The organism is Streptomyces gelaticus, from assembly GCF_014649535.1.
Classification (GTDB): Bacteria; Actinomycetota; Actinomycetes; order Streptomycetales; family Streptomycetaceae; genus Streptomyces; species Streptomyces gelaticus.
In genome coordinates this window covers 1-195,433 of sequence record NZ_BMTF01000013.1, presented here as the reverse complement: position 1 = coordinate 195,433, position 195,433 = coordinate 1, and the positions used below count along the sequence as shown (strand labels likewise).

Genomic DNA, 195,433 nt, shown 5'->3' with positions numbered 1-195,433 from the left:
CCCAACGCCCCGAGCCCGCCGAACTGCTCGCCCGCTTCCGCCGGGACCAGACCGGGATGCCGTCCACGCGGAGCGGGAGCCGCTGGCTGCCGCCGGCCTGGACGACGCTGATCGGGGAGTACGCGGCCCAGGGCCGGGAACTCGCCCGCACGAGCCGGACCGCCCGGGAAGCTCCCACCGTGGACCAGCGCACGGGCGCGGTGCCGCCGCCGGGTCCCACCCGGATGTACACGGCGGAGCGCGAACGCGCGGGGAAGCGGGCCGCGCGGGAGCGGATGCAGCGGGAACGGGAGCGGGAGCGGATGCAGCGGGAGAAGGCCGCGCAGGAGCGCGCCGCGCGGGAGCGGGCCGCGCGGCGCGCCCGTGCCTCTTCGGCGCGCCCGGCCCCGGCCCCGTCGAGGCCCCGGCCCGCACCCGCACCGGCGCCCGTGCCGCCGAAGAAGTCGTCCACCTCGGCGGGCTGGCTGCTCGTCCCGCTCCTCTTCTTCGTGTTCGTGGTCTGGCGCCCCTGGGAGGTGCCCGGCACGGCGAGCACCAGCAGCACATCGAGCACCGGCAGCGCGTACGGCTCTCCGTCGAGCCGGACCACGGTGCCCACCCCCACCCCGACCGCCGACGCCACGGACCGGGCCTTCCGGGTCGTACGCAGCGGCCACTGCCTCAACGCCTACGCCGACGGGCACGGGAACTGGAATTCCACGGTGCCCCTCCCGGTCGACTGCGACTCCGCCAACGCGTATGTCTTCGTCACCCAGGCCTACTCGACCGGCGGTACCCCCGATCCCTGCCCTTCCGGGAACGGCCGCGGCAGGTGGTATCACCCGGCGAAGGACGGCATGAACACGACGCTGTGTGTGACGCGTCAGTTCCGCAAGGGCCAGTGCTTCCCCGCCGATCTGAAGGGCAACGGAGACGCCGATCTGCTGGTGGTCTGGAGCTGCAACGCCGACAAGGTGCCTGTCGCGGGCCAGTCGATCGCGCAGATCACCGGCTACTTCCGGGCGCCCGGGTCGTACAGCGGCCAGATCTGTCCGACCAGCGGCGGGCAGCGCTACTGGTACTGGAAGGTGGACGACGGCAAGAACATCGTCTGCGTCAGCCCGGCCTGATCCGGACCGATCCGGGCGACAGCTCCTGGATCACCGGGCTGAGCAGCGCCGCCACCGCGAACCCCGCGACCGACAGGACCGTCCAGGACTTCAGGGTGTCGCGCTCGGGGTCAGCTGGTTCAGCCGAGGACCGCGAGCGCGTCGATCTCGATCAGCAGGCCCTTGGGCAGGCCGACGTAGACCGTCGTGCGGGCGGCGGGGGCCGCCTTGAGGTTCTGCTCGGCGAAGTAGGAGTTGTAGATCTCGTTCATCTCGGCGAAGTGGTCCACGTCCGTGAGGTAGACGCGCATCATCATCACGTCGTCCCAGCTCGCGCCGCCCTCCTCCAAGATCGCCTTGACGTTGGCGAAGGTCTGGAGGGTCTGCTCGCGGAGTGTCGGACCGGCGGGGGTCGGGGCCTGGCCCTCGACCGCGGGCAGGAAGCCGACCTGGCCGGCGACCTGGAGGATGTTCCCCTTCTTCACCCCGTGCGAGAACTTCGCGGGGGGCGTGGTGTGGGTGCTCGGGGTGAGGGCGATCTTCTCGGTCATGGCTCTTCAGGCTTTCTCGGGTCGGGTGGTGCCGGAGTACTCCCGGCTGATGGAGTCGGCGGTGCGGCGCACCAGCGGGAGCAGGGTGAGGAGTTCCTCGGCCGTGACGACGACGTTGGGCGCGGAGACCGACATCGCGGCGACGACCCGCCCGTCCGCCCCTCGGATGGGGGCGCCGATGCAGTTGATGGACTCCTCGTGGCCGCCGAGGTCGGTGGCCCAGCCCTGTTCGCGGACGACGGTGAGCTCCTTGAGGAAGGCACCGGCGTTCGGGGTCGAACGGGACGTGTACATGGGGTAGTCGAGCTTCTCCGCGACGGCGCGCCGCTCCGGCTCGGAGAGGTCGGCGAGGAGCAGCTTGGCGACGGCGGCGACGGTGATCGCGACGGGCTTGCCGATCCGCGAGTACATCCTGACCGGGTAGCGGCTCTCGACCTTGTCGATGTAGAGGACCTCCTGCTCCTCGTACACCGCGAGATGCACGGTGTGACCGCAGCTCTCGTTGAGTTCGACGAGGTGGGGGTGGGCGATCTCCCGTACGTCGAGGTTCTCGACGGCCTCCTGCGCGAGGGCGAAGAGGCGGGCGCCTAGGCGGTAGCGCTGGTCCTGCTGGCGGTAGACGAGTCCGTGCTCGTGGAGCGTACGGAGCAGACGCAGCGCCGTGGACTTGTGGACGCCGAGCCGCTCGGCGACCTGGCCGAGGTCGGCGGGTCCCTGGGCGAGCAGCGGCAGGATGCTCAGCGCCCGGTCGACGGTCTGGCTCATGTCGTACGTACCTCCTGGTCGTCCCCCGTCCACCCGGGGCCGAGACGAAGTCTCCCCCAGGCCTCGTCGTCCAGTGCGGCAAGGGCGTCGGCGTGCGCGCGGGCCGGCGGGCCGGTGAGGTCGCCGGGGACGGTGAGGACGGCGGCGGCCATGAGGTGGCCGTGCCGGACGCGGTCGCGTACGGGGAGGCCGCGGAGGGTCGCGGAGAGGAACCCGGCGGCGAAGGCGTCGCCGGCGCCGACGGGTGCGACGACGTCCACGCGCAGGGCGGGGACGGTGGTGACGCCGTCGGCGCCGGAGAAGACCGTCGCGCCCTCCGCGCCCCGCTTCACGACCAGTACGGACGGCTCCGGCAGCGCCGCGCGGATCGCCTCCGCGCCCGTCACCCCCCATGCCTCCTCCGCCTCGTCCTCGCCGACGAAGACCAGGTCGCTGCGGCGGGCCAGTTCGAGAAGCACCTGGGGGGACGCGTCGGCGTCGCGCCACAGGCCGGGCCGGTGGTTGACGTCGAAGGAGACCAGCGGGCGGCCGGGCCGGGGCGCGGTCAGGTCGTGGAGCAGGTCCAGGCAGTCGGCGGAGAGCGCCGCGGTGATACCGGACAGGTGCAGGACCCTGGCCACGGGGAGCGTCTCGTACGGGGTGTTCCGCGGCGACATCGCGGAGGCGGCGGAGCCGGCCCGGTAGTAGGCGACCTCGTGCACATCGGTGGCCCGGTCGGTCGCGGTGCGGAAGTAGATCCCGGTGGGCCGCGAGGGGTCGCGCCGCACTCCGGAGGTGTCGACGCCGTATCCGGCGATCGCCTCGACGAGGTGGTCGCCGAACCCGTCGGCGCCGACCCGGCTGACCCAGGCCGCCCGGTGTCCGGCGGCGGCCAGCGCGCAGGCAACATTGGACTCGGCGCCGCCGATGCCGCGACCGAAGGAGGGTACGTCGGCGAGGCGTCCGGGCTGCGACGGCAGGAACGTCACCATGGACTCGCCGAGGCACACGACTTCGGCGGCCGCGGCGGCGTCGGCGGTCCTGGTCTGGGTTCCGGACACTCGGGGCTCCTCGCGGGTTCGGTGCTGCGGTTCGGGGCGTGGCGGGGGTGGCACGCCATTGACCCGGCGTCGGCTCGGATGTTAGACACCCCTGAGCGACATACGCAATGGGTGTTGCATATGATGCAACAACGACTTCGATCGAGGAGGCCCCCTTGGCCGCCGACCGTCCTGTGTCCGGACTCGCCGACGAGCCGGTCGACCACCGCTTCAAGGCACTCCCGCCCGACGCGGAGGGCCTGACCGTCGGCGCCCTCGCCGCCGAGCGGCGCAACCTCTTCACCGGCGGCTTCACCACCCCGGTGCTCGCCCTGTCCGCCGAGTCGGTCGAGCACAACCTGGCCCTCCTGGAGACATACGCGCAGCGCCACGGGCTCGCGTTCGCCCCGCACGGCAAGACCTCCATGTCCCCGCAGCTCTTCGCCCGCCAGTTGGAGCACGGCGCCTGGGGCATCACCGCGGCCGTGCCGCACCAGGCGCGGGTCTACCGGGCGTACGGAATCCGGCGGATCTTCCTCGCCAACGAACTCGTCGACGCCGCGGCCCTGCGCTGGCTGGCCGCCGAGCTGGACGCCGACCCGGAGTTCCGCTTCGTCTGCTACGTCGACTCCGTGCGCGGCGTGGAGCTGATGGACGGTGCGCTGCGCGCGGCGGGCGCCTCCCGCCCCGTCGACGTCGTGGTGGAACTGGGCGCGGGCGAGGGTGCGCGCACCGGTGTCCGCACCGAGGCCGAGTGCGCGGCGGTGGCCGACGCGGTGGCGGCGACCGGGACGCTGCGCCTGGTGGGCGTGGCCGGTTACGAGGCCGAGGTGCCGGACGCGTCCGGCGAGCGGGTACGGGACTGGCTGCGCCGGCTCGTCGCGCTGGCCGTCGGCTTCGACCGCGCGGGGCGCTTCGCGGCCGACGAGGAGATCGTGATCAGTGCGGGCGGCAGTGCGTGGTTCGACGCGGTGGCGGATGTGTTCGCACAGATCCCGGAGCTGTCCGCGCCGGTGCTGAAGCTGCTGCGCTCGGGCGCCTATGTCTCGCACGACGACGGCCGTTACCGCCGTCTGACCCCGTTCAACCGGGTGCCGGAGGAGGGTGAGCTGCAGCCCGCCTTCCGGTTGTGGGCGCAGGTCGTGTCGCGCCCGTCCGCCGATCAGGCGTTCCTCAACGCGGGCAAGCGGGACGCCGCGTACGACCTCGACCTTCCCGAGGCGCAGGTCGTACGGTCCGGCCGGGACGGCGCGGTCCGGCCCGCGGCGGGTCTCTCGGTCACCGGTCTGTCGGACCAGCACACCTGGGTGCGTACGGAGCCGGGTGCGGAGCTGGAGGTCGGCGACTGGGTGGGGATGGGCCTGTCGCATCCGTGCACCAGCTTCGACAAGTGGCAGCTGATTCCGCTGGTCGCGGCGGACGGGACGGTCACGGACTACATCCGCACGTTCTTCTGACACCTGCGTCCGGCAGTCGCGGGAGGGGGAGCTGCCCTGCGGGGTGTTCCCCCCTGCCCGCCCCTTCCCGTAACCGGGGGCTCCGCCCCCGGACCCCCCGCTCCTCAATCGCCGGAGAGGCTTGATTTTGCTCCTCGGCCGCCGCAGGGGCCTGAACTGGAGCCTCCATGGACCTGGTCATCCGCAACGCCCACGTCGTCGACGGCACCGGCACCCCCGGCCGCCTCGCCGACGTGGGCATCCGGGACGGCCGGATCGCGGAGATCCGCCCCGAGAACGGCTCCGGGCCGCGCCCCTCCGGCCGCCGTGTCCTCGACGCCGACGGGCTGGCCCTCTCGCCCGGCTTCATCGACATGCACGCGCACAGCGACCTCGCGCTGCTCCGCGACCCGGACCACAGCGCCAAGGCCGCGCAGGGCGTCACCCTCGAAGTCCTCGGCCAGGACGGACTTTCGTACGCCCCGGTCGACGACCGGACGCTCGCCGAGGTCCGCCGCTCCATCACCGGCTGGAACGGCAACGGCGACGACATCGACTTCGACTGGCGCACGGTCGGCGAGTACCTGGACCGCCTGGACCGCAACTTCGACGGCCGGGGCATCGCGGTCAACGCCGCCTACCTGATCCCGCAGGGCACGGTCCGGATGTACGCGGTGGGCTGGGAGGACCGCCCCGCCACCGGGGCCGAACTGGCCCGGATGAAGGAACTCGTCGCCCAGGGCATGGCGGAAGGCGCGGTCGGCATGTCCTCCGGCCTCACGTACACCCCCGGCATGTACGCCGACGACGCCGAACTCACCGAGCTGTGCCGGGTGGTGGCCGAGTACGACGGCTACTACTGCCCGCACCACCGCTCGTACGGGGCGGGCGCGCTCGGCGCGTACGAGGAGATGGTGCAGCTCACCGGGAACGCGGGCTGCGCCCTCCACCTCGCCCACGCCACCATGAACTTCGGCGTGAACAAGGACAGGGCACCCGAGCTGCTGGCCCTGCTCGACCGGGCCCTCGACGCGGGCGCCGACATCTCCCTCGACACCTACCCGTACACCCCCGGCTGCACGACCCTCGTCGCGATGCTGCCGGGCTGGGCGAGCGAGGGCGGGCCCGAGCCGGTCCTCGCCCGGCTCGCGGACGACGCGACGGCGGAACGGATCCGGCACCACTTGGAGGTGCTGGGCTCGGACGGCTGCCACGGCGTGCCGATCGAGTGGGACACCATCGAGATCTCGGGGGTCGGCACGCCCGCACTCGCCGACCACGTCGGGCGCACGGTCGCCGAGTCAGCCCGGCTGCGCGGCGAGGCGCCGTGGGTGACCGCGCGCAGGCTGCTCGTCGAGGACCGGCTCGGATCGACGATCCTCCAGCACGTGGGCCACGAGGAGAACGTCCGGCAGATCATGCGCCACCGGGTGCACACCGGGGGCAGCGACGGCATCCTCCAGGGCGACAAGCCGCACCCGCGCGCCTACGGCACGTTCCCGCAGTATCTCGGCCGGTACGTACGGGAGTTGGGCACCCTGTCGCTGGAGGAGTGCGTCGCCCACCTCACCTCGCGCCCGGCCCGGCGGCTGCGTCTGACCGACCGGGGGTACGTCCGCGAGGGCTACCGCGCCGACCTGGTCCTCTTCGATCCGGCGACGGTGGCGGCGGGCTCCACGTTCGAGGAGCCGCGCACGCTGCCGGCCGGCATCCCGCACGTACTGATCGACGGCCGGTTCGTCATCGAGGACGGCCGCCGCACCCAGACACTGGCGGGCCGGGCCGTCCGGGGAACGGGGCCCGCCCGGGGCGGCCTATGAGGCCCCCTCCCCCGCCTGCTCCTTCGCCCAGGCCAGGTCCTCCTCGGTCGGGGCGTCGTCCTGGGTGAGGCTGCGCCGCCAGTACCCGCTGAACTGCACGGCCTCCCGGGGCAGCCCGCGCTCCTCGACCAGATGGCGGCGCAGGGCCCGTACCGCCCCCGCCTCACCGGCCAGCCACGCGGCCCCGGACCCGGCGGGCAGCCGGGCCGCGCGCACCGCGTCCGGCAACGACCCGCCCCGGTCCCGGTGCACCCAGTGGACGGTCACGTCACCGGGCGGGCCGAGCGGCTGCTCCTCCGCCGCGTCGGCGACCTCGGCCCAGACGAGCGCCCGCGTCCCGGCCGGCAGGGACTCCAGCAGGGTCGCGATCGCGGGGAGCGCCGTCTCGTCACCGGCCAGCAGCAGCCAGTCGGCGACGGGCAGCGGCCGGGCGTACAGCGAGGACGGGCCGACCATGCCGAGCACATCGCCCAGGCGCGCGTCCCGTCCCCAGCGGGCGGCGGGCCCGTCGTCGCCATGAAGGACGAAGTCGACCGCCATGACGTCCCGTCGGCGGTCGTACCCGCGAACGGTGAAGCTCCGCATCAGCGGCCGTTCGGCCTCGGGGATCGCGAGGTACGCCTCGTACCACCGCATGCCGTACGTATCGTCGGCGTCCGGCTCCGGCAGCCGGGGCACTCTCTGCCCCTCCCTCGGGAAGCAGAGCTTCATCTGCTGGTCGGGCCGGTCCTCCATCAGCTCCGCCAGCGCGTCCCCGGCGAAGGTGACGCGCGCCGTCCGCGGAGTGATCCGGTCCACACCGACGACCCGCACATACGAAACGGTCAACGCCTGCCCCATCGCGGTTCCCGCCCTCTCCGACTGATAATTTACGCCGTAAGGAATTACCTGGACGACAATACTTTACGACGTAAGGAGTCACCAGTGGTGGTCTTTGCCGGACAGGGCGACGCCCGCCGTTCGATGTCCCTGCTCTGGCGCTCCGACCTGCCGGAGCAGCAGGACCGGCGCCCCGGTCCCGGCCCCAGGCCGGGGCTGAGCGTCGACGCGATCGTGACCGCCGCGATCGCCGTCGCGGACGAGGCGGGCATGGCCTCGCTGTCGATGCGCGCGGTGGGCGAGCGGCTCGGGCGCACGGCGATGGCGCTCTACACCTACGTCCCGAGCAAGAGCGAGCTGCTGGACCTGATGTACGACGCGGTCCACGCCGAGCTGCCCATGGAGTACGACCACTCCGGCAACTGGCGTGCGGGGCTGACCGATTGGGCGCGCGACACGCTGGAATTCCACCTCCGCCACCCCTGGGTGCTCCAGGTCTCCCAGGCCCGTCCGGTCCTCGGCCCGCACGAGTACGCGGCACTGGACACCCTCGTACGCCTGCTGGACGCGACCGGCCTCGAAGCGCACCTGCTGCGGCGGCTGGTCGGCACACTGTCCCACTTCGTCCGCGGCTGCGCCGGCACGGTCGCCGAGGCCCGGCAGGCCGCGGCGGCGACGGGCGAGTCGGACGAGGAGTGGTGGTTCGCCCGCTCGGCGCTACTGGGCGAGGTGGCCCCGGACTTCGCGGAGCGCTATCCGAGCCTGATGGCGATGGAGACCGGTTCCGCCCCGCATCCACCGGCCCCCGAGCCCACACCCGGAGAGGATGCGGCGCCGTACCTGGAGCGGGAGGCGAGGGAGACGTTCGAGGTCGGGCTCGGGGTGCTGCTCGACGGGATCGAGGCGGCGATCGGCCGCACGACGACGCCGTGAACCGCGAACGGTGGAACACGAACCGTAAATCGCGAAACGTGAACCGCCGCCGCGGCACCCAGTGGCGGGCATCACGGCGGCGACGGGACCTCTCACACGGTCACGGCTTGGGCAGTGCACACCCCGCACGATCGAGGTCGAACTTGTTGCCGGTGCCGATGCACGGCACGATGCCGTACGTCTGCTGGGCGTAGTTGATGCCCTCGCGCACCGTCACATTGCCGTTCTCGTCGACCTCGCACGGGTTGTTGTCCGTGCACTCCTGGCCGTCCTCATTGCCGGTGTTGTTGACGGCGACGACCTTGCCGGTCGCGTTGTCGATCACCGGGGAGCCGGACGTACCGCCGATGGTCTGGCAGGCGGAGGTGTAGCGGACCGAGTCCTTCCAGGTCCACTCCCCTTCCTTGAGGCGGTAGACGAAGCCGTCGACATTGCAGGAGTACGTGCGCTTCCAGTACCCCGACACGACGGTGATCGCGGTGCCCTGGACCGGGTGCGCGGTGTTGAGCTCCAGCGCCTTGATGCCGTACTTGCTCTCGATCTGGGCGTAGGTGCTGGTGAGTTGGTACACCGATATGTCGGTGTCGGTCATCGTCCCGTACGCGATCTTGCTCGCCCGGAGGGTGCCGACACCGGTGCCCGATGCGTTCAGCAGGGTGAAGCTGCGGGTGGACGGCTGGTTGAACACGACCTCGCCGGGGCCCGGGAATCCCGTCTCCATGCAGTGCCCGTTGGAGAGCACGAGCGCGGGGTCGCCGGGCTGGGAGTCCGGGGTGCGGACGACGGAGCCGGAACAGTTGCTGAGCGCCACGGTCCCGGCGAAGTTGACCGCCTTGGGCCGGACCTTCTCCTTGACCGCGGTGGGCGCCGCCGCTTCATGGCCGGTTGCCGCGGTTGCGGGCGCGACACCTGCCCCGAGGAGCAGAACGGCGAACAGCGCACCGACGAGAGGCTTCTTCATGTGGGGGTCCCCTCCAGTGACCTGGGCAGGGTCCTGATGGCCCCCGCCCACCGAAGTTTCCTTCGGATTTGACATGCGCATGTTGGCGCACGGAGAGGACCCCCACAAGGGGCGGTTTCAAGCCACCCGAACCCCGGGGCTCGTCAGTTGGCGTCGGACTCCACCGGAATCCACAGCTCGGCCGAGGCCTCCCCCGCGACCGGGGACGGCCCGACGCGCAGGATCTCGGGACCGGGCCTGCTCCGGTACGGATTGGACGGGAACCACTGGGTGAACACGTCCCGCCACAGGTACTGGAGCGCCTCCGGGTAGGGCCCGGAGTTCTCGAAGACGGCCCAGGTGCCCGCCGCGACCACCAGCACGTCGAGGTCGTCGGACACGTCCCGAATACCCGTCACCACAGCGTGGTAGTAGTCGAATTCGGTCCCCTCCGCACGGCTCGGCGCGAGGTCGTCGCTGACCTGGACGATGCCCTCCGGCTGCTGGTCGGACAGCGTCGCGATGCGCGCCACGGTCTCCTTGCCGATACTCCGGATGAACTCGGCGATGGCCGGGTTGACCCCCTCGTGCACCAGGGGAACCCGTGCCTTCCTGCCGGCCACCCGGAACTCGCCCTTCTTCACGATCCGGTACTCCATACTGCTGCTCCCTTCGACCACGAGACGGAAGGACATCCGGGGCTGCGACCGCAGAACCGCACCGGCCCGCCGGGCCTCGCCCGGACCGACACCGTGCATGGCACGGAATGCCCGCGCGAACGCCTCGCCCGAGGAGTAGCCGTGGCGCACGGCGACCTCCAGCAACGTCCGCTCCCCGCTGAGCACTTCTGCGCCCGCGAGCGTCAGCCGCCTGCGCCGTACGTACTCCGACAGCGGCATCCCGGCCAGCGCGGAGAACATCCGCCGGAAGTGGTACTCCGATGTCATGGCGATCCGGGCCAGCTCGGCCGCCTCGATCTCCTGATCGAGGCGGCTCTCGATGTACTCCATGGCCTGGTTCAGCTCCTCCAGCACCCCGGCCTCCTTCCCTTGCGAGCACCCACGCTAGGAACCACGCACCCCTGCGGGCCCGACATCCTGTGCCCAGTGCGGTCGGGTCGGGTACAGCGGCGCTCCGAAGCGGGCCAGGCAGTGCCAGACCTTCTTCAGCGACTGGAGGTCGTGGCGGCCGGAGCGGGCGGCGCCACCGATGATCCGCGGGTCGAGGAGGCCGTCCTCGGCGATCTCGGCGCCGAGCTCGACGAACTCCGCTCCCCGGTAGTCGGAGTGACGCCGCAACTGCTCGACGGTCAGCCGGAATCCCGTGTGCCACTCCGTACGGCAGGGAAGCCGGCGGGCCGCCTCCTCGACCGGGGTGGACCGGTAGCAGGGGTCGAGCACCAGGGCCTCCACATGGCGGTCGAGGACGACCGGGCCGTGGATCTGCGCCTCGATGTAGTCGTCGAGCGCGTCCCGGTCGTCGTCTTCGGCCAGCTCGATGAGATGCATCCCGGACGCGACACCGAAGTCCACCGGCTCGGCCGCGCTGTCCGGGTAGCAGAAGGTGGCACGCGGGAGGGTGTCCGCGGTCAGGTCGCGACCCTGGCCGGCGCACAGGCTGATCGCCCGCAGCGGGCCGGAAGGTGCGGTGTCCAGGGCGTCCCGGATCCGGTCCTGGACGGCCCGCAGCCGCCGCGCCAGCCATGACTCGGGGACGTCGAATGCGTCGTGCCACGCCTGCCAGTCCATGGCCGGGACCCTACGACGGGCGCGTCGAGCACGTCATGCGAGTTCCGCCGGGGACGTAACCCGGCCGACCGGCAGCCGCCGGGCTGCGCGGTCTCCGCCGCGGCCGCCTCCCTCGACAGCTGCGGCAGACTTCGGCATCCGCCTTCCCCCGGGCACCCGGCTGCCGCAGCGACGGAAGCCGGGCCTCGGACACTGCGGGGCGCGGACACTCATCCCGCCTCCGCGCCCGCACGTCCCTCGGTCAGCCACGTCGTGGCGCATCTCACCCTTCCGTGTCCGTCACGCCCCTGTTCCACCGCATTCGAAGCCCCCTCGCCGTCCCCGCCCGGCGTTCCCACGGTGCCGGGCGGTGGGGGCATGGCGATGGAAGACGGGGACGGCACCCGGGTGGGGCAAGCGGAGGGGAAGGACCGGGCAGCGCGCGAGGCACGGTCGTAAGCTCCCAGACATGCAGGTGATCCAGTCCACGAAGCTCGCCAACGTCTGTTACGAAATCCGGGGCCCCGTGCTCGAGGAGGCGATGCGGCTGGAGGCGGCCGGTCACCGCATCCTCAAGCTGAACACCGGCAACCCTGCCGCGTTCGGGTTCGAGTGCCCGCCCGAGATTCTCGAGGACATACTGCGCAACCTCTCGGGGGCGCACGGCTACGGCGACGCGAAGGGGCTGCTGTCCGCGCGGCGGGCGGTGATGCAGCACTACCAGACCAAGGGGATCGACCTCGACGTCGAGGACATCTACCTGGGCAACGGTGTCTCCGAGCTGATCCAGATGTCGATGCAGGCGCTGCTCGACGACGGCGACGAGGTCCTCGTACCGGCCCCGGACTACCCGCTGTGGACCGCTTCGGTCTCACTGGCCGGCGGCACGGCCGTGCACTACCGGTGCGACGAGCAGTCCGACTGGATGCCGGACCTCGCCGATGTCGAGCGGAAGATCACCGACCGCACCAAGGCCCTCGTGATCATCAACCCGAACAACCCGACGGGTGCGGTGTACGACGACGAGATGCTGCGCGGGCTGACGGAGATCGCCCGGCGCCACAATCTGGTGGTCTGCTCCGACGAGATCTACGACCGGATCCTGTACGACGGCGCGACCCACACCCCGACCGCGACGATCGCACCCGATCTGATGGTGCTGACCTTCAACGGGCTCTCCAAGAACTACCGGGTGGCCGGCTACCGGTCGGGGTGGCTGGCGGTCTGCGGTCCGAAGGCGCATGCCTCCTCGTACATCGAGGGGCTGACGATCCTCGCCAATATGCGGCTGTGCGCCAATATGCCCTCGCAGTACGCCGTGGCCACCGCACTGGGCGGGCGGCAGTCGATCGACGACCTGGTACTGCCGGGCGGGCGGATCCTGGAGCAGCGGGACGCGGCGTACGAGCTGCTGACGCGGATCCCGGGTGTGAGCTGCGTGAAGCCGAAGGGGGCGCTGTATCTCTTCCCGCGTCTCGATCCCAAGGTCTACAAGATCAAGGACGACCGGCAGATGGTGCTCGATCTGCTGCGTGCCGAGAAGATCATGGTCGTGCACGGTACGGGGTTCAACTGGCCGGAGCCCGATCACTTCCGGGTCGTGACGCTGCCGTCGACCGAGGATCTGACGGACGCGGTGAACCGGATCGCCCACTTCCTGGACGGGTACGGCCAGCCGTAGGACCGGGCCCGCACGCTCCCCGCCGATTCCACGGAGACCGGAATCGATCGCGGATAACTTTAGACTGAATCCAATGTAGGATGGTTCCACTGCAACACCAGGAGGCCATCCATGTACGAACCGATCCGCACCAAATCGGTCCACACACCGGACGACCACGCCGACGACTTCCCGCACCGCTCACGCGAGGAAGAGCTGGACATCCAGCTCGCCGGACACCTGGCCGCGCTCCTCGCGGTCACCGACGAGCTGGGCCTCGGCGAGGCGGGCGACCGCGTCGCCGAACAGGTCGCCAGGCTGCGCGGCGCGCCGCCCGCCCGGCACGCCGGCCGGACCGGCGCATCCGCACCGGCGCTGCACCGCCGCGCCCACGCCCTCGCGGGCCGCGCCCTGGTGGTGGCCGCGTCCCGCGCCGACACGGCCGTCGCGATTCTCGCGGCCGAGCGCATGGACGCCCACACCGCGGCGCTCGCCGCCGCCCCCGCCGCCCCGCTGGTCGGCGCACACTGACGGCCCCGGTCCGCGGGCCGTCGAGGCGCGTGGACCGGGTGCCACTCATCGCTCCGGCCCATGGGCCACTGTTCCGGTCCCCGTTGCAGTGGGAGGTCGAGGGGTCGGCCACCGCGCCGCGGGAGGGAGGCGGAGGCCCGGCGTCGGCAGACCCACACCCGCTGTCCGGAGGACCGGGGCCGGAACGGGCAGGACCCGTCCCGGCCCGCGGGCCGAAGTGCCTGCGGCTACCGTCAGCTGCGCACCCGCACCGTCGCCGACGCCGTCGATCCGCTGTGCAGGGCGTCGCCGGCGTAGCCGACCTCGTACGTCACCTCACCGGTGGCCCGGGGCAGGTCGTTGATGGTGAACGTGCCGTCCGCGGCGACGGCGGCCGATGTCAGGGTGCCGGTGCCCTTCCGGTCGGTGCGCACCACGGACAGCGTGATCCCGGCGGGCAGCGCCCGCCCCTGGCCGGTCAGGGTGCCGGTGATCGTCAGCCCGGCGCTCTTCGTCGCCTCCGCCGGAGCCGTGAGGGCGATGGCCGTCGGGGCCTTGTCGACCGTGACGGTGAGCGTGGTGTCCTCGGCCGGGCGGTGGGTGACGTCACCGGTGAACGAGACGGTGTAGGTGGCGTCGCCGACCAGCGACGGGACATCGAGGACGGTGAACGATCCGTCGGCATCGACCTCGACGGGGGCGAGCTTGCGGTCGCCGTTCGCGTCGTGCCGTACCGCCGTCACCCTGACCGGTTCGGCGGGCGCGGGCCCGTCCAGCTCCAGCCGGCCCCTGATCCCGACCGGTTCGCCGACGACGGGCCGGCCCGGGGTGGTGGTGAGCGTGCCGGTGAAGCGGGAGTCGTACTGGGCGGCCGGCGGCTGGATGACATGCAGCCAGAACTCGTTGCCGTAGGTGTTGGTGGTGACGGCGAACAGACGCGAGCCGTCCTTCGACCAGCCGAGCCCGCGCGGCGCGATCCGGTCCCCGTCGAGCGCGCCCTCGAAGGCGAACTCCAGCGGGGCCCTGCCGACGGCCGGGTCGGCCGGCTGCACGAGCAGATCGACCGTGCTCCCGGTCGCGGCGGCGCCCCGCGCTATGTAGGTGCCGTCGCCGCTGAAGGCGACCGCGGACGCCTTCGCCCCCTCGGGCAGCGGCTGGTACGCGGCCGGCGCGTCGGACAGGTCGGCGGCGTCCAGGAGCCGGGTGCCGTACGCGGCGTCGGCTACGGCGATCCGCCGGCCGTCGGGGGACTGCGCCACGTCCTTCATGTCGAGGGCGCCTTTGCCCTCGGCATCCGCGAACCGGCGCTCCGGGCCGCGCACGAGCGTGTCGCCGCTGGCGTCGAGCGTGGTGAGGAAGGGGTTGGCCTCGCCGGTGCTGCGGCTCTGCGCCATCACGATGCGGTCCGGGACCTCGGGGCCGCTCGTCAGCCGCAGCCGGCCCGCCGCGTTCCATCCGGTGTTGGTGCTCTGGTTGCCCGTCGTGCCGTACAGCCAGGTCTGGCGGTTGTCGCATTCGGTGGTGAGGTACGGCGTCTCGGTGTGCCACTGCTTACCGCCCGCGAAGGCGACGTCGCGCGGGCAGGGCACGTCGTACGCGGGGTACGTGATACCGGTGTACTCCTGCGTGACGGTGTCGTACGCGAGGATGCCCGAGGACTGCGAGACGTAGAGCGTGCCGCTGTCCGTGCTCAGGGCCATCCCGGACGGCGCGGAGGCGGTGGGCAGCGAACCCACCTTCTGGCCCTGGAAGTTGTAGACGTGCACCTGGTTCGCGTAACCGTTCCGGCGGTCGTCCGTGACGTAGACCCGCTCGTGCACCGAGTCGACGACCATCGCCGAGTACGAGGAGATCGGCAGCTTGGCCACGGTGTCACCGGGAGCCGTGCCGTCGGCCGCGAGGGCGGCGGGTGGAGCGAGTGCGGTGATCCCGGCGGTGCCGAGCGTCAGCGCGACGATCGTCGCCACGCCGCGTATGCGGTGCTGATTCCTTCTCAACTGAGTCCCCCACAGGCTCGGTTGGTCCCCGGCCGACCGAGCCGGAGACATGTGAAGGAACATCGAATCTTGTGGAGGTGCCGTGCGCAAGAGCAAGGCGATTTTGGGCCGTTCTCCACGAAGATGCAGGAACAGGCCGAAACATGGGGCAGCCCCCGGAATCGTGAGGGGATTCCGGGGGCCGTACCGCGGCGGGCTGTTGACCCCACAGGTCAGGGCGGATGTCCGAGAGCCCGGCCGCGGGGCGTGCGGGGCGCACCCCGCGGGGTGCGCCCGGGGGCGTCAGCCCAGGCGCTCGACCAGCGCGCGGTACTCGTCCCACAGCTCCTTCGGCGTGTGGTCACCGAAGGTGTTGAGGTGCTCGGGAACCAGCGCCGCCTCCTCGCGCCAGACCTCCTTGTCGACGTCGAGCAGGAAGTCCAGGTCGGACTCGGAGAGGTCCAGGCCGTCGGTGTCGAGGGAGTCCTTGGCCGGCAGGATGCCGATCGGGGACTCGACGCCCTCGGCCTTGCCGTCGAGGCGCTCGACGATCCACTTCAGGACACGGCTGTTCTCACCGAAGCCGGGCCACACGAACTTGCCCGCGTCGTTCTTGCGGAACCAGTTCACGTAGTAGATCTTCGGGAGCTTGGCCTGGTCCTTGTCGGCACCGACCTTGATCCAGTGGTTCATGTAGTCGCCCATGTTGTAGCCGCAGAACGGCAGCATGGCGAACGGGTCGCGGCGCAGCTCGCCGACCTTGCCCTCGGCGGCGGCGGTCTTCTCGGAGGCCACGTTGGCCCCGAGGAAGACGCCGTGCTGCCAGGTGAAGGACTCGGTGACCAGCGGGACGGCCGAGGCGCGGCGGCCGCCGAAGAGGATGGCCGAGATCGGCACGCCCTTCGGGTCCTCCCACTCGGGCGCGATGATCGGGCACTGGCCGGCCGGAACGGTGAAGCGGGCGTTGGGGTGGGCGGCCGGGGTGTCGGACGCGGGCGTCCAGTCGTTGCCCTTCCAGTCGGTGAGGTGGGCCGGAGCGGTCTCCGTCATGCCCTCCCACCACACGTCGCCGTCGTCGGTGAGCGCGACGTTGGTGAAGACGGAGTTGCCCCACATGGTCTTCATGGCGTTGGCGTTGGTGTGCTCGCCGGTGCCGGGCGCGACGCCGAAGAAGCCCGCCTCCGGGTTGATCGCGTACAGCCGGCCGTCCTCGCCGAAACGCATCCAGGCGATGTCGTCGCCGATGGTCTCCACGGTCCAGCCGGGGATCGTCGGCTCCAGCATGGCGAGGTTGGTCTTGCCACAGGCGGACGGGAACGCGGCCGCGACATACTTCGCCTCACCCTGCGGCGGGGTGAGCTTGAGGATCAGCATGTGCTCGGCGAGCCAGCCCTCGTCACGCGCCATGACGGAGGCGATGCGCAGCGCGTAGCACTTCTTGCCGAGCAGGGCGTTGCCGCCGTAGCCGGAGCCGTAGGACCAGATCTCGCGGTCCTCGGGGAAGTGCGAGATGTACTTGGTGGAGTTGCACGGCCACGGAACGTCCTCCTGGCCCTCCTCCAGGGGTGCGCCCAGCGTGTGGACGGCCTTGACGAAGAAGCCGTCGGTGCCGAGCTCGTCCAGGACGGCCTGTCCCATGCGGGTCATGGTGCGCATCGAGACGGCGACGTACGCGGAGTCGGTGATCTCGACACCGATCGCGGAGAGCGGGGAACCGACCGGGCCCATGCAGAACGGGACGACGTACATCGTGCGACCGCGCATCGAGCCGCGGAAGACACCCTGCTCACCAGTGAAGATGGCCCGCATCTCGGCGGGCGCCTTCCAGTGGTTCGTCGGACCGGCGTCCTCCTCCTTCTCGGAGCAGATGAACGTGCGGTCCTCGACACGGGCGACATCGCTCGGGTCGGACGCGGCGTAGTACGAGTTCGGGCGCTTGGTCTCGTCCAGCTTCGTGAACGTGCCCTTGGCCACGAGCTCCCCGCACAGGCGCTCGTACTCGGCCTCGGATCCGTCGCACCAGACCACCCGGTCCGGCTCGGTTATCGCTGCGATCTCGTTCACCCAGGAAATGAGCTCCTGGTGATCGGTGGGGACAGTGAGGGGAGCCGCGATGTCGCGCGCCACGATCGCTCCTTGATGAGGGTGTCTGTTTGGTAGTTGCCCCGTGGGGGCTGCGACCCGGATGCTTCTACCCCTTCGAATCCCGTTGGCGCTCATCCGGTGCCGACCGCACTCATTTGATCATCCGACCGTTTCGCCCATATGTCCAGGGGGACGCCCACGTGAGCATTGCCACTCGTGCCGGTTACCTACGGTCGCGTAGGTACGATGCGGGAATGACTGCTGCCGCCGCCGCGCCCGGGTCCGCCGGGCTGGAACCAGCCGAGTCCGACCCCGCCCCGGTGAAGCCGCGGATGCGTGGCTGGCTGCACGCCGGAATGTTCCCCGCCGTGATCGTCGCGGGGGTGGCGCTGATCGCGTTCACGGACAGCGCCCTCGGGCGGATCGCCTGTGGCATCTACACCCTGACCGCGTGCCTGCTGTTCGGAGTGAGCGCGCTCTACCACCGGGGCACCTGGGGTCCGCGCGGCGAGGCGGTGCTCCGTCGGCTCGACCACGCCAACATCTTCCTGATCATCGCGGGCACCTACACCCCGCTGACCCTGCTGCTGCTCCCCGAGTCCACCGGGACCCCGCTGCTGTGGGCTGTCTGGGCCGCCGCCGCGGCGGGGATCGCCTTCCGGGTGTTCTGGGTCGGCGCCCCGCGCTGGCTCTACACGCCCTGCTACCTGGCGATGGGCTGGGCCGCGGTCTTCTTCCTGCCGGACTTCATGCGGACCGGCGGGATCGCCGTACTGGTGCTGGTCGTGGTCGGCGGGCTGCTCTACAGCGCCGGGGGCGTCATCTACGGCATCAAGCGGCCCAACCCCTCACCGCGGTGGTTCGGCTTCCACGAGGTGTTCCACTCGCTGACCCTGGCGGCCTTCGTGGTGCACTACGTCGGCATCTCCCTGGTGGCCTACAACCACCACTGAGCACCGCTCCCGACCGGTGCCGGCGGCGCGCCGATGCCCGACAATGACGACCATGGCCGCCACCTCCCGTACCCCTTCCGTTTCCGTTCCGGGAATTCCTCCGCAGCCGGGGCTGCGCGAGCGGAAGAAGCTCAGGACCCGGACCGAGATCCGCCGGGCCACCTACCGGCTGATCGCGGAGCAGGGGTACGACGCGACGACGGTCGAGCAGATCGCGGAGGCGGCCGAGGTGTCACCCAGCACCGTCTTCCGGTACTTCCCGGCCAAGGAGGACATCGTCCTCTCCGACGAGTACGACCGGGCCCTGGCCGCCGCTCTGCGCGCCCGCCCGGCCGGTGAACCGCCGCTGGAGTCGCTCCGGCAGGTGCTGACCGGCACGCTCGCCGCCTTCCTGGCCACCGGGGAACAGGAGCTGCGGCAGCGCGCCCGGCTGATGGTGGAGGTCCCCGCGCTCCGGGTCCGGATGGCGCAGAGCATGGCGGACACGGCGAAGGAGCTGGCCGGTGTGCTCGCCGCCCGCGGCGGGCGCGCCCCCGACGACCTGGCGGTCCGGGTGTTCGTCGCGGCGGTGCTGGGCGCAGTGCGCGAGGTGACGCTGTACTGGGGCGAGCACGGCCAGCAGGGCGACCTGGTCGCGATGGTGGGCCAGGCGCTGGACACCCTGGAGGGCGGCCCGGCGCTGTGACCCCGCGTCAGGCCCCGCCGCCCCCGAGGGTGCGCGCCAGCTCCTGCGCGTCGGTGGTCGGCGCGTCGCACACGAAGTGCCTGCACACGTACGCCGTCGGAGCCCCGCCCACCATCGGCCGGTCCGCCAGCAGCGGGAACTCGGCCCCGCCCGTCTCCCCCACCGCCACCACGGCACCCGGCGCGGTGCCCAGCAACGCCGTACGGTGCAGCTCGCCGCCGACCGGCCCGGCGACCGCGACCTCGCGGGGGCCGTCGAGCAGGGCCTCCGCGACGGCGAGCCCCCAGCCGGTGAACCGGGGAACCCGCGGCCCGAGCGCCTTCACCACACCCAGCGCGCCCTCCCCGGCGGTGCGATGGGCCTCGGAGCCGGTGTGCGCGGCGTACGAGAGCAGCGCCCCGGCCGCCGCCGTCCAGCCCGCCGGGGTCGCGTTGTCGGTGGGGTCCTGCGGGCGGCGGATGAGCTGCTCGGCGTCGTCCGCCGTGTCGTAGAGCCGGCCGCCCTCCCCGGTGAAGTGCTGGAGCACGATGTCGAGCAGGAAGCCGGCGAACTCCAGCCAGACGCCCTCGCCGGTGACCGAGGCCAGGGCGAGGAAGCCCTCGGCCACGTCGCCGTAGTCCTCCAGGACCCCGGCGTGCCCGCCGGCCCGCCCGTCCCTGGACGTGCGGTCCAGCCGGGCGACGTCACCCATGTGCACCCGCACCAGCAGGTCCGCCGCCTCGGTGGCGCGCTCGACGAGGTCGGGCCGCTCGAAGTACGCCCCGGCCTCGGCGAGCGCGGCGATCGCCAGCCCGTTCCAGGCGGCGACCACCTTGTCGTCCCGGCCGGGACGCGGGCGCAGCTCACGGGCGGCCAGCAGCGCGGCCCGCACCCGGGCGACCCGGTCCGCGTCCGCCACGGCGCCCGCGAGCGGCAGCTGGAGGACCGAGGAGCCCTCCTCGAAGGTGCCCTCCCGCGTCACCCCGAAGTACTCCTCGGCGAAGGCGGCGTCCTCCTCCCCGAGGACCTCCCGCAGCTGTTCGGGCGTCCACACGTAATACGCGCCCTCGACATGCCGCCCGGTCCCGTCCTCGCTGTCCGCGTCGAGCGCGGAAGCGAAACCGCCCTCGGCGGTGCGCAGTTCGCGCACCATGAAGTCGGCGGTCTCCAGCGCGACCCGGCGGGCCTGCTCCGATCCGGTGGCCCGCCACAGATGCGCGTACACGCGACAGAGCAGCGCGTTGTCATAGAGCATCTTCTCGAAGTGGGGAACTGCCCACTCCCGGTCCACCGAGTAACGGGCGAAGCCCCCGCCGAGCTGGTCGTACATCCCGCCCCGGGCCATCGCCACGCAGGTGTCGACGGCCATCTGGAGTGCGCCCTCCGCCCCGGTGCGGGCGTGGTGCCGCAGCAGGAACTCGATGGTCATGGACGGCGGGAACTTGGGCGCCCCGCCGAATCCGCCGTGCTTCTCGTCGTACTCGCGGGTGAGTCCGAGCAGCGCCTGCGCCAGCTCCGCCTCGCCCGGCAGGCCCTCGTCGCCGTGGGCGAGGGTGCGCCGGGTGAGGTCGCGGACGATGCTCCCGGCGACCTCGGTGACCTCGTCGCGCCGTTCGGTCCAGGCGACCGAGACCCCTTCGAGAACCTGCTGGAAGGAGGGCATGCCGTGCCGGGGCTCGGGCGGGAAGTACGTACCGAAGTAGAAGGGTTCGGCGTCGGCGGTCAGGAAGACGGTCATCGGCCAGCCGCCCTGGCCGGTCGCCGCCTGCACGGCCTCCATGTACACGGCGTCGACGTCGGGCCGTTCCTCGCGGTCGACCTTCACCGGAACGAAGTGCTCGTTCAGATAGGCCGCGACCCGGTCGTCCTCGAAGGACTCGTGCGCCATCACATGACACCAGTGGCAGCTCGCGTAGCCGACACTGAGCAGCACGGGCACGTCCCGCCTGCGGGCCTCCTCGAACGCCTCGGGCGACCAGGGCCACCAGTCGACAGGATTGTCGGCATGCTGGAGGAGGTACGGGGAAGTCTCACGGTCCAGGCGATTCGGCATGGCCTCATCCTCTCTCAACCCCGGTTGATCGCATCACTCTCCCGCGCTGACGCGCCGTACGCGGGAGACCGGGCGGCGATGTCGGCCGATGCCGTCGCAAGCGTCGCATCCGGAGGGGGACACACATGCGGGACAGCCATCGGGCCGAAGCCGAAGGGCTGTTGGTACGGGCCGTGGAGGAGGAGGTGCGCCGCTCGGGCGGCCGGGCCGACGCCGCCACACTGACGGCGCGCGGGCGGGCCGCGCTGGATTCGCTGGCGTCCGCCGCGGCGGACGAGTACGCCGCGTATCTCCAGGCGCTGGACGCGGCGGAGGCCGAGGCGCGGCCGTTGTCGCAGCGGTTCAGCCGGGCGGCGATGGGAACTCCCCTGCTGGTCACCGGAGTTGCCGCTATCGCCGCCTTCGGTGCGGATGTCACCTTCGGTACGGCGACCGGTCCGGCGCTCGGCGCGGGCGCCGTCGTCGCGGTCGCGGGGGCCACCGCCACCGTCGCCAAGGTCACCGCGTCCCACTGGCCCGCCGCCCACCGGCGGGCCGGCGCGCTCGGGCAGCCCGGCGGTGCCGAACAGCTGCGGCTCCAGTGGCTGGCGGCGCTGGAGGTGCGGGGCATCCGCCCCTTCATCGACCAGCAGCGGATACTCACCGCCTCGTCCCGCACCCCGGCGAAGAAGGTTCCGGCGCAGTCGCGGACCGCTCCGTCGCCGCGCCGCACGGACCGCAGCGCGGCAGCCCGTACGCGCTCGCTGCTGGAGCAGTCGTTCGGCCATCTGCCCGCCTCCGACGGGCCGTTCGCGGGACGGCGGGCCGAGCTGGAGCAGATCGCCCGGTGGGTGCGGGAGGCCCGCGCGTCGACGGAGACCAAGCCGGTCGTCGTCGTCCTGCACGGCACGCCCGGCTCGGGCCGCACCACGCTCGCGGTGCGGGCCGCACACAGCCTGAAGGACCTGTTCCGGGGTGCCTGCGTGGTGGATCTGCGCGGCGATGTGGCCAAAGAGGCGCCGCTGCCGACCCGGGACGCGCTGCTGCACCTGCTGAACCGGCTGGGCGCGCCCCGTGAGCAGCTGCTGTTCCGGGAAGGGGCGTCCGCCGAGCACCAGGTGCGGCGGCTGAGCGAGCTGTACCACCAGCATCTGACCGGCACCCCGGTGACGATCGTCCTGGACGACGCGGGCGACGCGGAGCAGATCCGCACCCTGGTCCCCGAGCGTTCCGACAGTCTCGTCCTGGTCACCGCCCGCGAGCCCCTGGAGCTGCCGGCCGACCTCCCGGCCCGGGTCCATCTGCTGCCGGTCGGGGCGCTGGACGCGGCCGGCGCGGAGGAACTGCTGCGCGAGGCGGCTCAGGCCGAGGAGGAGGGGCCGTACGACGCGCGGGCCACGGACACCGTCGTCGAGCTGTGCGGCGGTCTGCCGCTCGCGCTGCGGATCGCGGGCTCCTCGCTCGGGGCACGCACCCGCGGCGCGCTGGCCGCCGGCCTCGCGGAGTACGGACCGGTCGCCCCGGTCGAGCGGGCTCTGTGGCTGCGCTACACCGACCAGTCCGAGCAGGCGCGGCGGCTGCTGCGCCGGCTGGCGCTGGCCGGGCGGGCGAGCCTGGGCGCCGCCGCGGCGGCGGCGCTGCTCTCCGCCGACGAGCAGGAGGCCGAGCGGCTGCTGAAGGCTTTGGCGGGCGCCGGGCTGCTGACCCGTGTACGGGGCTCGCGCTACCGGCTGCACGATCTCGCGCGGGGTTTCGCCCTGGCCCGGCTGCTGGACGAGGAGGAGGCGGCGGACCGTGGCACGGCGCAGGAGCGGCTGATCCGGAACTACGCGGACCTGGCCGGTGCCGTGATCCGCATGGTGGACGGCAAGATGTCCACCCGGGCCGGGCAGTTCGGCTCGCACGGCTTCGGTTCGCTGGACTCGGCGCTGCGCTGGCTGGACGACGAGTCGAGCTTCATCACCTCCGCACTGCGGCACGCCGAGGGCGTCGACCAGAGCGCCGTGCTGGACCTGCTGGGCGCCCTGTGCGACTACTGTCTGCTGCGCGGCGACCTCTACCGGCTGGGCGAGATCAGCGAGCTGACGCAGGCGGTGGACCAGGGGCTGCTGGAGCGGTCGGTGCAGTGGCGTACCGGCATCGCGGCCCGTCAGCTCGGTGAGCTGGACAAGGCCAGGACCACTCTGTCGTCGGTCGTCGGCCTGTACCGCGAGGCGCAGAACGGGCCGGGTACGGCGCTGGCGCTCTGCTCGCTCGGCATCACCCTGCACCACCAGGGCAATCTGACCGAGGCGTCGGCGCGGCTGCGCGAGGCGATCGAGCTCCAGGCCTCCGAGGAGCAGGCGGAGGACCGGGCCTGGTCGATGCACGCGCTGGCGGCCGTCGAACGCGACCGGGCCCGGATCGCGGAGGCGCTGACCCTGCTGGACACCGCGCTGGCCCTGCACCGGGAGGGCGAGTCGCTGCACGGCGAGGCGTGGACCCGGTTCCAGCTCGGTCAGACCCTGCTGCGGATGGGCGAGGTGGAGCGGGCCGAGGACGCGCTGCGTCAGGCCCTGGATCTGTACGGCCGTACCCGTGACGAGCGGGGCGAGGCGTGGGCGCTGACCCAGCTGGCCCGCGCCCGGCTCCTGGACGGCGACCCGGCCCCGGCGGTGGAGCAGCTGGACCGGGCGCTGGCCCGCCACCGGGACAACGAGGACGCGCGCGGCGAGGCGTGGACGCTGTTCTATCTGGGCCAGGCCCTGGAGGAGAGCGGCGACACCGACCGGGCGGTCCGGCAGCTGGAGCGGGCCCGCACGATGTTCTCCCGGATGCGGGACGTGTACGGGCTGGCCTGTGCCCGCCACCACTCGGGCCGGGTCACCCGTGACCAGCGGGCGGCCCGGACCGGGAACCTGCGCAACTCGGGCTTCGCCCGCCAGCTCCTGGTGGACGCCCGCGCCGACTTCCGGCGCATCGGGGTGGCCCACGGCGAGGCGTGGACGTGCCTGGAGCTGGCCCTGATCGACGCGGGCAACAACCGGGCCCCGCAGGCGCTGGAGCTGTGCGGTGAGGCGGTGGAGCTGTTCGGCTCGTACGGGGACGCGCGGGGCGCGGACTGGGCCCGCTTCCTGCGCTGCACGCTGCTGCCCTACGCGTCGCCGGGCGGCAGCGAGGTGGGAACGGCGGTGGCGCAGCAGGAGCTGGCCGAGCTGCTGGGGGCCGGGCATCCGGCGCGCGACGGCAAGCTGGAGGACTGCGCGGAGGCGTACACGGTGGTGCTGAACCGCGGCGTGGACCTGGAGGACGGCTGGCAGGCGTGGCGCCTGGGCATGACGCCCACACGTCATGCCCGGGAGGTCATGGGCGTACCGGTCCCGGCCGGGTACGGCCCGTCCGGCGGCTGAGGCCGGCGCCGGGCCCGGCCGGACCGACGCCGGGCGGGCCGGCACAGGCCGGATCCGACACCGACCGACGCCGAGCGCCGGGCCGTCCCCGTACGTTCCGGGGCCGGCCCGCCCGCTTCCGCGTCTGCCTCTGCTGCTACTTCCGCTTCGCGGAGCCCGCCCCGGCGGTGGCGTCGACCGCCTCCGCGTCCGGGTCCGGGGCCTCCTCGAAGTCGACCTTGCCCATGTGCCGGTTCATGGACTTCATCAGCAGCCACACGCCTACGGCGAGCGCCGCGAAGACGATGAAGCCGAGAACGCCGGGGGTCACCTTGTTCTTGTCGAACTCTTCGGCGAGCGGAACGAGATCGGTCAGTGCCTGGGTCGCGTACATATCAGGCATTGTCGCGGATGCCCGCGAAGAGGTCGCTCTCGGGGAGGGAGGTATCGACGAGAGACTTCGCCAGCTCGTACTCCTCGGTCGGCCAGACCTCCTTCTGGATATCCATCGGAACGCGGAACCAGCCGCCGTCCGGGTCGATCTGCGTGGCGTGCGCGATCAGCGCCTTGTCACGGATCTCGAAGAAGTCCGCACACGGAACGTGCGTGGTCAGCGTGCGCTCGTCGCGCTCGAACTCCTTCCAGCGCTTGAGCCATTCACCGTACGGCGACTCCAGACCGCGGGCCAGCAGCGCCTCGTGCAGCGCCACCGTGCGCGGCCGGTTGAAGCCCTGGTTGTAGTAGAGCTTCTGCGGCTGCCAGGCCGGGCCGAACTCCGACTCGGGGAACGTCTCGGTGTCCGCCGCACCGTCGAAGGCGATCATCGTGATCTTGTGGGTCATGATGTGGTCGGGGTGCGGGTACCCGCCGTTCTCGTCGTACGTGGTGACGACCTGCGGCCGGAAGGCGCGGATGCTGCGGACGAGCCGGCCCGCGGCCTTCTCCTCGTCCTCCAGGGCGAAGCAGCCCTCGGGCAGCGGGGGCAGCGGGTCGCCCTCGGGCAGGCCCGAGTCGACGAAGCCGAGCCACTCCTGGCCGACGCCCAGGATCTCCCGGGCCTCGTCCATCTCCTTCCTGCGCACCTCGTGGATGTTCTCCTCGATGTACGGGTCTCCCTGGAGCTTCGGATTGAGGATGGAGCCGCGCTCGCCCCCCGTGCAGGTCACCACCAGCACGTCCACCCCCTCGGACACGTACTTCGCCATGGTGGCCGCGCCCTTGCTCGACTCGTCGTCGGGGTGGGCGTGGACGGCCATCAGTCGCAGCTGCTCGGTCAAGACTCGATCCTCAGTGATTCGGCATGTAGGCAGGCTTCTATAGTGACCGAACCGGGGGGTGGAAAAATTCCTCGATCCCCGGCACGGGAGGAACGATCATGACCGCGGTGCGTGAAGCGCCTCCGGAGAACCGCTACGGCCGCTCCGCGGACGAGCGCGCGGACCGCCGGCTCAAGATGGTCGGCTCGGTGCTGGGCGTCGTGCTCCTGGGTGTGGTCGGCTGGATCGGTTACGACTACGTCACCGGTCAGGGAATCAGCGCCGAGGTGATCAAGCGCAAGGTCGTCTCCGACCAGCGGGTCGACATCCACCTCGAAGTGCGCAAGGACAAGGACGCCAAGGGCTACTGCACCCTGCGCGCGCAGCACGAGGACGGCCGCGACGTGGCCCGCAAGGACTTCCGCTTCGACGAGCGCACCGACCGGATCGACCGCATCGTGACGCTGCGCACGACATCCAGGGCGACCGGCGTCGAGCTGCTGGGCTGCACCGTCGACGACGGGGCTTCCCACTGACCGGCGCACGCCGTCCCTGACCCACTGTTTCCCGGCCCGACCTGCGCAAACGCGGTCCCGGTGATTTACCTTCTCCCCCTTTTCCTGGGGAATTGTTAGGCTCGTGGTTTCGCCCACCCGTGGTGGCACATGCTTACGGGTAGGGCGATGCTTTGTATTCCCAGTACCGACGAGGAGCACCCTGTGACCCAGACCAGCGAAAACGTCACCTGGCTCACGCAGGAGGCGTACAACCAGCTCAAGGCCGAGCTGGAGTACCTGTCTGGTCCCGCGCGCACGGAGATCGCCGTAAAGATCGCGGCGGCCCGTGAGGAGGGCGACCTGCGAGAGAACGGCGGGTACCACGCGGCCAAGGAGGAGCAGGGCAAGATGGAGCTCCGGGTGCGCCAGCTGACCCAGCTCCTGGAGCACGCGAAGGTCGGCGAGGCACCTGCCGACGACGGTGTGGTCGAGCCCGGCATGGTCGTGACGATCGCCTTCGACGGCGACCCGGACGACACGATGACCTTCCTGCTCGCCTCCCGCGAGTACGCGAGCTCGGACATCGAGACGTACTCCCCGCAGTCGCCGCTCGGCACCGGCGTGAACGGCAAGCGGATGGGCGACGACGCCGAGTACGAGCTGCCGAACGGCAAGACGGCCACCGTGAAGATCCTCGCGGCGAAGCCGTACACCGGCTGATCCCGCACCGGTGCGAGGAGCCCCCGGCCCGACGGGCCGGGGGCTCCTCGCCTGCGCGGCGCCGTTCGCCTTCGTGCCCACCGAGAACATGGCCGGCTGGCTCCAGGCGTCCGACGGCGACACGCCCGGGTTGCCGAAGAGCACCCGGCACGCCTGGACGGTGGCGCTGAACGGATTCCATTCGGCGATCGGCTGGAGCATCGCGTCGCCGACAACGACCCGCGCAGCGCCGGGACGGGCCGGTCCGTCCCGGTACGGGTCAGTCCATCACCAGATAGCCCGCGTCACGCAGTGCCGCCGAGACCTCCGTGCAGTGCTCCGGCCCCTTCGTCTCCAACTGGAGCTCCACCTCGACCTCGGTGAGCCCGAGCCGGGGATCGGTCCGCACATGACCGATGTCGAGCACATTGGCGTCGACCACGGAAAGCACGCCCAGCAGGGTGGCCAGCGCACCGGGACGGTCGCTCAGACGCAGCCGCAGACTCAGATAGCGGCCGGCCGCCACCATGCCGTGGGTCAGGATGCGCTGCATCAGCAGCGGGTCCACATTGCCGCCCGAGAGCAGCGCGACCACCGGCCCGCGGAACGACTTCGGATCGCTCAACAGGGCCGCGACCGGGCTCGCACCGGCCGGCTCCACCACCAGCTTCGCCCGCTCCAGACAGAGCAGCAGCGCACTGGACAGCTCGTCCTCGGAGACCGTACGGACCTCGTCGACCAGCTCCCTGACCAGCTCGAACGGCACATCACCGGGGCGCCCCACCTTGATGCCGTCCGCCATCGTGTTCAGCGAACCGACCGACACCGGATGCCCCACGGCCAGCGAAGGCGGATAGCAGGCCGCACCCGCCGCCTGCACCCCGACGATCCGCACATCGGGCCGGACCGCCTTGACCGCCACCGCGATGCCCGCCGCGAGACCGCCGCCGCCGATCCCCACGACGACGGTGCGCACCTCGGGGCACTGTTCGAGGATCTCCAGGCCCACCGTGCCCTGTCCGGCGATGATGTCCGGGTGGTCGAAGGGGTGGATGAAGACCGCACCCGTCTCCTGCGCGTACTCCTGCGCGGCGGCCAGCGTCTCGTCGACGACATGTCCGTGCAGCCGGACCTCGGCCCCGTACTGGCGGGTGGCGGCCACCTTCGGCAGCGGTGCCCCGACCGGCATGAAGACCGTCGACCGTACGCCGAGCAGCGCAGACGCGAGTGCGACACCCTGCGCATGGTTTCCGGCGCTCGCGGCGACGACTCCGGCCGCCCGCTCCACCGGGGACAGGCCCGCGATCCGTACATACGCACCACGCAGTTTGAACGAGCCGGTCCGCTGGAGGTTCTCGCACTTGAGATGGACCGGCGCGCCCACGAGCTCGCTCAGGTGGCGGCTGCCTTCCATGGCGGTCACCCTGGCCACACCGGAGAGCATCTTCTGCGCCCCGCGGACGTCGTCGAGGATCACTGGGGGAAAGTGGCCGGTCGTACGGAAGTTCATACCGTAAGTCTTGCAGCTCGGCCCGCGGGTTCCCGCCGCCCGACGCGGCGCCGGCCGCCGTGTCCGGCACCCTCCTGGGCCGTTGTCCACAGGTTTGTGCAGCGCTGGTACGCGTTGCCCCGTGGCCGCGTACTCTGTCCCCCACCCATCCGACACCGCACGAAGAGAGCCCCCGGCCATGCCCCCTCAGGACATGACGACAGCTGCGTCTCCTTCCGGGGGCGCCGCCCCCGAACCCACGGGTTCCGAACACGTCCTCGACGCTCTGCAGCACCAGGTCGCGGTATTCGCCCGCCGTGCCGAGCAGACCCGCCTCGGCGGGGTCGGTCAGGTGCGCAATTCCATGGACCGGGCCGCCTATCTGCTGCTCAACCGGCTGGACCGGGAAGGTCCGATGGGCGTCAAGGCACTCGCCGCGGGCATGGGAATCGACTCCTCGACCGTGACCCGGCAGGTCGCACCGCTCGTCGACACCGGCCTGGTCAAACGCACCTCGCACCCCGAGGACGGCCGGGCCGTCGTGCTCCAGCTCTCCCCGCGCGGCCAGGCACGGCTGGAAGAGGTCCGCAGCTCCCGGCGCGAGCTCATGACCCAGGTGACGGACGACTGGACGGCCGAGGAGCGCGAGACGTTCTGCGCGCTGCTCACCCGGTTCAACGCCTCCCTCGCCGCCCGCCAGGCCGCGCACCACGCACCCCCCGCCGGCTGACGCGGTCGCCGGGCCCGGGACGGACTTGCTGCACACCTCTTGACCGGGAGCCCCGCAGCGGCTCGTATGTGGACTGTGCGAGAGCGCCAGACGGGCCGGGAGCGGGGCCGCGCCCAGGAATTCGAGACCTTCGTCGCGGGCGCGGCCGGCCGCCTGCTGCACACCGCCACGCTGCTCACCGCCGAGCCCATGCGTCCGCCGGGAGCCAACCCCCGCGCCCAGCGGCTGCTCACGGCCGCCCTGGCGCACACCTACGCGCAGTGGGACCGGCTGCGCGGCGAGGACCCCTACGACCGCACCCGGCGCGAACTCGCCACCCGGTTCGCCCACGAGGTCTGGCGGCACCACCGGCCGCGCGGCGGGCTGCTGGACCCCCTGACACCGCAGGAGCGCCTCGTCCTCGTGCTGCGGCTGTACGAGGGGGTCGCGGAGGAGCAGACCGCGGCGCTGATCGGCCTTCCGGTGGAGCGGGTGCGGGCGGTCTGCAACCGCTCGGTGGCCACGATGCGCGGCACCCGCCGGCCCACGGCGCGGCGCGGCACACCGGGTCCGCCGCTGGGGGTGGCGCGGTGAGCCGCGGCGGCGACCGGGAGGACGAGGTCCGGCGGATGCTGGACGGTCCGCATCCGCAGGTGCCCGCCGATCTGGCGCGGTGGGCGGCGGAGCGCGGCAGCGGGATGCTGCGCCGGCGGCTGTTCGCCCGCCGGCTGATGCTGCTGGTGGCGTGCGCCGCGGTGGTGGCCTTCACGGTCTGGGCGATGGCGGCGCATCCCTGGCAGGTGCCTCCCGCCGAGACGACGCCGTCGGAGGGCTGGTGAGCGGCGATCACGGGGCGGGCGGCCGAACTACCCTGGAATGGGCGGCACGCGCAATCGGCCGAGGAGGCTGCAATGACCAGGAAGATCGCTGACTGCCGCAAGCATCCGAGCGTGTCGCACTGCTCGCTCACCATCTCCGGTGAGGAGGAGGAAGTCGTACGGGCCGCGACGGAGCACGCGGTCTCGGTCCACGAGCACACCGACAGCCCGGAACTGCGCGAACAGATCCGGGCGATGCTGGAGGACGAGAAGGCCGATGCCTGACGCCGCCCCGTGGTCCGGCACCTGACCCCGCCCCGTGGTCCGGCACCTGACCCCGCCGCGTACGGCCGACGGCGCTCGGCCCGACCCCGCCGTGTACGTACGGGCGGGCCCGGTCGTTCGGGCCCGCCCGGATTCTTCGCAGGACCCTAGCCGAGCGCCTGCGTCAGGTCGGCCAGCAGGTCGTCGGCGTTCTCGATGCCGACGGAGACGCGTACGAGGTCGGCCGGCACCTCCAGCGGGGAGCCCGCCGCCGAGGCATGCGTCATGCGGCCCGGGTGCTCCACGAGCGACTCGACGCCGCCCAGCGACTCACCGAGGGTGAACAGCTTCGCCCGGTTGCAGACCTGGACCGCCGCCTCCTCGCCGCCCTCGACGCGGAAGGACACCATGCCGCCGAACGCCTTCATCTGCTTGGCGGCGATCTCGTGTCCGGGGTGCTCGGGCAGCCCCGGGTAGAGGACCTGGGTCACCTTGGGGTGCCGGGTGAGCAGATCGGTGACCTTGGTGGCGTTCTCGCTGTGCCGGTCCATGCGGACCGCCAGGGTCTTGATGCCGCGCAGCACCAGCCAGGCGTCGAACGGTCCGGCGACCGCACCCATCGCGTTCTGGTGGTACGCCAACTCCTCGGCCAGATCGAGGTCGTTGACGATCAACGCGCCGCCGACGACGTCCGAGTGACCGCCCATGTACTTCGTGGTGGAGTGGACCACCACATCGGCACCCAGGGAGAGGGGCTGCTGAAGGTAGGGGCTGGCGAAGGTGTTGTCGACGACCAGGCGCGCACCCGCGGCGCGGGCCACACCGGCGATCGCGGCGATGTCGGTGATGCCGAGCAGCGGGTTGGACGGGGTCTCCACCCAGATCGCCTTGGTGCGCGGGGTGATCGCCGCCCGTACCGCCGCCACGTCCGAGGTGTCGGCGACGGAGAACTCGACGCCCCAGCGCGAGACGACCTTCGCGAACAGCCGGAACGTGCCGCCGTAGGCGTCGTTCGGGATGACCACGTGGTCGCCGGGGGTCAGCAGCGTACGGAGCAGGCAGTCCTCGGCGGCCAGGCCGGAGGCGAAGGCGAGCCCGCGGCGGCCGCCCTCCAGGGCCGCGAGGTTCTCCTCCAGGGCGGTACGGGTCGGGTTGGCGCTGCGGCTGTACTCGTAGCCGCCGCGCAGTCCGCCCACGCCGTCCTGTTTGTACGTGGACACCTGGTAAATGGGCGGAACAACGGCGCCGGTGAGGGGATCGGCGGTGTTTCCCGCGTGGATCGCGAGGGTCTCGAAGCTGTGCTGGTCGCTCATGGGGCCCGAGCGTAGTTCGTCGCGAGGGCGCCCACCGGGCTACCGGGCCGTCCGGTGACAATGGGGGCATGGAGATTCTCTGGTTCCTGATCGCCCTGTGCATGCTCACCGCGGTCGTCGGCCCCTTCGTGCTGCGCCGCCGGGCCGGAATCCGCCAGGTCGCGCCGGGTTCCCCGGACGCCGCGGACCCGGACGCCTACGGCTTCGTGCGCCAGGAGGAGCTGGACATCCGGCTGCCGGGCCCGGATCAGGATCTTCTCGATGTGCTCGATGTCGTGCAGCGTTCCCAGGACTGGCGGGCGGCCTCGCAGTTGCTGGCCGGTACGCCCAAGGAGGGCGAGGTGCGGTGGCAGCGGGTGCAGGCCTTCGCCGGTGCCGCCTCGCTGGAGCTGGCGCAGCAGCCCGGGGTCGGTGGCGCGTGGCTGCGCAGGTGGCGGGCCGAGGCGCCGAAGGACGCGGGCGGTGCGGCGGTGCACGCGGAGTTCCTGGTGCAGCAGGCGTGGCGCTCGTCGACCGCGGGGACGGACGACTTCCGGATCATCCTGGAGGAGGCCCGTACGGTCTGCGGCGAGGCGGCGCTGCTGGCGCCGGGCGACCCCGTTCCGTACATCGTCGAGCTCGCGGTCTCCCGCGGACTCGGCTACTCCCACGAGGAGTTCGACCGGCTCTGGGCGAAGGTGATGGACCGGGCGCCGGCCCACATGGGCGCGCACATCGCCGCGCTGCACTACTGGTGCGAGAAGTGGCACGGCTCGCGCGAGGAGGCCGACCGCTTCGCCACCTCGGCCGCCGCCCGCGCCCCGCAGGGCTCGCTGCTGGCCGCACTGCCGCTCTTCGCGGTGTACGAGCATCTGCCCGAGGTCAATCTGGTGCAGGGCTTCTACCGCAGCCTGGTGGTGACCAAGGCGGTCGAGGGCGCCCTGTTCGCGGTGCACGCGGCCCGCCCCGACGACCCGATGCTCGCGCACGTACGCCATCTGCTGGTGCTCTTCCTCGTCCGGATGGAACGCTGGTCGGAGGCGATGACCCAGCTCGTCCACATCGACGGCCACGTGGGCGCGCTGCCGTGGACACAGGACGCCGACCCGGCCGCCGAGTACACGGTGTACCGGGCGCTGGCGGTGGCCGGCTATGAGGCGAACGGCGGCAGTCCGGCGACGCTGCCGCGCTAGCGCGGAATCCGTGGCACGCCCGCCGCGTTGTACGCACTGCACACCCACCCCAGGAGGAGCCCCCGCATGTTCCTGCAACGCCGCACCCCTCAGCTCCCCACCCCGGAAGAGGCACTGAAGGGCCGCCCCACCCCCGAATTCACCGTTCCGTCCCACCACACGGTCCTCGGCAACCCGCTGCTGGGCCCGTACCCGGAGGGTCTGGAGGTCGCGGACTTCGGGCTGGGCTGTTTCTGGGGCGCCGAGCGCAAGTTCTGGCAGACGGACGGCGTCTGGACGACGCTCGTCGGCTACCAGGGCGGCTACACCGAGAACCCCGCGTACGAGGAGGTCTGCTCGGGCCTGACCGGCCACACCGAGGCCGTCCGCGTCGTCTTCGACCCGAGGACCGTCTCGTACCCGGAGCTGCTGAAGCTCTTCTGGGAGTCCCACGACCCGACCCAGGGCTTCCGCCAGGGCAACGACGTGGGCACCCAGTACCGCTCGGCGATCTACACCCACTCCCCCGAGCAGGAGGCCGCGGTGGCCGCCTCCCGCGAGGCGTACCAGAAGGTCCTGACGGCCGCCGGCCACAGCGCGATCACCACGGAGATCCTCCCGGCGGAGGGCCGCACGTTCTGGCCTGCCGAGGGATACCACCAGCAGTACCTGGACAAGAACCCGGCGGGGTACTGCGGCATCGGCGGCACGGGGGTCTCGTGCCCGATCGGGGTGGCTCCGGCCGAGGGGTGAGCGCCGCGCTCGTAGGCGGCGAGCCGGTGCGACTCCGGTGAACCGGGCCGGTCCGGCTGCTGCCCCGTCAATTCCCCGGCTCCGCAGGACAACGGGGCGGGGCCCGCCGGCCGGGTATTCGCTTCTCACCTGAACCGCCCCGTGCGAGAGTCGTACGGTGACTGACTCCCCCAGTGGTTCCGGCCGCGCACTTGACCTGCTGCGCTGGCAGTTCGGCCTGACGTGGTCGCTGTTCGAGTACCACCTGGAGCGGCTCGACCCCGACGACTTCCTGTGGGAACCCGCTGTGAATTGCTGGACGGTGCACCGGGCCGACGACGGGACATGGGCAGTGGACTGGGCGGAGACCGAGCCCGAACCTGTCCCTGTGCCGACCATCGGCTGGCTGAGCTGGCACATCGGCTGGTGGTGGAGCGTGGCCGCGGATCACGCCCATGGGAGAACGCCCCGGGAGCGGGAGAACATCGCCTGGCCCGGCCCGGGGAAGCCGGCCGTCGAGTGGTTGCGCGGCCTGCGTGAGGACTGGCTGGAGGCGCTGGACCGACTCACCCCTGCCGGTCTGGACGCCACCGCCCCGTTCCCGTGGCCGGATGATCCCCGGCACACCGTCGCCCACATGATTGCCTGGGTCAATGCCGAACTGATGAAGAATGCCGCAGAGATCGGCCAGCTCCGTCTCCAGCGGGCCGTCTGCCAGGTACCGGACCGTGCCGTCGATCCCGCCCCTGCCCGGCCGGCACGGACAGCGCCCGTCGCTGCGAACGATCCCGTCGGCGGAGCCGATGCGCTCCCGTGAGTCCCGCTCTGGGGGCGCTGCCCTGCGCCGCCGGGCACCTGGAGGGAGGGGACAGGGCTTGCGGGTGACGTCGACGAGCTCTGCGGCGCGGACCGATCGCGCGAACGAGGACTTCACCGGTGCCCTGCCGATGGCAGCGGTGCTGATCGACGGTGCGGGCATCCCCGGCGCCGCGTCGGTCTGCCGGCACGGCGTGGCCTGGTATGCCAACCGCCTGGGAGGCGATCTCCTCGGTCTCCTGTCCCTCGCACGGGAGCGCAGTCTCCCGGAGCTGCTCGGCGAAGCCATCGAGCGGGTGACGGACGATCACCGGGACACCTGCGACGTCGCCTCCCCGATCAGCCCGTCGGCGGCCGTGGCCGTCCTGCGCCTCTCCGGCGGCTTCGTCGAGTACCTGGTGCTCGGTGACTCGTTCCTCGTGCTCGACCGGGCGGGCGCCACGCCTCTGGTCGTGTCCGATCCGCGGGAAGTGATCATCAGCCGCCCGTACGCGTCAGCTCTCACGGCCGCCGCCGAGGGGAGCGACGAGTACCACCGGGTCCTGCGGGACCTGCGCGCCAACCGGAACCGGCCGGGCGGGTTCTGGGTGGCCAAGGACGAGCCCGGGGCGGCGGACGAAGCGATCACCGGAAGCTGTCCGCTCTCCGGGCTGGCCGGCGCCGCTCTGCTCAGCAACGGAGCCAGCCGTATCGTGGACCGGTTCGGGCTCGTCGACTGGCCGGGGGCCATGGCCCTCCTGACATCGAGCGGACCCGCCGAGGTCATCCGTCGTGTCCGGGAGGCGGAGGTCCGTCATGCGGTGGCGGCGGACGATGCCACGATCGCGCACTGCACCGATCTGGGCGAGAGCTGACCGTGGCCGACGGACGGTGCCTGCCCGCCTGCCGATGACCTGCCGCCACCGCAGCTCACGGGCTCCCGGAACGATTACCCGATGCAGATCAGGCTTACGGGTGGAGTGGGTGGCCCATATCTGGATTGTCACGCACAGCTGCTGTTTGAATGCGGAGCGCATCGAAGGCTCGCCCATGAGCCCTCGACCTGCCCCCAAGGAGAACGTGCATGTTCCGAAACAGGCATACCCGCTCCCTCACCCTCGGCGCCGCGGGTGTGGCCGTCGTCGCGGCAACCGCCGGAGTGGCCGTCGCCGTGTCCGACAACGTGAAGGCCCCGTACGCGCAGGCCGGAGCGATCGTCAAGAGCAATGGCGAGCTGCTCCGCAACAAGGGGATCAAAGAGGTCAAGCACCTGGGACCCGGCGACTACTGCATCACCTTCAGCGACAACGACTTCGAGCCGTCGAAGGTCCTCCCCAGCGTCACTTCGCTCAGCCGCGGCAAGATCGTCGCCTACTCGTGGGGAGCCGCCGGTAACACCTGCGACAGGAACAAGCAGTCCGCAAGGGTGTGGGCCACGGACACCGACGGCAATGTCGCCGATGCCTGGTTCTCCATCGTCATCAACTGAGTCGGCCGCTTCCGCAACCGAGTCGACCACCTCCGCCGACCCGCGCGGTTCACGGTCGGCCGGCGACACGGGCTGCCACCTCGACCGCCGAGGCAGGTGACCGCCGACCAGCACCGGTGCCCGCCTGCCCGCTTCCGGGCGGCGGGCACCTTCCTGTCCGATCAGGGGCGAACCCTCAGGGCCGGGCACGCGATTTGACTCGACACTACATATCGCGAAAGCTAGATGCGTACCGCAGGAACCCGGAGAGGTGACGCGATGGACCCGCTTGCCGTGCACAAGGCGCTCGCCAATCCCGCACGCCTGCAGTTCATGCAGTGGCTGAGGGAGCCCGAGAAGCATTTCGACGAGAACTCCTACCGACAGCAGGGGCTCGGCTTCCACATCGGAGTGTGCGTCGGCGACATCCAGAAGCGGTCCGGGCTGGCACAGTCGGTGGTGTCCGGGTATCTGCAGACCCTCAAGGACGCAGGGCTGCTCACCTCGGAACGCATCGGCAAGTGGACGTACTACCGGCGCAACGAGCCGGTGATCGCGGAGTTCGCCGCGCACGTCCGCGACGAGCTGTAGATCGACACCTGCCTCACGCGCACCCTCGACATCTCTTCCAATACATCTACTTTTCTCGATTTGACGAAAGGTGACGACTGTTCCGATGAGAAAGACCTCCCTCACCGTTCTGGTGCTCGCCCTGGGCGTGTTCGGAATCATCACCACCGAGATGGGGATGGTCGGTGTGCTGCCCCGGGTCTCGGCCGAACTCGGTGTCACACCGTCCGCCGCAGGCTGGCTCGTGGGGGTGTTCGCTCTGGTCATCGCGGTGTCCGGGCCGTTCACAACGCTGCTTGCGTCCGGTGTCGACCGCAAAAAGGTGCTCGCCGCTGCGATCGCGGTGTTCGCGCTCTCCAACGCCGTCTACGCGCTCACCACGCAGTACGAGGTGATGCTTGCCTTCCGCGTCGTCCCCGCCCTCTTCCATCCCGTGTTCTTCGCGGTCGCGCTCGCCACCGCCGCGCGGCTGGTACCGGCGAAGGACGCGACCCGGGCCACGACGACCGTGTTCGCCGGAGTCACCGTCGGCTTCGCGCTCGGCGTGCCGTTGACCTCGTACCTCGCCGAGCATGTGTCGCTGGCTTCGGCCTTCTGGTTCGGCGCGCTCGTCAACCTGATCGCCTTCCTGGGCATCCTGCGGTTCGTTCCGTCGATGCCGGTCGATGAACGAGCCTCCTACGGTGCACAGTTGGGCATCCTCAAGCGGCCCCGGACGTGGCTGACCATCACCTCCCTCGTTCTCGTCTTCGCGGCGATGTTCTCGGTCTACGGCTACTCGGCCGAGTACCTGGGGCAGGTCACGCACATGGACGGTACGTGGGTCAGCGCCATGCTGATGGCGTTCGGCATCGTGATGATCCTCGGGAACTTCGCCTTCGGCAGCCTGTTGCGACGCGGCCCCGTCCGCACGGTGGTCGCCTATCCGGTGCTGTGCCTGCTGGTCTACGTCCTTCTGTACGCCGTCGGCCCGTTGTTCGCGCCGATGGTTCCGGTGGTCCTGGTCTGGGGTGCCGTGCATTCGGGCGGGCTCATCGTGAGCCAGAGCTGGCTGGCACGGGACGCGAGTGACGCGCCCGAGTTCGGGAACAGCCTCTTCATCTCGTTCTCCAACCTCGGTATCACCGTCGGCACCGCCGTCGGCGGCTGGGTCATGGCCGAGTACGGAGCCCGTCAACTCACCTGGGCCGGGGCCGGGTTCGCGGTCGTCGCCCTGATCGTGATTGCGCTGCGACTGGGTCTGGAGCGGGGGTCTGATCGGAGCGGTGGGCGGCAGGCCGTTTCGCCCGAACGGAGTGGGCAGGCGCTCGGGGAGGTGGGGGCCTGACACGACCGTGGAGGCGAGGGGGTGTCCACAGCACCCGGCCTTCCGTGCCGATCGCGTCGAGGGGCCGCCGGAGGAAGCCGCTCCGGGTGCCGGGTACGGCCAAACGAGTGTCTCCCGTACCAACTCCGGGGCACACCGGGGCGCCGTTCAGGAGACTGGCGGCCGGTGTTGACGGTGCTTCGCGGAACGCCGTAGTGGACGGACGATTTCCGGCCACAACACAACACCCCTTACCCTGCGATACATCGGTCACCAACGGTCGGCCGGGACAGAAGGGCGACACCATGACCTCCGAGACCAGCACACTGGTCACCATCGATGCCACAACTACCTTGCTGGAGGCGGAACTTCCGCTCCTTGAACAGCACCAGCAGAGCCTGGAGAAGGAACTCGCGGCTGTCACCGAACGCCTGGAGTCGGTGCGGACCGCGCTGACAGCACTGCGTGCGCTGTCGGCCGTCCCCACTCCCGCCCCTGCCCCCTCCGCGAGCGCGGTGGCGGAGCCGAAGGCGGCAGAGGCGGGCGAGACGGAGGATGCCGAGGCCGGCGCGGCGAGCATTCCCGCTGCCAGGATTCCGCAGCAGGCGCAGGACTCCATCGACTCCGCCGACCAGGCGGAAGCCCCGCAGGAGGCCGCGGCCACCCCCGCGCGCCGCGCCGCCCGCAAGGCGCCCGCTGCGCCCAAGGGACGCAAGCAGGCTGCCGCCAAGCCGCGGGCCCAGCGCGGCCAGGCCAAGAAGGCCGTCGCCGCCGAGTCCGTCGAGGAGGCCAAGGACGCCAAGGAGGCCAAGGACAGCAAGTCCGCCGCACCGACGAAGACGGCGAAGGCGACCAGGCCGGCCAGGGCGACGAGCAAGGCAACGGCCAAGGCCGCCAAGCCCGCGAAGGCCAAGGCACCGAAGAAGGCCGCGGCCGCCGCACCGGCCGTCGACGACAGCGGCAGCCTCACCGAGCTGACGATGAAGGTGCTCGCCGAGTCCGGCAACACTCCCGTCCGCGCCCGCGACGTGACAAAGGCCCTGGGGCGTGAGCTCACCCCCAACGGCATCAACACCGTCCGCAGCACCCTCGACCGGCTCGTCGCCACCTCGCGGGCCCACCGCGCCGGCCGCGGCCTCTACCAGGCTCCCGCGAACTGACCCTCAAACAAGGGGAGTTCACCGAATACCCGGTGCCACCACCTTGGCGGCACCGGGTATTCGTTCGTTGCGGCAGGGTGTCCGTCTGTAGGTTGCCCGCATGTCTTCAGCACTGCGCCTGGAAGAGGTCACGTCGGACAACGTCGAGGCCGCCTGCCAACTGAAAGTACGGCCCGACCAGGACGGGCTCGTGAAGCCGGTCGCCTGGTCGCTGGCCCAGGCCTACGCGACCCCCGACATCGCCTGGCCCCGGCTGATCTTCGACGGCGAACGGCTCGTCGGCTTCGTCATGGCCTTCTTCGGCGTCCGGTTCTACCCGGACGACCCGAACGACGACCGGCTGCGCTCCGGGCTCTGGCGGCTGAACATCACCGCCGATCAACAGGGGCGGGGATACGGCCGCTTCGCGGTGGAGGCGGTGTGCGAGGAGATCCGGCGGCGCGGGCAGACGCGTGCGACCGTGAGCTGGGTCCCCGGTGAACACGGGCCCGAGCAGTTCTACTTCAGGCTCGGGTTCCGGCTGACCGGGGAGACGAGCGGGGATCAGGTCGTCGGCGAGCTGGAGCTGGGCGACGCGTAGTGCGTGCGGCACGATGCCGCGGGGTGCCGCGAGGTGGCGCAGCAGGCCCGCGAGGTGCCGCGACCTGCCGCGATGTGCAGTGCTGTGGCCGGAAACGATCAGTGGGGGGCGAGAGCGCACGTCGGTGGGGATGGCGGGTGCGTACGTCGGTGGGGGGGGCGGCAGGTGTGTACGTCAGTGGGCGCGGCGGGTGCGTACGCCGCTGGGGGCGGGCCCGGTCAGCCGATGTGGGCTGCGATGATCCGCGCGCACTCCATGGACTCGCTCCGCGTCGTGTCCACCTCGACGTCGTACGTCACGCCCTGATGGACCAGGTCCGCCTGTGCGGCCGCCATGCCCGGGATGCGGTCGCCCCGTGCGATCTCACGGGCGACGGCGACGGCGCTCTCGCACCGGACGCCGACCCACAGCACCCGGATCCCGCCGAGCGCCTTCTGCCACCGCTGCTGGGACTCCGCGCCGCCGAGGAACACTTCGTCGACGATGACCCCGGCACCCGTGCGGGCCATCGTGACGACCCCCTCGATCCATGCCGTCTCCAGCGTACGGAACTCGGGGCCGACAACCACTTCACCGTCCGGAGCGAACTCGATGCCCGCGTCCGACGCACGCATGGACGCGGGCATCGCCTCGACCAGTGTGTCGACGCCGAGGGTCAGCCACGGGTCCGGCAACACCGCCTGAAGGCACCGGGCGATCCCGGACTTCCCCGAGCTGGAGCCACCGTTGAGCACGATCATCTGTGTCTTCACCGGGCCACACTAAAACCTGGCGACGGGCCGGTGCGGTGGCGCGGTCAACATGGTGGGACCGCCTCGTGACCCACTTGGCCGTCGGCAGAACCGTTTCAGCGGCTCCCGTCCGGGTGACGGAACTCCTTCTTCGGCAGTAACCGCAGCTCAGAAGCGGAGACTTGCGGCGTTTCCGATCTCGTACAAGGAGTTCCTCCCATGCGTCTTCGCTCCACCGTGGCTGCCGCCCTCGGCGCGCTCGCGCTCATTGCCGCCGTGCCGACCTCGGCCGGCGCGGCCACCGGAGACTTCAGGTACACCTACACCGGCCTCGACGGCTCGCCGCAGTTCGGCTTCCTCGTCGACCCGCCGAGCCGGATGTGCATCACCCTGCCCGATGTGGCCGACCCCTCTTCGACCAACCCCGCCCACACCCCGTGGAACTTCACCGACTCCAGCGCGACGGTCTTCACCGACCCCGACTGCGAGGGCGACTACTTCACCCTCCGGCCCCTCGGCGGCCACGCCTCCGAGCGGCTGAAGCTGCGCTCGGTCCTCTTCAGCTGATCCCGCCGCGCCCCGCGAGCCCCACCCCGGTACGAGCCGCCCCGCCTCGTACCGGGGTGGTGTCATGTGCGGGAGCCGGAAAGGGGGAACGGAGGCGGGGAACGGGGCCCGGTCGCCCCGGCCGCCCGGGTGGACGCCGCGGCTCCCGGTCGCGGCCAGGGCGCGGAGGCCGCGCTGCGCACGGTGCCGCCCCACCCGTCCGGTGCCGGGGCTCCACCGTCCGTGACGGTGCCCGCGGGTCAGCGGTAGTCCTCCGGGTGCTCCGGCCCCGGGACACCCGTCGGTCGAGGCTGCCGGTCACGGACTGCCGGTCAAGGGCGGTCGATCAAGGACTGCAGCGCGGGCGCGTACAGGTCCGCGATGTGTTCGGGGCCGGCGTCCGCGCCGGCACCCCCGCGGTGGAGGCTGAGGGTGGCGCCGAGGCCGAGGAGATGGCCGGCGATCAGCTCGGCGCGCAGGGCGCGTTCGCGGCCGGGGAGGCGGGCCGCCAGGGCGTCGGTGACCTGTTCCTGGAAGCGGTCGCGCAGGAGGGAGCGCTCGTCGCGGTTGCCGAGCGAGAAGACGACGCGCAGCAGCGGGTCGGACTGCAGTTCGCGGCGGCGCCTCACCAGCGTCACCACCATGTGGCGGCCCAGCACGCCGAGCGGTGCGTCGAAGAGTTCCGCGGCGGCGGGCCCGAAGTCGGCGACGGTGTTGAAGAGTTCTTCCTTGCGGCCGAAGTGCTTGACCACCAGGGACGGGCTCACCCCGGCGTCGGCCGCTATCCCCCTGATGGTGACCTCGGCGTACGGGCGCTGGGTGAACGCCCGGCGGGCCGCGCGCAGGATCGCGTCCCGGCCGGTGCCCGGATCGGCGGCGGGCCGGGCCGGAGCCGGTACGGTGGCCTGGCCACTGGTCATGCGCCCTCCTGGATCGGCATCGTCGGCACACCGTCCTCCCGGTCGGCGGGGACGTCGTGGTGCTCTTCGACCGTACCCGTCGCAGGTGTCCGGCCGCCCGGCAGGAACAGGGTGACCAGCAGCGCCGCGAACGCCGCGCCCGCCGCGATCAGGAAGACCAGCTGGTACGCATGGAGCGTCGGGGCCGTTCGGCCGCCCACCCGGAAGGTGATGTTGGCGAGGACCGCGGCCACCGCCGCACTGCAGAAGGCCTGTCCGATCGACCTCATCAGTGTGTTGAGGCCGTTGGCCGCGCCCGTCTCGCTCACCGGGACGCCGCGCATGACCAGTGCCGGGAGCGCCGAGTACGCGATGGCCGTGCCCGAGGCGACGACCGTCGCACCGGCGATGATCAGCCAGAGGTTGTGGCTGGTGAAGTACCGCACCACGTAACCGGTGCCGATCACCCCGGCGGCCAGCGCCAGGCTGACCTTCGGGCCGTACTTCGCGGAGATCCGCGCCGAGACCGGGGAGAGCGCCACCATCATCACGCCGCCCGGCAGCAGACAGAGGCCGCTGACGACGAGCGAGGCGCCGAGCCCGTACCCCGTCTCCTTCGGCTCCTGCACCATCTGCGCGGTGACCAGGGAGTTCGCGTAGAAGGCGAAGCCGATCAGCAGGGCGGCGACGTTGGTGAGCAGGACCGCCGGGCGGGCCGAGACCCGCAGGTCGACCATGGGCGACGCCACCCGGAGTTCGTACGCACCCCAGAACAGCGCCACGACGACGGCCGCCACCAGCAGGCCGGCCGTCCGGGCCGAGGTCCACCCCCAGTCGGCGCCCTGGGTGACCGCGAGCAGCAGACAGACCAGGGCCCCGGAGAGCCCCAGCGCGCCGAGGGCGTCGAAGCGGCCACGGGCGCGCACCGGCGATCGGGGAACGCACCACAACACCAGCACGATGTCGATGACACCGATCGCGCCCGAGACCCAGAACATCGTGTGCCAGTCGAAGTGCTCGACGACGAGGGCCGCGACCGGCAGCCCGACCGCGGCGCCGATGCCGAGCGTCGAGCTCATCAGTGCCACGGCGGACAGCACCCGCTCGGGCGGGAGTTCGTCACGCAGGATGCTGATGCCCAGCGGCAGGACGGCGAGGGCGGCGCCCTGGAGGGCGCGGCCGGTGATCAGCACTCCGATGCGGGAGCTGACCGCGCACAGGACCGAACCCAGCACCAGCACCATGAGCGAGGCGACGAGCACCCGCCGCTTGCCGTACATGTCGCCGACCCGGCCCAGGACGGGTGTGAAGACGGCGCCGGTGAGCAGCGTGACGGTGACCAGCCAGCTCGCGGCGGCCGGGGTCGCGCCGGTGAGGGCCGGGATGTGCGGGAGCAGCGGGACGACGATCGTCTGCATCACCGCGACCACGACACCGCAGAACGCCAGCACACCGACGGCGAAGCGGGGGTGCGGGGCCTGGTCGGTGGCACTGGTCGGGGCGGGTATGTCCGCGGGCATGACTCTCCGTACGGTGCTCGGCGGCCGGGGCGTGGTGCGGGAGCGAAGCGACGCAGGGGTGCACGCGCGTTCACCCCCCACAGGGTAAACGCTTGTGCACCCCCTCGGCGACCGTAATGCCGGGCGCCGGGTTAGCCTCGAAGACCCGGGCTCCGCCCGGACCACATGAACGAGAAGGCGAAGGTGGCTGCGATGGCGAAGGTTCCGGCAGCGGCAGTGGCAGCGAGCGGGCTGATCGGCGGGTACGCCGTGGCGCGGTGGACCAGGAAGCGACCGCTGGGCGGGGCCGCCCTCGCCGCCGCGGGCACCGTCGCCGCGTACGAATGGAACCGGCAGGCCGGGCCGCGCGCCGCCGCCGGGCTGACCACGGCGTATCTCGCCGCGTTCGCCGGTTCGCACCCGCTGGCCAAGAAGATCGGCGCCTGGCCCGCCGTCTTCGCCGTGGCGGGCGGCATGGCCGCCGCGTCGTGGGCGGTCACCCGCCGGGCGGCCTGAACCGCAAACACGGAAGGGGCGGGGCTCCGAGAGCCCCGCCCCATTCTCCGCCCCAGGCCCCGCTACGCCCCCAGCGCCCACGACACCGTGTAGATCAGCAGCCCCGCCAGCGCACCCACGACCGTGCCGTTGATCCGGATGAACTGCAGGTCGCGGCCGATGTGCGCCTCGATCTTCCTCGACGTCTGATCCGCGTCCCAGCTCGCGACCGTGTCACTGATCAGCGAGGTGATCTCCGCGCGGTACGTCGTGACGACGTAGACCGCCGCGTCCTCCAGCCAGCCGTCCAGCTTCGCCCGGAGCCGGCTGTCGGACGCCAGGCGCGCCCCCAGCGCCATCAGCGAGGCGCGCGCCCGCAGCCGCAGCTCGCTCTGCTCGTCCTCCGCCGCCGCGATGATCATCGTGCGTACGGAGGACCAGGCCGAGGCGATGACGTCCTGGACCTCGCCGCGTCCCAGGATCTCCGCCTTCAGCCGCTCCACCCGCGCCCGGGTGTCCGAGTCCGTCTGGAGGTCGGCCGCGAAGTCCGTCAGGAAGGTGTCGATCGAAGCGCGCGCCGGGTGTCCCGGCATGTCCCGCATCTCCGTGACGAAGCGCAGCAGCTCCTTGTAGACCCGCTCCCCCACCCGCTTGTCGACGAACCTCGGCGTCCAGCCCGGAGCCCCGCCCTGCACCGCTTCCATCACCGAATCGCCGTGCAGCACCAGCCAGTCGTGGGCGCGTACACAGATCAGGTCCACCATCTTGCGGTGGCCGCCGTCGGCGACGATCTTCTCCAGCATCTTGCCGAGACCGGGCCCGATCTCCGCCGCATTGGCCCGCCGGGTGATCGCCTCACCCACCACGGCCTGCACATCGGAATCCCGCAGCACCCTCAGCGCACCGCGCAACGCGGTCGACAGCTCGGCGGTGACCCGGTCCGCGTGCTCCGGCTCGGCCAGCCAGGAACCGAGACGGCCACCGACACCGAGCGCGTGGATCCGGCCCCGTACGACGTCGCCGGAGAGAAAATTCTCGCCGACGAAGGAACCCAGGGAGGCCCCGAGCTGGTCCTTCTTGGTGGGAATGATGGCGGTGTGCGGAATCGGCAGGCCGAGCGGACGCTTGAACAGCGCCGTGACGGCGAACCAGTCGGCCAGCGCACCCACCATCCCCGCCTCGGCGGCCGCGGCGACGAAGCCCGGCCAGCCGCCCACACCCGCACTCTTCGCCCAGGTGGCGAGGACGTACACCAGCGCGACCAGCAGGAGGAGACCCGTGGCCGTGGTCTTCATCCGGCGCACCCCGCGCCGCTTCTCCTCGTCGGCCGCGGTGTACGCGAACGAGGCGAGCGGGGCAGACCGGCCACCGGGTACGGGGCGGGCCGCACCCACCGCCTGCTCCCCGGCACGCTCCTGCTGCCGCGCCCCCGGCTCCCCGGGGCCGGTCCGATCGATCCGTTCCATCCGCTCCACCCGTCCGCGTACGCCTCGCCCCCGGTGTCCCGTACGCATTGTCCCTGCCTGACCTACTCCCGGGCCACGTCTCGAGTTCCCCGGGCCCTGCCCCATCATGGGATCAGTCCGATTGATCATGAGGAGAACACCGCCCATGCCCAGGCGCCAGGGGTACGCCCTGCTCATCGCCCTCGTGGCGGGCACCGCCGCGCTCGCCGCCGCGGTGGCGTTCGCCGGCCCCCTGCTGTTCTCCGGCTCCCGGCCGCAGTCGGTCACCGCACCCGACCCGCGCTCCGTGGCCCGAACGCCCGCCGCCCCCGCCCACTCCACCGGCCTCTGGGCCGCCACCTGGGCTGCCGCACCCGTCGCCGGGGTGACCGACTCCTCCGACGGCAGCGCTCTGCACCGGCGCACCATCCGTAACGTCGTACACACCAGCATCGGCGGCGACGCGGCCCGCATCACCCTCTCCAATGTCTTCGGCACCCGTCCCCTGGTCGTGGAGCGCGCCACCGTGAGCAGCCGTCCCGTGACCTTCCGGGGCGCCGACCGCGTGACCGTCGCGGCCGGCGGGCAGGTCGTCAGCGACCCCGTCGCCGTCCCGGTCGCCGCCGATTCCGATCTGGTGGTCACCCTGCGCACCCCCACCGCCGAGGGACCCGTCACCCTCCACGGGCGCAGCCACCAGACGTCGTACGTGGACACCGCGTGGGGCACCCGGCGGACCGAGGACTGGCGCTACCTCACCGCCGTCGACGTGCACACCCGGACCGCCGCCGGAACGATCGCCGTGATCGGCGACTCGCTCACCGCGGGCACCGGCTCCACCCTCGACACGAACAGCCGCTGGCCCGACGTGCTCGCCGACCGGCTGCACGGCCGGTACGGGGTGGCCAACGCGGGCATCGCCGGCAACCGGATCCTGCGCGACGGAAGCGGCGTACGGGCCGGTGCCCGCTTCGACCGCGACGTACTGGACATCGCCGGAGTGCAGACCGTCGTCATCGCACTCGGCATCAACGATGTGCAGCAGTCCCCCCAGGAGACCGACCCCCGGCGCATCGCGGACGCCCTGCGGTCCCTGACACAGCGCGCCCACGCGGACGGGCTGCGGGTCGTCGGAGCGACGCTGATGCCGTACGAGGGGTACCGCACCTGGACACCCGCACGCGACGCCGTACGGGAACAGGTCAACACGCTGATCCGGACCGGCGGGATCTTCGACCACGTCATCGACTTCGACGCGGCGGCCCGTGACCCCCACCGCCCGACCCGGCTCCACCCGGCCTGGGACAGCGGCGACCACCTCCATCTGAACGACGCGGGCTACCGGCTCCTGGGCTCACTGGCGGACCTGACGGAGCTGGCGCCCGAACAGCCCGGTTCCGACCAGCTCTGACGGGCAGGTCTGACGCGTGGCTCTGACGCGTGGCTCTGACGCGTGGCTCTGACGCGTGGCTCTGACGCGTGGCTCTGACGCGTGGCGCCCGGGATGCTCCCGGGGCGCCGCGCCGCTCAGTCCGACAACCCCTTCTCCAGCCGTCCGCGCCCGCGCTCCCGGTCCAGCTCCCGCAGCCGCTCCAGCTCCGCGTCCTTCATCCGCTGCCTCTCCGCCTTGCTCCGCTTGCGCTCCACCCCGACGCCACCCAGCAACGCCAGCCCGGTGATCCGCACCCGCGGGGCGTCCGGCGACGGAATGCCGTCGTCCTTCGGACGCTCCCCGAAGCCGCCCATGATGCCGATGCCCTTGACCTCGACATTCAGCTCCGGCGGAACCGTCACCTGCATACCGCCCATGACCGCGAAACAGCGGACGACCACCTCGCGGTCCTCGAAGTTCGCCTCGCGCAGATCGATCTCACCGCCGCCCCACATCGCGAACGCGGTGAACTTCCTGCCCACCGTCCAGTTCCCCCGGCGGCCGAAGCCGCCCCAGATCGCGAACGCGCCGCTCGACGTGGCGGGCTTGCCGATCCGGTCCGCCCACCGCTTCTGCGATCCGGTCCGCGCCACAGCCGCACCCACCGGGGCCACCGCCGCGCCCGGCGCCGGAAGGTCCCGCACCAGCGGCTCCAGCTCCCCGTGCGTACGCGCCGTGTAGGCCGCTTCGAGCCGCTGCTCGAACTCCGCCATCTCCAGCCGGCCCTCGGCAACCGCCTCGCGCAGGGTCTCGGCGACGCGCTCGCGCTCGGCATCGGAGGCACGCATCTCCGGAAGGTCACTTGTCATACCGCGCAGCCTATGGAACGTCCGTGCCGCCGTCACAGCCCTACATGCCGCCGGCGGACTCATACATCTTCGCGATCACGGCCTCGATGTCCGGCTCCCGCACCGACAGGTCGACCAACGGGTAGTCCGCGGCGATCCGGGCCACCAGCGGAGCGGCCGACTCCGAAGCCGGGAAGGCCAGCCACTGCCGCGGCCCCTCCACCTTCACCGTACGCACCGAGGGCGCCGACTCAAGCCGGATCGGCGGCAGTTGACGCTCCAGATCGACCACCAGCGTCCGCTCGCTCTCCCCCACCTCGTGCAGCCCGGCAAGGGCACCGTCATACATCAGCCGGCCGTGGTCGATCACCATCACACGCTTGCAGAGCTGCTCGATGTCCGTCAGATCATGGGTCGTGAGCAGCACCGTCGTACCGCGCTCGGCGTTCAGATCCCGCAGGAAGCCACGCACCCTGGACTTGGAGACGACATCCAGCCCGATCGTCGGCTCGTCCAGATACAGCACCTCGGGATCGTGCAACAGCGCCGCCGCGATGTCACCACGCATCCGCTGCCCCAACGACAACTGCCGCACGGGAACGTCCAACAGCTCACCCAGATCGAGGAGTTCGACACAACGCTCCAGATTCTCCCGGTAACGCGCGTCGGGAATCCGGTACATCCGGTGCATCAGCCGGTACGAGTCGCGCAGCGGCAGATCCCACCACAGCGTGGTGCGCTGGCCGAACACCACACCGATCCGGTGCGCCAGCCTCGTACGCTCCCGCGAAGGATCGATCCCCGCCACCCGCAGCCGGCCACCGCTCGGCGTGAGGATGCCGGTCAGCATCTTGATCGTGGTCGACTTCCCGGCACCGTTCGGGCCGATGTAACCGACCATCTCGCCGCGTGCGACACGGAAGCTGATCGAGTCGACCGCCCGCACCCGATGGCGCTCACCGCGCATGAAACCGGTCTTGCGACGCACGTCGAAGACCTTCTCCACCTGATCGAGCTCGATGAAGCCGGTAGGGGTTTGCGCTTCCATGTCCGATGCCCTGTCCCGTTCTTTGTGGATCAGCTTCCTGTGCTGCGGTACGCGCGCAGCCCCGCACGCCAGCCCAGACCGGCCGGCAACCAGAACAGGCCCGCCACCACCGGGGGCAGGAACGCCACCCAGTCCGGCAGACCCAACGGATACTCCCGGCCCAGCACGTACAGCGCCGGCAGCCAGTTCACGAAGGCCAGCGGCACCACGAACGTCACCCCGCGCACCAGATCCTTCGCGAAGACCGACGGCGGGTACTGGAGCAGTGTGTTCCCGCCGTACGTGAAGGCGTTCTGCACCTGTGCGGCGTCCTGCGCGACGAACTGGAACGCCGCCCCGGCCACGAACAGCGCCCCGAAGACCGCCGCCCCGCTCAACAGCATCATCGGCACCATCGCCGCCTTCAGCGGCGTCCACTCGATGTCCAGCACCACCAGCGCATACCCCAGCACCAGCACCCCCTGGAACACCCGCCCCAGCCTGCGCAGCGCGAACCGGTCCGCCGCCACCTGGGCGAGCACCGGGACCGGCCGCACCAGCAGGGTGTCCAGCGTGCCGTCGCGCACCCGCGCGCCCAGCCGGTCCATCGAGCCCAGCAACAGATCGGCGAGACCGAACGCGGTGCCCGACACCCCGTACAGCAGCGCGATCTCGGGCAGTGTGTAGCCGCCCAGCCGGTCCACGTGCGAAAACATCAGCAGGATCGCAACGAAGTCGAAGGCGGTCGCCGCGAAGTTCCCGAACACCGTCAAGGCGAACGAGGCACGGTACGCCATCGTCGAACGCAGCCACATCATCGCGATCAGCCCGTACGCCCGGACACCCTCGACGAACCTCGGCCGGCGGACGAACACCTCCTCGGGCCACTGCGCGGGCCGGCCCCCGGAAGCGTCCGCCGCCCCCGCCACCTCCACCGCACCGGTCGTGTCAGCCACCCTGGACCACCACCCTCCGCGTCGCCACCGACTGCACCATCCGCCCCACCAGCAGCAGCGCCACCGCCCAGCCCGCCTGGAAGGCGTACGCCCGCACCAGCTCCCACCCCGGGTACTTGCCGAGGAACACATCGACCGGCACCTGGAGCAGCGACGACCACGGCAACGCCCGCGCGACGTCCCCCAACACCCCGGGGAACAACGTCAGCGGAAGCAGCATCCCGGAGAAGAACATCCCCGCCAGCCAGGCCATCTGCGCCACCCCCGCCCCGTCCAGCAGCCAGAACGCGGAGAGCGCCACCAGAAAACGGATCGCGAAACTGACCACGACACCGAGCGCCACCGACAGAAGGAAAGCCATCCAGATCCCCGGCGAGGAGGGCAGCGCCAGATCGAAGGCGAGCGATCCCACCAGCATCGGCACGATGCCGCGCCCCAGCAGATGGAAAGCGGCACGGCCCAGATCACCCGCGAGCCACCACAGTTGGAGATCGGCGGGCCGGTAGAGGTCGACCGCGATGTCGCCGGTGCGGATCCGCTCGATCAGCTCGTCCTCGAAACCGCCGCCCATCATGGAACAGGTCATCAGCAGCGCCTGCCCCAGCCAGACATAGCTGAGCGCCTGGGACATGTCGTAACCACCGAGCTGCGGCCGCTCGTCCCACAACGCCACATAGGTGTACGCGAGGATGAACCCGAAGACGGTGTTGGTGAAGACTCCGGCCGCCGTGGCGGTCCGGTAGGTGGCGAAGCGCCGGAACTGTCCCGCCGCCACCACCGCGTAAAGCCGCACCGCACACACCCCCCATCGCCAGGTGCCCAACGGCTTCGGACACCAAAGCGCACGACCCTAGTCCAGCGGGGACGGCCACCGCGACCGCTTTTCGGGGGCCTATCCGGGGTCGATCCGGTGCTTATTCCGCAGAAAAGGGCACTATGGGGGAACTGACCGCGGCCGAGGAGTCTGCACGTAAATGAGCGACGAGCCACAGCAGCCGAGCGGGGAACACTATCCCCGGGGACGGGCCCCCAGGGATCCGGCCGCCCACGGCAGCGCCGGTGCGTCCGGCGCAACGTCCGGCGAACCCGGCGACGGAAACGAAAGCGGCAGGACGAAGAAGGCCAAGCGCACCGGATGGCGCCGCGCCGTCCCCACCTGGCGGATGGTCCTCGGCTCCGTCCTCTTCGTCGCCGCACTCCTGATCGGCGGCTTCATCGCCGGGTACGCACTCGTCGACATCCCGGCCGCCAACACCAGCGCCACCGCACAGTCCAACGTCTACCTCTACGAGGACGGCAGCGTCCTCGCCCGCTCCGGCGAGGTCAACCGGGAGAACGTCAAGCTCGCCCAGGTACCGCTCACCGTCCAGCACGCCGTCCTCGCCGCGGAGGACCGCGACTTCTACTCCGAACGGGCCGTCGACCTCAAGGCCATGACCCGCGCCGCCTTCAACACACTCACCGGCAAGGGCAAGCAGGGCGGCTCGACGATCACCCAGCAGTACGTCAAGAACTACTACCTCGGCCAGGAACAGACCGTCGTCCGCAAGATCAAGGAGTTCTTCATCGCGGTCAAACTCAACCGCGAGGAGTCCAAGGAGCAGATCCTCAAGGGCTACCTCAACACCAGCTACTTCGGCCGCAACGCCTACGGCATCCAGGCCGCCGCCCAGGCCTACTACTCCAAGGACATCGGCGACATCACCACCGCCGAGGGCGCCTACCTCGCCTCCCTGCTCAACGCCCCCAGCAAATACGACGTCGTCGCCCACCCCGAGAACAAGGCCGCCGCCCTCGGACGCTGGAACTACGTACTCGACGGCATGGTCAAGGAGAAATGGCTCGGCGCGGACGAACGCGCCACGATGAAGTTCCCCCAGCCCGGCAGGATCAAGCCGCCCACCGGACTCTCCGGACAACGCGGCTACATCGTCCAGGCCGTCGAGGACTACCTCACCGGCAACGACATCATCGACGAGAACACCCTCGCCACCGGCGGCTACCGCATCACCACCACCCTGGCGAAGAAGAAGCAGAACGCGCTCGTCAAGGCCGTCGACGACAACGTCATGACCTACACCAGCCCCGACCGCCCGGCCGACCGCAACGTCCGCGTCGGCGGCGCCTCCATCGACCCCGGCACCGGCCGGGTCGTCGCCATGTACGGCGGCATCGACTACACCAAGCAGTACGTGAACAACGCGACCCGGCGCGACTACCAGGTCGGCTCCACCTTCAAGCCCTTCGTCTTCACCGCCGCCGTCGTCAACAGCTCCACCACCCAGGACGGCCGTCGCATCACCCCCCGCACCATCTACGACGGCACCGACAAACGCATGGTCCAGGGCCCCGACGGACCCACCGGATACGCCCCCGCCAACGAGGACGACATCGACTACGGGCCCATCACCGTCACCACCGCCACCGACAAGTCCGTCAACGCCGTCTACGCCCAGATGGCCGAGGACGTCGGCCCGGACAAGGTCAAACAGACCGCCATCGACCTCGGCCTCCCGAAGAACACCCCCGACCTCACCGCATACCCCTCCATCGCCCTCGGCGTCTCCACCGCCAGCGTCCTGGACATGACCGAGGCGTACGCCACCCTCGCCAACCACGGCCGGCACGGCGCGTACACCCTCGTCGAACGGATCAGCAAGGGCGGCGAGGACATCGAGCTCCCCGACAGCCGGCACACCGAACAGACAGTCCACCGCACGGCCGCCGACACCACGACCTCGATCCTCCAGAGCGTCGTCGAGGACGGCAGCGGCACCGCCGCCCAGGGCGCGGGGCGCCCCGCCGCAGGCAAGACCGGCACCGCCGAGGAGGACAAGGCGGCCTGGTTCGCCGGCTACACCCCCGACCTCGCCACCGTGATCGCGGTCATGGGCCAGGACCCCGAGACCGGCGTACAGAAACCGCTGTACGGGGCACTCGGACTCGCCCGCATCAACGGCAGCGGCGCACCCGCCCAGACCTGGGCCCAGTACACCGAAGCCGCCCTGCGATCCACCCCGGCCAGGAACTTCGACCTCGAACTCGAAAGCGGCGCCGAGGAACCCACCCCGCCCACCGACGAGGAAACCGGCCCGCAGAACACCACAACACCCTCCGAAACCAGCTCCGGCACCCCACCGAACAGCCCCGGAACCACCCCGCCCGGCGAACCCTCGACCCCCGGATCCAACGAACCGGCCACCGGCGGCACGAACACCAACACCCCGGCCCAAGGCAGCACGAACAACGGCGGCGGCGACAACGGCGACCCCCACGACGACAACACCGGCGGGGACAGCAACGGATTCCTCCCCGGCCCCCGGGGCACCCCCGCCCCGAGTCAGTGACCCGACGTCGCCTTCAGCCCCACGACGGCAACCAGCAACAGACAGACGAAGAAGATCCGGGCGGCGGTCACCGGCTCGTTCAGCACGACCATGCCCAGCACCGCCGCACCGGCCGCACCGATCCCCACCCACACGCCGTACGCCGTACCGATCGGCAGCGTCCTGGCCGCATGGGACAGCATCACCATGCTCGCCACGATCCCGAGACCCGTGAACACGCTCGGCCACAGCCGGGTGAACCCCTCGGTGTACTTCATCCCTATCGACCAGGCCACTTCCAGCAGACCGGCGACCACCAGCAGAACCCACGCCATGACGGCACCTCCGACGAAACAGAACACGCGGACAACACGGGTGCGTCGTCTTTTCGAAGCCCGGTACGGCGCGTCTCGTCGGGTGCCCCCACCGTAGCAAAGAACATGTAAAAGGCCTGGTGACATCGGTCACCAGGCCAAGCACCCACAACCACGGCAGGGATCAGGGATACGGACCGGGCAGGAGCTACAGGTACAGCCCGGTCGAATCCACCGACCCCTCGAACCGGTCCGCCGCCACCGCATGCAGATCGCGCTCACGCATCAGCACATACGCCACACCACGCACCTCCACCTCCGCACGGTCCTCGGGGTCGTACAGCACCCGGTCACCCGGCTCCACCGTCCGCACGTTCTGGCCGACCGCAACCACCACGGCCCAGGACAGCCGACGGCCGACCGCAGCCGTCGCCGGAATCAGAATGCCGCCACCGGAACGCCGCTCGCCCTCGGGCGTATCGGACCGGACCAGCACACGGTCGTGCAGCATGCGGATGGGCAGCTTGTCGTCGGTGTTCTCGCTCACGCCCCGCAACCTACCTGCCCGCCGCGCCCACACGCCCCTCCGGGGTGCGCGGACCGCGACATCAGCCCTTTCGGCGCCGCTTCGACGCCACCACCAGACCCACGACACCCACCGCGAACAGCGCCGCCGGAATCACCCGCTCCATCCGCGGGGTCCCGTCCTCGGCCACGAACTGCGCCTTCACGTCCGACACCGTCCGGTTCACCGCGACGAAAGCCCGCCCGGCCGTCCGGTCCAGGGCCTCGACCGCCTTGGCCTTCACATCACCCATGATCGTATCCGGGTGCACCCGCACCCCGATCTCATCGAGCACCACCGCAAGCTGCTCACGCCTGCTGATGATGTCCGCCTCGATCTGCGCAGGGGTCCTGGCATCCGACACTGCGCCGCCTCCATGGTCCTCGTCCGGTAAACCTTCGTCGACAGTCTGTCAGCTCGACCGACCGCCCACCCGGCGGCACCCCTATTACGCTCGGTCCCGTACACCCCACGTGCCACCCGAGGAGAACCATGAGCGAGCGACTCCAGCCCGGCGACACCGCCCCCGCCTTCACCCTGCCCGACGCCGACGGCAACGAGATCTCGCTCGCCGACCACAAGGGCCGCAAGGTCATCGTCTACTTCTACCCGGCCGCCCTCACCCCCGGCTGCACCAAGCAGGCCTGCGACTTCACCGACAACCTGGAGCTGCTCGCCGGCGCCGGATACGACGTGATCGGCGTCTCCCCCGACAAGCCCGAGAAGCTCGCCAAGTTCCGCGAGCAGGAGAACCTCGAGGTCACGCTGGTCGGCGACCCGTCCAAGGAGACCCTTGAGGCGTACGGCGCCTTCGGCGAGAAGAAGCTCTACGGCAAAACGGTGACGGGCGTCATCCGCTCCACGGTCGTCGTGGACGAGGAGGGCAAGGTCGAACGCGCCCTCTACAACGTCAAGGCCACCGGCCACGTCGCCAAGATCATCAAGGACCTCGGCATCTGAGGCGGGGGTCCGCCCGGCCCCGGAATGCCCTGTACCGCTTCAGCCCCGACCGAAGCGGTACAGGGCATTCCACATCTTGTCGGATATCGGACGTGACTCTCCGATAAACGACTCGTTGATCCGTACGAGGCCGCGAACATGCGGCCGGATGCGGAGGGGAACGTGGCAGCTCGATACACCCGCGAGCTACTCGAAGAGGCAGCGCGGAAAACCACGAACGCGAACGATGCGGTCCGCTGGTGCGGGGGAACACCGACGCCGGGGAGCCGGAGTTATCTGCGCCGGAAGATGACCGAGGCGGGGGTGGACACATCCCATTTCACGACAGGGCGGATCCGCCACCAGGAAGCACGACTGCGCGAGGTGGTCGCCGAGTCCAGCAACATGAAAGATGTCCTCCGGCGCCTTGGCATCAGCCCGGTTGGGGGCAACCACACTCACATCAGCCGTCGAATCGCAGCGCTGGGCATCGACACATCACACTTCTCCACGTCCCCGCGCCGCCCGAAGGGCCCGCAAGACGATCTGCTCACCCTGAAATCGCCACTGGACGGCAGGACCCCCGGCGACCGGCTCCGCCGGGAGCTCATCCGCACAGGGGTGCCGGAACGCTGCGTATCGTGCGGTACGGGCACCGAGTGGAACAACAGGCCACTCCGGCTTGAGGTAGACCACATCAATGGCGACTGGTGGGACAATCGTCCGGACAACCTGAGATTGCTGTGCCCCAACTGCCATGCGGTGACGGACACTTACCGCGGACGCAAGCGACGGGCAAGGTCTTGAGCAGGCCGCGGTACACACCCGAGTTACTCGCGCAGGCGGCAGCTGCAGCGACAAGCCTTGTGGATCTCATGCGTCGACTCGACACCCCCCTTGCCAGCGGACCTCGCCGATACCTCCGCATCAGGCTGGCGCACTACGACATCGACACGTCGCACTTCATAGATGAGCCGTTGCCTCCTCGGCCCGCCGATTCGTACACCAGAGAACGCCTGCGGGAGGCAGCGGCCCATTCGTACAGCATCCGCGAGATGCTTGAGTTCATGGGCGTCGTGCCGTACGACAGCCTCTACGCCCACATCAACCGAAGGCTTGAGAAGTTCGGCATCGATACCGCGCATTTCACCGGCTCCAGCCGTCAGGGCAACCAGCCCCACTTCTCTCGCGAAGAAATCACTCGGGCCGTCGCGGAATCGCGCAGCATGGCCGAAGTGATGCGCGCGCTCGGGAAACATCCCTTCAACGGCGCGGGGAGAGAGAAGGCCAGGCGCAGCATCGCGCTGCACGCGCTGTCGACAGCCCATTTCGTGGGACAGGGGCACAACGCCGGTCGACCTTCCTCCACTCGCCGCACAGCGCAGGACATTCTGCAACGGCTCCCTGCAGGGGCGCCAAGGACCAAGACGCCCCTGCTGCGACGTGCTCTCGACGAGACCGGCATACCGCGTGCCTGTGCCGAATGCGGTCTGGGAGAAGCGTGGCAGGGCAAGCGCTTGGTTCTGGAGGTCGACCACATCAGCGGTGACCCGCTCGACAACCGCATGGAGAACCTGCGGTACTTGTGCCCGTCCTGCCACAGCCAAACCGCAACCTTCGCGAAGCGGCGCAGCATCGCACAGTAGAGTGGGGTCGATGGGTCCGTACCCCAGCTGGCCAAGAGGGCGCCGGTTTAGGTCCGGTGTGTCGTGGGTTCGAGTCCCACCGGGCCCACAGGCACAGAGTGGCCGTCACTTTCGTTTCGAAGGTGACGGCCACTCGCCGTCTCACCCCATCAGCTCCCGCACCACCGGCACCAGTGCCCGGAACGCCTTGCCCCGGTGGCTGATCGCGTTCTTCTCCGCCGGGGTCAGTTCCGCGCAGGTGCGGGTGTCGCCCTCGGGCTGGAGGATCGGGTCGTAGCCGAAGCCGTTGGTGCCGGACGGGGTGTGGCGCAGGGTGCCCGTCAGGCGGCCCTCGACCACGCGTTCCGTGCCGTCGGGGAGGGCGAGGGCGGCCGCGCAGGCGAAGTGGGCGCCGCGGTGGGGTGCGTCGATGTCGGAGAGCTGGGCCAGGAGCAGGTCCAGGTTGGCCTTGTCGTCGCCGTGGGTGCCGGCCCAGCGGGCGGAGAAGATGCCGGGGGCGCCGCCGAGCACGTCCACGCAGAGGCCGGAGTCGTCGGCGACGGCGGGGAGGCCGGTGGCCTTGGCGAGGGCGTGTGCCTTGAGCAGGGCGTTCTCGGCGAAGGTGACGCCGGTCTCCTTGACGTCGGGGATGTGGGGGTACGCGTCCGCGCCGACGAGCTCATGGCTGAGGCCGGCGTCGGCGAGGATCGCGTGGAGTTCGGTGATCTTCCCGGCGTTGCGGGTGGCGAGGATGAGGCGGGTCATGTCACCCAGTATCGGGGGTGGTCAGGGCGTGCAGACCTTGCCGATCTCCGCGGCTGCGTCGGTGACCGGGGTGATGTCGGGGGTGGCGTCGCCCTTGTCGATGGAGTCGCGGACGTTGCCGACGCCGGCCTGGAGGTCGTCGACGGCCTTGCCGAGGTCGGCGTTGTCGGTCTTGTCGCCGAGCTCGCCGAGTGACTTCTCGATCTCGTCGAGGGCTTCGGCGGCCTGGGTGGGGTCGCCGGCGGCGTTGGAGACGGCCTGCTGGAGGTTGTCGACGCTGGTGGCGATGGCGTCGGCGGTGCGGACGCAGTCCATCGCCTTGTCGACGGCGCCGCAGCCGGTCGCGGCGGTGAGGGCGAGGGCGGTCAGGGTCAGCGCGACGGTGGTGCTGCGGTGGCGGGTGGCCTTGGCCATGGTGCGGTTCCTCCCCGGATGCGGATACGCGGACGGGCGCACGGTTCGACCCGTGCGCCCGTATTCGCAACGACGCGGTGCGGTGCGTACTTGGTTGCTTCTTTACTCGCCCAGGGTGCGGGCGAGGGCCTCGTGCTGGATGACGGTCAGGTCCGCGCAGCCGGCTGTGGCGAGGTCGAGGAGGGCGCCCAGTTCCTTGCGGTCGAAGGGGGTGGCCTCGGCGGTGCCCTGGACTTCGACGAAGCGGCCGTCGCCGGTGCAGACGACGTTCATGTCGGTCTCGGCGCGGACGTCCTCCTCGTAGCAGAGGTCGAGGAGGGGGGTGCTGTCGACGATGCCGACGCTGATCGCGGAGACGGTGTCGGTCAGCGGCTTGCGGCCGTGCTTGACGATCTTCTTGCGCTGGGCCCAGGTGACGGCGTCGGCGAGGGCGACGTAGGCGCCGGTGATGGCGGCGGTGCGGGTGCCGCCGTCGGCCTGGAGGACGTCGCAGTCGAGGACGATGGTGTTCTCGCCGAGGGCCTTGTAGTCGATGACGGCGCGCAGGGAGCGGCCGATGAGGCGGCTGATCTCGTGGGTGCGGCCGCCGATCTTGCCGCGTACGGATTCGCGGTCGCCGCGGGTGTTGGTGGAGCGGGGCAGCATGGAGTATTCGGCGGTGACCCAGCCTTCGCCGCTGCCCTTGCGCCAGCGCGGGACGCCTTCGGTGACGGAGGCGGTGCAGAAGACCTTGGTGTCGCCGAAGGAGATGAGTACGGAGCCTTCGGCGTGCTTGCTCCATCCGCGTTCGATGGTGACGGGGCGGAGCTGTTCGGGGGTGCGGCCGTCGATACGAGACATGGCGTCGACCCTATCGGGTGCCGGGGTGGCGTCCGTTCGGGTGCGGCACAGGCCCCGTCCGGCCGGGCGGGGCCTGCACGGTGCCGAGCGGTCGGCTCAGCGGGGGGTCGGGCGGCCGGTCACATCATGTCTTCGATGTCGGCGGCGATGGGGTCGGCGTCGGTGCCGATGACGACCTGGATCGCGGTGCCCATCTTCACGACGCCGTGGGCTCCGGCGGCCTTGAGCGCGGTTTCGTCGACCTTGCTCGGGTCGTGGACCTCGGTGCGGAGGCGGGTGATGCAGCCTTCGATCTCGTCGATGTTCTCGATACCGCCGAGCCCGGCGACGATCTTCTCAGCCTTGCTGGCCATGACCTTCTCCCTGGTTCTTCACATGCGTGCGACGGCCCACCCTGGGTCCGTTTCGTCACCGTAACGCACGTTTGGCCCAGCTTCGCGGGCGGGCGGCTGGGCGGTCGCCAATGATGACGATCACCGGTGCTCTGTCTTCCAGACGGGTTACGCACCGTACCTCAATTGGTCTACACTAATCAGCGACGACCGCCGAACGTGCCGTGTTCCGAGAGGATGCCGATGAGCTCAAGCAGCGCCGCAGTGCCACGGAAGACATGGTGGAACGGCTTCTTCCAAGGCCTCCAGAAGATGGGCCGCAGCCTCCAGCTCCCGATCGCCGTACTGCCGGCGGCCGGCATTCTCAACCGGCTGGGCCAGCCGGACGTGTTCGGCGACGAGGGCCTGGGCTGGGACAACATCGCCAAGGTTTTCGCGGCCGCGGGCGGTGCGCTGCTCGACTCGGGGCTCGGCCTTCCCCTGCTGTTCTGCGTCGGTGTCGCGATCGGCATGGCGAAGAAGTCTGACGGCTCCACCGCGCTCGCCGCGGTGGCCGGCTTCCTCGTCTACTACGCGGTGCTGCACGCCTTCCCGGTGAACTGCGCCCCAGGCGAGACCTTCACTTCGGGCGGCACCTGGTTCGGTACCTGCGTGAGCAAGGACGCCAAGGTCACGGCGGCCGAGTATCAGAATCCGGGGGTGTTCGGCGGCATCGTGATGGGGTTGCTGTCCGCCTGGTTCTGGCAGCGGTACCACCGGGTCAAGCTGGTGGACTGGCTGGGCTTCTTCAACGGCCGCCGGCTCGTCCCGATCATCATGGCGTTCGTCGGTCTCCTGTTCGCCGGGCTGTGCGCCTGGTTGTGGCAGCCGATCGGTGACGGTCTGACCAGCTTCTCCAAGTGGCTGGTGGATCTGGACTGGGTGGGCTCCGGCGTCTTCGGTATCGCCAACCGCGCACTGCTGGTCGTCGGCCTCCACCAGTTCCTGAACACCTTCGTCTGGTTCCAGTTCGGCGACTTCACCAAGCCGGACGGCACGGTCGTGCACGGTGACATCAACCGGTTCCTGGCGGGTGACCCGACGGCGGGCCAGTTCACTTCGGGTTTCTTCCCGATCATGATGTTCGCCCTCCCCGCCGCGGCGCTGGCGATCTACCACTGCGCCAAACCGCATAGCCGCAAGGTGGTCGGCGGCATGATGCTCTCGGTCGGCCTGACGTCGTTGGTGACGGGCATCACCGAGCCGATCGAGTACTCGTTCCTCTTCGTCGCACCCCTGCTGTACGGAATCCACGCGGTGCTCACGGGCGTCTCGATGGCGGTGACATGGGGGCTCGGGGTCAAGGACGGCTTCAGCTTCTCGGCGGGACTGATCGACTACGTCATCAACTGGAGTCTGGCGACCAAACCCTGGCTGATCATCCCGATCGGACTGGTCTTCGCCGCCGTGTACTACGCGATCTTCCGGTTCGCGATCACCAGATTCAATCTCCAGACGCCGGGCCGCGAACCCGACGAGCTGGAGGAGGAGATCGAGAGGAACCTCACGAAATAGCAGGTCGGACGGGCCCCCTCAGACCTCGTACACCGCCCCCGGCACCGCCACTTCCGCCGGTCCGTGGAAGACCGTGCGGGCGTCGGCCAGGTTGCGGTCGGCGTCGGTCCACGGCGGGATGTGGGTCAGGACGAGGCGCCCCACTCCGGCGCGGGCGGCGGTCTCGCCCGCCTCGCGGCCGTTGAGGTGGAGGTCCGGGATGTCCTCCTTGCCGTGGACGAACGATGCTTCGCACAGGAACAGGTCGACGCCCTCGGCGAGTTCGTCCAGGGCCTCGCAGGTCCCCGTGTCGCCGGAGTAGGCCAGCGAGCGGCCGCCGTGCTCGATCCGGATCGCGAAGGTGTCGACGGGGTGGCAGACCTTCTCCGTACGGACCGAGAAGGGGCCGATCTCGAACGATCCCGGCTTCAGTGTGTGGAAGTCGAAGACCTCGCTCATCGCGTGCTCGGACGGGGTGTCGGCGTGGGCGGTGGTCAGCCGCTGCTCGGTGCCTTCGGGTCCGTGGACCGGGATGGGGGCGGGGCGCCCCCCGTCGTGCCGGTAGTAGCGGACGACGAAGTACGCGCACATGTCGATGCAGTGATCGGCATGGAGGTGGCTGAGGAAGATGGCGTCGAGGTCGTAGAGACCGACATGGCGCTGCAACTCGCCGAGGGCGCCGTTGCCCATGTCGAGGAGCAGCCTGAAGCCGTCGGCCTCTACGAGGTAGCTCGAACACGCTGATCCCGCGGACGGGAACGAGCCGGAGCAGCCGACGACGGTGAGCTTCATGGAGCGTGAACCTCCGAGACGTGGGAACGGGGAGGGTTCGTGCGGTCTGTTGAGCGGTTTGTCGAGCGTAAGGCGCGAAACAGCCGGTCGCTCCTCCACGGCCGTCCGTTGTGGGGGAACTCACCTGCGCTGTCACCGGTTCGATGGAAGCGGTGGGGACGCCGGTACGGTCGGAGCATGGACATGTCCTGGTGGTGGATCGCGCTCGTTCTTGTCGTGCTGCTCGCGCTCGTCGCGGCGGTCGCCGACGGGCGGGGGCGGGGCGGGCGTCGGCCCCGTGGGGGTGCCCGCAGGTCGGCGGGGGCGCGCTTCGGTGGGCGTCCGGGTGGGCGGACCCGTCCGCCGGCGGGGCCCGGGCGCGGTGCGGAGCGCGGTCCGCGGGCGGGTGAGGTCTGGTGGGCGGAGGTGCCGTACGAGGACGGGCCGGGGGCGAAGGACCGGCCGTGTCTGGTGCTGTCGGTGCGGGGTGACTCGGTGCTCGTCGCGAAGATCACCAGCAGGCATCACGAGGGCCGGCCCGGAGTGATCGCGCTGCCCGCCGGGGCGGTGGGGGACGCGCGGGGCCGGGCGAGCTTCCTGGAGACGGACGAGTTGCGGGAGGTGGCCGTACGGGGGTTCCGGCGCCGGGTGGGCGTCGTGGACGCGGGGGTGTGGGAGCGGGTGCGCGGGCTCGGCCGGGGCGGGGCGGGGTGAGCGAGGGCGCGGGCGGAGGTGTCCCCGCGCCCGCGCCGGGGCCGTGCGCCCCTGTCCCTCTGTGCTGCTATGCCCAGAGCTGGCCGTGCAGCGTCTCGATGGCCGCTTCCGTGGTCGGGGCCGTGTAGACGCCGGTGGACAGGTACTTCCAGCCGCCGTCCGCGACGACGAAGACGATGTCGGCCGTCTCTCCCGCCTTCACGGCCTTCTTTCCCACTCCGATCGCCGCGTGGAGCGCGGCGCCGGTGGAGACGCCCGCGAAGATGCCCTCCTGCTGGAGGAGTTCGCGGGTGCGGGTGACCGCGTCCGCCGAGCCGACGGAGTAGCGGGTGGTGAGGACGGAGGCGTCGTAGAGCTCGGGGACGAAGCCTTCGTCGAGGTTGCGGAGCCCGTAGACCAGGTCGTCGTAGCGCGGCTCGGCGGCGACGATCTTGACGTCCGGCTTGTGTTCGCGCAGGTAGCGGCCGACGCCCATGAGGGTCCCCGTGGTGCCGAGGCCGGCCACGAAGTGGGTGACGGACGGGAGGTCGGTGAGGATCTCGGGGCCGGTGGTGGCGTAGTGGGCGCCCGCGTTGTCCGGGTTTCCGTATTGGTAGAGCATGACCCAGTCGGGGTGCTCGGCGGCCAGTTCCTTGGCCACGCGCACGGCCGTGTTGGAGCCGCCCGCCGCTGGGGAGGAGATGATCTCGGCACCCCACATGGTGAGCAGGTCGCGTCGTTCCTGGGAGGTGTTCTCCGGCATGACGCACACGATGCGGTAGCCCTTGAGCTTGGCCGCCATGGCGAGCGAGATGCCGGTGTTGCCGCTGGTGGGTTCCAGGATGGTGCAGCCGGGGGTCAACCGGCCGTCCTTCTCCGCCTGTTCGACCATGTGGAGCGCGGGGCGGTCCTTGATCGAGCCGGTGGGGTTGCGGTCCTCCAGCTTGGCCCAGATGCGGACCTCGTCCGAGGGTGACAGCCGCGGCAGGCGGACGAGCGGGGTGTTGCCCACCGCGGCGAGCGGGCTGTCGTACCGCATCAGTTCATGCCGCCGGCGACGGCCGGAAGGATCGTGACGTTGTCGCCGTCGCTGAGCTTGGTGGCGATGCCGTCGAGGAAGCGGACGTCCTCGTCGTTGAGGTAGACGTTCACGAAGCGGCGGAGTTCGTCGCCGTCGACGATGCGCTCGCGGATGCCGTTGTGGCGGCTTTCCAGGTCCGTGAGGAGGTCGGCGAGGGTCGCTCCGTTGCCCTCGACGGCCTTGGCGCCGTCGGTGTAGGTGCGGAGGATGGTCGGGATGCGGACCTCGATGGCCATGGCGTGGGCTCCTGTCGGAAGCGGGGAGGTGGCGTGGGGCGCGCGGCTCTGCCCCCGCGCGGGGGTGGTTGCGATACGTGTGGTGCTCGGGCCGCGGGCCCGGCTCAGGCCTGGGGGCCGGCGGGCAGGCGGCGGGTACAGATCGCGCTGGAGAGCCTGCACAGGTCGACGTGCAGCCGCGCGACGAGCAGTGTGCCCGGCGTCTTGTTGCTCACGTCATGGGGAACCATGCGGTCATCGTATCGATTCCCGGTCCGTAATCCCGAGTGTGATCTCACCTGGTGGATGTCTGGCGTTCGGCAGGTGGACGGGACCGTGGTGAGCCCGGTCCCGTCCGGCCGGTGGGCGGCCTGCCGGGTGCGGCGGAGCGGTGCGGTCAGGCGGGTACGTACGCCTCGACGACCTCGACGTCCTCCTCGGTGATCTCGCCGTCCACGATGCGGTACGAGCGGAACTGGAAGGGGCCCGCGTCGTCGGTGTCGGCCGTGGAGACGAGGACGTAGTGGGCGCCGGGTTCGTTGGCGTAGGTGACGTCGGTGCGGGAGGGGTAGGCCTCGGTCGCGGTGTGGGAGTGGTAGATGATCACCGGCTCCTCGTCGCGGTCGTCCATCTCGCGGTAGAGCTTGAGGAGGTCGGCCGAGTCGAACTCGTAGAAGGTGGGCGAGCGGGCGGCGTTGAGCATCGGGATGAACCGTTCGGCGCGGCCGGTACCGGCCGGTCCCGCGACCACGCCGCACGCCTCGTCGGGGTGGTCGGCGCGGGCGTGCGCGACGATCTGGTCGTGGAGCGCCTGGGTGATGGTCAGCATGGCGCCAGGATAGGCGGGCGGGCCCTTCGGTACCGAAGTGTGGTACGGAAGGGCCCGCATGGTGGACGAGTTCGCTGAAGCGGCAGGTCGGCGGCTCAGTTCTTCGCGAAGGCCTTGTTCTCGGGGTTGCGGGCCTTGAGGACCGCGTACGAGATGCCGAGGAGGGCGGCCCAGAGCGGGGCGCAGTACAGCGAGATCCTGGTGTCCTTGTCGATGCCCATCATCACGACGACCACGGCGATGAAGGCCAGCGCGAAGACGCTGCTGTACGGGGCGCCGGGGGCCCGGAAGGTGGACTGCGGGAGTGCTCCGCGGTCGGCGAGGCGCCGGTAGCGGATCTGGCTGATCAGGATCATGATCCAGGCCCACATGCCGGAGATGGTGGCGAACGAGACGACGTAGGTGAAGGCGTCACCGGGCCACTGGTAGTTGACCCAGACGCCGACGAGCATCAGTGCGGCGGAGAAGGTGGTGCCGACGAGCGGCGTGCCGCTCCTGGTGAGCCGGGTGAAGAACTTCGGGCCCTGCCCGCTGAGCGCGAGGTCGCGCAGCATGCGGCCGGTGGAGTACATGCCGGAGTTGCAGGAGGAGAGCGCCGCGGTCAGCACGACGAAGTTGACGATGCCGGCGCCGATGCCGAGTCCCATCTTGCTGAAGGCGGCGACGAACGGCGGGATGCCGGGCTCGAACTCGGTCCACGGGACCACGGAGAGGATCATGACGAGGGCGCCGACGTAGAAGACGGCGATGCGCCACGGCACGGCATTGATGGCCTTGGGCAGGACGGTCTTCGGATCCTTGGACTCGCCCGCGGTGACGCCGACGAGCTCGACGGCGAGGAAGGCGAACATCACGATCTGCAGGGTCATCAGGGTGCCCTTGATGCCGTGCGGGAAGAATCCGCCGTCGGACCAGAGGTGGGTGACGGATGCGGTGTCCCCGGCGTCGGAGAAGCCGAGGGTGAGGATTCCGGCGCAGATGAGGATCATGCCGATGATGGCGGTCACCTTGACCATGGAGAACCAGAATTCGAGTTCTCCGAAGAGTTTCACGGAGATCAGGTTCACGCCGTACAGAATGATGGTGAAGATCAGCGCCGAAACCCATTGGGGAATGCTGAACCAGAACGTCATGTACTGGGCGGCCGCGGTGACTTCGGTGATTCCGGTGACGACCCAGAACAGCCAGTAGGTCCAGCCGGTGACGAATCCGGCGAAGGGGCCGATGAATTCGCGGGCGTACTCGGAGAAGGAGCCCGAGACCGGGCGGTACATAAGGAGTTCACCCAGCGCCCGCATGATGAAGAAGATCACCAGACCCGCGACGGCGTAGGCCAGGACGAGGCTGGGTCCGGCCTTGGCGATCGCCTTTCCCGCGCCGAGGAAGAGTCCGGTGCCGATGGCTCCGCCGATGGCGATCATCTGGATCTGGCGGGCGCCGAGCGCCCTCTGGTATCCCTCACCCGCCGGGCCGGCATCCGTGACTTCCGTCGCCTGCCGGCCGCCCTGCCCATTGTCGACCTGTGCCGATGTCATGTGCTGCGCCTTTCTCCACGCCGATCCGCGCCGTCGAGGCCGCGGACCATGTCCTGATCCCCCCGGATATGGATGGAGTGCCGCCGGTGGTGGCCGGCTCGTGGCGCCCTCGGGAACAGGGGTGGCGCCCCCGAGTGGTCGTGAAGATTTATCACGGGCACCCGGGTGATCCACCGGGAATTATGTGGTGCACATCACAAGGAAAAGCGGACAAGGGTTTCTTGTCGTATCAAAAGAGACCATTCAGGTGACGGGATTGTTATCCGGATTTGAGCACCTGTTGAGCGAACGGCCGGGCGCCCGGCCGGGGCACGCCGCCCCGGCTACGGCTACGGCTACGGCTACGGCTACGGCTACGGCTACGGCATCAGCGTTTCCACGAGTGTTTCCTGGAGCGCGCCGAGCCAGAGATAGGCCATGACCATCGGTTTGCGCGGGTCGCTGTCGGGGAGCCGGTAGAGCGAGGAGCCGGACTCGCCCTCGTCCTCGTCGGAGACCTCCAGACGGGTGCCGATGGTGAGCCGGAGGTCATTGAGGGCGCCGAGCCAGTGGCGGCATTCGTCGCCGGTGAGTTCGAGCACGGCGGAGCCGTTCCCGGCGACCGTGAGGGCGTCCAGGGTGCGTACGACGACGAGGGCATCGTCGCGCTTGCGGGCGCGCAGGTCGTTCTCGGTGAAGCGGCGGAACTCGGCGGAGGCGGCCCGCAGTTCGCTGTCGTCGTCGCCGTACGCCTCGGGGAAGAGGCGGGCCAGGGCGGGGTCGGCGGGCGGTTCACTGGGCCCCTCCGCGAAGAGGGCGGCGAGCGGGTCCGCGCCCTCGGCGGGTTCGTCGCCGGGACCGATCAGTTCCAGCAGCTGGACGGCGAGGGAGCGCAGGATCGCGATCTCCACCTCGTCGAGCGCGACGGCCGCGCCGCCGCCTGGGGTGGCCTCGAAGTGGCCGGCCATGGGTTTTCTCCGATGGTGGTTCGGGCGGGGCAGGATTCGGGCGGGGGGCGGCAGGACGGTCTAGTTGCGGTCCTGCGTGAGGGTGGCCCACAGTCCGTAGCCGTGCATGGCCTGGACGTCGCGCTCCATCTCCTCGCGGCTGCCGCTGGAGACGACCGCGCGCCCCTTCCGGTGGACGTCCAGCATCAGCTTGTGCGCCTTGTCCTTGGGGTAGCCGAAGTAGGCCTGGAAGACATAGGTCACATAGCTCATGAGGTTGACCGGGTCGTTGTGGACCAGCGTCACCCAGGGGACGTCCGGCTCGGGGACGACGGCGCTCTCCTCGGCCGATTCGGGACGCTCGATCTCTGTGGGTGCGACGCTCACCCACCCCATGCTGCCACTCGGGAGGGTTCATCGCACAAACGACCCGAGATCTCGTCACTCTGACGAAATAGGGGTAGCATCCGGACCATGAACTCTGCGGACCTTGGGCGACGGGTCGGTGTGCCGTCGACCGCGCTCTTCACCGACCAGTACGAGCTCACGATGGTGCAGGCCGCGCTGAAGGCGGGCACGGCGGACCGGCGCTCGGTCTTCGAGGCCTTCACGCGCCGGCTGCCCGAGGGGCGGCGCTACGGCGTCGTCGCGGGCATCGGACGGGTGCTGGACGCGGTGGAGAACTTCCACTTCGACGACGAGATGCTCACCTTCCTGCGCGAACAGAACGTCGTGGACGGGCCCACGCTCGCCTGGCTGGCCGACTACCGCTTCAGCGGTGACATCTGGGGCTACCCGGAGGGCGAGGTGTACTTCCCCGGCTCGCCGGTCCTGCGCGTCGAGGGCTCCTTCGCCGAGTGCGTGCTGCTGGAGACGGTGATCCTTTCGATCCTCAACCACGACTCGGCGATAGCCGCCGCGGCGTCACGGATGTCCGCCGCGGCGGGCGGGCGTGGCCTGATCGAGATGGGTGCACGACGCACCCATGAGCTGTCGGCGGTGGCGTCGGCGCGCGCCGCGTACATCGGCGGCTTCCACACCACCTCCGACCTGGCGGCGGGCTTCCGCTACAACATCCCGACCGTCGGGACGAGCGCGCACGCCTTCACGCTGCTCCACGACACCGAGCGCGACGCGTTCCGGGCCCAGATCGACTCGCTGGGCCGGGGCACGACCCTGCTGGTCGACACGTACGACGTCGCGGAGGCGGTGCGTACGGCGGTCGAGGTCGCCGGGACCGGGCTGGGCGCGGTACGGATCGACTCCGGCGACCTGCTGCTGGTCGCGCACCGGGTCCGCCAGCAGCTGGACGAGCTGGGCGCCACGGAGACGAAGATCGTGGTGACGTCGGACCTGGACGAGTACGCCATCGCCTCGCTGGCCGCGGCGCCGGTCGACGCGTACGGGGTGGGCACGCAGCTGGTGACCGGCAGCGGGCAGCCCACCTGCTCGATGGTCTACAAGCTCGTCGCCCGTGCCGGGTCGGCCGATCCGGCGGAGCCGCTGCGTCCGGTGGCCAAGAAGTCGCTCGGCTCGAAGTCGTCGGTGGGCGGTCGCAAGTGGGCCGCGCGCCGGCTGGACGAGAACGGCGTGGCCGAGGCCGAGGTGGTCGGCACCGGTGCCGTACCGCCGGAGCTGGCCGACCGGCAGCTGCTGGTCGAGCTGGTCAGGGACGGTGAGGTGATCGCCCGCGAGCCCCTGGACACGGCGCGTGAGCGACACATCGCGGCGCGGGCGGGGCTGCCGATGTCGGCGGTGCAGCTGTCCCGCGGAGAGCCGGTGATTCCCACGGAGTACGTGTGACCGAGGAACACGGTGGCGGGCGGGCGCGCTCGCTCACCGCCGTGTCCCCGGACGCCGCAAGGGCTCCATTCCGTCCCCTCCCTATCCGTCGCCGGAGTCTCTAGGCTCGAAACACACCCCACACGACCGCCGACCGTCCCCCACCGAAGGACACCCGCCATGCACCGCGCCTTGATCGTCGTCGACGTTCAGAACGACTTCTGCGAGGGCGGCAGCCTCGCCGTGGCGGGGGGCGCCGATGTCGCCGCCGCCATCACCGACCTGATCGGGGAGGCCCAGGCCGGTTACCAGCACGTGGTGGCCACCCGTGACCACCACATCGACCCCGGCAGCCATTTCTCCGCCGAGCCGGACTTCGAGCACTCCTGGCCGGCGCACTGCGTGGCCGGCACCGAGGGCGTGGGCTTCCACCCGAATTTCGCCCCCGCAGTCGCCTCGGGGGCGATCGACGCGGTGTTCGACAAGGGCGCCTACGCCGCGGCGTACAGCGGCTTCGAGGGTCTCGACGAGAACGGCGTGGGGCTGGCCGACTGGCTGCGGGACCACCGGATCACCGAGGTCGACGTCGTCGGCATCGCGACCGACCATTGCGTACGGGCCACGGCACTGGACGCCGTCCGGGCCGGCTTCTCGACGCATGTGCTGCTCGACCTGACCGCGGGAGTCGCCGAGACGACCACGGAGCGGGCCCTGGAGGAGCTCCGCAGGGCCGGCGTGAAGCTGTCCGGCAAGCCGGTGGTGTAGGCCTGTCCGGCGGATCGGGGTCGGACAGGACCAGGACCCGGGATCCCTGACCCCGGCCACGGCCGCCGGTCCGCACGGGCCGCGCACGCCTCAGGCCGGCCGCCGTACGGGGACGGCGGGGCGGAGCAGGGCCCGGATCGGGTGCCAGAGCTCCTGCGCCTGCCCCGGCCTCGCCCGCCACAGCAGCCCGTCGGGGTGATGCAGCACGGCGGTGATCTCGTCGGGCGTGGGCGGCTCGGCGTTGCCGCGGAGGTAGACCGCGCGCAGGCCCGCGTTGCGCAGCCGGGTCAGTGCCCGGGCCCGGTTGGCCGCGTGCACCAGGACCCGGACCGGGGTGCCGGAACCCGCTCCGTCGGTCGGACTGAGCAGGGTGATCGCCACCACCACACTGCCGTTCGGCAACTTGCAGAACCCTCCGCCTGCCATACTCCGCGCTCCCCCGTGAGACATCGTGTCAATAAGCCTCTGGACAAGACGCACCTAAACACGACCGGCCGCCGCCCCGCTAGAGGGCGACGGCCGATCATGCTTTGACCTGCGGTTATGTGGAACTACTTGTGCGAAGGACCAACCTTGACGGTGATCGTCCGACCGCTGCGGGGCTCCTTGACGATCGAGATCCGGGTGTTCGTGTCAGGAACCTGAACACTTCCGGTCGGGTTCTCCTTGTACCAGTAGGTCCCCTTGTGGTCGTCGAAGACCGGGATGCCGCGCTGCGAGTTGATCCGGACCGGTACGTCCGCGTTGTGCAGCGTGAAGGCGTCGGTCGCGTACCAGCTGAACGGCGCGTCGAACGGCTGGATCTTGTTGCGGATGACCGAGCCGTCGGCCCACTTCAGGGGCTTGGCGTGCGAGTCGACCGGCAGGATCAGACCCTGGCCCGGGTGCTGCGAGACGTTGTTGTCCTTCTGGGACTTGTCCCAGAGCCAGACGAGCAGACCGTTCTGGTACGGGTAGTGCTCGACCCAGTCCGGACGGGTCTTGGAGAAGCCGAAGTTGTACGGGCCGACCTCAAGTGTCTTGTCGTAGCTGACGTACTGGCGGTTCTCCGCGATGTAGTACTGCGGGTAGTCCTTGGTGAACGACTCGCCGACGCGGGAGAAGCCCTTGGCGGTCCAGCCGTTGTCGTCGCCCTCGGCGTTGTCCGTGAAGAGCGCGGCACCGTCGGCGTTGACGGAGATGGTGTCGGCCGCGAAGCCGATGCCGCCCGCGCCGCCGTCGGTGGTGTAGCGGAAGCGGATGTCGATCTTCTTGCCCGCGTAGGCGTCCAGCGAGTAGGAGAGCTTCTTGTACGCGCCGGAGACGTCGGTCAGGGCCGGCTTGTCACTGGCGTCGCGCGGGATCGCCTTGCCGTCGGCCGTGCCGTCGATCGCGGTCCAGCTGGTACCGCCGTTCTCCGACACCTCGGTGTAGAGGAAGTCGTAGTCCTTCTCGATGTCCCACCAGCCCGAAAGCTCCAGGGAGGCCTTGGACTTGCCGGTCAGGTCGACCGAACGGGAGAGGGTGTTGTTGAGGTTGTCGCCCATGTCGCTCCACCACTGCTTGGAGCCCTCCGCCGGCTTGGTGACGGCGGTGGTGACGGGCTTCTCGGGCAGCGTGACGACGAGCGCCTGCTTGTTCTTGGTGTTGTACTCGGAGACACCCAGCTTGTGGGTGGACTTCGTCGAGGCCTTGGCCTCGGCGTAGTCGAGCCAGCCCAGCTGGAGCTTGTCCCAGGCGGTCATGTCGCCGGGCAGGTCACCGATCGAGTCCTTGCCGGTGCCGAGCCAGGAGCCGGCCGACATCAGGGACCAGAAACCGACCGAGTTCTCGGCGGTGTTGGTGGTGTCGTAGAGGTCCGGCAGACCCAGGTCGTGGCCGTACTCGTGGGCGAAGACACCCAGGCCGCCGTTCTCGGGCTGCGCGGTGTAGTCGCCGACCCAGATACCGGTGTCACCGATCTCGGTGCCACCGGCCTTGTTGCCGGCCGGGCCGGTCGCACCGGCGTTGGTGCCGTAGGCGTACCAGCGGTGGGCCCAGACGGCGTTCTTGCCCTCGACGCCGCCACCCGCGGACTCGTCCTCGCCGGCGTGGACGATCTGGAAGTGGTCGATGTAGCCGTCGGGCTCGTTGAAGTTGCCGTCGTTGTCGTGGTCGTAACGGTCCCACTGGTCGTACTGGGCGAGATCCGCCTTGATCTGCTCGGGCGTACGACCCTTGGCCTTCTGGTCGGCGGCCCAGGCGTTCACGCCGTCCCGGACCATGTCCCAGACGTTGGCGCAGTTGGTCGAGCCGCAGTAGTTGGAGCCGTAACGGGCCTCGTTGTACGGAACCTTGACCCAGTCGGAGACCTCGCCCTCGACCGAGTAGCGCCCGGAGGACGTCTTCTCGTAGTACGTCTTCAGCGAGTCCTTGCCGGCGCCCTCACCGAAGTAGAGGTCCTGGAAGTGGGCCTGGCTGTAATCGGCCTGCCAGGCAGTGCTGTTGTCCTTCTTGGGGTCCGGCTTGGCTATCTTGTTGTGCAGCGGGCCGGGCGTGCCCCCGTACTTCGGAACGGCCGGCTTCGGGCCGTCGCCGTCCGGGTCGAACATGGTGGTGTTGTCGACCTGGTCGCCGAACTCCACCAGAACCGTGAAGATCTTGTCGGTCTTCTCACGGCCGAGCTCGACGTACTTCTTGTCGTCGAGCTTGACGACCTGGGAGCCGCCGCGCTTCGTGATCTTCTTGTCGCCCGAGATGACCTGCTCCAGGGCGGCCTGACGCTGCGCGTCCTGCTGCTCGGTGAACGGGCCCTTCAGGTCGTGCTCGCCGCCCTTCGCCGACCCCGGGTCACGGCGGTCGACGGTGGCGCTCTTGGCCCCCGGCGTCCTGTCATCTGCCTGGGCCGTGGCGAAGGCTGACGCCGTGGCGGCAGTGGCGGCCATGGCCACGACAACCGCTGCGGCGCGAAGCGCCCTTCTGTTTGTGGTCACTTGATGCAGTCCTCCCCGGCACTCGCCGCTGCGGCCAGGAGTGAGGTGGGGCCGCGCGCGAATACGCGTCACAAGTGACGACATTCGACCGGAGATACGCGAGAAAAGACAGATCTTGACTTGCACAGGCCAAGTGCACTATGCAGGAGAACGCTTCCGTTATCCGGACGTTCACAATGCGGATAACCGGCGCGTCATGGGCCGCGGTTGGCGCGTGAAATGACTCCGTGCGCCCCCCTGTGCACCGGCACCGTGGGTTAGGTCACGCTTACCAGTGGCCTCTCTCGGGCATCCACCGTCGTAGAGTCGATTGACAGTGCGACCGTGTTGAGAGACTGCCCATCCGATGCCCCGAGGACGGATACCGCCATGCCGCATCCCACTGCCGCACAGCTCTCCTACGGTTCGGTCACCGTCGTCTTCTCGACCCTCGCGATGCTGCTGCTCTCCCGTACGGAATCGGGCATCGGAATCGCCGTCATCGGAACCGCGGCGCTCGCGCTCGGTCTGCTGGTGGCCGTGACCGTACCCCAGCCGTCACGCGTGAAAACCGCGAAGCAGGCAAGGGCCCGCTCCGCGGTCCGGGTGAACCAGGACGCCGTCTCCGCGGCCGTCGAGGCCGAGGGCCTCGCCCGCGACGGGGCCCGGTCCCCGGTCCCCGCCCCCCGCGAGGCCGCGCCGCGCCCCGCGGCTCCGGCGGACGGGCACATGAGCCGCCACTCGCTGCGCCCCTAGCCGGTCCTGTCCGGCCGGTCCGGCTCAGTCGGTCTGCACGACCACCGTCTTCGCCGCCTTGTCCTGGAGGCCCTGCCGGTACGGCTTGTCCGTGAACATGAGCACGATGTTGATCAGCCACCACAGGCACGGACAGCACAGCAGCGCCGGCAGCCACAGCACCACGGCCCGCAGGAAAGCCGCGCCGGTGTCGGGCACCCGGCCGTCGTTGAGCATGGCGACCCGCAGCTTCAGCAGCCGCTTGCCGACGGTCCGGCCGTCCTTGTGCGTGAAGTACGTGTCGTACGCGACGTAGGCGACCAGACCGATCAGCGACCACGCCAGCTGGCGCCCGCTGTACGTCTGGCTGAAGACATCACCGACGCCGTTGCCGTTGCGGTTGTTCTCCGAGACCTCGACCGCGCCGCCCCACGGCAGCGAGATCAGAAAGAGCGGGATCGAGATGATCAGCAGGTCGATCAGCCGGGCCAGGATGCGCTTGCCCGGCTCCCCGAGCGGCGGCATTCCGGCCAGTGGGTCCGCACCGTACGGTCCGCCGCCGTAGGGCCCCGGATCGTACGGCGGCGGGGGCGGAGCACTGTCGTACGGCGAACCCGATGACGGCGGCGGCTCGTGCGGCTTCTTGCGGAACGGGTCGTCCTCGGGCGGCTGACCGGACGTCGGCTGATCGTTGCTCATGGGGGCAGTGCACCCCGGCCCCGGAGCCCCCGCAACGGCTCAGGTGCGTTCGGGGGAACGGGCGGTACCGACGGCCGCTCACCCGATGGACCGTCAGCCGGACGGGTGCGCTCAGGCCGCCACGAAGGTGTGTGCCGCCTTGTCGTGCCAGCACTGGCGCCACGGCCGGTCGATCAGACACCACAGCACGTTGACCACGCCGATGACAAGGACGCCCAGCACGCCGTAGACCAGCCACCGACGCAGCGCGGCGCCGAAGGCCGGGGCCTCGTGGGACTCGATGTCCCGTACTTCGAGTCCGCAGAGCTTCTTGCCGAGCGTTCGTCCCCACTTGGCCGTCGGCAGTGCCTCCAGCAGTACGCCGAGCACGAGGAACGCGCCCAGCACCGCACCGAACAGACCGGCCGTGGTGGAGTCCACCAGCCAGACGGTGACCGTCTCACCGGACAGCTTCGCCGCGTTGATCTTCTCGTCGATGTGGTCCAGCGCCTGTGAGACGAGCGGGACGCCGATGGCACCGACGAGTGCCATCAGTACGACGGTGTCGATCAGCCGGGCGGCGAACCGCTTGCCGAGCCCGGCCGGCCTGGCCGCCGCCTGGGCCTGCGCGAGCTGCTGGAAGGGGTCGTTGACCGGCGGCTTCCAGGGCACGACGGGCTGATCCGGCTGAGCGCCTTGCGCACCGGCCTGCGGACGGGGCTGCTGGAATTGTCGGGGCTGCTGGGGCAGGGGCCGGGCCGGGGGCTGGAGTTGATGCTGCTGGGCCAGGGGCTGGGGCTGCTGGGGTTGTTGCTGGGCCGGGAGTTGCGCCCAGGGGGCGGGGGCCGGGGCCGGGTTCTGTCCGGGGGCCGGGGCCGGGGCGGAGTTCTGCGCCGGGGCGGGAGTCCGGTTCTGCGCGGGGGCCGGGGCGGGGTTCTGGGTGTCGGCACCGGGGGCGAGTGCGCGGATCGCCATCGTCCCCTCCGAGGCCGCCGGTTCCGCCGTGCGGTGAGCGGGCGGGCCACCGCCCTGACCCACGGCCCGGATCGTGACCGTACCGTCGGCGGGCGGGCGCCCCGCTTCGCCTGCGCCCTCGCCCGTCCCGCCGTCGCCCGTCCCGCTGCTGCCGGGACGGCCCTGGCGGCCGACCCGGATCGCCACAGTGTTCTCGGGAGGAGCGGCTGCGGGCTGTCGCGGGTCCGCCGGAGCTCGGTCGGCGGGAACAGGGTCGGCGGGAACAGGGTCGGCAGGGGCGCGATCGGAGGGCGTACGCGGATCGGGGCCGGGCTCCGTGGCCCCCGGAAGCCGATCCTGATCGCCCTGCCCACGCCGGCCGCCCTGGCCGCCCTGGCCGATCGGGCCGCCCTGTTCATCGGACCGGCCGGTGCCGCCCCAGGAGACCCGTCGGTCGCGTTCCCCGCCGAATCCGGTCTGCCGGGAGGCGTCGGCCTGCCAGGCGGTGGCCGGTTCGGGGCGGTTGCCCGTGGACGGCTCCTCGTCCAGGAAGACCGGACCGGTCTCGTCCACCGGCGCCGGGGCGGCGGACTGCGGCTGCGACGGCGACCGGGGCCGCGACTCCGGCTCCGGCTGCGACTCGGCCACCGGCTCGGAGGGCGCCGCGCCGGAAGGCGCCGCAGGCGTCGACTCGCCCTGCTGAGGGGCGGGGCGGCTCGTGCCGGGCACCCACGAAGCGCCGTTCCAGTACCGGACGTAGCCGGGAATGGACGGGTCGGGGTAGTACCCCTCGCGGGGGCTTTCGTCACCGGGTGCCGGGGTTGGGGCGCTCATCACCGTGGTCCCGTATCTCTTCGAGGCCTGAATGCAACGGGTCCACATCTACCAGACGCCCGCGTACCCCCGGGCCACTCCAGGGGTTTGGGCCGCTTTCCCGTCGCCCGGAAAATTTTTCGGAAGTCGCGTAATGGACGGCGTGGAGGGCGCTCTCTCCTTGTGCGGGCCGGTCATGGGACCGGTCCACAGGCACCGGAAGGACGCACTCATGCACACCGTCGTGGAACGCGAGCTGGAACTCAAGCTGGTCCTGTCGCCCGAGCACAGCATCCCCGTACCCGCCCGTCTGTCGTACCGCACGGAGGACCCGTACGCCGTGCACGTCGCCTTTCACATCGGCTCCGACTTCCCGGTCCACTGGACGTTCGCCCGCGATCTGCTGGTCGAGGGGGTGTTCCGGCCGTGCGGTCACGGGGACGTCCGGATCTGGCCGACCAAGGTCGACCAGCGCAGCGTGATCTACGTCGCGCTGAGCTCGCCCGACGGGAGCGCGCTCCTGGAGGTGCCGTCCGCCGCGGTGGCCGCCTGGGTGGAGCGGACGCTGCGGGTGGTCCCGCCCGGTACGGAGGCCGAGCTGCTCGGGATCGACGAGGGCCTCGCCGAGCTCCTCGCGCCGCTGCCGGCCGACGACCTGTGGATGCGCGACCCGTGGCCGTCGGACGAGTCGCAGGACGGCGAGGCGTGAGGGGGCTCGGTCGCACCCGGCCGTCAGAACACCTTGCCGGGGTTGAGGAGCCCCAGCGGGTCGAACGCCTGCTTGATGCCCCGGTGCAGTTCGACGCTCACCTCGCCGAGCTCGCGCGCGAGCCACTCCTTCTTCAGTACGCCCACGCCGTGTTCACCGGTGATCGTGCCGCCGAGCTCCAGGCCGAGCGCCATGATCTCGTCGAAGGACTCACGGGCCCGCCGGGACTCGTCGGCGTCGGTGTGGTCGAAGCAGACGACGGGGTGGGTGTTGCCGTCGCCCGCGTGCGCGCAGACGCCGATGGTGAGGCCGTACTTCTCGGCCACGGCCGCGGTGCCCTCCAGCATGGCGCCGAGCTTCGAGCGGGGTACGCAGACGTCGTCGATCATCGTGGCCGACTTGACGGTCTCCAGCGCGGTGAGCGACATCCGCCGGGCCCGGAGCAGCATTTCGGACTCGGCGGCGTCCTCGGCGGGGACCACGTCGGTGGCACCGGCCGCGGTGCACAGCCCGGCGACGGCGGCCAGGTCGGCCGACGGGTCCGGGGTGTCGAAGGCGGCGAGCAGGAGCGCCTCGGTGGTGTCGGGGAGGCCCATGTTGGCCATCCTGTTGACAGCCTGGATCGTTGTACGGTCCATCAGTTCGAGGAGTGACGGAGTGTGACCACGCTCCATGATCCGGCAGATCGCGTCGCAGGCGGTCGCCGCGCTCGGGAACTCCGCGGCCAGGACCAGCTGCTGCGGCGGCCGGGGCTTCAGCGCGAGCACGGCCTTGACGACGATGCCGAGGCTGCCCTCCGAGCCGACGAAGAGCCGGGTGAGGTCGTAGCCGGCGACGCCCTTCGCGGTGCGGCGGCCGGTGCTGAGCAGGCGCCCGTCGGCGAGGACGACCTCCAGGCCGAGTACGTATTCGGCGGTGACCCCGTACTTCACGCAGCACAGGCCGCCGGACGCGGTGCCGATGTTGCCGCCGATGGTGCACGTCTCCCAGCTGGAGGGGTCCGGCGGGTAGGAGAGGCCGTGCTCGTCGACCGCCCGGGACAACGCCGCGTTGACGACGCCCGGTTCGACGACGGCGATCCGGTCGACCGGGCTGATCTCCAGGATCCGGTCCATCTTCACCAGGGACAGCACGATGCAGCCGTCGGAGGCGTTGGCCGCGCCCGACAGGCCGGTACGGGCTCCCTGCGGGACGACCGGCACGCGCAGCGCCGTGGCCGTGCGCATGACGTGCTGGACCTGCTCGACCGTGCGCGGGAGCACGACGACGGCGGGCGTGCCCGCGTCGCAGAAGCTCGCCATGTCGTGGGCGTACGAGGCGGTGATGTCGGGATCCGTGATCAGGGCCTCGGCGGGCAGACCCGCACGCAGTTCTTCGAGAAGACCGTTCATGATCCAAGCGTGGCACCCGGGCCCATTGGTGTGAACCCGTCTGCCGCGGCCTCCCCAAGGCGCAGTGTGCTCTTATTACTGACGCAGAGTGATCGGCATGGATGTCATGCCGCAGCAGCCTCCGCAGTCTCCCGAGCCGAGCCGCCCTCCCCTTGACGCCTCCGATTTTTCCGGTGCCTCCGCGCTGTCCACGTTCTCCGACCCGGCGTCGCAGGACGGTCTCCCGCCCCTCTCGCTGCGCACGACGCTGCGCCGGGCGGTCCTGGGCGCGGTGGCGGGGGCGGTGCTGGTGACGGGTGCGGTGGTGGCCGTTCCGGACGACGGGAAGAAGGCCGCGCCGCCGCCCCTGCCCGGTCCGGTCTCTCGCGCGCTGGCGGCGACGGCGGCCGGCTCCCCGGCCTCGCTCTCCGATCTGACGGCGCTGCTCGGGGACCGGCAGCAATGGGTCGGCACGCATCCGTCCGACGCGCGGTCCTGGGCGGTGCTGGGTACGGCCTACGTGGAGTGGGCCCGGCGTTCCGCGGACGCGGCGTACTACGAACGGGCCGAGCAGGCACTGAAGCGCTCGCTGGACGTGCGGCCGGGTGAGAACGGGAACACGGCGGCCTGGGTGGGGCTCACGGCGCTGGCCAGTGCCCGGCACGACTTCGGCACGGCGAAGAAGTGGGGCGAGACGGTACGGGCGCGGCAGCCGGAGCAGTGGACCGTCTACCCGGCGCTGATCGAGGCGTACGCCGGTCTCGGGGACCACAAGTCCGTGAAAACAGCGGTGGAGCGGTTCACGGCGCTGCGTGCCGGGGTCCCCGCGCTCATGCAGACGGCCGGGATGTACCGGGAGCGCGGCTGGCGCGAGGACGCGCTGGCCAACGCGCAGAAGGCGGCGGACCTGGCGGGCACCCCCGCGCAGAAGGCGGAGTGCCTGGCCCTGCTCGGCGAACTGGCCTGGGAGCGGGGCGAGCCGGAGGAGGCGGTCGCGCAGCACAGCGCGGCGCTGCGGACCGACCGGGCGCACCATCCGTCACTCGCGGGCCGGGCCAGGGCGCTGGTGGCGCTCGGCCGCACGGACGAGGCGCGGCGCGACTACCGGGCGGCGCTGGCGTATCTTCCCCGGCCCGAATACATGCTGGAGCTGGGCGAGTTGTACGAGTCGCTGGGGCAGGACGGAGAGGCCGCCGGCCAGTACGCACGGCTGCGCGAGACGCTCGCCCAGGAAGCGGTCCAGGGCGTGGACAACGCGCTGCTGCGCGGCCGTTTCGAGGCCGATCACGGGGATCCGGACACGGCGGTCGAGCTGCTGGACGGCGAGTGGGCGCGGCAGCACCGCAGCGCGGCGGTGGCGGACGCGCTGGGCTGGGCCCGGTACCGTTCCGGCGACCCGTCCGCCGCGCTGGAGTACGCGGCCCGCGCGGTCGACACGGGTGGCCGGAACGCCTCGTACGCGTACCACCTGGGCGTGATCCAGAAGGCGGTGCGGGACTACGGTCCGGCGCGCCGCAATCTGGAGGAGGCGCTGCGCACCAACCCGCAGTTCTCGCCCCTGGCCGGTCCGGCCGCCCAGGAGGCCTTGGACGACCTGACCGCTCCCCCGGCGGGCGGCTGACCGGACATGCGGCCTGCCCCGCAGCGATCGGAGCCGCAGCAGGCCGTGGCGAGGGAGCCCGTGACAACGCCACGGGCCCCGGGCGAACGCTGAGGAGCCCGGAGCCCGTGGTACGCCGACCCGGAGGTCAGAGATTGCCGCGCTTCTCCTGCTCGCGCTCGATCGCCTCGAACAGGGCCTTGAAGTTGCCCTTGCCGAAGCCCATCGAGCCATGGCGCTCGATCATCTCGAAGAAGACGGTCGGGCGGTCCTGGACCGGCTTGGTGAAGATCTGCAGCAGGTAGCCGTCCTCGTCGCGGTCGACGAGGATCTTCAGCTCGCGCAGGGTCTCCACGGGCACGCGGGTCTCGCCCGCCCACTCGCCGAGGGTGTCGTAGTACGAGTCGGGCGTGTCCAGGAACTGCACGCCGGCCGCGCGCATCGCCCGTACCGAGGCGACGATGTCGTTCGTGGCGAGCGCGATGTGCTGGACACCGGCGCCGCCGTAGAACTCCAGGTACTCGTCGATCTGGGACTTCTTCTTGGCGACCGCCGGCTCGTTGATCGGGAACTTGACCTTGAGGGTGCCGTCGGCGACGACCTTCGACATGAGCGCGGAGTACTCGGTGGCGATGTCGTCGCCCACGAACTCCTTCATGTTGGTGAAGCCCATGACCTTGTTGTAGAAGCCGACCCACTCGTTCATCCGGCCGAGTTCCACATTGCCGACGCAGTGGTCGACGGCCTGGAAGGTGCGTTTGGCCGGGGGCTCGACGATCGGGTCGGCCGCGGTGTAGCCGGGGAGGTAGGGGCCGTCGTAGCCGGAGCGCTCGACGAGGGTGTGCCGGGTCTGGCCGTACGTGGCGATCGCGGCGAGCACAACGGTGCCGTGCTCGTCCTTGACCTCGTGCGGCTCGTCGAGGCCGAGGGCGCCGTGCTCGACCGCGTACGCGTAGGCGGCGCGGGCGTCCGGGACCTCGATGGCCAGGTCGACGACGCCGTCGCCGTGCTCGGTCACATGGTTGGCGAGGAAGCGGCCGTGGTCGGTGGTGGCCTTGATGACGGAGGTGAAGACGAAACGCGCCGATCCGTTGGTCAGCACGTAACTCGCCGTCTCGCGGCTGCCGTTCTCCGGTCCGGAGTAGGCGACCAGCTTCATGCCGAAGGCCGTCGAGTAGTAGTGCGCGGCCTGCTTGGCGTTGCCGACGGCGAAGACGACCGCGTCCATTCCCTTGACCGGGAAGGGGTCGGCCTGCCGGGCTGTTTCGGGGGTGGTGTGCAGAGTCTCAGTCATGTCGGAAGGCTCTCTCCGCTTCGCAAGGTGCGCAACAGTTTGCGAATCCGCTGGGCAATCTGTACAGCGGATGGGGATGATGAGCGGGCTATCTGTACATGATGACCATCACGTCCGCCCTTCGGAGAAGACCATGGCGATCGATCATCTGGACGGGCGGCTCATCGTGCTGCTGGCCCGTGAGCCCCGCATCGGCGTCCTCGAAGCATCGCGCAGGCTCGGCGTGGCCCGGGGCACGGTGCAGGCCCGGCTCGACCGGCTTCAGTCGAATGGAGTCATCCGCGGATTCGGCCCGGCGGTCGACCCCGCGGCCCTCGGCTATCCCGTCACCGCGTTCGCCACCCTGGAGATCAAACAGGGCCAAGGAGCCGATGTACGTGCCCACTTGGCCGGTGTACCGGAAGTGCTGGAGCTGCACACCACCACCGGGCACGGCGACATGCTCTGCCGTCTCGTCGCGCGTTCCAACGCCGATCTCCAACGGGTGATCGACCGGGTTGTCGGTTTTGATGGCATTGTCCGGGCCTCCACGGCCATCGTCATGGAGAACCCGGTCCCGCTGCGGATCATCCCGCTCGTCGAGCAGGCCGCGGAGGACAACGACTGAGCCGAGGGGTGACGTGTGAGCTTCTGGGAGTACCTGGGCAACCAGCACCAACAGCTGCTCACCGACGCGTACCAGCACGCCAGCGCCGTGTTCCAGTGCATGGTCATCGCCACCCTGCTGGGCATCCTGATCGGAGTCGTCACCTACCGCAGCGGCTGGGCGGGTTCACTGGCCATCACCTCGACGGCGACGATCCTCACCATCCCCTCCCTCGCCGCGATCGGTCTGCTCATCCCGCTCGTCGGCCTCGGCGTCGCGCCCACGGTGATCACCCTGACGCTGTACGGGCTGCTGCCCGTCGTCCGCAACGCCATCGTGGGGCTGCGCGGCGTCGATCCGGCGCTGGTCGACGCGGCGAAGGGCATCGGGATGTCACGGCTGGCCCGGCTGTGCCGGGTGGAACTCCCCCTCGCCTGGCCGCCGATCCTCACCGGCATCCGGGTCTCCACACAGATGCTGATGGGCATCGCCGCCATCGCCGCGTACGCCTCGGGCCCCGGCCTGGGCAACGAGATCTTCCGCGGCATCGCCTCGCTGGGCAGTGCCAACGCGCTCAATCAGGTGCTCGCGGGCACGCTCGGCATCGTCATCCTCGCTCTGCTCTTCGACGCCGCGTACGTACTGCTCGGGCGGCTCACCATTCCAAGGGGGATTCGTGTCTGAGACCGCCACCGGGAACACGGACGCCGCCGGCGCCGGGACGAGGAAGCCCGCGTCCGGTGCGACCATCCAGCTGGAGGACCTGACCAAGCGCTATCCGGGCAATCCCAGCCCGGCGGTGGACAGCGTCTCGATGGAGATCAAGGCCGGTGAGACGGTGATCTTCGTCGGCCCGTCCGGCTGCGGGAAGTCCACCACTCTGAAGATGATCAACCGGCTGATCGAGCCGTCGTCCGGGCGGATCAGGATCGACGACGAGGACGTCACCGACATCGACCCGGTGAAGCTGCGCCGCAAGATCGGCTACGCGATCCAGTCGTCCGGGCTCTTCCCGCACATGACGGTCGCCGAGAACATCGCCCTCGTACCGAAGATGGTCGGCTGGCCGAAGTCGAGGGTGAAGGACCGGGTCGAGGAGATGCTCGATCTGGTGGGGCTCGATCCGCGGGAGTTCCACGGCCGCTATCCCCGCGCGCTCTCCGGCGGGCAGCAGCAACGGGTGGGCGTGGCGCGGGCGCTGGCGGCCGACCCGCCGGTGCTGCTGATGGACGAACCGTTCGGCGCGGTCGACCCGATCACCCGGGACCACCTCCAGGACGAGCTGATCCGGCTCCAGCACGAGCTGCACAAGACGATCGTCTTCGTCACCCACGACTTCGACGAGGCGATCAAGCTGGGTGACCGGATCGCCGTGCTGCGGGAGCGTTCGCACATCGCGCAGTTCGACACCCCGGAGGCGATCCTCACCAATCCGACGGACGACTTCGTCTCGGGCTTCGTGGGGGCCGGGGCGGCGCTGAAGCGGCTCAACCTCACCCGCGTACGGGATGTGGAGATGGCTGCGTTCCCGACGGTGACGGTCGACGATCCGCTCCAGTCGATCTTCAACAAGCTGCGTACCAGCCTGCACAACGAGCTGTTGATGCTGGACCGCAGGAACCGTCCGTACAAGTGGCTGCGGCGCGGCGACCTGATGCGGGCCCGGGGGTCGCTGGCGCGGGCCGGGCAGCTGGTCCACGACACGGTGACGCGTGACGCGACGCTGCACGACGCGCTGGAGGCGGTGCTGACCGACAGCGGCGGGCGGGTCGCGGTGACCGGGCGGCGCGGCGAGTTCATCGGGGTCGTCGACATGCAGACCCTGATGAACTCCGTCCATGAACTGCTGGAGGCCGACCGGCTCGCCGCCATCGAGCACCAGCACGACCTGGAGGAGATGCGCAGCCATCAGACCGAGGCGGAGCTGGAGGGCGGTGCGGGCTCATGACCCCCAAATCGCCGTTGGACCCCGAGTCCTCCCGCCGGGCGCGCTCCGAGCGCCCCCTCCCCTCCTCCGACAAGGACCGCCCGCCCGGGGAACACGACGTCAAGGGCCATGCCTTCCGGGACGAGGAGGAGGAGCCCGCCCCGCCGCCGGCCGGTCCGCCGCGCCGGATCACCTGGCGCAAGCTGGTGACGATGCCGCTCGCGCTGGTGGTCGTGCTGGTCGTCACGTATCTGTGGATCACCAACATCACTCTCGACTCGATCGCACGGAATTCGCTGAGCGGCGGCAATGTGCAGCTGCGCTGGTGGCAGCATGTGCGGCTGACCGCGATCTCGACGTTCTGGGTGCTGGTCATCGCCATTCCGCTGGGGATCGCGATGACCCGGCGCAGGCTGCGCAGGGGTGCCCCGGTGGTCACGGCGTTCGCCAACATCGGGCAGGCGACACCGGCGATCGGTCTGCTGGCGCTGCTGGTGATCTGGCTGGGCATCGGTCCCTCGACGGCGATCATCGGCATGGTGATCTACGCGGTGCTGCCGGTCTTCTCCAATACGGTGGCCGGTCTCAAGGCCATCGAACCGAACCTGATCGAGGCCTCGCGCGGCATCGGCATGTCGGCGACGGGGACGCTCACCAAGGTCGAACTGCCGCTCGCCGTCCCGCTGATCCTGGCCGGTGTGCGCACGGCGCTGGTGCTCAACGTGGGCACGGCGACGCTGGCCACCTTCGTCGGCGGCGGCGGCCTCGGCGACCTGATCACCTCGGGCATCCAGACCCAGCGGATGCCGGTGCTGGTGCTCGGTTCCGTACTGACGGTGGTACTGGCGCTGCTGGTGGACTGGCTGGCCTCGCTGGCCGAGGTGTTGCTGACGCCGCGCGGACTGGAGGTGCGGTGATGGGGCCGCGGAAGGTACGAACCGGCCTGATGGGGGCGGTGGCGCTGGCGCTGATGCTCTCGGGGTGCGGGCTGAAGAGCGGCTCGCCGATGGTGGACGACGTGGAGCCGGGCTCGGTCGGCCGGGGGAAGCCGCTGGCCGGTGCCTCGCTGACGGTCACCTCGAAGAACTTCAGCGAGAACATCATCCTGGGCCAGATGATCGGCCTGGTCTTCAAGGCCGCCGGCGCGGAGGTCCTGGACCGGACGAACCTGCCCGGCTCGATCAGTGCGCGCGAGGCGATCATCAAGGGCGGCGCGGACGCGATGTACGAGTACACCGGCACCGGCTGGATCACCTATCTGGGCCATGCGAAGCCGATCCCCGATCCGATGAAGCAGTGGGAGGCGGTCCGCGACGAGGACCGCGGTACGGGGGTGACCTGGCTGCCGCCGTCCACGCTCAACAACACCTACGCGCTCGCCATCAGCCGGGAGAACAACGCGAAGTACCACCTGAAGACGCTCTCCGACGTCGCGGCGCTGTCGAAGACGGACCCGTCGGCGGTGACGATCTGCGTGGAGAACGAGTTCGCCTCCCGTGACGACGGGCTGCCGGGCATGGAGAAGGCCTACGGGATGTCGCTCCCGGCCGCCAACATCAAGAAGATGGACGCCGGAATCATCTACACCCAGGTCTCGAAGTCCGACTCCTGCCTGCTGGGCGAGGTGTTCACCACGGACGGCCGGATCAAGGCGATGGACCTCGAAGTGCTCGTGGACGACAAGCACTTCTTCCCCAACTACAACGCGGCGCCGGTGATCCACACCAAGACCTTCGAGAAGTATCCGCAGATCGCCGCGCTGCTCGACCCGGTCAGCAAGAAGCTGACCACCGAGGTCGCCCAGGTGCTCAACGCCAAGGTGGACGTGGACGGGCAGGACCCGCACAAGGTGGCGAAGGACTGGCTGATCCAGGAGGGGTTCATCAAGCAGGGCTGAGCCGGGAGTCTCTGTCGCGGCCCTCCCCCGGGTGACGCCCTACAGAGATTTCCTTGCAAAGAATCTGTTGCAAAGAAAGCATTGCAACTCTATGGTTCACCCATGCCCGCACCACACGACGACGCCGAGAACCTCCACAAGGTCGATGCCCGCACCCTGCGCGGGCTGGCCCACCCCCTGCGGCTGCGCCTGCTGGCCGCCCTGCGGGAGTACGGTCCCGCCACCGCCTCCGGTCTCGCCGCCCGGCTCGGCGAGTCCAGCGGCGCCACCAGTTACCACCTCCGGCAGCTGGCCGCCTACGGCTTCGTCGAGGACGACCCGGAGCTCGGCAAGGGCCGCGAGCGCTGGTGGCGGTCCGCGCACCGGGGCACCGTCTTCGACAGCGGCAGATTCCTGACCCACCCGGATCCCGAGGTGCGCGGCGCGGTCGACGTCGTACTCCACGAGATGGCCACCTCGCACGCCCAGGAGCTGAACACCTGGATCGGCACCATGCGCGAATGGCCCGAGGAATGGCGCGAGGGCTGGGACATCAGCGACTTCCAGGTGCGCCTCACCCCCGAACTCTCCGAGGAGCTGATCGGGAAGATCCACGAACTCATCGAGAGCTACCGGGGCCGCGTCCCGGAGGGCACCGAGGGATCGGCCAACGTCCGCAGCCATGTGCACCTCTTCCCGCGCCCCGCGGAGTAACCAGCCCGACGGGCAACGAGCCCCTCCCGACCGGAAGGACACCGTCATGCACTCCGACACCCATCTGCTGCTGCACCAGCTGCGCTCCGCCGAACTGCGGCTCCGCGCCACGGAGTCCGGCCGCACGCCGGCCGCCTCGCACACCGGGCTGCGCACCCGGCTGGGCTGGGCCCTCGTCGATCTGGGGCTGCGCGTCCTGCCCCGCCACCCCGGTCACGCCTCCGTCGCAACCGGTTCGGCGTGAACGGCCGGGGGGACCGCAGCCGCATTCCGCTCACCGCCGTACTCACCGCCAACTCCATATCCAGGGCCGGTAGTTCACTCACCCTGATCGGCGTTCCCTGGTTCGTGCTGGAGACCACGGGAAGCGCGGGCCGGGCCGGCGTCGTGGCCTTCTGCGCGACGCTGCCGATCGTCGTGTCCGCCCTGATCGGCGGCCCCGTCATCGACCGGATCGGACGGCGCCGGGTCTCCGTCGCGTCCGACCTGGTGTGCGGCCTCTCCGTCGCCGCCGTCCCGCTGCTGCACTACGCGAACGCCCTGGACTTCTGGATGCTGTGCGCGCTGATGGCGGTCGGCGGGCTCGTGCACACCCCGGGCGACACCGCACGCTACGTCCTGGTGCCGGATCTCGCCGAGCACGCCGGCATCACCCTCACCCGTGCCGCCAGCCTCTTCGACGCCGTCTCGCGCGGCGCCCGGATGGCGGGGGCGGCACTGGCCGGCGTACTGATCGCGTTCGTCGGCGCGGAGACCGTACTGCTGCTGGACGCGGTGACGTATCTGACCTCCGCGCTGCTGATCGCGGCAGGCGTACGGGGGGTGCGCGCGGCCGAGCCCCGCAAGGCCGCGGTCCCGGTCTCGCTGCGCGCGTACCGCACCGAACTGCGCGAGGGTTTCGCCTACTTGCTGGGCCACCGGCTGCTGCTGGCGGTCGTGGTGATGGTCCTGTTCATGAACGGCACCGACCAGGGGTGGAACGCGGTCCTGCTGCCGGTGCACGCCGCCGCCGAGCTGGGCGGGGCCGGGGACATCGGGCTGCTCACCGCACTGTTCGGCGCGGGCGGACTGACCGGGGCGCTGCTGTACGGGGCGGTCGGGCACCGTTTCTCGCGGTGGGCCGTGTTCACGGTGTGCGTGGTGCTGTGCGGCGCGCCCAGGTACGTGGTCGCGGCGCTGACCGGGACGACACTGCCGCTCGCCGTGACCATGGCGCTGAGCGGTGTCGCGGGCGGGGTACTGAACCCGATCCTGACGACGGTGATCTACGGAACGGTCCCCGACGAGCTGCGCAGCCGGGTCTCCGGGGTCATCACGGCGGGCTGCGAGCTGGCCCTGCCGGTGGGCGGTCTGGCGGCCGGCCTGCTGGTGGAGAGCACGGGTGTACGGGGCGCGCTGCTGGCGATGGGCGGGGTGTACCTGCTGGCGACGCTGGGTCCGCTGGTCTTCCCGGTGTGGCGCACGATGGACGGGGCGGGGGCGGGGGCCGAGCGCGTGCCCGTACCGTCACCGGCCGGGGAGATCAGCAGCTCGGGACCTTGTGGCCCTGCTCCAGCGCCTTCAACGAGGACACCGCGCTCTTCAGCGTCGTGACCGGGATCAGCCGCATCCCCTTGGGGAGCTCGGCGCGCGCCTCCCTGCACTCCGCCTTCGGCACGAGGAAGACGGTCGCCCCGTCGCGGTGTGCCGCCTGGGTCTTCAGGGACACCCCGCCGACCGCGCCGACCGCGCCGTTCGCCTGGATGGTGCCGGTGCCCGCGACGGTGCGGCCGCCGGTGAGATCGCCGCCCGAACCGTCGCCGTCGAGCTTGTCGACGATGCCGAGCGCGAAGAACAGACCGGCGCTGGGGCCGCCCACATCGGCGAGGTGCAGGGTCACATCGACCGAGCCGGGCTTCTTCCCGAGGTAGTTCAGGGCGGCGTCGACCGCGGAGTCCTGCGACTTCTGCATGTCCTCGAGGTTGTGCTTCTCGATCTCCTTCTCGGAGCCACCGCTCGGGTAGACGGATTCACGGGGCAGGACCGCCCGGTCCGTACGGAACCAGCTGTCGATCACATCACCGAGGCCGACATCGGCGGTCGGCCCGGTCGCGAGGATCGTCGTCATCCGCAGCTCGCCCTCGGTGGGGCGGGTCGGTGCGCCCTTGATGCTGATCACGGGCGTGCCGTGATCCTTCCCGAGCACATTCGCCGTCGAGCCGGGCTGCGCCAGGGTGAACGGCAGCGGTGCGAACGCGGCCACACCGAACAGGGCGAGGACGGGCAGAGCGCACAGAGCGAGGGCGCGGGGGCGCGAGAGACGAGAGAGCACCCGCCCAATCTAACCGCCGGGCCGGACGCACGGGCCAGACGCCCCGTACGCGGCCGGGCCCCGCAGGGCCCTTCCGGCCGGTCCGCCCGCCGGGCCCACCGGTTCCCCGGCCCATCGCCCCCTACCGGAGCGCGTCCGCCACTTCCCGGGCGGCGTCCACCACGCGGGGGCCGACGCGCTCGGGTATGGAGTCCGTGAGCATCACCACGCCCACGCTGCCCTCGACCCCGGTCACCCCCATCAGCGCGGCGGCGGCCCCGCTCGCCCCGGCTTCCAGCTCGCCGTGGGTGAGGGTGAAGGCGGTCTCGCCGACCGGCTTCTGGCGGGCGGCGAGGATCGCCCGGCCCGCGGCGCCCCGGTCCAGCGGGTGGCGGAATCCGGCCCGGTAGGCCACGTGGTAATCGGTCCAGGTCGGCTCGACGACCGCGACGGCCAGCGCGTCGCTGCCGTCGACCAGCGTGAGATGGGCGGTGGCCCCGATGTCCTCGGCGAGCGACCGCAGCGCGGGCAGCGCGGCTTCCCGTACGAGCGGATGCACCTGGCGGCCCAGGCGCAGCACACCCAGGCCCACCCTGGCCCGGCCGCCCAAGTCGCGGCGCACCAGGGCGTGTTGCTCCAGGGTGGCGAGCAGACGGTAGACCACGGTCCGGTTGACACCCAGTTTGTTGGACAACTCGGTGACGGTCAGGCCGTGGTCGGTGTCGGCAAGCAGTTTGAGGACCCTCAGGCCCCGGTCGAGCGTCTGGGAGGTTTCCGCGGTCACGACGCCCCCTCCTCTTTGATCAGCGGCAGCGGCCGGTTCCCACGGAATGTGCGCCGCCGGTCCCAGCGGCGACGCACGGAGAGGCCGCCGGCCTAACCAGGCACCGGCTGCGCCCCGGAGCGGCTCTGCCACGGGGCGTTCATTTTTTGGACAGTAGCGAGCGAGTCCGCTCAGCGGAAGACCTCGTCCAGAATCCGGGCGTCGCCCGGGGCAAGGTTGTCTTGAAGCAGCATAAGCGCCGGTCAGCGCGGCGCCGGCCGAAGCCCGGAGGTCTACGCGCGTCCAGGTCGGCCGACGCCTTCACGGCACTTCGCGCACCGGAATTGAACTGTCGTTAACTCACGGTGAACGACTGTTGCGCAATTTTTCCGTTCACGAGCACCTCGCAGGCCCGGATCGACTTCGTCGCCGGGTCGCGGACGGTGAAGTCGAGGGCGAAGGTGCCGTCGAGTCCGACGACCCGGGTGACGTACGGATCGGCGGTCCGCTTCCCGTCCGCGGTGCGGCCGGTCACCGAGACCGTGGCGACGGGGGCGAAGGAGCGGCCGGTCACCTGGACCGTCGTGCCGACGGGCCCCTCGGGCGGCGAGAGCGCGAAGGACGGGCCGGCGGGGGCGGTGCCGTCCTGGACGGTGAACGCCGCTGTCTCGGTACGCGGGTTGACGAGGACCTCCCGGACCCGGATGGCGACGGTGTCGGCGGCGTTGACCGTGAAGGTCTGCGAGAACGCCCCGTCCAGCCCGACCACCTTGGTCCTCACCGGGTCGGACGTCTGCGATCCGTCGGCCCGCAGCCCGACGACGGACACCGTCGCGACCTTCGCGAAGCCCTGCCCGACGACGGTGACCGCGGTGCCCTTCGGACCGGCCGAAGGGCTGAGCACGACGAAGGACGGGGCGACGGTCAGCGGGGTGACGGCCTGCGCTCCGCCGGCGGTGACCTGGAGCGTGTAGACGCCGCGCGGGACGGACCCGGCGACGGTGACCGTACCGGCGAGCGTGCCTTCGGCGCCGATCCTGAGGGTGGAGCCGCTGATCCGGGCGCCGTCGCAGGAGCCGCCGTCGGCTCCGCAGAGCGCGGCGGCGGGCGTGGTGCCGGTCGGCCAGTCGCCGCCGGAGAGGGCGATCGTGCCGCCCGGCTTGACCTTCGCCGCGCCCGCGGAGAGCGTCGCGGAGGCGTCCGTCACGGTGAACGGTGTGGTCAGCACAGTGGCCGGATCATTGCCCTCGTCGACCTGGATCGAGGCGATGGCCGGGTCGGAGACGGTGAACTCGGCGCCGAACGTGCCGTCGGGGGTGCTCTTCACATAGACGGCGGTGTCGTCGAGCGTCGCCCCGCCCGCGTCCAGGCCGACGATGTTGATCCACCGGTCCTGGAAGTAGTTGCTGCCGGTGACGGAGATGACGCTGCCGAGCGGCGCCCCGGCACGGGAGAGCGCGATGGCCCGCGGCCCGGCGGGCACGAAGGCCTTGACGGTCAGCGGCGCGGTCGCCTCCTTCGTACCGTCGCCGACCTTCACCAGGTACGAGCCGTCGGGCACGGCGCCCGCGGCGGCGAGCACCGCGCTGCCGGACAGTTCCCCGGAGCCGCTGATCGCGAGCGTGCCGGAGACGAACTTGGCGGGGTCGCAGCCGCCGCCGTCCGCCGCGCACAGCGACGGTACGGGGGTGGCGCCCGCGGTCCACAGGCTGCCGGACAGGGTGACGGCGGTGGACGGCCGGACGGCGGTGGCGGGCGCGGTCAGGGTGGCCGGATGGCCCGCGGTGCCCTCGGCGGTCACCGTGCCGATGGAGCCGCCTCCGCTCACCACGTCGCACGGGGTCTCGTAGGTGGAGCCGAGCACCTTCGTACGCGTCAGATTGCGCACCGGGGTGAAGGAGATCGGGCCGCTCGCATCGGCGGGGATGATGAAGTCCCCTTCGTACGGCGGGATTTCGATGGGCTTGCCGGACGGGATGTCGAGGTTGACCTGGGGGCCGGTGACGGTGACCGTGCCGGTGGCGCCACCGGACATGGCGAGGTCGATGCTGGGGGTGGTGGGTACGTCGTTCAGGCTGAGGCCGCTGGTGGCGGGCGACGGGCCGAGGGTGACCTTGGCATGGACCTTGCCGCCCGGATCGACGATCGACGGCGAGAGGTCGACGCTCATCTGCTGCGGCCCGGTCGCCTCGCCCTGACCGGCGGGCAGGCTGCAGTGGACGGTCGGGGTGACGGTGCCGGCCTCGGCGGCGGGCGCGAGAGCGAAGGTGCCACCGGTCCAGACGAGCACGGCCCCGGCGGTGAGGGCCACGGCACGGCGTAACACCGCACCCGGTCTTTCCGTTCTTCTCGATCGTCCAGCAAGCATGCTGCTCCTCCATGGGTGTCGTGCGCTGCTGCGGGAATTCTCCGAATGCGGAATGGCGACGCCCGCCCGCTCCGATGCGAGAAGGAGCGGGCGGGCGTCCGGAGGTACTTTTCGTTTCCTTGCTCAGAGAAGCGTGAGGGTGAGAGTGGCGCTGTAATCTCCGGGCCGGGTGAATCCGGGGACGGTGAGGGTGAGATCGGCGTCGGCGTCGAACCGGCCACCGGTGAACGGACGGGAGCCGTCCGGATCCATCCGGCAGAGACTCGCCGCCCCGCTCCCGAGCGCGGCGGGCGATCCGGCCACCGGCACCCCCACGCTGCCGTGCTGCGCCGCGCACCTGGGTGTCCAGCGGACGGCGCCGGCCGGAATGGTGCCGCCGTCGGCGCTGGTGAAGCCGGTGAGGGTGGCGGTCAGGGACCATCCGCTGTCGACGCCGCGGGCGTCCTCCACCTCGACCCGGTTGAGCCGGGAGCGCTGCACACCGCTGCCGGTGCCCAGGACCGTCGTACCGAAGTCGACGGTGTCACCGTCCTGGACCATGGACAGCGTCCCGGCCCTGACCGAGGTGTTCAGCCGCTGGTCGGCGCTGCCGCCGTCCCCTCCCCCGCCGGTGGAGACGGTGAACGGCGCGGTCCGTACGGTCGCCGGGTCGTTGCCCTCGTCCGCCTGGACTGCGACGACGGCCTCGGAGACCACGGTGAACTCGACGGCGAAGGTGCCGTCCGGGCCGCTCTTGACGTAGACCGCGCTGTCGTCGATCCCGGTGCCCGACGCGTCGAGGCCGATGACATTGATCCAGCGGTCCGGGTTGTAGTTCTTGCCGCTGACCGTGATCACACTGCCGACCGGGCCGCTGCTCCGCGACAGCGAGATCTCGCGGTCGCCGGCCGCGACGGCCCTGACGGTGAGCGGAGCCGTGGCCTCCTTCGTGCCGTCGTTGACCTTCACCTCGTACGTGCCGTCCGGCACCGCACCGGCCTCGGCGAGGGTGGCGGTGCCGCTCAGCGTCCCGTCACCGCCGATGGTGAGCGTGTGGCTTCTGAACTTCAGCGGATCGCAGCCGCCACCGCCCACCGAGCAGAGCGAGGGCACCGGCGCACCACCCGGCGTCCAGCCCGAACCACCCAGCGTCACAGCGGTGTTGGGGCGTACGGGGTCGGCGGGCGCGCTCAGGGTGGAGGGCTCGGAGCCGGTGCCCTGAACCGTGACGGTGCCGATGCTGCCGCCGCCGTCGACGACGCCGCACGGCGTCTCGAAGACCGAGCCGAGCACCTTGGTCTGCGTCAGCGTACGGACCGGGGCGAACGAGATGTCTCCGGAGGCATTCGCGGGGACCAGGAAGTCGCCCTCGTACGGCGGGAGTTCGATGGGCGTACCGGACGGGATGTCCATGGTGAACTCGGCGCCGCGCACCGTGACGGTGCCGGTCGCCCCGCCGGACATGGCGAGGTCGAGGCTGGGGATGGTCGGCACGTCCTCCAGGGGGAGGGCGCTGGTGGCGGGGGACGGGCCGAGGGTGACCTTGGCGTGAACCTTGCCGCCCGGGGCGACGACTGCGGGCGACAGCTCGACGGTCATCTGCTGCGGTCCGGTCGCCTCGCCCTGACCGGCGGGCAGGGTGCAGTGGACGGTCGGGGTGACCGTACCGGCGCCCTGGGCGCCGGCCGCCGGTACGACCTGGGCGCTCGCCCCGGCGCAGCTCAGCGACATCACGAAGCAGGCAGCGAGCAGCCCGGTCACGCCGGGTCTTCGTCGTCGTATCACCAGACACCCCTCCATGGCCCATTGATTGCGCACATTGAGGAGGCCGGGTGCAAAGAAGTCAAGAGAGAACTGATTGATCCTTATCTGAAATGCCCGAAAAGCATTTCCATGGGAATTTCAAGTGCCCCTGCGGACTTCTCTTGACTTCTCTGAAGATCACCGTTTCACTGCTGCCGACATGCCGGGCCCGGCACGCAGATCCACTTCTTCAGTTCTTCGGTGAATCTGCGGAATTCAGAACCGGAAGGAGTTCCCCCCGTCATGTCGTCGAATCGAAGACACATCCCCCTGGTGCTGGCCGCGGCCTGTTCCGTGGCCGGCGCACTCGCCCTGGCCCCGACGGCCCAGGCCGTGACCCCGCTCACCGCGACGGCCACGTACAACTGCGGCGCCTGGGGCAGCGGTCTCGCCACCCTGACCGCCGCCGACTCGGGCACGTCCAAGACCATCAAGATCACGTCCACCGCGATCACCATGCCGGCCGGTACCAGCGCCGACCCGAACAGCATCACGACGACGCTCAAGCTCACCAAGACCTCGGGCGGCGTCACCAGTCAGGTGCAGTTCTCCGGGAAGACCAACCCCGGCATGAGCGGCGGCAACCCGATCACCCTGGGCCCGCTGAAGCTCACCTCCGGCACCCTGGCGGCGGGTGACAGCACGAACTCCGTGGTGCTGCCCGCTCCCCCGAGCGCCACCAACTGGTCACTGCAGATCGTGGCCTCGTCCCCGACCTCGGCCACGGTTCCGTGTGTGGCCACGACGAACCAGTCCGCGCCACTCGTCTGGTAGCCGCGCCGTCCCTCCGGTGACCGCGCCGTCTCTCCGGTGACCGCGCCGTTTCTCCGGTGGTCACGCCGTTTCTCCGGTGGTCACGCCGTTTCTCCGTTAGTCGCGCCACCCTCATCCGCACGCAAGCACGCACGACACCGGCCCGGGGCGAGGACCGCATTCCCCCACCCCGGGCCGGCGAAGAGCGCCCTCAGTTCATCCGGGTGGCCCACTCCTGGACCTTCTTGATCCGCTGCTGGATCTGCCCGGCCGTGGCCTCCGCGCTCGGCGGCCCGCCGCACACCCGTCGCAGCTCGGTGTGGATCACCCCGTGCGGCTTGCCGCTCTGGTGCGTGTACGCCGAGACCATCGTGTTGAGCTGCTTGCGCAGTCCGAGCAGCTGCTTGTGCGTGACCACCGGTCGCGCCCCGGCCGGCTTCTCCAGCAGATCGGCTTCCGCGGCCGGCTTCTGGCGGCTGTGCGCGATCTGCCGGGACTGCCGCTTCTGGAGCAGCAGCTGCACCTGGTCGGGCTCCAGCAGCCCCGGAATCCCCAGGTAGTCCTGTTCCTCCTCGCTGCCCGGGTGCGCCTGCATGCCGAATTCGGCACCGTCGTACAGCACCCGGTCGAAGACCGCGTCGGATTCGAGGGCCTCGAAGGGCAGCTGCTCCTCGGTCTCCTCGTCCTCCAGCTTCTCGGCGTCGGCGAGGAGCTTGTCCTCCTCCGCGAACGGGTTCTCCTCGTCGCTGCCCTTCTTGGGCTTGTCGAGGACGTGGTCCCGCTCGACCTCCATCTCGTTGGCGAAGTCGAGCAGCATCGGAATGGTCGGCACGAAGACCGAGGCGGTCTCGCCGCGCCTGCGCGAGCGCACGAAGCGCCCGACGGCCTGCGCGAAGAACAGCGGCGTGGAGATGGTGGTGGCGTACACGCCCACGGCGAGGCGCGGCACGTCGACGCCCTCCGACACCATGCGCACCGCGACCATCCAGCGGGAGTCGTCCCCGCTGAACTGGTCGATCTTCTTCGAAGCGGCCTTCTCGTCGGAGAGGACCACGGTGGCCTTCTCACCGGTGACCCGCTTGAGGATCTTGGCGTACTCGCGCGCCGATTCCTGGTCGGTGGCGATGACCAGGCCACCCGCGTCCGGAATGCCCTTGCGCACCTCGGTCAGCCGCTTGTCGGCGGCGCTCAGCACATTGGGGATCCACTCGCCGGTGGGCGCCAGGGCGGTACGCCAGGCCTGCCCGATGGCGTCCTTGGTCATCGGCTCGCCGAGCCGGGCGGCGATCTCGTCACCGGCCTTGGTGCGCCAGCGCATGTTGCCGCTGTAGCTGAGGAAGATCACGGGCCGGACGACGCCGTCGGCGAGCGCGTTGCCGTAGCCGTAGGTGTAGTCGGCCGAGGAGCGGCGGATGCCGTCATTGCCCTCCTCGTACACGACGAAGGGGATCGGATTGGTGTCGGACCTGAACGGTGTACCGGTGAGCGCGAGCCGCCGGGTGGCCGGGTCGAACGCCTCCTGGCACGCCTCGCCCCAGGACTTCGAGTCACCGGCGTGGTGGATCTCGTCGAGGATGACGAGGGTCTTGCGCTGCTCGCAGCGGTTGCGGTGCAGCATCGGCCGTACGCCGACGCCCGCGTAGGTGACCGCGACGCCGTCGTACTCCTTGCTCAGCGGACCCGCGCTGTAGTCGGGGTCGAGCTTGATCCCTATCCGGGCCGCTGCCTCGGCCCACTGCTTCTTCAGGTGCTCGGTCGGCGCGACGACGGTGACCTGCTGCACGACGTGGTGGTGCAGCAGCCATGACGCGAGGGTCAGCGCGAAGGTGGTCTTCCCCGCGCCGGGGGTGGCGACCGCGAGGAAGTCGCGCGGCTGCTCCTGGATGTACTTCTCCATGGCGCCCTGCTGCCAGGCTCGCAGCTTGCCGGCCGTGCCCCAGGGGGCGCGGCCGGGGAAGGCGGGTGAGAGGTGGTGGGAGGCGGTAGTAGTCACGGTCTCCGGTTCGGGTCTCTCGGGTACGTGGGGCGCTGTCCGCACGGCCGGGACGGACCCGCACGCGATACGACAACCGGGCCACCTTACCGGGGGGCCGACCGGAACCCCGTATGGACGAGCGGTGGTTCGAGCCTGCTGAGACCCTCTTCACAGGTCGGTGCTACGCGGCGAACCCGGGGAGCCGTTCCGCGATCCTGGGCATGTCGATGGCCCCCTGGCACACGTCCAGCACGAACTTCTCGGCCTCGTCGACATCGAAGTCCGCGCTCAGCCGGTGCCCGTTGATGTGCAGGAATACCCAGGTGGCATACCAAGCGATGCGCTTGTTCCCGTCGACGAGCGCATGATTGCGCGCCAGGGACTCCATGAGCGCCGCGGCCTTCTGCCACACGTCCGGATAGGCATCCTGGCCGAACACGCTCGCCTGCGGGCGGGCGAGTGCCGAATCGAGCAGCCCGTAATCGCGCACCTCAGCAGCCCCGAGGCGCTCGGCGAGGTTGAGCAGCTCGGGAAGTGTCAGGTACTTCATCAGGCGAGCCTCCGGTTGAGCTCCTCGCTCACCTTCAGCACGTGGTCCGCAGCCTCGTTGAAGAGGCGCGAATGTTCGTTTATGGCGGTGATCACCGCGTCGTGGGCGAACGACTGCATACTCCGCCCCTCCGACTCGGCGCGCGCACGCAGTGCGTCCAGCTCTTCTTCGGTGAACCGCAGATTCAGACCAGCCATGCGTGGATGGTACCGCGTGGTACCACGTGACACTAAGCCTTTGTCCGTACCCGCGCCGCCACCCACGCCCCCAGCAGCGCCACGCCCGCCATCGGCAGGAAGACCGCCGCGAACGCCGCCGGATGGGACCCCGCGGCCCCCGCCTGAGCCGCTTCGTGCACGGCCCCCACCGCACCGCCGCCCAGCGCGGCGAAGGCCGCTCCGCCCGCGGCGAGCAGCAGCACGTTCGACAGTCCGTCGGAGATCTGGAGGGCTGCCGAGTTCGCCCCCGCCTCCTCCGGCGCCGACAGCTTCAGCAGCAGCACGCTCGTCGACGCGATCACCACGCCCATGCCGAAGCACCCGAAGGCCCAGGCCACGGCCACGGTCCAGACCGGCACCGAGTCGATCAGCACGGACGGCGCGGCCGCAATCGCCGCGGCGACCAGCACCATGCCGCCCACCATCATCCGCTCCCGGTACGGCTCCAGGCGCGGCCGGGACTGTACATACGAACCGAGCGCCCAGGTCCCGCCCCCGGCCGCGAGCGAGAACCCGGCCATCGTGGGGCTGAGCCCGCGCTGGGTCACCAGCATCAGCGGTACGAACGACTCGGCGGCGATGAACGACCCGGCCGCCACCCCGCGCAGCAGCACCACCGAGGGCAGCCCGCGCGCCGCCCGCCCGGTCCCCGGGGGCAGCAGCCCGCGCACGGCGGGCACGAGCAGGGCGACACCCACGGCCGCCGGCAGCAGCGCGAACCAGTTCAGCTCCTGCCCCGCGTACTGGAGCAGCGCCGCGCCCAGCGAGATCCCGAGCGCGAGCAGGATGCGTCGCCGGTCGTACGGCTCGACGGGCGCCGAGGGATCGGCCGGCCCGGAGGCCCGCCGCCGGATCGCGGGCAGCGCGAGCGCCAGCGGGAACACCACGAGGACGGGGATGCCGACGAAGACCCACCGCCACCCCAGGTGCTCGGTCACGCTGCCGGCGGCGAGCGGCCCGACGACCGACGGGATCACCCAGCTCGCGGCGAAGGCGGCCAGGATCGACGGCTGCAGCCGCTTCGGGTAGGCCCGGCTGATCACCACGTACAACGCCACGATCACCAGCCCGCCGCCGAGCCCCTGGACGGCCCGCCCCGCGACGAAGACCCACATGCTCCCGGCGGTCCCGCAGAGCAGCAGCCCCGCCGCGAACGCGCTGATCCCGGTGGCGAGCGGCGCCAGCGGACCGCGCCGGTCCGCCCACTGCCCGGAGAGCACCATGGCGAAGAGGCTGGTGGTGAAGTACGCGGAGAACGCGAACGCGTACAGCCCGATGCCGTGCAGTTCACGCGCGGCGACCGGCATCGCGGTCCCCACAGCGGTCGCCTCGAAGGCGATCAGGAACACGACGGAGACGATGCCGATACTGAGCGCCCGGTAGGTCCGCCCGAGCACCCCTCCGGTTTCGACGCCAGGAGCCTCGGCGGCAAGCGGCGGGGCATCGACGTCGTCGCGCGGTTCCAGGGCACTCATGAGCCCAAGAGTAAGGGGCAAGGTTTCATTTGGGCCCTGTCGCGAGGCGGTCCTCCGGTCCTCCGTTGGTCGTAGGTCCACCACGCCGAACATGAACGCGGCATGGCAGTCGTATTGCACCCCGCCCCGCACTCTTGAACGGCCGGGACACCCGCCCCTACGGTCGAACCACGACAAGGAACACACGGCCGTGTGCCCGAGTGGTTCAGGGGCTCGACTGCAACTCGAGTTACACCGGTTCGAATCCGGTCACGGCCTCGCAGACGAAGCCGCCCGCCCCGTGAAGGTCCGGGACGGGCGGCTTTCCGGGTCCAGGACCCGACTCCGCCACCAAGAGAAACTCAGTTGGCAGTCCGGGGCTCCAGCACGGGCTTCTCGGGCAGCCCGCCGTTGTTCTCGCACTGCAGTTTCTTCGCCACGGCGAGGGATGCCGCATGCAGAACCGTCAGGTTCAGTTCCCGTGAATCAGACAGATTCTGCTCATGGCCCCTCGGTCGGCCAAAATTGCCGAGTATGCGCATCGGACGATTTTTCGAACCTTCGAACCGAGAGCTCACGCACTCGAAGTAGAGAGCAGCGGATGTCGGAGTCGCCTCGGACTGCTTTCCCATGGTGTAGAGCTTTCCCCCTGCCGGAAGCCGCAGATCTCCCACGTCCTGCGGCGCGTACATGGAAAATGCGATGCCCGCCCGCCCCTCTCTCCCCACGCCTTCCGGCGCGATCCGACACAAGGTGTCGCCCTGAGCCCAGCGATGGCCGGACTCGTACCCGGCCTCAAGTGCGTCGGCAACGCGGTCCATGGCATTCGGGTTGGTCCAGGCGAACGAAGTCGCACCCGTGACGGACTCAATCGTCTTCGCCAGCGACCCCTTGAACAGACCGTCACACACCTCCCCCGCCCCGACGTACTCCGGCGTCTTCTTCTCCTCGCCACACCCGGCAACCGATGCCCCGACAGCCATCAACAACCCGAATGTGCACAGCACCCGCCTCACGCGCACAGCTTCCACAGCCTTCACCTCCGCACGCCGTCCTACACCATCCGCCGACTCAATCTCCGGTCTCGGGATCGCTGCCTTGCTGGTCCTCACGGTCATTGCCTGTTGCATATCCGATTCTCATCGACTCCCTCATGTCCTGGCGGAATACAGAATCGGCAGCGGTCGTGTGCCGCTCCAGGAACCCATCCATGGGCGCCTCAGCCATGGACTCGCCAGATCGGAACACTCTGGTCTTCTCCTCACGAGTGAGTTCCTCGACCTTTTCCTTGTGCTCATCCACGGACTGGTCCGAGACATTCCCGATGAACTGACCGATGACATGTTCCACGGCTCCGCTGGCTGTATCGCTGCCCAGCGTGATGAGCGTTGCCGCCGCGCCTACGGCCGCGACGGGTGGCAGAAATGCGACCCCCGCGGCGACGCCCACACCTGCTCCGAACTCGATCCAACCGGACCGTGCGGCCACGGCCTTCTCGTAATCTTCTTGCTTCTTCATGTCCGACGCCACGACCTGATCCGCACGCGATTGGTCGAGCATGCCCTGAACCTCGGCACCTGTACCAACTACTGACCGCGCAGCACCCTGGTTGATCTCACCGCTCGAGTCCACCTGACGCTCCAGCATTCCGGCGGTATAGATCTGTTCTGCGCTCGAAAGGGTGGCGTATGCGTCTGGGTGCTGGCCCAGAGTACTGAGAAATTGACGCGCTACATCTCTTCCGTTGCCAGATACTCCATCACTATTCACGACGGAGAAGTCAAGGTGCCCTTCCGGGTTCCTACTCGGAGCAAATACACTGTCCGAGCCATTCTTTTCGAGCGACCAATTGATGTCATCGATATACCCGGCACCCATGATCCCAAGGCTGTCAGCCATCGCCTCCTGCTTTTTGAGCAGGCCGGCATCCGCGCCATACTTCTCCATGACGTCCCGCATGACGCCAGCGTTGCCTGCGTCCCGCACGACGCCGGCATCCGGACTGTCATACGGGTACCCGAGGGTCGCCGCCTCCAGTGCATGTCCGAGCGCGTCCGGCATGTAGCCGAGTGACCTCTTCTGTTCCTTCGGGTCAAGCGAGTCGACGTCCCCGAAGGACTCCCACTTCTCATTCCCGAAGAAGTCGAGGTAGTTGTCGATGGCCGCGCCATCCGCCTTTCCGAGGTCCGCCGTAGCATCCTTGTTGGCCGTGCCGTCCTCGTTGTACATGGTCGGGTCGTCGGAGAAGAAGTGCTTGGCTGCGTTCGGGCTGTGCCCCAGGGCTTCCAGCATGGAGACGGTGGGGTCGTATCCGGAACCGTTGACGCCGGAGGGGTTGAACGGGTTCTTGAACGAGCTGTTCACCACCTTGCTGTCGGCGAACATGTACGGGTCCTTCTGGTGCAGCTGCGCTACGTGTTCGGCAATCGGGTTCAGGAACTTCGCGTCGTAGTTCCCGTACCGCATGATCCCGCCGAGCAGTTGGTATCCGAACGGACCGCCACTGTCGTACTTGGTCAGCGGGATACGCTCGGTTCCGAGCTTGCGCAGCTCCGGACCCCACTCGGCGCTGAAATCCTTGTCACGGGAAGCCATGGCAAGATTGAGGCCCAGGTTCTTCTGGAGTGCCTGGACGTCCTTGAGTCGCTCCTTGTCGACCTCGCCGTACTTGTACGTATCGGTCGAGAGCTGACCGAAGAAAGCGAGCGAATTCTCCGGCGTCAGCTTCTTGTAGAAGCCCTTCGCGAACTCCGACGAATTACTGTTGTCGTGGAGCAGCTCGTTGAGCGCCTGAAGCTCGGTGTGCGTGATGTCGCGCCCCTTGGCGGCGAGTGCGGCAGCGCGGGCCGCTTCCTCCTGGTCCAGGCTTTCGTACTTCGGCGCGGTGAAGTCGCGGCGCTCGGCGACGTTGGCCTCAAGGGCGTTCTTGAAAGCGACATCCGTGTCATTGCAGTTGTCGACGATGAGGTCGATCTTCTTCTGCCATGCCTCGATCGCCTTCTTCTGCTGGCCCAGAATTTCGAAATAGTCGGGATCTCGGTTGGGCGAGACTCCTGACTTTTCGTAAGGGTGCCGAGCCGTGACCTTGCCCTTGGCGTCCACATGGATACCGGCCGCGGGCCCCTCGTCGTCGCGAATGCTGATCAGCTCATCCTTGGCCTTCTTGATGGCCGTGCAAGCGTCTTCGAGGATCTGTTTGACCCCCTTGGCCTCGGCAGCAGCATCCTTGAACTCCTTGGCCGTCTTGCCGATGAACCCCTTCGTGACGCCCGCGTTGACGCCCTCCCACTCGGCCTTGTCCGCTTTGGCCTTCATACCGTCACGGGCATCCTCGGCCAGTCGGTCCAGTTTGGCGACCATCTCCGACCAGTCGTCGGCCACCGCCTTCAGCTTGGCCACGGGCGCGTCGACAATGTCCTCGAACTTCAGCATGCGCCTGTTCCCCCACGTACTACTTCAGGTATTCGTTGAGCTTGGAGACAGAAATCAGGTCGCCGCCGATCTGGGCATCGTCCTTCGCATGGGCGGACTTGGTGTAGTCGAGATGGTTCGATATCTGCGCACAGGCATCGAGAAGTGTCTTCAGGTGCGTGTTCCACCGATCATGGACCTTCAACAGTGCAGACCCACTGGAGAAGTTGCCATTGGTGAGAGCGATCGCCGCATCGAAAGTCGAGGGGCGGGCGTGGTCACCCTCCTTGGAGAGCCGGTTGCGCAAACCATATGCATCGTGGCCAATGGCACCCAGATGATCCTGATTGACCGCCAGGTCAGCGTTTACGAGGCCAGCCTGACCGCCTGAGCCACTCTCGACCCCATTGAGTCGCATATCGACCTTTTGTGTCGATTCTGCACGAAGAGCCGCCCACTCCGCCTCGAATGTCATGAATCCCCCATGATCCATTCCCGGATGCCGACGAAGCCATTTCCGCAGGCGCTCACATCGACCTCTCAGTATCAGCTGACGTCCCCCGGGGGACACTCTCCCACCGGCCGCCACGCGGTCCAGGCATCATGCGCATCCAGAATCCCGCCCCGGCAGACCGCTGACCGCCGGAACGGTCTCCGCGTGAAGCCTGCCCATGGCCCGACTCCTCTCACGCACCCATCACCCGAGCCTGTTCGAGCCCCGCGAGAACCGCGTCCACAGACTGCTCCACGGTCTGCCCGGTCGTGTCCAGCCAGAGTCCGATCCGCGGCGTCTCCTCCCGCAGCGCCAGGTCCAGCGACTCCACGGTCCACCCCGCCCCGTACCCGCTCTTGCCCCGCCCGGCCTCCCGCTCGGCAACGGCACGCGGCCCGGGAGCGAGCACGACGACAAACAGCGGCCGCGTCCGTACGAGCTCGACGTACCCGGCCAGTTCCTCCCCCAGCACTACGTCCTGCACAACAGCGGTCCAACCCTCACCCGCGTAGGTGTCGGCCGTCATCGCGGACAGCCGGTACCGGAGCCGGAGTTGAGCCGCGGCCTCCTCGTACGCCCCCGGCACCATCTCCGCCCGCCCCGACACCACCATCCGCCGGAAGACATCCCCGCGCACATGAACGGCCCGCGGCAACCGCTCGGCGAGGGCCTGGGCCACGGTGGACTTCCCGGAAGCCATCACGCCGGTGATGAGGACAACGGCGGGTCCGGGCCCGCAGTGCCCCGGGTCCTGATCTCCTTCTCCACGCACAGACACCATCACGTCGTCGTCCACCTTTCTTCCTGGGACACGGCACGCCACATTCCCTGACTTCAGTCATTTCCGCCTCGGGGCCCATGCCCCCTGCGGTCCCCGACTACTGCCGAAGTGGCTCGTCGGAGGACCAGAAGTCAGAACGCTCCCGCGGCCTCAGGTCCTCCGCCTTCGGCCCGCCGGGGTGGCCGGGAGTCCCCGTTGGATAAGTCATCGCAGAGTTCTCGGCACAGTTGAATCCCGCACTGACAGAGACGTTGCCGATGCTGCCGACGTCCAGGGAGACGGTGAATCCATCAGCATTCCTGGCCCGGATCCGTGGCATGTCCTTGTCCGAGTTGACGCTGACGACCCGGAAGCCCTGACGTTCCCAGTATCGCTGGACGAGTCCCAACAGGTTGCCGCGTCGCTGCTCGGAGACCACGGTGAGGATATTCCTGCTACGGGTGACGGTCGTGGTGCCGGTCGGTTCGTTGAGACCAGTGCTGCACGCCGCTTCCGCGGGTGCACCGTAGGTCCATTCCACGGGCGGACGGATGGCCGCTAGCGTGCCGTCGAGTAGTGCTTCCGAGCGCTGCCCAGCCTGCTGCATGTCCATCGCGGGTGCCTTCTTTTCCTTCTTTCCATGAATGTCTGTACCGTTCTGCCCATCGCCTGTTCCACAGGCGGCGAGCGCCGCAACCATGAGCACGCAACCCAGCAGCCGTACCCGTCCGAACACGGGCTTCACCTCGGTGCCGCATTCTGGATTTTGTCACCATGACCGGCCACGACGCTCGCAATGTTGTTCAGGGAATCGCCGCCCTCGATCGGGTCGAAGTAGATCGAATGCGCGGGCAGGTCTCCGGTCGCGAGCCCAGCAAGGCCCGTATCCTTGCCGGGGGCCACGCTGAAGTGATGGCCCCCGAAATGGTTGTCAGCGGGGTCTGTACCGAACCAGTTCTTTTTAGGACCGTACTCGCTCCCTGGAGCGACGTACTCCAAAGGATTGGACGTGGGAAGGTTGGTTACCTGGTCGTTCTCCGCCGCTCCGACATAGACGTGGCCGGTTCCCACCCCGAGGTCGGACGCCTTATCGACGCCGACGCCCGGACTACCAACAAGGACCACATCGTCGGCGGGGATTCCGCCAGGCTGCTGAGTGGCCTGCCCCACGGTCAGAGATCCGTATGAGTGTCCGATGGCCGTCACATGCGGTGAGCCGGATTCATGGGTAGCCCGAATGCCGTTCAAGAAGCTGTCATAGGCAGGGGCCCCGGCCTTGGCGTCACCCTCCCGCATAACGTCGGTAGCCGACCACTTGAAACCGTCCAACTGGGGTGCGTCGTAGCCGAGCCAGACGATGGAGGCGGTCGTGGTGTCCGGGTACATCTTGTTCGCGGTGTGTGCCACGTTCCAGGCTCGGTCCACGTCCGATGACGCAAAGTGTCCGCTCAGCTTGGTATTCAGGCCCGGCACATATGCAGAAACGTTCTTCGAACTGTCCGGATTGCCGAACGAAACGATAGCCCGACCGTTGCCTTCTGAGCCCATTCCGAGCAGATACGGACGGGGTTCTCGGCCCCGGTCCAGTTGCTGCTGGATGCCTTTCACACCCTCGATCTTGTCTTTGAGTACTGTCGCCTCGTCCCCGACCGCCCCGGCATAGTCGGCCTCCAAACTACTCAACAGCAGTGGCAGGTAAGTCCGATTGGCTCTGTCACGGTCGGCTGCCGGAATCCCGTCGCGATTCCCGATCTGCTGCGGGTAGTCGTGGATCAGCTCTGCCTGCAGGCTGGGGGAGAGCCCCGCCCACCATGCCTGTACGGCCGCGGGCGAGGCCCCCTTTTGCGGCATGCCGAGCTCGGACAACAGCTCGCTGTTGAGTCCGTTCGCGGTCGCCAACTCCAGCAGGCCGGCGCTCCAGTCGCCCTTGGCACACCGTTTGGCCGCGTCGGTGAAAAGCTTGATCGCCGCCGCGTATTCCTTGTCGGCTGCCTGTGCCGCGCTCAGGGCATCACCAATCCGGCCAGCGTACTCCTGAGCGTGAGCCGCGTGGTCACGGTTCATCATCGCCACATCACCTGGTGCCAGATTTTTGACATCGACAGTCGGGGCGGTGACCGCACCATCATCAGCGACCTTGTAACCCGCCTCCGTGGCGTCTGCAACGGCTTCCCTGAGCCGGACCTGGTGGGTGGCCAACTCCTCGCCACAGGCCCTCAGCACGGTACCCACCCCGTCTAGTTCTTGCTTGGCAACGTTCAGATCACGCTGCATCCGGGCGAGCCGATCAGCAGCGGACTCGGCAGCCACCCCACCCCAGATGCCCTGCTGCGTGATCGGACGGTGCAGATACCTGCCGAAGTCACGGGCATGGGCGGTGAAGCCCTCTGCCAGCCTGTCCCAGACATCTCCGGCATCGGTCAGCAGAAGCGGCTTGGCGTCACGGAGTTCCGAGACTCGCATGCTCAGCGCCCTCCGTTCGCCAGCGGGGACGTCGTGATTCCAGGGGCATACGGGCCAGCGGAACCCGGGGCGTAGGGGCCGAGACCGAGGAACGAATGGCGGCGCTCCTGGTCCTCTTGGGTGAAGCTCTTACTGGAGTTGCTGACCGCGTCCGCGGCGTTCCCCACCATGCCTGCCAAAGAACGCAGTGCCTTCGTCCACTCCTCCAGGCAGTCATCGATCGCTTGAGCGGACTGAAAACCGGTGAGACCGGCGACCGCCGCATCCGTCGGCGCGAACAGGACCTTGATGTCTTCCGGTATGTCCTGGGCAACCTTGCGTGCGGCCTCACCCGCTTTCCCGACCTCACCCGGCTCGATCCAGAATCCCTGCGTTCCGCCGCCAATCGGTGTGGACATGCGTACCCCCTCAGTATTTGAAAATCTACAGGCTAAACACCGGGGCTCCCTTGGCCCTGAGCACGCGTTCTCGGGGCCGGAGAAGAACGTGAGCTTCTCACAGTTCATGAAGCCCCTGGTCCACGGGTGACCCTATTCCCCATCGATCAGTCGAGGCCCGCGGAACAACACGTCGACCACCTTGCTGCCAGATTTCATCGGATGACTCAAGACTCATAGGAACCGAACGACTGAGGATTCCACATATGGACTCAATTCCTCGGCACTTCACCATATGAGGGTCCGCCATGGGGTGAGTTGTTTCCGGGGAGCGCAGGGGAAGAAGGTCCGAAGGACGGGGGTGTGGGCTGAGGCTGTGGTTGCTGGTACGGGTTGGGGTACAGGGGTTGATACGGGTACGCGGGTGGGGCAGTTGCGGGGCCGGACTTGCGACGGCGGGAGCGGACGGCCAGGACTGCCGCCACTGCGCCGATGAGCGCGACCGCGCCTACGCCCAGCCCGATCCAGATCCCCGTGTTCCCTTTGCTGTCCTCGGAAGCGGGGGCTGAAGCAGCCGACTTGTCGGCGTCCGCTGAACCCTCGGTCGCCTTGGAAGGCTTGGTGGAAGGGCTGGGGCTCGAGCTCTCGGCCGCCGCGAGGTCGGGGAGCGGGTACACGTCGGGCGGGCCGGGGTCGCCGGGGTTCTTGAGGGCGATGCGGGGGCGGACCGCGCCGTATCCGATGTAGTCGTTGCGCTTCGCGCCGCTGGTCGAGCGACCTGCGGTGTTCAGCATGACGCGGAGGACCTGGTTGTTGGTCCAGTCGGGATGCTTGGCCCAGATGAGGGCAGCTGAGGCTGAGGCGATGGCGGTGGCGTCGCTGGTTCCACTCGTCTTGCACAGCTGAGTTCCACCTGTGCAGGGGTGGACCATGTCGATTCCGGGGGCCGTGAAATCAATCTGCGGCCCGTACTGGGACTCGTCAGTTTTCTTAGCGTCGTGATCGATGGCGCCAACGCCAACGACTCCAGGGGTTCCGACTGGGTACTCAAGCAGGTTGGCCCCGTCGCCACTGTTGCCCGCCGCAGCAAAGATCAACGCCCCATTGTCGAGGGCGTATTTCACCGCATCCGTAAGCGCTTGCGATCCCGACTGCGCGCCCAGGGAAATGTTGATGACTTTCGCACCGCGCCCTACCGCGTACCGAATTGCCACGGGAGCAATCCTGTTGAACTTTTCATCCCCTTCTGCCTGGGTTGCCCCCACTCCGGATTCAGGCATACGGACCGGAAGAATCTTCGCTCCTGGTGCAAGCCCGAACGCACCGTTCCCTCCGTTACTCCGGCCGGTCCCTGCAATCAGTCCAGCCATGCTCGTGCCGTGACCGTCATAGTCAGTGTGCTCGTCACCCTTGACGTCCGGCTCCAGATTCTTTCCCTTGAGAATCTGCCCCACGAGATCGGGATTCTCCGGATCCACACCACTGTCGAGCACAGCAACAACAACGCCCTTGCCCGTACTTGTCTTCCACATCTCGTCGGCCTTCATGGCGTCGAGGTGCCACTGCATGGAACGCGTGGAGTCGGCGAGCGCGGGCCCAGCAGAACCGCCCATCAGGAGTACGCCCAACACGGCCGACACCAAGGTTCGCCCTCGTGTGACTCCCCTGTTCCTGATGTACATGCGAATCCTTCGTGAGTTCACTGTTTGATCAGTCGATGACTGGCGGGGCAACACGTCGGCTGCCTTGCTGCCAGGTCTCATCGTCTTCGACCAGGTAGTCGGGCCTCTCACCGTCACCGTCGCGCCCCGTCACGCGCGTTCGAGAGCCTTGAGGGGCACTCCCACCACCCCGTCCTACCGGCCCCGCACCGCGCTCGGGATCGCCCGCGGCGCCGCCTCTCACCAGGCCCGACCCGCCAGGCGTGAACGGGCGCGTGCCCGCCTGCCCCTGCTGCTGGCGTCCCCCAACAACACCGCCCACCTCCCCTGCCAATCGACGACCACCGCCAATTGCGTTCGGAGAGACGACGGGACCCATTCCACCGCCCATGCCCGGGGCACGGCCCATAGGCGCAGTGCCGTGAACGTTCTCGCTGCCGATGACCGTGCCACGCGGGATGCCAACCGCGAAACGTCCTGGGCCTGGGGGTACAACGCGACCACCGGTGATCCCATTGGGCCCGGGGGCGCGGCCCGTCGGCCCGGGACCAAGCGGAGTCACCCCCGGGGCTGACACTGGCGTGCGCGGCAGTCCCGTCGTTCTACCTCCTCCACTCGTGCTGCGCGGTGCGGAAGGGCTGAGATTGGGAACAGGAGGCATGGCACCCAGGGTCGGCGGGGGAACCACGTCATGCCTTGGCCCGGTTGGCGGCAGCACAGGACTCGCGACCGGAGGCGCCGGAGTATCCGGTGGTACGGCCACTCCATCGATCCCCATGTCCACCGGCCTCGAGGCTGAAGGCGACCCGGTGCGTGGGAAGGCGCCCATGCCTTCAGCAGGCGCGATCACACCAGCCGACGCTTCGGTGCCGTGTCCGGGTGCGCTGGCATACCCGGCAGCTCCAGCGGCAGATCCGAGCCCAGACCCGACGTGTCCGTCTTGTCCCCCACCACGCCCCTCAATGGCCTGCGGAGCAATCACCTTCGGCATCGCCGGAAACACCGGCTTCTCCAGAGAAGTCATCTGCGACGACGAGAAGGTGTACGTCTGCGACAGCCTCCGCATCTGCGCGGCCGCCTCCTCGCGGTTCCTCTTTCCGGACTCGATCAGCGTCTCCGCGGACTTCTTCGCCACCTCCGAAGCATCCGGATCGTTCCGTGCCGCGAGAGCCGCCTCCATGTTCGCCTGCGCACCCGCCTCGGTCCGCGGAATCGAGGCCTGGGCCGACGCAACCGCGTTCGACGCCTCACTCAGCCACTTGGAGACCCCCTCGCTGTAGTCCCCGAGGCGCAACGTCGCGTTGGCCAGATCTGCACTCCACCTACGGAATGCATCGGCTCCTTGACCCTTCCAATCCACCAACTGCGGGCGGACCTTCAGGTCCTCACCGATCTTGTGGATCTCCGATGCCGCGCTCAAAAGGCGATCCGCCGCTGCCTGCATCTCGCCGCTGTTGGCCTGGTCCAGCCACTCCAGCATCTGCGCGTGCGTCTTGTTGTCGAAATCCGTACCCATGACGCCGTCCTTCTCCCCGTCCCCGTCATCCGCCTGCAGAGCACATCACGTCAGCATCAGAAGATGCCGACTTCGGACACATGCTTCTGCTCGGCCTTGTGGTGGGCATTCGTGCGCCCGCGGATCGCGAGCATGCGGTCTCGCACGTCCAAGTCGACGTTCTCGTAGCCCTTGTGCGCCCCGAGGACAGCGATGCTCATGCCCTCGATGGAGTCGGAGAGCAGTTGGGACAGCTCCTCCAGCTCCTTGATGACCTTGGAGTACGAGCCGTGCAGAGCGTCCGCTTCCGACCACTGGCCCTTGCCGCCACCGAAGCGCTCCCGTCCCATCGTGTCCTCGCCGACCTTCCCGGGGCCGGCCGGAGATCCCTTGAGGTCACGGAGGAGCCCGTCGATGCGGTCGCGGAACTTCGTGAACGACGTGAGTTCGGTGACCAGTTCGTTCGCGGCGCCCGGGGAGATCGCCCCGGCCGCTCCTACGGCACCGATGACGGCCCATGGGTATGCCGGTGAATCCGTCCCCGGATCGCTCTGTCCCACAGCGTCCTCCCCCGTTTGGCAACAGCCGTTCGCCGCTTCGAGGTTCACCTTAGTCAGCGGTGGTGACACTGTGCATCTCCGGGTTGCATCTGCAACCCGGATCGCGCCATTCGTGCAGGGCTCAGGAGTTGGGGGACGCCACCGCCGCCTGGGGTCTGATGGGGAGGCGGTTTATCGGGCGGCCGGTGGCCGCGCGTACTGCTGCGGCCACTGCTGCCGGGGACGTCACCACGGGGACCGCGGAGGCGGGCTTGGCGCCGAAGGGGGCCACCACGTCGCGTTCCTCGATGAGTTTGACGATGCGAATTTCGGGCGCGTCCAGGGCGGTCGGGAGCGCGTAGCCGGTGAGGTCGGGGTGGCGGATCAGGCCGCGGGCGCTGCGGAGGTTCTCGGTGAGGGCGGCGCCGATGCCCTGGGTGACGCCGGCCTCGATGCGCGTCGCCAGCTGGGACGGGTTGAGGACCCGGCCGACGTCCTGGGCGATCGCCATCTCCACGACCCGGACGGAGCCGAGTTCGATGTCGACGTCCACCACCGCGCGGATCGCGCAGAAGGCGAGGCCGACGAAGGCGTCGCCCTGGCCGGATTCGTCGAGGGGTTCGGTCGGGTGGGGGCGGCACTGGGCCGTGGCCCAGAGTTCCTTGCCGTCCATCGCTTCCGTGACCGTCGTGGACAGCACACCGTCGTACGAGGTGATCTTGCCGTCGGCGATCTGCAGCAGCTCCGTGGACATGCCGAACTTGTGGGCCAGGGGCTGGAGGAGCTGGGTGCGGACCATTCTGGCGGCGCGCTCCACCGCTCCGGCCGACACCCAGGTGTGGCGGCCGTGCGTCGCCGGACCGGCCGGGGGCTGGTCGGTGTCGACGGACGCCACGTGGACCTCTTCGATGCCCAGGGTCTCCTGGACGACCTGGCGGGCGAGGGTCGAGAAACCCTGGCCCGTTTCGACCGCCGCGCAGATGACCGTGGCGATGCCGTCGTGGACCCTGACCGTCGCCGTGGAGACCTCGTCGGCACCCTCCGCGCCGAGCATGTGGACCATGCCGAGCGCGTAGCCGACCCCTCGGCGCACCGCACCGGGCTCGCCCGCGCCCTCGGGGCCGCCGGGGAGCAGCCAGTCGTCCTCCGGGGCGTCCTTGGGGAGAGCGGGGAGGGGGAAGTCCCGTACGGAGGTGAGGAGTTCGGAGACGGGCGCGGGGCAGGTGACCGTCTGGCCGGTGGGCAGGATGTCGCCGGTGGACAGGGCGTTGCGCAGGCGCAGTTCGGCCGGGTCGATGCCGAGCTTGGCAGCCAGCTTGTCCATCTGGCCCTCGTACGCCGCGCAGACCTGCATCGCGCCCTCGCCGCGCACATGGCCCGACGGCGGGTTGTTGGTGCGGACGGCCCAGCCCTCGATGAACGCGTGCGGGACGACGTACGGTCCGCAGGCGAACGCCACCGCCGCGGCCAGCGACTCGGACGAGGAGTCGGCGTACGCGCCCGCGTCGAGCAGGATCTGCGCCTCGACCTTCACCAGCCGCCCGTCGGCGTCCGCGTGGTGGCGGTAGCGCAGCAGTGTCGGGTGTCGGTGGGAGTGGCCGAGAAAGGACTCCTCGCGGGTGGCGGTCAGCTTGACCGGACAGCCGGTGCGCAGGGCGAGCAGGCCGAGCGGGAGCTGGAAGCCGGGGTCCTCGCGGTCGCCGGTCGCACCGGGGACGCCCGTGACGACGACCTTCACCCGTTCCGGTTCGAGGCCGAAGCAGGCGGCGGCGAGATCGCGGTCGGTGTGCGGGTCGGTGGATGCGGTGTAGATCTCCACCCCGCCGTCGGGGCGGGGCACGGCGAGTCCGGCCTCGGCGCCGATCGGGGCCGGGTCCTGGCGGCCGATGCGGTACAGGCCCTCGACGACGACCTCGCCGGTGGCGTCCGGGTCCCCGTAGCGCAGCGGGATGTGGCGGATCAGATTGCCGTCGGGGTGGAGCGGTTCGGCGGCGAACGCCTTCTCCGGGTCGGTGACCGGTTCGAGGACCTCGTACTCGACGGCGATGGCCGCGGCGGCGAGCCTGGCGGTGTCGGGGTGGTCGGCGGCGACCGCGGCGATCGGCTCGCCGTGGTGGCGGACCAGGTCGGACGCGAAGACCGGGCGGTCGACGACCCTGCGGCCGTACGCGCCCTCCCCGGGGATGTCCTCGTGCGTGATGACGGCCCGTACGCCTGCCATCTCGGCGGCGGCCGAGGTGTCGATGGACAGGATGCGGGCGTGCGGATGCGGGGAGCGGAGGACGGCCGCCCAGAGCAGGCCCTCGGCCCAGAGGTCGGCGGCGTACGGGAAGGTGCCCTCGGTCTTGGCGCGCACATCGGCTGGCGGCAGCGAGACGCCGAGGCCGAGTGCGGGCGGCTCGGTGTCGGGGCCCTCCGTCACCGGAGTGGTGATCCTTGTGCTGGTCGCGTTGGCAGCGGTGGCTGCGTCGTTGCTCACGCCATGCCTCCGTCCTGCGGGTGCGACTGGACGCCACCGGCCCCGGGGGCCGCCTGGTGCGGGATGCGGACCTCGTCGGGCTCCGGGGACGTGGAGTCCGACGAGGCTGGGTCGATGGTGGCCTCGCGGCCTGCGATGACCTCGTTGACGGCGTCGAGGACACCGCGATAGCCGGAACAGCGGCAGAGATTTCCGCAGAGCGCCTGGCGCGCCTCCAGCTCGCTGGGGGCGTGGTTGCCCTCCAGCAGGTCGTGGACGGTCATGGCCATACCGGGAATGCAGAAGCCGCACTGGACGGCGCCGCACTTGGCGAGGGCGCGCTGCACGTCGGACGGCTCGCCGTCCACGGCGAGGCCCTCGACCGTACGCACCTCGCTGCCGGCCGCGGTCGCCGCGGGGACCAGGCAGGAGGCGACCAGCCGGCCGTCCACCTGGACGCTGCACGCGCCGCACTCGCCCTGCGAGCAGCCGTCCTTGGCACCGGCCAGGCCGAGGCGCTCACGGAGCACGTAGAGGAGCGACTCTCCGATCCAGGCGTCGGTGACGGGGCGGTCGGCGCCGTTCACACGCAGGACGTAGGAGGCAGCGGGATGCTCGTTCGGGACGCCGAGCGGCTGGGGGTCGACGGCCGGCCGGGGGTCGACGGCCGGCTGAAGCTCGGTGGTCGGCTGGGCGTCGGCGGCCGGTTGGGCGTCGGCGGCCGGCTGAAGCTCGGTGGTCGGCTGGGCGTCGGCGGCCGGTTGGGCGTCGGCGGCCGGTTGGAGGGCGTCGAGCGGCTCGGAATCGGGAGACTCGGCGTCGGGGGTCTGCGCTTCGGACGGTGCTGTGTCGGCCGACGGGTCCGGTGCGGCGTCGTGGGCGACCACGGGCTGCGGGGCGTCGGCGGTCGGCTCCGGTGGCCGGCCCGCCGAGTGCTGCTCGGGCACGGCCTCCGTCGGACGCTCGGAGTCGGAGGGGGCCTCGTCCGAAGCCGAAGCGTGGTCGGAGACCGTCTCCGGTGCCTCAGCGGGGGCCGGAGCCACCTCGGGTGCCGGTACCTCCGCGGGTGCCAGTGCCACCTCGGGTGCCGGTACCTCCGTGGGTGCCGGAGCCACCTCGGGGGCCAGTGCCTCCTCAGGGGCCAGTGCCTCGGGATCGGGAGTGGGTTCGGGAGCGGGCGCGGGCTCAGGGATGGGCTCCGGCTCGGGGGTCTGCTGCTGCGTCGCCCACGGTGCGGGCGCACCGCCCGGCAGCGTGGCCGGCGGGGTCCGGTCCCCGTACCACTGGGCGGCCAGGGCCGAGGCGGCGAATTCGCCGGACTCCTCCGGGAGATCACCGTCGGCGACCGGGATCGTCCACTGCCCCGTGTGGCCACCGTGGCCGGCATGACTCGCATGGTCGACGTGGCCGGTCGGCTCCGCGTTCTCGACGTGGCCGGTCGGCCCCCCGTGCTCGACGTGGCCGGTCTGACCCGCGTGGTCGCCCTGATCCACGTGGCCGGCCTGGCCGGTGTGGATGCCGAACTCCGTGGACTCGGTGAAGTTCCACTGGCCCGTGGCCGTCCCCTGCGTCTCTCCGTACTGCTCCTGCGAGTACGCGTCGTGGGGGAGCTGCGGGACCTGCGGGACCTGGGAGGTGTCAGGGGCCTGCGGGTACTGGTACCCGTAGTCGTACGGGCCCTGCTGCTGGTTCGGGTCCGGCCAGTGCACCGCCCCGGGTGCCGACTGCTCGGCGCCGGGACCGTGCTCCTGCGGGTTCTGCGTCTGTACGACCCAGCTGCCCGTGGCCGACGGGTCGAGCCCGGCCGCGGGCGTCAGCGGCAGGATCATCGGCGGTACGTAGCCGTGACCGGGCGCGGCCAGCGGGATGTTCGCCAGGTCCTCCGGCGGCAGGTGGACGAAGGCCGTGGCATCGGCGTCGTACTCGCTGCCCTGCGGCGTCGGCTGCCAGCCCCCGTGCTGCAGGTGCTCCTGCTGCCCGTACTGATCGTTGCGGTCCTCGTTGCTCACGACAGTGCCCTCCCCAGCGCGCGTCGGGCCAGCGCGGCGACGGTCCGCCGCAGGTGCAGTACGGCGGGGGGCAGCGGTGGCGCCTCTCCCCCGTCGGCGGGCGGTTCCTGGTCCGGGATGCAGGCCGCGGCGACGTACTCGCCGAAGGCGGTCAGCGCGTCGGGGGCCAGGCCCCGTTCACCGTCCCAGTCGATCAGTGAGGCGATCCAGCGCTCGGCCTCCAGCGGCCGCAGCGGCATCGGCGCGATGGCGCCGACCGCGCAGCGCACCCCGCGCCGGGCCGGGTCGAGGACGATCGCCACGGACGCGGTGGCGCGGCCGGGGCCGGTGCGGCCAGTGGCCTTCAGGAAGACCTGGGGGGCGTGCAGCAGGGGCACCCGGACGAAGCCGATGAGCTCGGCGGGTTCGAGCATGGCGCGGCCGGCCAGCAGGTGCGAGACCGGGATCTCGCGGCGGGCGCCGCCCGGCCCGGCGACGACCAGCTCGGCCTCCAGCGCGGCGAGCACCGGCAGGGCGTCGCCGGTCGGGGCCGCGGTGGCGATGTTGCCGCCGAGCGTTCCGGCGTTGCGGATCTGGGGCGGGCCCGCGGCGCGTGCCGACGCGGCCAGGGCGGGGATGAGGGCGGCGAAGTCGGGCCGGCCCATGCGCGCATGGGTGAGTCCGGCGCCGAGCAGGGCGTGGCCGTCCTGGTAGTGCCAGCCGCGCAGCTCGCTGATCCGGCCGAGGCCGACCAGACCCGAGGGGCGCAGCAACCCCTTGTTGACGGCCGACATCAGGTCTGTGCCGCCTGCCACAGGAACGGCGGCGGGCATGGCGCCGAGTGCCGCCACGGCCTCGTCGAGCGAGGCCGGCAACGTCACGGACTGCGTCGCCTGCGGTGCGTGCGTGGTCAACCCAGCTGCCCCTTCCCGGTGTCCCGGCTGTCCGGCTGTTTCGCCGTACGGTACGTGCTCAAAGCCTGGACGTGGCAACTCTGGCACATCTTCGGATCGGACCGACGCGAGGGTCCACGAAGGGCGCATCCATCACTGATCAGGGGAATGTTCCCGTTTCGGGCCGCTTCGACCCGCTTCGGCGCCGAGTGCGAATTGCGAATCTTCGCCCTGTCCTGCTGCCGATTGTTCCTCAGCAGCACTCCGGCGCGAGGCCGGTTGCGGAGCCCCGCCGTGATGCCCCGTCGTGGAGCCCCGGTGCGGGGGCCGTTGCCACAGGGCGAGTTCCGGACAAAAAACCGCCGGCCGGCCCGCCCGTTTCGGAGCGCGCCGGCCGGAGTCCGGGTGCGGTCGGGGTCACACGTTCGGGGGCGTTCCGTCGATGGGCCTGCCCAGCACGCCGGGGCGCAGCTGCCGGGGCAACGGCCCGCCCGGGGGCCGGTAGTCGACACCGAGAGCGTCAAGTCGGGCGTAGTGCGGGGTCATTCGGCGCTCGAAGTCCGCGAAGTCCCGCTCGGCGGAGGCGGGCAGCGGTGACCAGGCGACCTCCGCGAACGCCGCGAGGCGCGGGAAGACCTGGTAGTCGACGCGGGCCCGGTTCTGCATCACCTCGGTCCAGACATTGGCCTGGGTGCCCAGGATGTGACGGGCCGCTTCCTCGGAGAGGCCCGCCGGTACGGGTTCGAAGCGGTAGACGTCCTCCAGGGTGCGGACGAAGCCGATGGGCATCGGCTCGTCGGGTCCGCCGTCCTGACGGTGGTCCAGGTACACGTGCTGCTCCGGGCACATGACGACGTCGTGGCCGGCCCCCGCGGCGGCGATCCCTCCGCCGTAGCCGCGCCAGGAGGACACGGCGGCGCCCGTCGGAAGGCCGCCCTCCAGGATCTCGTCCCAGCCGATCAGCCGGCGTCCGCGCGCGGTGAGCCACGTGTCGAAGTGCCGGATGATCCAGGACTGGAGTTCGTCCTCGTCGGCCAGGCCGAGTTCGTCGATCCGGGTCTGGGCGAGCGGCGACTCCTTCCACTGGTCCTTGCGGCATTCGTCGCCGCCGATGTGGATGAACGGCGAGGTGGCGGCGGGGAAGAGGCCGAGCACTTCTTCGAGGACGCCTTCGAAGAAGCGCAGGGTGTTGTCAGTGGGGGCGAGTACGTTCGCGTTGATGCCCCAGGTGTCCCAGACGGAGAGGGTGGTGGTGTCGATGACGTCGGTGTTGCCCAGTTCGGGGTACGCGGCGATGGCGGCCTGCGAGTGGCCCGGGATGTCGATCTCCGGGACGACACGGATATGCCGCTCGGCGGCGTACGCGACGATCTCGCGGATGTCGTCCTGCGTGTAGTAGCCGCCGTGCGGGGTCTCGTCCCACAGTTCGGACGCCCGGTGGCCGTGCTTCGTACGGGACCGCCAGGAGCCGATCTCGGTGAGCCGCGGGTAGCGCTTGATCTCGATGCGCCAGCCCTGGTCGTCGGTGAGATGGAAGTGGAAGACGTTCAGCTTGTGCGCGGCGAGGAGGTCGAGGTAGCGCAGGACGTCGTCCTTGGCCATGAAGTGCCGCGCCACGTCGAGCATCATGCCGCGCCAGGCGAAGCGGGGGCTGTCCTCGATGTCCGCGCCGGGGATCGCGGGCCGCGCGCCGGGATCGACGGGCGCCCGGCGGAAGGCTTCGGGGCCCAGGAGCTGACGGAGGGTCTGCGCGCCCCAGAAGACCCCGGCAGGGCTGCCTCCGGTGATCTCGACGCTTCCGCCGGTCCCGGTGCTCAGCCGGTAGCCCTCCGGCTCCAGCGCCGGATCGATGCCCAGCCGAATGGTGTTCTCGGCCGGCACGGCATACGCGGCCTGCCCACCGCTCTCGGCCTGCCCACCGTTCACGGTCCGCCCACCGCTCTCGGTCTGCCCGCTGTCCCCGTGCTCCCCACCGTTCACGGCGCTCTCGCCGGTCCCGGCGGTCCCCGCGGCCGGCCGCGGGGCGAGCGGCAGGCCGTAGGCGGCGCCGAGCCTGGCACGCAGCCAGCGTTCGGTGTTCTCCGTGCCGGGGGCCGCCGTGATGGTGGTGGACGGGCCGAGCCGGAAGCCGGGCCGCCCCTCACCACCGACGCGCACGGGCGCCGGAATCAGGGCGGAGGCCGGGTCGGTCGCCGGGGTGGCGCTCAGGCCGGTGGTCGGGTCCGTGTCCATGTCCATGGCGTCAGTCCTTTACCGCTCCACCGAGTCCCGAGACCAGGCGGCGCTGTACGAGTACGAAGAAGACCAGCACGGGAATGGTCATCACCGTCGAGGCTGCCATGATCCCTCCCCAGTCGTTCTCATCGGGTTTGAAGAAGACCAGCAACGCCATGGGCAGCGTCGACCGGGAGGTGTCGCTGATGATGAACGACTTCGCGAACAGGAAGTCGTTCCAGGTCGAGATGAACGAGAAGACGCTGGTCGCCACGAGGCCGGGAAGGACCAGCGGGAAAAGGATCTGCCACAGGAAGCGGGTGCGGCTCGCCCCGTCGATGTACGCGGCCTCCTCCAGCGCCTCCGGGACGGCCTTGACGAAGCCGCGCAGCATCCAGATCGCGAACGGCAGCGAGAAGGCGAGGTGCGGCAGGATCAGCGAGCCGAGCGTGTTCAGCTGCCCGAAGTCCCGCATCAGGAAGAACAGCGGGATGGTCAGCGCCTCGACCGGCACCATCTGCGCGACCAGGAACATGATCAGCAGAGTGGTGCGGAAGCGGAATCTGAACCGGGTCACCGCCGTCGCCGCCAGGAAGGCGACCAGCGCGGAGGCGACGACGACCGTTCCGGCGACGAGCAGGCTGTTGAGGAAGTACCGCCCGAAGTCGTTCTGTTCGAAGACCCGGCGGAACGAGTCCAGGGACGGCGAGGCCGTCCACGGGCGGGGTTCGGTGGACTGGATCTCGCCTGCCGGTTTGAGGGCGGAGAGCACCATCCAATAGAGCGGGAAGGCGACCGCGGCGGCGATCAGCAGGGCCGCGGCCTCGGCGGCCGTCCGGCCGGGCCGGCGGATGCGCAGCATGGTCCGTGCGCTCACAGGTCCTCCCCCTGGCGCTGCACGAGGCGCAGATGGACGAGCGTGACGGCCAGCAGGATCACCAGCATCACGACGCCGATCGCCGAGCCGAGGCCGTACTCCGAGGACGCGAACGCCTTCTGGTAGGCGTACACGTTGAGCACCAGGTTCTGGCCGGCGATGCCGCCGCCGCTCGTCATGACGTAGATCTGGGTGAAGACCTTGAAGTCCCAGATGATCGACTGGATGGTGACGACGACGAGGATCGGCCGCAGCATCGGCGCCATGACCGACCGCCAGATCTGCCACTGCGAGGCACCGTCCAGCGCGGCCGCCTCCAGCACCTCGGTGGGGATCGCCCGGATGCCCGCGTACACCGTCACCATGACGAACGGGAACGAGCACCACAGGACTTCCAGGAGCACCAGCGCGAAGGCGCTGTAGCGCCCGTACGTCCAGGAGAAGTCGCCGAGCCCCAGCGCCCGGTTGACCGGGCCGAAGTCCGGGTCGAAGAGAAACACCCAGACGGTGGACCCGGTGATGGCCGGGGTCGCCCAGGCGCCGAGCGCGGCCAGCATCAGCACGAGCCTCGGCAGGGCCCGGACCCGGGTCAGCAGGACGGCGAGCGCGCAGCCGACGAGCAGGGTGGCCAGTACGCAGGCGGCGGCGAAGACCACGGTCGTCAGGAGTACCTGCCGGAACTGGCTGTCGCCGAAGAGCGCCGCGTAGTTCCCGAGGCCCTGGAAGGTGGTCGGTTCGCCCCCGCTGACCTGGGCCTGGGTGTACTCCAGGAAGGAGATCAGGCCGAGTTGGCAGATCGGGTAGACGAGCAGCCCGCCGAGGAGGACGAGTGCGGGCAGGAGGTAGAGCCAGGGGGTCCAGCCTGAGCGGCGCGCGGACGGGGCCGGGGGGCGACGCCGGGGCGGGCAGGCAAAGGTGCCGCCCGCCCGGGAGGCGCCGGGCGCTTTGTTCGTCGTACTGTTCGCGGTCATGGTCAGCCCGCGTCCGCGAACGCGGCGTCCATTTTCTTCGCCGCGTCGTCCGAGGCCGTGGCGACGTCCTTGCGGCCGCTGACGATCTCCTGGAACATCGTCGGCAGGATCAGCGAGGAGTCGATCCGTCCCCAGCCCGGTGAGGCCGGGACGGACTTCGCGCCCGCGCCGAGCGTCTTGACGAACGGCTCGACGAACGGCTCCTTCTTCGCGGCCGCGGCCCGCACGTCGGTGTACGTCGGCAGGAAGCCCATCGCGTCGAACATCTTCGCCTGCGTCTGCTTGCCGGCCAGCGACTTCATCAGGTCCACGGCAAGGGTGCGGTGCGAACTGCTCTTCAGTACGCCGATGTTGTTCCCGCCCGCGAACGCGGGGGCGACGGAGCCCTCGGCGACGCCGGGCAGCGGCACCACGGCGTACTTGCCCTTCACCGGACCCGCCTCCACGGCGGCGTGGCTGAAGTCGCCGCCGATCGCCATGGCGGCCTTGCCCGAGGCGAAGGCGGTGACGGTCGCGTTGCCGCCCATGGCCGCGCACTTGGCGGCCGGGCAGTTGTCGTCGCCGAAGAGCGAGGTGTAGGCCTCGATGCCCTTGCGGGCCTCGGCGCTGTTGACGGCCGCCTTGTACGTACCGCTGTTCTCGTCGGCGAGTTCGCCGCCGGCCGCCCAGATGAACGGCATCGCGCCGTAGGTGTACGCGCCGCCGACCGCCAGTCCGTACAGGTCCGGCTTCTTCTTGTGGATCTTCCTGGCGGTGGAGATCAGCTCGGCCTGGGTCTTGGGGGCGCCGATCCCCAGCTCCTCGAAGACGTCCGTGCGGTAGTACAGGGCCCGTACGCCGACGAAGAGCGGGGCTCCGTAGACCTTGCCGCCGACCGTCACGGACTGCTCGGCGGCCGGGTCGGTCTCCTCGGCCTCGTCCCAGGCGGCGAACTCGGCGCTCACATCGGCGAGTCCGCCGTCCCTGACGTATCCGGCGGTGTCGGTGTTGCCGTACTCGATGAGGTCCGGGGCGCTCTTCGGGTCGTTGAACGCCGCCTCGATGCGCTGCGCGCGGGTGTCGACCGGTATGTACTCGATCTCAACCTTTGCGCCCTTGTGGGCCTTCTCGAAGTCGGCGACCGCCGCGTCGACGACCTGCTCCTTGGGTTTGTTGCCGACCTCCTGGAACAGCCAGACCCGCAGCGTGCCGGTCTTCTCGTCCCTCTTGGCTCCGGTGTCGGAGGTCTGCGGCGCACAGCCGGTGGCGGTGAGACCCGCCAGCACAAGCGCCGCGGCCGGGGCGGCAATTCGGGCAGACAGCTTCATCCGGGATTCCCTACCGGTAGGCGTTGCAGCATACGCAACGTACGTTTCGTATTGCACAACTGGCAGGAGAGTAGATGCGCACACGGGCACCGACAAGTGGTCTCTACCACTCTGTGACCCGGTGAAGCAGCCCGTGCAACGCAAAGGGCCCCCGGGGCGCGCGTCGTACGCGCGCCCCGGGGGCCCGAAGCATGGGTCGCCGGACGGCTCCGGCCTGCTTCTCGCTACTTCTTGTCCTTGCCGCCCTTGCCCTTGTCCTTGTCGCCACCGGCGCCCATGGACTCGTAGATCTCCTTGCACATGGGACAGACCGGGTACTTCTTGGGGTCGCGCCCCGGTACCCAGACCTTTCCGCACAGTGCGACCACGGGGGTGCCCTCCAGGGCACTCGCCATGATCTTGTCCTTCTGGACGTAGTGGGCGTAGCGCTCGTGGTCGCCGTCGCCGTTCGACACCTGCGGCGTCGGCTCCACGAGGGTTCCGGTACCTGCCCCGCGCTCGGGCTCAAGAGTGCTCATAACCGCCAAGGGTACCGACAGCCCGGAGCTTTCAGTTCAGCGAAGGGTCGTCCGGATACGTGGCGATCATCGCCAGTTCGCTGCGCTGGCGGCGCAGGACCGCGCGCCAGAGGTGTTCCGGGCGCGGGGAGGAGACGTCCCCGGGTTCGGACTCGACCACGTACCAGGCACCCTCCGTCAGCTCGGCCTCCAGCTGGCCGGGGCCCCAGCCCGCGTACCCGGCGAAGATCCGCAGCGAGCCGAGCGCCGCGGCCAGCAGCTCCGGCGGCGCCTCCAGGTCCACCAGGCCGATCGCCCCGTACACCCGGCGCCAGCCGAGCGGCCCCTCGTCACCGGGGATGACGGCCACACCGAGCGCCGAGTCGAGCGAGACCGGGCCGCCCTGGAAGACGACGTCCGGTTCGCCGGCCAGGCCGGCCCAGGGCATGAGGATGTCGCGGACACCGACCGGGGTCGGGCGGTTCAGGACCACGCCGAGCGAGCCCTCCTCGTCGTGGTCGAGGAGCAGCACCACCGCGCGGTCGAAATTCGGGTCCGCGAGCGCGGGTGTGGCCACGAGCAGTCGCCCTGTGAGCGAGGACACCTCGGTCATGGCAGAAATGATCCCGCATCTTCGCTCCCCGCGGGGAGCGAGTGGGCCGCCCGGCCGCCGGACGGGCCGCAGCGCAGCTCAGGGCGCACGGGTGCACGGGGAGCGCGCATTGCGGAGGGCCATGCGGACGGTAACCCTCCGCAAGACCCGGGAAGCAGAGCGTGTTGTGGCGGATTCATGACGTTCGCGCACCCCCTGTTCTCTTACGGAATGGGGGCGGTGGGCCATTACTCTTTCGTTTGGCCCCCTGCCCGACCACTCCGGAACGCGAGATTCATGACCGGCACAGACGATGTCCTGCTTGTCCACGGCGGAACCCCGCTGGAGGGCGAGATCCGCGTCAGAGGCGCCAAGAACCTGGTGCCGAAGGCAATGGTCGCCGCGCTGCTCGGCAGCGGGCCCAGCCGGCTGCGCAATGTGCCCGACATCCGCGACGTGCGGGTGGTCCGGGGGCTGCTCCAGCTGCACGGTGTGACGGTCCGGCCCGGTGACGAGCCGGGCGAGCTGATCCTGGACCCGACCCATGTGGAGAGCGCGAACGTCGCCGACATCGATGCCCACGCGGGCTCGTCGCGCATCCCGATCCTCTTCTGCGGCCCGCTGCTGCACCGGCTCGGCCACGCGTTCATCCCGGGGCTCGGCGGCTGCGACATCGGCGGCCGGCCGATCGACTTCCACTTCGACGTGCTGCGGCAGTTCGGCGCGACGATCGAGAAGCGGGCGGACGGACAGTACCTGGAGGCCCCGCAGCGGCTGCGCGGCACCAAGATCCGGCTGCCGTACCCCTCGGTGGGCTCCACCGAGCAGGTGCTGCTGACGGCGGTGCTCGCCGAGGGCGTCACCGAGCTGTCCAACGCGGCCGTGGAGCCGGAGATCGAGGACCTCATCTGCGTACTGCAGAAGATGGGCGCGATCATCTCGATGGACACCGACCGGACGATCCGGATCACCGGTGTCGACCGGCTGGACGGCTATACGCACCGGGCGATCCCGGACCGCCTGGAGGCGGCCTCCTGGGCGTCCGCGGCGCTGGCCACCGAGGGCAACATCTATGTGCGGGGCGCGCAGCAGCGCTCGATGATGACGTTCCTCAACACCTTCCGCCGGGTCGGCGGCGCCTTCGAGATCGACGACGAGGGCATCCGCTTCTGGCACCCGGGCGGCGCGCTGAACGCCATCGCCCTGGAGACGGACGTGCACCCCGGCTTCCAGACCGACTGGCAGCAGCCGCTGGTGGTGGCCCTGACACAGGCCACGGGCCTGTCCATCGTCCACGAGACGGTGTACGAGTCCCGGCTCGGCTTCACCTCCGCGCTGAACCAGATGGGCGCGCACATCCAGCTCTACCGCGAGTGCCTGGGCGGCTCCGACTGCCGCTTCGGCCAGCGCAACTTCCTGCACTCGGCGGTCGTGTCCGGGCCGACGCGGCTGCAGGGCGCGGATCTGGTCATCCCGGACCTGCGCGGCGGTTTCTCGTATCTGATCGCCGCACTGGCGGCCCAGGGCACGTCGCGGGTGCACGGCATCGACCTGATCAACCGCGGCTACGAGAACTTCATGGAGAAGCTGGAGAAGCTGGGCGCGAAGGTGGAGCTGCCGGGCGGTTCGCTGGTCTGAGACCGGGCGCCGGACGGCTGCTGACGGGGGTTCGGGGCGCCGCCCCGGGCCCCCGTTCCTCGTTTCCGGGCCCCCGTTCCCCGTCGGCCCGGGTCCCGGTTCCTCCTTACCGGGCCGTAAAGGCCCAGAACGGGGCCTCTCGGGCCGGTACGCCGAAGGGCGGACACCCTGGTGGGGTGACCGCCCTTCGTCGCGCCTGTGGGGCTTACTTGCCCTTGGCGGCTTCCTTGAGCTTGGAGCCCGCGGAGACCTTCACGCTGTAGCCGGCCGGGATGTTGATCGGGTCGCCGGTCTGCGGGTTACGAGCGGTGCGAGCGGCACGGTGGGTGCGCTCGAAGGTCAGGAAGCCGGGGATGGTGACCTTCTCGTCGCCCTTGGCGACGATCTCACCGACGGTCTCGGCGAGCGCGGCCAGCACGGCGTCGGCGTCCTTGCGAGTCACCTCGGCGCGGTCGGCCAGGGCGGCCACCAGCTCACTGCGGTTCATGTTGTTACTCCCGTGTTCTTCTTGCCTGTGAGGCGTGAGATCGAAGCCGATGCTGCCAGGGCCCTCGGACAGTCCCCGGACCCGGGTCTGTCGTCAGACCCTCGCGCCCGATTACGCATCCTGCCCCCACCTGCGGCGGTAACGCCAATCCGGCACCCCTCCGGAGTCACACGAAGAGCGCCACTGCCTCGTCGTGGTGACGTTCCGTCGACTTCCCGAAAACGTTCCGCAGCGGATGCGGGCCTTGGCGGGACGCGCCGCCCGCCTACCCTAAAGGGGCGTTTGGGGCGCGGCGAACCGCGACGCGCCGTAGGCCGGACCGGCCCTGGGGTCTGCGGCCCGGACCGGGCCGGGTGCGCGAACCCGGGTCCGAAGCACGTGAGCCCAGCCACGACCGCCGGACGGCTGGTGCCGCGACCGGCAGGGTTTGCCCGTCAAGGAGCGGCGGCCGGTGCGTGTGATCGCAAGGCGGCCGGAAGCCCAGGTAGCCGCGCTACCTGGGCTTTTGACCAACGCCGCGAGCAATGGGGGCTCCCCTGCTCGAACGAGGCTGAGAGCTTGGGGAAGTGCCGGCCGCCGCGACGGGGTGAACCTTGCCGGTCGCGGCACTAGGCCTTCACGGCACCGGCGGCCGCCTTCGCGGCGTCCCGGACGGCACCGGCGACCGCGCCCGCGACCCGGTCGTTGAAAACCGACGGGATGATGTAGTTCGCGTTCAGCTCGTCCTCGGCGACCACGTCGGCGAGGGCGCGCGCCGCGGCGAGCATCATCTCGGTGTTGACGGTGCGGGACTGAGCGTCCAGCAGACCGCGGAAGACGCCCGGGAAGACCAGCACGTTGTTGATCTGGTTCGGGAAGTCGGAGCGTCCGGTGGCGACAACTGCCGCCGTCTGGCGCGCGATTGCCGGGTCCACCTCGGGGTCCGGGTTCGCGAGCGCGAACACGATCGCATCGTCGGCCATGGCGGCGACATCGGCGCCGTCCAGCACGTTCGGGGCGGAGACGCCGATGAAGACGTCGGCGCCCGCGACGGCCTGCTTGAGGGTGCCGGTGACGGACTCCGGGTTGGTGTTGTCGGCGATCCAGCGCAGCGGCGAGTCGGCGGCGGCGGAGACCAGGTCCTCGCGGCCGGCGTGCACCACACCGTGGATGTCGGCGACGACGGCGTGCTTGACGCCCGCGGCGATGAGGAGCTTCAGGATGGCCGTACCGGCCGCTCCGGCGCCGGACATGACGACCCGCACGTCCCCGATTCCCTTGCCCACCACGCGCAGTGCGTTGGTCAGCGCGGCCAGCACGACGATCGCGGTGCCGTGCTGGTCGTCGTGGAAGACCGGGATGTCCAGGGCCTCGCGCAGCCGTGCCTCGATCTCGAAGCAGCGGGGTGCGGAGATGTCCTCCAGGTTGATGCCCGCGAAGCCGGGGGCGATCGCCTTCACGATCTCGACGATGGCGTCGCTGTCCTGGGTGTCCAGGCAGATCGGCCAGGCGTCGATATCGGCGAACCGCTTGAAGAGGGCCGCCTTGCCCTCCATGACCGGCATGGCCGCCATCGGGCCGATGTTGCCGAGGCCGAGCACGGCGGAGCCGTCCGTCACGACCGCAACGGTGTTGCGCTTGATGGTGAGGCGGCGGGCGTCCTCGGGGTTCTCGGCGATGGCCATGCAGACCCGGGCCACGCCGGGGGTGTAGATCATCGAGAGGTCGTCACGGTTGCGGATGGGGTGCTTGGACGCCATCTCGATCTTGCCGCCGAGGTGCATCAGGAACGTACGGTCGGAGACCTTGCCCAGGACGACGCCCTCGATGTCGCGCAGGCCCTCGACGATCTCGTCGGCGTGCGAGGTGGAGGTGGCCGCGATGGTGACGTCGATCCGCAGCTTCTCGTGACCGGAGGCGGTCACGTCGAGGCCGGTGACCGATCCGCCGGAGGACTCCACGGCCGTGGTGAGCTGGGAGACCGCTGTGCCGCTCGCGGGCACCTCCAGCCTGACCGTCATCGAGTACGAGACGCTGGGCGCCGTTGCCATGGCCGAGTCCTTCGCTTTCCTTAGCTTCATTGCCGCGCGACCGGGGCGCTCGCCTCGGACACGCCTCCCGATCGTCGCACCTACCGGCCGGTAGCCGGTAATGACTGCCACATTTCGGAAAGCACTTTCCACCATACGAGATATGGCCGCTTCGGCGGAACCCCCAGCCGGTCCCGGACACATCAGGTCCCGGCCATGTACGTGAGATGGAGCACCTTCTGCGCGGGAGCGGACTGCGCGAACAGGACGCGGAAGCCGACTCCGACTCCGACTCCGACTCCGACTCCGACTCCGCAAACAAGAACAGACCCGTGCCACCTGGAGGTGACGCGGGTCTGTCTTCTTGGTCGAACGGCACCGACCCGCCATGCTCGCCTCGCGGCAAGTGGTCGCTCGTAGCGACGAAGGTTGGGCCCGGGGGCTTGGATCGAGCCGGTGCCGACACCAGGCTAACAAAGACCCCGAAGAAGTGATTCCCGGAAGCACAGGTTGACCCGAAAACGGTCCGCCCCGCGGTCCTCGCCGCTTCCGCCGGTGCCGCCTCAGTCCCTCAACAGGTCCGGGACACCGCCCTCGTCGGGCAGATCCCGCTCCCCCGAGACCACCGTGAGCTGCTGCGTCGCACGCGTCAACGCCACGTACAGCACCCGCAGGCCGGCCGGGGACTCGTCGGCGATCTCCGCGGGCGAGACGACCACCGTGGCGTCGTACTCCAGGCCCTTCGCCTCCAGGCTGCCCAGCGCCACCACCCGTTCGCCGAGCTCCGCGAGCCACTCGCGGGCCTGTGCCCGGCGGTTCATGGCGACGACCACGCCCACCGTGCCGTCGACCTCGGCGAGCAGCCGACGCGCCTCCTCGCGCACCGAAGCGGCCAGATCGCCGTCCCGCACGGTCTCGAAGCGCGGCTTGACCCCCGTGGAGCGGACCGCGGACGGCGACTCCATTCCGGGCATCGCCAGCGTCAGGACCTTCGCGGCCAGCTCGGCGATCTCCGCCGGGTTGCGGTAGTTGACCGTGAGGGTGAAGCGGCGGCGCGGGCGGCTGCCGAGCGCCTCGTCGCGCGCGCGGGCGGCCTCGTCCGGATCGGACCAGGAGGACTGCGCCGGGTCCCCGACGATCGTCCAGGTGGCGTGCCTGCCGCGGCGGCCGACCATCCGCCACTGCATGGGAGTGAGGTCCTGCGCCTCGTCGACGATGACGTGAGCGTACTCCGTGCGCTCCGCGGCCAGCCGTTCGGCGCGCTCGCGCTGGGTCTCCTCGCGCTGCGGCATCAGCTCCTCCAGACCGGTGAGCTGGTCCAGCGGGTCGAACTCGCGCTTCTTCTTCGGCCGGTGCGGCGTGCCGAGCAGCGTCTGGAGCTCGTCGAGGACGGCCACGTCGTGCACGGACAGCGGCCCGTTCCCCTCGCGGTCGAGCCGCTTCAGGGAGCGGGCGAGGCGGCGCACCTCGCCCTGGTTGAGGACCCGGCGGGCCCAGCGGCCGAGCCGCTTCTCGTCGGCCATCGCGGCGAGCACCCCGCGCGGGGTGAGCTCGGGCCACCAGGCGTTCAGGAAGTCGAGGAAGACCGTCTCGGTGGAGACGTCCTCGTCGAAGGAGGAGCGCAGTTCGGCGGCGAGTTCGGGGTCGGTGTAGCGGCCCCGGCCCGAGGACTTGTTCCACAGGGCGTCCAGGAGCATTCTGCGGGCGCGCGGGCGCAGCAGGTTGACCGGGGCGGTGCCGCCGAGGACGGACTGCCGGATGCGGTGCAGCTCGTCGGCGTTCAGCTCGACACGGGCGCCGAAGGCGACGACCCGCAACCGGGTCGGGGTGGCCGGGGCTCCTTCCCCGCTGCCCGCGGTTTCGTCCGCTTCGTCGCCGAAGGACAGCTGGCCGTCCGGGTCCGCCGTCCTGCGGGCGGTGCCGGGCTGTTCCAGCGCCCCGCGGGAGGCCTTGCGCAGCACCTGGAGCATCCGTGAGGAGCCCTTGATCCGGGCGACGGCGGGCTCGTCGTAGGTGGTGGCGCCCTCGACGCCGGCCGCCTCGTCGGAGAGCGAGCCGACGGCGCGGATCGCGACCTGCCCCTCCTCGCCCAGCGAGGGCAGCACGCCTTCGGTGTACGCGACCAGGAGCGGGGTCGGCGAGACGACGAGGATGCCGCCCGCGTAACGCCGCCGGTCCTGGTAGAGGAGGTACGCGGCACGGTGCAGGGCGACGGCCGTCTTGCCGGTGCCGGGGCCGCCGGAGACCTCGGTCACGGAGGCGGCGGGGGCCCGGATCACCAGGTCCTGTTCGGCCTGGATGGAGGAGACGATGTCCCGCATGGTGTGGCTGCGGGCCTGGCCGAGCGCCGCCATCAGGGCGCCGTCGCCGATGACGGGCAGCTTGTCGCCGCCCAGGTACGCCGTCAGCTCGGGGCGCATCAGGTCGTCCTCGACGCCGAGGACCCGGCGGCCCTTGGAGCGGATGACCCGGCGGCGTACGACCCTGCCGGGGTCCTTCGGCGTCGACCGGTAGAAGGGTGCGGCGGCCGGGGCGCGCCAGTCGATGACCAGCGGCGCGTAGTCGGAGTCGAGGACCCCGATCCGGCCGATGTGCAGCGTCTCCGCGATATCGGCCGAGCTGTCGCCGCGTACCGCGTCGTCGGCGGGTTCGACGGAGGTGTACGCGCCGTCCGGACCGCGTTCGCCGTCCTTGCCGAGCAGCAGGTCGATCCGTCCGAAGAGGAAGTCCTCGAACTCGCTGTTCAGCCGGTTGAGGTGGATTCCGGCCCGGAACACCTGGGCGTCGCGCTCGGCGAGCGCTCCCGGGGTACCGACCTGGCCGCGCTTGACGGCGTCGTCCATGAGAAATTCCGCCTCGTGGATCTTCTCCTCAAGGCGGTGGTACACACGGTCGAGATGTTCCTGCTCGACACCGATTTCCCGGTCCCGCAACGAATCGACAGCGGCATCCTGCGCGGCCACCGAGGCCCCCTTCTGACGTGCATTGGGCAGCCGTCAACCCTATGCGAAGGGGGACCCGCCGCGCATCCGCCACGCATATCGAAATGGTCCGCCGCCGGTCTCGGTCAGGCATCGACCTCGACCAGGCGCCGGCCCTCGGACGTACGGACCTCGAAGTGGTCGATGTCGCCCCGGTCCATGGCCGTGCCGCCCTGGACGCGGAGCGGATGGTTCGCGCCCGGGTACGGGGAGTCCTCGATGCCGTATCCCCGCTCCGGTACGGACCAGGAGGTGACGACTTCCTCCTCGCCGGTCTTCGACACCGCGATCAGGGTGCATTTCTGCGGACCCGTGACGTTTCCGAGCTCCAGCACGGTGCTGGTGCCCCAGGGTTTTCTCGCCATGCCGATCGTGGCCTCGACCTCGGTGAGGGGGTCGGTGGCCCGCACTTCTTCCGGCATGCGGTCGGGGAGGGCGTCCTCGGTGGAGCCGGTGGGGTACGGGCCGGCCGCCCGCGGCGGCGGGCCGTCGCCGCCGCTCGCCATGACCGCGAACACCGGGCCGCCGACGATCAGCGCCACTGCCGCCGCCACCAAATACCCGGCCCGGCGTCGGCGCCGGGCCCGCCCGGCCGCCACCTCGTCGACCAGCCGCGCCAGCACGCGGGGGCCGGGCTGGCCCGGTACGTGCGGGACCAGGCGGGCGGCAGGCACGGCGGCCGGGGGTCGGGCGAGCGTCGCGAGCACGGGTTCCAGACCGGCGAGCTCGTCGAGCCGGGCCGCGCACAGCTCGCACTCGGCCAGGTGTGCCTCGAAGCCGGCGGCCTCGGCGTCGTCGAGAACACCGAGGAGGTACGCACCGGCGGCGTCGTGCCCGGAGAGGTCGTCGGCGCGGTGGAGGCTGCGGGGACGGTTCGAGCGGTGGGGACTGCGGGGCTGACGGGGTTCGCCGGGGCTGCGGGGGCGATCAGGGTCGCTGAGGCTGCCGGGGCCTGAGGGGCTGGTCGGCCTGAGGCCGAAGGGCTCCCACTCGTGGTCGTCGTTCATGCCGTGATCCCCCTCTCCTCCAGGGCGAGTTTCATCGAACGCAGTGCGTAGAAGACCCGGGATCGCACCGTCCCGCTCGGTATGCCCAGCACATCGGCCGCCTCGCCGACCGTACGGCCCTTGAAGTACGTCTCGACCAGGGCTTCCCGGTGCGCGGGGGTCAGTTCGTCGAGCGCGTCGGAGAGCGTCATCAGCCACAGCGCCCTGTCCATCTCGTCCTCCGCGGGCATGGCCTCCAGCGGTGTCGGGTCGACCTCGGGCGGCCGGGCCCGCCGACTGCGGTGGCCGTCGATGACGATGCGCCGGGCGACCGTCACCAGCCAGGGGCGGACCGATCCGGTGGCGCCGCCCAGCCGCCCGGCGTTCTTCCAGGCGCGGATGAGCGTCTCCTGCACCACGTCCTCGGCACGCTGCCGGTCGCCGGCGACCAGGCGGAGCACGTACGCGAACAGCGGCCCGGCATGTTCGCGGTACAGCGCCCGCATCAACTCCTCGTCCGGGGCGCCGGAGGCCTCCGGTGAGAGCGCCGGGGACGTGGACGCCGACGGGGGCGGCTCGCCGCGATGCCGAGCTCTGTGCGGACGGTCATCGGCCACGGCCGCATCCTTGCGCACCGGCACCTCCCGGTCGGCCCTGTGGAGCTCCTCGGTCATCGAATACGCGGGCGAACCGCGTTCCGTTCAACGGCCCGAGGATTCTTCACGACGCGGTCGCGTCCGGGTTCTGCGCGACGGGCCGCGTCCGGGCCCCGCGCGACGCGGTCGCGTCCGGCACCGGAACAGCGGCCGTCACCGGGACCGCCGCCGCCCGGCGCCGGTGTCTGGCCACCCGCTCGCGGTTCCCGCACACCTCACTGGAGCACCAGCGCCGCCGATGTCCGCGCGAGGTGTCCAGGTAGAAGCGGCGGCAGCTGTCGGCCTCGCAGCGGCGCAGTCCGGCGCGCGCCACGGGGTCGGTGAGCAGTTCCACGGCATCCCTGGCGACGGCGGCCAGCAGCGCCCCGCACTCGGCATCGGCGCTCAGTGTCCGTACCAGCTTGCCGCCCCTGCCGCGCACGGCCCGCAGCCCCGGTGGCGCCTCGGCGGCGAGTTCGTTGACCCGGTCCAGGGCGCTCCCGGCGCCGCGGCCGCCGAGCTCGGCCGTGAGCAGCCGGTCGACACCGGCCCTCAACTGCCGGAAACGCGCGACCCAGGTCTCGTCCACGGCGTCGAGGCGGGTGCCGCTCGGTACGAGTCCGGTGGCGACCAGCCAGTCGGCGAGCCGCTCGGCACCTTCGAGCAGTTCGCATGCGCCGGTGGTCCCGATCCCTGTCGCCACCAGGTCGAGGCAGGGCCGGCCGGAGTCGAACCGCCAGTCGCACGAGCTCTTGCCGACTGCCATGCGCATGTCACCGCCTCGGGGTCACCGGTGGGGCCTCCCCCAGGGTGCCCCTCACGGGGCCGGCCCGGAACCCCTGCCGCCTCACGGGTCGTCGGACGCCGGGCCGTACGGTGTCCGGATGGACGATGCCCTCGGTACCACCGCCCTTTCGGCCGGCCCGCTGCTGCTCCGGCCGTGGCGGGCCGAGGACGCCCCTGCACTGATCGAGGCGTACCGCGATCCCGGGATGCGCGCCATGCTGCGGACGCAGGTCACGAACGAGGCGGCGGCGGAGCGGTGGCTGCGGGTGCAGCAGGAAGGCCGGGAGTCCGGCAGCCGCTTCAGTTTCGCGGTGGTGGACCGCGATCGCGACGGTGAACTGGTCGGCAACGTCGCGCTCAAGTACCCCGTACCGGGCTCCGGCAGCGCGGAGGTCGGCTACTGGACGGCAGCGCCCGCCCGTGGCCGCGGGGTCGCGCCACTGGCGCTCGGGGCACTCGGCGACTGGGCGTTCGAGGCATTCGCCGAGGACGGGCTGACGCGGCTGGAGCTGCTGCACCGGATGGACAACGAGGCGTCTTGCCGGGTCGCGGAGAAGAGCGGATACGGCTTGGTGGAGGTCCTTCCGGCGCGGCCGCCGCGGCCACGGGACCACCGGCATGTACGGCTGCGCTCCGGGGATGTACGGCGCACCGGGAATGTCGGGCCGTAGCCCGCCGCGGCCGTTCAGCCGGTCGGCAGGCCGTTCGTTCAGCCTGTCGGCGCACCGGGGGTCTCGGGCCGTGGCCGCCCACCCGGCCCGGTCGTTCAGCCCGTCGGCGGGTTGTCGTGCAGGATCCGCTGGAACAGTCGGTGGTCGCGCCACTCGCCGTTGATGTGGAGGTAGCGCGGGGCCGTCCCGTACTGCTCGAAGCCGCACTTGGCGAGCACCCGCTGCGAGGCGAAGTTGTCCGTCACCGTCCCCGCCTCGATCCGGTGCAGCCCCAGCCCGTCCCTGGCCACCTCGCAGATCCGCTGCACGGCGGCCGTGGCCAGGCCGCGGCCCGCGTACTCGACGTCGACCCAGTAGCCGAGCGTGGCACTGCGGAACGGCCCGAGCACGATGGCGTTCAGGTTGAACCCGCCGATCGCGCGGTCGTCCTCGTCGGCGAGCACCCAGGGCATCCCCTGCCCCGCGTCCCGGGCCGCGAACAGCCCGGCCAGCCGCTCCTGCTGCCCCTGCTCGGTGTAGAAGAAATCGGGCCGCACGGGCTCCCAGGGCTGCATGTACACACGGCTGCGGGTCAGCGCGACCGCGAGGGAGGCGGCGTCGGCCGGGGCGGCCGGCCGGAGCCGTACCTCCGCGTCGAGCCGGTGGATTTCACGGGTCATCCCGGCACGCTATCCCGGCGCCGGTCCGGCCCACGCGCCTGCCCCGCGCCCCCTCACTGCGCCTGGTGCTCCTCCTTCGCCAGGGCCACCAGCCGGTCGAAGGTGCGGATCAGCTCCGCGCGTCTGTCCTCCTTGTACCCCTGCTTGGGCGCCAGTCCGTCGATGGTCCGCTCCCACACGTCCATGAACGTCTTCTTCCAGCCCTCGACCACCGCCACCTCCGGCACGCTCGCGCCGACGTGGTTCTGCTCCGCGATCAGGCACAGCAGCTCGATGTTGCACGGCACGGCGACGCCGTCGTACTCGTCGGGCTCCAGGCCGACCGGGTCGCCGGCCATCGCCTCCTCGATCTCCGAGACGAGCCGTCCCGTGACGCCCGACAGATGGTCCGCAGCCGTGTCACTGTCGAAATTCCCGCTGCCCCAGGTACCCACGGGGCCCCCTTCCGCTGGTCTCTCCTGCCTGTTCCCGTTCTACCAAGGCGCACTGACAGCGGGGCACCGGCAACAGGACCACCAGCGGGACCACCGGCAAGATCACCAGCGAGCTCCGGCGTTCCCAGCCGTCCTCACGGTCGTTTCCCCGCCCGTTGCGTCACCCGCCGTCCGGCGGCCACGATCCTGCCCCGGCGACGGCGCGGCGGGATGCGCTCCGGCGGGACGGTATACGCACGGTCAACCGGGCTTCCGCATCATCAGCTCCGCGTCCGGACCGGGGAGCCAGCTGCCGCCCGGACGCGCCATCCAGCCCTCCTCCGCACCCAGTCGATCCGCAGCCCGGCGCAGGGCGTCGAGGCCGGGATGACGCAGCCCCTTGCGCCAGACCAGGACGAGCGGCGAGAGCGGCACAGGCCGTACCAGCGGACGCACCACGGTGCCCGGCATCGGAGGGAAGTCGACCACGGCGAGCACCGGGTTCCGGGTCTTGGCCATGACCCGCTGGAATTCCGCCACGCCTATCGCGAGCGGGGCGGGCGGAGCCAGTTGGATGCCCCAGTCGGCGAAGAGCAGCCGGGCGAAGTCCGTCCACTCCTCCGTACGCGGATTCCCGGCGCCCGCGTAGACGGTCTCCCCGGCCAGGTCGTCGAGCGCGACGGTCTCGCGCGCGGCGAGCGGGTGGTCCTCGGGGAGCAGCACGGCCATCGGCTCGTACCGCACCGGCTGCATGCCCAGCCGTGCCCGTACCGCGGGGTCGAGTCCGGCGGCGCGGCCGAAGGAGACATCGAGCCGCCCGGCGAGGATCTCGTCCGCCGCCCAGGTCAGGCCGCTCTCGAAGCGCGCCATGAGCTCGCAGGCCGGGGCCAGCTCACGTGCGCGGGCGAGCACCCGGGCGGCCGCCATGCCGTCGGTATTGAGGTCGACGAGGAGTGGCCGGGCCGCGGGGTCGGCGAAGGCCGCGGCGAGCTCGGCGTGCGCGTCCAGCACCCGTCGCGCGTACGGCAGCAGCCGCTCGCCGTCGGCGGTGAGAGCGACCTGCCGGGTGGTCCGTACGAACAGCGCCGTCCCCAGCTCGCACTCCAGCCGGCGGATGTCGCGGCTCAGTGCCTGCTGGGCGATGTACAGCCGGGCGGCGGCGCGGGTGAAGTGCAGTTCCTCGGCGACCACGACGAAGGCGCGGAGCAGCCGGGGGTCGGTGTGGATACCGGCGGTGTGCATCTGGGTGCCAGGATCGGCGGCGGAGGAGGCCACACCAGAATTTACAACACAGATGCGTCAATCGGTGCGAAGAAGGTGTTGGACCCCGGACACCCGGCGCCCCGACGCTTGATCCATGCCGTACGAGAGAACCCCCGCCACCGGCCCCATGCTCGCCGTCTCCGGTGACCTGCTGGTCATCGCCCCGCGCACCGCCCCCGCCCGGCGGGCGTCCACCAACCCGTACCGCAGACTGCTCGCGACCCCGGGCGCCCGCGCCTTCACCGCGGGCAACCTCCTGGCCAGGCTGCCCATGGGGATGTTCAGCGTCAGCGCGGTCATCATGATCGCCGGCTCACGCGGCTCGTACGCCCTGGCCGGAGCCGTCACCGCGACCGGCCTCGCCGCCACGGCGGTGGTCGCCCCCTGGACGGCCCGGCTCGTCGACCGGTACGGACAGGCCAGGGTCGCGGTGCCCGCCACCGCGATCGCCACACTCGGCTCGCTGGCCCTGCTGCTCTGTGTGCACTTCGGAGCCCCGTCCTGGACCCTCTTCGCCTCCTACGCCGCCACCGCCACCACCCCCAACACCGGCGGGATGTCCCGGGCCCGCTGGGCCCATCTGCACCGGGGAGACCCGGCCGCCCTGCACACCGCGAACTCCTTCGAACAGGCCGCGGACGAACTCTGCTTCATGCTCGGCCCGGCCCTCGCCGCACTGCTGTGCGCGGCGCTCTTCCCGGAGGCCGGAACGCTCGTCGGGGCGATTCTGCTGATGGCCGGCGTACTGATCTTCGCCGCCCAGCGCGCCACCGAACCCCCGGTGGCACCCCGCACCCACGCGGGCACCCCGCTGCGCACCCGGGGCATGCCGGCGCTGCTCGCCGCCTTCCTCGCCACCGGCGCGGTCTTCGGCGCCATGGAGGTCGTCACGATCGCCCACGCCGGAGGCGCGATCCTGGCACTCCAGGCGGCAGGCTCGTGTGTGGCCGGGCTGCTGTACGGATCGCTGCGCCCGGCCGCGGACATCCGGCGCCGGCTGCTGATCTGTCTGGCGGGGATGACGACGCTGATGTCCCTGCCCCTGCTCGCGGCAGCCTCGGCCGATTCCCTGCCCGCGCTGGCCGGCGCGCTCCTGTTGGCCGGCGCGGCCACGGCCCCGACCATGGTGACCGGCATGACGCTGGTGCAACGCCTCACCCCGGAGAGCCAGTTGAACGAGGGCATGACGCTGGCCGTGACCGCGCTGCTGGGCGGCATCGCCGCGGGTTCGGCGACCGGCGGCTGGATGGTGGAGCACACCGGACAGGTGACGGGCTACGTCGTCCCGGTCTGCGCGGCGGCACTGGCACTGACCGTCGCGGCCCTCGGCGTCCGGGTTCCCCGGGGGCGTTGACCGGCACAAGAAAGAGGACCCCGTCGCCGGTGGGCGACGGGGTCCTCTTTCACATGGGAATTGTGGAGATGGCGGGAATCGAACCCGCGTCCAACGGTGCAGAACCAGGGCTTCTCCGTGTGCAGTTCGCTGCGATTTTCTCGGCCCCGGAGATCACGCGAACAAGTCTCCGACGGGCTCAGTCACTGTTTGATTTCCTTCCAGGCCCCGTGACCGGGTCTAGAAGTTTAGATCCCTTGATGATGCCAGGATCCGGGTCGGGATCACCCCCGGGCTGACACTTCGCAAGTCGCTACTTAGGCAGCGAGGGCGAAGGAATCGCGCTTGGAGTTGGCGATTATTGGTTGCGACATATGGTTTACGAGATCATTGCCGCTTCCTCGACACGCTTCCCCTGCTTCGACATCCGCTGTCGAAACCGATCATCCCCATGTTGTTTTTTCAAATGCGCGCACCCGCTGTGGAGTGCAGTGCCATCGTACGTGACCGACGCGCGACGATGCCAGCCTATTCCCGGCGACGCCGGGAAGGGCCCCGTCCTACGCGCTCCGCTGGCGCCTGCGCGCCGCCGAGATCGCGCGGTTGGTCTCCCGCAGGTCCTGCTTCTCACGCAGGGTCTGCCGCTTGTCGTACTCCTTCTTGCCCTTGGCGAGCGCGATCTCGACCTTGACCCGGCCGCCCTTGAAGTAGAGCGCGAGCGGCACGATCGTGTGGCCCGTCTCGCCCGACTTCGACTCCAGCTTGTCGATCTCGGCCCGGTGCATCAGCAGCTTGCGCTTCCGCTTGGCCGAGTGGTTGGTCCAGGTCCCCTGCACGTACTCGGGCACATGGATGTTGTGCAGCCATGCCTCGCCGCCGTCGATCTGGACGAAGCCGTCCACCAGGGAGGCCCGGCCCAGCCGGAGCGACTTGACCTCGGTGCCCATGAGCACGAGGCCGCACTCGTAGGTGTCGAGGATGTGGTAGTCGTGCCGCGCCTTCTTGTTCTGCGCGATGAGCTTGCGCCCTGTGTCCTTTTCCTTAGCCATAGTGCGGCCATTTTCGCACTACGACCCACCCCCGAGGCCACTCAATACCGTCTCGGCCCGCTGCTCGGCCCCGGAGCCGACCGTGAGGTCCGGGGTGATGCCCCGGCCGTCGACGCCCCGGCCCGCGGGGGTGCGGTAGTGGCCGACGGTCAGCTCTGCCACCGAGCCGCCCGGGAGCTTGCTGGGCATCTGGACCGAACCCTTGCCGAAGGTCCGCGAGCCGACGGTGACGGCGCGGCCCCGGTCCTGGAGGGCGCCGGTGAGGAGTTCGGCGGCGCTCATCGTGCCGCCGTCGACCAGGACGACGAGGGGGCGGTCGGTGTCACCGCCGGGCTGTGCGTAGAGGGCGCGCTGCTCGCCGTGCACGTCGTACGTGGCGACCAGGCCGCCGTCCAGGAAGGCGGAGGCGGCGGTGACGGCCTCGGTGACCAGTCCGCCGGAGTTGCCGCGGAGGTCGAGGAGCACTCCGGCGTCCGACGGTGCGGTCCGGACCGCTTCACGGACCTTGGCGCCCGAGCCCCGGGTGAACGAGTCGACCTCGATCAGAACAGCCCCGGAGGAGGAACCGGAGGAGGAGCGGGGCGAGGGATCGGAGGAGGAACCGGACGAGGCGGAGGGGGGTGTTCCGATGCGTCGCACAGTGACGGCCTCGGTGGTCAGTCTGGCGCGGCGCAGCGTCTCGGTCCGCAGGCCGGTTCCGCGCCCGATGCCCAGGACGACGGTGCTGCCCTCGGCGGCCTCCGTACGGTCTCCGCGCAGCAGGGCGACGACCTCGGCGACGGGGCGTCTGTCGACCCGGTGGCCGTCGATCGTGCGGAGCAGGTCGCCCGGCTCGATACCGGCCCGGTCGGCGGGGCTGCCGGGCTGGACCCGGGCCACCTCGACCTGCCCGTCGGCGGAGCGCTTCGCGGAGAGCCCGACGCCGGTGTACGAGCCGTCCAGGGCCTGCTCGAACTCCTCGTACTGCCGCTCGTCGTACACCGCGCCCCAGCGGTCGCCGCTGCGGCTGACGACCTCCTCGGCCGCCTCCTTGCCGGACTTGCCGTCGGCCACGGCGCGGGCGGCGGCGTCGGCCACCTCGTCACGGTCGACGGTGGAGGCCACGGAACGGCTCGCGAGCTCCTCGGACTTCGCGCTGCCGCGCGGCAGTGAGCCGGTGGCCGCCGCGGTGGCCAGCACACCCGCGAAAACCAATGTCAGGACCACCCCACGGCGCACGCCGCGGGGCCCGAAACACTGTGTGGGACCCGACATGTCGCCGAGTCTAGGACAACGCCCTCTGGGCGCACGGCCGGTTGGCCGCGCACCCAGAGGGCGCTTGTCACACCTTGAGGTACTTGCGGAGCGCGAAGAGAGCGGCAACGGCAGGCATCAGCAGGCCGATTGCCAGGACCAGGGGCAGCTTGGTGAAGACCGCGTCCCAGCCGATGAAGTCGATCAGATTCAGCTTGCTCTGGAGTTCCAGTCCGCCGTCGATCAGGAAGTACCGGCCGGCCAGGAGCATCACGCAGGCCAGGACACCGCCGATGAGCCCGGCGAACGCGGCCTCCATGATGAACGGCATCTGGATGTAGAAGCCGGAGGCGCCGACGAGCCGCATGATGCCCGTCTCGCGCCGTCGGCTGAACGCGGACACCCGGACGGTGTTCACGATCAGCATCAGCGCGATGATCAACATCAGTGCCATCACGAAGAGGGCGGCCACGTTCATGCCGTTCATCAACTGGAAGAGGTTGTCCAGGATGCTCCTCTGGTCCTGGACGGACTGCACCCCGTCACGGCCGGCGAAGGCGGTGGCGACGACCTTGTACTTCTTCGGGTCGTGGAGCTTGACCCGGAACGACTCCTGCATCTGGTCCGGCGTGATGTTGCTCGCCATCGGCGAGTCGCCGAACTGGTCCTGGTAGTGCTTGTACGCCTGGTCGGCGGACTCGTACGTGACCGTGTCGACGACGTCCATCTTGTGGAGGTCGTCCTCGATCTGCTTCTTCTGCTCCGCGGTGACAGCACCCTTGGCGCACTTGGGCGTTGAGGTCACATCGCTCTTGCTGCAGAGGAAGATCGAGACGTTGACCTTGTCGTACCAGTAGTCCTTCATCGTGCTGACCTGCTCGCGCATGAGCAGCGCGCCGCCGAACAGGGCGAGCGAGAGGGCGACGGAGACGACGACGGCGAAGGTCATCGTGAGGTTGCGACGGAGGCCGACGCCGATCTCCGACAGGACGAACTGGGCGCGCATGGCGTCCTTTCAGTGCTCGATGCTCAGTGCTGGTAGCCGTAGACGCCGCGGGCCTGGTCGCGTACGAGACGGCCCTGCTCCAGCTCGATGACGCGCTTGCGCATCTGGTCGACGATGTTCTGGTCGTGGGTCGCCATGATCACGGTGGTGCCGGTCCGGTTGATCCGGTCCAGCAGCTTCATGATGCCGACAGAGGTCTGCGGGTCGAGGTTGCCGGTCGGCTCGTCCGCGATCAGCAGCATGGGGCGGTTCACGAACGCCCGCGCGATCGCCACGCGCTGCTGCTCACCACCGGAGAGCTCACCGGGCATCCGGTCCTCCTTGCCGCCGAGGCCGACCAGGTCGAGAACCTGGGGCACCGCCTTGCGGATCTCGCCGCGCGGCTTGCCGATGACCTCCTGCGCGAACGCCACGTTCTCCGCGACGGTCTTGTTGGGAAGGAGCCTGAAGTCCTGGAACACCGTGCCCAGCTGGCGGCGCATGTGCGGCACCTTCCAGTTGGACAGGCGCGCGAGGTCCTTGCCCAGGACGTGGACCGCGCCCTGGCTGGCACGCTCCTCGCGCAGGATGAGTCGCATGAAGGTGGACTTGCCGGAGCCGGATGAGCCCACCAGGAAGACGAACTCGCCCTTCTCGATATCGAGAGACACATCCCGTAGAGCGGGACGGCTCTGCTTCGGGTAGGTCTTGGAGACGTTGTCGAATCGGATCACGGATGCACCACGGTCGGCCGGGAGTAGGTGTGCGTGACCATACGCGAACCGGACTGAGGCGTGCAGGCGCGCGTCCGAGGATGGGCGATTTATGGCGGAACGGTACCGGCCGGGAGCGGGTCCGAAGTACGACGGAACGGGTGATGTCCGGCGGGCCGCGCCGAAATCCGCGCGAGCTGGCACAGTGGTAGGGGGAACGGTTGCGTTTCCGGAAGCGTTGTGCGGAGAGAAGGCGTATGCGGCTCCGCCGCGCGGGAGGAGGAAAGCGCATGACCTATGACCGACTGGTGTGCGCGAACTGCGCGGCGCCCGTCAGCGAGGGCCGCTGCCCCGTGTGCCGGGCCAGCCGTGCGCGGCTGCAGCAGGAACAGGGGCAGGGAATGTTCGCCGGGCTGAACCCGGCGATGCTGGTGGCCCTGCTGGTGGTGCTGCTGGGCGCGCTGGCACTGCTGGCGCACCAGAGCATGTAGCCGCCCGCTCCGCCTGGCCGGCCGGCAGGCGCCGGTACGTGTACGTGGAGGGGCCCGGGATGCCGATCGGCGCCCCGGGCCCCTCTGTGTGTATCCGTGTGTATCCGTTACCGCGGGTGCCCCTTAGGCGACCGTACGGCCGTTCACGAGGCGCGGCAGGAACCGGAAGCCGATGCCTCCGGCGATCATCGTCGCGGCGCCGAGCAGCAGGAATGTGGTCTCGGCGGCACCGGTCTCGGCGAGCTCGTCCTTGCCCTTGCCCTGCTCCACCGGCTGGTTGCCGACGGAGTCGGGGGTGGTGTTGTCCGCGCACTTCGCGCCGTCGAGGTCGACGGTGCAGGTGCCGGCGTCGTCGCCACCGCCGGTGACGGAGCCGGAGGAGGCGTTACCGGTGGTACCACCGTTGTCGCTGCCGCCGCTGTTTCCGTTACCGCCGTTGTTGCCGTTGCCGCCGGACTGGTGGCCACCGTTGCCGTTACCGCCGTTGTTGCCGTTACCGCCGTTGTTGCCGTTACCGCCGTTGTTGGCGCCCGCGTCGGTCCCGGCGTCCGTACCCGCGTCCGTACCGGCATCGGTGCCGGCATCCGTACCCGCGTCGGTGCCAGCATCGGTGCCCGCGTCCGTACCAGCGTCCGTACCAGCGTCCGTACCAGCGTCCGTACCAGCGTCCGTACCCGCATCGGTACCGGCATCGGTCCCGGCATCGGTCCCGGCGTCCGTACCCGCGTCGGTGCCCGCGTCCGTACCGGCGTCCGTACCCGCATCGGTACCGGCGTCCGTACCCGCGTCGACGCCGCCCAGGTCACCGCCGCCCGACTCGTTCGCGGGAGACTTGATGTCGGCGTCGACACCCAGACCGCCCTCGTCGACCTGGGCCTTCGTGGACACGACGCCGAGGTCGACACCGATACCGACGGCCGAAGCCGCACCGGCGGCGGTGAGCGAGGCGCCTGCGGCGATGACCGCACCTGCGGCGATCCGCGCGACGCGGACTCGCGTCTTCTTCGTCATGTGCTGCTACCCCCAGTAGCTGATCTCGTCAGTGGAGCAGCCATATGCGGGCCCCGGTTCTCCGGGGTTCGCTCCGAACGGCGCCACACAGAGCCGTGGTCATGCCGCCCGCCCCCGTTCACACCCGTCCCAGACATACGCATGCTGCCCTAGCACCCTGTCCACAGTTAAGGACTACGTCAAGGCCGTTCCGTGCAATATGCACCGCTTTATGCGCAGTTGACCTCCATTCGGAGTCAGGACTGTGACGCACTCAGCACAGCACCCACGCAACCCGGAGCCCCAACTCCCCTTCGGGAACGGCCTCATGCGGCCGACGAAAACGGCGGTGCCGGAAACCCCGCGGGGATTCCGGCACCGCCGGTGAACGCTTGCTCTGCCTACTTCTCCCGCTGCTTGCGCCAGCGGATGCCCGCCTCCAGGAAACCGTCGATCTCGCCGTTGAAGACCGCCTCCGGGTTGCCCATCTCGAACTCCGTACGCAGGTCCTTGACCATCTGGTACGGATGCAGGACGTACGACCGCATCTGGTTGCCCCAGGAGTTGCCGCCGTCGCCCTTGAGGGCGTCCATCTTGGCCTGCTCCTCCTGGCGGCGGCGCTCAAGGAGCTTCGCCTGGAGGACGTTCATCGCGGATGCCTTGTTCTGGATCTGCGAGCGCTCGTTCTGGCAGGAGACGACGATGCCGGTCGGGAGGTGGGTCAGACGGACCGCGGAGTCCGTGGTGTTGACGCCCTGGCCGCCGGGGCCGGAGGAGCGGTACACGTCCACGCGCAGCTCGGACTCGTCGATCTCGATGTGGTCGGTCTGCTCGACCACCGGCAGCACCTCGACACCCGCGAAGGACGTCTGGCGGCGGCCCTGGTTGTCGAAGGGCGAGATCCGGACGAGCCGGTGGGTGCCCTGCTCGACGGAGAGCGTCCCGTAGGCGTACGGCGCCTGGACTGCGAAGGTGGTCGACTTGATGCCGGCCTCCTCCGCATACGACGTCTCGTAGACCTCGGTCTTGTAACCGTGCCGCTCGGCCCAGCGGATGTACATGCGCTGGAGCTTCTCGGCGAAGTCGGCGGCGTCCACGCCACCGGCCTCTGCGCGGATGTTGACCAGGGCCTCGCGGGCGTCGTACTCGCCGGACAGGAGAGTACGGACCTCCATCTCGTCCAGCGCCTTGCGGACGGACTCCAGCTCGGACTCCGCCTCGGCCCGGGCATCGGCGTCGCCCTCGGCCTCGGCGAGCTCGAAGAGGACTTCGAGGTCGTCGATCCGGCCGCGGAGCGCCTCGGTCTTGCGGACCTCGGCCTGGAGGTGCGAAAGCTTGCTGGTGATCTTCTGCGCCGCCTCGGGGTCGTCCCAGAGGGAGGGCGCGGCCGCCTGCTCCTCGAGCGCGGCGATGTCCGCCCTCAGCGCATCCAGGTCCAGGACGGCCTCGATCGACCCCATGGTCGAGGAGAGGGACTTCAGCTCTTCGGAAATATCGACGACTGCCACGGGTCCAGCGTAACGGCTGTCGGGACGGACGTTCCTCGGACCGTCTCGATCACGTCCCCGCGGCCCGGTGTGCCAGGCCCTCGCGGGCCGTACGGGGACAGGGATCTTGGGGGTGCCCGAGATCACCCCCAAGATCGCCTCGCGGCCTCGGGTCAGGGCGTTCCCGGCGCCGAGTTCCCCGTTTCCCGGGCGGGTGCGCCCTCGTCGTCGTCGCCCAGCGCCAGCGCGCCGCCCACGCCCAGCGCCGCCACCAGCACCAGAGCCGCGGCGCCCAGCGTGAGGCGGCGCTTGCGGACGGCCGTGGACTTGTTGCGGGCCGAGCCGGGACGGGGCGTGCCCGGGGAGCGGGGGGCCCTGGCGGTGCCGCGGGGGCCGCCGGAGAGTTCGTCGGGGGCCGGGACACGCATGCTGGTGTGGGTGTCGCGGTTGGAGTCGGCGGACGAGCCGGGGACCAGCGGGACCGCGCCTCGGCGGCGGGGTTCCTCGGCGGCGGGGGTGTACTGCTGCTCGTCGTACGCCTGGGGTTCCGGCTCGGCGTCCGGCTCGTCCACGTCGAGCGGCGGGATGCCGGCCAGTTGCGGGAGCTGCTCGCGCAGCCGGGTCGCGAGCTCGGAGGCGCGCAGCCGCGAGGCCGGGCCCTTGGCCAGGCACTGGACCAGGAGCTGCCAGAGCTCGTCGGGGATGCCGGGGAGCGGTACGACCGTCTCCGTGACGTGGCGGCGCAGGACGGCACCGGGATGTCCGCCGCCGAAGGGCGTGAAGCCGGCGAGAAGTTCGTACAGGACGGTGGCGAGGGCGTAGATGTCGACGGCGGCGCGCGGCGGCAGCCCCTCGACTATCTCGGGGGCCAGGTAGTCCGGCGTTCCGATGATCTTGGAAGCCTTGGTGCGGCGTGGGGTGTCGATCAGCTTGGCCACGCCGAAGTCGGTGAGCAGCGCCGGGTGCGAACCGCCGGGGCCGAGCGGGCCCTCCATGTCGAGCAGGATGTTCTCCGGCTTGACGTCGCGGTGGACCACTCCGGCGGCGTGTGCGGCGGCGAGGCCGTCGGCGACGTCCGCGATGATCGCCACGGCGGCCTCGGGGGCGAGACGGCGTTCGCGGTCGAGGCGGGTGCGCAGGTCGGTGCCGCGCACCAGGTCCATGACCAGGGCCAGGTCGTTGCCGTCCACCACGAGGTCGCGGACGGCGACGACATGGGGATGGTCGAGACCGAGCAGGGCGGTGCGCTCCTGGACGAAGCGCCCGACGAGTTCCTGGTCGGACGCCAGGTCCTCGCGGAGCAGCTTGATGGCCACCGGGCCCTCGGGCCCTTCGCCGAGCCAGACCGTGCCGGCGCTGCCGCGCCCCAGGATCTGGTGTGCGGTGTACCGGCTGCCGATATTCCGTGCCAAGACTGCTCCCTCAGCGGCTGGCGATGGACCGTCGCTCATGACCCCCGGTCGACAAAGTTACGCGTCGGCCGGGGGGTTGAGTGCCCGGGATGGTGCCAACCTTCACTTCCGCGGGCGATATGCGGTGGAAACTGGCCCGCGGAAGTCGATATAGCTACAGAGTTGATGGTGTTGCGACCGCTCAGGGGCTGCTGTTGCCGGTGCTGCCGCCGCCGTCGCTGCCGCCGCCCAGTTTCGAGATCCAGTCGGTGACGGTCGAGAACGTGTCGCTGATCGCGTCCCAGTAGCTCTTGCCCTGGCCGATCCAGTCCTGCAGCGGGGTCAGCTCCCAGATCAGCCAGCCCGCGACGAACAGCAGCACCAGGGTGAACAGGCAGCCCTTGAGGCAGCCGAGGCCGGGGATCCGCATCGGGTTGGCGCTGCGCTGCCTCGGCTCGCGGGGCTGACGCGGGGCCGGCGGCTGGGGTGCGACCGGCTGCTGCGGGGGCGCGTACTGCTGGCGCTGGGGCTGTTGCGGGGGCTGCGGCTGATATTGCTGCTGCCGGTGCTGGGGGTACTGCTGGTGCTGCGGCTGCTGGTACTGCTGGTGCTGCGGCGGCGGCTGACGCCGCTGTTGCGGCTGCTGCTGGGGCTGGGGGCGCTGGGGGCGGCGGCGCAGCGGGTCCTGGCCCGGGTCGAGGTACTGGACCTGGGTCTGCTCGTTGCGGTCGCGGGCCGCCCGGAGCTGGGACTGCCAGGGGTGCGGCTCGTCGGGCTGCGGGGGGCCGTCCGGGCGCGGCGGCACGGGCGGCAGGACCGAGGTCGGGTCGGCGGCGCCGCTCCGGCCGGGGGTCTGCTGCATGACGCTGGTGGCGGCGTTCGGGTCGTACGAGCCGGCGTTGCTCGGCAGCACCTGCGTCGGGTCCGCCGCGCCGGGGTTCTGCGGCACGGCCGCGGGCGCCGGGTCCGGCGCGAGCAGGGCACCCACGCCGTCGGCCGCGGCGATCTGGGCGGAACTGGCGTGCACACCGATCCCGTCCGCGACGACGCGCAGGCCGCGGGCCAGGTTCTCGGCGCTGGGCCGTTGGTCGGGGTCCTTGCTCAGGCAGCGCTCTATCACCGTCCACAGCGGGGCCGGGACGGTACTGGGGCGGCGGGGCTCCTCGCTGAGGTGCCGCTGCAGCACTTCGAGTGCGGTGCCGCCGGCGAACGGCGGGCGGCCGGTGACCAGTTCGTACAGCAGGATGCCCGCGCCGTAGATGTCGACGGCGGAGGTCTGCGGGCGGCCCTCGGCGGACTCGGGCGCCACGTAGGCGGGCGTGCCGACGAACTCGTGGGTGCGGGTGAGGCCCGGGGAGTCGGCCAGGCGCGCAATGCCGAAGTCGGTGAGCATCGGGCGCATCCGGCCGTCGCGCTCGTCGAGCAGGACGTTGGCGGGCTTCAGGTCGCGGTGGACGACGCCGTCGGCGTGGCTGGCGGCGAGCGCGTCGGCGATCTGCGCGGTGAGCAGTGCGGCGGCGACCGGGGTGAGCGGGCCGTTCTCGCGGAGGTAGCGGTGCAGGTCGGGGCCGTCGACCAGGTCCATGACGAGGGCGAGGAGGTCGCCCTCGACGACCAGGTCGCGGGTGCGCACGATGTTCTCGTGGGTGAGCCGGAGCAGCACGGAACGCTCGCGCAGGAACCGCATCACGACGTCGGCGTCGTTGGCGAGCTCCTCCTTCAGAACCTTGATGGCCACGGTCTCGCCGGGCTCGCCGGCGACGGCCGCCTCGGCGCCCGCGGTCTCCCGCTGGCGGGCACGCCAGACGGTGCCCGTGGCGCCGCGTCCCAGCGGCTCCTCCAGGAGGTACTTGCTGCCTACCGGCCGCACGTCATGCGCTCCCTGCAGATCGTGGTGATTGCGGTGCTCCCGGGTCCGCCCGGGAGTTCCGCCCACTCTAGTGGGGTGACCGGCGGGGCCGGGCAGCTCCGTCCGGTTGCTTTCGCCGCCCTGTCCGCCGGTGGCCGGGTGCCGCCCCGAGGAGGAACCGGCCGGTTGCGGAACAAGACGCTCACACCGGGCGGATGGTTGCCGTACACATGTGCGAGGATCCGCCGCGGACGCACTTTCCGGAGCGGTTCCTTCCTCAGCGGCAGGTGTCAAGCAGGCATTTATGGGCGCACAGCCGACGTTTCAAGATCACTTAGCGGTGACCGCCGGGCGCGTTGTCGGTCGCAGGTGCGAGGATGCCTCCAGCACGGACTGTGGGGTCGGGAGCCCTGCGGCACGTGACGAACCTGTACCGGACGACGCGTCCGTGTCGGGTGGGGGGAATCACAGGGCGTTTCCCCTGCCCGGCGCCCCGCGCAGAAGGGACCGCCGACGGCGATGCAGATCCGGCTGACCGTCCTCGCGCCGCGCAGCGGCCAGACCCCGGCGCGCGCGTGCGACGTGCTGGTCACCGCCCCGCCCGGAACGGCGCTCGCCACCGTGGCCTCCAACCTGGCCGCGGCCGTCCTGGGGCCCGACGGCTCGCTCGGCAGCGGCGCGGTGGTGCTGTTCGCCGGGCGTGAGCGGCTCGACGCCCAGCGGTGCGCGCTGGGCGAGCCGCCACTGGTGGACGGCGCGGTGCTCTCGCTCCAGGTCCCGGGCGAGGACGAGGCGGTGGACGACGCCGTCCCGGCCCGGCTGCACGTGGTCGCGGGGCCGGACGCGGGCGGGGTCCATCTGCTGCACGGCGGCCGGATCCGGATCGGCCGCTCCGCCGACGCGGACGTCCCGCTCGACGACCCCGATGTGTCCCGGCTGCACTGCACGGTGACGGTCTCCGCCCACGGCCTGGTCTCGGTGGCGGACCTCGGCTCCACCAACGGCACCCTGCTGGACGGTACGGAGGTCCGCGACCGTCCGGTCCGGCTGAAGCCCGGTGCGCTGCTCCGGCTCGGCGAGTCCACGCTCCGGCTGACCTCCGGCGCGCCCGCGCCTGCGCTGGCCACGGCTCCCGACGGCGAGGGCCATCTGCGGGTGTCCGGCACGGCGGGTGCCGACGACGGCGCCGGGCACGGTCACGCGGCGCCGGTCTCCCCCGCACCCCCCGCGCAGGAGGACTCCGGCCCCGGTCGCGCCTACGGGAACGAGGACGACGGGCGTACCGGCAAACCCCCCTCCCCCGTCCCGGACGACGGGGCTCCCCGGCGGGGCGGGATAGGCGCCTGGGCACGCAGGCTCACGGGCAGCAGGGGCGAGCCCGTGCACGAGGCCGCGCCCGACGGGGCGGGGGCCGCCGGGCCGCCGTTCCCGGCCGCCCTTTCGGCGTCGTCGGGTTCCGCCGCGCAGAGCGCCTGGCCCGACCCGGCAGCCGTGCTGCTGACCGCGCTCGGCCCCGGACCCCGGCTGTGGGAGCGCGGCACCGCCCACCCCGAGGCGCTCGTGGTGCGCCTGGGGACGACGGACCGGGCCGAGCTGCCCGCGGTGCCGGTGACGGTGGGGCTGCGGGAGGCCGGTTCGCTCGGGCTCGCCGGGCCGCGGACCCGGCTGGCCGGGCTCGCCCGCTCGGCGGTGGCGCAGCTCGCCGCGCTGCACTCCCCCGCCGATCTGGAGATCGTGCTGATCAGCACGGACCGCGCCCGCGGCGCGGACGAGCGCAGACGCGAATGGGGCTGGCTCGGCTGGCTGCCCCATCTGCGGCCGACGCACGGCCAGGACTGCCGGCTGCTTCTGGCGTACGACCGCGAGCAGGCCACCGCCCGTGTCACGGAGCTGGTGCGCCGGCTGGACGAAGGCCCGCTCGGGCCCGGCTGGGCGAGCCAGGACCGAAGTACGGTCGCCGAGGCCGCGGAGCGGTACGCGGGTCCGTACACCGTGGTGGTCGTCGACGGCGATCCGGGCTCGGCGGCGCTGCGCGAGAACACCGCCCGGCTGGCCGCCGCCGGTGCCGCGGCCGGCATCCATCTGATCTGCCTGGCCGAGACCCCGGCCGCCACGCCCACCTCACCGGTCGCGGCGACGTACGAGGCCGCCTGCCACGCCTCGATCGCGTTCCGCGAGTGCGGGGCGGTGGCGATGCTCAGCGGCGATGTGGCGACGGCCCTGCGGCTGCTGCGGACGGCGGACGGCCGGGCCGCGGGCCGCGGCACGGTCGCCGCGGTGGACGCGGTGTCGGCGCACTGGGCCGAGCGGTTCGGCCGGGCGCTGGCCCCGTTGCGCACGGAGGGCCCGGCCACGAGCCACGGCCGGTCGGCGTCGGCCGTGCTCCCGACGACCGCCCGTCTGCTGGACGAGCTGGGTCTGGCCCGTGCCACCCCGGCCTCCCTGATGGCCCGCTGGGCCTCCACCGCGGACGACCAGCCGGGCGCCACGGTGCGCGGCTCGGGCCGCTGGACGGGCGGACCGGCGGGCGGCGCGGACGAGGGGGCCGATACCGGGAGCCGCGGTTCGGGCCGTACGGAGCACCCGCGCGGCGCGGGCCACCGCGTGGGCGCCCAGCGCGTGGGCGGCGCGCCGGGCCCGGGCGGATACGCCCCCGGCTCGGGCCGCACCCCGTACCCCGGCAGCGAGAACGCCACCCACATCGGCGCCCCGGTCCACCGCCGCACCCCCGAGGACGACGGCCACGGCACCCCCGACTCGGGCCGCACCTTGTACCCGGACTCCGGCCGCACCTCCTACCCGGACTCCGGCCGCACCCCGTACCCCGGCGGTTCCGGAAGCCGGGTCAGCGGGCCGCGCGGCGGTGACACGCCCCGGGTCGCCGCACGGGGCGCCGGAAGCGCCGCCCCGGCCGGACGCACGCCCGCGCCGCCGACCGCGGACGCGGGCGAAGGGGCGGGCACCGGCACCCCCGCGGCCGTCGGGCGTCCCGTGGTGGTGCTCGGGGCCGGACCCCGGGGCGCCGTCAGCGTGGATCTGGCGGACGAGGGCCCCCACCTCCTCATCGAGGGACCGGCCGGCAGCGGGCGCACGGAGCTGCTGCGGGCCGTCGCCGCCTCGCTCGCCGCGGCCGCCCGGCCCGACCTGCTGGGCATCCTGCTGGTCGACGGCGCGGGCGGCGACCGCGGCGAGGGCCTTGGCCCCTGTACCGAACTCCCGCACGCGTTCACACACCTGGTGGCCTCCGATCCGGTGCGGATGAGGGAGTTCGCCCAGGCGCTGGGCGGCGAGCTGAAGCGCCGCGCCGAGCTGCTCGGCCCCTGCGACTTCACCGAGTGGCACCACCGGCACGAGGTGGCACGGCGGATGGTCGGCCAGCGTCCGCCGGCCACCGCGGAACAGCGCGGTGACGTGGACGCCCCGATGAGCGGGACGCTCCGGCTGCGCCCCACCGCCCGCTCCTCGGACCCCGGCCCCTCCCCGCTGCCCCGGCTCGTCGTCCTGGTCGACGACTTCGACGCGCTGGTCGCTCCGGCGCTCGGCAGCCCCGGCCGCCCCGCCGCGGGTTCGGTGGTGCGGGCCCTGGAGGCCGTGGCACGGGAGGGCGGCCGGCTGGGCGTCCACCTGGTCGCGGCGTCCGCCCGCCCGGACCGTACGGAGGACACGGACCTGGCCCACGGGGCCCGGCTGCGCATCGTGCTGGACGCGCCGGTGGTCCCGCCGTCGCCGGAGGACCCGGCGCCCGGACGGGGCAGGCTCGGGCATCCGGACGGGCGGGTGACCCCGTTCCAGGGCGGCCGGGTGACCGGGCGCATACCGCGTACCGCCACGCTGCGGCCCACCGTCGTGCCGCTGGAGTGGGAGCGGATGGGCGATCCGCCGGCCCGGCGCCCGGTCCGCGAGCTGGGCAACGGGCCGACCGACCTGGCGCTGCTCGCCAGTGCGCTGGAGCGGGCGGCCCGTTCGGTGAACGCCGAGCCGATAGCCCCGTTCGGGCCCGTGCACACCTGACGGAACCCGGGTCCGGACATCCACTGACATCACGTCACGAGCCCATTACGATCAAGGAGTTGACACGAGAAGCGGTATTGCGGCGCCCGCACGCCGGGCATAGGACTGTGCGCACACAACGATGTGAGAGACGGGGAAGCAATGCGCACAACCCTTCGGATCAGCAGGGCCGCCGCGGTCTTCACCGCCGTCGGCGCCCTGGCCCTCACCGGTTGCAGTGACGACGGCAAGAAGGACGGGGCGGACAAGAGCTCGGGGAGCGGCAAGGGAAGCCCCTCCAGTGTCGTACTGCCCAAGCTGGACGGCGAGAAGCTCTCGGTCGCGGCCGTCTGGACCGGTGCCGAGCAGGCCAACTTCGTCAAGGTCCTCAAGGAGTTCGAGAAGCGCACGGGCGCGAAGGTCACCTTCGTCCCGGCGCAGGACCCGATCGTCAACTTCCTCGGTACGAAGATCGCGGGAGGTCAGCCGCCGGACGTCGCGATGATCCCGCAGGTCGGAGCGATCCAGCAGGCCGCCCGGAAGAAGTGGGCGAAGCCGGTCGGCCCCGAGGCCAAGGCCCAGCTGAGCAAGAACTACTCGAAGGTCTGGCAGGACCTCGGCGCGGTGGACGGCACCCAGTACGGCGTCTACTTCAAGGCCGCCAACAAGTCCCTGATCTGGTACAACACCAAGGCGTTCGAGAACGCGGGCGCGGCCGAGCCGAAGACCTGGAAGGACTTCCTGAAGACGGCCGAGACGGTCTCCGCCTCGGGTGTCACCCCGGTCTCCGTCGGCGGTGCGGACGGCTGGACGCTCACCGACTGGTTCGAGAACATCTATCTCTCCCAGGCCGGTCCGGAGAAGTACGACCAGCTGGCCCAGCACAAGATCAAGTGGACGGACCCGTCCGTCAAGGACGCGCTGACCACGCTCGCGCAGCTCTTCGGCAAGCCGTCGCTGATCGCGGGCGGCGCCGACGGCGCCCTGCAGACGGAGTTCCCCGCCTCGGTCACCCAGACGTTCACCGGTGGCGACCAGCCCAAGGCCGCGATGGTCTTCGAGGGCGACTTCGTGGGTGTCAACATCGCGCAGACGAAGGCGGAGATCGGGACGGACGCCAAGGTGTTCCCGTTCCCGGCGGTCGGCGCCGAGTCCCCCGTCGTGACCGGCGGCGACGCAGCCGTGGCACTGAAGGACGGCAAGGGCGCCCAGGCCCTGCTGACCTGGCTGGGCTCGACCGACGCCGCGCAGATCATGGCCGAGCAGGGCGGGTTCATCTCGCCGAACAAGGCCCTGGACGCCTCCGCGTACCCGAACGAGGTGCAGCGCACGATGGCGAAGGCACTGATCTCGGCCGGTGACTCCGTCCGGTTCGACATGTCCGACCAGGCGCCGCAGTCCTTCGGCGGGACGCCGGGCAAGGGCGAGTGGAAGACCCTCCAGGACTTCCTGAAGAACCCGAAGGACATCGCGGGGACTCAAGCGAAGCTGGAGTCCGACGCGGCCAAGGCGTACAAGAGCTGACGCGATGACGACAGCCACTGCGGGGGGCGCCGACGCGGTGCCCCCCGCCGACAAGCAATCGTCCGCCGGGCCGTCGGTGCCCGCGCCCAGGAAGCCGTCCGACCCGTCGTCCGCCGGGCCGGGGCGCAGCCGCCGGAGCGTGACCGGCACCCGCCGGTTCATCGCGGTGCTCTTCCTGGCACCCGCGCTGGTGCTGCTGGGCGCGCTCGTGGTCTATCCGATCGTGTACTCCGTCTACCGGTCCTTCCTCGACCAGGCGGGTACGGGCTTCGCCGGGCTCGACAACTACAAGGCGCTGTTCACGGACGACACCATCCGTACGGCGGTCAAGAACAACGCGATCTGGGTCGTGCTCGCGCCGACGGTCTCCACGGCCCTCGGGCTGATCTTCGCGGTGCTCACGGAGCGGATCCGCTGGGGCACGGCTTTCAAGCTGGTCGTCTTCATGCCGATGGCGATCTCCATGCTCGCCGCCGGCATCATCTTCCGGCTGGTGTACGACGCCGCTCCGGAGCGTGGGGTCGCCAACGCCGTATGGGTGGGTGTGCACGACACCTTCACCGAGTCGTCGGGGTATCCGAAGGCGCATCCGCTCCCCGTCCACCCGCTCAAGGCGGGCGCCGGCGGTTCGTTCGTCACCAAGGCGCCGGTACGGGCCGGGCAGCCGGTGCAGCTGCCGCTGGTCGGTGTGATCCCGGCGAACATGCCGAAGGACGCGAAGCCCGCGAAGGCCGCCGCGGCGAAGGACGGCGAGATCGCCGGCACCGCGTGGCTGGACTTCACCAAGGGCGGCGGGGGCCGGCCCAATGTCATCGACGCCAAGGAGCTGGGGCTCAAGGGCCTCAAGGTCGAGGCGGTCAAGGACGGCAAGGTGGTCGCCTCGGCGACGGCGGGTGCGGACGGCACGTTCACCCTGCCCGCGTCGGCGGACGGCGCCGGACTCCGGCTGCCGGCCTCGAACTTCGAGGAGCCGTACAACGGGGTCGAGTGGCTCGGCCCGACCCTCGTCACCCCCGGGATCATCGGTTCCTACGTCTGGATGTGGGCCGGGTTCGCGATGGTGCTGATCGCGGCGGGGCTCGCGGGGCTGCCCCGTGAACTCCTCGAAGCGGCCCGGGTGGACGGCGCGAACGAGTGGCAGGTGTTCCGCCGGATCACGGTGCCGATGCTCGCGCCCGTCCTCTCTGTGGTGCTGGTCACGCTGATGATCAACGTCCTGAAGGTCTTCGACCTGGTCTTCATCATCTCCCCTGGCTCCTCGCTGGCCGACGCGAACGTGCTGGCGCTCCAGCTCTACCGCTCCTCGTTCGGCACGGACGCCGACCTCGGGATCGGCAGCGCCATCGCCGTACTCCTGCTGCTGCTGGTACTCCCGGTGATGTACGTCAACATCCGCCGGATCCGGAAGGAGGGGCGCCGATGACGACAGCGCCGACCACGGCCACGAGCACAGCGGCCGAAGACGTTCCGGTGAAGGCCGGACGGTCCCTCGGCGCACGCATCGCCGCCCGCGCCGGCGGTGGTGCGATGCGGATCTTCCTCGTTCTGGTGGGCCTGTTCTGGCTGATGCCGACGATCGGGCTGCTGCTGTCCTCGCTGCGCGGCGCGGACGACATCGCGGCGACCGGCTGGTGGAAGGTCTTCACGGCCCCGTCCCAGCTCACCTTCGACAACTATGCCGCGCTGCTGGACAATTCGACGATCACCCACTCCCTCCTCAGCACGGTCGTGATCACCGTCCCGGCGACCGTCCTGGTCGTGGTGATCGGTTCCCTGGCCGGATACGCCTTCGCCTGGATGGAGTTCCCCGGCCGGGACTGGTGGTTCCTGGTGGTCGTGGGGCTGCTGGTGGTCCCGGTGCAGGTCGCCCTGGTCCCGGTATCCAAGCTCTTCGGCGCGGTCGGGATCTTCGAGACGACCTTCGGCGTGATCATCTTCCACACGGCCTTCGGTCTGCCCTTCGCGATCTTCCTGCTGCGGAACTTCTTCGCGGAGATCCCGAGGGAGCTGCTGGAGGCGGCCCGGCTGGACGGGGCGGGCGAGATCCGGCTCTTCACCCGGGTCGTGATGCCGCTGGGCGGTCCGGCGATCGCCTCGCTCGGGATCTTCCAGTTCCTCTGGGTGTGGAACGACATGCTGGTCGCGCTGATCTTCGCCGACTCGGACTCGCCGCCGATCACGGTCGCCCTCCAGCAGCAGGTACGGCAGTTCGGCAACAACATCGACGTGCTGGCGCCCGGCGCCTTCGTGTCGATGGTGATTCCGCTGGCGGTCTTCTTCGCCTTCCAGCGCCAGTTCGTCTCCGGCGTGATGGCGGGCGCGGTGAAGTAGGCGCTGCCGGACAGGCCCCGAGGGCCGGAGCCGGCCGTCGGACGGGCCCGAGCGGCGGCCCGTCCGACGGCGGCGCGGTCAGCGCTGCTGGCCCGCCATCACCGTGACGAGGCCGATGACCACGAGCAGCGAGCCGCCCCAGGTCCACATCGAGGTCCGTTCGTGCAGCACGGTCGCCCCGGCCAGCACGATCAGCAGATACCCGAGGGCATTGAACGGGTACGCGATGGACAGCGGCACCTTGGCCAGGGTCGCCATCCAGGCGAGGGCGGAGACCGCGAAGACCACCAGGCCCAGCACGACCCAGGGGCTGGTCGCGGCCCGCAGAGCGACGGATCCGCCGCCGTGTCCCGCGGCGGCCGCGGCGCTCTTCATCCCGTGCTTGAGCATGATCTGGCCGCCCGCCGACGAGAACACGGCGAACAGCAGCAGCATCAGACTGGGGAGGGTCAAGACCTTGCTCCTGACTGCGGCCCCCGGGGACTGCGGCTCCGGGGCGGGGGTGGGACGGGGAACGGCGGCCTCAGACGCCGACCCGGTCGGCAGGGGCGTGCTGTCGGTTGAGGATGTCCTGTACATCGACGTGCTCTCCAGCGATGATCGTCTCGGCCGCATGCGGGGTGAGCAGTGCGACGTGCTGATAGCCGAACAGCGTCGGCCGGATCCGGGTGAGCAGTTTCGACATTCCGCCCAGGACCGCGGGGAGCGGTCCGCCGCCGAGCAGCGCCCAGAACGGGGCCCCGGTCGACGCGATACCGAGGACGTCGTAGCCCGCGTCCCTGACCGTGCGGCGCAGGCTGGCCCGGGTGAAGAAGCGCAGATGCGTTTCGTCGAGGATGCCGCGCCGGTCGTAGCCGAAGACGCCGAACGCGACCCGCAGCCGTGAGTACCAGTGGCTGAAGTTCGGTACGGAGAGCAGCACATGGCCGCCGGGCCGCAGCACCCCGGCGACCTCGGCGAGCACCCGCTCGGGGCGGGAGAGGTGCTCGATGACGTCGCCGGCGACCACGTAGTCGTAGCCGACGCCGATCTCGACGGGCAGCCCCTCCTCCAGGTTGGCGAGGTGGAAGTGGGTGCACTTCTCGCGCACGCCGGGGACCTCGATGTAGTCCACGCCCGTCACCTCGTGGCCCAGGGCTTCGAGGCGCTGGGCGAACAGGCCGCCGGAGCAGCCGAGATCGAGGACCCGGCCGGGCGGGAGGCTGCGCATCTTCTCCAGGATGACGGCGTGCGAGGAGCCGTCCCCCTCCTTGAAGGCGTACTCGACGGGCTTGGGGATCCAGCCGCAGGTGCCGAACCCCTTGACGGCGAGCCGGTATTCGAGGACGTCCTTGACGACGTCCTTCGCGTATTTCATGCCGTTGACGTAGCAGATCTCGTCGCCGTAGTAGGTGGGGACCGGGATCTCCTTGATCCGCATCCCCTCGTTGAGCAGCTGGACGATGATCTGGGTGTCGAAGTCGAACGCGTCGGTGTTCCGGTGGATCGGCAGCTTCTTGAGTGCCGCGACGCTGTAGGCACGGTATCCGGAGTGGAATTCGGTGAGCTGCGAGCCGAGCAGGGCGTTCTCCACGCGGGTGAGAATGCGGTTGCCGAGCCATTTGTACATCGGCATGCCGCCGTCGAGTGCCGATCCGGATTTCATCATCCGGGATCCGAAGACGGCCTCGCATTCGCCGCGTTCGATGGGTGCGACCATGTCCGGCAGGAATTCCGGGGCGTACTGTCCATCGCCGTGCAGCAGCACGATGATGTCGAGTCCGTGCTCGGCGGCCAGCGCGTATCCGGCCTTCTGGTTTCCGCCGTATCCGAGGTTCTTGGTGTGCCGCATCACCACGGTCCGCGGCATTCCCTCCGTCTGCGACCAGCGGCAGCCCGCGGTGAAGGTCGCGTCATGGCTCGCGTCGTCGAGAATGAGGATCTCGGCGACCTTGGACCGGAAGTCCTCCGGAATGCGGTCGAGGGTCTTCTCCAGCGTCGTCTCGGCGTTGTACGCGACCACCAGGATGCCGATCCTGGGGCTCGGGCTTTCCTTCACGGGGCGTTCTCCAGTTGCGCTCGGTGCTCGGTGCTCGGTGCTTGCTTGCGGTCAGTTGACGGCGGATCCGGTGGGCTGCGAGGCGCGGGGCGCCGTGAGGGTGCTCCCGCCGGCGGGCGGCTGTCCCGGCGGCTCCGGCCGGGTGGCGAGGATCTTGCGGATCCCCCCGGCGAGGCCCACGGCGAGAACCACCCAGCCGGCCTCGCCGAGATGCAGCACCGTTTCGCTCCAGCGCACCGCGGAGCGTCCCTGGTAGCCGAGGACCGCCGTCAGGCCGAGCAGGCAGCTGTACGCGGCGCCCTCCCAGAACCCGACGACGAACAGCCCGGCGGCGGCCCAGGTCAGGTACTGGAGCGCGGACGCGGTGGAGAGCAGCAGCAGGAGGCTCATCGTGACGGCGACGACGACGGGCAGCTGGGCGGGCCGCAGCCACGCGAGCCAGACCCCGGCCGCCACACAGACCAGCACGAACAGGAAGTGGCCGTCGCCCTCGATGAAGGTGATGAAGGACTCCGGCAGGCCGAACAGGTCGGCGAACCGGACGAGCCCCCAGAGGCGGTAGCCGCCGCCCGCGTACTCCAGGACGTTCTCCTTGAGGTTCTCCGGCACGCTCATCAGGACCGGCCCCCAGACGAGGGCGACCAGCGCGGCGAACCCGGCGGAGAAGCGGACGAACGCGGGCCGGCCGGCCCGCAGCGCGACGAGGAACAGGGCCGGGATCACCACCACGGGGATGAACTTGACGCTGATCGACAGCGCGGCGGCCAGCCCGGCGGCCAGCGGCGCCTTCCGGTCCACGAGCAGATGGGCGGCGGCCAGGGCGAAGGTGATGGCGACCGCGTCGGTGTTGCCGTGATAGCCGGAGGTGGCGATCAGCACGGGGCTGGCGGCCACGCCCACACCGCAGGCGACGGCGGCGCCGAGACGGGCGCGCCGGCGCACGATTTCGAAGACGAGGAGCGCGCAGAAGAAGTCGGCGACCGAGGCGGGCAATCTGATCAGTGTTCCGAACGGGATGCCCAGTTCGGAGAGTTCATTCAGACCGAGAAGCATCCAGCCGGCCAGTGGCGGATGGTTGTATACGGGAAGTCCCGGCAGTGGCTGTTCGTAAATCCGAATGGGCCCGTGACGCACGATCGCCGTTGCGAAACCATGAAAGATCCGCACATCGGCCGGGCCCGGCATATTCGCCGCGATCAGCATTCGGGTGACAAGACCCGCGACCGCGGCGATGAGCACCATCGCTCTTGCACGTGGCACGTCCCAGGTTTCGCATCGCATTCGGATACCCATGAAAGCAGAACGTAGCAACCCGAAGACGTTGAGCAACGCACCGATGGCCACACCGAGAAGGACCATTACTTGAATGCGCCGCGCGTTCGCGCAAACATTCGCACCCCTGAATCACTCGAACGGTTCAGGGGTGGTGTGGGGGTTCCGCTGTTTCCGCCCGGCCGGCGGCGGTACCGGCCGGGCGGTGCGCATTACAGCATTCGGTCGACCACGGCCGCCGCCGCGTGCCCGTTGTCCAGGTCGCAGAAGTCCCGGCGGAATGCCTTGTACGCCTGCGCGTGTCCCGCGACGGAGCGTTCCGGGTCGCGCAGCGCCTCGACCAGGCCGGTGGAGCCGGGGATCAGCGGGCCGGGGGCGCGGGCCTCGAAGTCGAAGCAGAAGCCGCGCAGGGTGTCGCGGTAGTGCGCCAGGTCGTAGGTGTGGAAGAGCATCGGGCGGCCGGTCGGGGCGAAGTCGAACATCAGCGAGGAGTAGTCGGTGACCAGGGCGTCGCTGATCAGCATCAGCTCGCCGACGTCCCCGTAGCGCGAGACGTCACGGACGAAGCCGCTGCCGCTGTCCGGGAGGCGGCCGGACACCAGGTAGTGGCGGCGCACCAGCAGGACGGTGTCCGCGCCGAGTTCGCGTTCGGCGGCGGCCAGGTCGAGCCGCAGGCCGAAAGCGTAGCGGCCGCCGCCGAGCGGCTGGTCCTCGCGCCAGGTCGGCGCGTACAGCACGACCCGCTTGCCCTCGGGGAGGGCGAGCCGCTCCCGCACCGCAGCTGCGATCTTGGTCCGGTCCGGGGCGCGGAAGAGGTCGTTGCGGGGGTAGCCGCACTCCAGGACCTCGCCCCGGTAGCCGAGCGAGCGCCTCAGGACGGGGGTGGCGAAGCTGTTCGGGGAGACCAGGAGGCTCCACTGACGGGCACGCCGCTCGATGGTGGCGAGGTGGGCGGTGTCGGCCCGCGCGGTGCCCGCGAGGTCGAGGCCGATGCGCTTGAGGGGGGTGCCGTGCCAGGTCTGGACGACACACTGGCCCTCGCGCCGCTCGAACCATTCCGGGAGCTGGGTGTTGGTGACGACGTACCGGCTGCGGGCCAGCGCCTCGTGCCAGGCGGCCGAACCGTGTTCGACGGCCGCGGCGCCCGCCGGGATCCGGGCCTGCTGGTCGCGCACCACCCACAGATGCTCCGGTCCGGCGCCCCGCCGGGCCACTTCCTCGTGGATCGCGCGCGGCGAGTCGGAGTACTGGCGGCCGTCGAAGCTGCTGTACAGCACCGTGTCGCGCAGCGGTGCGGTCCGCCGGGTCCGGTACGCCTCGCGCAGCAGCCGCTTGCCGCGCGGCCCGCGCTCCCCGGCGGTGAGCACCGGGGCGCTGTCGATCAGCAACTGGTCATGGAAACGCCGCTCGACGGTGTACGTCCGGCCGGCGAGGGTGCGGGCGGCGGGGAGGGTGCGGTGGGAGGCGGCCGGGATGCGCAGCGGGACGTCGCCCGTCTCGTCCCGCGCGCCCCGCTCGCGCAGGAAGAGGTGCCAGTGGCCCTGGCCCAGCGGCAGTTTCCCGCCGGGGCCCTCGACGGCGTCCGGCCGGAGCGCGGCCCTGAACCGGCGGGCGTCGGCGGGCCCACGGAGGGTGAGGGGGAGGACGGCCTCCTCGCCGTGGCCACCGTGCCTGGCCACCAGCTCGACGGGCCGTTCCGGGAGGCCGGGGAAGCTGCCCTCCAGCAGGAGCTGTCCGTCCTGCGTCCAGGTCGCCAGGTCGACTGCGGGCTGCACGGTGCGGTCGCTGATCAGCAGATCGCCGCGGGAGCCTGTGGTGAGGCCGAGTTCGCGCCGCTCGCCGCCGGCCCCGGCCAGCGGGTAGCGGCCGGGCAGGACCGGCCCCGGCACGTCGACCGGCGTCCGGCGCCCGTCCGGCCCGACGAGATGCAGGCTGTACGGGATCTCGGCACACCCCGGTCCCTGTGCCGTGTCCGGCCGGGCGTCGGCGAAGGCGCCGAGCGGGATGTCCGCGGTGAACCGGCGCCATCCCGCCGCCGAGGGCACGGTCCCCCCGTGCACCGTCACCTGGCGGTCGATGGTGGTGCCGGAGGGGCCGTGGGTGAGCACGAGGCGCAGCGGCCCCTTGCCGAGGCGGTCGCGGATCATGCCGTCGATGACCACGGCGACGGTCCCGTCGCCGGTGCCGCCCGCGCGGTGCGTCTCGAAGCGGGCGTCGATCCGCTCGGCGTGCAGCACCAGCCTGCCGCCGTCGAAGGCGGGCACGATCCGGTGGTCGCCGTCGGGGCGGTGCACGGGCGGCGGCGCGGCCACCTCGTCGGTGGAGAGCCCGGAACGGCGCAGCATGCCGTGTCCGGCGATGCCGATCTCCGGGCGCCAGGTGAGCCGTTCGAGGCTGCCGCCCGGGTCGATGCGGAGCCTGGCCGGGTCGACGACGGTCTCGAAGCCCGACCGGTCGTAGTCGTGCAGGCTCTGCCGGGACCGGGCGGTGGCCTCCGGCTCGTCGACCGTGCGCAGTCGCAGCGGCACCACGTGCCGGCGCCCGGCCCGCAGCCAGCCGGCCCGGAATTCGGCGGCGCGCGGGCCGGCGGGCAGATTGCGGATGTACGCGTACCCCTTGAGGTGCAGCCTGCCGCCCCGCCAGTGTGCGTCCCGCAGCCGGGCGGTGAGCGGCAGGTCCCGTTCGCCCACCCGGAGCACCGGGCGCGGCACCGGCCGGGTGAGGGCGGGGAAGGAGGCGGTGCGGCGGCGCACGCCCCGCACCTCGAAGGCACCCGGTTCGGCCTTGTCGAAGGCGAGCAGGTCCAGCAGTTCTCCGGTCCGCCGTTCGCGCACGAGGTGCCACATCAGCCGCAGCCGCAGCGGCAGCGCGTCGAGGACGGCCGGGTCGACCTGGTCGGTGAACTCGTTGGCGTAGGTGAGGAAGGCGCGCCGGTACTCCTCGTCGCCGTCGGGCAGCGCCTCCATGAAGGACCAGAGGTCGTCGGCGAGCACATGCGCTTCGTACTGCCGTTTGTCGGCGGCGTCGCGGTGCTCGTCGAGGAAGGCGGAGACGCCCAGCAGGTGCGAGACCCGGTCCTGGACGCCGCGGACGACGGCGCGGCGGGTGGTGACCGAGCCGGGCCGGTCGCGCCAGTGGTAGACGGGGTCCTTCAGTACGTCGACGGAGCGGGCCAGGAAGTGGGCGGGCAGGACGACCGGGATGTCCTCGTAGAGGGCGCCGACCGGGAAGGCGAAGGCGTGCTCGTCCCAGAAGGACCTGCGGAAGACCTTGTTGCAGGCGATCCGGTCGGCGGCCAGGTCCCAGTCCCGGGAGATGTGGGTCCGCAGCCGGGTGGTGGCCATGGGCCTGCGGAGGTCGGGTGACTGCTGGAGCCTGCCGGAGGCCCGCAGCCGCAGCACGTTGCCGGAGGCGAGGTCCGAGCCGGTCTCGTCCAGGGCGCCGACGAGGAGTTCGTACGCGCGGGGCGGGAGCACGTCGTCGCTGTCGACGAAGGCGAGATGGCGGGCGCCCGGATCGCAGTTGCGGACCCCGGTGTTGCGGGCGTGCCCGAGCCCGCCGTTCTCCTGGCTCACCAGCCGGAACCTGCCGTCCTGTTCGGCGAAGGCGGCGGCCAGGGCCGCGCTGTCGTCGGTGGACCCGTCGTCGACCATCACCACCTCCAGGTCGGCCATGGTCTGCTCAGCGAGGGACTTCAGGCAGTCCGTCAGATAGAGCTCGACGTTGTGGACGGGTACGACGACACTGAGCCGTGGCGGCATGTTGGGCACGTCCGTTCATCGGGGCCTGGTTGTCCTTGTGGCTCAACCCCGGTACGGGCCGGGGGTCACCGGCAGGGGTATCTCCCGAACGGGTGAGATCGGCCGCGCCCCGGTTGCCGTCCGGCCCCCTCCGCGCCGCCCGGCAACACCGAGAAGCCCGGCAGCCGAGCGTCATCGCGCCGGGTCCCGTGTTCATCCGTTCGGGGCAGTCCCGGTGACCCGGGGCGCCCGCCCCGGTTGACCGGTCATGAAGCCGCGCCTCAGTGTCGTCGTCCCGGTCCACAACGTCGAGGACTGTCTGGCGGACTGCCTGCACTCGGTGGCCGAGCAGTCGGTCACCGACATCGAGGTGGTCCTCGTGGACGACGGTTCGACGGACGGCAGTACGGCCATCGCCCAGGGCTTCGCCGCCCACGACCGCCGCTTCCGCCTCGTACGCCGCCCCAACGGAGGGCCGGGCGCGGCCCGCAACACGGGCGTGCGGCACACCACGCCGGGCGTGCCCTACCTGGCGTTCGTCGACAGCGACGACATCGTCGTCCACGACGCCTACGCACGGATGCTGGCCTCACTGGAGTCGACCGGCTCGGACCTCGCGACCGGCAATGTGTGGCGGCTGGACGAGCAGGGGCGGCAGCAGGCAGGGCCGTACCGGTGGCTGACCCGCACCCGGGCGCGCACGCACATCAGCCGCGATCCGCGACTGCTCGCCGACCGGGCCGCCTGGAACAAGGTCTTCCGGCGCACCTTCTGGGACCGGCACGCCTTCGCCTTCCCGGAGGGCAGGCTCCACGGGGACTCCCCGGTGACGATCCCGGCGCACTACCTCGCCGGCTCGGTGGACATGCTGCACGAGCACGTCTACTACTGGCGGGAGCGGGAGGGTTCGATCACCCGGCGGCGTACGGACGTGCAGGGCGTACGGGACCGGATCTCGGCGTGCGAGCAGGTCAGCGCGTTCCTGGCGGGCCGGGGCGGGGTGGCGAACGGCGGTGCGCGGCGCCGCTACGACCTCTCGTGCCTGCGCGACGACTTCGTGTACTTCCTGGAGGGGCTCGCGATGGGCGGGTCCGGGTACCGGGAGGCGTTCATGGCGGACGCCGGGGCGTTCCTGGACCGGATGGAGCGGATGGACGGGGCGGGCCGCGCGGACCGGGCCGCGGCCCATGAGCTGCCGGTGGAGCTGCGGATCAAGTGGCAGCTGGTGAAGGAGCGCCGGCTCCCGGAGCTGCTGGAGGTGCTCGCCTTCGAACGGGCCAACGGCACGGGCACGTTCGTGGTCGGCGGGGTGCCGGGGCGGCGGCAGGCCGGTTTCCCCGGCATCCCGGACACCGCCCGGCTGTCCCGCAGCGATCTCCCGGCCGTGGCACGGCTGTTGAAGGCGCGATGGGGCGACGACGGGAAGCTGCGGCTGCGCGGTTACGCGTACATCCGCAATCTGCCGGCCACCGCACCGCGCCACGCGCTGAAGGTGGGCATGATGCGCGCGACCCACGGGCAGCAGGTGCGGACGGTGCCGGTCCGCAGCGTGCCCGCGCCCGAGGCGACCGTCGACTCCGGCCAGCAGGTGCACGGTTACGACCACTCCGGCTTCGAGGTGATCGTCGACCCGCGCCGGCTGCGGCCCGGTGGCTGGCTGGTGGGCATGATGGTGGCCGCGCAGGGCACGGTCCGCCGGGTGGCGGTGCGCGCCGTGGAGGCGGGGGCCGTCCAGCCGCTCGTCCACGACCTGGGCGACGGACGCCGGGCGGTGCTCGACTACCGGGGCGGGCGGCTCCGGCTGGACCTCGCGCAACTGCCCGCCCGTTGCGAGGCCCACCGCTTCGGCGAGGACCTGGAGCTGACCGGCAGGCTGTACGGCGGCGCCCGGCCCAAGGCCCTGGTCCTGACCTGCGACGGGGTGGCGGACCAGGAGTTCGGCCACCCCGTCGAATGCCGTCCGGACGGCCGCTTCACCGTACGGATCCCGCTCGCCGACCTCGCCGGGATGGCGACCGCGCCACCGGCCCCGCACCGGGCGCCGCGCGAGGTCGAGCCGGAGCCCGGCGGGCGGTGGCGGGCGCTGCTGGTCCTGGCCGACGGGGAGCGGGTGCCGCTCGCGGCGGCCGGGGAGTCGGTTCCGCCGGTGGTGGCCGACGCGGCGGGCGAGCTGGTGCTGGACCTGAGCGGGCAGCCGTTCGTGGACTCGGCCGTGTGGACGCCGGACGGTGCGCTGCGGGTGGAGGGGGTGGCCGGCGCCGGTACGGGCGTACGGCAGGACGAGGGCCCGGACCGCCTCGTCCTGCGCCACGAGGGGCTGCGCGAGACGGTGTCGGTGCCCGTCACCTACGACGAGCGGCGCGCGGGGCTGCGGCGGGGAAGGGACACCGGGGCGCGTGGGACGGCGTACGGGGGGTGCCGCTTCTCCGCCTTCCTGGCGCCCTCGGTGGCCGCCGGGCTGCACGAGGGCCGCTGGGAGGCGTATCTGGGCGGCCGGCCGGTCCGGGTGCTGACCGCGCTCGCCGCCCGGCTGCCGCTGCGCCGGGGCCGCCAGGTCGCCGCGGCGCCGGTGCCCGGCCGGGAGTTCGCCCTGGACCGCCGGTTCGGGGACCGGCTGACCGTGCTGGCCGGGCCGGTGCTCGCGCCCGCCGAGCGCGGTGCGTACCGCCGGGCCGAACTGCGCGGCAGGCACTATCCGGCCCGGCGCGCGATGCCGCTGCGGGACGCGGTCCTCTACACGGGCGGCGACTCACCGCGCGCCGTCCACGCCGAACTCCTGCGCCGGGGCGTGGAATCGGAGCACCTCTGGGTCACCGACGGGGTCCACGGACACGTCCCGCCCACCGCCGTCCCGGTCATCGAGCACAGCGCCGCCTGGTACGAGGCGCTGGCGCGGTCCCGCCGCATCGTCACCGCCGACCAGCTGCCCGAATGGTTCGAGCGGCGGCCCGGCCAGACCGTCGTGCAGACCTGGCACGGCACCCCGCTCGGCCGCTTCGGCACGGATCTGGACGGCACCCTGTACGCCGACCACCAGCAGCTCGCCACGCTGGCGCACCGCTCGGCCCAGTGGTCCGTCCTGATCTCCCCCAGCCGCCACTCCACCCCGCTGCTGCGGCGCGCGCTCGGGTACGGGGGCGAGGTCCTGGAGGCCGGCTCCCCCGCCAACGACCTGCTCTTCTCGGCCGACCGCGCCAAGACCGCGGAGCGGGTACGGCGCCGGCTCGGCATCCCGGACGGCCGCCGGGTCGCGCTGTACGCGCCGACCTACCGCGACCAGCTGGCCCATCCTCCAGGCACCGACGGCGAGCGGCCCCGCTACCGCTGGGATCCGGCGCTCGACCCGGCCGCACTGGCGCGGTCCGCCGGTGCGGCCCACACGGTGCTGGTGCGCCGCCATCCGCGGGTGACCGGGAGCGTGCCCGAGCGGCCCGGCGTACGCGACGTGTCGGCGCACCCGGACACCGCGGAGCTGCTGCTGATCGCCGATGTGCTGATCACGGACTACGCGGGCCTGATGTTCGACTTCGCGCACACCGGCCGCCCGATGCTCTTCCACACCTACGACCTGGCGCACTACCGCGACACGGTGCGCGGTTTCTGTCTGGACTTCGAGACCCGGGCGCCGGGCCCGCTGCTCTCCGGCGCGCACGAGATCGCCGCGCTCCTGCGCGACACCGACACCCTGGCCGCCTCGGCGGCCCGGCACGCGGTGGCGTACGAGAGCTTCCGCCGGGACTTCTGCGACCTGGACGACGGCGGGGCGGCGGCCCGCGTCGCGGACCGGCTGCTCGCCGGGGGTTAGGGCGTGTCGCGGCTCGCCCTGAGGGCGGCGACCGCGGAGGCCGCCAGGTCGTCCAGGTAGCCCTTGGGCAGCGGGCCCCGGACGACGGCGAGCCGCCAGTAGAGCGGGCCGACGATCAGGTCCAGCGCCCGGTCCGGATCGCTGCCCCCGGGCAGCTCGCCGCGGGCCACCGCGTCCCGTACGACGACGGCGGCGATGCCCTGCTGCGGGTCCAGCAGGGCGGCCTTGATCGTGTCGGAGATCTCCGGATTGCGGGACGCCTCGACCAGCAGGTCCGGGATGACCTGCGAGGCGACGGGGTGACGCAGGGCGTAGGAGGCCAGTTCGAGCACGGCTCGGACGTCCCCGTACAGCGAACCGGTGTCGGGGGCCGGCATGCCCTGGACCGCAACGGCGGACACCAGGTCGAGGACGAGGGCCAGCTTGGACTTCCAGCGGCGGTAGACGGCGGTCTTGCCGACGCCCGCGCGCCGCGCGATCCCCTCCATCGACATCCGGGCGAAGCCCACCGCGGCCAGCTCCTCGAAGACGGCGCCCCGAATCGCATCGGTGACGTCCTCGCGCAGCACGGCGGCTCCGGCGGGGGCACGGCGGCGGGTTCCCGGGTCGGTGGTCATGACCGAATCATAGTCCGTCACGACGGAACGGTTGCGTTGCGACGTAAATGCGTCCTACCCTCGGCGTTGCGACGATACGGTCCCGTTCCGTCGGTCGTCGCTCTCCTGCCCTCCCGTCGAAAGCGATCGTGGTGAGCCAGACAGCAATCCCGCCGGCCCCGGCCGACACCCCAGCCGGTGCGGCCCTCCCGGTGTACGCGCCGGGCGAGCTCGCCGCGCTCGCCGCCCGGCACGGACTGACGATGAGCGGGGCCCGGCCCTCGCTGGTGGCGTACGTCCGGCAGCTGTGGGGGCGCCGGCACTTCATCACGGCGTTCGCCACCGCCAAGCTGACCGCGCAGTACAGCCAGGCGAAGCTCGGCCAGATCTGGCAGATCATGACGCCGCTGCTGAACGCGACGGTCTACTACTTCATCTTCGGCGTCCTGATGAACACCAAGCGCGACGTCGAGGACTTCGTGCCCTTCCTCGTCACCGGCGTCTTCATCTGGACCTTCACCAGCAGCTCGATCACCGCGGGCACCCGTGCGATCAGCGGCAATCTGGGACTCGTCCGGGCGCTGCACTTCCCGCGCGCCTCGCTGCCGATCGCCCTGGCCCTGCAGCAGCTCCAGCAACTGGCGTTCTCGCTGGGCGCGCTGGTGCTGATCCTGGTGGCGTTCGGGCAGTTCCCCGAGCCGTCCTGGCTGCTGGCGGTCCCGGCGCTGTTCCTCCAGGCCGTGTTCAACACCGGTGTCTCCATGGTGGTGGCGCGGCTGGCCGCCCGGACACCCGACATCGCCCAGCTGATGCCGTTCGTCCTGCGCACCTGGATGTACGCGTCCGGGGTCATGTGGAGCGTGGACACCATGCTCAAGGGCGACCGGGTTCCGCACTTCGTGCTGGTGATGCTGGAGTGCAATCCGGCCGCCGTCTTCATCGACCTGATGCGGTTCGCGCTCATCGACAGCTTCGGCGCGTCCCATCTCCCGCCGCATGTGTGGGCGATCGCCGCGGGCTGGGCGCTGGTGTGCGGGCTCGGCGGCTTCGTGTACTTCTGGCAGGCGGAGGAGCGGTACGGACGTGGCTGACCACATGGCTGACAACGACGAGCGGGTGCCGACCGTCGTCGTGGACGACGTGCACATCACGTACAAGGTCAACGGCGCCCGCACCGGAAAGGGCAGCGCCACCTCGGCGCTCAGCCGGATCGTCTCGCGCCGGCAGGCCCCCGGGGTGCGCGAGGTGCACGCCGTGAAGGGGGTGAGCTTCGCCGCGTACAAGGGCGAGGCCATCGGCCTGATCGGTTCCAACGGCTCGGGGAAGTCGACCCTGCTCAAGGCCATCGCCGGTCTGCTGCCCGCGACGAGGGGCCGGGTGCACACCCAGGGCCAGCCCTCGCTGCTCGGGGTGAACGCCGCGCTGATGAGCGATCTGACCGGCGAGCGCAACGTGGTGCTCGGCGGCCTCGCGATGGGCATGACGCGCGCCCAGATCCGCGAGCGCTACCAGGACATCGTCGACTTCTCCGGGATCAACGAGAAGGGCGACTTCATCACCCTGCCGATGCGCACGTACTCCTCCGGCATGGGCGCCCGGCTGCGCTTCTCCATCGCGGCCGCCAAGAGTCACGACGTCCTCCTGATCGACGAGGCCCTGTCCACCGGCGACGCCAGGTTCCAGCGGCGCAGCAAGGAACGGATCATCGAGCTGCGCAAGGAGGCCGGCACGGTCTTCCTGGTCAGCCACAGCAACAAGTCGATCACCGAGACCTGCGACCGGGCGATCTGGCTGGAGGCGGGAACGCTGCGGATGGACGGCCCGGCGGGCGAAGTCGTGGCGGCGTACGAGAGATTCACCTCCGGCAAGAAGTAGGGGCATGGCGGCCGGAACGGGGTTGCGCCAGCCCCTGGATCCGGTCAGGGGGACACATGCAGGACGGCGTACCGGGGCCGCTACGGGCGGACGACCCGCGGGAGATCTCCGGCTACGTCCTGCGGGCCCGGGTGGGCGCGAGCGGGATGGGCACGGTCTGTCTCTCGCACACCCGGGGCGGGCAGCCCGTCGCACTGAAGGTGATCCGCCGGGAGTACGCGGGACGCGGAGTTCCGGGTGCGGTTCGCCCGTGAGGTGGCCGCGGCCCGCCGGGCCTCCGGGTACCACCTGCTGCCCGTCGTCGACCACGACACCGAGGGGCCTCGGCCCTGGTTCGCCACCCACTACGTCCCCGGGCTGCCGCTGGAGAAGCCCCCGGCCGCCTCGTACACCGAGCTCTTCCGGGACAAGCCGCTGACGCTGCGCACGCCGTCCGGCCTGGACCACACCTATGTGGACCTGGACGCCCCGCTCGTGGACCCCACCAGGAACATCGACTCGGACGACCGCGAGCTCAACGCCTCGTACGACACTCAACCGGGCGCTGGGCAAGGCGAGCGGTGACTCCCCCGCGGCGTGCCACGCCGCCGCCAAGCAGAACCCTCTCCCCAGCTCGGTCTCCAGCGAGACCTGAACAAGGAGAAGACCATCGTGGCGGGCGACCTGACGTGCAGCGTGACCTCCGACGGCAACCTGGCCCGGTGGAAGATCTCCAACGTGGTGTTCAACACCGACAAGGAGACCCCGGCCTATGAGGGTTCGCTGACCTCTGGAAGATCGGCTGACAGTCGTCCCGGCCCTCGCCCGTCGGCCCCGGAGTTCCGCACGGACAGGCTCGTACGGCCGGAACTCCGGGACCGTTCGGGAAAGGCGGAGGCGGTCGCCGGACCGGTCGGTCCGGCGACCGCCTCGCACTCCTCGGGCGTTACGCGTGCGTGCGCAGCAGCGTCCGCATCGTCCGCATCGCCACCGACAGGTTCGCCAGGTCGAACGCGTCCGACCCCTGGATCTCCTCAAGGGTGGAGCGGGACCGCGTCAGGATCGCCGCGTTCTTCTCCTCCCAGGCCTTGAACCGCTCCTCCGGTGTCGAGGTGCCGTTGCCCACCGACAGCACATCCGCGGTGAGCGCGGCGTGCGCGGCGTACAGGTCCTCGCGGATGGAGGCACGGGCCATGGACTGCCAGCGGTCGGCCCGCGGCAGCTCGATGATCCGGTCCATCAGCTGGGTGATGCCCAGCCGGTCGGCGAGGTCGTAGTACACCTCGGCGACGGAGAGCGGGTCCTTCCCCGTGCGCTCCGCGATCGCCACGATGTCCAGCGCCGGGAAGGCGGAGGAGAATCCGGCGACCCGCTGGGCCAGCTCGCCCGGCACGCCCGCCTCGGTGAGCTCGTCCAGGATCGACTGGTACCAGTCCAGGTCGGCGCCCATCAGCATCTTGGGCAGCTCGGCCCAGACCTGGTCGACGCCCGCCTTGAAGAAACCGACCGTCTCGGCGATCTCCAGCGGCTGCGGCCGGTTGCCGAGCAGCCAGCGCGAACCGCGCTCGACGAGCCGGCGCGAGTGCAGCCGGATCCGGGTCTGCACATCGGCGGCGACCTTGTTGTCGAGCGCCTCGACGGCGTCCCACACCTGGCCGAGGCCGAAGATCTCGCGGGCCGCGAACTGCGCCCGCACGATCTCCTCGATCGAGGCGCCGGTCTCTTCCCGCAGCCGGTGCAGGAAGGTCGAACCACCGCTGTTCACGGTGTCGTTGACCAGGACCGTGGTGATGATCTCGCGCCGCAGCGCGTGCCCGTCGACCGCCTCGGGGAACTGCTCGCGCAGCTGCTCCGGGAAGTAGGCGTGCAGCAGCTTCTGCAGGTGCGGGTCGTCCGGCAGGCTGGTCCTGATCAGCTCCCGGGCCGCGGTGATCTTCGTGTACGCGAGCAGCACAGCCAGCTCGGGCTGGCTGAGCCCCCTGCCGGAGTTGAGCAGCTCACGGATCTGGCGGTCGGCGGGCAGGAACTCCAGACCGCGGTCGAGGTCCCCGTCCCGGCCCAGCCGACGCATGAAGCGCTGGTGGGCGTGGAGCAGGGAGGACGACTGGGTCGTGGCGTTGGCGAGTGCCACGTTCTGCGCGTAATTGTTGCGCAGCACGAGCCGGCCGATCTCGTCGGTCATCTCGGCGAGCAGCTTGTTGCGCTGCTTGACGGTCATGTCGCCGTCCCGGACCAGGCCGTTGAGCAAGATCTTGATGTTCACCTCGTGGTCGGAGGTGTCCACACCGGCGCTGTTGTCGATCGCGTCTGTGTTGATCCGGCCGCCGCCCCGGGCGAACTCGATCCGGCCGAGCTGGGTGGCGCCGAGGTTGCCGCCCTCGCCGACGACCTTGGCCCGCAGGTCCTCGCCGTTGACCCGGATCGCGTCGTTGGCCTTGTCACCGACATCCGCGTTCGACTCGGCGGAGGACTTGATGTACGTACCGATGCCGCCGTTCCACACCAGGTCCACGGGGGCCTTGAGGACGGTCTGCATCAGCTCGGCGGGCGTCATCTTGGTGACACCCGGCTCGATGCCGAGCGCCTCGCGGATGTGCGCGTTGACCGGGATGGACTTGGCGCTGCGCGGGTGGATGCCGCCGCCCGCGGAGAGCAGGTCCTTGTTGTAGTCGGCCCAGGAGCTGCGCGGCAGCTCGAACAGCCGGCGGCGCTCGGCGTACGAGGTGGCGGCGTCCGGGGTGGGGTCGATGAAGATGTGCCGGTGGTCGAAGGCCGCGACGAGCCGGATGTGCTCGGAGAGCAGCATGCCGTTGCCGAACACGTCACCGGACATGTCACCGACGCCGACGACGGTGAAGTCCTCGGTCTGGGTGTCGTGGCCCAGCTCGCGGAAGTGCCGCTTGACGGACTCCCAGGCGCCGCGGGCGGTGATGCCCATGCCCTTGTGGTCGTAGCCCGCGGAGCCGCCGGAGGCGAAGGCGTCGCCGAGCCAGAAGCCGTACCCGACGGCGACCTCGTTGGCGATGTCGGAGAAGCTCGCGGTGCCCTTGTCGGCGGCGACGACCAGGTAGGTGTCGTCCTCGTCGTGCCGGACCACGTCCTTGGGCGGCACGACCTCGCCGGCCACCATGTTGTCGGTGATGTCGAGCAGCGCCGAGATGAAGGTGCGGTACGAGGTGATGCCCTCGGCCATCCAGGCGTCACGGTCGACGGCCGGGTCCGGGAGCTGCTTGGCGACGAATCCGCCCTTGGCGCCGACCGGCACGATGACGGTGTTCTTCACCATCTGCGCCTTGACCAGGCCGAGGATCTCCGTACGGAAGTCCTCGCGCCGGTCCGACCAGCGCAGACCGCCTCGGGCGACCTTGCCGAAGCGCAGGTGCACACCCTCGACGCGCGGCGAGTAGACCCAGATCTCGAAGGCCGGGCGGGGCGCCGGCAGGTCCGGGATGGACTGCGGGTCGAACTTCATCGAGACGTAGCCGTGCGGCTTGCCGTCGTCCGAGCGCTGGAAGAAGTTGGTGCGCAGGGTGGCCTTGATGACGGTGAGGAAGGACCGCAGGATGCGGTCCTCGTCGAGCGAGGCGACCTGGTCCAGGGCCCCGTCGAGCTCTTCGAGGAGGCCGTCGATCAGCTCGGTGCCGGCGTGCTGCCGCTCCGGGGACATCCGGGCCTCGAAGAGCGAGACCAGCAGCCGGGTGGTGTGGACGTTGTTGCGGAGCGTGCTCTCCATGTAGTCCTGGCTGAACGTCGACCCGGCCTGGCGCAGGTACTTCGCGTAGGCGCGCAGCACCATCGCCTGGCGCCAGCTGAGACCGGCGCCCAGCACGAGCGAGTTGAAGCCGTCGTTCTCGGCCTCACCGGTCCACACGGCGGCGAAGGCGTCCTGGAAGCGGTCGCGGGCGTCGTCGGCGAGGTAGTTGCCGTTGCCGCCGGCCTGCGGCATCCGGAGCCCGAAGTCGTAGATCCAGGCGTGCGTACGGTCCGCGCAGCGCAGCTCGTAGGGACGCTCGTCGACGACCTCGACACCGAGTCGCTGGAGTGCCGGGAGCACGGCGGAGAGGGAGACCTGCTCGCCGGTCCGGTAGATCTTGAAGCGGCGCTCGCCGGGGGCGGCGCCGACCGGCTCGTAGAGGCTGAGGGCGAAGTCGGTCCCGTCCTGCTTGAGCGCTTCGAGGTGGACCAGGTCGGCCACGGCGGAGCGCGGCGAGTGGTCGGCCTTGTAGCCCTCGGGGAAGGAGTGGCCGTACTGGCGCAGCAGCTCGGCGGCGCGTTCCTCGCCGCACTCGGCGCCCAGCGCCTCCTGGAAGCCGTCGGCCCAGGAGCGGGCGGCCTCGACGAGCCGGGCCTCGATGCGGTCGGCCTCGGCGTCGGTGAGGTCGGGCAGCTCGGTGCCGGGCGCGACGCGGACGACGAAGTGCAGCCGGGAGAGGATCGACTCGGTGTTCCAGGCGGTGAAGTCGACGCTGGTGCCGCCCAGCTCCTCCTTGAGGATGTCGATCAGGCGCAGCCGCACACCGGTGGTGTAGCGGTCGCGCGGCAGGTAGACGATCGCGGAGTAGTAGCGCCCGTACTCGTCCTGACGCAGATAGAGCCGCAGCCGGCGGCGTTCCTGGAGGTACAGCACGGAGGTGACGACGGAGCGCAGCTGGTCGACGCGAGTCTGGAAGAGCTCGTCGCGCGGGTACGTCTCCAGGATCTGCAGCAGGTCACGGCCGTCGTGGCTGTTGGGCGAGAAGCCCGCGCCCTCCAGCACCTCGGCGACCTTGCGGCGGATGACCGGCACCCGGCGCACCGACTCGGTGTAGGCGGCGGAGGAGAACAGTCCGAGGAAGCGGCGCTCACCGATGACGTTGCCGTCCGCGTCGAACTTCTTCACGCCGACGTAGTCGAGGTAGCTGGGGCGGTGGACGGTCGAGCGGCTGTTGGCCTTGGTGAGGACGAGGAGCTTGCGCTCACGGGCCTTCGCCCGCGCGTCGGCGGGCAGCCGGTCGAAGGACGGGCTGACGGGGTGCGCCTCGTCGACGCTGTGGTGCGGGTCGGAGCGCAGGATGCCGAGGCCGGTGCCGGGGACGGCGGCCAGCGAGTCGCTGTCCTTCAGCTCGTACTCGCGGTAGCCGAGGAAGGTGAAGTGGTCGGCGGCGAGCCAGCGCAGCAGCTCCCTGGCCTCGTTCACCTCTTCGTCGCCGAGGCCGTCGAGCGGCTCGCCGGGCAGGTCGTCGGCGATGCGCAGCGCGGCGTCGCGCATCTTGTCCCAGTCCTCGACGGTCTCCCGTACGTCGGACAGCACGCGCAGCAGGTCGGCGGCGATCTGCTGGAGGTCGGCGCGGTCGGTCTCACGGTCGATCTCGACGTGGATCCAGGACTCGACGAGCGCGTCGTGCGGCAGCTCGTTCTTCTCGTCCTTGGCGCCCGTGTCCTTGCGGCGCGCGGCGATGCCGTTGCCCTCGGCGAGGACCTCGATGAGCTTGCCGGTGACGTCGCGGCGTACGACGACCTGCGGGTGGATCACGACATGGATGCCGCGCCCCTGCCGGGACAGCTCATTGGTGACGGAGTCGACCAGGAACGGCATGTCGTCGGTGACGACCTCGACGACGGTGTGGCTGCACGTCCAGCCGTTCTCCTCGACGGTCGGGGTGTGCACCCGGACGTTCGCCGTGCCCTGCGGGCGCGTCTCGGCGAGCCGGTAGTGGGAGGAGGCGGCACCGAAGACGTCCACCGGGTCGCGGCCCGTGATGTCCTCGGGAGCGGTGTGCAGGTAGTAGCGCTGGAGGTAGGAGAGGAGCACGTCCTGCCCGGGACGCTCCTGCCCGGCCCGGGCGGCCGCAACATGCACCCGGGAGGTACCTCCCGGGCCACCGACACCACCGCCCGGGCTGTTGTCAGCTACCTTGGCGGCCCGTGCGAGCAGCTCGGCCTTGGCTTCGTCCAGCTTGGTCTGCATGTCCTCTGGCTCCTGTCGCGCGCCGTTGCGAGACGTAGGTGAAAAAGACGACGTACCGCCACGACACGGGGTTTCCGGTCTGAGTCGACGCTATGCCGCTATGAGAGACGCCCGGGGCCGTATTGGCCATTTTCGGCAGTCGGACCGGGCTGCGGGAATCAGCGAAGGCCCGGGTGCGGTGGCACTCCGGGCGCAGGCCGGGGGCTTCACTGCCCCCAAGGCGTATCGCGCTGATCACGGGGTCCAGGCTATATCGCCCGCCCCCGTGACCGTCACGAGCCGTTTGTGTAAAAAGATGAGCCCGAACTTTGACACTCTGGACAGCGCGCGGGTCCGTATTGCCGCACTCTGGTAGTCGGAACAGGCCGACGAACCGTGGGAGCCCCGCCATGGCACCGAAGATCCTGATCGTCACCGGCGACGCCGCCGAGTCCCTGGAAGTCCTCTATCCGTACCAGCGGCTGCGCGAGGAGGGCTACGACGTCCATATCGCGGCCCCCGCCCGCAAGACGCTCCGCTTCGTGGTCCACGACTTCGAGCCCGGCTTCGACACGTACACCGAGAAGCCCGGCTACACCTGGCCCGCCGACCTGGCCTTCTCCGAGGTCGACCCCGGGGACTACGTGGCACTGGTCGTCCCGGGAGGACGGGCGCCCGAGTATCTGCGCAACGACGCCGAGCTGCGCAAGCTCCTCAAGGCCTTCTTCGACTCGGACCGACCGGTGGCCCAGATCTGCCACGGCCCGCTGATGACGGCGGCGGTCGGCGCGCTGGCCGGCCGGCACGTCACCGCCTATCCCGCGCTGGAGCTCGACATGCAGTCGACGGGCGCCACCTTCGAGGACCACGAGGTGGTGGTCGACGGCACCCTGGTCTCGTCCCGGGCATGGCCGGACCACTCGGCGTGGATGCGCGAATTCCTGAAGGTCCTCCGCACGAAGGCCCCGGTGACCACCTGACGCGGCGCTCCGCGCCGGGCCCTCCCCTGCTCCTTCTGCGCCTCTTCTGCCCGGCGATCCCCGTCCGGCGTTCCCTACCCGGCGATCTCCTCGGCGAGCTGCGCGGCCTCGGCCAGACTGTCCACCACCGGCACCCCGGCCGCCTCCAGGCTGGCCCTGCTGTGCGATCCCCCGGTATAGAGCACGGCCTTCGCACCGACATGGGCCGCGGCCACGGCGTCGTCCACCGCATCGCCGATGACCACCGTGTACTCCGCGGATATCCCGTCCAGCGCGGCGATGTGCCGCTCCATGTGCCGGGCCTTGCTGCCGCCGGACGGCCCGGTGCGCCCGTCGACCCGCACGAAGCGCCGCTCGATGCCGTACCCCCGCACCGTGGGGACCAGCTGGTCGTGTCCGTACATGCTCAGGAGGGACTGGCTGCGCCCGGCCAGCTGCCACTGCGCAAGCAGCTCCTCGGCGCCTCGGGTGAGCCCGCAGGCGGCCCGCTTCTCGGTGTAGTACCGGTGGAAGATCCCGTCCATCCGCTCCCACTCGGCCTCCGTGGGCAGCCTGCCCATCAGCCGTTCGTAGAAGCGGGGGATGGGGATGCAGTACATCTCGCGGTACTGCTCAAGCGTGATCGGCTCCAGGCCGACCTCGCCGAACGCGGCGTTCGTCGCGCCGACGACCGCTTCGTTGTCGTCGAGCAGTGTGCCGTTCCAGTCCCAGACCAGATGAGTGCGGTGCTTCCGGTGCGTACCCATGCGTAGAAAGTACCCGCCGCCTACGACGCCCGTTCGAACTCGCCCCTTCAGCCGAGCAGATTCGGGATCTCCTGGATGCCGAACCACAGCAGCTCGTGGTCCTCGGCGCCGTCCACGGTGAACTGCGCGTCGTCGTCACCGTGGTCCGCCGCGCCCAGCGCCGCGGCCGCGGCCGTGACGTCCTTCGTCGCGTCGTCCGCGTCGACGTGCACCGCGGCGGCCTTGGCGAGCGCCACGGGAGCGGCGATCCGCACCTCGCCGAGCGAGGACGGGTCGAAGCCGTGGTCCGGGTCCGCGACGGCCGCCCCGTCCGGCACCTCGACGGCCACGACGACGCGCCTGCGGACCGCGTCGGGGTTCTGCGCGATCATGCGGAGCGAGGCGGAGGCGGCCCGGTTGAGCGCCGCGTACTCCAGCTCCTCGATGTCGTCCGAGACGTACCACTCGCGCAGCGCGGGGGTCACCGCGTAGGCGGTGAGCGGTCCGGGGCCGATCTCGCCCGCCCGGTGCGCCGCTGCGAGACCGGACAGGGTCAGAGGGACGTACACGCGCATGGCCGGGTCGCTTTCGTAGTCGGAGACGCCCTCAGGATACGTGTGACGTCCCCCTTTGGGGTCACGTGCACCGACACCGCTCCGTCCACCCGGCAACCGCCCCTCACCCTCCCTGCGCCCGCCGCACGCCCCGCCCGGCACCGGGCACATCACCCGGATAGGTGATTCCTCCCGATCGCTTCGGGCACCCGCCGCCCCTTGCGGCCGCCTCGGCCGTCGCCGTAGAAGGTCCCCAGCAGAAGTTACCGCCCGGTATTCGCCGGGCCTCTGAAGCACGGGGGCGATGATCGATGAGCACGAACAGGACCCGGCCCACTGGACGACGCGACCAGCGCAGGCCCGAAACCGTACCGCCGCAGCGCACACGGACTCCCCGGCGCGTACGCCCGCACCACTGGTTCGCCGAGCGCCTCCTGGCGGTCCTGAGCGGCCAGCGCCCGGTGCACTGGATGCTCGGCCACACCATCGGCGATGCCTACGACCAACTGGCCGAACTGGCCCCCCGCACCCCACTGCGGGCCCGCGGCGCCCGCCCCGTCATCCGCATGTGCCACGGCGCCCAGCCGGCTCCCGGGGTGGTGGAGGCATGCGCCAGCATCGCGGCGGGCGAACAGGTACGGGCCATGGCCTTCCGCCTGGAACAGGGCACCGACCTCCGCTGGCGCTGCGCAGCAGTGGAACTCGGCAACGAACGCCCGCAACCGACCCCGACCCGCTAGACCCAGAACCGGGCAGGTCAGAACAGGTCCGGGCAGGAGAGCGAGACGGGCGGCACTGGATGAACGAGTCCGAGGCATCGCCTGCGGACATGACGCGAGGGCGTCCACGGTCAGTGTGTGAAGGCAAACCTGGGCGCCCTCGCAACGGTCCGGATCGACGATGCGTTGCAGGCTTCGCCGTGGCTGCTGCCCGCCCGGCCTGCGGCCGGGACTGTGCCCACGCTCAGCGACGCGGAGCTCCTCACGCTCGCGGTGTTGTCGGCACTGCTCGGCCACACCTCCGAGCGGCGCCGACTGCACCGGGCAGGACGGGACTTCCGGCACCTGTTCCCTTGTCTGCCCGGCCGGCCAGTCCGGCTGCAACAAGCGTCTGCGGGCCGCATCGTCCCTGCTCACAAACATGATCCGCATCCTCGCCGGGGACACAAGCCTGTGCAGCGACGACGTGGGGGTGGTCGACTCCACGCCGGTCAGCTGCGGCTGTGCGCGTGAGACCACGTGCTGTTCGCGCTCACCGGCGCGAAGGCCGACGAACGCGAAACGCTACGCGAGGCGAACCCGAGCGGGCCGGAGCGCACCTGTTCGAGCCCCTGCGCCAGGTCATCGAGTTGATGAACCAGACCTTCGAAGGCCGGCTCGACCTGGAGCGACACGGCGGCAAGAGCCCGGCCGGAGTCATGGTCCGGGTTCTGTCCCGCATCCTCGCCCTGACCCCGGCAATCCGGCACAACGACAAGGCCGGCCGGCCCGTCAAGCGCTCACTCATCGCCCACGATCACCGAACGCGTTGTCCCGCGGCATCAGAACTTGCCCGCGTGCCACCGAAGCCTGAGCAGCTCTCGGTCTGTGGTGGCACATCGCTGTTCGTGGTGATAGCGGTTCGCGATGCTCATCGAGCGCCCTGGCGCGATCTTTCAAGCTCACTACCTGGAGGTTCTGATGGACGTCACGCTGCGAGAAGTGCAAGACGGCGACCTGGGGATCTTCTTCGCTCAGATGAACGATCCTGAGGGGGTGCGGATGGCCGCGTTCACTGCCGACGACCCGTCGGACCGTGCCTCGTTCGACGCACACTGGGCGCGGGTCCGCCACGATCCGGGGGTCATCATGCGCACTGCCGTCGGCGAGAACGGGGAGGTCGTCGGCCACGTCGCGGTGTTCGGCCCGCCCGAGGAGCGCGAGACCACGTACTGGATCGGGCGTGAGTACTGGGGCTGTGGAGCGGCGACCGCCGCGTTGCGAGAGCTGCTCGGTGTCCTACCGGAGCGCCCGCTGTATGCCCGTGCGGCTGCGGACAACGCCGGTTCCATACGTGTCCTGGAGAAGTGTGGATTCGTGGTGACCCGCAACGAGCGAGGCTTCGCGAACGCTCGCGGCGAGGAGATTGACGAGGTCGTTCTCGCCTTGTCCGACTGACGCCTGCACACCCGCTCGAACCTTGGTGGCACGCGCTCGAGCTTCGCTGTACAACGACCGCACAACCGCTATTGCTTCCGGCCTTCCGCCGCAAGGAGAAGAGCGGGAGCCCGGGACCGGAGACCCCGGGCTCCCGCTCTTCTTCTCAAGCAACGCAGACCAACGGGCCCAGAAGCACGTCTCCGTTCCCGAGCCCCAGCCCCGCCCTTTCCAGCCGCCCGACCCCACCGCCTCACTCCTTGATGGCGAAGATCGCGGCGTCGGCGGTGAGCTCCGCACCGGGCCGGACCAGGAGACCGACGGCCGCTCCGGCCTTGTGAGCGGCGAGGGCTGCTCCCTCTTCATCGCTGCCGGAACGACTACGAGGTCACCCGCCGCGACCGTCGCGCCCTCCCCGACGGCGACCTTGACGATCGTGCCCCGCATCGGGGAGGCCGCCGTGTCGCCCGGGACGACGGAGCCCGCCCCGCGGCTGCCGGGGCGACGCCTGACCCCGCGCGCGCCTCCCGGTTCCGGTCACACCCGCCGCACGCCCGGCGACGCGGGGACCCGGACCTCGACCCGTCTGCCGACGGCCTCGACCGCCAGGGTCTCGCGGCCGGCCCGCCCCGTCGTCTCCTCCCTCCGCCGCGGAGACGAAGGGCGCGACAGCGCGGCGGAACTCGGTCCTGATCCACTGGGTGTGGACCGTGAAGAGGTCCACCAAGCCCGTCGGTCCGGGGGCGTACGCCGGGTCGTCACCACCACACAGTGGAAAGGGACCGCCGCCGCCATGCTCTCCAACTGGAACTCGGCCGGCGCACGAACGGGAGCCCACTCCAGCCCTCCCAGCTCAACCAGCCACCGCAACCTCCCGTCCTCGACGCTCCAGCCCCTTCAGCCCCCTCCAAGCCCCTCCCAGCCCCCATCGGCCCATCGCCCCCAATAGACCTCCCCGCCCGCCTTGGGCCCCTCCCGCCCGCCTCAGGTCGCAACGGCCCCTCCGGCCTCCGCCAACCCACCTCAGCCCACCATCTTCACCTCGACCCCACCCACGCCGGCCACCCCAGCCCCACACCGCACAGGCCACGCCCCCCACACGCCACACGCCACACGCCACAAAACAAAGCACCGGGGCCGGACGCCCAAACCACGCGTCCGACCCCGGCTACAACCCCACTACAGCCCGACCACCGCAATGACGTCCAAAGACGTCACCGGCACCCGCGCCCTCTACCGCCTGCCGCTACCGCCCCGGCTACTTCTTACGACGCCGCCCGCCCCCACCACTCTTCTGGGCCTTGCGCCGCTCCGCCCGGGTCAACCCGTCCGACCCGGACCCGGTCGTACCGTCCCCGTTGGAGAAGTCGCCCTCGACGACCCCGCCCTCCCCGTCCACCGTGGGAGCGGAGAAGTGCAGCCGGTCCGGACGCTGCGGAGCATCGAGCCCCTTGGCCCGGATCTCCGGACGCGCCGCCGGCACGGCGTCCTCCTTGGCCAGCGAGGTCCGCCCGGCCGCCTCGTCCTGCACCGGCACCTCCTCGACCTGCTGCTCGACCTGGACCTCCAGGTTGAACAGGTAGCCGACGGACTCCTCCTTGATGCCCTCCATCATGGCGTTGAACATGTCGAAGCCCTCGCGCTGGTACTCGACCAGCGGGTCCTTCTGCGCCATGGCACGGAGGCCGATGCCCTCCTGGAGGTAGTCCATCTCGTAGAGGTGCTCACGCCACTTGCGGTCCAGGACGGACAGCACCACACGTCGCTCCAGCTCACGCATGATGTCCGAGCCGAGCTGCTTCTCGCGCGCGTCGTACTGCTCGTGAATGTCGTCCTTGATGGACTCGCCGATGAACTCGGCCGTGATCCCGGCCCGGTCGCCGGCCGCGTCCTCCAGCTCGTCGACGGTGACCTTCACCGGGTAGAGCTGCTTGAACGCGCCCCACAGCCGGTCCAGGTCCCACTCCTCCGCGAAGCCCTCGGCAGTCTCCTGGCGGATGTAGTCGTCGATCGTGTCGTCCATGAAGTGACGGATCTGGTCCTGCAGATCCTCGCCCTCCAGGACCCGGCGGCGCTCGCCGTAGATGACCTCACGCTGCCGGTTGAGCACCTCGTCGTACTTCAGGACGTTCTTCCGCGTCTCGAAGTTCTGCTGCTCGACCTGCGACTGCGCCGACGCGATCGCCCGCGTCACCATCTTGTTCTCGATCGGCACATCGTCCGGCACATTGGCCATCGACATGACGCGCTCGACCATCTGCGCCTTGAACAGCCGCATCAGGTCGTCGCCGAGCGACAGGTAGAAGCGGGACTCGCCCGGGTCACCCTGACGGCCGGAACGACCGCGCAGCTGATTGTCGATACGCCGCGACTCATGCCGCTCGGTGCCCAGGACGTACAGCCCGCCGAGCTCCTTGACCTCTTCGAACTCCGCCCTCACGGCCTGCTCGGCCTTCTCCAGCGCGGCGGGCAGCGCGGCCGCCCACTCCTCGACGTGCTCGACGGGGTCGAGGCCGCGCTGGCGCAGCTCCGCCTCGGCGAGGTCGTCGGGGTTGCCGCCGAGCTTGATGTCGGTGCCTCGTCCGGCCATGTTCGTCGCGACCGTGACCGCGCCCTTGCGGCCGGCCTGGGCGACGATCGTCGCCTCACGGTCGTGCTGCTTGGCGTTGAGGACCTCGTGCTGGACACCGCGCTTGGAGAGCTGCTGCGAGAGGTACTCGGACTTCTCGACCGAGGTGGTGCCGACGAGGATCGGCTGGCCCTTCTCGTGCTTCTCGGCGATGTCGTCGACGACCGCGGCGAACTTCGCGACCTCGGTGCGGTAGATCAGGTCCGACTGGTCGGCCCGGACCATCGGCCGGTTGGTCGGGATCGGCACCACGCCGAGCTTGTAGATCTGGTGGAACTCGGCGGCCTCGGTCATCGCGGTACCGGTCATGCCGGAGAGCTTGTCGTAGAGGCGGAAGAAGTTCTGCAGGGTGATCGTGGCGAGGGTCTGGTTCTCGTCCTTGATGTCCACCCCTTCCTTCGCCTCGATCGCCTGATGCATGCCCTCGTTGTAGCGGCGGCCGGCGAGGATACGGCCGGTGTGCTCGTCGACGATCATGACTTCGCCGTCGATGACGACGTAGTCCTTGTCCTTCTTGAAGAGTTCCTTGGCCTTGATCGCGTTGTTGAGGTACCCGACGAGCGGGGTGTTCACCGACTCGTAGAGGTTCTCGATACCGAGCCAGTCCTCGACCTTCGAGACACCGGACTCATGGATGGCGACGGTCCGCTTCTTCTCGTCGACCTCGTAGTCGCCGGTCTCCTCGATGCCCTTGAGCGGGTTGCCCGCCTCGCCCTTGGTCAGCCGCGTGACCAGCTTGGCGAAGTCGCCGTACCACTTGGTGGCCTGGTCGGCCGGGCCGGAGATGATCAGCGGCGTACGGGCCTCGTCGACGAGGATCGAGTCGACCTCGTCGACCACGGCGAAGTTGTGGCCGCGCTGGACGAGCTCGTCGGCCGACCACGCCATGTTGTCGCGGAGGTAGTCGAAGCCGAACTCGTTGTTCGTGCCGTACGTGATGTCGCAGGCGTACTGCTCACGACGCTGGGCCGGCGTCATGTTGGCGACGATGCAGCCGACGGTCAGGCCCAGGAACTTGTGGACGCGGCCCGTCAGTTCGGAGTCGCGCTCGGCCAGGTAGTCGTTGACCGTGATCAGGTGCACGCCCTTGCCGGAGAGCGCGTTGAGATACGCGGGCAGGGTGCCGACCAGGGTCTTGCCCTCGCCGGTCTTCATCTCGGCCACGTAGCCGAGGTGGAGGGCTGCGCCGCCCATCATCTGAACGTCGTAGTGGCGCTGTCCGAGGACCCGCTTGGCGGCCTCACGGACGGTCGCGAATGCTTCGGGGAGCAGGTCGTCCAGGCTCTCGCCGTCCGCGTACCGTTCCTTGTACTCGTCGGTGAGCGCCCGCAGCTCGGCGTCGGAGAGGGTGACGAAGTCCTCTTCGATGGAGCTGACCTGGTCCGCGATGCGGTGCAGTTTGCGCAGGATCTTGCCTTCGCCTGCACGCATGAGCTTGTTGAAGACGGACACTGAGGCTGGTCTCCTTGCCGGTCGGGCCTGGCACTGGGTCGTGTTATGGACTCTGGCGCGGGCACGGCAGGTGGGCCCCACCGCAACGGCCATCGTAAGCGAGGACCCCGCCGCGCCGGGAGGGCTGCCGCGCCGTCGGCCCCGCCGTCCCTTCCGAGACAACGGCCGACGAGCGCCGAAGGTGCCGGGAAGTCCGAAAAGTGTTCGCTTCGAACGCGGCACCTCCGCAGAATCCGTACATGGAGCCGATCACCCTCGCCAGCGACCGTCTGCTGCTGCGCCCCTTCACTGGCGGTGACACGGACGCGATCCACGCCGCCTGTCAGGACCCGGACATCCAGCGGTGGACGGTGGTGCCCTCCCCGTACAGCCGCGCCGACGCGGAACTCTTCGCGAAGAAGCTGTGCCCCGGCGGCTGGCACGACGACTCCATGTACAACTTCGCGGTGGTCCTGCGCGAGAGCGGGGCCCTGACCGGTGCGCTCGGTATCAACCGCCGCAATCTCCCGAACACGTACGAGGTGGGCTTCTGGACCGCCGAGGAGCACCGGGGCCGCGGCTATACGACGGAGGCGGTGCTGACCGCCGCCCGCTGGACCTTCACCGCACTCGGCGGTGACCGGCTGGAGTGGCGTGCCGAGGTGGGCAACCTCCCCTCGCGTGCCGTAGCGCTGAGAGCTGGATTCCGGATGGAGGGCGAACAGCGGTCGGGCCTGCTCAACAAGGGAGTACGGCGCGACTCCTGGATCGGTGCGCTGCTCCCTTCCGATCTCGGCCTGCCGGGCGCCCACGCCTATCTGCCCGCCCCCTGACGAAGTCCACAGCTCCCCGGCCGGATGTCAGTGGCTGCCTCTAGGGTGCGAGGCATGACGTCTGTGCCGCCTCCCGCCGCTGAACTCTCCGCCGACCAGGCCCGCAGAATCGCCCTGCGCGCCCAGGGCTTTCTCGGCGCTCCGGACCGCCGGGCCGGGGTTCCTGGCGTGCTGCGGCATCTCGGCGCCGTGCAGCTCGACACGATCTCGGTGCTCGCGCGATCACACGAACTGATTCCGTACGCGCGCCTCGGCGCGGTCGGCCGGCGCACCGTGGAGGAGGCGTACTGGGCCGGCGGCCGCACCTTCGAGTACTGGTCGCACGCGGCCTGCATCCTGCCGGTCGAGGAGTGGCCGCACTTCGCCTTCCGCCGCCGCGCCTACCGCGCGCGCCCGCACTGGCACCACGACCTGCCGGACGGCGCGTACGAGACGGTGATCAAGCAGCTGCGCACCGAGGGCCCACTGACGGCGACGGAGCTGGGCGGCGCGAAGAACGGCGGGGAGTGGTGGGACTGGTCGGCGTCGAAGGTCGCCGTCGAGCGCGCCCTGATGTACGGCGAGGTGGTGTGCACCGAGCGCCGCAGCTGGAAGCGGGTGTACGACCTCGCCGAGCGGGCCCTGCCCGATGACGTGCTGCACGACGATCTGGACGACACCGAGTGCCTGCGACGGCTGGTCGCCCTCGCGGGGCAGTCCCTGGGGGTGGGCACCCGCGCTGACATCGCGGACTACCACCGGCTGAGGGGCGAGCAGTTCGACGCGGTGGTGGAGGACTCCGGACTGGTGCCGGTGACGGTGCAGGGCTGGGCGAAACCGGCCTGGGCGGACCCGGCGGCGCTGGCCTCGGAGCCGCGCGGGCGGCATCGTACGACGCTGCTGTCGCCGTTCGACTCCCTGATCTGGGAGCGGGCGCGCACCGAGCGGATCTTCGGTTTCACCCACCGCCTGGAGGCCTACGTCCCCAAGCCCAAGCGGGTCCACGGATATTTCGCGATGCCGCTGCTGGCAGGCGGGAAGCTGCAGGGCCGCGTCGACCCGGCGCGCGAGGGCAGCACGCTGGTCGCCCGCCAGGTGTCGCTGGCCGGCAGGAAGGCCGTGGTGCCGATGGCCGAGGCGCTGGTGGAAGCCGCGTCCTGGGTCGGCTGTACGGATGTCCGGCTGGAGCGGGTCGACGCACCGGAGCTGCGGGAGCCGCTCACTCAGGAGATAGCCCGCGCCCTGGCCTGAGCCGGTGTTCCCCTGCCCTCACCTGATCTCAAGGATCTTCTCCCGCATGGCATAGACCACAGCTTCCATCCGGGAGTGCAGCTGCAGCTTCTCCAGAATGTTGCGGACGTGGTTCTTCACGGTGTTCTCGGAAATGAACAGTTCCTTCGCGATATCGCGATTGTTCATGCCGGTCGCAACGAGTTTGAGGACTTCGAGTTCCCGGTCGGTGAGCCGCGGCGCGGGTACCAGCCGGCGCTCGTCGGTCCGCTGGATCATCGACTTGAACTCGGTGAGCAGCTTGGACGCCATGGAGGGGCTGATCTGGGACTGCCCGTCGGCGACCGCGCGAATGGCCGTGGCCACTTCGTCCGTGGAGATCTCCTTGAGGAGATAGCCGGTGGCGCCGGCCTTGATCGCGTCGTAGAGGTCGGCCTCCTCGTCACTGATCGTCAGCATGATGATCTTCGCGCTGGGGGCCACCTCCTTGATGGAGGTGCAGGCCTCGATGCCCCCGCGCTTGGGCATCCGTACATCCATCAGCACGATGTCGGGAAGCAGATCTGCGGCCTTGTCGACCGCCTCCGACCCGTCACCCGCCTCGCCGACGACCTGGATGTCCTCCTCCTGGGCGAGGACGATCTCCAGGCCCCTGCGGAAGAGCGCGTGGTCGTCGACCACGAGGACTCTGATCGGCTCCTTGCGGAAACCGTTGTCCATGTCCGCGCCGGCTCCGGCGATCTCGTCGGCATCGTTCACATCGCGCATGGGCCCGAAGGTGTCCGCCATCGTTCCTCCCCCTGAAGGCCGTGGCCTGAAGTTCACACACTGTCCGCCAACGGCAGTTCACAGAGCACCGATTGGCTTGGGACGCCATGATTCCATGCCTGGACGACAGAGCGGTGATCCCGTGGTCGCACGCGGGTGCCCCTGGGAGCTCACAGGCACTCCAGGGGCACCGCGAAAGCGTGGCGTCAGCCGCCGAGCGCACCGCCTGCGCCGCCCGCCTCGTCGGCGGCCAGCGGGTCGGTCCTCAGGTGAATGACACCGTAGTCATAGGCATGCCGTCGGTAGACGACACTGGGTTCCTTGGTCTCGGAGTCGACGAACAGATAGAAGTCGTGCCCGACCAGCTCCATCTCGTAGAGCGCCTGGTCGAGCGACATCGGTGCGGCGACGTGCGTCTTCTCGCGCATCACCAGCGGACCCTCGCCCTGAACCTCCAACGAGCCGAACCTGGTGGTGGGCACCGACTCGGCGGACTCATTGGCGACCAGGTCGCCCTCGCCGTTGAACGACGCCGCACCCGGCACGGTCTCGGCGACCTCGGCAGCAGGGATCCGGCCATTGCCGCGGCGGCTGTAGCGCTTGTCGTGCTGCTTGCGCAGCCGCGCCTCCAGCTTGCCGGTGGCCAGGTCCAACGCTGCGTACGGGTCGCCTGCGGCCGCTTCCGCCCGGATGACCGGACCGCGCGAGCGGAGCGTGATCTCCACCCGGTCGGAACGGTCGGCCTGACGGGGGTTCGGCTCCTTGGACACCTCGACGTCGAGGCTGATCACCTTGCCGTCGAACTTCTGGATCTTGTCCAGCTTCAGCTTCTCGGCCACGTGCTTGCGGAACCGCTCGGGCACCTCGGTCTTGCGGCCCTTGACGACGATGTCCACGCAGAACTCCGTTCCCGGATCGCTCCGCTCAGGGGCGGAGCATCTCCCTTTTGCACCAGGCCCCGGTGACAACCGGAGCCGCGGACTCGGTGACTTCCACCTCCTCCTCCCCCATCGGCGAGGTCTCCACCCCGCCGAATTTCCAGCGCCTGGACTACTGGTGTGTTGCCTGCCCGAAACCTGGTGGTGCATTCATCGAGGTCCGGCATTCACCATTCCTCACAACTGAACATAGCCTGCCTGGCCGGATGTCGGCACCCGCTACTCGCGCGTACCTCCGTTCGGGCTGTTTTCCCTACTCATTACCTGCAACGATGCAAGTTCATTGACAGTTCCGGTTTATTTCGAAGGCCGAGGGAGAGACTGCGACAACGGCCGCCTGCCCGCCACCGGGAGCGGGCACGTGCCCGCACGCCGCTGCCACCGCCCGAGCCGCCTCGGCGAGCGAGGCTCCCGTCGTCAGAAGGTCGTCCACCAGCACCACCCGTCCGGCCGCAAGCAGCCGCTCGCCCCCGGCCACGACCTCCAGCGCCCCTGCCAGATTCACCTGCCGCTGCCGGGCGCCCAGCCCCGCCTGGTCGGCCACCGCGCGCCGTTGCCGGAGCACCGCGACCACCTGGGCCCGGGTGCCGCCGCGCCTCAGCTCTCCCGCCGCGGCCAGTGCGATCCTGCGCGTCGGATCGTGGCCCCGTGCCGCCACCGCCCGCCGCGCCGACGGCACAGGTACGAGCAGCAGCGGGCCGGCCGCACCCGTATGCCCCGTCCCGGCCCGTACGGCCCCCGCCAGGGCCTTGCCGAGCGCCCCGGCCAGCCCCAGCTCACCCCGCTCCTTGTGGGCCAGCAGCACGGCACGTACCGCGTTCTCGTACGCGGCGGCCGCGTGCACCACCGGCAGGCCCACGGGCTCCGGGACGGGCCGCACCCGGCGCGGAACCCCGCCGTGCAGCTCCGCACGGCATTCCTCGCACAGCTCCACGCGCGGCCTGCCGCAACCGCCGCAGGAAACCGGCAGCACCAAACCGGAGATCTCCCGCCACCACCCCCGCATGACTCCACTGTGCGCTTCCCGGCGCGAGCGAGCCACCCCTGTGGAAAACAGCAGGCCACCCTCTGTGGGCAGCGGGACAGCGCGGAACTGGCCTCGCGCCTCTCAGCCCGGGGAGACCTGCGACGCTCAGCCCGGGTAGACCAGCGACGAACCTTTCTTGACGACCGTCTGCCAGTTGTCGCCGGGCGACAGTTTCACGATCCCGTCGCTGGACGTGACCGCCATCAGCGGAAGCTGCTCGTCGTCCGCCGCCGCGACCGACGACACCTGGTTCACGCCGGGCAGCACGCCCGACGCGGATGTCGAGCCGTCCGCCTGCACATAGCGCACCTGCTGCACGCCGCCCTGCTCCTTGCCGACCACCACGAGGCGGCTGCGGCCCGACCACGACATCGCCGTCACGTCCATCAGCTGCGGGGCCGCCTGACGCAGCTCCACCACCGACACCTGCTGCTCCGACGCCGGCCCGCGCCGCTCGATCCGGCCGATCTTCAGCGTGTTGCGGTTGTCCTGGTTCACCAGCAGGGCGATCCGCACACCGTCCGCGGACATGCGCAACGCCTCGATCCGCCCGCCACCCAGATCCGGCACGGCGACCTCCTGCGGCTGGCCGGTGCCACCGGTCAGCCGCAGCAGTCTGGTGTTGCCGGGATCCCGGTCGGCCACCCACAGGTCGCCCCGGCCGTCCCAGCTCGGTGTCGACAGACGGTTCTTCGCGTCGTGGGCCCTGCTGGTCACCGAGGCATCGGGAAGCTCGCCGTCGGTGATGATGGACGACACGTAGAGAGACGCTCCGTCGCTCGAGACCGCCGCCGCCGACTGCTCGTCCCTGGCCACACCGACCGCGCCCATCGGCACCGGTCCGTCACCGAACGGGCCGGTCACCGCCTCCGGGGCTCCACTTCCCTTGGTGCTGCCGGGAATTCGTTCCACATGCCCCTTGTCATCGATGAAGTACTGGCTGTCCGGACCGCTCGACGAACCGTCAGGAGCGAACTCCTCCGCCTGATCCGCCCCGAGCAGACACAGCGGGGAGCCGTCGGAGCGCTGCAGCTCGACCTGCTCGACCCGTGCGGACGTCAGATCCCTCAGGGTGTAGAGGATCTGCGAGGCCATCATGCGACAGGAACGCTGCCCGACGCCGTCCGCCTTCTTGTCGAGCGGGACCTTCAGTACGTTGCGGTCGTCGGGCGCCAGCGAAGTGACCCCCTTCTTCAGCGCCGTACCGGGAGGGAACCGGGACGCGACCACCGGCCGCAGCCAACTGGTCGGCCCCGCGAGGAGGCTGCGCACGGACTGCGTCACGGTGTCCATCCCCGTGACGGGATCCGTCCGGCTGCGCAGATACACGGGGTCGGCGACCAGGGTCGACTGCGCCTCGGGCCGCCCCGTCGCGAAGTAGTACTTGTTGACGGAACGGTAGAGGCGCTTGAAGTCGGACTGCCCGAGCAGAAGACCGTCCGGCACCTGGTCGATCCGCCACTCCTTGCCGTCCGGCCCGTTCTCCTTCACCAGGTGCAGGGTCTGGTTGTAGTCGGTGGGCGCGAGCGGCTGATAGGCGCTCTGGGCGTCGACCGTCGCCACCTTCTCACCGGTCAGGGTGTAGGTGACCTCGGTGATGTTGCGGTCGTTCTCACGCAGAGACCGGTCGTTCCTGTTCGGCGCCTTGGTGAGCACGGTGGTGAATGCGTTCGGCTTCCACGTCTCGGCAGCCTTCTTCGTCAGGTACTGACGGGTCGTCCTGAAGCGCGGGTCATCACTGGTCATGGACTCCAGGAAGCCGTCGACCACCTCGTTGGGCGTGGCGTTGTCGCGCGGCGCGACGGCGTACACCTGCACCTGGGAGTCGCCGGGCTGCGAGGCGTCGACCGCTTTGACGTCCCCAGTGACGGGCATCGAGCCGCACGCGGACAGCAGCACCATGCCGCTTCCGAGCAGTGCGAACAGCCCCAGCACCCGCCCATGGCCGTCCCTGCGACGGTCAGTGCCCACGATTCGTTTCCCCCCGCTCCGGGCCCTGCGCCCCGGTGTCGAATTCGCCGCCCGGCCGGTCCTCGGCAGGCCGGGCGACCACCCGTGCGCCGCTTCCAGGAAGGGCCGCCGGATGCACCGAGGCCGGCGCCGTCCGCGGAGCCACAGAGGTACGGGCCGGCACGGGCAGCGCGGGCCGGTCACTGCCGCCCGGCTGGGCCGGCACAGCCGTCAGCCGGTGCTCGCTCCCGGACTTCGGCACGGCCCGCTCACGGCTCTCCTTGTTGCGACGGGAGTCCTCGGGTTCCAGTGGTATCGGCGATCCGCGCAGCGGCTCGTCCGCCGTACGCGGCAGGGTCAGCCGGAACTGCGAACCGCCACCGGGCTCGCCCCATGCCTGCAGCCACCCACCGTGCAGCCGGGCGTCCTCCACCGCGATGGAGAGCCCGAGACCGGTACCGCCGGTGGTCCGCGCGCGAGCCGGGTCCGCCCGCCAGAAACGGTTGAACACACGCGTCGCCTCGCCCGGCTTGAGGCCCACTCCGTAGTCCCGGACGGCCACGGCGACCGCGCCTCCGGCCACCCCCATCCGCACCACGACATCCCGGCCCTCGCCATGCTCCACGGCGTTGACCACGAGGTTGCGCAGGACTCGCTCGACGCGTCGCGCGTCGGCCTCCGCAATCACCGGCTGCTCGTCGCCGACCACCCGGATCCGGGTGCCCTTGCGCTCGGCCAGCGGCTCGGCCCCGCCGATCACCCGTCGTACGACCTGACGCAGATCTATCGGCTCCGCCTCCAGCGCCGCAGCACCCGCGTCGAACCGGCTGATCTCCAGCAGATCGGAGAGCAGTGACTCGAACCGGTCGAGCTGGTCCCCCAGCAGCTCCGCAGAGCGCGCCGTCACGGGATCGAAGTCGCTGCGGGCCTCATGGATGACATCCGCGGCCATCCGTACAGTCGTCAGCGGTGTCCTCAGCTCGTGGGAGACATCGGAGACGAAGCGCCGCTGCATGCGGGAGAGCTCTTCGAGCTGCTGGATCTTCAGCTGCAGGTTCTGCGCCATCTTGTTGAAGGCCTCACCGAGCCGGGCGATGTCGTCCTCGCCGGTGACCTTCATCCGTTCCTGGAGCCTGCCGGCGGACAGCCGCTCGGCAATGCCGGCCGCCATCCGTACGGGCGTGACGACCTGCCTCACCACGAACCAGGCGATGGCCCCGAGCAGTACGACCACGAAGAGCCCCGCGGTGGCCAGCGTGGTCTTGATCAGCGTCAGCGACTTCTCCTCCTGCGTCAGCGGGAAGAGGTAGTAGAGCTGATACGGATTGTGGTCGATGTCGTAGAGCCGCTTGCCCACGACGAGTCCGGGCTGCGGATCCTGCCCGTTCGCGTACTGGATCTCGGAGTACGTCTGGAACGCCCCGGGCCCCTTGTTCACGGCATCCCGCAGACGCTGCGGAATACTCACCGCCTCTACGCTGCCGGAGCCGCGTGGGGCACGCGTTCCCTCGTCGGCGCTGAGCGCCACCACGTTGAAGGCGTTCTTTCCGCCGCTGGCGAGCTGGTCGACGAGCTCGGTCCGCCAGGAGTTGTTGGCGGTGGTGCCGTCCGTCGTGTCACCGCCCTGACCACCGGGGGCGAGCGGAGCGTTCGCCTTTTCCTGCGCAGCGGCGAAACCGCCGGCCGCCTGCGTCTGGGCGGCCTTGCCCTTGGCCTCGAGCAGGCCGTTGCGCACCTGCCCGATCACGACCAGCCCGAGGAGCAGCACCACGCCGAGCGACATGAGCAGCGTGCCCGCGACAACCCGCAGCTGGAGGTTGCGTCGCCAGAGCCGCACGGCGGGCAGCAGCGGACGCCGCACCCAACGCATCAGCAATCGCGGCACGGGTCCGCCGGGCGCCCGGTCGTGGAACAACCGGCCGCCCTGCAGCAAGCGCCCGATCTGGAACGCCTTGTGTCCCGGACCGGCAGCCCGCTCCGCACGGGCTCCCGGCTCCCCGGGCTGCGGAGCAGCGCTACTCGGGGGCATCTCAGCTCGGTCCGGCCTTGTAGCCGACCCCTCGGACGGTCACCACGATCTCCGGCCGCTCCGGGTCCTTCTCGACCTTGGAGCGCAGTCGCTGGACATGCACATTCACCAGCCGGGTGTCGGCGGCGTGGCGGTATCCCCACACCTGCTCGAGCAGCACCTCGCGGGTGAAGACCTGCCACGGCTTACGGGCGAGCGCGACCAGCAGGTCGAACTCCAGCGGGGTGAGGGCGATCGACTGCCCCTCCCGCTTCACCGAGTGACCGGCCACATCGATGACCAGGTCCCCGATGGCCAGCTGCTCCGGCGCCGGTTCCTCGGACCTCCGCAGACGTGCCCTGATCCGGGCGACCAACTCCTTAGGTTTGAACGGTTTGACGATGTAGTCGTCGGCCCCGGACTCCAGACCCACCACCACGTCAACCGTGTCGCTCTTGGCAGTGAGCATGACGATCGGCACACCCGACTCAGCCCTGATCAACCTGCAGACCTCGATGCCGTCCCTACCGGGCAGCATGAGATCCAGCAGTACCAGGTCCGGCTTGGCCTCACGAAATGCGGCAAGTGCCTTGTCGCCGTCCGCTACGAACGACGGCTCGAACCCTTCACCACGCAGCACAATCCCGAGCATCTCGGCCAGTGCGGTGTCGTCGTCGACGACAAGGACGCGTCCCTTCATAATCGACATCATCCCATTAGCTAATCGTTACCTGCGATGATCTGGCACACAGCTCTGCCAGCCCTACACCCGTGACCGGGGAAATTGCGCCCTCTTCCGTGACGATCGCCGTGACCAGCTCCGGCGGTGTGACATCGAACGCGGGGTTGTACGCGGTGGTTCCCACCGGCGCCACGAGCAGCCCGCCGACATCCGTGCCCATCGCCCCGGCCTGCGATAATGTGAGCTCCGTCACTTCGGCGCCCGGTCGCTGCTCAACGACGATCGATGCCCCGTTCGCGGTGCCCAGATCCACGGTCGTGGTCGGCGCGACCACGATGAACGGTACGTGGTGGTACTTCGCGAGCACTGCCAGCGGATAGCTCCCCACCTTGTTCGCCACCGACCCGTCGGCGGCGATGCGGTCGGCACCGATGAGTACGGCATCCACCTCCCCAGCGGCGAACAGCGACCCTGCGGCGTTGTCCGTGAGCAGCCTGTACGGCATTCCGTTGCGCGCCGCCTCGTACGCCGTCAGCCGGGCTCCCTGGAGCAGCGGGCGCGTCTCGTCCACCCACAGCCGCCGCAGCCGCCCCTCCCGGTGCGCCCCGAGCGCCACGGCGAAGGCAGTGCCCTCGCCGCCGGAGACGAGCGACCCGGTATTGCAGTGCGTCAGCAAGCGATGCTCACCGCCGCCGGGCAGCAGTTCGCCCAACAGGGCGAGGCCGTACCGCGCCATGCGCCCACTGGCCTCGGCGTCCTCCCGGTGCAACGCCCTGGCCTCGGCCAGGGCGACCGCTGCGGCTTGCTCCGGACCCGTCCCTTTCCCGATGGCCTCCCGATACGCCCCAGCAGCCCGCCGCACCCCGTAACCGAGATTCACCGCGGTGGGCCGCGCCCGCTCCAGCAATTCCGCGGCCTTCGCCACGTCGTCCCCCCGCACAGCCGCGAGCGCCACACCATAGGCCCCCGCGATACCCAGCAACGGGGCGCCGCGCACCGCCTGCGTCCGGATCGCCCGCACCAGAGCAGGCACATCGGTGCACACGAGCTCGGCTTCCTCCGCCGGCAGCTGCGTCTGGTCGAGGAGCACCAGTGCGGGACCTTCGGGAGGCTCGGCCCAGCGAAGTACGGGAAGCGGTGGAGGCCCGATGCCCTCCGGCGATTGCGCGTCCTGATCAGCCATCCGTCCAGTCTGCCCGGCGAGCTGCCCACAAATGAAGGTACGAAGGAGATGGAGCGCCCGGCCCATACCGGAGCAACGCGTGGCACGATGGCTGCCAACCTGCCGCGCCGATGAGCGGACAGGACCATGAAGGAGCGAGAATGAACGACACTCCGGGCTGGGCCTCGCCCGGATCTGCCCCCTCCGAGGGCCAGGGCGCCGATGTCCCCCGGCCCTCCGAGCCCGTCGACGGCAGCGGTCCGGCAGGGAACTGGTCCCCCACGCAGCCGCCCGCAGGGCAGTGGTCCCCACCGAGCGCTCCCGGCACAGGACCTGGCGCACCGCCCCCTACTGCGGGCTGGGGCCGCGGGCCTCAGGGACCCGGCTGGGGACAGCCGCCCCTCGCTGCCAAGCCCGGTGTCATCCCGCTCCGGCCTCTCGGCGTCGGCGAGATCCTCGACGGTGCGGTCTCCACGATGCGCGCCCACTGGCGCACGGTCCTCGGGATCACACTCGCCGTGTCCGTGATCGCGCAGGTCGCGATCATCCTCGTGGAACGTTTCCTGCTGCCGAAGCCTCCGCAGGTCGATCCGAACGCCACCGGTGCGGAAGCACTGCGACAGGCCGCCGACTCGGCCCAGTCGGCCGTGTTCAACAGCGTGCCCTCCATGCTCATCACCATGATCGCCACGCTGATCACGACATCGGTGCTGACCGTGGTGATCAGCCGCTCGGTGCTCGGCCGTCCCGTGACCCTCTCCGACGCCTGGGCCGAGGCCCGGCCCAGGCTTCCGCAACTGCTGGGACTGACCCTGCTGCTGGCCCTGATCAGTGCCGCCATCATGGCGCTGGGCCTGCTGCCGGGCATGCTCATCGGCTCCGCCGCCGGTGCCGGACTCGTCCTCGTCGGATTCATGGGCGCGGTCGTTGTCGTCATCTGGCTGATGGTCCGCTTCAGCCTCGCTCCGTCGGCCCTGATGCTGGAGCGGCAGTCGATCACGACCTCCATGCGCCGTTCCACGAAGCTCGTCCGGGGCGCCTGGTGGCGGACTTTCGGCGTCCTGGCGCTGACCTGGCTGCTGACCTTCATCGTGGCCCTGATCGTCGCCATCCCGTTCGGTGTCGTCGCGATGGCCGTGGACGGCGAGGGAATCGGCTCCGCCCTCACGAGTGGCGACGCGGACTTCGGCTGGCCCTTCCTGATCGTCTCCGGTATCGGCGAGGTGATCATCGCGACGATCACGTACCCGCTCTCCGCCGGCGTGATGGCACTGCTCTACATCGATCAGCGCATCCGCCGCGAGGCACTCGACCTCGAACTCGCCCGGGCAGCAGGCCTGCCGGGATACGACACCGGGAGCTGATGCCGTGCCGGGGGTGGGGGGCACCACAGCAGTACGGCTACTGATCCACGCGAGCGGCGACATACCCGTGGACACCCCACGTGTCCCTGCCCGCGAGGCGGCAGAGCACGAACTGTCCAAACCGATGTACCACGAGAACGATCCCAACCTTCTCCAGCAGGGTCTCGACCGGCTCTGGGACTGGATCGGCGAACTCCTGGACACGGCCTCCAGCGCCGCACCGGGTGGACCGCTCGGTCTGATCGCTCTCATGCTGCTCGTCGTGGGCCTGGTCGCCGCACTCTGGTGGCGGCTGGGCACTCCGAGTCGCCCTGTGCGCTCCGCGGACGCCCTTTTCGACGACAGCCCCCGCAGCGCGACCGAACACCGTAGGGCCGCCGAGGCCCACGCCGCCGCCCAACGCTGGAACGAGGCGGTCCAGGAACGGATGCGCGCCGTCGTCCGCTCCTTGGAAGAGCGCGCCCTGCTCGACCCCCGTCCCGGACGCACCGCCGACGAGGCGGCCGCCGAAGCAGGCCGCCCGCTGCCCGCACACGCAGCGCGGCTCCACGCAGCCGCCAGAGAATTCGACGACGTCACATACGGCGGCCGCACCGCCGACCAGCAGGCATATCTCGCCGTACGCGCTCTGGACCTCGATCTCGAAACCGCCAAGCCTGTCCTGACAACCGCGGCCCGGGGAGCAGCCGAATGACCGAGGTCACCGCCGCCCCCACCTCTGCAGCCCTCACCCCTCACCAGATCTGGGTCCGCGTCCGCGGTCTCCTCCTCGCCCTCCTGGTACTCGTCGCCGCCGGCATCGCCCTGGCCACCGTCCGCTCCGGCGACCAGCACGGCCGCCTCGATCCTCGCTCCGCCGACCGCTACGGAAGCCGGGCCGTCGCCGAACTTCTCAAGGAACGCGGCGTCTCCATCCACGTGGTGACCACGCTCGACGACGCCACCGCCAGACTCGGTCCCGACACCACGTTGCTCGTCGCCTCCCCCAATCTGCTGGTACCGCGCCAGCAGCGCGAACTCCGTGCCGCGACCGACAGCTCGGCCGGCCGCACCGTCCTGCTCGCAGCTGGCCCGCCCTCTGTGCGCACGTTGGTTCCAGGAGTCACGGCAGAGCCCGCCGGACCAGTAGCCCCCCGGGCCCCCGAATGTTCCCTGCCCGCCGCCCGCAGCGCCGGCGATGTCGAGACGGGAGGCTTCCGTTACGCCTCGTACGGACTGGACACTGTCGGCTGCTTCCCCAGCGGCGGCCTCCCCACCTTGCTCCTGGTCGAACGGGGCGGGGGCGACACCGTGCTCCTCGGCTCCCCCGATCTTCTTCACAACAGCAGTCTCGTCAACCAGGGCAATGCGTCCCTGGCCGTACAGCTTCTCGGTTCCCGCCCTCATCTGGTCTGGTACCTCCCCTCACTCACTGATTCATCGGCTGCTGCCGAGGACGGGGACACCGGCGGCAACGGCACCCCTGACGACCGCAGCTTCGCCGACCTGATCCCTCCGGGCTGGTTGTGGGGCACGCTGCAACTCGCACTGGCCGCCGTTCTCGCCGCCATCTGGCGCGCCCGCCGTCTGGGTCCCCTGGTGACCGAGCGACTGCCCGTGGCCGTCCGCGCCTCGGAATCCACCGAGGGTCGGGCCCGCCTCTACCGCAAGGCGAACGCCCGCGACCGGGCCGCCGACTCGCTGCGTTCCGCCACCCGCGCCCGCATCGCCCCGCTCATCGGCATCTCACTGCGCGACGCCCACTCCCCCTCAATCCTTGTCCCTGCCGTTTCCGCTCGCCTGAGCAGCACTGACGACAGCGTCCAGACATTGCTCTTCGGACCGGCCCCGTCCGACGATGCCGCTCTTGTTCAACTGGCAGACCAACTCGACACCCTCGAAAGTGAGGTACGCACGTCATGAGCGCCCCGCCCCCAGTGCCCGCCGGGACCACCGAGCCCCTCGGGAACGGCGACACAGCCCGCGCATCCCTGGAAGCGCTGCGCTCAGAGATCGCCAAGGCCGTGGTCGGTCAGGACCCTGCCGTCACCGGACTCGTCGTCGCACTGCTCTGCCGGGGCCATGTGCTCCTCGAAGGTGTCCCCGGAGTGGCCAAAACCCTCTTGGTCCGGGCTCTCGCCGCCTCACTCGAACTCGACACCAAGCGCGTCCAGTTCACCCCCGATCTGATGCCCAGTGACATCACCGGCTCACTGGTCTACGACGCCCGCACGGCCGAGTTCTCGTTCCAGCCCGGCCCCGTCTTCACCCATCTGCTTCTCGCCGACGAGATCAACCGCACTCCTCCCAAGACGCAGTCCTCCCTCCTGGAAGCCATGGAAGAGCGCCAGGTCACCGTCGATGGGACCCCTCGACAGCTGCCCGACCCCTTCCTCGTGGCCGCGACACAGAATCCCGTCGAATACGAGGGCACCTACCCTCTCCCAGAGGCCCAACTGGACCGGTTCCTCCTCAAACTGATCGTGCCCCTGCCTTCGCGGGAAGAGGAGATCAACGTCCTCACCCGTCATTCCGAAGGCTTCAATCCGCGTGACCTGAAGTCGGCCGGCATACGCCCTGTCGCCGGCGCGGCTGATCTGGAAGCCGCCCGAAACGCAGTCGCCCGGACCAAGGTCTCTCCCGAGATCGCCGGCTACGTCGTCGATATCTGTCGTGCCACGCGTGAATCCCCCTCGCTCTCCCTCGGCGTCTCTCCCCGAGGCGCCACCGCTCTGCTGTCGACCGCCCGTGCCTGGGCCTGGCTCACCGGCCGTGACTACGTCATTCCGGATGATGTGAAAGCCCTGGCACTCCCCACGCTTCGTCATCGCATCCAGTTGCGGCCCGAGGCGGAGATGGAGGGTGTCACCCCCGACTCCGTCATCACAGCCGTCCTCGCCCACGTCCCCGTACCCCGATGAGGCGGTGACCGTGGCCCTCACCGGACGTACCGCCCTACTGGCCGCCCTGGGGTCACTCCCTGTAGGCATCCTGGCCCCCAGCTGGACTGGGATGCTGGCAGTCAACGCACCGCTCTCTTTGGCAATTCTGTGCGACTATGCCCTGGCAGCACCAGTGCGAACGCTACAGTTCACCCGATCTGGTGATACAAGCGTTCGACTTGGCGAAACCGCCGAAGTGCAACTCACCGTAACCAACCCTTCCCGTCGCAGGCTGCGTGCGCACCTGCGCGACGCCTGGCCACCCAGCAGCTGGCCAACCGGCACGGACCAGGCTTCCTCGCGACACACACTTGCGGTCCCAGCAGGCGAACGCCGTCGGCTGACCACCTTCCTGAGACCAACACGACGGGGTGACCGTCGAGCCGAACGCATCACCGTCCGCTCGTTGGGCCCTCTTGGGCTTGCCGCACGACAGGGGAATCACCAGGTTCCCTGGACGGTACGGGTCCTGCCTCCCTTCACCAGCCGGAAGCATCTGCCGTCCCGCCTCGCCAGACTGCGCGAGCTCGACGGCCGCACCAGTGTCCTCACCCGGGGCGAGGGCACGGAATTCGACAGCCTGCGTGCGTACGTGCCCGGCGACGACACCCGGTCCATCGACTGGCGAGCCACGGCACGTCAGTCCGCCGTCGCAGTGCGCACATGGCGCCCGGAGCGGGATCGCCACATCCTTGTCGTTCTGGACACCGGCCGTACCTCGGCCGGGCGTGTCGGCGACGTTCCCCGTCTGGATGCATCTCTGGACGCGGCCCTCCTACTCACGGCCCTTGCCACCCGAGCGGGCGACCGCGTGGATCTGCTTGCCTACGACCGCCGCATCCGCGCACAGGTTCAGGGCCGGTCCGCGGGAGAAGTGCTTTCGGCCATGGTGAATGCGCTGGCGCCGGTCGAGCCGGCACTCGTGGAAACCGATGCCCGAGGTCTCACCGCCGCCGTGCTCGCCGGTGCGCCTCGTCGCTCTCTCATCGTGCTGCTGACAGGTTTGGACGCAGCCCCCGTGGAAGAAGGCCTGCTCCCTGTACTCGGTCGTCTGACCAAGCGCCATACCGTGCTGGTGGCTTCGGTGGCGGATCCGCATGTCGAGCAGATGACGCATGCGAGAGGCACAGTGGACGCGATCTACGATGCAGCCGCGGGGGCGCAGGCCCAGGCAAGCCGACTCCGCACCGCCGAGCAGCTCCGGCGACATGGCGCGGTGGTTGTCGACGCCACTCCGGACGACCTCGCTCCTGCCCTCGCCGACGCCTACCTCGCTCTCAAAAGCGCGGGGCGGCTCTGACCCGACCCACCGCCCACGGAGTATCGAGCCATCCGTAAGGAAAGGGGCTTCTCCTCTCGCCGTGAACGCGAAAAAGCCCCGTGCCACAAGGGCACGGGGCTTTCCCGTAAAAGGAGTTCGGCGGCGTCCTACTCTC

General features: G+C 70.4%; 171 protein-coding genes, 2 tRNA genes, 1 other RNA gene, 4 pseudogenes and 1 riboswitch. Of the genes and pseudogenes, 74 read left to right on the top strand and 104 right to left on the bottom strand.

The features are described 5' to 3' along the window. A pseudogene (locus IE107_RS20275) lies at positions 1-1,109 on the top strand (hypothetical protein); the annotation flags it as partial. A gap of 119 nt (positions 1,110-1,228) precedes the next feature. On the opposite strand, the gene IE107_RS20270 reads toward IE107_RS20275, so the two are convergent. Genes IE107_RS20270 through IE107_RS20260 form a run of 3 tightly spaced genes read right to left on the bottom strand, consistent with a single transcriptional unit; the run spans position 1,229 to position 3,444 of the window. Then, the gene (locus IE107_RS20270; RefSeq protein WP_189545226.1) at positions 1,229-1,639 is read right to left on the bottom strand and encodes a RidA family protein; all 411 of its coding nucleotides are present in this window, start codon (positions 1,637-1,639) and stop codon (positions 1,229-1,231) included. Between the two features lie 6 nt (positions 1,640-1,645). Beyond that, entirely contained in the window at positions 1,646-2,404 is a 759-nt protein-coding gene (locus IE107_RS20265; RefSeq protein ID WP_189545225.1) for an IclR family transcriptional regulator, read from the bottom strand. Next, positions 2,401-3,444, bottom strand: coding sequence for a sugar kinase (locus IE107_RS20260; RefSeq protein ID WP_189545224.1), 1,044 nt, complete (start codon positions 3,442-3,444; stop codon positions 2,401-2,403). Before IE107_RS20260 ends, IE107_RS20265 begins: the two co-directional genes overlap by 4 nt. A 107-nt stretch (positions 3,445-3,551) precedes the next feature. Here IE107_RS20260 and IE107_RS20255 point away from each other — a divergent pair, with 107 nt between their 5' ends. Both IE107_RS20255 and IE107_RS20250 read left to right on the top strand, forming a co-directional pair. After that, the gene (locus tag IE107_RS20255) at positions 3,552-4,880 is read left to right on the top strand and encodes an alanine racemase (protein WP_189545223.1); all 1,329 of its coding nucleotides are present in this window, start codon (positions 3,552-3,554) and stop codon (positions 4,878-4,880) included. A 167-nt stretch (positions 4,881-5,047) separates the two neighbouring features. Beyond that, complete coding sequence (locus tag IE107_RS20250; RefSeq protein ID WP_189545222.1) at positions 5,048-6,679, top strand: N-acyl-D-amino-acid deacylase family protein; 1,632 nt, start codon at positions 5,048-5,050, stop codon at positions 6,677-6,679. On the opposite strand, the gene IE107_RS20245 is transcribed toward IE107_RS20250, so the two are convergent. Beyond that, positions 6,674-7,519: a siderophore-interacting protein gene (locus tag IE107_RS20245; RefSeq protein WP_189545221.1), complete on the bottom strand. Its 846-nt coding sequence runs from the start codon at positions 7,517-7,519 to the stop codon at positions 6,674-6,676. The two genes, IE107_RS20250 and IE107_RS20245, sit on opposite strands and share 6 nt — an antisense overlap. An 84-nt stretch (positions 7,520-7,603) precedes the next feature. On the opposite strand from IE107_RS20245, the gene IE107_RS20240 reads away from it, so the two are divergent. Further along, positions 7,604-8,431 (top strand): TetR/AcrR family transcriptional regulator C-terminal domain-containing protein, encoded by an 828-nt coding sequence (locus IE107_RS20240; RefSeq protein WP_189545220.1) that lies wholly within the window; start codon positions 7,604-7,606, stop codon positions 8,429-8,431. Between the two features lie 100 nt (positions 8,432-8,531). On the opposite strand, the gene IE107_RS20235 is transcribed toward IE107_RS20240, so the two are convergent. The 3 genes from IE107_RS20235 to IE107_RS20225 all read right to left on the bottom strand — a co-directional run bounded on the left by IE107_RS20235 (position 8,532) and on the right by IE107_RS20225 (position 11,119). After that, complete coding sequence (locus IE107_RS20235) at positions 8,532-9,392, bottom strand: S1 family peptidase (protein WP_189545219.1); 861 nt, start codon at positions 9,390-9,392, stop codon at positions 8,532-8,534. A 143-nt stretch (positions 9,393-9,535) separates the two neighbouring features. After that, complete coding sequence (locus tag IE107_RS20230) at positions 9,536-10,405, bottom strand: AraC family transcriptional regulator (protein ID WP_189545218.1); 870 nt, start codon at positions 10,403-10,405, stop codon at positions 9,536-9,538. A gap of 30 nt (positions 10,406-10,435) precedes the next feature. After that, positions 10,436-11,119, bottom strand: a complete 684-nt coding sequence (locus IE107_RS20225; protein WP_189545217.1) for a DUF3626 domain-containing protein — start codon at positions 11,117-11,119, stop codon at positions 10,436-10,438. A 448-nt stretch (positions 11,120-11,567) separates the two neighbouring features. On the opposite strand from IE107_RS20225, the gene IE107_RS20220 reads away from it, so the two are divergent. Next, positions 11,568-12,779: a pyridoxal phosphate-dependent aminotransferase gene (locus IE107_RS20220; protein ID WP_189545216.1), complete on the top strand. Its 1,212-nt coding sequence runs from the start codon at positions 11,568-11,570 to the stop codon at positions 12,777-12,779. A gap of 111 nt (positions 12,780-12,890) precedes the next feature. After that, positions 12,891-13,289, top strand: a complete 399-nt coding sequence (locus tag IE107_RS20215; protein WP_189545215.1) for an SCO4983 family protein — start codon at positions 12,891-12,893, stop codon at positions 13,287-13,289. Positions 13,290-13,522: 233 nt separating this feature from the next. Here IE107_RS20215 and IE107_RS20210 read toward each other — a convergent pair whose 3' ends face one another. After that, positions 13,523-15,235 carry an NHL repeat-containing protein gene (locus IE107_RS20210; protein WP_229867113.1) on the bottom strand — a complete coding sequence of 571 codons (1,713 nt, stop codon included), beginning with the start codon at positions 15,233-15,235 and terminating at the stop codon, positions 13,523-13,525. A gap of 312 nt (positions 15,236-15,547) precedes the next feature. Then, on the bottom strand, positions 15,548-17,371 hold the full coding sequence (locus tag IE107_RS20205; RefSeq protein WP_189545214.1) for a phosphoenolpyruvate carboxykinase (GTP): 1,824 nt from the start codon (positions 17,369-17,371) through the stop codon (positions 15,548-15,550). A 212-nt stretch (positions 17,372-17,583) separates the two neighbouring features. Here IE107_RS20205 and trhA point away from each other — a divergent pair, with 212 nt between their 5' ends. Continuing rightward, positions 17,584-18,282 carry a PAQR family membrane homeostasis protein TrhA gene (gene trhA / locus IE107_RS20200; protein ID WP_189545213.1) on the top strand — a complete coding sequence of 233 codons (699 nt, stop codon included), beginning with the start codon at positions 17,584-17,586 and terminating at the stop codon, positions 18,280-18,282. Between the two features lie 52 nt (positions 18,283-18,334). Further along, entirely contained in the window at positions 18,335-18,967 is a 633-nt protein-coding gene (locus IE107_RS20195; protein ID WP_189545212.1) for a TetR/AcrR family transcriptional regulator, read from the top strand. 7 nt (positions 18,968-18,974) lie between these two features. Here IE107_RS20195 and IE107_RS20190 read toward each other — a convergent pair whose 3' ends face one another. After that, on the bottom strand, positions 18,975-20,999 hold the full coding sequence (locus tag IE107_RS20190; RefSeq protein WP_189545211.1) for a thioredoxin domain-containing protein: 2,025 nt from the start codon (positions 20,997-20,999) through the stop codon (positions 18,975-18,977). A 125-nt stretch (positions 21,000-21,124) separates the two neighbouring features. On the opposite strand from IE107_RS20190, the gene IE107_RS20185 reads away from it, so the two are divergent. After that, positions 21,125-24,367, top strand: a complete 3,243-nt coding sequence (locus IE107_RS20185; RefSeq protein ID WP_189545210.1) for a tetratricopeptide repeat protein — start codon at positions 21,125-21,127, stop codon at positions 24,365-24,367. A gap of 136 nt (positions 24,368-24,503) precedes the next feature. On the opposite strand, the gene IE107_RS20180 is transcribed toward IE107_RS20185, so the two are convergent. Both IE107_RS20180 and mca read right to left on the bottom strand, forming a co-directional pair. After that, a complete protein-coding gene (locus IE107_RS20180; protein WP_189545209.1) occupies positions 24,504-24,740 on the bottom strand; it encodes a hypothetical protein in 237 nt (78 codons plus the stop codon). Position 24,741: 1 nt separating this feature from the next. Continuing rightward, positions 24,742-25,623, bottom strand: a complete 882-nt coding sequence (mca, locus tag IE107_RS20175) for a mycothiol conjugate amidase Mca (RefSeq protein ID WP_189545208.1) — start codon at positions 25,621-25,623, stop codon at positions 24,742-24,744. A gap of 98 nt (positions 25,624-25,721) precedes the next feature. On the opposite strand from mca, the gene IE107_RS20170 reads away from it, so the two are divergent. Then, on the top strand, positions 25,722-26,138 hold the full coding sequence (locus IE107_RS20170) for a DUF4307 domain-containing protein (RefSeq protein ID WP_189545207.1): 417 nt from the start codon (positions 25,722-25,724) through the stop codon (positions 26,136-26,138). Positions 26,139-26,321: 183 nt separating this feature from the next. Next, positions 26,322-26,819, top strand: a complete 498-nt coding sequence (gene greA / locus IE107_RS20165) for a transcription elongation factor GreA (protein ID WP_093550387.1) — start codon at positions 26,322-26,324, stop codon at positions 26,817-26,819. Positions 26,820-26,921: 102 nt separating this feature from the next. Here greA and IE107_RS35070 read toward each other — a convergent pair. Next, a pseudogene (locus tag IE107_RS35070) lies at positions 26,922-27,017 on the bottom strand (ABC transporter permease); the annotation flags it as partial. A 61-nt stretch (positions 27,018-27,078) separates the two neighbouring features. Continuing rightward, on the bottom strand, positions 27,079-28,308 hold the full coding sequence (gene ilvA / locus IE107_RS20160; RefSeq protein ID WP_189545206.1) for a threonine ammonia-lyase: 1,230 nt from the start codon (positions 28,306-28,308) through the stop codon (positions 27,079-27,081). A 178-nt stretch (positions 28,309-28,486) separates the two neighbouring features. On the opposite strand from ilvA, the gene IE107_RS20155 reads away from it, so the two are divergent. From IE107_RS20155 to IE107_RS20140, 4 genes are all read left to right on the top strand, one after another. After that, positions 28,487-29,017, top strand: coding sequence for a MarR family winged helix-turn-helix transcriptional regulator (locus IE107_RS20155; RefSeq protein WP_189545205.1), 531 nt, complete (start codon positions 28,487-28,489; stop codon positions 29,015-29,017). 75 nt (positions 29,018-29,092) lie between these two features. Beyond that, positions 29,093-29,590, top strand: coding sequence for a sigma factor-like helix-turn-helix DNA-binding protein (locus IE107_RS20150; RefSeq protein WP_189545204.1), 498 nt, complete (start codon positions 29,093-29,095; stop codon positions 29,588-29,590). Then, a complete protein-coding gene (locus tag IE107_RS20145) occupies positions 29,587-29,835 on the top strand; it encodes a hypothetical protein (protein WP_189545203.1) in 249 nt (82 codons plus the stop codon). The genes IE107_RS20150 and IE107_RS20145 overlap by 4 nt, the downstream gene beginning before the upstream one ends. 72 nt (positions 29,836-29,907) lie before the next feature. Beyond that, on the top strand, positions 29,908-30,099 hold the full coding sequence (locus IE107_RS20140; RefSeq protein ID WP_189545202.1) for a DUF1059 domain-containing protein: 192 nt from the start codon (positions 29,908-29,910) through the stop codon (positions 30,097-30,099). A gap of 146 nt (positions 30,100-30,245) precedes the next feature. Here IE107_RS20140 and IE107_RS20135 read toward each other — a convergent pair whose 3' ends face one another. Beyond that, on the bottom strand, positions 30,246-31,391 hold the full coding sequence (locus tag IE107_RS20135; RefSeq protein WP_189545201.1) for a cystathionine gamma-synthase: 1,146 nt from the start codon (positions 31,389-31,391) through the stop codon (positions 30,246-30,248). A gap of 68 nt (positions 31,392-31,459) precedes the next feature. Here IE107_RS20135 and IE107_RS20130 point away from each other — a divergent pair, with 68 nt between their 5' ends. The 9 genes and pseudogenes from IE107_RS20130 to IE107_RS20090 all read left to right on the top strand — a co-directional run bounded on the left by IE107_RS20130 (position 31,460) and on the right by IE107_RS20090 (position 39,153). Next, positions 31,460-32,563: a hypothetical protein gene (locus IE107_RS20130; protein ID WP_189545200.1), complete on the top strand. Its 1,104-nt coding sequence runs from the start codon at positions 31,460-31,462 to the stop codon at positions 32,561-32,563. Between the two features lie 66 nt (positions 32,564-32,629). Then, positions 32,630-33,295, top strand: a complete 666-nt coding sequence (gene msrA / locus IE107_RS20125) for a peptide-methionine (S)-S-oxide reductase MsrA (protein WP_189545199.1) — start codon at positions 32,630-32,632, stop codon at positions 33,293-33,295. Between the two features lie 196 nt (positions 33,296-33,491). Beyond that, positions 33,492-33,983: pseudogene (locus IE107_RS20120) on the top strand (DinB family protein); the annotation flags it as partial. Between the two features lie 172 nt (positions 33,984-34,155). Beyond that, positions 34,156-34,944, top strand: a complete 789-nt coding sequence (locus tag IE107_RS20115) for an integrase (RefSeq protein ID WP_229867112.1) — start codon at positions 34,156-34,158, stop codon at positions 34,942-34,944. Positions 34,945-35,153: 209 nt separating this feature from the next. After that, positions 35,154-35,558 (top strand): hypothetical protein, encoded by a 405-nt coding sequence (locus tag IE107_RS20110; protein ID WP_189545198.1) that lies wholly within the window; start codon positions 35,154-35,156, stop codon positions 35,556-35,558. Positions 35,559-35,816: 258 nt separating this feature from the next. Then, the gene (locus IE107_RS20105) at positions 35,817-36,128 is read left to right on the top strand and encodes an ArsR/SmtB family transcription factor (protein WP_189545197.1); all 312 of its coding nucleotides are present in this window, start codon (positions 35,817-35,819) and stop codon (positions 36,126-36,128) included. Between the two features lie 85 nt (positions 36,129-36,213). Beyond that, entirely contained in the window at positions 36,214-37,434 is a 1,221-nt protein-coding gene (locus IE107_RS20100) for an MFS transporter (protein WP_189545196.1), read from the top strand. 284 nt (positions 37,435-37,718) lie between these two features. After that, positions 37,719-38,573, top strand: coding sequence for a hypothetical protein (locus IE107_RS20095; protein WP_189545195.1), 855 nt, complete (start codon positions 37,719-37,721; stop codon positions 38,571-38,573). Between the two features lie 100 nt (positions 38,574-38,673). Then, the gene (locus tag IE107_RS20090) at positions 38,674-39,153 is read left to right on the top strand and encodes a GNAT family N-acetyltransferase (RefSeq protein ID WP_189545194.1); all 480 of its coding nucleotides are present in this window, start codon (positions 38,674-38,676) and stop codon (positions 39,151-39,153) included. Positions 39,154-39,371: 218 nt separating this feature from the next. Here IE107_RS20090 and cpt read toward each other — a convergent pair whose 3' ends face one another. Next, positions 39,372-39,893 (bottom strand): chloramphenicol phosphotransferase CPT, encoded by a 522-nt coding sequence (gene cpt, locus IE107_RS20085; protein ID WP_189545244.1) that lies wholly within the window; start codon positions 39,891-39,893, stop codon positions 39,372-39,374. Between the two features lie 210 nt (positions 39,894-40,103). On the opposite strand from cpt, the gene IE107_RS20080 reads away from it, so the two are divergent. Beyond that, a complete protein-coding gene (locus IE107_RS20080) occupies positions 40,104-40,451 on the top strand; it encodes a hypothetical protein (RefSeq protein WP_189545193.1) in 348 nt (115 codons plus the stop codon). A gap of 311 nt (positions 40,452-40,762) precedes the next feature. Here IE107_RS20080 and IE107_RS20075 read toward each other — a convergent pair whose 3' ends face one another. Both IE107_RS20075 and IE107_RS20070 read right to left on the bottom strand, forming a co-directional pair. Continuing rightward, positions 40,763-41,350 (bottom strand): TetR/AcrR family transcriptional regulator, encoded by a 588-nt coding sequence (locus IE107_RS20075; protein WP_189545192.1) that lies wholly within the window; start codon positions 41,348-41,350, stop codon positions 40,763-40,765. Continuing rightward, the gene (locus tag IE107_RS20070) at positions 41,347-42,849 is read right to left on the bottom strand and encodes an MFS transporter (protein WP_229867111.1); all 1,503 of its coding nucleotides are present in this window, start codon (positions 42,847-42,849) and stop codon (positions 41,347-41,349) included. The genes IE107_RS20075 and IE107_RS20070 overlap by 4 nt, the downstream gene beginning before the upstream one ends. A gap of 192 nt (positions 42,850-43,041) precedes the next feature. Between IE107_RS20070 and IE107_RS20065 the strand changes: the two genes are divergently transcribed. Further along, complete coding sequence (locus tag IE107_RS20065) at positions 43,042-43,344, top strand: hypothetical protein (RefSeq protein ID WP_189545191.1); 303 nt, start codon at positions 43,042-43,044, stop codon at positions 43,342-43,344. 62 nt (positions 43,345-43,406) lie between these two features. Here IE107_RS20065 and IE107_RS20060 read toward each other — a convergent pair whose 3' ends face one another. After that, positions 43,407-44,789, bottom strand: a complete 1,383-nt coding sequence (locus IE107_RS20060; protein WP_373302466.1) for a DUF445 domain-containing protein — start codon at positions 44,787-44,789, stop codon at positions 43,407-43,409. Positions 44,790-44,934: 145 nt separating this feature from the next. Here IE107_RS20060 and IE107_RS20055 point away from each other — a divergent pair, with 145 nt between their 5' ends. Continuing rightward, on the top strand, positions 44,935-46,179 hold the full coding sequence (locus tag IE107_RS20055) for an SGNH/GDSL hydrolase family protein (protein WP_189545189.1): 1,245 nt from the start codon (positions 44,935-44,937) through the stop codon (positions 46,177-46,179). A gap of 116 nt (positions 46,180-46,295) precedes the next feature. On the opposite strand, the gene IE107_RS20050 is transcribed toward IE107_RS20055, so the two are convergent. The 4 genes from IE107_RS20050 to IE107_RS20035 form a co-directional block, all read right to left on the bottom strand. Next, a complete protein-coding gene (locus IE107_RS20050; RefSeq protein WP_189545243.1) occupies positions 46,296-46,988 on the bottom strand; it encodes a DUF1707 domain-containing protein in 693 nt (230 codons plus the stop codon). A 61-nt stretch (positions 46,989-47,049) separates the two neighbouring features. Further along, positions 47,050-48,036 (bottom strand): ABC transporter ATP-binding protein, encoded by a 987-nt coding sequence (locus tag IE107_RS20045; protein ID WP_189545188.1) that lies wholly within the window; start codon positions 48,034-48,036, stop codon positions 47,050-47,052. A gap of 29 nt (positions 48,037-48,065) precedes the next feature. After that, positions 48,066-48,890 carry an ABC transporter permease gene (locus tag IE107_RS20040; protein ID WP_229867115.1) on the bottom strand — a complete coding sequence of 275 codons (825 nt, stop codon included), beginning with the start codon at positions 48,888-48,890 and terminating at the stop codon, positions 48,066-48,068. Between the two features lie 73 nt (positions 48,891-48,963). Next, positions 48,964-49,764 carry an ABC transporter permease gene (locus IE107_RS20035; RefSeq protein ID WP_189545187.1) on the bottom strand — a complete coding sequence of 267 codons (801 nt, stop codon included), beginning with the start codon at positions 49,762-49,764 and terminating at the stop codon, positions 48,964-48,966. A 181-nt stretch (positions 49,765-49,945) separates the two neighbouring features. On the opposite strand from IE107_RS20035, the gene IE107_RS20030 reads away from it, so the two are divergent. Next, the gene (locus IE107_RS20030) at positions 49,946-52,318 is read left to right on the top strand and encodes a transglycosylase domain-containing protein (RefSeq protein WP_189545186.1); all 2,373 of its coding nucleotides are present in this window, start codon (positions 49,946-49,948) and stop codon (positions 52,316-52,318) included. Here the strand turns inward: IE107_RS20030 and IE107_RS20025 are convergent. The 3 genes from IE107_RS20025 to IE107_RS20015 form a co-directional block, all read right to left on the bottom strand. Beyond that, a complete protein-coding gene (locus IE107_RS20025) occupies positions 52,312-52,632 on the bottom strand; it encodes a DMT family transporter (RefSeq protein ID WP_189545185.1) in 321 nt (106 codons plus the stop codon). The two genes, IE107_RS20030 and IE107_RS20025, sit on opposite strands and share 7 nt — an antisense overlap. Positions 52,633-52,671: 39 nt before the next feature. After that, a riboswitch (guanidine-III (ykkC-III) riboswitch) is annotated at positions 52,672-52,735 on the bottom strand. Positions 52,736-52,819: 84 nt separating this feature from the next. Then, positions 52,820-53,158, bottom strand: a complete 339-nt coding sequence (locus IE107_RS20020; RefSeq protein WP_189545184.1) for a GroES family chaperonin — start codon at positions 53,156-53,158, stop codon at positions 52,820-52,822. 61 nt (positions 53,159-53,219) lie between these two features. Continuing rightward, complete coding sequence (locus tag IE107_RS20015) at positions 53,220-53,540, bottom strand: DUF3618 domain-containing protein (protein ID WP_189545183.1); 321 nt, start codon at positions 53,538-53,540, stop codon at positions 53,220-53,222. A 128-nt stretch (positions 53,541-53,668) separates the two neighbouring features. Here IE107_RS20015 and bcp point away from each other — a divergent pair, with 128 nt between their 5' ends. From bcp to IE107_RS19995, 4 genes are all read left to right on the top strand, one after another. Continuing rightward, a complete protein-coding gene (gene bcp, locus IE107_RS20010) occupies positions 53,669-54,136 on the top strand; it encodes a thioredoxin-dependent thiol peroxidase (protein ID WP_189545182.1) in 468 nt (155 codons plus the stop codon). 138 nt (positions 54,137-54,274) lie between these two features. Then, on the top strand, positions 54,275-54,922 hold the full coding sequence (locus tag IE107_RS20005; protein WP_189545181.1) for an HNH endonuclease: 648 nt from the start codon (positions 54,275-54,277) through the stop codon (positions 54,920-54,922). 68 nt (positions 54,923-54,990) lie between these two features. Beyond that, positions 54,991-55,761, top strand: a complete 771-nt coding sequence (locus tag IE107_RS20000) for an HNH endonuclease (RefSeq protein WP_229867108.1) — start codon at positions 54,991-54,993, stop codon at positions 55,759-55,761. 12 nt (positions 55,762-55,773) lie between these two features. Then, a tRNA-Leu gene (locus IE107_RS19995) sits at positions 55,774-55,849 on the top strand. Positions 55,850-55,902: 53 nt separating this feature from the next. Here the strand turns inward: IE107_RS19995 and rdgB are convergent. From rdgB to IE107_RS19975, 4 genes are all read right to left on the bottom strand, one after another. Beyond that, positions 55,903-56,505 carry an RdgB/HAM1 family non-canonical purine NTP pyrophosphatase gene (gene rdgB, locus IE107_RS19990; protein ID WP_189545179.1) on the bottom strand — a complete coding sequence of 201 codons (603 nt, stop codon included), beginning with the start codon at positions 56,503-56,505 and terminating at the stop codon, positions 55,903-55,905. A gap of 21 nt (positions 56,506-56,526) precedes the next feature. After that, positions 56,527-56,919 carry a DUF8711 family protein gene (locus tag IE107_RS19985; RefSeq protein WP_189545178.1) on the bottom strand — a complete coding sequence of 131 codons (393 nt, stop codon included), beginning with the start codon at positions 56,917-56,919 and terminating at the stop codon, positions 56,527-56,529. Between the two features lie 102 nt (positions 56,920-57,021). Then, positions 57,022-57,759 carry a ribonuclease PH gene (rph, locus tag IE107_RS19980; protein ID WP_189545177.1) on the bottom strand — a complete coding sequence of 246 codons (738 nt, stop codon included), beginning with the start codon at positions 57,757-57,759 and terminating at the stop codon, positions 57,022-57,024. A gap of 119 nt (positions 57,760-57,878) precedes the next feature. Further along, a complete protein-coding gene (locus IE107_RS19975) occupies positions 57,879-58,112 on the bottom strand; it encodes a PTS sugar transporter subunit IIB (protein ID WP_189545176.1) in 234 nt (77 codons plus the stop codon). A 222-nt stretch (positions 58,113-58,334) separates the two neighbouring features. Between IE107_RS19975 and IE107_RS19970 the strand changes: the two genes are divergently transcribed. After that, positions 58,335-59,645, top strand: a complete 1,311-nt coding sequence (locus IE107_RS19970; protein WP_189545175.1) for a PTS transporter subunit EIIC — start codon at positions 58,335-58,337, stop codon at positions 59,643-59,645. 18 nt (positions 59,646-59,663) lie between these two features. On the opposite strand, the gene IE107_RS19965 is transcribed toward IE107_RS19970, so the two are convergent. Continuing rightward, a complete protein-coding gene (locus IE107_RS19965) occupies positions 59,664-60,416 on the bottom strand; it encodes an MBL fold metallo-hydrolase (RefSeq protein ID WP_189545174.1) in 753 nt (250 codons plus the stop codon). A 177-nt stretch (positions 60,417-60,593) separates the two neighbouring features. On the opposite strand from IE107_RS19965, the gene IE107_RS19960 reads away from it, so the two are divergent. Next, on the top strand, positions 60,594-61,109 hold the full coding sequence (locus tag IE107_RS19960; protein ID WP_189545173.1) for a type II toxin-antitoxin system PemK/MazF family toxin: 516 nt from the start codon (positions 60,594-60,596) through the stop codon (positions 61,107-61,109). 67 nt (positions 61,110-61,176) lie between these two features. Here IE107_RS19960 and IE107_RS19955 read toward each other — a convergent pair whose 3' ends face one another. From IE107_RS19955 to clpS, 7 genes are all read right to left on the bottom strand, one after another. Continuing rightward, a complete protein-coding gene (locus IE107_RS19955; protein WP_189545172.1) occupies positions 61,177-62,127 on the bottom strand; it encodes a PLP-dependent cysteine synthase family protein in 951 nt (316 codons plus the stop codon). Continuing rightward, positions 62,127-62,405: a MoaD family protein gene (locus IE107_RS19950; RefSeq protein ID WP_189545171.1), complete on the bottom strand. Its 279-nt coding sequence runs from the start codon at positions 62,403-62,405 to the stop codon at positions 62,127-62,129. Before IE107_RS19950 ends, IE107_RS19955 begins: the two co-directional genes overlap by 1 nt. Positions 62,406-62,509: 104 nt before the next feature. Continuing rightward, positions 62,510-62,635 carry a putative leader peptide gene (locus tag IE107_RS35785; protein ID WP_268246607.1) on the bottom strand — a complete coding sequence of 42 codons (126 nt, stop codon included), beginning with the start codon at positions 62,633-62,635 and terminating at the stop codon, positions 62,510-62,512. A 146-nt stretch (positions 62,636-62,781) separates the two neighbouring features. Continuing rightward, positions 62,782-63,213 (bottom strand): M67 family metallopeptidase, encoded by a 432-nt coding sequence (locus IE107_RS19945; RefSeq protein WP_189545170.1) that lies wholly within the window; start codon positions 63,211-63,213, stop codon positions 62,782-62,784. A 95-nt stretch (positions 63,214-63,308) separates the two neighbouring features. Continuing rightward, positions 63,309-64,748: an amino acid permease gene (locus tag IE107_RS19940; protein WP_189545169.1), complete on the bottom strand. Its 1,440-nt coding sequence runs from the start codon at positions 64,746-64,748 to the stop codon at positions 63,309-63,311. A 359-nt stretch (positions 64,749-65,107) separates the two neighbouring features. Beyond that, complete coding sequence (locus IE107_RS19935) at positions 65,108-65,695, bottom strand: DUF2017 domain-containing protein (protein WP_189545168.1); 588 nt, start codon at positions 65,693-65,695, stop codon at positions 65,108-65,110. Between the two features lie 60 nt (positions 65,696-65,755). Beyond that, entirely contained in the window at positions 65,756-66,070 is a 315-nt protein-coding gene (clpS, locus tag IE107_RS19930; RefSeq protein WP_189545167.1) for an ATP-dependent Clp protease adapter ClpS, read from the bottom strand. Positions 66,071-66,148: 78 nt separating this feature from the next. Between clpS and IE107_RS19925 the strand changes: the two genes are divergently transcribed. Together IE107_RS19925 and IE107_RS19920 are read left to right on the top strand one after the other, a co-directional pair. Further along, a complete protein-coding gene (locus tag IE107_RS19925) occupies positions 66,149-67,477 on the top strand; it encodes a nicotinate phosphoribosyltransferase (protein ID WP_189545166.1) in 1,329 nt (442 codons plus the stop codon). 159 nt (positions 67,478-67,636) lie between these two features. Beyond that, a complete protein-coding gene (locus IE107_RS19920; protein WP_189545165.1) occupies positions 67,637-68,221 on the top strand; it encodes an isochorismatase family protein in 585 nt (194 codons plus the stop codon). Between the two features lie 90 nt (positions 68,222-68,311). On the opposite strand, the gene IE107_RS19915 is transcribed toward IE107_RS19920, so the two are convergent. Both IE107_RS19915 and IE107_RS19910 read right to left on the bottom strand, forming a co-directional pair. Continuing rightward, positions 68,312-68,647: a hypothetical protein gene (locus tag IE107_RS19915; RefSeq protein WP_189545164.1), complete on the bottom strand. Its 336-nt coding sequence runs from the start codon at positions 68,645-68,647 to the stop codon at positions 68,312-68,314. 125 nt (positions 68,648-68,772) lie between these two features. Then, positions 68,773-71,172: an immune inhibitor A domain-containing protein gene (locus IE107_RS19910; RefSeq protein ID WP_189545163.1), complete on the bottom strand. Its 2,400-nt coding sequence runs from the start codon at positions 71,170-71,172 to the stop codon at positions 68,773-68,775. Positions 71,173-71,541: 369 nt separating this feature from the next. Between IE107_RS19910 and IE107_RS19905 the strand changes: the two genes are divergently transcribed. Next, the gene (locus tag IE107_RS19905; protein ID WP_189545162.1) at positions 71,542-71,907 is read left to right on the top strand and encodes a hypothetical protein; all 366 of its coding nucleotides are present in this window, start codon (positions 71,542-71,544) and stop codon (positions 71,905-71,907) included. Between the two features lie 24 nt (positions 71,908-71,931). Here the strand turns inward: IE107_RS19905 and IE107_RS19900 are convergent, their stop codons facing one another. Beyond that, on the bottom strand, positions 71,932-72,585 hold the full coding sequence (locus IE107_RS19900; protein ID WP_189545161.1) for an RDD family protein: 654 nt from the start codon (positions 72,583-72,585) through the stop codon (positions 71,932-71,934). 111 nt (positions 72,586-72,696) lie between these two features. Continuing rightward, a complete protein-coding gene (locus tag IE107_RS19895; RefSeq protein WP_189545160.1) occupies positions 72,697-74,352 on the bottom strand; it encodes an RDD family protein in 1,656 nt (551 codons plus the stop codon). A 211-nt stretch (positions 74,353-74,563) separates the two neighbouring features. Here IE107_RS19895 and IE107_RS19890 point away from each other — a divergent pair, with 211 nt between their 5' ends. Beyond that, the gene (locus tag IE107_RS19890; RefSeq protein WP_189545159.1) at positions 74,564-75,040 is read left to right on the top strand and encodes an SsgA family sporulation/cell division regulator; all 477 of its coding nucleotides are present in this window, start codon (positions 74,564-74,566) and stop codon (positions 75,038-75,040) included. A 23-nt stretch (positions 75,041-75,063) separates the two neighbouring features. Here the strand turns inward: IE107_RS19890 and IE107_RS19885 are convergent, their stop codons facing one another. Further along, positions 75,064-76,431 carry an FAD-binding oxidoreductase gene (locus IE107_RS19885; RefSeq protein WP_189545158.1) on the bottom strand — a complete coding sequence of 456 codons (1,368 nt, stop codon included), beginning with the start codon at positions 76,429-76,431 and terminating at the stop codon, positions 75,064-75,066. A 97-nt stretch (positions 76,432-76,528) separates the two neighbouring features. Here IE107_RS19885 and IE107_RS19880 point away from each other — a divergent pair, with 97 nt between their 5' ends. After that, on the top strand, positions 76,529-78,031 hold the full coding sequence (locus IE107_RS19880; RefSeq protein ID WP_189545157.1) for a tetratricopeptide repeat protein: 1,503 nt from the start codon (positions 76,529-76,531) through the stop codon (positions 78,029-78,031). A 127-nt stretch (positions 78,032-78,158) separates the two neighbouring features. Here the strand turns inward: IE107_RS19880 and hppD are convergent, their stop codons facing one another. Then, positions 78,159-79,304 carry a 4-hydroxyphenylpyruvate dioxygenase gene (gene hppD, locus IE107_RS19875; RefSeq protein WP_189545156.1) on the bottom strand — a complete coding sequence of 382 codons (1,146 nt, stop codon included), beginning with the start codon at positions 79,302-79,304 and terminating at the stop codon, positions 78,159-78,161. 133 nt (positions 79,305-79,437) lie between these two features. Here hppD and IE107_RS19870 point away from each other — a divergent pair, with 133 nt between their 5' ends. The 8 genes from IE107_RS19870 (at position 79,438) to IE107_RS19835 (ending at position 86,000) form a co-directional block, all read left to right on the top strand. Then, positions 79,438-79,911, top strand: coding sequence for an Lrp/AsnC family transcriptional regulator (locus tag IE107_RS19870; protein ID WP_189545155.1), 474 nt, complete (start codon positions 79,438-79,440; stop codon positions 79,909-79,911). Positions 79,912-79,926: 15 nt separating this feature from the next. Continuing rightward, complete coding sequence (locus IE107_RS19865) at positions 79,927-80,574, top strand: ABC transporter permease (RefSeq protein ID WP_189545154.1); 648 nt, start codon at positions 79,927-79,929, stop codon at positions 80,572-80,574. Continuing rightward, positions 80,567-81,838 (top strand): ABC transporter ATP-binding protein, encoded by a 1,272-nt coding sequence (locus IE107_RS19860; protein WP_189545153.1) that lies wholly within the window; start codon positions 80,567-80,569, stop codon positions 81,836-81,838. Before IE107_RS19865 ends, IE107_RS19860 begins: the two co-directional genes overlap by 8 nt. Next, positions 81,835-82,734 (top strand): ABC transporter permease, encoded by a 900-nt coding sequence (locus tag IE107_RS19855; protein WP_189545152.1) that lies wholly within the window; start codon positions 81,835-81,837, stop codon positions 82,732-82,734. The genes IE107_RS19860 and IE107_RS19855 overlap by 4 nt, the downstream gene beginning before the upstream one ends. Then, positions 82,734-83,714: a glycine betaine ABC transporter substrate-binding protein gene (locus tag IE107_RS19850; RefSeq protein WP_189545151.1), complete on the top strand. Its 981-nt coding sequence runs from the start codon at positions 82,734-82,736 to the stop codon at positions 83,712-83,714. Before IE107_RS19855 ends, IE107_RS19850 begins: the two co-directional genes overlap by 1 nt. Positions 83,715-83,816: 102 nt before the next feature. After that, positions 83,817-84,407, top strand: a complete 591-nt coding sequence (locus tag IE107_RS19845) for an ArsR/SmtB family transcription factor (RefSeq protein ID WP_189545150.1) — start codon at positions 83,817-83,819, stop codon at positions 84,405-84,407. Positions 84,408-84,453: 46 nt separating this feature from the next. Then, the gene (locus IE107_RS19840) at positions 84,454-84,651 is read left to right on the top strand and encodes a hypothetical protein (RefSeq protein WP_189545149.1); all 198 of its coding nucleotides are present in this window, start codon (positions 84,454-84,456) and stop codon (positions 84,649-84,651) included. Beyond that, positions 84,648-86,000: an MFS transporter gene (locus IE107_RS19835; protein ID WP_189545148.1), complete on the top strand. Its 1,353-nt coding sequence runs from the start codon at positions 84,648-84,650 to the stop codon at positions 85,998-86,000. Before IE107_RS19840 ends, IE107_RS19835 begins: the two co-directional genes overlap by 4 nt. Here IE107_RS19835 and IE107_RS19830 read toward each other — a convergent pair. From IE107_RS19830 to IE107_RS19815, 4 genes are all read right to left on the bottom strand, one after another. Further along, positions 85,930-86,718, bottom strand: coding sequence for a YlbL family protein (locus IE107_RS19830; RefSeq protein ID WP_189545147.1), 789 nt, complete (start codon positions 86,716-86,718; stop codon positions 85,930-85,932). The two genes, IE107_RS19835 and IE107_RS19830, sit on opposite strands and share 71 nt — an antisense overlap. Before the next feature lie 121 nt (positions 86,719-86,839). Beyond that, positions 86,840-87,481, bottom strand: a complete 642-nt coding sequence (locus tag IE107_RS19825; protein ID WP_189545146.1) for an IclR family transcriptional regulator — start codon at positions 87,479-87,481, stop codon at positions 86,840-86,842. Between the two features lie 334 nt (positions 87,482-87,815). Continuing rightward, complete coding sequence (locus tag IE107_RS19820; RefSeq protein WP_229867107.1) at positions 87,816-89,771, bottom strand: hypothetical protein; 1,956 nt, start codon at positions 89,769-89,771, stop codon at positions 87,816-87,818. Between the two features lie 180 nt (positions 89,772-89,951). Continuing rightward, positions 89,952-91,568: a WxL domain-containing protein gene (locus tag IE107_RS19815; protein WP_189545144.1), complete on the bottom strand. Its 1,617-nt coding sequence runs from the start codon at positions 91,566-91,568 to the stop codon at positions 89,952-89,954. Positions 91,569-91,853: 285 nt separating this feature from the next. On the opposite strand from IE107_RS19815, the gene IE107_RS19810 reads away from it, so the two are divergent. Further along, entirely contained in the window at positions 91,854-92,384 is a 531-nt protein-coding gene (locus IE107_RS19810; RefSeq protein ID WP_189545143.1) for a hypothetical protein, read from the top strand. Positions 92,385-92,574: 190 nt separating this feature from the next. On the opposite strand, the gene IE107_RS19805 is transcribed toward IE107_RS19810, so the two are convergent. The 4 genes from IE107_RS19805 to IE107_RS19790 form a co-directional block, all read right to left on the bottom strand. Continuing rightward, positions 92,575-94,356 (bottom strand): DEAD/DEAH box helicase, encoded by a 1,782-nt coding sequence (locus IE107_RS19805; RefSeq protein ID WP_189545142.1) that lies wholly within the window; start codon positions 94,354-94,356, stop codon positions 92,575-92,577. A 163-nt stretch (positions 94,357-94,519) separates the two neighbouring features. Next, positions 94,520-94,888, bottom strand: a complete 369-nt coding sequence (locus IE107_RS19800) for a type II toxin-antitoxin system death-on-curing family toxin (RefSeq protein ID WP_189545141.1) — start codon at positions 94,886-94,888, stop codon at positions 94,520-94,522. Then, positions 94,888-95,085 (bottom strand): Arc family DNA-binding protein, encoded by a 198-nt coding sequence (locus tag IE107_RS19795; RefSeq protein ID WP_114249050.1) that lies wholly within the window; start codon positions 95,083-95,085, stop codon positions 94,888-94,890. The genes IE107_RS19800 and IE107_RS19795 overlap by 1 nt, the downstream gene beginning before the upstream one ends. Positions 95,086-95,117: 32 nt before the next feature. Beyond that, on the bottom strand, positions 95,118-96,581 hold the full coding sequence (locus tag IE107_RS19790; RefSeq protein WP_189545140.1) for an MFS transporter: 1,464 nt from the start codon (positions 96,579-96,581) through the stop codon (positions 95,118-95,120). 186 nt (positions 96,582-96,767) lie between these two features. On the opposite strand from IE107_RS19790, the gene IE107_RS19785 reads away from it, so the two are divergent. Beyond that, positions 96,768-96,839, top strand: a tRNA-Cys gene (locus IE107_RS19785). 83 nt (positions 96,840-96,922) lie between these two features. On the opposite strand, the gene IE107_RS19780 is transcribed toward IE107_RS19785, so the two are convergent. The 8 genes from IE107_RS19780 to mycP all read right to left on the bottom strand — a co-directional run bounded on the left by IE107_RS19780 (position 96,923) and on the right by mycP (position 105,746). After that, the gene (locus tag IE107_RS19780; protein WP_189545139.1) at positions 96,923-97,591 is read right to left on the bottom strand and encodes a hypothetical protein; all 669 of its coding nucleotides are present in this window, start codon (positions 97,589-97,591) and stop codon (positions 96,923-96,925) included. Positions 97,592-97,631: 40 nt separating this feature from the next. Further along, the gene (locus tag IE107_RS19775) at positions 97,632-99,992 is read right to left on the bottom strand and encodes a hypothetical protein (RefSeq protein WP_189545138.1); all 2,361 of its coding nucleotides are present in this window, start codon (positions 99,990-99,992) and stop codon (positions 97,632-97,634) included. A gap of 19 nt (positions 99,993-100,011) precedes the next feature. Then, complete coding sequence (locus IE107_RS19770) at positions 100,012-100,446, bottom strand: hypothetical protein (RefSeq protein ID WP_189545137.1); 435 nt, start codon at positions 100,444-100,446, stop codon at positions 100,012-100,014. A 211-nt stretch (positions 100,447-100,657) separates the two neighbouring features. Further along, the gene (locus IE107_RS19765; RefSeq protein ID WP_189545241.1) at positions 100,658-101,245 is read right to left on the bottom strand and encodes an AAA family ATPase; all 588 of its coding nucleotides are present in this window, start codon (positions 101,243-101,245) and stop codon (positions 100,658-100,660) included. Positions 101,246-101,342: 97 nt separating this feature from the next. Then, the gene (locus IE107_RS19760) at positions 101,343-101,960 is read right to left on the bottom strand and encodes a hypothetical protein (protein ID WP_229867105.1); all 618 of its coding nucleotides are present in this window, start codon (positions 101,958-101,960) and stop codon (positions 101,343-101,345) included. A gap of 5 nt (positions 101,961-101,965) precedes the next feature. Next, positions 101,966-103,687, bottom strand: coding sequence for an alpha/beta hydrolase (locus tag IE107_RS19755; protein WP_229867104.1), 1,722 nt, complete (start codon positions 103,685-103,687; stop codon positions 101,966-101,968). 2 nt (positions 103,688-103,689) lie between these two features. After that, on the bottom strand, positions 103,690-104,085 hold the full coding sequence (locus IE107_RS19750; protein WP_189545136.1) for a hypothetical protein: 396 nt from the start codon (positions 104,083-104,085) through the stop codon (positions 103,690-103,692). 251 nt (positions 104,086-104,336) lie between these two features. Next, on the bottom strand, positions 104,337-105,746 hold the full coding sequence (gene mycP / locus IE107_RS19745) for a type VII secretion-associated serine protease mycosin (RefSeq protein WP_189545135.1): 1,410 nt from the start codon (positions 105,744-105,746) through the stop codon (positions 104,337-104,339). Between the two features lie 941 nt (positions 105,747-106,687). Here mycP and IE107_RS19740 point away from each other — a divergent pair. Then, complete coding sequence (locus tag IE107_RS19740) at positions 106,688-107,005, top strand: hypothetical protein (protein ID WP_189545134.1); 318 nt, start codon at positions 106,688-106,690, stop codon at positions 107,003-107,005. 292 nt (positions 107,006-107,297) lie between these two features. Here IE107_RS19740 and IE107_RS19735 read toward each other — a convergent pair whose 3' ends face one another. From IE107_RS19735 to IE107_RS19690, 10 genes are all read right to left on the bottom strand, one after another. After that, a complete protein-coding gene (locus IE107_RS19735) occupies positions 107,298-107,780 on the bottom strand; it encodes a DUF2563 family protein (RefSeq protein ID WP_189545133.1) in 483 nt (160 codons plus the stop codon). A 121-nt stretch (positions 107,781-107,901) separates the two neighbouring features. Further along, positions 107,902-110,238: a xanthine dehydrogenase family protein molybdopterin-binding subunit gene (locus IE107_RS19730; protein WP_189545132.1), complete on the bottom strand. Its 2,337-nt coding sequence runs from the start codon at positions 110,236-110,238 to the stop codon at positions 107,902-107,904. Further along, a complete protein-coding gene (locus IE107_RS19725) occupies positions 110,235-112,226 on the bottom strand; it encodes a (2Fe-2S)-binding protein (protein WP_189545131.1) in 1,992 nt (663 codons plus the stop codon). The genes IE107_RS19730 and IE107_RS19725 overlap by 4 nt, the downstream gene beginning before the upstream one ends. Beyond that, entirely contained in the window at positions 112,223-113,119 is an 897-nt protein-coding gene (locus tag IE107_RS19720; RefSeq protein ID WP_189545130.1) for an FAD binding domain-containing protein, read from the bottom strand. Before IE107_RS19720 ends, IE107_RS19725 begins: the two co-directional genes overlap by 4 nt. Positions 113,120-113,515: 396 nt before the next feature. Next, positions 113,516-115,330 (bottom strand): beta-N-acetylhexosaminidase, encoded by a 1,815-nt coding sequence (locus tag IE107_RS19715; RefSeq protein WP_189545238.1) that lies wholly within the window; start codon positions 115,328-115,330, stop codon positions 113,516-113,518. Positions 115,331-115,340: 10 nt separating this feature from the next. Then, positions 115,341-116,174, bottom strand: coding sequence for a carbohydrate ABC transporter permease (locus IE107_RS19710; RefSeq protein ID WP_373302467.1), 834 nt, complete (start codon positions 116,172-116,174; stop codon positions 115,341-115,343). 11 nt (positions 116,175-116,185) lie between these two features. Next, positions 116,186-117,160 carry a carbohydrate ABC transporter permease gene (locus IE107_RS19705; protein WP_189545128.1) on the bottom strand — a complete coding sequence of 325 codons (975 nt, stop codon included), beginning with the start codon at positions 117,158-117,160 and terminating at the stop codon, positions 116,186-116,188. Positions 117,161-117,162: 2 nt separating this feature from the next. Next, the gene (locus IE107_RS19700; protein ID WP_189545127.1) at positions 117,163-118,467 is read right to left on the bottom strand and encodes an extracellular solute-binding protein; all 1,305 of its coding nucleotides are present in this window, start codon (positions 118,465-118,467) and stop codon (positions 117,163-117,165) included. Positions 118,468-118,691: 224 nt separating this feature from the next. After that, positions 118,692-118,985, bottom strand: a complete 294-nt coding sequence (locus IE107_RS19695; protein ID WP_072484142.1) for a DUF3039 domain-containing protein — start codon at positions 118,983-118,985, stop codon at positions 118,692-118,694. A gap of 31 nt (positions 118,986-119,016) precedes the next feature. Continuing rightward, positions 119,017-119,577 (bottom strand): YqgE/AlgH family protein, encoded by a 561-nt coding sequence (locus IE107_RS19690; protein ID WP_072484143.1) that lies wholly within the window; start codon positions 119,575-119,577, stop codon positions 119,017-119,019. A gap of 276 nt (positions 119,578-119,853) precedes the next feature. Between IE107_RS19690 and murA the strand changes: the two genes are divergently transcribed. Continuing rightward, a complete protein-coding gene (gene murA, locus IE107_RS19685; protein WP_189545126.1) occupies positions 119,854-121,194 on the top strand; it encodes a UDP-N-acetylglucosamine 1-carboxyvinyltransferase in 1,341 nt (446 codons plus the stop codon). A gap of 205 nt (positions 121,195-121,399) precedes the next feature. On the opposite strand, the gene IE107_RS19680 is transcribed toward murA, so the two are convergent. The 6 genes from IE107_RS19680 to IE107_RS19655 all read right to left on the bottom strand — a co-directional run bounded on the left by IE107_RS19680 (position 121,400) and on the right by IE107_RS19655 (position 129,058). Continuing rightward, the gene (locus tag IE107_RS19680) at positions 121,400-121,681 is read right to left on the bottom strand and encodes an HU family DNA-binding protein (protein ID WP_003968811.1); all 282 of its coding nucleotides are present in this window, start codon (positions 121,679-121,681) and stop codon (positions 121,400-121,402) included. Between the two features lie 608 nt (positions 121,682-122,289). Then, the gene (locus IE107_RS19675) at positions 122,290-123,711 is read right to left on the bottom strand and encodes an NAD-dependent malic enzyme (RefSeq protein WP_189545125.1); all 1,422 of its coding nucleotides are present in this window, start codon (positions 123,709-123,711) and stop codon (positions 122,290-122,292) included. Between the two features lie 542 nt (positions 123,712-124,253). After that, the gene (locus IE107_RS19670) at positions 124,254-126,653 is read right to left on the bottom strand and encodes a HelD family protein (protein ID WP_189545124.1); all 2,400 of its coding nucleotides are present in this window, start codon (positions 126,651-126,653) and stop codon (positions 124,254-124,256) included. A gap of 104 nt (positions 126,654-126,757) precedes the next feature. Continuing rightward, positions 126,758-127,678, bottom strand: a complete 921-nt coding sequence (locus IE107_RS19665) for a zf-HC2 domain-containing protein (protein ID WP_189545123.1) — start codon at positions 127,676-127,678, stop codon at positions 126,758-126,760. Continuing rightward, positions 127,675-128,298 (bottom strand): sigma-70 family RNA polymerase sigma factor, encoded by a 624-nt coding sequence (locus tag IE107_RS19660; RefSeq protein WP_189545237.1) that lies wholly within the window; start codon positions 128,296-128,298, stop codon positions 127,675-127,677. The genes IE107_RS19665 and IE107_RS19660 overlap by 4 nt, the downstream gene beginning before the upstream one ends. 79 nt (positions 128,299-128,377) lie before the next feature. Next, a complete protein-coding gene (locus IE107_RS19655) occupies positions 128,378-129,058 on the bottom strand; it encodes a CGNR zinc finger domain-containing protein (protein ID WP_189545236.1) in 681 nt (226 codons plus the stop codon). Between the two features lie 118 nt (positions 129,059-129,176). On the opposite strand from IE107_RS19655, the gene IE107_RS19650 reads away from it, so the two are divergent. Next, on the top strand, positions 129,177-129,749 hold the full coding sequence (locus tag IE107_RS19650; protein ID WP_189545122.1) for a GNAT family N-acetyltransferase: 573 nt from the start codon (positions 129,177-129,179) through the stop codon (positions 129,747-129,749). A gap of 95 nt (positions 129,750-129,844) precedes the next feature. Here the strand turns inward: IE107_RS19650 and IE107_RS19645 are convergent, their stop codons facing one another. The 3 genes from IE107_RS19645 to IE107_RS19635 all read right to left on the bottom strand — a co-directional run bounded on the left by IE107_RS19645 (position 129,845) and on the right by IE107_RS19635 (position 132,063). After that, positions 129,845-130,408, bottom strand: a complete 564-nt coding sequence (locus tag IE107_RS19645) for a GNAT family N-acetyltransferase (RefSeq protein WP_189545121.1) — start codon at positions 130,406-130,408, stop codon at positions 129,845-129,847. A 53-nt stretch (positions 130,409-130,461) separates the two neighbouring features. Beyond that, the gene (locus IE107_RS19640) at positions 130,462-130,842 is read right to left on the bottom strand and encodes a DUF4259 domain-containing protein (protein ID WP_189545120.1); all 381 of its coding nucleotides are present in this window, start codon (positions 130,840-130,842) and stop codon (positions 130,462-130,464) included. Positions 130,843-131,082: 240 nt separating this feature from the next. Continuing rightward, on the bottom strand, positions 131,083-132,063 hold the full coding sequence (locus IE107_RS19635) for a LysR family transcriptional regulator (RefSeq protein WP_189545235.1): 981 nt from the start codon (positions 132,061-132,063) through the stop codon (positions 131,083-131,085). Between the two features lie 115 nt (positions 132,064-132,178). On the opposite strand from IE107_RS19635, the gene IE107_RS19630 reads away from it, so the two are divergent. Next, positions 132,179-133,438, top strand: a complete 1,260-nt coding sequence (locus IE107_RS19630; RefSeq protein WP_229867102.1) for an MFS transporter — start codon at positions 132,179-132,181, stop codon at positions 133,436-133,438. A gap of 60 nt (positions 133,439-133,498) precedes the next feature. On the opposite strand, the gene ssrA is transcribed toward IE107_RS19630, so the two are convergent. The 5 genes from ssrA to ftsE form a co-directional block, all read right to left on the bottom strand. After that, positions 133,499-133,868: a transfer-messenger RNA gene (ssrA, locus tag IE107_RS19625) on the bottom strand. A 109-nt stretch (positions 133,869-133,977) separates the two neighbouring features. Then, positions 133,978-134,466, bottom strand: coding sequence for an SsrA-binding protein SmpB (gene smpB / locus IE107_RS19620; protein WP_189545119.1), 489 nt, complete (start codon positions 134,464-134,466; stop codon positions 133,978-133,980). An 18-nt stretch (positions 134,467-134,484) separates the two neighbouring features. After that, positions 134,485-135,720 carry a S41 family peptidase gene (locus tag IE107_RS19615; RefSeq protein ID WP_189545118.1) on the bottom strand — a complete coding sequence of 412 codons (1,236 nt, stop codon included), beginning with the start codon at positions 135,718-135,720 and terminating at the stop codon, positions 134,485-134,487. A gap of 67 nt (positions 135,721-135,787) precedes the next feature. Beyond that, positions 135,788-136,705, bottom strand: coding sequence for a permease-like cell division protein FtsX (ftsX, locus tag IE107_RS19610; RefSeq protein WP_189545117.1), 918 nt, complete (start codon positions 136,703-136,705; stop codon positions 135,788-135,790). 23 nt (positions 136,706-136,728) lie between these two features. Next, entirely contained in the window at positions 136,729-137,418 is a 690-nt protein-coding gene (ftsE, locus tag IE107_RS19605; RefSeq protein WP_072484165.1) for a cell division ATP-binding protein FtsE, read from the bottom strand. 269 nt (positions 137,419-137,687) lie between these two features. Here ftsE and IE107_RS19600 point away from each other — a divergent pair, with 269 nt between their 5' ends. Further along, a complete protein-coding gene (locus IE107_RS19600) occupies positions 137,688-137,888 on the top strand; it encodes a hypothetical protein (protein ID WP_189545116.1) in 201 nt (66 codons plus the stop codon). Positions 137,889-138,011: 123 nt separating this feature from the next. On the opposite strand, the gene IE107_RS19595 is transcribed toward IE107_RS19600, so the two are convergent. From IE107_RS19595 to IE107_RS19580, 4 genes are all read right to left on the bottom strand, one after another. Then, entirely contained in the window at positions 138,012-138,899 is an 888-nt protein-coding gene (locus IE107_RS19595) for a hypothetical protein (RefSeq protein WP_189545115.1), read from the bottom strand. Between the two features lie 380 nt (positions 138,900-139,279). Continuing rightward, complete coding sequence (gene prfB / locus IE107_RS19590) at positions 139,280-140,386, bottom strand: peptide chain release factor 2 (RefSeq protein WP_189545114.1); 1,107 nt, start codon at positions 140,384-140,386, stop codon at positions 139,280-139,282. A 152-nt stretch (positions 140,387-140,538) separates the two neighbouring features. After that, positions 140,539-141,777, bottom strand: a complete 1,239-nt coding sequence (locus IE107_RS19585) for a serine/threonine-protein kinase (RefSeq protein ID WP_189545113.1) — start codon at positions 141,775-141,777, stop codon at positions 140,539-140,541. A 181-nt stretch (positions 141,778-141,958) separates the two neighbouring features. Continuing rightward, the gene (locus tag IE107_RS19580; RefSeq protein ID WP_189545112.1) at positions 141,959-143,626 is read right to left on the bottom strand and encodes a serine/threonine-protein kinase; all 1,668 of its coding nucleotides are present in this window, start codon (positions 143,624-143,626) and stop codon (positions 141,959-141,961) included. 498 nt (positions 143,627-144,124) lie between these two features. On the opposite strand from IE107_RS19580, the gene IE107_RS19575 reads away from it, so the two are divergent. The 4 genes from IE107_RS19575 (at position 144,125) to IE107_RS19560 (ending at position 151,450) form a co-directional block, all read left to right on the top strand. After that, entirely contained in the window at positions 144,125-147,616 is a 3,492-nt protein-coding gene (locus IE107_RS19575; protein ID WP_189545111.1) for an FHA domain-containing protein, read from the top strand. 141 nt (positions 147,617-147,757) lie between these two features. After that, the gene (locus tag IE107_RS19570) at positions 147,758-149,119 is read left to right on the top strand and encodes an ABC transporter substrate-binding protein (protein WP_189545110.1); all 1,362 of its coding nucleotides are present in this window, start codon (positions 147,758-147,760) and stop codon (positions 149,117-149,119) included. Between the two features lie 4 nt (positions 149,120-149,123). Then, positions 149,124-150,542: a carbohydrate ABC transporter permease gene (locus tag IE107_RS19565; RefSeq protein ID WP_189545109.1), complete on the top strand. Its 1,419-nt coding sequence runs from the start codon at positions 149,124-149,126 to the stop codon at positions 150,540-150,542. Next, positions 150,539-151,450 carry a carbohydrate ABC transporter permease gene (locus IE107_RS19560; protein WP_189545108.1) on the top strand — a complete coding sequence of 304 codons (912 nt, stop codon included), beginning with the start codon at positions 150,539-150,541 and terminating at the stop codon, positions 151,448-151,450. The genes IE107_RS19565 and IE107_RS19560 overlap by 4 nt, the downstream gene beginning before the upstream one ends. 78 nt (positions 151,451-151,528) lie before the next feature. Here the strand turns inward: IE107_RS19560 and IE107_RS19555 are convergent, their stop codons facing one another. From IE107_RS19555 to IE107_RS19540, 4 genes are all read right to left on the bottom strand, one after another. Next, positions 151,529-151,903 (bottom strand): DMT family transporter, encoded by a 375-nt coding sequence (locus IE107_RS19555; RefSeq protein ID WP_229867099.1) that lies wholly within the window; start codon positions 151,901-151,903, stop codon positions 151,529-151,531. Positions 151,904-151,973: 70 nt separating this feature from the next. Beyond that, a complete protein-coding gene (locus IE107_RS19550; protein ID WP_189545107.1) occupies positions 151,974-153,488 on the bottom strand; it encodes a bifunctional glycosyltransferase/class I SAM-dependent methyltransferase in 1,515 nt (504 codons plus the stop codon). 51 nt (positions 153,489-153,539) lie between these two features. Beyond that, positions 153,540-154,541, bottom strand: a complete 1,002-nt coding sequence (locus IE107_RS19545) for a glycosyltransferase family protein (RefSeq protein ID WP_229867097.1) — start codon at positions 154,539-154,541, stop codon at positions 153,540-153,542. A gap of 431 nt (positions 154,542-154,972) precedes the next feature. Further along, a complete protein-coding gene (locus IE107_RS19540) occupies positions 154,973-158,521 on the bottom strand; it encodes a bifunctional glycosyltransferase/CDP-glycerol:glycerophosphate glycerophosphotransferase (protein ID WP_189545232.1) in 3,549 nt (1,182 codons plus the stop codon). A gap of 247 nt (positions 158,522-158,768) precedes the next feature. On the opposite strand from IE107_RS19540, the gene IE107_RS19535 reads away from it, so the two are divergent. Further along, on the top strand, positions 158,769-162,305 hold the full coding sequence (locus IE107_RS19535; RefSeq protein ID WP_189545105.1) for a bifunctional glycosyltransferase/CDP-glycerol:glycerophosphate glycerophosphotransferase: 3,537 nt from the start codon (positions 158,769-158,771) through the stop codon (positions 162,303-162,305). On the opposite strand, the gene IE107_RS19530 is transcribed toward IE107_RS19535, so the two are convergent. After that, positions 162,302-162,922, bottom strand: a complete 621-nt coding sequence (locus tag IE107_RS19530) for a TetR/AcrR family transcriptional regulator (protein WP_189545104.1) — start codon at positions 162,920-162,922, stop codon at positions 162,302-162,304. The two genes, IE107_RS19535 and IE107_RS19530, sit on opposite strands and share 4 nt — an antisense overlap. A 128-nt stretch (positions 162,923-163,050) precedes the next feature. Between IE107_RS19530 and IE107_RS19525 the strand changes: the two genes are divergently transcribed. Genes IE107_RS19525 through IE107_RS35925 form a run of 4 tightly spaced genes read left to right on the top strand, consistent with a single transcriptional unit; the run spans position 163,051 to position 165,340 of the window. After that, positions 163,051-163,992 (top strand): ABC transporter permease, encoded by a 942-nt coding sequence (locus IE107_RS19525; protein ID WP_229867096.1) that lies wholly within the window; start codon positions 163,051-163,053, stop codon positions 163,990-163,992. Positions 163,993-163,996: 4 nt separating this feature from the next. Then, positions 163,997-164,776, top strand: a complete 780-nt coding sequence (locus IE107_RS19520; protein WP_189545231.1) for an ABC transporter ATP-binding protein — start codon at positions 163,997-163,999, stop codon at positions 164,774-164,776. Positions 164,777-164,832: 56 nt separating this feature from the next. Further along, positions 164,833-165,030, top strand: coding sequence for a hypothetical protein (locus IE107_RS35930; protein ID WP_189545102.1), 198 nt, complete (start codon positions 164,833-164,835; stop codon positions 165,028-165,030). Then, on the top strand, positions 165,014-165,340 hold the full coding sequence (locus IE107_RS35925) for a hypothetical protein (protein WP_189545101.1): 327 nt from the start codon (positions 165,014-165,016) through the stop codon (positions 165,338-165,340). Before IE107_RS35930 ends, IE107_RS35925 begins: the two co-directional genes overlap by 17 nt. 361 nt (positions 165,341-165,701) lie before the next feature. Here IE107_RS35925 and IE107_RS19505 read toward each other — a convergent pair whose 3' ends face one another. Then, positions 165,702-170,702, bottom strand: a complete 5,001-nt coding sequence (locus IE107_RS19505; protein WP_189545100.1) for an NAD-glutamate dehydrogenase — start codon at positions 170,700-170,702, stop codon at positions 165,702-165,704. Positions 170,703-171,091: 389 nt separating this feature from the next. On the opposite strand from IE107_RS19505, the gene IE107_RS19500 reads away from it, so the two are divergent. Beyond that, positions 171,092-171,661: a DJ-1/PfpI family protein gene (locus IE107_RS19500; protein WP_189545099.1), complete on the top strand. Its 570-nt coding sequence runs from the start codon at positions 171,092-171,094 to the stop codon at positions 171,659-171,661. A gap of 74 nt (positions 171,662-171,735) precedes the next feature. Here IE107_RS19500 and IE107_RS19495 read toward each other — a convergent pair whose 3' ends face one another. Next, on the bottom strand, positions 171,736-172,407 hold the full coding sequence (locus tag IE107_RS19495) for an HAD family hydrolase (RefSeq protein WP_189545098.1): 672 nt from the start codon (positions 172,405-172,407) through the stop codon (positions 171,736-171,738). 47 nt (positions 172,408-172,454) lie between these two features. After that, on the bottom strand, positions 172,455-172,961 hold the full coding sequence (locus tag IE107_RS19490; RefSeq protein WP_189545097.1) for a DUF6912 family protein: 507 nt from the start codon (positions 172,959-172,961) through the stop codon (positions 172,455-172,457). Positions 172,962-173,251: 290 nt separating this feature from the next. Here IE107_RS19490 and IE107_RS19485 point away from each other — a divergent pair, with 290 nt between their 5' ends. The 3 genes and pseudogenes from IE107_RS19485 to IE107_RS19475 all read left to right on the top strand — a co-directional run bounded on the left by IE107_RS19485 (position 173,252) and on the right by IE107_RS19475 (position 175,096). Then, positions 173,252-173,680 carry an Rv3235 family protein gene (locus IE107_RS19485; RefSeq protein ID WP_189545096.1) on the top strand — a complete coding sequence of 143 codons (429 nt, stop codon included), beginning with the start codon at positions 173,252-173,254 and terminating at the stop codon, positions 173,678-173,680. 117 nt (positions 173,681-173,797) lie between these two features. Further along, positions 173,798-174,459: pseudogene (locus IE107_RS35060) on the top strand (transposase family protein); the annotation flags it as partial. Positions 174,460-174,619: 160 nt separating this feature from the next. Then, positions 174,620-175,096: a GNAT family N-acetyltransferase gene (locus IE107_RS19475; RefSeq protein ID WP_189545230.1), complete on the top strand. Its 477-nt coding sequence runs from the start codon at positions 174,620-174,622 to the stop codon at positions 175,094-175,096. Between the two features lie 1,237 nt (positions 175,097-176,333). Here the strand turns inward: IE107_RS19475 and secA are convergent. After that, entirely contained in the window at positions 176,334-179,156 is a 2,823-nt protein-coding gene (gene secA / locus IE107_RS19470) for a preprotein translocase subunit SecA (RefSeq protein WP_189545094.1), read from the bottom strand. A 239-nt stretch (positions 179,157-179,395) separates the two neighbouring features. On the opposite strand from secA, the gene IE107_RS19465 reads away from it, so the two are divergent. Continuing rightward, positions 179,396-179,968 (top strand): GNAT family N-acetyltransferase, encoded by a 573-nt coding sequence (locus tag IE107_RS19465; RefSeq protein ID WP_189545093.1) that lies wholly within the window; start codon positions 179,396-179,398, stop codon positions 179,966-179,968. A gap of 54 nt (positions 179,969-180,022) precedes the next feature. Further along, positions 180,023-181,198 carry a winged helix-turn-helix domain-containing protein gene (locus tag IE107_RS19460; protein WP_189545092.1) on the top strand — a complete coding sequence of 392 codons (1,176 nt, stop codon included), beginning with the start codon at positions 180,023-180,025 and terminating at the stop codon, positions 181,196-181,198. A gap of 18 nt (positions 181,199-181,216) precedes the next feature. Here IE107_RS19460 and IE107_RS19455 read toward each other — a convergent pair whose 3' ends face one another. The 7 genes from IE107_RS19455 to mtnA form a co-directional block, all read right to left on the bottom strand. After that, positions 181,217-181,966 (bottom strand): response regulator, encoded by a 750-nt coding sequence (locus IE107_RS19455; protein ID WP_189545091.1) that lies wholly within the window; start codon positions 181,964-181,966, stop codon positions 181,217-181,219. 185 nt (positions 181,967-182,151) lie between these two features. Continuing rightward, positions 182,152-182,841, bottom strand: coding sequence for a ribosome hibernation-promoting factor, HPF/YfiA family (gene hpf / locus IE107_RS19450; protein WP_189545090.1), 690 nt, complete (start codon positions 182,839-182,841; stop codon positions 182,152-182,154). 322 nt (positions 182,842-183,163) lie between these two features. Further along, positions 183,164-183,889: a ComF family protein gene (locus IE107_RS19445; protein ID WP_189545089.1), complete on the bottom strand. Its 726-nt coding sequence runs from the start codon at positions 183,887-183,889 to the stop codon at positions 183,164-183,166. 126 nt (positions 183,890-184,015) lie between these two features. Beyond that, positions 184,016-185,881 (bottom strand): LpqB family beta-propeller domain-containing protein, encoded by a 1,866-nt coding sequence (locus IE107_RS19440; protein ID WP_506004914.1) that lies wholly within the window; start codon positions 185,879-185,881, stop codon positions 184,016-184,018. Further along, a complete protein-coding gene (mtrB, locus tag IE107_RS19435; RefSeq protein ID WP_189545088.1) occupies positions 185,871-187,889 on the bottom strand; it encodes an MtrAB system histidine kinase MtrB in 2,019 nt (672 codons plus the stop codon). Before mtrB ends, IE107_RS19440 begins: the two co-directional genes overlap by 11 nt. Before the next feature lies 1 nt (position 187,890). Continuing rightward, positions 187,891-188,580: a two-component system response regulator MtrA gene (mtrA, locus tag IE107_RS19430; protein WP_187438793.1), complete on the bottom strand. Its 690-nt coding sequence runs from the start codon at positions 188,578-188,580 to the stop codon at positions 187,891-187,893. A 4-nt stretch (positions 188,581-188,584) separates the two neighbouring features. After that, positions 188,585-189,733, bottom strand: coding sequence for an S-methyl-5-thioribose-1-phosphate isomerase (mtnA, locus tag IE107_RS19425; RefSeq protein ID WP_189545087.1), 1,149 nt, complete (start codon positions 189,731-189,733; stop codon positions 188,585-188,587). Between the two features lie 140 nt (positions 189,734-189,873). On the opposite strand from mtnA, the gene IE107_RS19420 reads away from it, so the two are divergent. Genes IE107_RS19420 through IE107_RS19400 form a run of 5 tightly spaced genes read left to right on the top strand, consistent with a single transcriptional unit; the run spans position 189,874 to position 195,297 of the window. Beyond that, positions 189,874-191,076, top strand: a complete 1,203-nt coding sequence (locus tag IE107_RS19420; RefSeq protein ID WP_189545086.1) for a DUF7847 domain-containing protein — start codon at positions 189,874-189,876, stop codon at positions 191,074-191,076. 4 nt (positions 191,077-191,080) lie between these two features. Then, positions 191,081-191,770 (top strand): DUF4129 domain-containing protein, encoded by a 690-nt coding sequence (locus IE107_RS19415; protein WP_229867094.1) that lies wholly within the window; start codon positions 191,081-191,083, stop codon positions 191,768-191,770. Continuing rightward, positions 191,767-192,978 (top strand): DUF4350 domain-containing protein, encoded by a 1,212-nt coding sequence (locus tag IE107_RS19410; protein WP_189545085.1) that lies wholly within the window; start codon positions 191,767-191,769, stop codon positions 192,976-192,978. The genes IE107_RS19415 and IE107_RS19410 overlap by 4 nt, the downstream gene beginning before the upstream one ends. Further along, positions 192,975-193,976: an AAA family ATPase gene (locus IE107_RS19405; protein ID WP_189545084.1), complete on the top strand. Its 1,002-nt coding sequence runs from the start codon at positions 192,975-192,977 to the stop codon at positions 193,974-193,976. Before IE107_RS19410 ends, IE107_RS19405 begins: the two co-directional genes overlap by 4 nt. Positions 193,977-193,986: 10 nt before the next feature. Beyond that, positions 193,987-195,297 (top strand): DUF58 domain-containing protein, encoded by a 1,311-nt coding sequence (locus IE107_RS19400; protein WP_189545227.1) that lies wholly within the window; start codon positions 193,987-193,989, stop codon positions 195,295-195,297. Positions 195,298-195,433 lie beyond the last annotated feature (136 nt).

What these genes read in the sequence shown, in the direction of transcription:
- IE107_RS19920 (WP_189545165.1), top strand. Translation starts at nt 67,637, where the DNA reads ATGCACCGCGCCTTGATCGTCGTCGACGTTCAGAACGACTTCTGCGAG.
- ftsX (WP_189545117.1), bottom strand. Translation starts at nt 136,705, where the DNA reads ATGCGCGCCCAGTTCGTCCTGTCGGAGATCGGCGTCGGCCTCCGTCGC.
- IE107_RS20195 (WP_189545212.1), top strand. Translation starts at nt 18,335, where the DNA reads ATGGCCGCCACCTCCCGTACCCCTTCCGTTTCCGTTCCGGGAATTCCT.
- IE107_RS20235 (WP_189545219.1), bottom strand. Translation starts at nt 9,392, where the DNA reads ATGAAGAAGCCTCTCGTCGGTGCGCTGTTCGCCGTTCTGCTCCTCGGG.
- smpB (WP_189545119.1), bottom strand. Translation starts at nt 134,466, where the DNA reads ATGGCTAAGGAAAAGGACACAGGGCGCAAGCTCATCGCGCAGAACAAG.
- IE107_RS19560 (WP_189545108.1), top strand. Translation starts at nt 150,539, where the DNA reads ATGACGACAGCGCCGACCACGGCCACGAGCACAGCGGCCGAAGACGTT.
- IE107_RS19505 (WP_189545100.1), bottom strand. Translation starts at nt 170,702, where the DNA reads ATGCAGACCAAGCTGGACGAAGCCAAGGCCGAGCTGCTCGCACGGGCC.
- IE107_RS20220 (WP_189545216.1), top strand. Translation starts at nt 11,568, where the DNA reads ATGCAGGTGATCCAGTCCACGAAGCTCGCCAACGTCTGTTACGAAATC.
- IE107_RS19420 (WP_189545086.1), top strand. Translation starts at nt 189,874, where the DNA reads ATGAACGACACTCCGGGCTGGGCCTCGCCCGGATCTGCCCCCTCCGAG.
- IE107_RS20190 (WP_189545211.1), bottom strand. Translation starts at nt 20,999, where the DNA reads ATGCCGAATCGCCTGGACCGTGAGACTTCCCCGTACCTCCTCCAGCAT.
- mtrA (WP_187438793.1), bottom strand. Translation starts at nt 188,580, where the DNA reads ATGATGTCGATTATGAAGGGACGCGTCCTTGTCGTCGACGACGACACC.
- IE107_RS20000 (WP_229867108.1), top strand. Translation starts at nt 54,991, where the DNA reads ATGCGTCGACTCGACACCCCCCTTGCCAGCGGACCTCGCCGATACCTC.
- IE107_RS19775 (WP_189545138.1), bottom strand. Translation starts at nt 99,992, where the DNA reads ATGCTGAAGTTCGAGGACATTGTCGACGCGCCCGTGGCCAAGCTGAAG.
- IE107_RS19915 (WP_189545164.1), bottom strand. Translation starts at nt 68,647, where the DNA reads ATGGCAGGCGGAGGGTTCTGCAAGTTGCCGAACGGCAGTGTGGTGGTG.
- IE107_RS19940 (WP_189545169.1), bottom strand. Translation starts at nt 64,748, where the DNA reads ATGACATCGGCACAGGTCGACAATGGGCAGGGCGGCCGGCAGGCGACG.
- IE107_RS20155 (WP_189545205.1), top strand. Translation starts at nt 28,487, where the DNA reads ATGCCCCCTCAGGACATGACGACAGCTGCGTCTCCTTCCGGGGGCGCC.
- IE107_RS20065 (WP_189545191.1), top strand. Translation starts at nt 43,042, where the DNA reads ATGGCGAAGGTTCCGGCAGCGGCAGTGGCAGCGAGCGGGCTGATCGGC.
- IE107_RS20025 (WP_189545185.1), bottom strand. Translation starts at nt 52,632, where the DNA reads ATGGCGTGGGTTCTGCTGGTGGTCGCCGGTCTGCTGGAAGTGGCCTGG.
- IE107_RS19885 (WP_189545158.1), bottom strand. Translation starts at nt 76,431, where the DNA reads ATGAACGGTCTTCTCGAAGAACTGCGTGCGGGTCTGCCCGCCGAGGCC.
- IE107_RS20090 (WP_189545194.1), top strand. Translation starts at nt 38,674, where the DNA reads ATGTCTTCAGCACTGCGCCTGGAAGAGGTCACGTCGGACAACGTCGAG.
- IE107_RS20215 (WP_189545215.1), top strand. Translation starts at nt 12,891, where the DNA reads ATGTACGAACCGATCCGCACCAAATCGGTCCACACACCGGACGACCAC.
- IE107_RS19495 (WP_189545098.1), bottom strand. Translation starts at nt 172,407, where the DNA reads ATGGGTACGCACCGGAAGCACCGCACTCATCTGGTCTGGGACTGGAAC.
- IE107_RS19845 (WP_189545150.1), top strand. Translation starts at nt 83,817, where the DNA reads ATGCCCGCACCACACGACGACGCCGAGAACCTCCACAAGGTCGATGCC.
- murA (WP_189545126.1), top strand. Translation starts at nt 119,854, where the DNA reads ATGACCGGCACAGACGATGTCCTGCTTGTCCACGGCGGAACCCCGCTG.
- trhA (WP_189545213.1), top strand. Translation starts at nt 17,584, where the DNA reads ATGACTGCTGCCGCCGCCGCGCCCGGGTCCGCCGGGCTGGAACCAGCC.
- IE107_RS19455 (WP_189545091.1), bottom strand. Translation starts at nt 181,966, where the DNA reads ATGGCGGACACCTTCGGGCCCATGCGCGATGTGAACGATGCCGACGAG.
- IE107_RS20030 (WP_189545186.1), top strand. Translation starts at nt 49,946, where the DNA reads ATGAGCGACGAGCCACAGCAGCCGAGCGGGGAACACTATCCCCGGGGA.
- IE107_RS20245 (WP_189545221.1), bottom strand. Translation starts at nt 7,519, where the DNA reads ATGGGGCAGGCGTTGACCGTTTCGTATGTGCGGGTCGTCGGTGTGGAC.
- IE107_RS19530 (WP_189545104.1), bottom strand. Translation starts at nt 162,922, where the DNA reads ATGACCACCGACCCGGGAACCCGCCGCCGTGCCCCCGCCGGAGCCGCC.
- IE107_RS19575 (WP_189545111.1), top strand. Translation starts at nt 144,125, where the DNA reads ATGCAGATCCGGCTGACCGTCCTCGCGCCGCGCAGCGGCCAGACCCCG.
- IE107_RS20255 (WP_189545223.1), top strand. Translation starts at nt 3,552, where the DNA reads ATGGGTGTTGCATATGATGCAACAACGACTTCGATCGAGGAGGCCCCC.
- IE107_RS19460 (WP_189545092.1), top strand. Translation starts at nt 180,023, where the DNA reads ATGACGTCTGTGCCGCCTCCCGCCGCTGAACTCTCCGCCGACCAGGCC.
- IE107_RS19655 (WP_189545236.1), bottom strand. Translation starts at nt 129,058, where the DNA reads ATGGCAGTCGGCAAGAGCTCGTGCGACTGGCGGTTCGACTCCGGCCGG.
- IE107_RS19900 (WP_189545161.1), bottom strand. Translation starts at nt 72,585, where the DNA reads ATGAGCAACGATCAGCCGACGTCCGGTCAGCCGCCCGAGGACGACCCG.
- IE107_RS19850 (WP_189545151.1), top strand. Translation starts at nt 82,734, where the DNA reads ATGGGGCCGCGGAAGGTACGAACCGGCCTGATGGGGGCGGTGGCGCTG.
- IE107_RS19680 (WP_003968811.1), bottom strand. Translation starts at nt 121,681, where the DNA reads ATGAACCGCAGTGAGCTGGTGGCCGCCCTGGCCGACCGCGCCGAGGTG.
- IE107_RS19880 (WP_189545157.1), top strand. Translation starts at nt 76,529, where the DNA reads ATGGATGTCATGCCGCAGCAGCCTCCGCAGTCTCCCGAGCCGAGCCGC.
- IE107_RS19715 (WP_189545238.1), bottom strand. Translation starts at nt 115,330, where the DNA reads ATGGACACGGACCCGACCACCGGCCTGAGCGCCACCCCGGCGACCGAC.
- msrA (WP_189545199.1), top strand. Translation starts at nt 32,630, where the DNA reads ATGTTCCTGCAACGCCGCACCCCTCAGCTCCCCACCCCGGAAGAGGCA.
- IE107_RS19960 (WP_189545173.1), top strand. Translation starts at nt 60,594, where the DNA reads ATGGACATGTCCTGGTGGTGGATCGCGCTCGTTCTTGTCGTGCTGCTC.
- IE107_RS19740 (WP_189545134.1), top strand. Translation starts at nt 106,688, where the DNA reads ATGGCCTGCGGAGCAATCACCTTCGGCATCGCCGGAAACACCGGCTTC.
- IE107_RS19840 (WP_189545149.1), top strand. Translation starts at nt 84,454, where the DNA reads ATGCACTCCGACACCCATCTGCTGCTGCACCAGCTGCGCTCCGCCGAA.
- IE107_RS20110 (WP_189545198.1), top strand. Translation starts at nt 35,154, where the DNA reads ATGTTCCGAAACAGGCATACCCGCTCCCTCACCCTCGGCGCCGCGGGT.
- clpS (WP_189545167.1), bottom strand. Translation starts at nt 66,070, where the DNA reads ATGGGGTGGGTGAGCGTCGCACCCACAGAGATCGAGCGTCCCGAATCG.
- IE107_RS19665 (WP_189545123.1), bottom strand. Translation starts at nt 127,678, where the DNA reads ATGAACGACGACCACGAGTGGGAGCCCTTCGGCCTCAGGCCGACCAGC.
- IE107_RS20140 (WP_189545202.1), top strand. Translation starts at nt 29,908, where the DNA reads ATGACCAGGAAGATCGCTGACTGCCGCAAGCATCCGAGCGTGTCGCAC.
- IE107_RS20225 (WP_189545217.1), bottom strand. Translation starts at nt 11,119, where the DNA reads ATGGACTGGCAGGCGTGGCACGACGCATTCGACGTCCCCGAGTCATGG.
- IE107_RS19675 (WP_189545125.1), bottom strand. Translation starts at nt 123,711, where the DNA reads ATGGCAACGGCGCCCAGCGTCTCGTACTCGATGACGGTCAGGCTGGAG.
- IE107_RS19500 (WP_189545099.1), top strand. Translation starts at nt 171,092, where the DNA reads ATGGCACCGAAGATCCTGATCGTCACCGGCGACGCCGCCGAGTCCCTG.
- IE107_RS19595 (WP_189545115.1), bottom strand. Translation starts at nt 138,899, where the DNA reads ATGACGAAGAAGACGCGAGTCCGCGTCGCGCGGATCGCCGCAGGTGCG.
- IE107_RS19790 (WP_189545140.1), bottom strand. Translation starts at nt 96,581, where the DNA reads ATGAGTGCCCTGGAACCGCGCGACGACGTCGATGCCCCGCCGCTTGCC.
- IE107_RS19795 (WP_114249050.1), bottom strand. Translation starts at nt 95,085, where the DNA reads ATGGCTGGTCTGAATCTGCGGTTCACCGAAGAAGAGCTGGACGCACTG.
- bcp (WP_189545182.1), top strand. Translation starts at nt 53,669, where the DNA reads ATGAGCGAGCGACTCCAGCCCGGCGACACCGCCCCCGCCTTCACCCTG.
- IE107_RS19935 (WP_189545168.1), bottom strand. Translation starts at nt 65,695, where the DNA reads ATGGCCGGCCACTTCGAGGCCACCCCAGGCGGCGGCGCGGCCGTCGCG.
- IE107_RS19405 (WP_189545084.1), top strand. Translation starts at nt 192,975, where the DNA reads ATGAGCGCCCCGCCCCCAGTGCCCGCCGGGACCACCGAGCCCCTCGGG.
- IE107_RS19965 (WP_189545174.1), bottom strand. Translation starts at nt 60,416, where the DNA reads ATGAAGCTCACCGTCGTCGGCTGCTCCGGCTCGTTCCCGTCCGCGGGA.
- cpt (WP_189545244.1), bottom strand. Translation starts at nt 39,893, where the DNA reads ATGATCGTGCTCAACGGTGGCTCCAGCTCGGGGAAGTCCGGGATCGCC.
- IE107_RS19905 (WP_189545162.1), top strand. Translation starts at nt 71,542, where the DNA reads ATGCCGCATCCCACTGCCGCACAGCTCTCCTACGGTTCGGTCACCGTC.
- IE107_RS19955 (WP_189545172.1), bottom strand. Translation starts at nt 62,127, where the DNA reads ATGCGGTACGACAGCCCGCTCGCCGCGGTGGGCAACACCCCGCTCGTC.
- IE107_RS20005 (WP_189545181.1), top strand. Translation starts at nt 54,275, where the DNA reads ATGCGGCCGGATGCGGAGGGGAACGTGGCAGCTCGATACACCCGCGAG.
- IE107_RS19765 (WP_189545241.1), bottom strand. Translation starts at nt 101,245, where the DNA reads ATGGTGTCTGTGCGTGGAGAAGGAGATCAGGACCCGGGGCACTGCGGG.
- IE107_RS19410 (WP_189545085.1), top strand. Translation starts at nt 191,767, where the DNA reads ATGACCGAGGTCACCGCCGCCCCCACCTCTGCAGCCCTCACCCCTCAC.
- IE107_RS35785 (WP_268246607.1), bottom strand. Translation starts at nt 62,635, where the DNA reads ATGGTTCCCCATGACGTGAGCAACAAGACGCCGGGCACACTGCTCGTC.
- IE107_RS20075 (WP_189545192.1), bottom strand. Translation starts at nt 41,350, where the DNA reads ATGACCAGTGGCCAGGCCACCGTACCGGCTCCGGCCCGGCCCGCCGCC.
- IE107_RS19985 (WP_189545178.1), bottom strand. Translation starts at nt 56,919, where the DNA reads ATGGCCAAGGCCACCCGCCACCGCAGCACCACCGTCGCGCTGACCCTG.
- IE107_RS19970 (WP_189545175.1), top strand. Translation starts at nt 58,335, where the DNA reads ATGAGCTCAAGCAGCGCCGCAGTGCCACGGAAGACATGGTGGAACGGC.
- IE107_RS19465 (WP_189545093.1), top strand. Translation starts at nt 179,396, where the DNA reads ATGGAGCCGATCACCCTCGCCAGCGACCGTCTGCTGCTGCGCCCCTTC.
- mtnA (WP_189545087.1), bottom strand. Translation starts at nt 189,733, where the DNA reads ATGGCTGATCAGGACGCGCAATCGCCGGAGGGCATCGGGCCTCCACCG.
- IE107_RS19695 (WP_072484142.1), bottom strand. Translation starts at nt 118,985, where the DNA reads ATGAGCACTCTTGAGCCCGAGCGCGGGGCAGGTACCGGAACCCTCGTG.
- IE107_RS19755 (WP_229867104.1), bottom strand. Translation starts at nt 103,687, where the DNA reads ATGCGAGTCTCGGAACTCCGTGACGCCAAGCCGCTTCTGCTGACCGAT.
- IE107_RS20060 (WP_373302466.1), bottom strand. Translation starts at nt 44,789, where the DNA reads ATGGAACGGATCGATCGGACCGGCCCCGGGGAGCCGGGGGCGCGGCAG.
- IE107_RS19975 (WP_189545176.1), bottom strand. Translation starts at nt 58,112, where the DNA reads ATGGCCAGCAAGGCTGAGAAGATCGTCGCCGGGCTCGGCGGTATCGAG.
- IE107_RS19705 (WP_189545128.1), bottom strand. Translation starts at nt 117,160, where the DNA reads ATGACCGCGAACAGTACGACGAACAAAGCGCCCGGCGCCTCCCGGGCG.
- IE107_RS20135 (WP_189545201.1), bottom strand. Translation starts at nt 31,391, where the DNA reads ATGAGCGACCAGCACAGCTTCGAGACCCTCGCGATCCACGCGGGAAAC.
- IE107_RS19690 (WP_072484143.1), bottom strand. Translation starts at nt 119,577, where the DNA reads ATGACCGAGGTGTCCTCGCTCACAGGGCGACTGCTCGTGGCCACACCC.
- IE107_RS19950 (WP_189545171.1), bottom strand. Translation starts at nt 62,405, where the DNA reads ATGGCCATCGAGGTCCGCATCCCGACCATCCTCCGCACCTACACCGAC.
- IE107_RS20250 (WP_189545222.1), top strand. Translation starts at nt 5,048, where the DNA reads ATGGACCTGGTCATCCGCAACGCCCACGTCGTCGACGGCACCGGCACC.
- IE107_RS20265 (WP_189545225.1), bottom strand. Translation starts at nt 2,404, where the DNA reads ATGAGCCAGACCGTCGACCGGGCGCTGAGCATCCTGCCGCTGCTCGCC.
- ilvA (WP_189545206.1), bottom strand. Translation starts at nt 28,308, where the DNA reads ATGAACTTCCGTACGACCGGCCACTTTCCCCCAGTGATCCTCGACGAC.
- IE107_RS20045 (WP_189545188.1), bottom strand. Translation starts at nt 48,036, where the DNA reads ATGGAAGCGCAAACCCCTACCGGCTTCATCGAGCTCGATCAGGTGGAG.
- IE107_RS20130 (WP_189545200.1), top strand. Translation starts at nt 31,460, where the DNA reads ATGGAGATTCTCTGGTTCCTGATCGCCCTGTGCATGCTCACCGCGGTC.
- IE107_RS20100 (WP_189545196.1), top strand. Translation starts at nt 36,214, where the DNA reads ATGAGAAAGACCTCCCTCACCGTTCTGGTGCTCGCCCTGGGCGTGTTC.
- IE107_RS20270 (WP_189545226.1), bottom strand. Translation starts at nt 1,639, where the DNA reads ATGACCGAGAAGATCGCCCTCACCCCGAGCACCCACACCACGCCCCCC.
- IE107_RS19925 (WP_189545166.1), top strand. Translation starts at nt 66,149, where the DNA reads ATGAACTCTGCGGACCTTGGGCGACGGGTCGGTGTGCCGTCGACCGCG.
- hppD (WP_189545156.1), bottom strand. Translation starts at nt 79,304, where the DNA reads ATGACTGAGACTCTGCACACCACCCCCGAAACAGCCCGGCAGGCCGAC.
- IE107_RS19485 (WP_189545096.1), top strand. Translation starts at nt 173,252, where the DNA reads ATGAGCACGAACAGGACCCGGCCCACTGGACGACGCGACCAGCGCAGG.
- IE107_RS20105 (WP_189545197.1), top strand. Translation starts at nt 35,817, where the DNA reads ATGGACCCGCTTGCCGTGCACAAGGCGCTCGCCAATCCCGCACGCCTG.
- IE107_RS19635 (WP_189545235.1), bottom strand. Translation starts at nt 132,063, where the DNA reads ATGCACACCGCCGGTATCCACACCGACCCCCGGCTGCTCCGCGCCTTC.
- mtrB (WP_189545088.1), bottom strand. Translation starts at nt 187,889, where the DNA reads ATGCCCCCGAGTAGCGCTGCTCCGCAGCCCGGGGAGCCGGGAGCCCGT.
- IE107_RS19615 (WP_189545118.1), bottom strand. Translation starts at nt 135,720, where the DNA reads ATGTCGGGTCCCACACAGTGTTTCGGGCCCCGCGGCGTGCGCCGTGGG.
- IE107_RS20170 (WP_189545207.1), top strand. Translation starts at nt 25,722, where the DNA reads ATGACCGCGGTGCGTGAAGCGCCTCCGGAGAACCGCTACGGCCGCTCC.
- IE107_RS20080 (WP_189545193.1), top strand. Translation starts at nt 40,104, where the DNA reads ATGCGTCTTCGCTCCACCGTGGCTGCCGCCCTCGGCGCGCTCGCGCTC.
- IE107_RS19895 (WP_189545160.1), bottom strand. Translation starts at nt 74,352, where the DNA reads ATGAGCGCCCCAACCCCGGCACCCGGTGACGAAAGCCCCCGCGAGGGG.
- IE107_RS19445 (WP_189545089.1), bottom strand. Translation starts at nt 183,889, where the DNA reads ATGCGGGGGTGGTGGCGGGAGATCTCCGGTTTGGTGCTGCCGGTTTCC.
- IE107_RS20050 (WP_189545243.1), bottom strand. Translation starts at nt 46,988, where the DNA reads ATGCGTGCCTCCGATGCCGAGCGCGAGCGCGTCGCCGAGACCCTGCGC.
- IE107_RS20185 (WP_189545210.1), top strand. Translation starts at nt 21,125, where the DNA reads ATGCGGGACAGCCATCGGGCCGAAGCCGAAGGGCTGTTGGTACGGGCC.
- rdgB (WP_189545179.1), bottom strand. Translation starts at nt 56,505, where the DNA reads ATGACCCGCCTCATCCTCGCCACCCGCAACGCCGGGAAGATCACCGAA.
- mycP (WP_189545135.1), bottom strand. Translation starts at nt 105,746, where the DNA reads ATGTACATCAGGAACAGGGGAGTCACACGAGGGCGAACCTTGGTGTCG.
- IE107_RS20095 (WP_189545195.1), top strand. Translation starts at nt 37,719, where the DNA reads ATGACCTCCGAGACCAGCACACTGGTCACCATCGATGCCACAACTACC.
- IE107_RS20055 (WP_189545189.1), top strand. Translation starts at nt 44,935, where the DNA reads ATGCCCAGGCGCCAGGGGTACGCCCTGCTCATCGCCCTCGTGGCGGGC.
- IE107_RS19945 (WP_189545170.1), bottom strand. Translation starts at nt 63,213, where the DNA reads ATGCTGACCATCACCCAGGCGCTCCACGACCAGATCGTCGCGCACGCC.
- IE107_RS20070 (WP_229867111.1), bottom strand. Translation starts at nt 42,849, where the DNA reads ATGCCCGCGGACATACCCGCCCCGACCAGTGCCACCGACCAGGCCCCG.
- IE107_RS35930 (WP_189545102.1), top strand. Translation starts at nt 164,833, where the DNA reads ATGCAGGACGGCGTACCGGGGCCGCTACGGGCGGACGACCCGCGGGAG.
- IE107_RS19545 (WP_229867097.1), bottom strand. Translation starts at nt 154,541, where the DNA reads ATGCTTCTCGGTCTGAATGAACTCTCCGAACTGGGCATCCCGTTCGGA.
- IE107_RS19600 (WP_189545116.1), top strand. Translation starts at nt 137,688, where the DNA reads ATGACCTATGACCGACTGGTGTGCGCGAACTGCGCGGCGCCCGTCAGC.
- IE107_RS20180 (WP_189545209.1), bottom strand. Translation starts at nt 24,740, where the DNA reads ATGTACGCGACCCAGGCACTGACCGATCTCGTTCCGCTCGCCGAAGAG.
- IE107_RS19650 (WP_189545122.1), top strand. Translation starts at nt 129,177, where the DNA reads ATGGACGATGCCCTCGGTACCACCGCCCTTTCGGCCGGCCCGCTGCTG.
- IE107_RS19770 (WP_189545137.1), bottom strand. Translation starts at nt 100,446, where the DNA reads ATGACATTCGAGGCGGAGTGGGCGGCTCTTCGTGCAGAATCGACACAA.
- IE107_RS19630 (WP_229867102.1), top strand. Translation starts at nt 132,179, where the DNA reads ATGCCGTACGAGAGAACCCCCGCCACCGGCCCCATGCTCGCCGTCTCC.
- IE107_RS19810 (WP_189545143.1), top strand. Translation starts at nt 91,854, where the DNA reads ATGTCGTCGAATCGAAGACACATCCCCCTGGTGCTGGCCGCGGCCTGT.
- IE107_RS19535 (WP_189545105.1), top strand. Translation starts at nt 158,769, where the DNA reads ATGAAGCCGCGCCTCAGTGTCGTCGTCCCGGTCCACAACGTCGAGGAC.
- rph (WP_189545177.1), bottom strand. Translation starts at nt 57,759, where the DNA reads ATGTCTCGTATCGACGGCCGCACCCCCGAACAGCTCCGCCCCGTCACC.
- IE107_RS19570 (WP_189545110.1), top strand. Translation starts at nt 147,758, where the DNA reads ATGCGCACAACCCTTCGGATCAGCAGGGCCGCCGCGGTCTTCACCGCC.
- IE107_RS19540 (WP_189545232.1), bottom strand. Translation starts at nt 158,521, where the DNA reads ATGCCGCCACGGCTCAGTGTCGTCGTACCCGTCCACAACGTCGAGCTC.
- IE107_RS19475 (WP_189545230.1), top strand. Translation starts at nt 174,620, where the DNA reads ATGGACGTCACGCTGCGAGAAGTGCAAGACGGCGACCTGGGGATCTTC.
- IE107_RS19645 (WP_189545121.1), bottom strand. Translation starts at nt 130,408, where the DNA reads ATGACCCGTGAAATCCACCGGCTCGACGCGGAGGTACGGCTCCGGCCG.
- IE107_RS19565 (WP_189545109.1), top strand. Translation starts at nt 149,124, where the DNA reads ATGACGACAGCCACTGCGGGGGGCGCCGACGCGGTGCCCCCCGCCGAC.
- IE107_RS19750 (WP_189545136.1), bottom strand. Translation starts at nt 104,085, where the DNA reads ATGTCCACACCGATTGGCGGCGGAACGCAGGGATTCTGGATCGAGCCG.
- IE107_RS19490 (WP_189545097.1), bottom strand. Translation starts at nt 172,961, where the DNA reads ATGCGCGTGTACGTCCCTCTGACCCTGTCCGGTCTCGCAGCGGCGCAC.
- IE107_RS19800 (WP_189545141.1), bottom strand. Translation starts at nt 94,888, where the DNA reads ATGAAGTACCTGACACTTCCCGAGCTGCTCAACCTCGCCGAGCGCCTC.
- IE107_RS19890 (WP_189545159.1), top strand. Translation starts at nt 74,564, where the DNA reads ATGCACACCGTCGTGGAACGCGAGCTGGAACTCAAGCTGGTCCTGTCG.
- IE107_RS19710 (WP_373302467.1), bottom strand. Translation starts at nt 116,174, where the DNA reads ATGCTGCGCATCCGCCGGCCCGGCCGGACGGCCGCCGAGGCCGCGGCC.
- IE107_RS19520 (WP_189545231.1), top strand. Translation starts at nt 163,997, where the DNA reads ATGGCTGACAACGACGAGCGGGTGCCGACCGTCGTCGTGGACGACGTG.
- IE107_RS19855 (WP_189545152.1), top strand. Translation starts at nt 81,835, where the DNA reads ATGACCCCCAAATCGCCGTTGGACCCCGAGTCCTCCCGCCGGGCGCGC.
- IE107_RS19700 (WP_189545127.1), bottom strand. Translation starts at nt 118,467, where the DNA reads ATGAAGCTGTCTGCCCGAATTGCCGCCCCGGCCGCGGCGCTTGTGCTG.
- IE107_RS19870 (WP_189545155.1), top strand. Translation starts at nt 79,438, where the DNA reads ATGGCGATCGATCATCTGGACGGGCGGCTCATCGTGCTGCTGGCCCGT.